Genomic DNA, 230,686 nt, shown 5'->3' on the forward strand with positions numbered 1-230,686 from the left:
TGCCGGCGAACGAGCCGTCGGCATGCGAAAGCCTGCGGCTCAGCGCAATGCTCGGCTCGCCGTTGCGCAGGCGCGAACGATACGGAGTGCTGACGTAAAGCCCGGCATGGGGATTGTCGCGCTGAACCGTGAAGTAGTCGCGGTCCGCGAAGTTCGCGTTCAGCGGCGCGCCGGTGGCCGAATTCATGATCACGTTGCCCGCTTCGTCGAGCACCAGCATCGAGCCCAGATATTCCGCGGTAATGGCGTGGTCGAACAGCAACTGGCTGCGCAGTTGCACGGGCAACGCCATGACGTCGGCGCGGGCGATGCCGTCGACCACGGCTTGCAGCGAAAGCGCGTAAAGCTCGAAGTTGCGCTCGATGTCGCGCTCGGCCACGAGCGCCACGTTGCGCGAGTTTTCCCTCGCGCGCTCCAGGGCGTCGTGGCGGCTTTCGTAAAGCACCGTCGCGCATAGCGAGGCCATGATGAACGCGACCGCGAGGCTGCCGTAAAAAACGGCGCGCGGCCCGGTGAGCCATTTGAGCAGATTAACGCTGTTGAACGCTGGCCGCATGGCTCGCTTCCAGGTAGGACTGCGCGCTCGCGGCGTCCACGGGGCGTGAGAACCAGTAGCCCTGCGCCTCGTTGCAGCCGTTCTCTATCAGGAATTCCAGTTGCCGCAGCGTTTCCACGCCCTCCGCCACCACGCGCATGCCGAGCGTATGGCCCAGCGCGAGCACGGCTTTCACGATGACCTCATCCGCGCGCGAGTGGCCGATGCCCCTCACGAACGACATGTCGAGCTTGAGGCGATCGGGCATGAAGCTGCGAATGTAGCCAAGGCTCGAATAGCCCGAACCGAAATCGTCGATGGCGACCGAAAGGCCCATCTCGCGAAGCGCGCGCAGCGTGGCGAGCGAACGGGGCGCCATGAGCACGCCCTCGGTGATTTCCAGCTCGATATTGCGCGGATTCACGCCCGTGCGCGCGAGCGTCTGCGCCATCATCGCGGGCAAATCCGCGCGCATGAACTGGACCGGCGATACGTTCACCGAAACGACGATGTCGGGATACTGGCGCGCCCATTCGCGGGCCTGGCGGCACGCCTGCTCGAAAACGAACTCGCCGATCTGCACGATCAGGCCGTTTTCCTCGGCGAGCGGAATGAACAGCGCGGGGCTGACGTGGCCGCGCTCCGGGTCGTGCCAGCGAACGAGCGCCTCGAAGCCCCTCGTCTCGCCGGTCGTGGGGTTGACTCTCGCCTGCCACGCCACGGCAAACGCGCGCGACGCCACGGCCAGGCGCAACGCCTGCGCAAGGCTCGCGCGCTCCAGGTTCTGTCTCGCGATGGCCATGTCGAACACCTGCATGCTGCCGGGTCCGAGCGACTTGGCGCGGTACATGGCGGAGTCGGCGTACTTGAGCAGCGAGTCGGGGTCGCCCGAATGATCGGGGAACACCGCGAGTCCCACACAGGCCAGCGGCACGATGACCTTGTTGCCGATCAGCAGGCCATGTGTCAAGGATTCCTGCATTCTTGCCGCGGCGGCGACGAAGTTGCCCACGTCGCCTCGCCCGTACAGCACCGCGACGAATTCGTCGCCCGCATATCGGGAAACGATTTCGCCTTGCGCGATAGTCGCGGAAAGGCGGCGCGCGACTTCGCACAGCACTTCGTCGCCGGCGGTATGGCCGAGCGAGTCGTTGACCTCCTTGAAGTTGTCGAGGTCGATGAACACCAGGGCGAACCTGCACTGTTCTTCGAGCGCCGTGCGCACCAGTTCGCGCAAGCGCGCCTTGAGGCCGAGCCGGTTCGGCAAGTGCGTGAGCGAGTCCTCGTTCGCTTGCAGGCGCAATTGCTCCTGGTAGCGGATGCGCTCGGAAACGTCGTTGAACACGGTCACGCAATGCGTGGGGCAGTTCCGCTCGTCGAGCACGGGCGCGACGTGCAGTTCGATCCAGTAAGGCGCGCCGTCGGGCCGGTAGCACTTGAGCAGGCCCTCGCCCTCGCGCTCGGATTGCATGGCACGCCGAATGAGGTCGGCGTCGGGCGACGGTGCGTCGCAATCGAGCATGCTCCAATGTTCGGCGCCGCCGGCGCTCGCCACCGTTCGCCCCGTAATGCGCTCGAACGCGGCATTGGCGTACGTGATAACGCTCTCGCCGCCGATCTTTTGCGAAATGATCACGGCGTTTCTCGAAGCCTCCAGCGCGCGGCTGCGAATGCGCAGATGCTCTCGCGCCTGTTCGTGCGCCGTAACGTCGTGCGCGGTGATGAAGCACGCGTCGCGGCCCGCGTAGTCCAGCATATGCCATGCGATATCGACATGGATCACCTCGCCGCCAAGGCACACGTGGCGGCGCACGCCGCCCGCGCCGCTTTGGGCGCCGGATTTGACGTAGCCGTGCAGGTCGCGGCGGAACACGGCGGTTTCAGCCGGCGGACAAAGCTGCTCGATCGACATGCCCTTGAGCTGCTGCAGGCTCGCGCCGTATTGACGCTGGGCCGCGGCGTTGGCGGTGAGAATCGTACAGGAATCCACATCGAATATGAGCATCGCGACCGGATGCTGTTCGAAGTACTCGCGAAACCGCCGTTCGGCTTCCAGCGCGACGATCTTCACCGCGCTGCGCGAAAGCGCCGCGCGGTGGCTCGTGAAAAGCGTGAAGAGCAGCAGCAGCGCGCCGGCTGTCGCGGTGCCGATCAGCGAGATTTTTTGCCGCGCAAGTTGCGCCTGCGCGCCGAACTGCACGATCTTGATCTGCTCGCGCTGCCCGGAGCGCAACTCGGTGAGCAGCGACATGATCGAACTGAGCGTTTCGTTCGCGCGCTGCATCAGCGCGGGTTCGAGTTTCGCGCCCGCGTCGGCGAGCGCGATATTGCGCGCGGCGGCGTCGAGTTGCTCCGGCCATATGGCGCTTAACTGCCGCAACTGGCGGATCGCGCGCTCGTTGTGCGGCGCGCCCGCGAAGTCGTGTTCGAGCCGGTCGTAAATGCCGGCGACCGCCGCGGCCCGCTTGATCGGCCACGCGCGCGACGTGTAGCCCGCCGTGCCCACGCCTTTGAGGAAGTCGGTGTTCGCCGCGATATGCAGCGTGAGCAGCGTTTCGAGTTCCGACGTGATGTTCAGTTCATGGCGCAGCCGCGAGTCGGCCGTTCCGCGCGAAAGGTTCGCGCTCAGCATCGCGCCGATGGCCACGCATACGATCAGCGCAACGGCCAGCGCAACGGCGACGCCTTTGCCGGGCGCGCGGGACGGCGGTTGTGGTTGGGATGTTGTTTCAGCTACGTTCATCGCCGCGCAACGCGATTCGACACATCGCCGCTCGCGCCGCGTTGCTCGGCGGGAGTGGGCAGGTTAGGGGTGAAGGCACCGGATTCAGCGCGGGCGGCAGGCAGAGGGGCCATGAAGTTCCATGCATGCGGACAGCGAAGGCACGGGCGAGTCGGGAATCGGACGCTACTGTCTGAATAACGGGCGTTCGGCACGCCGCTTTGATCGGTGTTTTTACCTAGACGCCTGGATCCTGGGATTGTTGCGCGGCGAGCGGCGCGTGAATCCGGACCGCATTCGGCGCCCGTGCTTCAATATGCCGATGGCGTGAAGGGATCGCGCGCGATCCGCTGTTTTTGCCCCAGTACTCTTTCGAGGGAATCACATGAAGAAACTCGTCAACGACCCGTCGTTCGTGGTGCGCGAAATGCTGGAGGGCATCGCGCGCACCGCGCCGCATGTCGCCGTGCTCGGCGACGAAAACGTGCTGGTTCGCAACCCGCTGCCGAACCCGCCCGAGCGCGGCGTCGCCGTGATTTCGGGCGGCGGCAGCGGACACGAGCCCGCGCATGGCGGCTACGTGGGCCACGGCATGCTTAGCGCGGCCGTGTGCGGCGAAGTCTTCACGTCGCCCTCGACCGACGCCGTGCTTGCCGCGATCCGCGCGAGCGCGGGCCCGAACGGCGCGCTGCTCATCGTGAAGAACTACACGGGCGACCGGCTCAACTTCGGTCTGGCGGCCGAACTGGCGCGCGCCGAGGGCATTCCGGTCGAAATCGTCATCGTGGCCGACGACGTGTCGCTGCGCGGCCATACGGAGCGCAACCAGCGGCGCGGCATCGCGGGGACGGTGCTCGTGCACAAGATCGCGGGCGCGGCGGCGGCGCGCGGCGATGCGCTGGGCGTCGTGGCCGCGATTGCTCGCGGCGTGGCCGACAATCTCGGCACGATGGGCGTGGCGCTCGACGGCTGCACGCTGCCCGGCGCGGAAAAAGCCGGCTTTCATCTGGCCGACAACGAGATCGAACTCGGCATGGGCATTCACGGCGAGAAGGGCGTGGAACGCACGGAGCCGATGGCGGCGGCCGAATTGACGGAAACGCTGCTCGCCAACATCGCCGAAGACCTCGCGCTGAAAAGCGACGAGCGCGTGGCGCTGCTCGTGAACGGGCTGGGCGCGACGCCTGAGATGGAACTGGCGATCATCATGCGCGATGCATTCGAGAGCCTGAATCGCCGTCATGTGATGGTGGAACGCGCGTGGACGGGCACGTTTCTCTCCGCGCTGAACATGCCTGGCTGTTCGATCTCCGTGCTGCGGCTCGACGACGCCAGACTCGCGCTGCTCGACGCCGAAACCGAAGCGCGCGCATGGCCCGGCGTCGGCGCGGTGAACCGGCGCATTCGCACCGAGCCAGCGTTTTCCGCAGCGGCCAGGCGCGCTGAGACGAACGCGGCGGCAACGGACGCGGCGAGCGTTGCATGGACGCGGCGTCTGAAGCCCGCGTTCGATGCCGTTGCGCACGCATTGATCGAGAACGAAGCGCTGTTCACCGACCTCGATTCCCGAGCCGGCGACGGCGATCTGGGCGCGAGCATGCATCGCGCGGCGCAGGCCATGCTCGCGGTGCCGCCAGGCGCGCTCGGTTCGCCTGGCAGCGCGCTCGCGGCGCTCGGCACGGCGTTGCGCCGCGCGATAGCGGGCAGTTCCGGGCCGTTCTACGCCACGGCGCTGCTGCGCGCCTCGCGCACGCTGGGCGAAAACGCGCAGCCCGGCGCGACGGAATGGGCGGCCGCCCTGCGCGGCGCAGCCGATGCGATCAGCGAGTTTGGCGGCGCGAAGCCGGGCGACCGAACGATGCTCGATGCGCTCGTCCCCGCTGTCGATGCGCTGGAAAACGCGCTGAAGTCGGCGCTCCCCGTGAGCGAGGCGTGGGCGCAGGCGGTGAGCGCCGCGGAGTCCGGCGCGAAACACACGGCGCAGATGACGCCGCGCGCGGGCCGCGCAAGCTATCTGGGTGCGCGCGCGATCGGCACGCCCGACGGCGGCGCGGCGGTCGTGGCGTGCTGGCTCAAGGCGCTGCAGCCGCATATCGGCGCGGGCTGAGGCGGGCGCGTCAGCGCGCCGCACTTCATCTCGAAATCATTCGATATGGCGCGCGGCGTGGTCTGCCTATCCTGATACCTGTCCTGCAACCCCAGGTGTCCGGAGAACCGTCATGAGCCCGCTTTCCTCGCTGATCGACCATTCGCAACTCATCAACCGCGTTCAAACGCTGTACTCGTTCGCGCCCGCCGAAGAAACGGTCGCAGCCGACGCCCACGTGGCGGCGGACAACGAACGCTCGAAGCAGATGCGCGCGCTCGTCACGGCGGCGCTACTTTTTGTGCCGTTTCTCGCTGGCTATGTTGCTTTGGTCCACACGCATTAACCGGGCCGAAGCTACGAGCAATAACCGGTGCGAAGCGCCGTTTCCCAGTCGGGCCGGCCATTGGCGGCAGCGAGCGCGGCGGCGGCGTGCCAGTCGTACTCCACGGCGCGAAACTCCACCTCCCAGCCGCGCGAGCTTCGCGTGACGCTCGCGTAGCGCGCATGGGGCGTCCCCATTTCCATGCGATGCGCAAAAGGGTGCGTATCCTCGTACGCGGGCAGGCCGACACTGCCCGGGTTCACGATGAAGCGGCCGTCCGCGAGCTGCATCGAACGCGCGAGATGCGTGTGGCCGCACAGTATCAACGTCGCCTCGATCTCGGCGGCGCGGCGTCTGACCTCGCCGTGCGTCGCCGTCCGGCATCCGTCTGCGGTGACGGTTTCGAGGAAATAGGAGAGGTCGTCCTGCGGCGTGCCGTGCACGAGCAGCACGTCGCTGTCGAGCCATAGCGTGGGCGGCAACGCCCTGACCCACGCGAGATGTTCTTCCCTCAGCGCTTCGCGCGCGAAGCGGTCCGACGGCCCCATGCGAGTGCAATCCGCGCCAAGAAGCTGTCTTTCGTGATTGCCGCGTATCGTGGGCAAGCCGAGCTGCATCAAGCGCTCCGCCGTTTGCACCGGATAAAGCGGGCCAGAAAGGATGTCGCCCAGATTGACGATCACATCCGCCCCTTGCCGCTCGATATCGTCGAGCACCGCTTCGAGAGCGGGTAAATTGCCGTGAATGTCGGAAAGCGCCGCGATTTTCATGGTGCGAACGGAGGCTGGCCGCGAAAGTCGTGAATTGGGCGATTCTGGACGAATCGCCGCCCGGTGTCCACGACCGATCGTTCGTGTTTGCGTTTTGGGTCGATTGCCTTGCATTATTGACAGATCAGTCCATAAATCTTATTCTCGCCTCATGGTTAGACCACGAGAATTCGATCGGGACGAGGCACTGGGGCGCGCGCTGCGTGTGTTCTGGGCGAAAGGCTATGCCTCGACGTCCACCGAGGACTTGCTTGCCGCAATGAATATCGGGCGGCAGAGCCTCTATAACGCGTTCGGCGACAAGCGCAAGCTTTACCTCGAAGCGCTGGCGCGCTATCAAACCGAAAGCACGGCGGGGCATATCGAGCGCCTGAATAAGGGCGCCTCGCCGCTGGGCGGTGTCGAGGCGCTGTTGCTGGGCCTCGTGGCCGACGATCAAGACGAACGCGCGCTTGGCTGCATGGGCGTGGGGGCGATGAGCGAATTCGGCGCCGCGGACCCTGAACTCGTCGCGCTGCGCAACAAGGTCGCCCCGCGTCTTTCGAAGCGCCTTATTGAACGTATTCGCGAAGGCCAGGCGTGCGGCGAAATCGACACGAACCTCGACGCGCGCCAGGCCGCCGCGTTCGTGCAGATGACCATGCAGGGCATTCAACTCGCGGCGCGCGCCGGGAGCGATGCGAAGAGCCTGCGCGCACTGGCGCGCTTTGCCATCGACCGCTTCAAGGCGCGCTGATCCGAACCGGTAGCCATCGAACCGCGCAAGCCGTATTCGCGCGGTTTATTTTTCGCTTGGTTATGGACTGATCAATCAAAAAAGGAGAGGCAGATGGAAGCATCGCGCACACTCGAAGGAAAAACAGCGATCGTATTCGGCGGCTCGCGGGGCATTGGCGCGGCGGCGGCACGACGTCTCGCGCAGGAAGGCGCCGACGTCGCGCTGACGTACGTTTCGACGCCGCAGCGCGCGGCAGAAACCGTCGCCGCAATTGAAGCCACGGGCCGCGCGGGCCTCGCCATTCACGCGGACAGCGCCGATCCGGCCGCGATTCGCGCTGCCGTTTCCCAGGCAGTGGAACGATTCGGAAAGCTGAATATTGCCGTGATCAACGCGGGCATTCTCAAGCTCGGCGACATCGCGACGGTGAGCGTCGAAGATCTCGATCGCATGCTCGGCATCAACGTGCGCGGCGTGTTTCTCGCCATTCAGGCCGCCGCCGCGCAAATAGGCGACGGCGGACGCATCGTCACGATCGGCAGCAATACGGCGGTGAGGAGCGGCCATCGCGGTTCGAGCGTGTACTCGATGACGAAGGCCGCCGTGGCGGTCATGGTGAAGGGCGCGGCCCTGGACCTCGCGAGCCGCGGCATTACGGTGAACAACATCCAGCCAGGACCGACGATCACCGACATGACCGCCGGGCACGTCGAGGCGATCAAGCCGCTCATTCCGCTCGGGCGCGCGGCGGACCCGGACGAGATCGCGGGGCTCGTTGCGTGGCTCGCGCGCAGGGAATCGGGTTATATGACGGGGTCAAGCCTCACCATTGACGGAGGCATGGCGCTGTGAGATTCATCTGCGCTGGCGGGCAATGGCCGCCAGCGCCGCTTCGCGATGCGGGTCAGCGATTTACCTGAACTTGCCCGCGCGTTGCGCAGCCTCGGGCAACTGCCGCGTTTCGCGCACCGAGCGCGGGTGCCACAAACGCGCGCCGCCTTCGATGCCGCGATCGTTGGGCACGGTCGCCACGTTCGGCGGCAAATCGAACTTGAGGCGCGCCGCGTTGCCGCCGCCTATCCACAGCTTGTCGTAGTGCACGAGCGATTCGAGTATGCCGATGACCTTCTCGACGCGCGCGTTCCAGCGCTTGTTTCCGCACTTGCTGCGCGCGGCGTCGCCGATGTACTCGTCGTAAGCGTGCTTCTTGCTGACCGGATGATGCGCGAGTTCGAGGTGCGGCATCAGTTCGCCGTCGCGGAACATGGCCGTGCCGACGCCGGTGCCGAGCGTCATCACGAATTCCAGGCCTTGTCCTTCGATGGCGGCGAGGCCCTGCATTTCCGCGTCGTTGATCATGCGTACCGCTGCAATGCCCAGGCGCTCGCCCAGCATCTGCGCGAGCGGCACGTCGTTCCAGCCTTCGGGTCCGATATGCGGCGCCGTGAGCACGCGATTGTTGCGCACGAAACCAGGAAAGCCGATCGAAACGTGCGTTGACGGGTACTGCTTGAGCAGCGGCTCGACGAGCTTTGCGAGCGTATCCACGAGCAGGGCGGGCGGGCACGGATGCGGCGTCGCCACGCGCACGCGCTCCGTGCGCATGGTGCAGTTCGCATCGACGATCGCTGCCTTCAGGCCCGTTCCGCCTATGTCGATGGCGAGGATGTTGTCGATGTCCTGCGAGGCTTGCGTCACGCCTGCCGCGCCCTTTGCTGCGCCTTTTGCTGCGCCTTTTACTGCGCTTTTCACGGCGCTTTTCTTCACCGCTTTTTCGATTCTGGCCATACGTTCTCCTTGGCTTTCGCGTTCACTTCTTGTTCGTTTGCGGCTGGGCGAGGGGGCGCCAGGCGCGGCCGTCGCGCGCGAGCAGGGCGTCGGCCTGGGGCGGGCCTTCGCTGCCCGCGGCGTAGTCGTGCACGGGAAGCGCCGCGTCGCCCTCCGGATGCAGCACGCCATCCACCGCCGACCATGCCGCCTCAATGCCGTCGGCGCGTTGAAAGAGCGTCTGGTCGCCGAGCATGCAGTCGTAGAGCAGCGTTTCGTAGCCCACGTTGGCGTGTTCCGCGAAGAAGTCATCGTAATCGAACGACGAATGCACCGGGCCGATCTGCACGACAGGCCCCGGTGTCTTCACGTTGAAATCGAAGGTCGTGCCATGCGACGGGTCGATACGCAGCGTGAGCACGTTGGGCGTGAGCGTCTCGACCGGCGTGTCGCGAAATAGCAGAAACGGCACGCTCTTCAACTGCACCGAAATCTCCGTGCGCCGCGCCGCGAGCCGCTTGCCGGTACGCAGATAAAACGGCACGCCCGCCCAGCGCCAGTTGTCGATGTGCACGCGCGCGGCCGCGTAGGTTTCGGTGCGGCTGTCTTTCTCCACGTCGGGCTCGTCGCGGTAGCCCACGCCCGCCGGACCTTTTGCGTATTGCCCGAACACCACGTCGTCGGGAGTGAGCGGCTTGAGCGCTTCGAAGATTTCGGCCTTCTTGTTGCGTACCGCTTCGGCGTCGAACGAATTGGGCGGCTCCATGGCGACCATGCCGAGCAATTGAAAGAGGTGGTTGGGCACCATGTCGCGAAACGCGCCCGTCTGCTCGTAGAACTTGCCGCGGCCTTCCACGCCGATGACTTCGGAAGCCGTGATCTGCACGCTGTCGATGTACTCGCGCCGCCAGACAGGTTCGAACATGGCGTTGGCGAAACGCAGCGCGAGAATGCTCTGCACCGTGTCCTTGCCGAGGAAATGGTCGATGCGATAGACCTGCGACTCCTTCGCGAAGCCCAGCACGTGCTGGTTCAGGTCGCGCGCCGAAGCGAGATCGGCGCCGAAGGGCTTTTCGATCACCACGCGGCGGAACGGGCCGTTGCTGTCGCTGCCCTCGTCGAGCAAACCGGCCTTGCCGAGATGCTCGATAATCGGCTTGAAGAAGCGCGCGCCCACGGCGAGATAGAACACGACGTTGCCGCGCGACTGTCCGTTCAGTTGCTGCGCGAGACGCTGGTACGCGCTGTCGTCCTCGAATTCGCCGGCCATGTAGGTGAGTCGCTGCGCGACCCAGTCCCACGCGTGGTCGTCGAGCTTGCCGGCGTGGAAGGTGCTCGCCTTGTCGGCGGCGAATTTTTGCAGCGCGGCGTGCAGATCGTCGGCCCAGGCTTTCGTTTCGCGCTCGCCGTGATTCACGCCGATGATCTTCATGCCGTCGTCGAGCAGACGGTCGACGGCGAGGTTGTAAAGCGCGGGCATCAAAAGGCGCTGGGTCAAGTCGCCGCCCGCGCCGAAAATGACGAGCGTGCAGGGCGGCGCGGGATGCTTGCCCGCGGGCGAGGCGGGGGCGCCGGGCGCGGCCGGCGCGCCTTGCGGATGCGCGGGCACTTTGGCGCTGGCAGGCGCGCGGGAAGCTTCGTTGGCAGAATCGGGCGGGGTCTGGTTTGTCGACATGATTTCGCTTCAGTGGACCGAAATGAGCACAGCAAGCAAATCCGATACCTTGACTGACCCAGTTTGCGCGCATTGAGTTCAATCCGTTATTTGAAGGCGTTTTGTAATAACGCGCGAGCAGTCGAACGTATTCAGCAGTACCCTTGGCGGCAACGGCGATTTCACGAACGCGAACCGAAACGAGGATAGCGGCCATGTCCGAAAAGAATGCCCCGAACGAAAACGATTCCCCCGATGCGCAGGGCATGCGCGGCGGGCTCACGAATTACGGCGACACGGACTTTTCGCTCTTCCTTCGCAAGGCTTTCATCAAGGGCGCCGGCTATACCGACGACGCGCTGCAGCGCCCCGTAATCGGCATCACGAATACGGGCAGCGCGTACAACCCGTGCCACGGCAACGTGCCTCAACTGCTCGAAGCGCTCAAGCGCGGCATTCTGCTGGCGGGCGGGTTGCCGATGGAATTCCCGACCATTTCCATCCACGAAAGCTTTTCGCAGCCGACCAGCATGTTCATGCGAAACCTCATGTCGATGGATACGGAGGAAATGATTCGCGCGCAGCCCATGGACGCGGTCGTGCTGATCGGCGGCTGCGACAAGACGGTGCCCGCGCAGTTGATGGGCGCGGCATCGGCGGGCATTCCCGCCATTCAGCTCATTACGGGGTCGATGGTGACGGGCGCGCATCGCGGCGAGCGCGTCGGCGCGTGTACGGATTGTCGCCGCTATTGGGGCAAATTTCGCGCGGGCGAAGCGACGCTCGAGGAGATCGCCGAGGTGAACGACCGGCTCGTCCCGAGCGTGGGCACCTGTGCCGTCATGGGCACGGCCAGTACGATGGCTTGCGTGGCCGAAGCCATGGGCATGACGATGCCGGGCGGCGCGTCGCCGCCCGCCGTGACCTCGGATCGCATGCGCGTGGCCGAGCAGACAGGCGCGCAGGCCGTGGAGATGGCCGCACGCCGTCTCACCATCGACCGCGTGCTTAGCGCCGAGTCGTTCGAGAACGGCTTGCGCGTGCTGCTCGCCATTGGGGGTTCGACGAACGGCATCGTGCATCTGGCCGCCATTGCGGGGCGCATGGGCTTCGACATCGACCTGGACGCGGTGGACCGCATGGGTCGCGAAACCCCGGTGCTGCTCAACCTGAAGCCCTCCGGCGAGCACTACATGGAGGACTTTCATCGAGCGGGCGGCATGGCCACGCTGCTTCACGAACTGAAGCCCCTGCTTCATCTCGACGCCATGACCGTGACCGGGCGCACGCTGGGCGAGGAAATGGAGCGCGCCGGGCCGCGCTTCGCGCAAGACGTGGTGAAACCGCTCAGCGCGCCCGTTTACCCGCAAGGCGGGCTTGCCGTTCTGCGCGGCAATCTTGCGCCGGGCGGCGCGGTCATCAAACAATCGGCGGCATCCGCGGCGCTGATGGAGCACGAGGGCCGTGCGGTCGTGTTCGAGGACGCCGGCGATATGGCAGAGCGCATCGATTCCGACGACCTCGACGTGAACGCCGACGACGTCATCGTCCTCAAGCGCATCGGGCCGAAAGGCGCGCCGGGCATGCCAGAAGCGGGCTATATCCCGATCCCCAAGAAGCTCGCGCGCGCCGGGGTGAAAGACATGGTGCGGATTTCGGATGGGCGGATGAGCGGCACCGCATTCGGGACAATCGTGCTGCACGTCACGCCGGAAGCCGCCATAGGCGGGCCGCTTGCGCATGTCCGCAACGGCGACCGTGTCCGCCTGAGCGTGGCGAACCGCGAGATCGCCTTGCTCGTGGACGACGAAGAACTGCGGCGCCGGGCGCAGGCGAACCCCGTGACCGAGCCCACGGCAAGCCGCGGCTATCACAAGCTCTTTCTGGACACCGTGACCCAGGCGGACAAGGGCGCCGACTTCGATTTCCTCAGGGCGGCCGAATCGCGCGGCGCGGTGCCGAGGAAGTAGCGCCTTGCCCGACTCCCTTTTTCCGGTATAATGAAATGCCTGTTCGGAATATCGAACAGGCGCAGTAAAGCAAAACCAAGCAAAGCAAAGCAAAACCAAGCAAAGCAAAACCAAGCAAAGCAAAACCAAGCAAAGCAAAACCAAGCAAAGCAAAACCAAGCAAAGCAAAACCAAGCAAAGCAAAACCAAGCATCCAGAGTCGGACTGACCGACGCCAACCTGCCCTCCCGGGCAAGGTGGAAGCCCTTGAGGCGATGCGGCCGATTTACGGCAACGAAACGGGAGCGGCGTAGCTGGCACCGGTTCGATCAACCTTCATCCGGAGCCATCATGCGTCACGATATCCCCGCCTCTCCCTTTTCTTCGTCCTCGGCCTGCGAGGACTTTTCGCACTGTCTTCCCGGCTTCACGCTGACTCATACCGTTCACCTGGTGTCCGGTCTGGATCTCGGCGTGGTTAAGACTGCCGCCGACGTGCTCGACGGCGAACAGGTGATGGTCGACCGATGGGCGGTCACGCGCTGCGGCGACGTGCTCGAGCAAAAAATCGTATTTGGCGAAATGACCGAACGGCGGGCGGTGCGGCTGCGCGAACGGCTAGCGGCTGTGGACGGCGTGTTGCGTGCGAGGATTGAGCATCATTTCGTTCGCGCCCGCTGAAGCCGCAGCGCAGGCTGGCGCGCCAAACTCACGGAGAGAGGAGCGAGGGTGCCAGCAGACTCAGTAGTTTTTGTCGCGGACATCGGCGGCTCGTACGTCAGGCTCGGCGTATCGGCGAGTCCTGGCCAGGTGCGCCTTCTCGAAAGCGTGCCCACCCCGATCGACAGTTGGGAGGCATTTGGCGCGACCCTCCAATCCCTCGCGGATCGTCATATGGGCGCGACCCGCTCGCCGCTCGTGATTTCGATGGCCGGAGCGATCGATCCCGCAACCGGCGTGATCTGCTCGTCGAACGTGCCCTGCGTTTCGGGTCGCGTGCTCGGCGCGGAGTTGAGCGCCCGGCTCGGGCGGCGCGTACGCATTGCAAACGACGCCGACTGCCTCGCATTGGCGGAGGGAGTGCAGGGCGCGGGTGCGGGCCACGACGTGGTGTTTTGCGTGGTGCTCGGCTCCGGCGTGGGCGGCGGACTCGTGGTGGGAGGCCGCGTGGCCGGCGGCGCGAACGGCATCTCGGGCGAGTGGGGCCACGGCCTGCCCGTGAGCACGCACCTCGACTTCGACGGCACCGGCCACGCGCAGCCTTTGCGCGCATTGCGTTGCGGTTGCGGCCGCACGGGCTGCGTCGATACCATCGGCGGCGCGCGCGGTCTCGAACGTCTCAACGCACTCCTGAACGACGAACAGAAAGACAGCCGCTCCATACTCGACGACTGGCAGCGAGGCAGCGTTCGCGCGCAGCGCACCGTTTCGGCGTGGCTCGCGCTCGTATCGGAACCGCTCGCCGCGGTAATCAACATCACCGGCGCATCGGCCGTCCCGGTTTGCGGCGGACTTTCGAACGTGACCGCGCTCATCGATGCGCTCGATGCCGCAGTGCGCCAGCGCACGCTGCGGCAATTTCGCGAACGCATAGTCGTTCCGGGCGCGTTTCGGGGCGACGGCGGACTCGTCGGCGCGGCCATCGTTGCGCGGCAGGACGATTTTCAGGCGCCGTAACGCGCCGTGATCGGGCGCCCAGGAAAAATGGGCTTCCGACGCCTAAACTGGTTAGTGCAGCCAACGGCTATCGATAGTTATCGGTCAGCGTATCGGCGGCGGCTATCAGGGTGAGCATCATGAAATGGCGTGAATTGTGCAGACTTCTGCTCGTCCTCGCGGCGCTATGCGCGAGCGCCGCGGCGAGCGCGGGCAGAGGCGGCGGATGGGTGCACGGCGGCGGCGGTGGCGGATGGGGAGGCGGCGGCTGGGGCGGCGTGAACCACAGCGGCGGCTGGAACGGCGGCTACCACGGCGGTTATTACCATGGCGGCTACTACCACGGTGGCTATTACCACGGCTACGGCTGGTATCGCGGCGGCTACTATCACGGGTGGTATGGCTGCTGCGGCTCGGTGGGTTTCTATTACGGCCCCGGTTTCGTCTACGGCTATCCGTTCTACCCTTACTACTATCCGGCGTACATCGGGAGCGTCTATTACCCCTACGTTTCCGGCGACTTCCCGCAGCCCACGCAATGGATCGAGGAGGGCGACGCCCAGGCCCAGCCGCAATACGGCGGCCAGGGCGGCCCAGGCGGCCAGGACAGCGGGCCCCCCTATGGCGTCTGGTATTACTGCGCGGCGTCGCAGACCTATTACCCGTATGTGCGAACCTGCGCCGGCGGCTGGCAGCAGGTCCCCGCGCGCCCACCTGACAGTTGAATGACGGCGCGTTAGCCCACCGCGTAGCGTTCGGCGTCGGCGTGCCGGAACGCGAGGCCGTGGCCGGGGCGCGAGAGGTCGGGCGCGATATGGCCGGCATGCACACGCGGCGCGCCTTCGAACAGCATTGCCTCGATGCGCGCGTGATCGTGGAACCACTCGATATGCACGAGCCGCCGCGCCGCGCACGCCGGGTGCAGATGCAGCGCGGGCGCGCAATGCGCCGAGAGCGGCGTGTGCCAGGCATCGCATAGCGCGTCGGCCTGGAGAAAACCCGTGATGCCGCAGCAGCGTGTGGCGTCCGCCTGGAGCACGTCCACGGCGTGGGTTTCGAGCAGCGCGCGAAAGTCGTCGGCCGTGAAGGCGTATTCGCCCGCCGCGAGCGCCATGCGCGCGGGCAGGACGGCGCGCAGCGCGGCGAGGCCGCGGCGGTCGTCCGAGGAAACGGGCTCTTCGAACCACTGCACGTCCTCTTGCTCGAAGCATTGCGCGAGCCGCTGCGCCTGCTTGACCTCATACGCGCCATTGGCATCGACGAAGAGACCCGCCATACCGCCGATCGCCTGGCGCGCCGCCGCCACGCGCGCCGGGTCGTCGCCCGGATGCGAGCCGACTTTCATCTTGACCCACGCGCAGCCGTCGTGCTCGACCCAGCCGCGCAACTGCTTCGCGAGCGTCTTGATGTCGTAGCTCGTGAAGCCACCGCTGCCGTACACCGGCACTCGCTCGCGCTGCATGCCGAGCAGCACGCACAGCGGAATGCCGAGCGCCTTCGCCTTGAGGTCCCAGAGCGCGGCGTCGACAGCGGAAATCGCGCAGGCCGCGATTCCCGGCCGCCCGATGTTGCGCACGGCCCGCTGCATTTCCAGATTGATGCGCGCGATATCGAAAATATCGTGCTGGCGCACCGCGTCGCCGAGCACGCTCTCCACGAGCGCCGCCGCGCCCGCATGCGCGTAGGTGTAGCCCACGCCGGTGAAGCCGGGCGTGTCGATCTCGACGAGCACGAGCGTGGTGGAGCGCCAGGCGATCGTGCCGTCCGCTTCGGGGCGGTCGGTGGGGATCGTGTAGGCGCGGGCTTCGAGGCGCGTGACGCGTGGCGTGTTCACAGCAGCTTGTCGAGCGTGATCGGCAGATCGCGAACGCGCTTGCCCGTCGCGTTGTAGATCGCGTTCGCCACGGCGGCGGCCACGCCCACCACGCCGATCTCGCCCACGCCCTTCGCGCCGAGCGGATTCACCACGTCGTCGTGCTCGTCCACGAACAGCACGTCGATCTCGCCGATGTCGCGATTCACCGGCACGTGATATTCCGCGAGGTTGTGATTCATCACGCGCCCGAGCGTATGGTCGAACTGCGCCTCTTCGTGCAGCGCCATGCCGATGCCCCACACCACGCCGCCCGCGATCTGGTTCGCGGCCGTTTTCGGGTTGACGATGCGCCCCGCCGCGACCGCGCTCACCACGCGCGCGACGCGCACGACGCCGAGGGTTTCGTCCACGCGCACTTCGGCGAATACGGCCGAATGCGTCGCCATCGAATACTGCTTCTGGCGATCCTCGGGCTTGAGTGTGACCTGCTCTTCTAGCGTTTTCATGCCCGCGTCGGCGAGCACGTCGGCAATGCGGACGCGCGTATCGGGGCGGCCTGCGCTCTCGTGCAACCTCACTTCGCCGCCCTCTATCGCGAGCGCTTCGTCGAGCATGCCGGGGTCGAGATTGGCGAACGCCACGCCGCCGTGCGCGGGCAACAGTTGCGCGAGGCGCGAGCGCAACCGCGTGCACGCAAGCGATGCGGCGCTGCCCACCGAAGACACCGTCCACGAGCCGCCCTCTATCGGCGCGGGCGGCAGCGACGTGTCGCCGAGCGTGAACTCCACCTCGTCGATAGCCATGTGCAGCGCGTCGGCGGCGATCTGCGAAATGGCCGTATAAGTGCCGGTGCCGATGTCGGCCGTGGCGCTCGCGAGTTCGAGGCGGCCCTGTGCGTTGAGCACGGCGCGCACGGTTGCTTCGTTCTGCAAAGCTTCCCAGATGCCCGTGGCCATGCCGTAGCCGACCAGTTCGTGACCCTCGCGCATGGCGCGCGGCGCGGCAATGCGCGCGCCCCAGCCAAAACGTTCCGCGCCTTGCGCGTAGCAGTCGAGCAGCGCCTTGCTCGAATACGGCAACTGCCTGGTGGCGTCTTCGTCGGCGTAATTGCGGATGCGCAGTTCCAGCGGGTCCATGCCGAGCGCAACGGCCAGTTCGTCCATGCCGCATTCGAGCGCGTAGAGACCTTGCGCGGCGCCCGGCGCGCGCATGTCGAGTGGCGTGTATACGTCGAGCCGCCCGAGCTTGTAGCCAAGCTGCACATTCGGCGCGCGATAAAGCCGCGCCGCCCAGTTGACGACGACATCGGTGAAATCCTCGAACTGCGAGGTTTCGCCCACGGCCTCATGAACGATGGCTTCGAGGCGGCCGTCGCGTTGCGCGCCGAGCGCGACGTGCTGGATCGAGGCGGCCCGGTGCCCGACGGTGAACATCTGCTTGCGCGTTAGCGCCACGCGCACGGGCAGACGCAGCGCGCGCGCCGCCATCATCGCGAGCGGCAGATGATATTGCGGGCGCAGCCCCGCGCCGAATGCGCCGCCCACGAACGGCGAAATCACGCGCACGCGGTCCTGCGGCAGACCAAATACCTTCATTAGGTACTGCTGAGTATTACCGACCCCTTGGGTTTTCTCGTAGACGGTATAGCGCCCGTCGGCGGAAGGCACGACGGTGCAGCCGTGCATTTCCATTGGCTGATGAAATTCCGTGGGCGTGCTGTAAAACGCGTCGGTGCGCGCGTGAGCGTGCGCCAGCGCCCGGTACGCGTGCCCGCGAGGCTTGGGCGGCGGCTCGAAACCGCCTTTTTCCGTCGAGGGAACGACCGCGTCCTTCACGACGCGGGCCAGTTCGGTCTGATGCGCCTCGCTGCGGTAGCGCACGCGCACGAGCGACGCCGCGTAGTGCGCGAGTTCAGGCGTTTGCGCGACCACGAGCGCAATGGGCTGGCCCGCAAACGAAACATGCGCATTGCCGAGCGGACGAAACGGCGTGCCGCCCGGCGCGACCTGGTCTTTCCACGCTGCGTCCTCTTCGGCGAGCGGGGGGCGGTTTTCGTGCGTGAGCACGTGCAGCACGCCAGGCAGCGCGAGCGCAGCGGAAGCATCGATGGCGACGATCTCGCCGCGCGCGATCGCGGCATTGACTACCGCGCCGTGCACGAGCCCGGCGGCCGTGAATTCGGCGGCATAGCGCGCGGCGCCCGTGACCTTGCTGCGGCCGTCGACGCGCGAGAGCGGTGCGCCGATGCGGGCGATATGACCGGCGATCTGTTGCGATTCGTACGTAGTGCTCATGATGGTTCCCCGAAGTCTTCCGCGCCGTCGCCGGTGGCTCGCGACGTGAGCGCCTGTTCGAAAGCGCGCACGATCGCGCGCCGCGCGAGATCGACCTTGAACGCGTTGCCGGGGCGCGGATCGGCGTGCGCGACCACGGCGTCGGCGAAGCGTTCGATGGCGCGTGTGTCGTCGATGGCGTGGCCGATCAGCAGTTTTTCGGCTTCGCGATCGCGCCAGGGCTTGTGCGCCACGCCGCCCAGCGCGCAGCCTAGCGCGCGCATGATGCCGTCTTCCACGCGCATGCCCAGCGCGACCGAAACGAGCGCGAAGGCGTACGACTGGCGATCGCGCAGCTTCAGATACGTGAAGTGCTGCGCATAGCCCTCGTGCGGTAGTTCGAGGGCGGTGATGAGTTCCTCGTTGGCGAGCGTGGTTTCGCGGTGCGGCGTGTGGCCGGGCAGGCGATGCAGGCTGTCGAAGGGCAGCGTGCGTGTACCGTGCCGGCCCGCCACGTGCAGCGTCGCGTCGAGCGCTTCGAGCGCGACGCACATGTCCGAGGGATGCGTGGCGATGCAATGGTCGCTCGCGCCGAAGATCGCGTGCATGCGATTCACGCCCTCCAGCGCGGCGCAGCCCGAGCCCGGCGCACGCTTGTTGCAGCAGGTGGCGGGGTCGTAAAAATAGAGGCAGCGTGTGCGCTGGAGCAGATTGCCGCCTACGGTCGCCGCGTTGCGGATTTGCGCGGACGCGCCGGCGAGCAGCGCCTGCGCGAGCAGTGGATAGCGCTCTGTTACGCGCGCGTCCCAGGCGAGCGCGCTATTGGTGACGAGCGCGCCGATGCGCAGACCGCCGTCTTCCGTCGCTTCGATGTCGCGCAGCGGCAACCGCGTGATGTCGATGATCGCGGCGGGGCGCATGACGTCCTCGCGCATCAGATCGACGAGATTCGTGCCGCCGGCGAGAAATTCGGCGCGAGGCGTCACGTAGTGCAGGCGCACGGCGTCGGCGACGCTTTTCGCGCGGGTGTAGGAGAAGCGGTTCATGGTTCCTCTCCCTCGTGCGGCTGTTCGCTGGCGGCTACATTTTGCGCACGGCGCACGCCATCCACCGCGTTGGCGATGTTGACATAGGCGCCGCATCGACAGAGATTGCCGCTCATCTGCTCGCGCACGTCGTCGCGGCACTGCGCGTGGCCTTCGGCGAGCAGGCCCACGGCCGAGCAGATCTGGCCCGATGTGCAGTAACCGCACTGAAAGGCGTCGTGGTCGATGAAAGCTTGCTGCACGGGGTGGAGCGCGTCGCCTTGTGCGAGTCCTTCGATTGTCGTGATTTCGGCTCCGTCGTGCGACACGGCGAGCGCGAGACACGCGTTGATGCGCGTACCGTTTATGAGTACCGTGCATGCGCCGCACTGGCCGTGATCGCAACCTTTCTTCGTGCCGGTGAGGTGGAGGTGCTCGCGCAGGAGGTCGAGCAGGCTCGTCCAGGGTTCGATGTGCAGGGTGTGGGGCGTGCCGTTGATGGTGAGTTCGAAGGGGATTGTTTCGGGTGGGGTGTGGGGGTGGATGTGGGGGGGCTGTCTGGACTTTTCGGCCTGCCTGGCCTGGCTGGCGGTCGGGCGCGGCGCGCCGGTGCGGGTTACTGTGTGCATTAGGGGCCTCTTTGGAAAGAGCAGTGCGAGGGGGGTGTGCGCAATGCGCTTGCCTGGGGGCGCTTTTTGGTCTTTCGGTTTGGCCTTTCGCTTTGGCCTTTCGCTTTGGCTTTTTCCTGTTTTCGCGGTGGTATGCCAGCGTTGCCCCTGTGCGGGGCGGCACCTACTTTTCTTTGCAGCGGCAAAGAAAAGTAGGCAAAAGAAAGCCGCTCAAACCGCCAGCGCCAGCCACCATTCACCTCGCGCAGTACAGCCAGTGGCTCCGGAGCGTCCGTCACCACTCGCCCACAATCGGAGTGACAAGGCACTCATCCTTCCGGCGGCGCTACGCGCCCCGAAGGGCATAACGAAACCCCGCTGCTCTGGCACAAGACCGGTTTCCCACGCAGACCCGACCGCTGCGAGCGCAGCGAGCAGCGGAAACGAATGAGTGCTTTGTCACTGACGAGAATGGTGCGAGACGCCAGACGCTCCGGAGCCACCGGCTGTACTGTGCGAGGTGAATGGTGACAGGCATTGGCGGTTTGAGCGGCTTTCTTTGCCTACTTTCTTTGCCGCTGCAAAGAAAGTAGGTGCCGCCCCGCACAGGGGCAACGCTTGCATACCGCCGCGAACGAAGCATTCAAAGCAAGCGCGTGGAGTACTAAAACAGCGCACGGAACCACCCCGGGCGCCCCCACCCCAAATCAGAACCCCAAAATCCCGCGCACAGCATCAGCAGAAAGAGTCTCCCGCATACGCTCGCTCAAAATCGCCATCTCGCGCTCGAAGCCGCATGCGAGCACCGCCAGAACACGCCCCGCCCCAACATAAAGAACCCCGAAACGTTCATCTCCGGCCCGCCCGGATATCACCAGATCATCCCACTGCCCGGCATGCCCGAGATACTCCACACGTTTATCGTAATGCTGAGTCCAGAAAAACGGCACGCCTTCATAGCGCACATTCCGGCCCATCATATTGAGCGCAGCGATGCGCCCATGCTGCTGCGCCACGCGCCAATGCTCGATGCGCGTCCGCTGCGCCGACGGCATTGCTCCGCCCAACGGAAATCGCGCGATATCGCCTGCCGCGTAGATCTCGCCGCTCCCCACACGCATCGTGGCGTCCACGTCGAGTCCGCCGTCCTCTCCGATATCGAGTCCGCTCACGAATTCAGTCGCGGGCCGCACGCCAATGCCGACGATCACGGCTTTCGCGGGCAGCGAACTCCCATCGTCGAGTTCGACCGCTTCAACCGCCTGCGCGCCTTTGAAACGCAGCGCCTTCGCGTGCCGGAACACCACGCCGTTCGCTTCGTGCCAGTCGCGGAACATCGCGCCCACGCGCTCCCCAAGCACGCGTTGCAGCGGCGGCCCGCCGGGCGCGACGAGGGTGACTTCGACACCGCGCTTGCGCAATGCCGAGGCCGTTTCGAGGGCGATGAAGCTGTCGCCGAGAATCGCGGCGTGATCGTTCGGTGCGAGCGCGTCGAGAATAGCGCCGGCGTCTTTCAGGTTGCGCAGCGTGTAGATGTTGCCGAGGTCCGCCCCCGGTATGTCGGGCCGCTTCGCGACCGATCCAGTCGCAAGGAGCACGGCGTCGAAGGCGGTCTCGTAACCGTCCGCAAGCGTCACCTTTTTGGTTTGGACATCGAAATGTCTAACTTCGGTGTGGTCGATGCGAAGTCGCGGGTCGTGCATCACCGATTCGGGCAGCACGGGCGGAACTTCGTCGGGCGGCATCTCGCCGGCGGGCACGAATTTGCTGAGGCAGGTCCGGTCGTAGGGCGCTTGCGGTTCAGCGGCGAACAGCGTGACTTCGCAGGCTAGATCGCTTTCGAGCAGAGTGGCCAGCGCTGCCGCGCCCGCCGCGCCACCGCCGATCACCGCGAAGCGGCTCGCGGGGCCCGCGTGCGTGGTCGGTGCGCGGACCGTGCGCTGCGGCTCGAGTTCGACGAAGATGGCGTCCGTATCGACACGCACAGGGTACGACGTCAAGCCTTCCAGCGGGGGCGGTTCGAGCCACGCGCCGCTGTCGATCGAGAATGCGCCCTTGTGCCAGGGGCAAACGATACGGCCCTCGCACAGCGCCCCCTTCTCGAGCGGCGCGCCTGCGTGCGGGCAGTCCGCCCCGAACGCTCGAATGCGGTCGTCACCGGCGTTCACGAGCAGCACGGCCACGCCTTCCAGCTCCACGCGCCGCATGCCCGGCGCGGGCAATTCAGCCACGTCCATTGCCTTGATCCATGCAGCCATCGTCCGCTCCCGTTCGCGCATGCCAGCCTTCTACGGCGGCGCGCAAATGGCGTGCCGAGTCTGACTGCGCACTCGGGCGGGTGGCGGCGGCACATCGCTTGCGCTCACGGTTTCGCTCAGGCTCGCCTCTCGTTGCGGGCGAGCCAGTCGTAACACTCTCTGGATGGAGCCCCCCATGTCACAACGCAATCGCCCCAATGGCAAGCAGCAGGGCAAGCAGCAGGCGGCCGACGCCAAATCGCAGAGCCTCGAATCGTTCCGCGCGCACGCGGACGGCGAGGCGCTTCGCACCAACCAGGGCGTGAAGATCGCCGATAACCAGAACTCCTTGCGCGCGGGCGAGCGTGGCCCTTCGCTGCTCGAAGATTTCATCATGCGCGAGAAGATCACGCACTTCGACCACGAACGCATTCCCGAGCGCATCGTCCACGCGCGCGGCTCCGCGGCGCATGGGGTTTTTCGCGTGTACGAATCGCAGGCGGAACTCACGCGCGCGGGATTCCTGCAGGATCCGGCGAAGGAAACGCCCGTCTATGTGCGGTTTTCCACGGTGCAGGGGCCGCGCGGTTCCTCGGACACCGTGCGTGACGTTCGCGGCTTCGCCACCAAGTTCTACACGGACGAGGGCAATTTCGATCTGGTCGGAAATAACATGCCCGTGTTCTTCATTCAGGACGCGATCAAGTTCCCCGACTTCGTGCACGCCGTGAAGCCCGAAGCTCCCGATGAAATGCCCACGGGCGGCACCGCGCACGACACGTTCTGGGACTTCGTTTCGCTGGTGCCGGAAAGCGCGCACATGGTCATCTGGGCCATGTCGGACCGCGCGATACCGCGCAGCCTGCGCACCATGGAAGGGTTCGGAGTCCATACGTTCCGCCTCGTCAATGCGAAAGGCAAGGCGTGTTTCATCAAGTGGCACTGGCGGCCCGTGCTGGGTTCTTATTCGCTGCTCTGGGACGAAGCGCAGAAAATCGCAGGCAAGGACCCCGATTTTCATCGGCGCGACTTGTGGGAAGCCATCGAGCGCGGCGATTATCCCGAGTTCGAGCTGGGTGTGCAGGTCATCGAGGAGAGCGACGAACACAAGTTCGACTTCGATCTGCTCGATCCGACCAAGCTCGTGCCCGAGGAAGAAGTGCCCGTGAAAATCATCGGCAAGATGACGCTCAACCGCAATCCGGACAACTTCTTCGCGGAGACGGAACAGGTGGCGTTCCATCCGGGACACATCGTGCCGGGTATCGATTTCACGAACGATCCCTTGTTGCAGGGGCGTTTGTTTTCCTATACCGATACCCAGATCAGCCGTCTTGGCGGTCCGAACTTTCACGAGATTCCGATCAACCGGCCGGTTTGCCCGTACCAGAACAACCAGCGCGATGCGATGCACCGGCAGACCATCAATGTTGGCCAGGCTTCGTACGAGCCGAATTCGGTGGGCGGCGGCTGGCCGAAGGAAACGCAGCCGAAGGACGGCGGATTCGAGAGCTACCAGGAACGCGTGGACGGCGTGAAAATCCGCGTGCGCAGCGAATCGTTCGCGGATCATTTCTCGCAGGCCACGATGTTCTACAACAGCATGTCCGAGCCGGAAAAGGAACATATCAAGGCCGCCTATACGTTCGAACTGGGCAAGGTCACGAAGCCGGAAATACGCGAACGCGTGGTCAACGCCATTCTCGCGAACATCGACGCCGATCTCGCCGGCACCGTGGCGCAGGCGCTCGGACTGGCCAAGCCCAAGGCGGGCAGCAAGCCGGGTAAGCCGCGCACGGCGAGTTCGCCCGCGCTCAGCCTGCTCAATCGCGTGCAGCCCGGCATCAAGACGCGCAAGATCGCGTTGCTCACCGCGCCCGGCGCGGACCTCGCGACGCTCAAGCAGTTGCGCGACGCATTCGCGAAGGAGGGCGCGACGGCGCTCGTCATTGCGCCCACGCTCGCGCCCATCGGCGATATCGCGCCCGATGCGACCATTACCGGCATGCCCTCCGTCATGTTCGACGCGGTATTCGTCCCCGGTGGCGAGAAGGCCACGCAGGCGCTCACGCAGTCGGGCGATGCGCGTCACTTCGTGCTCGAAGCGTTCAAGCATCTGAAGGCGATAGGCGCGGTCGATACGGGCCGCCTCGTGCTGTCGGCGGCGCAATTGCCCGACCAGGCGGATGGCGTGACGAGCGGCGACGCAGCCGACCTCAAGCGCGTGCTGAAGGAGTTCATCGAAGCGGCGGGGCAGCATCGCGCGTGGTCGCGCGTGGCGCAGACGCTCTCGGTGCCTGCGTGAGCGCGCCCGAAGGGCAACCGGACGGCGAGGACCCGAGAAGCGGAAACGCACGCGCCGACGCGCAATCGCAGTTCTCACGCTACGCGCAGCCGTTGGTGAGCGAAGCGCTGGCGCGTGTCGCCGCGCTCGACACCGAGCCGGAGACGCTGCACAAGCTGCGCGTAGCGTTGCGGCGGCTGCGCACGCTGTTATGGGCGTGGCGGCCGCTGCTCGGTCGCACGTTCGTCGATCGTCAGCGCGCGTTTCTCAAGCGCGCGGCATCGGCAGCGGGCGAGGCGCGCGATTGGGATATCGCCATTGCGCTGCTGGGCAAGGACAGTGCCGCCGCGCTGGCGGACGAGCGCCTCGCATCGGCACGAGAAGCGGCGCGCGATCATGCTCGGGAAACGCTCTCGGCCACAGACCTTAAGCACGCGCTGCGCGACATGCTTCACGAGATGAACCGCGCGTTGAATACGTCGCCGCGACGCACGCCGCTCAAGCGGCTCGCGCGCGAACGTGTGCGCGTGGCGCGCCGCTCGCTGGGAAAACGCATGCGGCGAGCGCGCCGCGCGAAACGGCGCGATTACGCGGCGTGGCACGAGGTGCGCAAGGGGGCGAAACGTCTGCGTTATCTGCTGGAGTTTTTCGAATCGATATTGCCGCGCCGCGAAACTCGGCATCTGAAGTCGCTCAAGCGGATTCAGAATCGATTCGGAAAACTAAATGATGCGGTGGCGAGCGAGCGACTGATCGCGGATCATCGCGAGATCTTTGCCGATTCATCGAACGCCGATGCCGCGCTCGCGGCGCTCGGCCGCGAGCGCAAAAAGCGCCGGAAAAAAGCGGCGAATCTGCTTGCGAAGCTTGCTTGAGGCGACGGCGAGGAGGCGGGTGATACAACCGGCCCCGCTCCCTCCCATCCGCCGCCCAAGGCTTTATCAAGGTCTATCGCTGGCCGTGCCTCGCATGCAGCGAGGCTTCGGCCGAAGCAATCGTTATGCCCATATAGACTTGGGCCATTGCATGAAAGCCCGTAGTAAAGCCAGCGGCAAGGTCCACGCCAGGTTCGACGTTTGCGCGAATGCCGAAGGCGGCAACTGAATCGGACTACGCGCAAGGAGAACGGACATGGCGACGACTACGGTGAGCGACTTCATCATCGAGCGTTTGCACGAATGGGGCGTGCGGCGCATCTATGGGTATCCCGGCGACGGCATCAACGGCATGTTCGGCGCGCTGCAGCGCGCGCAGGGCAAGATCGAATTCGTGCAGGCGCGCCATGAGGAAATGGCGGCCTTCATGGCGAGCGCGCACGCCAAATTCACGGGCGAACTGGGCGTGTGCATCGCCACGTCGGGGCCTGGCGCGGCGCACCTGCTCACGGGGCTCTACGACGCGCGCCTTGACCACATGCCGGTGCTCGCCATAGCGGGCCAGCAGGCGCGCGCCGCGCTCGGCGCGCATTATCAGCAGGAACTCGACCTCGTCTCCATGTTCAAGGACGTGGCGGGCGCCTACGTGCAGCAGCCCAGCGTGCCCGCGCAGGTGCGCCACGTGGTGGACCGCGCGGTGCGCATCGCGCTCGCGCGGCGCACGGTCACGGCCATGGTGCTGCCCAACGACTTACAGGAACTCGAATACGAGCCGCCCCCGCGCAAGCACGGCACGGCGCATTCCGGCGTGGGCTATTCCGCGCCCGAGGTGGTGCCGCGCGAGGCGGACCTCAAGCGCGCCGCCGAAGTGCTCAATGCGGGCAGCCGCGTGGCGATGCTCGTGGGCGCGGGCGCGTTGCACGCCGGCGACGAGGTGATCGCCGTGGCGGAACGCCTGCATGCGGGCGTCGCCAAAGCGCTCCTCGGCAAGGCCGTGGTGCCCGACGACATTCCGTGGGTGACGGGCAGCATCGGTTTGCTCGGCACGAAGCCGACCGACGAGATGATGTCCTCATGCGACACCTTGCTGATGGTCGGCTCCGGCTTCCCGTATTCGGAATTTCTGCCGAAAGAAGGCGACGCGCGCGCGGTGCAGATCGACCTCGACGCGGGCATGCTCAGCGTACGCTATCCCATGGAGGTGAGCCTCGTGGGGGACAGCGCGGCCACGCTGCGAGCGCTCCTGCCGCTGCTCGAACAGAAGGACGCCACGAGCTGGCGCAACCGCATCGTCCATGCGGGCGAGCGGTGGCAGCGCGTGCTCGAAGAGCGCGCGCAGGCGGCGACGAGCGGCAAGGTGAACCCGCAGCGCGTCGTGACCGAGCTTTCGCCGCGTCTGCCCGATGGCGCGATTGTCACGAGCGATTCGGGCTCGTGCGCGAACTGGTATGCGCGCGATCTCAAGATCCGGCGCGGCATGATGTGCTCGCTTTCGGGCGGTCTGGCTTCCATGGGCGCGGCGGTTCCGTACGCCATCGCGGCGAAGTTCGCGCATCCCGAGCGGCCCGTGATCGCGCTCGTGGGCGACGGCGCCATGCAGATGAACAACATGGCCGAACTCGTGACCGTGGCGAAGTACTGGCGCCAATGGGAAAGCCCGCGCTGGATTTGTTGCGTGTTCAACAACGAGGATTTGAATCAGGTCACGTGGGAGCAGCGCGTGATGCAGGGCGATCCGAAATTCGAGGCATCGCAGGATATTCCGAACGTGCCGTATCACCGTTTCGCGGAGCTGATCGGACTCACGGGCATCTACGTGGACGACGCCGCGCAGTTGGGCGACGCCTGGGAGCAGGCGCTCGCCGCGCCGCGCCCCGTGGTGATCGAAGTGAAGACCGATCCCGACGTGCCGCCGCTGCCGCCGCACGTAACGCTCGAACAGGCGCGCCATTTCGCGCGGGCGCTCATGGAAGGCGACCCGAACGAGGGCGGCATGATTTCCAGCACGGCGCGCCAGGTGATGGCGAGCGTGTTGCCGGGCAAGAAATGAAGCGCATGCAAGGAGCCATTGATGAACGCCGATATTCCCGAGACGATGCTCGCGTGGCGCGTGCCGCGCTTTGGCGGTATTGAATCGCTGCGGCAGGAAAGCGTGCGCGTGCCGGAGCCCGCACCAGGAGAAGTGCTGATCGAAGTGCGGGCCGCGGCGCTCAATCCCGTCGATCTCAAGACACTGCAGGGCCGCTATCCGCTCATTACGCAAGACAATCTGCCTTATACGCTGGGCCGCGACGTGGCCGGCGTCGTGGTGCGCAGGGGCGAAGGCGCGCAGGCCTGGCCGCAGGGCGCGCACGTGTGCGCGTTCGTGGGCCAGGGCGAAGGCGCGCTCGCCGACTATGTCGTGGTTGCCGCAAGCGCGCTGGCGGGCGAGCCCGCTGCGTGCGCCGTGGATGCGGCCGCCGCCATTCCGCTTGCCGCGCTCACGGCATGGCAGGGCTTGTTCGATCACGGCAAGCTGCAAGGCGGCGAGCGCGTGCTGATTCAAGGCGCGAGCGGCGGCGTGGGGCGTTTCGCCGTGCAGTTCGCGCGCCACTGCGGCGCGCGCGTTGTCGCCACGGCGTCCGCGAGCGAACGCGACGCGCTGATGACGCTCGGCGCGAGCGAGGTCATCGACTATCGCGCGCAGCGCTTCGAGGAGCAGGTGGGCGAGGTGGATCTCGTTTTCGATCTCGTGGGCGGCGAAACGCAGGAGCGCTCGTGGCAGGTCGTGAAACACGGCGGGGCGCTCGTCTCGACGTTGGGCGAACCTTCGCAGGAACAGGCCAGCCGTCATGGCGCGCGCGCGATGCGTTATACGGCGCGCCCGGACGGTGCTCAACTCGCGCATATCGTCGATCTCGTGGAGAAAGGCGTGGTGAAGGTGGAAGTGGTCGAGCGTTTCGGTTTCGACGAGACGCCCAAGGCTTTCGAGCGCCTCGCGGGGGCACATCTGCATGGCAAGCTCGTGGTAATGCGCGAGCGGCGCGACGCGCTTTGAGCGTTCGCACCGCCCGGAGTGCACAGCGAGGTGCACGCCGAAGTGCACGCGTTTCAAGCTTTACGCGTAATTGATGCAAGCAGGGCGCGGCCCGCGCGCCCTCCTTGCGCCTCAACCTTTCGGGAATCCGAAGTGCTTGGGCTAGCCTGATTGCGCCCGCCCGGGCACGGATGGGGCCACAGCCCATGACCCGCACACATCTCATCGAAGATTACGCATTGCTTGCCGATGGCCGCAGTGCGGCGTTGCTCGGGCGCGAGGGTTCCATCGACTGGCTGTGCTGGCCGCGTTTCGACAGCGATCCGTGCTTTGCGGCGCTTCTGGGCGGCGATGAGGACGGCCATTGGCGCCTGGCGCCTGCGGATTCTTCGAGCCGCGCGAAACGCAGTTACCAGCGCGATACGCTCGTGGTCGAAACCGGCTGGGAGGCGGCGCACGGCAGCGCGCGCGTAACCGACTTCATGGCGGCCGACGGCAGCGTGCCCTGCATCGTGCGCATCGTCGAGGGCACGCGGGGCAGCGTGGATATGCAGACGGCCATGCAGGCGCGGCGCGGCCATTTCGTTGCATCCGCAGCGGAAAACGAAAGCGGCGCGGCGACGCTGCGCGCGTCAGGCGACCCGATGATCGTGCGCGCGGACGTGCCGTTACGCGTTCGAACGCGCATGCTCGAAGCCGCGTTTACCGTGCGCGCGGGCGAGCGCGTGGTGTTCACGCTCTGCCACGGCGATGGCGCGGAGATGCAGGGCGTGGACACGGCATCCGCGCTGATGGCGCTGCACGATACGCAGCGCCATTGGCGCCACTGGATCGACCACTTCGACAATAGCCGCACGCTCTGGCCGCAAGCGGTGCGGCGCTCGCTGCTCACGCTTTATGCGCTCGTCCACCGGGCTACGGGCGCGATGGTCGCCGCGCCCACCACGTCGTTGCCGGAAGCGCCCGGCGGCGAACTCAACTGGGACTATCGCTACTGCTGGCTGCGCGACGCGAGCTTCGCGCTGGAATCGCTGCTCGAAGCGGGCTTCCACGACGAAGCGCGCGCCTGGCGCGACTGGCTCTTGCGCACGATCGGCGGCGAGCGCGGGCGCATTCACGTCATGTATCGCGTCGACGGCGGCCACGTGCCGCGTGAGCGCGAGGTGGCGAGTCTCGCGGGATGGCAAGGGGCGCGGCCCGTGCGCTTCGGCAATGCGGCGTGCACCCAGTATCAGCCGGATGTGTTCGGCGAAGCGCTCGATTGCCTCTATCTCACGCGGCGCGCGGGCATCGTTGCGGCAGACGAGGAAGCGGCGCTCGAAGCGCGACTCGTTGGCTGGCTGGTCGATCATGGCGACAAGCAGGGATCGGGCATCTGGGAGACGCGCGGCGAGGTGCGTCACTACACGCTCTCGCGCGTGATGGCGTGGGTGGCGCTGGACCGCTTCGTCAAGCATTGGTGCGAAGAGGGGCCGGGCGTGGGCGACCCGCTGGTGCAGCGCGCGGTGCAGATGCGCGAGGCGCTGTACGACGAGGTCTGCGAGCGCGGCTGGAACGCGCGGCGCGGGGCCTTCGTGCGCAATTACGGCGATCCGGAAAGTCCAGACGATGCGGACGATGCGGCGCTCGATGCAAGCGTGCTTCTCCTGCCGCTCGTGGGCTTCATGCGCGCCGACGAGCCGCGCATGTCGGCCACCATCGACGCGATTCGCGCCGAACTGGGCGAAGGCGGCCTGATTCGCCGCTGGCGGCGCGGTGGCGACGAAGCGCCCGACGAAGGCGCTTTCCTCGCGTGCTCGTGCTGGATGGCCGACTGCCTCTACCTGCGCGGCGACGAGGATGCGGCCCGCGAGCAATTCGAGCGCGTGCTCGCCGTGGCCAACGACGTTGGCCTGCTCGCCGAAGAATATGACGTGCGCGCGCAGCGGCTGGCGGGCAATTTTCCGCAGGCGCTGAGCCACCTGGCCGTGGTCAAGACGGCGATGCTGCTGAGCGGATCGGCGAAAGGCCATCGCCGCGCGCAGTGAGCCGGTGCGAGCGCATGACGCGCGCGACTACGCCGAGCGCTCGATCGACCAGGACGCTTCTTCGTGCTGCCGCGCCACGAGCGCGGAAAGCGCGTTCTCGACGGCCTCGTCGGCGGGGGGCGCCTGCCAGCGTACTTCGAACGACGCGTCGAGGCGCTGGTGCGCCGCCGTTTCCGCCGTGTGATGCGTCACGCCCAGCGGCATCACGCGGCAGCGGCAGCCGCGCAGGGCATCGTCGATCAGCTTGCGGGCGTCGACGCCCGCATCGTGCCCGAGCGTGACGTACGCGCGCCTGCCGCGCGGCAGACGGTGCTCGATGTGCTCAAGCGTATGCAGCACGACGAGCCCGAGCACGGTGCCCGCGATGGCGAGCACGTACTGGCCGCCGCCCGCGCAAAGTCCTATCACCGTGACGTACCACATGGTCGCCGCGGTGGTCACGCCCTGCACGAGCCCGTCCTTTCTGAGGATCGACCCCGCGCCGATGAAGCCTACGCCCGAGAGAATGCCGAGCGGCAGCCGCATCAGGTCGAGCATAACGAAGGAATCCTGAGGTTTTCCGTTCAGCACGAGCAGCACGTTCACCTGAAGCATGGCGAGACAGGCGGCGAGGCAGACCAGCAGCGTCGTGCGCAGCCCGGCCGCGTTGCCCGCCTCGCCGCGGTTCAGGCCGATCAGCGCGCCCGCCGCGAGGGCCACGATGAGCCGCGCCACGAAATCGGGCCAGGTGACGACGAGCGGCATCGGGTGCATGAGGGCGGCTGAATTCATTCGCGGGCAAGGGGCCGTAATTTTTGGTGGTGTGACGCGCTCGGCGCGCAAACCGTATGCCGGGGGGTGCGTGGCAAACCCGTGGCAAACCCGTGGCACACACCGTGGCACACCATGTGCGCTACAGAAAGGGCTTGCACACGCGGGAAGTTCAATCACGAACCCCCGCAATTCAATCCACACGATATTGAGGAAAGCCAATCATGAAGCCACGACACTATTTGATTCCAGCACTCGTGAGCGTGACGCTCGCCGCTTCGGGCCTGGCGCTCGCGGAGGGCGCGGGCGGCGGCAGCAGCAACGGCACGGGTCCGGGTGCGCCCACTGGCGGCGCGAGCGGGGCCTATCCGTCGCAGGGCGCGGGGCAGAATTCTTCGGGCACGATGCATTCGACCACGCACAGCAAGAAGCACACGAAGAACATGTCCAAGCCGATGAACGACACCACCAATACGCCGGGCGCTGACGCCAGCAGCGACACCAAGGGGCAATAAGCTTGGCCCCCCCTTCACGGCGCGCGATTGTTCGCAATCGCGCGCCGTTGTTTTTTCCGCAGTTCTGCTTAGCGATGAATCGCATCGCGCAGCCGCGTGACTTCGGCGGGCGCGATGGGCGCGGCGTTGTTGCCCCACGCGCCGCGCACGAAGCTCGCCACCTGGGCGACTTCGCTATCCGTGAACTGGGTGCGGAACGCGGGCATTTTGCGCGGCTCGCCGCCGCCGTCCGTCTGCGGGCTCTCGCTGCCTTCGACGATGAGGCGCAGCACGCTCGTCGGATCGGACGATAGCGCGAGCGAGCTGCCCGCAAGCGGGGGCGCCTTGCCGGGTTTGCCCGCGCCGTCGGCGCCGTGGCATTTTGCGCAGTACGAAAGATAAAGGCCCGCGCCGGGCCGCTCCGGCGTGCCGCCGCGCAGCGCCGTCATGGTCGAGGCGCGGGCGGCGGCGGAGTCGGCATACTGCCCGCCCGGCTCGCGCGCGGGCAGCGACTTCAGATACGCGGCGATGGCGTGCAGGTCGTCGTCGGCCATATATTGCGTGCTCGCGCCCACCACGGGCGCCATCGCGCCGAACGCCCAGGCGCGGTCGTTGTGGCCGTCGCGCAGGAAAGCCACGATGTCGTCGGCGCTCCAGCGGCCAAGGCCGCTGCCCGGGTCGCCGGTGAGATTCGGCGCGTACCAGTGATCGGTCACGCCGCCCGTGAGGTAGAGCGGACTGCTTTGGGTGTAGCCCATTTCGTTGTACGCGGGCCCGCGCGGCGTGTGGCACGCGCCGCAGTGACCGAGGCCCTGCACGAGCCACGCGCCGCGATTCCATTGCGCGGATTGCGCGGGATCCGGCTCGAAGCGGCCATGCTGCGCGAACGCGAGACGCCAGACCATCATCACCCAGCGCTGGTTGAACGGAAACGGCAGATGCGTTTGCGGCGTGATGTTCGGCACCGGCTTCACGCCGTACATGAAGTACTGGTAGAGCGCGTTCACGTCGCTTGCATGGAGCGCCGCAAACGACGGATAAGGCATGGCCGGATACAGCCGTTCGCCGCCTGGCGTCACGCCGCGTTGCAAGGCCGCGGCGAACTGCGTGGGCGTGTAGTTGCCAATGCCGTGAACGGGGTCGGGCGTGATGTTGCTCGCGTAAATGGGACCGAACGGCGAATTCACGGCAAGGCCGCCGGCGAAGGGCTCGCGTTTGGCGGAATCGTGGCACGAGGCGCAATCGCCGGCTTTCGCGAGTTTTTCGCCCAGGGCGATCTGGGCGGCGTCGGGCGGCGGTTTTGCCGTCGCGAATTCGTCGTTGCGGTGGCAGCCGGCGAGCGGCATCAGGGCGGCGAGCAACGTGGCCGCCAGAGCGCGCGCGCTCATCGGAGCGCCCCGCATAGACGCTCCAGCGGCAACGCGAACAGCACCGAGATCGTGAACACGAGCGCAATCGTGAACGCCACGGCCACGGCGGTGCCGCTCCACGCGAGAAAGCGGAAGGTGTCGCGCTGGGGCGTATTGATGGCCGCGCTCTCGCGCCACGTGCGCCGCGCCAGCAGCGCGCCGGTCAGCGCCAGCGCGAACGCGGCGGCGGAAACGAGCGCAAGCGTCCAGTGCACGACCTGCCAGGGCTCGCTATTGCGTTGCGGCACGCCGCCCGCGCAGGTGGTGGCCGCGAGCGTCTGGCAGAACAGGACATGACCCGCCCAGATGGCCGGCACGCCGAAAATGCCGTACCACACGGCCACATGCTGGCGCAGCGTGGGCCTTGCGCGCACGGGAGGCGCCGGAGGGGCCGGGGGTGCGGGAGCGGGCTGCATCATCGTCCTCGCATCCAGTAAGGCGAGAGATAGAGCACGGAGAAAATGAAGAGCCACACCACGTCGACGAAGTGCCAGTACAGGCCGCCGATGGTGAGCGCCGCATCGCGTTTGCCGTCGAAATAGCCGCGCGCGATCCAGAACGAGAGCGCCGCGAGCATCACCAGGCCCGCCATCACGTGCGCCATGTGAAAGCCCGTAATCGTGAAGTAGAGCGAACCATACAGATTCGTCGAAAGACCGTAGGGCCGCTCGCGCCACTCGAAGAACTGGATCGTGACGAACGCCACGCCTAGCGCGATGCCGGCGATCATCGACCAGAACGCGGGCCACGAACGGGCGCGCCGCACGAACGCGCCCGCGAGCCACACGAACACGCTGCTCGTGAGCAGCAGCGCCGTGTTCAGGCCGCTCATGCCGAGCCTGGGCAGGCCGTCGGGCGGCCAGGGCTGCGCGCTCTGCGAGGCGAGGTACAGGTACGAGAAGATCAGATAGCCGAACAACGCGGTTTCCGTCACCACGAGCGTGAGCACGCCCCACCAGCCGCCCGAGTGCTCGCCCGCGCTGCCTACGGGCAGCGCCAGGGTTTCGTCTTCGCTGCGGATTGCAGCCGAAGCGGCTGTGGCTTCGGCGGCTGTTCCAGCGGGCGTAGTGCCTTGCGGCGCAAACGGTTCGCGCTGGCCGAGCGAGCGCCGCGGCCACAGCCACGAGAGCAGCGCGAGTCCGCATGCGGCTGCGGCGATAACCGTGGACGAAGTCGAATGAAACAGCAGGCCCACGAACACGAGCGTCGAGGCCACGCCCAGCACGAAGGGCGCGTAGCTGTCGTCGGGCATCTTGAGGATGACGTCGGGTTCGCCCGTGAGCGGCGTGACGCCCAGCGCCTCGCGCCCGCGATGGAGCAGGTAACCGGGGCGCGGCACGTTCGCGTCGGGCTGCCAGAGCGGGTCGCGCGAGCGCACGCTCGGCAGGATCGCGAAGTTGTACGGCGGCGGCGGCGACGAAGTGGACCATTCGAGGCCCGACGCGTTCCACGGATTCGCGCCCGCGCGTGCGCCGCGCCGCGCGCTTACGAGCGCATTGCCGATGAACATGGCGATGCCGATGGCGAACACGAACGCGCCGATGCTCGTGATCAGGTTGGCCGTGTCCCAGCCCATGCCTTCGGGGTAGGTATAGATGCGGCGCGGCATGCCGAGCAGCCCCGAGATGTGCATCGGGAAGAAGCCCAGATTGAAGCCGATGAACGCGACCCAGAAGGTCCACTTGCCGAAGCGTTCGTTCATGAGCCGCCCGGTGAACTTGGGGAACCAGTACGTGAGCCCGCCCAGCACCGGAAACACGTTGATGCCGAGCAGCACGTAGTGAAGATGGGCCACGACGAAGTAGGTGTCGGTAAGCTGCCAGTCGAGCGGCACGGCGGCGGTCATCACGCCCGAAACGCCGCCCACGGTGAACATCAGCACGAAGCCCGCGAAGTAGTAGAACGGCGTTTTGAACACGGGGCGGCCGGTCCAGATCGTGGCGATCCACGCGAATACGGCAATGGCGCTCGGCACGGAAATCACCATGCTGGCCGCGCCGAAGAAGGCCAGCGCGAGCGGCGGCAGCCCGGTCGCAAACATGTGATGAAGCCACACTTCGAAGCCCACGAGCATGGTCGCGACCGTCGAGAGCGCAACGGCCGCGTAGGCGACGATGGGACGGCGGCAGAACGTGGGCAGCGCGTCGGAAACGATGCCCATGGCGGGCAGCACGACCACGTAGACCCACGGATGCGCGAAGATCCAGAAGAGGTGTTGCCAGAGCAAGGGGCGGCCGTCGGCGCTGGTGTCGAAAAAGTGCGAGCCCGCGTTGCGGTCGAGCCAGAGCATGAAGAACGCGAGGCTCACGGAGGGCACGGCGAGCAGGTTGGCCGCCGAAGCCGTGAGCGTGCCCCACACGAGAATGGGCAGCCGCGCCACCGACATGCCGCTTGCGCGCATGCGCAGGAACGTGATGACGAAGTTGGCCGCGCCCACCGTCGTCGAAATGCCGAGCAGCACCATGCCGAGCGCGTAGACGTCGATGTTGGGGCCGGGGTCGTAGGCGGCCGTGGAAAGCGGCACGTAGTTGAACCAGCCCGCATTCGCGCCTTCGCCCGCGGGAAAGCTCGCGTAAAGCAGAATGCCCGCGCCGAGAAAAACCCAGTACGAGAGCGCGTTCAGGCGCGGGAACGCCATGTCGCGCGAGCCGAGCACGAGCGGCCACAGGTAGTTCGAAAAGCCGCTCAGCACGGGCAGCGCGTAAAGAAAGATCATCGTCACGCCGTGCATCGTGAAGAGCTGGTCGTACTGCTGCGGCGTGAGGAGCGTTTCGTTGGGACGCGCGAGCTGCGCGCGCATGATGAGCGCCTCCACGCCGCCCAGCACGAGAAATACGAACGCCGTGACGAGATAGCGGATGCCGATGGTCTTGTGATCGACGGTGGAGAGCCAGCCGCGCCAGCCGGGGCGCGTCTCCCAGATCTCCTCCAGACGGCGCAGCGTGGCTTCGTCGAGCGGCGCGGTGCCCGTTTCGGGTACGCGCGAGAGGCGGCCCGCGCGCGGGCGTTGCGGCACCATCGCGTGGGTGGGGCGTTCCGGACGATCGGGGGCGGCAGGCGAGGCCGGGATATCGTTCATGTCACTGGAGCGTGTCGAGCCACGCGCCGAGGTCGCTCGCCTCGGCGGGAGTGAGGGCGATGTCGGGCATGAGCGATTCGGGCTTGCGCTGCTGGGCATGTTCGACCCAGTCGAGCCGGTTGACGGGCGTATTGGCGAGCGTGCCCGCCGCGATCAAGCGGCGCGAGACGAGGTGCGTGAGATCGGGCGCCTGCGCGCCGCTCGACGGCGTGCCGCGCACCGCATGACAGCCGCTGCAACGCGCGTCGAATAGCTGCTCGCCGCGCAGCGCGGCGCCGCCTGGCGCGGCGGCTGCGGGCTGCCGCTGCGCGTCGAGCCAGCGCGCGAAGTCGGCGGGCGTTTGCGCGACCACTTCCATCGCCATGTGCGCGTGCTGCGGTCCGCAGAACTGCGTGCATTGCCCGCGCCATATGCCGGGACGGTCCGCTTCGAACCACTGATGGTTGACCTGTCCGGGTATCGCCTGCGTCTTGCCCGCGAGCGCCGGCACCCAGAACGCATGCACGACATCGGCGCTTTGCAGGTCGATGCGCACGGGCTCGCCCGTGGGGATGTGGATTTCGTTGGCGGTATCGAAGCTCGTGCCGGCAGGCGTTCGATAGGTCACTTTCCACCACCAGTCGTAAGCGGTGACAGTCACCGTAAGCGCGGGCTCGCGCGGCGGGTCGGCCACGGCGGCCAGCACGCGCAGCATCGCCACGAGCGCGCCCAGCAGCAGCGCCGAGGAAATCGCCGTGCCCACGGCGACGATGCGGTTCGCGGTGCGCTCGCCCTGTTCGTCGGCGACATTGGCTTGCGCTAATGCTTCGTCGGACGTTGCGCTTTCGCGGCGTTTGCGGCGTAGCGCCATATAAAGCAGCCCGGCGATGACAATGCACACCCCCAGGCATAACGCGGCAAGGCCCCAGTCGAGCGCCAGCACCGGGCCCGATGCGGGGCCTGCGCTGTGCAGGAAGTAGGCGAGTGGGGTCATGGGCGACGCGGCAGCCTGGGGTCCAGAACGCGGTTCAGAATGGTTTCGGGTGCGCACCCCGTATGCCTGTTCGGCGTGTGTTTACCCTGAGGACCCGGAGGCTTGGGCGAGGCCAGCCGAAGTTAGCGAGGATAGCTAACGAACTGAGCGAAACAAGAAACGCGCCGCAAGTGCGGCGCGTCGCCTCATTTTTGGCTCTTCTTCGGAATTTTCGCGCCCGACTTGCGCGCCTGATTGAGCGCAATGGCAACGGCCTGCTTCTGCGACTTGCCTTGCTTCACTTCCGTCTTGACGTTCTTCGAAATGGCTTCGCGTGTTTTTCCCTTGCTGAGCGGCATGGCAGCCTCCTTTTAAAAAGCCCCTGGATTCGCGCATTGTCCGTGCCCGCGTATCGGAATACAAAGCGTCGGAAACCAAAGCGTCGATCAAAGTTCGCCGCGCGCGGCCAGCGCCTGGATGCGCTCGGCGGTGCGTAGCGCAATGGCCTGAATGGTGAGCGACGGATTCACGCCGCCCACGGTCGGAAACACGGAGCCGTCGCAGATCCACAGATTCGGAATGTCCCACGAGCGGCAATCCGCATTCACGACGCTCGTTTGCGCATCGTCGCCCATGCGCGCCGTGCCGTTCAGGTGGCAGGTGTCGTCGTTCTGAGTCCAGATATCGCGCGCGTTCGCCGCCGCGAGCGCGCGGCTCATGAAGTCGAGCGCATGGTTCACGAGCTTGTGGTCGTTCTCGCACATCGACCATGTGACGCGCGCCACGGGCAAGCCGAGCGCGTCCTTTTCCCCGGCGAGCGTCACGCGGTTGCGTTCCTGCGGCAGCGTTTCGCCCACCATCTTCAGCCCTGCCTGATGGTTGTACTTCGTCATCTCGCGCATGAGCGCGTCGCCCCACAGGCCGCGGCTCGTCTGCGTCGCCGCCCAGACGAGCGGCAGCGGCCCCTGACTCATGTAGCAGTAGCCGCCGTGAAAGTCCTTGCCGGTGTCCTGATAGTTCCAGTGCTCGGTGAGCGCGAGCGAGGGCGGCCCCTTGTACCAGCGGATTTCGTCGTCGAATGCGCCCCACGCGGCCTGGTTGGTCTGCACCATGAGGTTCTTGCCGACGAGCCCCGAGCGGTTCGCGAGGCCCTCGGGAAAGCGCCCGTTCGCGGAAAGCAGCAGGAGGCGCGGCGTTTCGATGGCGTAGCCCGCCACGACCACGTTGTGCGCGCGCTGGAAATGCCAGCGCCCCTCGCGATGGAAATGCACGCCGGCGGCGCGCCCCAGCGCGTTGGTTTCGATGCGGCCCACCATGGCGAGATCGCGGATTTCCGCGCCCGCGTGCACGGCGCGCGGAATCCACGTGACGAGCGCGCTCTGCTTTGCGTTGGTTGCGCAGCCGGACACGCAAAAGCCGCGATACACGCACTGATGCGCGTCGCCGCGCGGCGCGGAAAGCGTGGCGAGCGGCGTGGGCGACCACGGAATGCCGAGCGCCTCGCAGCCGCGCGCGAGCACGAGGCCCGCGCCGTTGACCTCGTGCGCGCGATACGGATAGCGCGGCCGCTTCGGTCCCCACGGATAATTCACGGGCCCGGAAATGCCGAGCGCGCGCTCGACCTCGGTGTAGTAGCGCCACATCTCGCGCCAGTCGAGCGGCCAGTCCACGCCATAGCCGAGCTTCGTGCGCGCCTGGAACCATTCGGGCCGAAAGCGCAGCGAAACCATCGCGAAGTGTACGGTGCTGCCGCCCACGGCTTTGCCGCTGTTGTTGCTGCCTAGCTGCAAGGGGTTGTCGCCGTCGCAGATGCGCTCGTCGGTCCAGTAGAGCTTGGCCTGGTGGGTTTCGTCGGAGGCGAATTCTTCCAGTGGCCGCCACCACGCGCCCGCGTCGAACGCGACCACGCGAAAGCCCGCCTCGGCGAGCCGGCACGCGAGCGTCGCGCCGCCCGCGCCCGTGCCGACAATGGCGAAATCCACGGGGTCGTCGAGCGCGTATTCGCGCATGGGCATCCAGCCGCCGCGGCGGAACACGTCGGGCGCGCGGCCGTGCTTGCCGCGCGGCGCTTCGTTCGCCGCGCCCGCTTGCGCGAGGTCAGCGCACACGCTTGTTCTCCGTGCGCGCGGTCTGTTGCGCGGCCTCGCTGTCGTCGCGGGCTTCGACGGCTTCCCACGGATCGCGCCGGTTCGTGTAAAGGCGCACGTAGCCGCGCGGATTCGCGGGGCCGCCAAAGCCCATCGCATTCCAGGCAAGCGGATGCGACCAGTACGCGGCGCTCACGTCGTGCAGCACGCGCTTCGCGAAGAACACGTCGCACGGCATGCCGCGCCACGCCTTGCCGCGCAGTTCGCCGCGCTGCATGCGGGTGACGAGCGCGCGCCGCCGTTCATCGCGCAATTGGGCAAAGTGCTCGCCGTAGGCCTTCACGCTTTCGGCGTCGAGCGCCGCGAGGCCCGTTTCCCATGCGGCGCGCAACGGCGGCAGACGTGCGTCGCGAAAGCCGTCCCGCCGGTCGTCGAGCAGCTTGCCTTCCACCAGTGCCGCGACGGGTACTCGCGAGGAGTCGCCGGCGTGTTCGTCGCGCGTGGGCTGCGGGACGATGGTGTCGCACAATGCGACCAGCGTCTGCCACTGCGACGCGGCGAGATAGCGCGCGCGATCCGGCGTGTTCACGCGCGCCTCGATCACCGCGCGCGTGGGGGCGTCCCATGAGGGCGTCTTGCGTTTGGCGAGCACGTCGTAGCCCGGATACCTGGGCGTGTGCGTCATCGTTCGGTCTCCCGCATGCGCAACGCCGCGAGCCCCGCGAGCGCAAGCGCGCTGAACGAGGGCGGCGCGGGCAGCGGCGGCCCCGCGAACAGGTTCTGCGACCAGTTGCGCCAGCCGCCCTGCGCCCGTGCCACGCCGTTTGCATGAAAGCCGAAACCCGCAAAGCCCAGCGCCGCCGTGAGCCGCAGCCAGAAGCGCGCGAACCCGCTTGCGCGCGCCGCATGCCGGGGCGCGGCGAGCGCCGCATGCGCGAGCAAGGCGCTGCTCACCGGCGCGATGGTCACGGGCGCGTACATCGCGGGATGTTGAAACGCGCCGCGAAAATGCAGCAGCGCCGCTTCGGCGGCCGTGCCGAGCAGCCCCGCGCCGGCCACCAGCGCGAGTGCCTTGCCTGCGGGCATGCCGAACAGATGCGGGTCGTGTTCGGGTTCGTCGCGCAACTGCTCGGCGATCGCGCCAAGCGCGCCGCAGAGCACGAGCGCGAACGGCGCGCCAGCGGGCGCGCCGTAAAAGAAGTTGTGCCAGCTTAAGCCGCCGGGCCGCTTCGTCACGTTGTAAAGATGGAACGCCGTGCCGGCGACGCCCGTGGCCGCGCCGGTTAGCTGGATTGCATGCCGCAGCCGGTGCGAAACCGCGCGCCGGTCGGCGCCGCCGTGCAGCGCCGCGCTGAGCGAGCAGAGCGCCACGGCGGGCGGCAGGTACATCGCCCGGTTCTCGAACGAGCCGCGATAGTGTTCCATCGCGCTGTCGGCGAGGACAGAGAGCGCGAGCAGCGCCGACCCGTGATTGAAGCTGCGCGCCGCGGCGACGTGCTTGCCGGCCGCGCGCGCATGCGCCGACTCGCGCAGGTCGCGCGTGGACCAGAGCGCGAGTGCGGCGCCCGCCGCGACGCTTGCGACGGCCGCAGCCGCGCGCGTGGTTTGTGTCATCGGCTTGACCTCCCGGTTGGGTCTCTCCTTTCTCCACGCGAAAGCAGCAAAGCGGATGCCGCGCCGCATGCGTGACAACCCGGTGGCGACGCCGGCCTCTCCCGCGAAACCGCGTGTGTAGTATTCTTGACCCGCGCAAAGCCATATCCAGCAACTGTCATGTTTTTGTAGGCTTCGAGACGAATTCACGATTTTTCTCCGAGGGCATTCATGAAAACGTTGTTTCTGCAGGCACCTTCTTACGAAGGCTTCGATGGCGGCGCGGGCTCACGTTTTCAAACAAAGCGCGAGATCCGCTCGTTCTGGTATCCAACGTGGCTTGTGCAGCCGGCCGCGCTGGTCGAAGGCAGCCGCGTGGTGGACGCCCCCGCAGACGACCTGACGCTCGAAGCCACGCTCGATATCGCTCAGGAATACGAACTGGTCATCATCCATACGAGTTCGCCCTCGTTTCCGAGCGACATTCAGTTTGCCGAACACCTGAAGCGGCGCAAGAGCACGATCCTCGTCGGCATGATCGGCGCGAAGGTGGCGGTCGATCCTCATGGTTCGCTGAGCGCGAGCGATGCCATCAACTTCGTATGCCGCGAGGAATTCGACTTCACGTGCCGCGAGATTGCTCAGGGTTTGCCGTTCGAGTCGATATTGGGCCTGAGCTATCGGCTGCCCGATGGCGGCATCACGCACAACGAAGCCCGGCCGATTCTCGAGGACATGGACCAGCTTCCCTTCGTCGCGCCGATCTACAAGCGCGACCTCACGCCCGAGCACTATTTCAGCGGCTACCTCAAACATCCGTATCTGTCGCTTTATACGGGGCGCGGCTGCAAATCGCGCTGCACGTTCTGCCTGTGGCCGCACACGGTCGGCGGTCATCGCTATCGCACGCGCTCGGTCGAACACGTGCTGGAAGAGGTGAAATGGATTCGGGACAACATGCCCGAAATCAAGGAGATTATGTTCGACGACGACACGTTCACGGACCTCAGGCCGCGCGCGGAAGAAATTGCGCGCGGGCTCGGCAAGCTGGGCGTGACGTGGTCCTGCAATGCCAAGGCGAACGTGCCGTATTCAACGCTCAAGGTGATGAAGGATAACGGATTACGGCTGCTGCTCGTGGGCTACGAATCCGGCGACGACCAGATTCTCGTGAACGTCAAAAAGGGCGTGCGCACGGACTTCGCGCGCCAGTTCAGCGAGGATTGCCGCAAGCTCGGCATCAAGATTCACGGCACTTTCATCCTCGGTTTGCCGGGCGAAACGCACGAAACGATCCAGAAAACCATTCGGTACGCGAAAGAAATTAATCCTCATACCATACAGGTCTCGCTCGCCGCGCCTTATCCGGGCACGGTGCTGCATAAACAGGCCGTGGAAAATGGCTGGCTGAACGACACCAAGGTCATCACGCTCGTCAATTCGGCGGGCACGCAGGCTTCGACCATTGGCTATCCGCATCTTTCGCGCGAGGAAATTTATCTTGGCGTTGAAGAGTTCTATAAGCGCTTCTATTTCCGGCCAGGGAAAATCTGGGAAATCGTCCGTGAAATGCTGGTGAGTTGGGAAATGATGAAACGGCGCCTTCAGGAAGGCGCGGAATTCTTCAAATATCTCCGGGCGCGCAAGGTCTGACGCGTTCGCTTTCGGTGTGTACGCCCGCCCGGAATTCCGGGCGTTTGTTACCCATCTTTCACGTTGCCTTTCGTTCGCCTCCGGCGTGATACTGTTCCATGCCCACGCGTATTCACTTTTTTGCAGGGGTGCCTGGAATGGCTCTGCCTCATGCGGTACGTCATAACTCATAGCTTCATCGGGCCAACGGAGGAGACCTCAATGGCGCCGAAAAGCAGGTCGCCCGCCATCGCGGACCTCGATGCGCGGCCCTCTCGCGCGCCTGACCACGAGAGCGAGAACCAGGCGCTGCTCGCTCTTGTCACCGCGCAACTGGACTCGCGCGAAGTGTTGCTGCAAAGAATCGCGGACTTTGCCATGCGCCTGTGCGGTGCGCAGTCGGCGGGAATCAGTTTGCTGGAGCGCGAAGGCGAGGAGCGTTATTTTCGCTGGCACAGCGTGGCAGGTAAGTTTGCAAACCTGTGCGGAACCCGCACACACTGGAATGACTGCCCGTGCGCCGTCGTGCTCCAAGCCGGCAAGCCGCTGCTTTTCACGGCGTTAGGCGCCGATTTCCCGGTTCTCGCCCCCGTCTGCGCCGACGTGCAGGAAGCGCTCGTTTTGCCAATCGTCTCCAAAGGGCGCCCGCTGGGCGCCATCTGGGTCGTCTCGCTCGAGGAGCAGTCGCGATTCACTCGCGAAGACCGGCGGGTGCTCAGCGAATTCGCCTCCGTGGCCGGGTCGGCACTCAATCTGGTCGACGCGCGCGATCATAGCCGCATGGAAACGCAGCGCTATTCGGAAGTGATCGCCGTGCTTGCGCATGAGTTTCGCAATCCCCTGGCGCCGCTCGAAAATGCGTTCCAGGCGCTTCAGGTGGTGAGCGAGAATCGCGCACCGCAGCGTGAGTATTTCGCGGTTGCGCAGCGCCAGATCGCGCAACTCAAACGCTTGATGGACGAACTGCAGGACGCGTCGCGCCTGGATCACAACAAGCTGAGCGTCGAGCCCACCGATGCTTCGCTCAACGAAATACTTTCCGATGCGCTCGCTTCCATCCGCGAGCGCGCCGAGGCGCGGCGGCATACGCTGCACGTTCATCCGCTTGCCGGCGACCTGCGGCTGTTCGCGGACCCGGCGCGGCTCACGCAGATAATCGTGAATCTGCTCTCCAACGCCGTGCGCTATACGCCAGACGGTGGCGAAATCGTGCTCACCGTCGAACAAAAAGGCGCTGGCGAAGCGCGCTGCGTCGAGATTTCGATTCGCGACAACGGCATTGGGATCGACCCGGCCGTGCTTTCGCGCATTTTCGAGCCGTTTTCGCAATTTGCCGGGAAGAGCGCGCGGCTGGAAGGCGGACTCGGCATCGGGCTTGCCATCGCGCAGCGGCTCGCGCAATTGCACGGCGGCGAAATTGTCGTGACGAGCGAGGGAGCCGGACGCGGCACGCTCGCGCGCCTTTCGATTCCCGTGCGCACGGGCAGCGCCGACGCCGTCAAACCGGACGGCGCGGCGGTTGCGAGCAACGAACCGGCCCGTGTGCTGATCGTCGACGACAATGCCGACGCGCGTTTCGCGCTCGGTGCGCTGCTCGAACTCGAAGGGCATGAAGTGAGAACGGCGTGCGATGGCGCCAGTGCGCTGGCTTTGCTCAAGCAATGGAAGCCGAATCTCGCGCTCGTCGATATCGGCATGCCCGGCATGAACGGCTACGAACTCGCGGCGCGGATGCTCGCCATGCCGGATCAGGCCGGCATGACGCTGGTCGCGCTGAGCGGCCATGTGTCGGACAGCGACCGCGCAGCGGCGCTCGCGGCCGGGTTTCATGCGCATCTCGCGAAGCCCGCCGACATCGCACGGCTGCGCGCGATGATCGCGACCTGCACCCGAGGCCGTTGACGCGCGACGCGCGGCCGACTAGCTGCGCGACGAGTGGATGCCGTTGTGATGGTGGAGGTCGCGCAACAGGCTGGCGCGTCGCCGTTCGCGGCGGTAATGCGCGATCACGGCCGAGGCCGCGATAACCAGCACCATGACGCCGATGGCGGTTCCCACCTGTAGCGCGTCCATGTCTGCCTCCTTGTCACGTCAGGGCCGCCGCTTCGAGGCGAGCGGGGATCAAGCGTAGTGCGGCTGGCAAGGCGCGTTCCGCGGCAGCGCCGTGGGAACAATGCGACGCACACGAAAGAATGGCGCTGGTCGCGGACGCAAATCAAGAATAGCCGATGCCGACGCGCAATTGAACGCCCTCGATCTGAACGCTCTCGATGTGTGTGTGGATGCCAGGAAGTATCGCGGCCCGCTCGCGAGGCATCTGAAGCAGGCCTAAGTAACTGACGATTCGAATCGAGTGCGATTGCCCTAAGTAACTGACGATTCGAATCGAGTGCGATTGCGCTTACGCTCGCGCCATCACTTTAGATCGCGCGTTTCCAGTTCGAGGGATTGCCCCCCGTTTTTCTCCAGGGCGTGCCGCGCGGCCAGTTCGATGCTCGGGCGGTTCGCCTCGAACGCGCTAAGCAGCGCATGCGCTGACGTTCCGGTATTGCCGAAACGGTCGTTCAGCGCGTCGAGCGAGACGCTGCACCACACCGGGCGGTTGTCCACGTTGGCTTCGAACGCGACGCGCGCGGCAGCGACGGCGTGACGGCGATTCGTGAATTCGATTCTCATTCTGAGTCCTCCGTGAGTTGCATGGTTACAGGGTAGAGCCTGATGCGGCCAAAGTTGAGGCCTTTCTGCGCCTCGGTTTCCTCCTACTTGGCGTGCGCGTCGCTGGCGGGGTCGTTGCGCATCATCTTGTCGCGGGTGGCGGGCCCCTTGGGCTTTTTCACCGGCATGTTATCGGGGTTGGATGCACTGGTCGCGCCCGATGCGGCCGCCGGTGGCATCACCATCGGCGGGGGCGGATGTGCGGGCAATTGCGCTTGCGCCTGGGCGGCTGGCCAGACGGCGGCGAGCGCCATCGCCATATAAGGTAGCGCGCTTCGGACTAACGCGCCTCGAGCGAGAGCGTAAAAGGATTTCATGGCCTTCTCCGTTCGTTTCCGTCGTCGTGGTGCTGCATGGTGTCGCGAATCGCATGCCTGCAACGCCGAGCCGCCCTGCCAGTACACGGAAAGAAACGGAAAGATGGAAAGTTGGCTTCACGCGAAGGCGTTGTCATTTCTGTTTTGCTGGCGGCGTTTTCAGCATCAGGCGTGCCCGCTACGCATTTCATGCGCGGGGGTTAAACCCCGGCAATGCCAGGGTTTTGATAGCGGCTCTAGAATGAGATCGTGATTGCGTCAATGCAAAGGAAGCCGTAATAACGTCATGGATACACAAGCGAAACCATTCGAGGAACTGCTGCGGCGGGAATATCGGCACGGGTTCGTTTCGGACGTGCAGTCGGATACATTGCCGCGCGGTTTGTCCGAGGACGTGATCCGTCTGATTTCGGAGCGCAAGCAGGAGCCTGCCTTCATGCTCGACTGGCGTCTCGCCGCTTACCGGCACTGGCTCACGATGAGCGAGCCGCATTGGTCGAGTATTGAACATCCGCCGATCGACTTCCAGGACATCGCCTATTATTCGGCGCCGCATACGCAAGCGGATCGCACGAAGAACGGCCCGAAGAGCCTGGACGAAGTCGATCCGGAACTCCTTCGCACTTACGAAAAGCTCGGCGTGCCGTTGCAGGAGCGCGAGATTCTTGCGGGCGTGGCCGTGGACGCGGTATTCGACAGCGTTTCGGTCGCCACCACATTCCGGCGGCAACTGGGCGAGCTTGGCATTATCTTCTGTTCGTTTTCGGAAGCGGTGCGCGACCATCCCGACCTCGTGCGCCAGTATCTCGGCTCGGTCGTGCCCTACACCGACAATTTCTTTGCCACGCTCAACTCGGCGGTATTCAGCGACGGTTCGTTTTGCTACATCCCGCCGGGCGTGCGCTGTCCGATGGAGTTGTCCACGTACTTTCGCATCAACGCCCGCAACACGGGCCAGTTCGAGCGCACGCTGATCGTGGCCGACAAGGGCGCTTACGTGAGTTACCTGGAAGGCTGCACGGCGCCGATGCGCGACGAAAACCAGTTGCATGCCGCCGTGGTGGAACTGGTCGCACTGGAAGGCGCGCAAATCCGCTACTCGACGGTGCAGAACTGGTATCCGGGCGACGCGCAGGGGCGCGGCGGCATCTACAACTTCGTGACGAAGCGCGGCGACTGCCGCGAGGCCAACGCCAGGATTTCGTGGACACAAGTCGAAACCGGCTCGGCGATTACGTGGAAATACCCGAGCGTGATCCTGCGCGGCGACAACTCGATTGGCGAGTTTTATTCGGCGGCGCTCACCAATCATTATCAACAGGCCGATACCGGCACGAAGATGGTTCATATCGGCCGCAATACGCGCAGCACGATTCTCTCGAAGGGAATTTCGGCTGGCCGCGGCAAGAACGCATATCGCGGGCTCGTGAAGATGGCGCGCTCGGCCGAGAACGCGCGCAACTACACACAATGCGATTCGCTCCTGCTAGGCGACCGATGCAGCGCCTTCACGTTTCCGTATATCGAGGTGAAGAACCCGAGCGCGAAAGTGGAGCACGAGGCATCGACGTCGCGCATCGGCGAAGACCAGTTGTTCTATTGCCGGCAGCGCGGGCTCACCGAAGAGGATGCGGTTTCGATGATCGTCAACGGCTTTTGCAAGGACGTGCTCAAGGAATTGCCGATGGAATTCGCCGTGGAAGCGCAGAAGCTGCTGGGCGTGAGCCTGGAAGGCAGCGTAGGTTGAGAGGGAGAGCAGGATGCTGGAAATTCGCGATCTGAATGTCGAAGTAGAAAGCAAGCCGATTTTGTGCGGTGTGGATCTGCGCGTGAATGCGGGCGAAGTACACGCGATCATGGGGCCGAACGGCTCGGGAAAAAGCACGCTCGCCCATGTGCTGGCGGGGCGCGAGCAATACGTGGTGACGGGCGGCAGCGTGCAGTACGACGGCAGCGATCTGCTCGCGCTTGCGCCCGACGAACGCGCTCGCCGCGGGCTTTTTCTCGCGTTCCAGTATCCGGTGGAAATACCGGGCGTGAGCAATATCTATCTGCTCAAGGCCGCGCTCAACGCGCAGCGCAAGCATCGCGGCGAGCCGGAACTCGACGCCATGGATTTTCTCGCGCTGGTAAAGGAGAAAATGGCGGCGATGGAGATGAAGGAAGAGCTTCTGTATCGCGGCGTGAACGAAGGATTTTCTGGCGGCGAGAAAAAGCGCAACGAGGTACTGCAGATGACGGTGCTGGAACCGCGTCTCGCCATTCTCGACGAAACCGACTCCGGGCTCGATATCGACGCGCTGCAACTCGTCGCGCGCGGCGTGAACCGGATGCGCGGCGCGGAGCGCGCCATCGTGCTGGTAACGCACTATCAGCGCCTGCTCGACTACATCGTGCCCGACCAGGTGCACGTGCTTTCGCAGGGGCGCATCGTGCGGTCGGGCTCGCATGAGCTTGCGCTCGAACTGGAGCGCAAGGGCTATGGCTGGCTCGGCGAGCAACACGCGGCCTCCGCCGGGGAGCAGCGATGAGCGAATCAACGCGCGAGCATTACCGTGAGGCGTTTCGCACGATGGCGGGAACGCTGGCGGGCGTCGAGTTGCCGTGGTTGCGCAAGGCGAGGCGCCACGCGTTCGAGCGGTTCGAGACGCTGGGCTTTCCCGGCACGCAGCTCGAAGCGTGGAAATACACTAACGTGACGCCCATTGCCAAATCGCATTGGCATTTCATGCCTTCGGACGGCGAGCAAACGGATTATGCCCGTTTGATCGACGATCTCGTACCGGCGGACGCGGGCGGACGCATGGTGTTCGTGAACGGCCGACATGCGCCGAAGCTTTCGTCCTTGCCGCCTTTGCCGGAAGGCGCGTTTGTCGGCACGCTCGCGCAGGCAATGCGCAGGATTCCTGACCGGATCGAATCCATCATGGCGAGGCGCGCGCCCGAAGACGGATTCGCGGCGCTCAACGGCGCATTTCGCAGCGACGGCTATGTGGTCGTGCTGCCGCCGGGCTGCATGCTGGACTGGCCGCTGCACGTGGTGTTCTTCAGCAGCGAGGCCGCGCTTGCCATGCATCCGTTCAACGCCGTGGTGGCGGGGCAGGGCGCGCGCTGTTCGATTGTCGAGCAGTTCGCCGGAATCGCCGACGAAGCCTACTTCGTCAACACCGCCACGGAAATCGTCGTCGACGAAGAGGCCGACGTTCAGCATTGCCGCATTCAACAGGAGGCGCGCAGCGCATTTCATATCGCCCACGTGGGCGTGTCGCAACGGCGCGCCAGCTACTTTACATCGCATTCCTTCGCTTTCGGCGGTGCATTATCGCGTACGCAGATCGACACGCGCCTCGACGCGCAAGACGCTCAAGCCGATCTGAACGGCCTGTATTTCGTGAGCGCGCGCCAGCACGTCGATCACCACACGCGCATCGACCATGAAATGCCGCGCGGCACGAGCCGCGAATACTATCGCGGCGTGCTCGACGGTGCTTCGCATGGCGTGTTCGATGGCCGCGTGATCGTGCATCAGGACGCGCAGCAGACCAATGCGCACCAGGGCAACGATAATCTTCTGCTCTCGCGCAATGCCGGCATCGACACGAAACCGCAACTGGAAATTCACGCCGACGACGTGAAATGCACGCACGGCGCAACCGTCGGCCAACTCGACGAGAGCCCGCTCTTCTACTTGCGCTCGCGCGGCATTGACGAGCGCATGGCGCGCGCGCTTCTGGTTTGGTCGTTCGCGCGCGTGAGCGTGGATCGCGTGGAAAGTGCCGCGCTGCGCAGCCGGCTCACACAACAACTGCTCGCGCGCCTGCCCGGTGGCGAATCCTTGCGAGGACTGTCATGAGTCTGCTCGAACCGGTGAGCATTGCCGGCGCCGAAACGGTAATGGACTGGCGCCGCGACTTTCCGATTCTTCGCGAGAGCGTGCACGACAAGCCGCTCGTGTACCTGGACAATGCCGCGACCACGCAGAAGCCCGCGAGCGTGATTGCCGCCGAACAGGCTTATTACGAACACGACAATGCCAATGTGCATCGCGGCGTGCATTTGCTGTCACAACGCGCGACCGATGCATATGAAGGCGCTCGCGCGCGCATTGCGCGCTTCCTGCATGCGGCGCACGAGAAGGAGATCGTGTACACGCGCGGCACGACCGAGGCCATCAATCTGGTGGCGCAAAGCTGCGCGCGGCCGAGGCTTCAGCCCGGCGACGAAGTGCTTGTCACCGCGATGGAACATCACTCCAACATCGTGCCGTGGCAACTCGTGTGCGCACAGACGGGCGCGGTGCTGAAAGTGGCGCCAATCGACGACGAAGGCACGCTCGACCTGAACGCGTACGAGCGCATGCTAGGCGCGCGCACGCGCATGGTGGCCGTTACGCACGCGTCGAACGCGCTGGGAACCGTGAACCCGGTTGCGCGCATGATCGAGCTAGCCCATGCGCATGGCGCGCCGGTGCTGGTCGATGGAGCGCAGGCCGTTGCGCATCTGCCCGTGGATGTGGCCGCGCTCGATTGCGACTTCTATGCGTTCTCCGGTCACAAGGTCTACGGCCCGACCGGCATCGGCGCGCTCTATGCGAAATCCGCATTGCTGGAGGCCATGCCGCCATGGCAGGGCGGCGGCGACATGATCCGCTCGGTGACGTTCGAAAAGACCGAGTACAACGTCATTCCCTGGCGCTTCGAAGCGGGCACGCCGAACATCGCCGGTGCGATCGGCCTTGCGGCGGCGCTCGACTACGTGAGCGCGATTGGACTGGAAGTGGCGCAGCGGCACGAAGCCGAACTGCTGGCATATGCGGACGCCGCCCTGCGCGCGATGCCTAACGTGAGGATGATTGGAACTGCGAAGGAAAAGCTCGGCATCCTTTCGTTCGTTATGGAAAACGCGCATGCGCACGACGTCGGCACGATACTCGACCGGTACGGCGTGGCGGTGCGAACGGGCCATCACTGCGCGATGCCGGTCATGGATCGCTATGGCGTGCCGGCCACGGTGCGCGCCTCGTTTGCGCTTTACAACACGCGCGCCGATGTCGATGCGCTGCTGGACGGCCTTGCGCGCGTAGCGGAGGTGTTTCCGCTATGAGCGACTTGCGCGACCTCTACCAGGAAACGATCTTCGACCACTACAGGCGGCCGCGAAACTGCCACGCCCTGGCTGGCGCGACGCATAGCGCGGAAGGCTACAACCCGCTGTGCGGCGACCGCGTCACGTTGTATCTGCGTATCGAGGATGGCGTGGTCAAGGATGCCGGCTTCGAGGGCGCCGGGTGCGCCATCGCCACGGCATCGGCTTCGCTGATGACCGAGGCGCTCAAGGGCCGCACGCAGGCGGAAGTCGAGGCGCTATTCGAACGCTTTCACGCCATGGCGACGGCGCCTTCGGATCGCCCGGTTTCCGTCGAAGGGCTCGGCAAGCTCGCGGTGCTCGCAGGCGTGCGCGAATTTCCGGCGCGCATCAAATGCGCGACGCTCGCATGGCATACGCTGCATGCCGCGTTGCGCGACGAGCGCGGCACCGTATCGACGGAATGACGCCGCGCGCGAGGAGGCGAACGACGATGAATGGGGAAACGGTTGGGGGCAACGAATTGCGCGAACGCGTGATCGACGCGTTGCGCTCGGTGTTCGATCCGGAGATACCGGTGAACATCTACGATCTGGGGCTCGTCTATCAACTGGAAGTGGAGGCCGAAACGGGCCGCGTGACGATACACATGACGCTGACCGCGCCCGGTTGTCCCGTGGCGCAGACTTTCCCGGGCACGGTCGAAGAATACGTGAACGACGTGGAAGGCGTGAGCGCGACGCACGTGGAGCTGGTCTGGGACCCGCCGTGGACGCGAGCGCGCATGTCCGAAGCGGCGCTCCTGCAACTGGGAATGCTTTGACATGGCCGATTGGGTGGATGTCGCGCCGTACAACGAATTTCCGCCGGGTTCCGTGCGCAGCGTCGATGTGGACGGCACGCAGGTCGCCGTATTCAATCTCGAGGGCACCTGCTATGCCATCGAAGATACCTGTCCGCACGACGGCGGCCTGCTCACGGGCGGCGACGTGGAGGGCGACGAGGTAATTTGCCCGCGGCACGGCGCGCGTTTTTGCATCAAGACCGGCAAGGTACTCGCGCCGCCCGCCTATGAAGACGTGGCGGTGTTCGCGGTGCGCGTGGAGGCGGGCATGGTACAGGTGCGCGATACGCGCTGGGACGATGGCTTTTCCTGAACGCCGACGTCACGCGCGCGTGCGACGCGCGTTTGTCGGCGGCATAATGGCTCTGCGTTGCAACCAACGGGAGGCGTCCATGAAGGCTCTGTTTCATCTTGCGGCGGCGGCTGCGGCAGGCACGCTCGTCATGTTCTATCTGGACCCGGTTTCCGGCCCGCGTCGCCGCGCGAAGCTGCGCACCGCGCCGTTTTCGCGCCATGGCGGCCACGCGAACGCTTACGGGCATGCGAGTGCGCCTGGTATTGACGGCGAACTGGCGGGGCCTGGCGGCGGCATTGGCACCGCGCCGTGAGCGTGCGCCATGTCCGATCGTCATTCCACTCCTTTAGTCGACCTGAATAATCGCGTTGCGCTCGTAACGGGCGGTTCGCGCGGCATTGGCCGCGCCATTGCGATTGCGCTCGCTTCGGCTGGCGCGGCGGTTGCCGTGAACTACCGGCAGCGCGCGGGCGACGCCCAGCAGGTTGTCGCGCAGATCGAAAGCGCGGGTGGCCGCGCGTTCGCGGTGCGCGCCGATGTGTCCGTGGCAAGCGAAGTTAGCGGCATGATCGAAGAGATCGAGCGCCGACTGGGCGCGGTCGATGTGCTCGTGAACAACGCGGGAACAGGCACGCCAGGCGACATCGAGACGCTTACCGAAGCCGAATTCGATCACACGCTCGCTGTCAATCTCAAGTCGGCGTTTCTTTGTACGCAGGCAGTATTGCCGGGCATGCGCGCGCGGCGCTGGGGGCGCATCGTCAATCTTTCGTCGGTTGCCGCGCGCGGCGCGGGCCTCGTCGGCGTTCACTACAACGCTTCGAAAGCGGGCCTCGAAGGCTTGACGCGTGGTTACGCCTCGCGCGTGGCGCGAGAAGGCGTGACCGTGAACGCGGTGGCGCCAGGGCTCATCGACACGGAAATGGCCGCGCCATTGAAGGCCGCGAACGTCGCCGAGCGGCTGCCCGTTGGCCGGCTTGGCGAAGCGGATGAGGTCGCGCAGGTCGTACTGATGGTGCTCGGCAATGGCTTCGTCACGGGGCAGACGATTGCCGTCAACGGTGGCGTGGGTTTCATCTAGCCCACGCGTTCGGTTCCGGGCTGCCGCTCACACAGGGTGGGAAGCGTGGCCGTGATCGCCAACGCCATGCGCGTCGTCGTATTCGCGTGAAATGTCCTTGTTCGTGTAATCGCCCATGCGCCACGCGGCGAGCAGGCTGATCACCGCGCACACTGCGATATAGATCGCAATCGCGTAACCCGAGCGGTAGTACGCGTAGAGCGCCGTGGCGATCAACGGCGCAGGGCCGCCCGCAATCACGGAAGCCAGTTGATAACCCAGCGACGCGCCGCTGTAACGCAGCCGCCCCGTGAACGATTCGGCGATAAACGCAGCTTGCGGACCATAAAGCATGGCGTGCGGCACGAGCGAAAGCACTACGGCCAGGAAAATCCACACTGGGTTCTTCGTATCCACCATCGCGAAGTAGATAAAGCCGAAAACACCCACGGCCACCGCGCCGATCATATACATGCGCTTGCGTCCGATGAGGTCGGAAAGGTGTCCGAAGAACGGAATGGTCACGAATTCCAGCATGGCGGCGACCAGAACCGCGCTGAGCATGAGGTCACGCGAAACGTGCAGCGTCTTCACGCCGTACGTAAAAACGAATGCCGTGTAAAGGTAAAACGGCGCCTGTTCGGCCATGCGCGCCAAGGCCGAAAGGAGAATGTCCTTGGGCTGTCGGCGAATGACTTCGAGCGCCGGCGCTTTCTCGATCCTGTTTTCGGCGAGGAGCTTTGCGAAGATCGGCGTTTCGAGAATGCTCAGCCGAATATAGAGGCCGATCGCGACGAGCACGATGCTCAGCAGGAACGGCAGCCGCCATCCCCACGTCATGAAACTGTCTCCGGAAAAGCGGCTGACGGCAAGCACCACGAGATTGGCGATAAAAAGTCCTGCCGGCACGCCGAATTGCGGCCAGGACGCGACAAGGCCCCGGTGCGAATTGGTGCGCGCCCACTCCATCGACATAAGGACCGAGCCGCCCCATTCGCCGCCCACGCCCACGCCCTGAATGAAACGCAGCACCGTGAGCAACACGGCGCCCCAGATGCCGATCGACGCATAAGTCGGAACAAAGGCCACGGCGAAAGTCGCGAGACCCATGAGCAGCAACGTGACGATCAGGGTGGCCTTGCGGCCCACGCGATCGCCATAATGCCCGAATATGGCCGCGCCTACTGGCCGGGCGAGGAAGCCCACGGCATAGATGAGAAAGGCCTGCAGGGTGCCAACGAGCGGGTCGGACTCGGGAAAGTACAGCTTCGCGAAGATAAGCCCGGTGACGGTACTGTAGAGAAAGAAGTCGTACCATTCGATCGTCGTGCCGATGGTGCTGGCAATGACGGCGCGGCGTAACTGGCGGTGGGCGTCTTCCTCTGAAAGGAGCGTGGCTCCTGGCTGATCGACATTCATTTCGCACTCCCAAGGCTAGCGCGACAGGGCGCATGCAAAAACGCATGTGCGGGTCTTCCGGGACGCGCGCAAAAAATGTGCCCTGATGGGTAGTGATGCGGCCCTCGCTACTGCTCGAATTTCGCCTCGTTCAGGGTGGCGTGCTGCACGCCGAACTGCAACGCCGCAAGTTGTGCGTAGAGCGGCGAACTCAGCAGCAATTCCGCGTGACGGCCTTGCGCGACGATGCGGCCTTGTTCCATGACGACGATGCGGTCCGCTTGCTGGACGGTAGCCAGACGATGCGCGATCACGAGCGTCGTGCGGTTTTGCGCGGCGTTGTCCAGCGCTGTTTGCACGAGACGCTCGCTTGCGGCGTCGAGCGCGCTCGTGGCTTCGTCGAGTAGCAGAATGGGCGGATTCTTGAGAATCGCCCGCGCGATGGCGATGCGCTGACGCTGACCGCCCGAAAGGCGCACGCCCCGCTCGCCGAGAAAGGTGTCGTAGCCTTGCGGCAATTCCTCGATAAAACCGGCTGCGGCGGCCATGGCGGCGGCGCGGCGGACCTCTTCGAGCGTGGCGTCGGGCGAACCGTAGCGAATGTTGTCGAGCACGCTGCCCGAAAAGATCACCGACTCCTGCAGCACCACGCCGATCGCCTGCCGCAATGCCGCAAGCGTCACCTGTTGCGTGGGCACGCCGTTGATACTGAGGCTGCCCGACTGCGGATCGTAAAAGCGCAGCAGCAATTGAAAGAGCGTGGTTTTACCCGCGCCGGACGGGCCGACGAGCGCGACATGCTCTCCCGGACGCACATCGAGCGAGAAGGCGTCGAGCGCGGCGATGCCGGGGCGCGACGGGTAGGAGAAACAAACGTTCTCGAAGCGGATGCCCGTGCCATACGCCGGCAGCGGCACGGGAGCCGCCGCCTGCGCCACGGGCGAGCGCGCGGCGAGCAACTGCAGCAACCGCTCGGTGGCGCCCGCGGCGCGTTGCAGATCGCCCCACACTTCCGCGACGGCCCCTACGGCGCCCGCCGTGAATACCGCGTAGAGAATGAACTGCGAGAGTTGGCCCGCACTCATCTGCCCGGCCAAAACCGCCTGCGCGCCGAGCCAGAGCACGAACACGATGGCGGCGAACACGAAGACAATCACCACGGCCGTCAATCCGGCGCGCGCCCGAATGCGTTTGAGCGCCGTATCGAAGGCCGTTTCCACGGCGCCGCCAAAGCGCTTCGACTCGAATTGCTCCTGCGTATACGACTGAACGGTAGGCATGGCGTTGAGCACTTCGCCCGCCAACGCGCTTGCATTCGCCACCGTGTCCTGACTCGCGCGCGAAAGCCGGCGCACGCTTCGCCCGAAGACGACGATAGGTGCGACCACAACGATCAGCGTCGCGATGATGTAGCCGGACAGCACGGGACTGGTTGCAACGAGCATCGCCACGCCGCCCACGGTGAGCAGCAAATTGCGCAGACCGAGAGAGAGGCTGGTGCCCACCACGGTCTGGATCAGCGTCGTGTCGGTGGTGAGCCGCGAGAGCACTTCGCCCGATTGCGTGGTTTCGAAGAATTGCGGGCTCATGCGTATCACGTGGTCGTACACGGCGCGGCGCAAGTCGGCCGTCACCCGTTCGCCCAGCCACGAAACCCAGTAGAAGCGTAGCGCCGTGGCGGCGGCGAGGATCAGCGAAACCACGAAGAGCGCGATGAAATAGCGGTCGATATGCGTGCGATCTCCGGTGGCGAAGCCGCGGTCGATCAGGTACTTGAACGCTACCGGAAGCACGAGCGTCGCGCCTGCCGAAGTCAGGAGCGCGAGGAAGGCGAGCGCCCAGCGCCCCGCATAAGGGCGCAGAAAGGGCAAAAGCGCGAAGAGAGGCGCGACACGTGGCGCTCGGGCGGCGGCATCTGGCATGAAATATCCTGGCGGATCGGCGACAGGGTCAATTGTGCCTCAATGCGCTTACCGGTTATTCGAACTCGAAGGCATCGGCGTGAACGTGCAATTGGGATCTTTGTGCGCCGGGTCCTTGCAGCAGGCCAGCAAGGCATTGACCGAAGCTACGTTTGCCTTGTCCCATTGGGTCGCGCTCATGGCGTTGTCGGTCGGCATCCAGTGGTCCAGTGGATAGCGGCTGGCGAGCCGGTCGTTTCCCGGCGCTTTCAGTTTGCCCGTCGAGAGCCCGAGAAACGCGGTGCAGCTCTGTTCGCTGCCGATGCGATGGCAGCCTGTGCAGGTATTGCCCGGTGTGCTCATCGTCATGAGGTGATACGAAGAGAACGCCTGCCCGATGCTCGAATACTTTCCCCATGGGTCGGTGGGCACCTTGTCCCACACCTGCCCGATATACGGGCTGAAGATAAAGGGCCCCGCATCGTGGCATTTGAGGCACGTGGGGTTCTCCGCCGTGCTGGCGGCAATGAAGGCGGGCGTCGCCCAGAATTCGACGGCGGAAGGCTGTCCGGCAGGCGGCCTCTTCTCGTTGGGCGGCGGCACGCGCGTCGCTACGAAGCCGCTGCTCGCGGGCGTGTCGGTTGGCGATTTCGATGACGACTGCAGTGGTTTCGGCTGCGACTTCGATGCAAACCAGCAGGTCTTGCCGTTGCCCGAGTGATGCATCACGACCACCACGAGGTCATAGCGCGGATCCTTGTCCGGACGCAGCACGTTGCGGCGGCAGTACGCGGAAATCTGCGTGTTGCCGCGCGAGAGATTCAGTATTTTCGAAAACGGAATGCATTGACCTGCTGCTTCCGAAAGCGGACTCAGCAGTGAAGGCTTGTCGCATCGCGTGGGCGACTCGTTTGGCCCGGGAGGTTTTCCATCGATCGTGACCGGAATATTCGTTCCGTCATTGCAGTTGAACGGCGGTATTTCGCCAATTTCTTTCGCGCATTGATCGGCGTATTCGAGCAATGTCTGCTCATGGGCCAATGCCGCAAGCTGCACGGCGAAGAGAAAGCACAGAGCCGACAAGCGAATCCGGATAGACATGCTCATCCTCCGCTTTTCATTTGCATCTGCGCGACCTTGCGAATCGCTTCCCGATACTTGACGTAACCCGTGCACCGGCACAGGTTTCCTCCCACCCAGTTGTCGATTTCCACTTCGAGCTGGTCCGCGCTAATGCGGTACGCCTTCACGTGTTCGAGCATTGCGGTCGCCGCCATCAGAAAGCCTGGCGTGCAGTAGCCGCACTGAAACGCGAAAGATTCGAGGAAAGTCTGCTGCAGGGGCGAAAGTTTGTTGCCGTCCGCGAGGCTCTCTACGGTGTAGATGTATTGATTCGCGACCGCGCTCACGGGCGTGACGCACGCGAGGGTCTTTTCCATCAGCGCGTTCTGGCTGCTGCGCATGCCCACGGTGCACGCGCGGCACGCGCCAATGCCGCAGCACACTTTGGTCCCTGTCAGGTCCAGGCGTTCGTGTAGATATTCGGCGAGGCTCATGTCGGCGTCGGCGGCAGCCACCGTAACGGCGTGCCCGTTCACATGCATCCTGACGCTGGATTCGCTCACTTCAGGGCCTCGCGTATCTTGTCGGGGGTGACGGGCGTTTCCCTGAAGCGATGCCCGGTTGCCATGGCCAGTGCGTTCAGCAGCGCGGGCGCAATGGGGCACATCACGGCCTCGCCGATGCCGCGCGCGCTGTGAGGGTCTCCCGCGGGCGGCGGCAGTGCGATCAGTTCCTGCCGCGGGACGTCCGTCATGCGCGTGATGAGGTACTGGTCGAGATTCCACGTGCCGTTGCCGGGGCCGAGATTGCCGAGCGGACACGATTCGCTCAGCACGTTGCTCATCGCCATTGCCACCGCGCCTTGCGACTGGCCTTGCACGATCTCAGGACAGATCAGGCGCCCGGCGCTGAGCGCTGTGACGACATGCTCGACCTTCACGTGTCCGCTCGCGGGACTCACGCACACCGCGACGAGCGCTGCCGAAGGCGCATAGTTCGTGCGACCGAAATTGAACGTATCGCGTGGCGGGAGCAACTTGCCGTGAGGCAAGCTCGTAAGCGTGTGCGTATCGGGGCCAACGGCGATGTAATCGCAGTCCATCTCGACGGCGCCCGACGCGAACGTGTACCGGCTTCTCCAGAAGCCGCCCGCATAGGTGACATGGACGGCGGCCACGGTAGGCAATTGCAGGCGGTTGATTTCGTCGAGCAGCGCGGGCCAACTGACTGGCGAGCGACCAGCCGTGCTCAATTTGCCATTCGTCCACTTGAGGTCTTGTCGCTCGACGCGCGGGTTGCGCCATATTGCGCGCGCGGCGGGCAGCACGCTTTGCAGCATCAAAACCATCGCCGCGCGGTCCACTGCCTGATAGTGATGGAATGCGCCGAGGCATGCGCTCGAAGATCCGAAGGGGCCCGAGATCGCTTTGCTTCGGCTATCGCCCAGGACGCCCAGGCTGCTGTAATCGAAACCGGGTATCTGAAACGCGTCGATTTCGTTCATGGTGATTTCCTGCGCGTTCTGCCCGAGGCAAGCGGCGGGCGCGAGCGCCAACGTGGTCGCCGCGCCATTGCCCATGTCGGTGTAATGCGTGAGCACGTGCAGGCCCGCGTCAGGCTGAATCTGCACCATGGCGAATACGGCGTCTTTCCCCGTGCCGTAGGCCTGATTCGCCATGGCGAGCCCAACGCCATATCGCAATCCGTGCGCATGTCGTTGCGCGCGCATGCTTTCCCTGTTGCGCCATAACTCGTGCGTTTCAAGACGATTCAACAGGTCGGCGAGTTGAAGGTCGAACAGAATGGGCGCGCCGGTGAGCGTTTTTCCGCGGTCTTTTACGAGCAGGTTATTGCGGCGGATTTCGAATGGACTCCTGTGCAATGCCTGGGCGGCTTCGTCCATGAGTGTTTCGATCGCGAGATAAGCTTGTGGCGCGCCGAAGCCGCGCTGCGAGCCGCCGAACAATTCGGGCGTATAACTCACGGCGCTTTGCGCACTGGCGCGCGCAATATCGTAGCAACTCATGGCGCTCATGGCGGCAAGGTCGCCAACGGCGCCGGTGAGATTTTCCTTGCCGCCGCCATTGAGGCTGAATGAACTGTCGAGCGCCTGGAGCTTGCCGTTATTGTCGAGCCAGATGGATTCCGTGAATTCGGTTTCGGAGCGTTTCAAACCGACCTGGAATTGTTCGTAGCGCGATTGCTGCCAACGCAACGCCCCATGCGCGAAAGGCGCGGCGAGGGCGAGATAAACGGGAAAATACGATTTGTCGCGGCCGCCGAATCCGCCGCCCGGATAGCAGCTAATCACGTGCACGTGCTTGATGGCGATCTTGCTGCGGTTAAACACGTCGCCTGCGGCTTTGCTGTCGTCGCGCGGCGATTGCGTGCCGAGAACCAGGTTCAGGCAGCCGGAATCCGCCTGAAACCACGCAAGCCCCGACTCCGGCTCCATGAAGACGGGATCGATTGCGGGCGTTTTAAAAGCGCCGTCGAACCGGTGCCACGTCTTGCTGGCCACCTTTGTGCCGGCGAGATTCAGAATGCCTTCCCGCATGGTGTTGCATGTGTCGTTGAATGCCTGAGTGAAGTGGCCGCTGCTCAGGAGGTTCGAAAACGAGTGGTCGTCGTCGCGCACATAGAGCTTCGACGCGGAATCGTACAAGGTCGTTCTGGTGCTTCTCGATACCGTTGCGCCGTAGCGGATCACCGAATCGTTGAAATCGAGCAGCTTCCTTGCGCGGCGATACGTATCGAAGTTTTCGAAGATCAACAGGGCGACGGGCTGGCCATAGCAATTGGCCGGTTGGCCTTTTTGCGCAAAGAGATAGATGTCTTCGTGATTTAACGGGTCGGCTTCGGAAGCGGGAGAGATGCGATTGTCGATCAGCGTCTGGCTGGATACGACGGCAATCGGGCGAAGATGATGCGGCAATACGTTCAGGTCGAAGTCTTCGAAATTCCTGTCGATGCAATTGCATCGCAGCGCATATAACCAGTTTTCTTCTTTCGGCCAGCCTTCGAAGTCGCGCGCCTTGAAATCGCGTGCATAGATTTTCGCGCCGGTGACCTTGGGCACGCCCTCGATTCGCCAGCGCGCCTTGCCCGGCTCGGGCGCCCAGTCGGGTGCGCCATTTGGGGCGCGCGGCGCGGGTCGAGCGGGCTGGGCGTTCGTGGCGACGTTCGTAGCGGGAGCAATGGCCGCACGCTGCGAAGAACAGGCGGCCGTGAAAGCGGCGATGGGACTCACCGAGATCGTGAACGCGCCGCTCCCCACGGCTTTGAGGAATGTCCGGCGGGTGAACGGAACATCGCAGGCCATGTTGCGCCTCCACGTACGGCGATTAGAACCTTACGCGTGTGCTATTTCATGTCGCGCGCTACGCGAAATCCATTGGCCTCGTAGCGTACGCTGCTGTCGTATTTGAAGCGGGTGGCGGCGAGCATGTAGCCTGCGCCGTCGCGCCACGATCCGCCGCGGATCACGCGCGTCTGGCAGTTGGGTTCGTCCCACGAGTGGCCGTCGTCCGGCGCATTCTTGTACGAGTTGTGCCAGCAGTCGCTGACCCATTCCCAAACGCCTCCGGCCATGTCGTAGAAACCAAACGCATTGGCCGGAAAGGAGCCGACGTCGTCGGGCGCCTCGATGCGCCACGGCGGCCCGCAGTCCTTGCAGTTCGCCGTGCCTTTGCGCATATCGTTGCCCCACCAGTAACGCGTTTCGGTGCCTGCGCGCGCCGCATATTCCCATTCGGCCTCGGTCGGCAGGCGGTAGGGTTTGCCGCTGATCTTCGAAAGCCATTTCACGTATTGCTGCGCGTCGTCCCAGCTCAGGTCGCGCACGGGTGCGTTAGGCGATGCGTTGATCTCGCCCGACAGGCGCGGGCATGCACCGGCGGCGACGCACGTGTGCCACTGCGCCACCGTCACCGCATATTTCGAAAGCGCATAGCTATGGCTGATGGTGACGTGGTGCGTTGGGCGCTCCGACGGGTCGTCGTTGTCGATGCCCATCGTGAAGTTGCCGGGCGTTACCGCGATCAGCACGGGGCAAGATGGGCAGTCCTGAATGTCGTGCGGGCCCGGCTTCGAAATCGCCGGGTTGGCCTTCGCGGCCGCCGCTGCGGCGGTTGCCGTTGCCGCGGCGGGAGGCGTAGACGCAGGCGCCGCTTTAGCCTGTGTGGCCGGCGGGGCGGCGGGTGGCGGCGATTTTGTCTGAGGCGCGGGTGTGGATGCGGCTGTGGGTGTGGGTGCGGCGGGAGCGCTGCCCGCGTGCGTAACGGCGGTAGCGGAGGCCCCCGGCGATTTCGATGCTTCCGCACGCAACCGCGCGAGGCGGGCCTGCGCAAGCGGCGCGAAGCGTCCATTCGGATAGGCCTTCAGATACGCCTCGTAATCGCTCGCGTACTGGCTGTCCTTGATCGAATTCCAGAACGTGATTTCGTATTCCTGGGAGGTGTCTTTCGGCATCAGGCCAACGCGCACGATCGCGACGCCGTCGCTGCGCGGCGCTGAAGCCGCGGCCTGCCCATGGGCAGCGGGCGCGGCCGGGCACACGGTCGAAGTCACGCCTGGCGAGATCAACAGGCACACAGGCAACACGAGCCGCCACATGTTCGTTCTCCCAATCAGGTGCTGCACAAGCATTGCCTGCGCACAACTACAAAATAGCACGCACGCCGGACGATGCAGTAGCGTGTGGCACTCCATGCACCGCGCCGATTTATCTCCATCCGCTTGAATCCGACCTAAGCTGTAGAACACGCACCGAACTCCAAAGCTGTGCGCCGTCCGTCGCGCAGTCCGCCGCGCTGTCTGCGGAACAAGGAGCACGAAGATGCAACGACGAGCAACCCTGCTGGCCCTGACTGCGGCCATTCTGATGCCGCGCCTCGCGTTTGCCGAACGCACTCCTTCGCCGCCCGGCGCCGAGGTCTATATCATCTGGCCGCCCGATGGCGCGACCATTCCCACCGGCAAATTCTGGGTGCGCATGGGCCTGCGCAACATGGGCATCTGCCCGAAGGGGATCAACAAGCCGAACACCGGCCATCATCACCTGCTCATCGACACGGACCTTCCGCCGCTGGATCAGCCGATCCCTTCGGATCGCAATCATCTTCATTTCGGCGCGGGCGAAACGGAAGCCCGGGTCGAGCTTGCGCCGGGCAAGCACACGTTGCAGTTGCTGATGGGCGATTACAATCACGTGCCGCACGATCCGCCGATCTATTCGAAGAAGATCACGGTCACGGTGAAATAGCGAAGGACGTCCGTTTTTAGCCGCAGCGCATAAGATGCGGGAGTGCACGCCATGAACAGGTTCCTCGTATTTGCTGCCGGACTCGTGCTGCTCGCGGGCGGTGCGGCGCATGCAGGCACGACGCCGGCCGACCCGAATGCGCACGTTTATATCGGCTGGCCCAACGACGGCCAGGTCATGCCGGCCGGACGGCCCTTTCGTGTGTGGTTCGGCCTGCGAAACATGGGTGTAGCCCCCGCTGAGGTCGAGTTTCCCAATACGGGCCACCATCATTTGCTAGTCGATACTGACTTGCCGCCGATGGATCAGCCCATTCCATCCGATCGCAACCATCTGCACTTCGGTGCGGGCCAGACCGAAACCATGCTGCAGTTGCCGCCAGGCAAACACACGTTGCAATTGCTGATGGGCGACGCGCACCACGTGCCGCACAACCCGCCTGTGTACTCGAAGAAGATCACCATATACGTTAAGTGATACATACGATTCCGCCGCGTGCTAAGCGCATGCGCGAACGTTTGCGACGCCGGCCTCGTGCTGTTCGTCGCACGCCAACATAAATCACGCGGCGAGTTGGCCCGCATCCATCACCGCCCGCCCGCTGCGAACACCGTTCGCCACGCGTGAGGCGCGGAAATTTTCACAAGCTTCCTTATGCAGCGGGCGATGCGCCGCTGTGCGCTCGCATGGTCACGCGCCTGGCATGCCTCATGCCTAGTTGGACGCGAGCCCGCAACCTTGCAGCTCAAAACCCAACACCATTGCATTCCATTTCGGAGAATTGCCATGAGCAAGCTGACGATTGCAGACCTGAACGTCGCACAGGAACTCGACCGCCGTGAAATGAGCGCCGTGCACGGCGGCAACCTGAGTTTCGGCCCGTTGCCCATCCTCTATCCGGTTGTGCCCAGCGTGAAGGTCAGCACTACCAACTTCACCGCCGAGCAGGTGATCGGCCAGACCAACAGCATCGCGAGCAACACCGGCAACGACGTGGCGTTCGCGACGGGCATCGGCTCGTCGACCAACCCCATGCAAACGGGGCACAACACGATCAACTTCTGATCGCGCTGCGCCGCGTTCTGTGCACGCCGCTTTTCGCCACACGCTTCATCGCGAGTTTCATCGTATTCCGCTTAAGGAGTCGATCGTGAACACACTGCACCTGCCGCGCGCCGCATACGTTCGACGCGGCGCGTCGCGCTGGCTGATCCGCTTCGCGGGAACGGCGGGGTTGTGTGCGGTGGCGCTGTGCGGCTGCACGGATTTGAGTACGCCTGCGTACCGGCGCCCCGACATGCCCGCGAAGGATGCCTGGGCGCATACCAGCCGCACGTTTTCCGCCGCCGATGCAGTCAACCCGCAGTGGTGGAAAGCGTTCGACGATCCTTACCTGAATACACTCATAGAAAAGGCGATTGCAGGCAATGTCGATATCCGGGTGCTGGCGGCGCGCATTGGCGTGGCCGGCGCGCAGATCGGGGAAGTGCAGGCCGGTGCACTTCCCACGGTCGACGCGGGCGCGGGCATCGATTACGAGAAGAGCACGGGGCGAAAGCTCTCGAAGACCTATAACGTCGCCACGCAGGTGAACTGGGACATCGATATCTGGGGCAAAGTCGGGAAAAGCGTGCAGGCCCAAAAGGCCGAGTATCACGCTACCGAAGCGGACTGGCGTGCAGGCTATTTGATGCTCGTTGCGAATGTGGCGAGCACTTATTTCCAGATCTTGCAATTCGACGACCAGATTCGCGACGAGCAGGACACACTAAACAGGAACAAGCAGATTCTCACTATTTACCAGCAGATGTACGCAAACGGTGTTGCGCCGAAAACCGAGGTGCTGCGCCAAAGCGCCGAAGTCAACGGCGTCGCGAACGAACTGCTGGAATTGCACCGCGAACGCGATACCGCCGAAAACGCGCTTTCCACGCTGGTCGGCGTGCCCGCGGGCGAGTTCAGGATGCCGGCGGGCCAGTTGCGCGAGCGCGTGAAGCTGCCGGAGGTGCCCATGGGCCTGCCCGCGCAGTTGCTGGGGCGGCGCCCCGACGTGGTGGCCGCGCAGTACCGCATTCTGGAGTCGTACGACCAGGTGGGTTCCGCGCGGCTCGCGCAATTGCCGACTCTCAGTCTTACGGGACGCGCCGGCACGGCCGCATTCTCGCTCGCCGATCTTCTCAAGGTATTCACACTGAGTTTTATGCCGAGCATCGACTTCCCGATGTTCGATCCCGGCGTACACGCCCACATCAAGACAACGGAAGCCGAAAGCAAGGTCGCCGAGGAGCAGTATCGCCAGGTGGTGTTCACGGCGTTCGAAGAAGTCGAGAACGCGCTGGTCAATCTCGACGCGCATAAAAAGCAACGCATCGAACTGCTGCAACAGAATGAGCGTTTGCGCACCGTTGCGGCGCAGGTCGAAGCGCAGCTAAAAGAAGGGCTCGTGTCGCAGCTAGAAGTATTGGAGTCCGAACGGTCGCTGGCTTCCGCGGAGCAGTCGCTTCTGGCGAACCACGAGCAGATCCTGAGCGACACGGTCACGCTCTACAAGGCGATTGGCGGCGGTTGGCCCGATGCCGATGTGGCCAACGTGGCCTCAAGTGCCGCTGCGCCGGCAGCGCCCGTCAAGTGAGCGCGCTCGGTGCGGCAGGGCACACGGGACATGTCAGTTGTTTGACTCCAGCCAACAGTCGCCTACACTTTTTTAACACCCCGATCGCCATGTGCAAGGCGCGTGGCTTCTCCTCGAGCGTCAGTGCGCACGCGGCGCTTGCGCCAAGCGTGGCGTGGCTGACAACTGCTGATCGCCGGCGAAATCATGGTGCCTGACGCCGCTTCCCTTGCCGAGAGCCGAACGTCGCTCGAGCGGACGTTCGATATCGTGCTGCGGCCGATATCGCATGCGGAATTGGGCGAGATCCGCATCGACAAGGACCTCTTCGCAGTTGGACGTACCCAGCCCCCCTTTACGGCGGCGCAGCCCGAAGTCGTCGTCGATGTTTCGCGACGCCACGCACGCATTTTTCGCGAGGGCGCGTCGGCCTACGTGGCCGATCTGGGTAGCAAGAACGGCACGGCGGTCAATGGTGTCGAAGTCACCCAGAAGCCGCACGTGCTCAACGACGGCGACGAACTGAATTTTGGCGGCGCGCTCGCGTTTCGCGTGAGTTTCGCACCTCGTGCGGCGCGCGCGGCTGTACGGGCAACCGTGGTGACGCTCACGCCGGAGCGCGTCGACCTCGGTTTGCAGCAGATCGTCGTCACGAGTTTTCCGTTTCTCGTTAGCAAAGCTGACGAAACGTTCTCGCAGTATCACGACGCGTATCCGCATCAGGTGAACTATTTGTCGCGACGTCATGCGCATATTTATGCCGAAGACGACGCGATGTATGTCGAAGACCTGGGCAGCACCAACGGGACCTTCCTCGACGGACAACGACTCGACGATCACGCAGTCAAGCTTGAAGACGGCCAGCGCATCGCATTCGGCGGCGAGCACTTCGTGTACCGCGTAGGCCTCGAAAGCACGAATGGAAGCGATGCCACCGTAACGGCAACACGCGAGCGCCGCGCGTTTGTCCTCGCCGAAGACGCCGACCACACGACCTTTATCGGCAGCGCGCATTCGTTTCTCGACATTTTCTGCACGCCACCCGCGCTCGCGCAGGACGACGAGGTCAATCCCGATGCGCCTAAGCGGGCGCCAGAACCGGGCCACGACGCGAGACGCCGGCGCGGCCGGATCGCGGTTTTTCTGGGTGAGTTAAGCGAAGCGCTGGGCGGTAGCGGCACGATCAACATGAGTGCGCTCGCACGTTGGGGCGGCGGCGCAATTGCCGTAATCGTCGCGCTCGTTGCCGTTGTGTATTTCCAGGGCGCACCACAGCGCGACATGCAGGCCCTGCTTGCGAGCGGCCAGTTCGAGCGCGCGGCGCGCATGGCCGATCAATATCTCACGCGCTATCCTAACGACACCGCGTGGCGCGCGATGGGGACGGAAGCGCTCATCAAGGCGGATGTGCCCGACTGGGTTGCCGCAATCAACGCGCGCGCGTTCGACCGCGCGCGCGCGATTGTCGAGGATATGCGCACGCTTGCGCGCCACAATCCGGATGCCGCGCCGCTCGTGGAAAACATCGACTGGATCGGCGCGCTGCAATCGTTCGTGCAGGGGCGGGGCGGTCCGCAGGCGCCCATCCGCCTCTACCGCGACGAAGCGCCTATTCATGGGCTGACGAGCCGCTGGAACGACGACCCCGGCGAGCATCAGCGGGCATTCGATCGAATTTCGGCGTACGTGCCCGCGTTTGCCGCCGTGTATGCCGATTCGCTCAGCCACTTGCGCAAGTTGCAGAGCGACGACTCCGTGTATGTGGCGGCGCTAGATCGCGTGCAGGAGGCTATCGACAGCGCGCTCGCGAACGACCGCTTCGATGCGCTCACCGCGATGCTGAGCGACTATGCGCAGCGCTATCCTCGTCTGGCCGGACTCGACGCTGTGCGCGCGGACATCGACGCGTATCAGCAGATTGACAGCGAGGCGCACGCGGGCCACGTGCAGGCCGTGCGCGAGCGCCTGGCCGCCGTCCACTTCTCCACGCCGCCGTTCGCGGCCCGTGCGGGCGCGCTCGAAAAGCTTGCGCTAGCGGGAGGGCACGGTGAATCCGTCCCGGCTCATTGAGCGTCTGCGCAGGGCATTCGGCCTGCTTCGCGCGCATGCGGCGCCTGAACCGCCCCGGCCGCTTGGCGAAGCGCTGGGCGATCACAGCGAGGAGGGCGTGGCGATCCTCACGGCGCGCCCGTGGCGTCTCATCGAGGCCACGATCATCACGATGACCGCGCTCGTGGTTTGCGCGCTTCTGTGGTCGTTCGTCGGCCGCGCCGACGTGATCGTGAGCGCGCAAGGCGCACTTGCTCCGGAGTCCGAAGTTCGCCGCATCTATGCGCCGGTGGATGGCGAACTGGTGGATATCTACATCGCCGAAGGTCAGCCCGTGGAAAAGGACGACGTGATAGGCCGCATCAATGCGCGCGGGGCGATCGAGGCGGCGACCAACGCACTCGACGCGCGTCTGAAGCTCGAAGACGCCGAGCGCGACTGGAAAGAGTTTCCCGAAAAGAAGGCACTCATGGAGCGCAAGGCCGAGGCACTCAAGGAACAGATGAACGTAGAAGAACATCTGCATGAAACGCGCGTGGCCGAAGGCACGAGCAAGCTTCAGCAGGCGCAGAACGCCCAACTGGACGAAGCGCGCGGCAATATCGACAATGCGCGCCACGTGCGCGACCTCGCGAAGGAAGACGAGGACAAGTACGAGCGTCTGTTCGCGCTGCCGGGCGGCGGCGGCGTGTCGCAAAGCCAGGTCGAGGAAAAGCGCAGCGCGTTCGTGCAGGCCGACAATAACTATCGCATCGCGCAGGCGCGGCTCACCGAATTGCAGGCGCAAACGAGCCACGAGTTCTCGCAGGCGAAGGCGCAACTCGAAGGCAGCGCCGGGCAGCTTACGTCGCTGCGTATCGAATACGACGCGACCGAGCGCGAAATCGCCAATACCGAGGACAAGCTGCGTTTGCAGGTGCAGACCGCGCGCCTGGCCGCCGACGCCGCCGCGCGCATTCGCTTCGAGAACATCGACAAGGACAACTTTCTGCTCGTGCTCGCGCCTGTTTCGGGCGTGATTACCGATGTGACGACGACGCAGCCCGGCGACAAGATTCAGGCGAACACGCCACTGGGTGGTATTGCGCCGGCCAATGCGCGTCCCGTCGTGAAGGTCGCGATTGCGGAACAGGACCGCGCATTCCTGCGCGAGGGCTTGCCCGTCAAGCTGAAATTTAACGCGTTTCCGTATCAGCGCTATGGCGTGGTGGACGGCACGCTCGAATACATTTCGCCGACCACGAAGCCACAGGCGCAGACGAGGGAACCGGTATACGAAGGGCGCGTACGACTCGCGCGCGACAATTTTTCGATTGGAGGCGTGGCTTATCCGCTGCGCTACGGCATGACGGCGACTGCGGAAATCGTGGTGCGCGAGCGACGCCTGATCGACTTCGCGCTGGACCCGTTCCGGCAGATCGCGGGTTGACGACATTAACCAGTTCGGAATTCGGGAATCAGAAATCAGGGGAACGAAATGACGACTATCGTACGGATAGACGATGAAGCGATCGCCACGGAAGATTTTATCCGCGTGCTGAAACTCACGGGGCAATTCGAGAGTCTGGTCGAACAGCAGGTGCGCGACCGGCTCACGGTCATCGCCGCGAAGAAAATGGGCGTGAAAGTGGAGCCCGACGAAATCCAGCAGCGCGCCGACCATTTCCGCCGCGTGCGAGGTTTGCACCGCGCGGCGGACATGAACCGCTATCTCGACGTGTTCGGCATCAGCCTCGACGAATTCGAGCACTTCATTACGGATACGCTGTATCAGGAGAAGACCTTCAACCTGATCTGCGACGAAGCAGCGGTGGAGCGCTATTTCAAGCTTAATTCGCCGAAATTCGACAGCATCGAAGTGAGCCATATTGTGGTGGACTCGGAAGGCAAGGCGCGCGAGATCATGTCGATTCTGGAGGACGAGCCGCAAGCGTTCAGTGAAATGGCGCGCGAGCACTCGATCGCGGACACGAGCGAGCGCGGCGGCGTGGTCGGAAAGGTGCTGCGCGGCTCGTTGAAAACGGATATCGAGGCAAAGGTGTTCAATGCGCAGGTAGGCGATCTGCTCGGACCGTTTCCCGCGCCGGATGGTTCGTTCTTCGAAATTTTCTGCGTGACGGCGAAGCATCCGGCGACGCTCGAAGCGGACGTTTCTTCGGAAGTGCGGCGGCTTCTGCGCGAAGAGTGGCTTGCGGAGCGCGCGCAGGAACATATCATCGACGCGCATTGAGCGCGCAGAGCGACGCAGATGGATACCCAGGCGCCCGCACCCGCTAGCGCTCCGTCGTTGGCGGACTTTCTCGCATCGGTCGAACCGCTTTCGCTTTTCTCGCGCGAAGAACTCGACCGGCTCGCCGCGCATGTCGAAACCCGGAGCTACGTGTTCGGCGAAACGCTTTGCAAGCGAGGCGAGCCCGCGGCCGGACTCTATGTGATCCGCTCGGGCTCCGTGCGGCTGATTGCCGAGGAGCGCGGCAAGGAAACCAGTCTTGGCGTGCGCAAGGAGCGCGAAGTGTTCGGCGAGATCGCCATGCTGCGCGATTACTGGCATGAAGTGTCGGTGCGCGCTTCCGCGAAAACGGAGGTGCTATGCATTCCGCGCGCGGCGCTAGAGCCGCTGCTTGCCGCGAATCCCGCCGCGCAATCGTTCGTTACGAGCTATGTGGCGATCAGTTCCGCGGGCGGCTTCGTCACGCGGCTTTTCGACCTGCGCGGAAAGCTTTCGCGCGCGGAGCTGGAAGAATATGTGTCGAGCGTGGGCGTCAAACGGGTGAGCGCGGGCAAGGAGATCATCCGTCAAGGCGTGACGGGCGATATGCGCCTGTATGTCGTGCGTCAGGGCGAAGTGAGCATCGCGCGCGAGGAAGAGAGCGCCGTCTATCAGATCGCCAGGCTAGGCGCGGGGGAAATTTTTGGCGAGCGCGCGTGCCTGCTTCGCCAGGATCAGCCGGCGAGCGTTACGGCGCTCACCGACGTACGGCTGCTGGTGATTCCCGAGAAAACGGTTCACTTCATGCTGGAGCGCAACCCGAAGTTGCGTGAGGTGCTCGAAGAGCGCATGCGCTTTAACGAGCGCGAATTGCAGCGGCAGAAGACGCTTGCCGAACGCCGCAGCCGGCCAGTTGCCGTGGACAGCGGCGCGGACGCCACATTCAGGGAACGCGTGGTCAAGCGATTCGTGCTCGTCGAGCAGGCGGAGGAGATGGATTGCGGCGCGGCATGCCTCGCGATGATCTGCCGGCATTACGGCATTCCCATGACGCTAGGCAAGCTGCGCGACCTTGCGAACGTGACGACGCAGGGCGCGACGCTGGACAGTCTCGCACGCACCGGCGAGGCGCTCGGCTTCACCACGCGCGGCGTGCAGTGCACTTACGAAGCGCTGCAAGGTTTCGAGCTTCCCTTCATCGCGCACTGGGAGGGCTACCACTATATCGTCGTGTACGGCGTGTCGAAGCAGTGGGTTAGGGTGGCCGACCCGGCACTCGGTTTTCGCAAGCTGAGCGCCGAAGCATTCGAGCGCGGCTGGAATGGCACATGCCTGCTGTTCACCGCGGGCGAGACCGCCGGCGCGCAGGCGGCGGCGCGCTCGCCGTGGGTGCGTTTTATCGGTTATTTGCTGCCTTACCGGAAAATACTCGCGCACCTGTTTCTCGCCACGTTCGTAATCCAGCTATTGGGAGTGGTGCCGCCCCTCATCATCCAGAATATTCTGGATAGCGTAATTGTTCATCAGAACGTGAGCCTGCTTCATCTCCTGATCGTAGGGCTCATAATCTCCCACGTATTCACGCAACTCATGACGACGATACGCGCGCATCTGTCCAATTTCATGGTGCGCAGTCTCGACTTCGCGATGATGTCGCAATTTTTCAAGCACACCATGTCGCTGCCGTTTTCGTTCTTCGCGCGCCGCAAAACGGGGGATATTTTTGCGCGCTTTCAGGAGAACCAGACGATACGGGCATTTCTTACCGAATCGACGGTAACGACGGCGCTCAATCTGCTGATGGTTTTCATCTACTTCACGATCATGTTTCTCTACAACGTGAAGTTGACGCTGCTGCTCATTGCATTCGTGATTCCCATTATGGCGCTGACCGCGATTGCCACGCGGCGCATCAAGCGCTATGCGCGCGAGGCGTTCGCGGCATCTACGGATGCACGCTCCATGCTGATGGAGACGCTGGGCGGCGTTGAAACGGTGAAAGGCATGGGCATAGAAAGAGCGGTGCGTTTGAAGTGGGAGCGCAAGTACGCGAAGTCACTCGAGGTGCAGTATCGTGCGCAGGCGTTCAACATTCTGGTGGGGCTGGGCAGCCAGTTGCTCAACGCCGCGACCACCATCGTCATTCTCTGGGTGGGAGCGACGCTCGTGCTCGATCAGGAATTGAGCATCGGGCAACTCATTGCATTCAACGCATTCATGGGTAGCGTGCTCGCGCCGCTCATGGGGTTGGTCGGACTGTGGAGCCTGATGAACGACGCAGCCGTGGCGATGGAGCGGCTAGGCGACGTGCTCGACATCGAGCCCGAACAGAAGCCCGCCGACCTCGGCTCGCGCGTGCTGCTTCCCGACCTGCAGGGCGATATCGAATTCGACGGCGTGTATTTCCGCTATGGCGGCAACGAAGCCCCTTACGTGCTGGAAAACATCAGCTTCTCGGTGGGACGCGGCCAGATGGTGGCGATAGTGGGGCGCAGCGGCTCGGGCAAGACGACGCTTGCCAAGCTGCTGGTGGGCTTCTACGCGCCGACCGAAGGCAAGATCAACGTGGACGGCTACGACATGAGCGCGATCGACCATGCGTATTTTCGCGCCCAGGTGGGCTATGTGATGCAGACGAACCTCGTGTTTTCCGGCACGATTGCCGAGAACATTGCGTGCGGCGACGCCACGCCTGACTGGCGGCGCATGGAGGAAGTGGCGCGCATGGCCGACGCGCATGCGTTCATCAGCAAGATGCCGCTCGGCTACGAACAGGTGGTGGGCGAGCGCGGCACCGGACTCTCCGGCGGCCAGATACAGCGCCTTTGCATTGCACGCGCGCTGTATCACGACCCGCGCCTGCTCGTGTTCGACGAAGCCACGTCGTCGCTCGACACGCAGTCGGAAAGCAACATCCTCTCGAACATGCATGACATTCTCCACGGCCGCACGGCGCTCATCATCGCGCACCGGCTGAGCACTATCATGCGGGCCGACAAGATTCTCGTGCTTTACGACGGCGCTATCGTGGAGCAGGGACGGCACGAAGAACTCGTCGAACGCAGGGGAATGTATTACCAGCTTGTTCAAAAGCAGCTTGGGGCATCATGAAACTCTTCGACCCGCATGGATTCGGTAGCTCCGTGGTGTCTTATGCGGCGCTGCTCGAAAAGATCGAGATTTTGCGTTCGACGCTGCGCTGGGCGCCGCGCCTCGAACGCGCCGACATCGAAAAGCTTTTAACGCAGTCGAACGCATTGCGCGACGAAGTCATGCAACTCTCGCGCAAGGAGCGCTTCGTGGAAGCGGCGGCGGAGGCGCTCGATGCACTGGCGCGGCCGGACGCGCTCTCGCCCTCCGCGCATCGGCGTCGCGAAGCGCTGATCGAGCGCAGCTTCATATTCGAAGGCATATTCGGCGACAATCCGAAGTTGCTCGCCGCGCTGGAGATTGCAGAAAAGGCGGCGCCCACCGACCTGCCCGTACTGATCGACGGGGAAAGCGGTACGGGCAAGGAACTGATGGCGAAGGTGATTCATGCCAACGGCGCGCGCGCCGATCGCCCGTACATTTCGGTCAACTGCGGTGCGATACCTGAGAACCTGATCGAATCCGAACTGTTCGGCCATCGCAGAGGGGCGTTTACGGGGGCGTCGAACGATCGCAAGGGAAAATTCGAAAGCGCGCATACGGGGACGATCTTTCTGGACGAGATTGGCGAGTTGCCTTTGCAGGGTCAGGTGAAACTGCTGCGCGTGCTCGAATCGCACGAAATCCAGCGAGTGGGTTCCGACGAACCCATTGGCGTTGACACGCGCATTGTTGCTGCGACCAATCGAAACCTGCGCGAACTCGCGGCGCAAGGGTTGTTTCGAGAGGACCTTTTTTATCGGCTGAGCGTGATTCATGTCACGCTGCCTGCACTGCGTGAGCGCAATGACGAAATTCCGCTGCTTATTGCGTATTTTGGCGATGAAGCTGCCGGACAACTTAAGCGGCGGCCTGTGAAACTCACGCCCAAGCTGCGCGATTTTTTGTTGACGTATGCGTATCCTGGGAATATTCGCGAGTTGCGCAATCTTGTGTATCGGTTGTCGTGTCTTGCTGGGGATACGGCGGATGTCGAGCATTTGCCCGATGATATTCGGCCTAAATCGGCGGCTGTGGCGCTAAGGGTGGTGGAGGCCGGCGCGCCTCTTTCGCTTAGCGATGCCAAGCGCGCTGCGAGCGATGAAGCCGAACGGGCGTTTCTGGAGCGCGGGCTGCAGGAAACCGGTGGGACAGTTGCGGAGCTTGCGCGGCGCTGCGATATGAATCGGTCGCATTTGCAGATGCTGCTTAAGAAGCATGGGATTCATTCTAAGGATTTTCGGCATGGGGATAAGGTTGGTCGTTGATCTGTTTTTTTGGCTTTTTCTTGTTTTCGCGGCGGTATGCTGGCGTTGCCCCTGTGCGGGGCGGCACTTACTTTCTTTGCAGCGGCAAAGAAAGTAAGCAAAGAAAGCCGCTCAAACCGCCAGCGCCTGTCACCGTTCACCTCGCGCATTGACAGGTAGTGGCTCCGGAGCGTCTGTCGCCACGCGCCCACAACCGGAGTGACAAAGCACTCATCCTTCCGGCGGCGCTCCGCGCCCCGAAGGGCATAATCGAGAAACATCAGTAGGCCAACGTTTCTGCGAAGATTGCCGCGCCCGCGTGGTTTCCCATGCAGACCCGGCCGCTGCGAGCGCAGCGAGCAGTGGGAGCGGATGAGTGCTTTGTCACTGGCGGGAATGGTGCGAGGTGGCAGATGCTCCGGAGCCGCTGGCTGTAACTGCGCGAGGTGAATGGTGGCGGGCATTGGCGGTTTGAGCGGCTTTCTTTGCCTACTTTCTTTGCCGCCGCAAAGAAAGTAGGTGCCGCCCCGCACAGGGGCAACGCTTGCATACCGACACGAAAACAGGAAAAAAAGCAAAAACCTCAACCCCCAACAACAACAGGATTAACAAGCGTCCGATCCGACGCCCCCGGATCCTCCACCCTAACCACCACAGCAGTAACATTATCGCGCCCACCGGCCTGCAAGGCCAACTCCACCAGCGCATCGGCAGCCTGCCGACAGTCCCCACAATCAAGCGCCTGCCCAATATCATGCGCCTGCACTTCATTACTCAACCCATCGCTACAAAGCAAAAAGCGGTCTCCGTCCCGCACGACGATGCGGCCTTCATCGAGATCCAGCCAGTCCGCCGCACCGACTGCCCGCGTTATCAAATGCTGCGATGGATGATGGCGCGCCGCTTCGGCGCTCAAATGTCCCTGCGCCTGCAACTCCGCCACATAACTATGGTCCGTAGTGAGCGCTTCGAGCCGCGCATCGCGATACAGATAGATGCGGCTGTCGCCCGCCCATAGCCAGCCGAATTCGCGCCCCTTCGCCATCAGCACGGCAACAGTGCTGCCGATCATGCGAACCCCGCGGCGCGCGGCTTCTTCGCGCAACTGATGATTCACCGTATGCAGCGCGCCGCGCGCCGCCACCGGAAAACCGGTGAGCGCGTTGGGCACGGCGAGCGCCTCGAGCGAGCGCACGATCATGCCGCTGGCGAGATCGCCCGCCGTGTGCCCGCCCATGCCGTCGGCCACCGCCCAAAGGCCCTTGCGGGGCAGATCGAGACACGCATCTTCGTTGAGCGCCCGCACACAGCCTACGTCCGTGCGCGATGCCGAACTCCATAACAATCCGCCTGTCACGATCGAGCCTCCATAGGCTACGCGACGAGTCCGTTATTCCTGCCGTTCTGCCCCACGCCTACCGTGACGTTCGAATTGGAAGCCGAATTGGTCACGTCGAGCGTCTGGTACTGGTTGACAACCTGATTCGCGTAGAACGTGTTGTTGGTCTGGTAGAGATTAACGATGGTCCCGAGTTGCGAAGGCTGTGCGGGCTCGTAAGGCTGTATCCAGCCGAATACCCACGGTGCGCCTGCGCCCCGTATGAACGACATGGCCTTGCGGTCGAGATCGCGTTGCAGATGAAGGTCGTTAATGGCGAGCGAGGTCATGACAGGTCTCCGTCAAGATGGGCGCCGCGGGCGCGCGGCATTCCGCTCTTATCTTGCAAGCAGCATGCCATTTTCCGGCGAAACGCAGCGCTCGCGCGTCCCGGCGCGGTGAGGCTTGCGCCATAGCGTGACGCGCGTTCCCCGGTCTGCGTTGCAAGGGTCGCGCGCTTGCCAACATGCAGGTGGCACAAAGTCATGAGGACTCCGACACACGGGCAATTCCACATCATCGATCGATCCGGTGGTATCGCGCCAACATAATCGACACGGCGAAGTTGGCGCACCCCCAACACAGGAACTCGCACAGGATGCACGCTGGCCCGCCGCGCCTTATATAACCGCGGTCCGCCCCCTGGCATGTCTGATGCAGGGTAGTTGGCAACCGGCAAACCGTCGCGCAGCACGGCGAGCCAGCAACGACCCAGACGGACGCGCCATGAATTCCAACCTTCAACTGGCAGTGCACGCAACCGAACCGCCGCTCGGCGCGCATCTCGTATCGCGCCGAGCGGGCTATACCCATCACGGTATCTATGTCGGCGGCGGCCGCGTCGTGCACTACGCGGGGTTGTGCGTGTCGCTGCATCGCGGCCCGATCGAAGAGGTCACGCTCGAACGCTTCGCGGCGGGCTACGAAGTCGACATCGTCGCGCATCGGGGTGCAGCCTTCGCGGGCCGTGAAGCCGTGGCGCGCGCGCGTTCGCGTCTGGGCGAAGACCGCTATCGCCTGCTCAGCAACAACTGCGAACACTTCTGCACCTGGTGTGTAGACGGCAAGGGCCGCAGCGAACAGGTTCGCGCCTGCATTGCTCATCCGCTCGCCGGCTTGCGCGTGATGCGCGCACTGGTTCGCGCGCGCCGCGTGCAGGCCGGGCGAGAAGTGTACGCCGCGCAAACAGCGTAAATGCCATCTCCCGTCGATGCCGTTACGGCACGCTTCGCCATTTGCTTCGGAGACCATCATGAATTCCGCCGACACCTCGCTGCGCACTCTCGTCGACAAGTGGCTCGCACCCAACGCGCGCGTGCCGGCCCACGTGGTGCGTTTTAGCCGCACGCAGCAGCAACGCCTGCGTTATGTCTGCGTAGAAGCGGCACATCCCGCGCGCACGATTGCAATCTTCTTCTTCCGTCACGACGACGGTACGTGGTGCGTATTTCCGCCTGCCAGCACGCGCCTGGCCATGACCTCGCGCGCTGAATGAATTCAGCGCAGCAGCGTGGGGCGGGGCCGCGTTGCGGCGACGCCTGCCTGACCTGACAGCGCGGGCGAGCCGTCAAATTGCGCCCGTACGCCGATAAACGGCCTCGGCACGAGAAGCGTGCGCCGCGCGGCGAAGCGGGCGCCGCCCGTGATCGCGGCCATTGCCTGCCGGTCCAGTTCCACGCTTTCCGGAAGGTCCTTGATGACGATAATGCTCATGGTCTGCTCCACGAGATCGGATTCGGTTTGACGGGTTTCGTTCGAGTATAGGCGGTGGTGCGCCGCACGCGTAAACAGGCAGGCGGCGCCTCGCGGCGCCGTCATTTTCGCTTTGCGGCAGCAGTCAAAACAGCACGCTGGTATTCGCGTATTGCGCGGGATTGACCTTGAGATTCAGCGGTCCGAAACCCGCGCCGATATAGCCGATATTGTTGAGCGCGGCGACATCGACCACCTGAACCTGCGAGATGTTCTGCACGATGTTGGGCGACACGTTGATGTTCGCAATCGCGCCATAGCCGCCGTATGCGCTGTTATTGCCGCCGCGTACCGCCGTCATGGCGCGGCGGTCGAGTTCAGTGCCGGGAGCCAGCTCGCGGATAACGAGGGAAGTCATGATGAGTCTCCAGTTGACTGATGAACGGAGCAAACCGCTCCTGGCGGGGCGCGATACACGAAATAAAAGCAGGGTGCGGTCGCGCCGCTGCCGGGACGATCAGAAGTTGATCGTGTTACGGGCCGTCTGCACCGGGTTGACTGTCGCGTGGATATTCGACGCGAACGCGACGTCGTTGCCCACGTTGTTCGCGATGCTGTTCGTCTGGCCGATAACCTGTTCGGCGGTGAAGTTCGTCGAGTCGTATTTGAAAGTGGGCATCGACGGATAGTAGCCGGGCCAGAGGCTCAGGCCGCCGCCGCGCACGGCACGCATCTCGTTGCGGTCGAGTTCTTGCGCGACGCTCAGGTCGGCGATCATCAGCTTGCTCATGACGGTTCTCCAGAAGGGCAGTGCAGTTGGCGAATGAGCGGCAGTGTGTTGCGGGCTCGCTCTTTTCAATGCACAGGCTGTGCCAGCGGCTTCGCGACGCGCTCACGCGGCATTCGAGGCCTTGTATAGCGGGCTTTTGCGCCTGGGCGTCGTGTTCGCGAAGCGCTGGTTGCGGCGTTCGCGCGCGAAAACGCCGATGGCCCGAGCCCAACAACGCCGGGCGCGGCAGTTGGATTCGGCGCAACACACAGGAACCCGGGGCCTGGTCCAGCCACCGATTGCACTGCGTGCGGCGGCAGACTAATCTTTCATCAGACCTTGTTGTATGGTGGCCAGCGCGCGTCATCCGGCATCACGGTGAGCGAAGCTGAGTGGAAGGCATACGAATGATGAGCCTGGCGCAGCTTATCCAGACATTCCAGAGCGGAGCGCTCTCACGCGAGGCGTTCTTCGCCGAGATCGACCACGTGCTCGCGGTCGACGCGGCCAACTGCGCTCGCCTGCGCGAAGCCGTGGACGCCACGCAAACCGTCCACCCGCTGCCCGACGCCGTGTATGCCGAACTCCTTCGCCGCATCGAACATCGCGAGGACGACACGGGGGCCGTGGACGATTCCACCCGCATCCACGAAGCGCTTGCCGCGGCGCGCTCCGCCACGTCGGCCGACGACGCGGATCACGTGAAGGGCATCGGCGACACGCTCAACGGCCGTTTCGTGCTCGAAGAATGTCTGGGCGTGGGCGGCATGGGCACCGTCTACAAGGCGCTTGATTTGCGCAAGCTGGAAGCTTCGGACCGCAAACCTTATATCGCGATCAAGGTGCTGAACGTGCAGTTTCGCGGGCAGCCGACTTCGCTGATCGCGCTGCAACGCGAGGCCCGTAAGGCGCAAACGCTCGCGCACCGCAATATCGTCACGGTGTACGACTTCGACCGCGACGGGCCGCTCGTCTACCTCACGATGGAATACCTCAGCGGCAAGCCGCTCAGCAAGCTGCTGCGCTCGCCGGGTTTTGCGGGCATGCCATTCGAAAGCGCGCGGCCCGTCATCGCGGGCATGGGGCAGGCGCTGGCGTACGCGCACGAGCGCGGCTTCGTGCACTGCGATTTCAAGCCCGCCAACGTTTTCCTCACCGATGGCGGCGACGTGAAAGTGATCGACTTCGGCATCGCGCGCGTGTTCCAGCGGCCCGAAGAAGACCCGGACGTCACCGTGTTCGATCCCGCGACGCTCGGCGGCATCACGCCCGCCTATGCGAGCCCGGAGATGTTCGAGCATCGCGAGCCGGACCCGCGCGACGATGTGTATGCGCTCGCCTGCGTGACCTACGAACTGATGACGGGAAAACATCCCTTCAATCGCAAATCGGCTACGCAGGCGCGCAGCGAAAAGATGCGCGCGGAGCGGCCGCACGGGCTCGATCGCGGCCAGTGGCGCACCTTGTGCGCGGCGCTTTCGTTCGACCGTGGCTCGCGCACGGCAAGCGTCAACCAGTTTCTCGAGGGCATGCGCGTGCTTATCCAGGCGCCGGCGTTTCCGGGGGCGCGGGCCGCTGCGGTGGGCGTGGGGGCGATCGTCGTCGCGGCTGGGTTGTGGGTAGGGTATCGCGTGCTTTCCGGACACGGGCAAACGGGCGCCAGGCCGTCGCTCGCCGCGATCGCCGGCAGCGCTCCCGCCAGTGCCACGGAAGCGGCGGTAGTGGCCCCCACATCGGGCGCGCCGGTGGCCGATGCCGCGTCGGTCGCTGCGTTGAACGCGACGCTCGCGCGCATTCCGTGTTCGGCGCTTGCGGCGTCGCTTTCCGGGCAGGCAGTCCAGGTGCGCGGCTTTGCGAATGTGGGCGAGAACATGGCGCACGTGCACGACGCGCTCGCCCAAACGCCGGGAGCGCAGGCCGCGAAACTCGATGTGACGGCGGTGGAAAGCCACAACTGCGACGTCGTGAGTGCATTCGCGCCTTACTGGCGCGCCAATCATCTGGCGGGCGGCGGCGCAACGATCCACACCCGGCCACCCGATGCGCAGCTCACACAGGGTATGCCGCTCGTCGTCGATATCACCACGCCGCATTACGATTCGTACGTCAACGTGGATTATTTCGCGCTCGACGGCAGCGTCGTGCATCTGGTGCCGAGCAATGTCGAGCGCGACAATCAGGCACCGGCTGACTTTTCGGCGACGGTCGGCGGTTCTGGATACTGGCTCGTTGACAAGCCATTCGGTACGGAAATGATCGTTCTGCTAATTACCCCCGCGCCGTTGTTCGACAGTTTGCGTCCCGCTTCGGAATCGCGCTCTGCATACCTGGCGGCGGTCGGGCAACAGTTGAAGCAGATGGAAGCGCGCTATGGCGCGGGTCACATCGTCGCCGATTTCGTGCAGATCACAACGCACGCGCGAAGCGATTGATGCACACGGTCATACGAACCTGCCGCTTTACTCGACATTGAAATGAACGCGGATGTCCTGTTCGCTTTCGATTGGGTGTCCTTCTTTTATTGCCGGGGAAAAACGCCAGTTTCGAAGCGCTTCCAGCAGCAACTGGTTCAAACGCGGATTCGGCGTGGATTTGACAAGCACGACGTCGACCGAGCCGTCGGGATGAATGGTGAAGCGGGCAAGCGCGACGGCCCGATACGTGTATTCGCGAAGATCATCGGGAAGTACGGGTAACGGCTGGACGATGGGGCGCGCGGTCGTATCGCCGGATACAGCGGCATGCGGACTCGACGACGCGAGCGCAGCGGGCGGCTCTTCGGCATTGGCGTGAGTCGTTGGCGCGATTGGCGGCGCTGTAGCGGGCGAAGGCAGCGCGGATCCGGTATGTGAGGGCATACGCGCGGGAACTGCTGCCGCAGGACGATTGACAGGTCGAGCCATGCGCGCGGGGCGGGAGGGCGCTGCGATGTTCGGGGCAGGGCGCGCGAGCGCGGCGGGCTTCGAGACCGGCGCAGCAGGAACGATTTCCACGAGGCGAGCGTCGAGCGTCAACGGTCGCATGGGTTCCGCGTGTTCCGAAAGACCCGCGACGAATGCGCTGACGAACGCAAACCACAGCGCGAGCGCCACCACGCATCCGGCGGCGGTTCTTGGACCGCGCGCGTCGAGCTGCCTCACGAAGCGCGCGACGTTACGGCCGGTCACGATCGACGGCAATGAGGAAATGGCCGGCGCCGCCCAAACGAGCCTGAAGCATGGCCTCCACGACCACCCCGTTGGGCGCTCCGGCGTCCGCGGCGACAACCACGTTCGCGTCGGCGGCGAGCAGGCGTTTCACCGTTCCCGCCACTTCATTCAGTTGTACGATCTGTCGATTCACCGCGATCTGGCCGTTGCGGCTCACGCTCAGCGTGACCGGCTGCTGCTGCGCGAGTGGTTGTGCCGCGCCGCGCGGCAGATCGAGTTTGATTGCGTCGAGCCGCTCCATCGTGAGTGAAGCGAGCATGAACGTGGCGAGCAGGAAGAACATCACGTCGATCATCGGAATGATTTCGATGCGGCCGCGTTTCGATGCCCGCGAACGGCGCAATTTCATGATGTCTGCGCCTCGTGTTCCTGCGTCAGTTTCACGTTGCTGAGCCACGTGCTGGCGATCGCTTCGAGTTCGTCCATGAGCCGGTCGACGCGCCGCGAAAAATAATTGAACGCGAACAGCGAGACGAGTGCGATCACAAGGCCGATGGCGGTCGCCACCAGCGCCTGCGCCACGCCGCCGGTCACGCCGCCGGGATTGGCCAGGCCGTTATTCCCGATCAACCGGAACGCATGCATCATGCCGACAATCGTTCCCAGCAGGCCGAGCAGCGGTGCGGCCGTCACGATCGTTTCGAGCACCCACAGCCCTCTCGACATGTCGCGCTGCACGTCGAGCGCGAGTGCGCCCGCTTTCGCTTCGATCCACCACGCGGGTTTCGCTGCATGCGCGATCAACGGTGCGAGCAGTCGGCGCAGTGCGTGCTGCGGCGGCAGTCGTACGAGCGCGGCGGTGAAGTCGGCGTCGCCCGCTGCATCGCCATGTTTCGGCGCAGTGCGGGGAATGGCCGCGAAGCGCCAGAATACCCACGCGCGGTCGAGCGTGATGACGAGCGCGATAATGGCGAGCAGCGTGAGCGGATAAACGACCCATCCGCCAATCCGCGCGACCTGCACGATTCCTGTCCAGTCTTGCATGATGGCGCCTGCTTCCTCGGTTCTGCTAAAAATATTTGGTCAGGCCTGCATAGAATGCGCGATAGGGACCGTACTGAGGCGCGAACACGCCGATACCGGAACCGTCGCGCAGCGCGTAGGTCCTGCCGAATGCGTTGATCACCACGACACGCCCATCCACTTTGCCGACCACCGGCAAGTTGAAATGCTCGATGACGGCCAGATTGATCTGCGCATAGAACGGCATCTTGCCGGTATTGGCGAAGCCGTTGCGCAGGCCGCTGCCTGCCGTGCCATCCATCGTGAAGGTGGTGCGATGCCAGTTGTACGCGCCGCCGAACGAGGCGGTCACGCGCTGGTCGTGATCGAGAAACACCCAGTTATTGCTGATGAAAGCGAGTTCGTCGGCGCCGAAATTGAATTGGGCGGAATTGACGTTCTTGCCCATTGCCCGGCTGTATGCAAGATTCAGATACGCCGAGACGTTTTCATGCTTGTAATTCGCCGTGAATTCGACGCCATAAACGCGCCCGTACTGATAGTTGAACGGCGTGTAAATAAGCGCCGCGCCGAACTGGCCCAGGTCGAGCAGGTTGTGCGCCTTCTTGTAGTACGCATCGAGTCCCAGCGTGAGATCCGAACCGAGTTGCTGCGTGACACCAAGATCGAAGTAATCGGCGCGCTCGGGCTGCACGGGATCGTTCTGCGTGACCTCGCTCTGGTTAGTAGTGCCATTGAATCGGCTGATGGTTGAGCTGGAAACCAGCTCGAAAGAAGGCGGCGTGAAATAACGGGCGTAGCCCGCATGAAAGATGGTGGTGGGCGTCAGTTTGAACACGGCGCCAATGCGCGGGCTCAACTGGTTCGCCTGCACATATTCGTTCATGCCGTCATAGCGCAGACCGTAATTCACGGTAAGCCGGCTGTTGATTTTCCACTCGTCCTGGATGTACGCGCTATACAGGTAACCCGTCTTGCTGCGCGAATCGGACAGCGTAAAGGGGACATCGGAAGTCTGGTTGCCGTCGGCGTCGGCGGGAAAAACGGACACGTTGTCCCAGAAGGTCGCGTGCTCTTGCTGGAAGAGCACGCCGGCGCGTAGCGTGTGGCTGTCGTTGAGCCGGTAGGTGGTATCGGCCTGCAAGCCGTTGGCCGTGTCGCTATGGAAGTCCTGCGAGGCGACGCCATTGAATATCAGGTCGCCCACCGGGTCGGGATTGAACTGCGTGCGCGTATAGCGCGTGAAAAACGCCACCTGATAGTCGAGCGCTCCGCCATTGGTTCCCTGCAGCGCGACGACAGCGAAATTATTCAGTTCCGACTGGTTTTCGTTCAGGTTGGCGGAATCGAACGTCGGCACGCCGGCAAGCGTGAAGTTTGGCGTGAGGCCCGGCGTATTCGGTATCTCGAACTGGTTGGCTGTCGTGCCGAACATCACGCTCACGCGCGTGAGCGGGTTGATGATGTACGACATATACCCAAAGGCATTGCCCTGACGCGTGTGATCGTGGACCGGACTCGGCGAAGCGGTAGGCGCCTCGATGCCCAGATTGTTTTCACCCAGCGAGCCGCTGAAAAAATAGCTGAAATCGCCCTTGCTGCCGTAGATATCGGCGCTCGTCTGAATGGTCTGATGGCTGCCGCCATACACGTCGATCGAACCGCCGTTGCCGAGGTCGCCCGATTTCGTGCGGATATCGACGATGCCCGCAGTGCGGTAGCCGTATTCGGCCGGCAGCGCGCCGGTCAGAAGATTGACCTGATCGATGATGCGCGTATCGAGCGATTGCCCGAAACCGCTGATCGGTTCGGGAATCAGAATGCCGTTGATGCGGTATTGCAGGTCGGCGTGGTCGCCTCGCACATGGAGTTGCCCGTATGAATCGTCGGCCACGCCCGGGGCCTGCAGCAACACCTGGTTCAGCGGCGTGTTTTGCCCTTGCGGCATAGCCTGAATGTCGGCTTGGGTGATGCGGTAGATGCTGCTGCCGGTTTCCGGGAGGAGCCCGTTGCGCGCTTCATCAAGCCGCTTCGCGTTGACCTGTACGTCGAGGGCGGCGGTGTCCGCGGGCTGGCCTGGCGCGTTCTGCGCGGTCCCGTCAAGCGGGGTGTCGGCGGTTGCGGCCCGCGCCTGGCCGGCCGTGATCATGGCGAACGAGACAAGCGCCGCGCGGGCGATGAGTGTGCGGTGGATCATGATGCGGATGGAAAGAGTTATTGTTTTCCGGACGTTCTTACGGGGCTGTCACGTCCGCGGTCCCTGGCTCTCTGGACTTCGATTGCAGTGGAATCGGCAAGTCCCGCAGTGCGGATGCAATGATATAACATTGCATCCGCACTGCGCCATAGCTGTTCGATAAAAAATGAAAGCTTCGATCATGAAATAAATATGAAAGGAGCTTGTTTGGTATTTTTAATGATGATGGGGCGATTCAGATGAAAGAGCGGCAGGCGGCCGCTCTTAGGGCTAGGTCGACCGATCGCGATTGCGTGCGCGCGTGGCGCCCGTAATCACCGCGATACCGAGCAGAATCACCGCCACGATTTCGATGATGTGTACCGCAACGTGCAGCGCCACGAGTGCCCACGCTACGCCGCCAATAAAAATGATCCATCCAACCAGATAGATAAGCAGGGTCATCGCTATTCTCCTTATGATTTTGGTCTGGAGTGCTGGGTGCAGTGACGATGGAGCGATCACCAGCCTACGGCTTAAGCACATTGCGCGCCTGACTTCGGCGCGCGCGGCGATTTCATGGAGAGCGGGCGGTTCGGCGCTATCGCGAGGGAGAGAGGCGCAAGCGTGCGCGCAACACAAGGCACTGCCGACCGACGATGAACGTCAGGCAGCGTTTCGCTCGATCGTTTGCAGACCGAAGCATTGGAAGACGGCCGACGAATACCAAAGGACTCGACGAAGGCGCAGGCGCGCCTCAAAAGCCCGCTGTTTCCAGCGGGCTTCCCTGCGCGCATCTCGACTGCGGACCGTTCGGCGGAACGGCGCGTGAGCTAATTAGTGCCCATGCGCCTCGCGGAATCCGGCATCCTTTCCGAGCCGGCGACCGTGAGTGCCGACATGGAATCCCGCTGAAATCACAAAGAGGACTCCGGCGAAAGGCCAGATATAGATTGCCAGCGAGAAGCAAAGCCAACACGCTTCTTGTGGCGGATACGCCTGGAGCGCCCAGACAAGACAGGCAACTGGCAACAGCATCAGACACAACGCCGACCGGGTGAGAAACGTGGCGGCCCTTGCTTTCTTTAGCGTCTCAGTTTGCATGCCTGGCTCCATAGGGAATGGCATGGGATATAGAGTCGCACGGCGACCATTTGTCGCATACTTGGTAATATCCCTGACAGGTTTTATTTTGCGTCGCGCCATTTTTCAAACGAATTCATGATGCTCCATAGCCCTTCCGAATCGATCGTAGTTCTAATCGACTTGCAAAGCCGACTGATGCCGGCCATTCAGGAAGGTGCATTCGTTACCGCTCAAGCCGTTCGGATCGGGCGCATTGCCGGCGCGCTTGACGTTCCCGTTATCGGGACAGAGCAGAATCCGGCCGCACTGGGAGAGAACGCGAAGGATATAAAAGACCTGTGTTCGCGTACTGTTGCAAAGCATCATTTCGACGCCACCGTCGATGGTCTAATCGACGTGCTGCCTCAAGAACGACCGCGAATTATCGTGGCGGGATGCGAGGCGCATGTGTGCGTGCTGCAAACAGCGGCCGGTTTGCTGCGTCGCGGATTCTCAGTCACGCTTGTAATCGACGCGATGGGCTCGCGCAAAATCGCCGACAAGGAAGTGGCCATTACGCGATTGAACAAAGCGGGCGCCGAAGTGGCGACGGTCGAGATGGTCGCCTTCGAATGGTTGCGTTCGAGCCAGCACCCAAAGTTTCGCGAGGTACTGCAGTTGATTAAGTGAGCGCTCGCAAGTGCTACGCGACATGCATGACGCGCACGGCCAACCTCTCGCTCACGAAGGTTGGCCCGCAATCACGAGGCGATGCGCAGCGCGTTTTCCCGCTGCGCGGCGAAGCGGTTCGCGGGACGCGGCAAGCCGAGATGATCGCGCAACGTGCGCCCCGTATATTCCGTGCGGAAAAGGCCGCGTCGCTGGAGTTCGGGCACCACGTACTGCGCGAATTCATTGAGCCCGCCCGGCAGCCATGGCGACATGATATTGAAACCGTCGGCGCCTTCCTCTTCGTACCATTGCTGAAGCTGGTCGGCAATGCTTTGCGGCGTGCCGATCACCTGTTGATGCCCGCGCGCGCCCGCTATGCGCAGATAAAGATCGCGGATCGTGAGGTTGTCGCGCCGCGCGAGATCGAGCAACAGGCGTTGGCGGCTCTTGCCGCCGTTGGTTTCGGGCAGTTCGGGTACGGGACCATCGACGGGATACTGCGAGAGGTCGAGGCCGCCCGACATGTTCGAGAGCAGTTGCAGGCCCACTTCCGGATGGATCAACGCCTGCAACGCGTCGAACTTCTCCTGCGCTTCTTCCTGCGTGCGCCCGATCACGGGGAAAATTCCCGGCATGATCTTCAGATGCTCGGGGCGGCGGCCATAGCGCGCGAGTCGTCCCTTTACGTCGCGATAGAACTGCTTCGCTTCGTCGAGCGTTTGATGCGCGACGAAAATCACTTCGGCGGTTTGTGCCGCGAGTTCCCTGCCGGCTTCGGAGGCGCCCGCCTGCACTACGACCGGCCAGCCTTGCGGCGAACGCGCGACGTTCAGCGGCCCGCGTACCTTGAAGTGCTTACCCTGATAGTCCAGCGTGTGCAGTTTTTCCGGGTCGAAATAGATGCCGCTCGCCTTGTCGCGGATAAAGGCGTCGTCTTCCCAGCTATCCCACAGACCCGAAACCACGTCGTAAAACTCTTTCGCGCGCTCGTAGCGCACGGCGTGATCGAGATGCTTGTCGAGGCTGAAGTTGTGCGCCTCGGTTTCGGTGCTCGAAGTCACGAGATTCCAGCCCGAGCGGCCACCGCTCAGGTAATCGAGCGATGCGAATTTGCGGGCCACGTTGTAGGGCTCGTTAAACGAGGTCGATACCGTGGCGATCAGCCCGATGCGTTGCGTGACGACCGAAAGCGCGGAGAGCAGCGTGATCGGCTCGAAATGGTCGGCGCGCGCCGTGCGCGAGAGCGAAGGCACATGCGTGTCGCGCACGCTCACACTATCGGCGAAAAAGATGGCGTCGAACCTCGCGCGCTCGGCTGTTTGCGCCAGCTCCGCGTAGTGCGCGAAATCGAGCCCGCCCGCTGCGTGCGCGTCGGGATGGCGCCACGCGGCGATATGGTGGCCCGTCTCCATCAGGAAGGCACCGAGGCTTAATTGGCCCTGGCGTCGCGGTGCTGCGCTCATGTGTGCTCCTCGAATCGTGATCGTGATTGGCGTTCGTTGTCCTGACCAAGGTTTGGCAGGGTCATTCTTGCCGATCGGTTTTCTCGCCACAAACAAGTAATTGAGCTATTCATAGTTGCGCGAGTGCGTTCGAGAATGTCTTTTCGACAACGGGCGCCAATGCGCGGCGCGAAAGCGCCTGCGCACTCGCACGCTACAATCGTTCGACAGATATTCCAGGCGCGACCTTTCAGAACGCATGACCCGTCTTCCAACGCTCAAGGAAACCGTTTCGCGAGGACTGCGCCGGCTGGCCCTTTGGGGCCCGGGGTTGCTCGTGATGCTTGCCGATTGCGACGCCGGAAACGTCGTGACAGCCGCCCAGGCCGGCGCGCAAACGGGGCTCAGGCTGTTGCCCGTGCTGCTCGCGCTCGTTCCGCTGCTCTACATGGTTCAGGAGCTGACCGTACGCCTTGGCATATTCACTGGGCGCGGTTATGGCGAACTGATCCGCTCGCGTTTCGGGCCGGCCTGGGCTGCGCTCGCCGCGGCCGGCCTCGTCGTGGCCGTACTCGGATCGCTGGTGACGGAGTTCACCGGCGTTGCCGGCGTGGGGGAAATGTATGGCGTATCGCGTTCGGTTACGCTGCCGCTAGCGGTCATCCTGTTGACGGGCATCGTGCTCACGGGCTCGCACAAACGCGTGGACCGGATCGCCATTGCCATCGGCGCATTCGATCTGACGTTTTTCGCCGTTGCGTGGAGTGCGCGCCACAAACTCCAGATCATGGTGCCGCAAATGACTCACCTCGCCGGCGGCGGCCGGGAAGCGGGCTATCTGGCCGCGGCGCTCATCGGCGCGACGTTCAATCCGTGGATGGTGTTCTATCAGCAGGCCGCGGTCGCGGACAGCCTCACGGCGAAGGACTTTACCTCGGCGAGGATCGAAACGGCGGTCGGCGCGGTCCTCACGCAATTACTCACGGCAGCGGTGCTCGTCGCCGCGGCGGCGACGTTGTCGGCGCACGGCGAGCCGCGCTCCCTCGACAGCATCGGCGAAATCAGCAATGCACTCGTTGCCGTGACGGGGCCGTTTGCGGGCCGCCTGCTATTCGGCGCGGGCGTGCTCGGCGCGGCGCTGGTGGCCGCCATCGTGAGTTCGCTCGCACTGGCGTGGGGGCTCGGAGATGTATTCGGATACCGGGCGTCGCTGGAGGAACGTCCCGGCCGTGCGCCCTGGTTCTATGGCGCGTATGCGCTCGCCGTTGCGGGCAGTGCCTGGGCTGTCTGGCTCGCGCCCGATCTCGTGTCCCTGAATGTTGCGGCGCAGGTGATCAATACGTTGATGCTGCCGCTCGTGCTGGGTTTGCTCGTCGCCCTCAGCGTGACCGCACTCCCACAACGGTGGCGGCCGCGCGGAGCTTATTTGTGGCTCGTTGTGTTCGTGGGGACGGTCGCGTGCGCAGCGGGCGCCTGGGGCGCTGTGCAGGGTCTGCGCTCTTCACCGGAAATGTCAGGCCTACACGTCCTTCAATAATGTGAAATAGACGGCGGCAAACACGACAACGATGCCGATATTCACGACGAGCCGCAGCCAGAAGAGTTTTTTAAGGAAAACAAAATCCACGCCGACGATAACGGCGAACAGCAGCAAGATGTAAATCGCAACGTACACGTTTCTCATCATCGTTCATCATCCTTCACTGGCTAAAGAGCCCGGCGTGCAATCAGAATACGCGTCTGCGCGCATCGCGGACGTTTCCATTCATTCTCTCCCCTGATGCGGCGCATCAGCTGAAAACGCCCGACGCCGCCGCGCACAGGTTTAAAGGTTCGCGCTGATGTGTTGCTATCTTGCTGAAATCCAGTTTGCAAAAGGCTTTTCTGTCTATAGTTAAAGTGCTTTCTCAAGCCCCTGATGCGACGCGGTAAAAGTTGCGCCATGCACCAAGGGCACTGGAGGACCCGATGAGACGCACCAAGACGCAGTCGCTACGTTACCAGGTCGAAAAGTGGCTCGCGCCCACCACGCCGGTGCATGTCACGGCATTCGGCCATACCCGCTCGGGCAATGCGCGCTACGTGTGCGTGGAGACGCACCAGACAACGGGGTTTCACGCACTGTTCTTTTTCCGGCACGACGGCGGTTACTGGAATGTATTTCCGCCTGCGGGTGAAGAGGCGCTGTGACTTGGGAACGCTGTGACGTGGGAATCTAGTCAGGTATCCCATGTAACTGCCGGAATTTCACTGCACAGCCGCTTCCTCGACACACGCGAGAAAGCGCGCGGCCGCCGTGGTGAGCGGGCGTTCCCGTCTTTGCACGACGTACACGTCCATATCGGGAAACGACTCGTGAATCTTTAGCTCACGAATCCTGCGGCGCTTCATCTCCAGTTCGAAGGTCGGCAGCGTTGCCACGCTAATCACATCGGTCTTCGAGATCAAGGCCACGGAGGGCGCGAGGGCCTGGCAGCGCACGATCCTGCCCGGTGCGGAAAGACCCAGTGAATGGAAGTAAGCGCTAAAGCCCTTGTCGATTTCGTCGCCGGGCTCGCAGGGCACGAGCCATTCGGCGGTGTGCAGCATCGACATCGATCGCGCCTGCGAAAGGGGATGGCCCTGGCGCGCCACGACCAGCAACGGCATCGACATGATTTTGCGCTGCTCGGCGAAGTCGGGCCATTGCGTGTCTGCAACTGCCGTGATGACGGCGAAATCGGTGTCTCCATCGCGCAGCGCATCCAGCGCGGCGGGCAGCGGTAATTCGCGAACGGTCACCGACGTATCGGGATCCTGTGCGCGAAACTGCCCGAACGCCTGGGGCAGCAAGGCACACGCAACAGCCGAGGAAACGGACACGGCGACTTCCGCGCCCGCGCCGTTGAGCATGGCCGACAATTCTTCGTGAATGTGTCTTACGTCGTTTACCAGCATGCGCGCGCGGCGCTGGAACACGACGCCGTATTCGGTGAGCGCGATGCCGGAAACCGAACGCACGACTAGCGGAACGCCCAGCGTCCGCTCCAGTTCGCGGATCGTGACCGTGACGGCAGGCTGCGTCAAACGCAGTGCGCGCGCGGCGCCGTGGAGGCTGCCCTGCTCGGCCACACTCAGGAATACCCGCAATTGACGAAGTTTCATTCTGCTCCATGAGATAAAAAATCGTTATCAAGGCGGTTTTTTTATTGCCTTGTGTACCGCTGCGTTAGTCATGATCATTGTGACCGAACGCACGCCTCGCGTGCATCTCATCGGGGTCACCGCATGGTAATAAAAAAATATTTCTCCGCATCGTATGCGCAGGCACGCGAGCGATTCACGGCGGCCGCGCGCGCCGCCGCGTTCGAACTCGGGCAGGTCGTGCATCCCACGGCCGTGGGCCCCGATGACGAAAACCTCTCGATCGACCTCGCCATTCATGCGCCCGCTGGCGCTCGCGCGCTGCTTATCGTCACTTCGGGCACACATGGCGTCGAGGGTTTCTGCGGATCGGGGTGTCAGGTTGGCTTGCTCGAAGACGCGGGTTTTCTTGCCGAAGCAAAACGGCGCGGCGTCGCGCTGTTGATGATTCACGGCGTAAACCCGTATGGATTCGCGCATCTGCGCCGCGTGAACGAGGACAACGTCGATCTGAATCGCAATAGCGCGGACCATCCGGCGCTCGCCGACTCGAATCCCGGCTACGTTGCACTCGATCCCTTGCTGCTGCCGGACGTATGGCCGCCCAATGCGGCTAATCAGGCCGCGATAGGCGCTTACATGCAGACGCATGGGGAAGAGGCGCTGCGCAATACGGTGTCGAAGGGACAGTACGCAGTGCCGGACGGCATGTTCTACGGCGGTTCGCGAACGAGCTGGAGCACGCAGGCCGTTCAGTCGATATTGCGCGAGCATGCAGGCGGCTATCGCCGCATGGCGTGGATCGACCTGCACACGGGACTGGGTCCGTACGGTCACGGTGAAAAGATTTTCATGAGCGCGGATCGCGCCGAACTGGAAAGAGCGCGCCGTTGGTGGGGCAACGACGTGAAGCCGGTTCATGAGCCGGGCTCCATTTCGGCCGACGTGCAAGGCCCGATCATGACGTTTTCGTACGATGAATTTCCCGGCGTCGAAAAGACGACATTGGGCCTCGAATTCGGCACTTACGACGCCTTGCAGGTATTGCAGGCTTTGCGCGCCGATCACTGGCTCCATCGTCATCCGCAATGCGAGGCCGCCGCCGCCGCGCGGATCCGGCAAGACCTCAAGGAGGCGTTCTACTGCGACAACGACGAATGGAAGGGGCTGATTTTGGGGCAGATGCGGGTTGTCGCGTCGCAAGCCGTTGCCGGTCTTTCGGAAGGGGACCCGGCCGTCTCCGGCTAAGAAAGACGGCACGAGACATCGGATTCCATCGAATCTTGCATGACCATTGATATGGAATCCGAAATAATCGCACCAGAAAAATCATCGGCAACGCAACACATAACTATTTTAAAGACCATATCTAAAGGTAGGAGAGTCATGAAGATGGCGAAGCAACGGAAATGGCCGCTCAAGGCATGTGCGGCCGCCGCGGCGGTTTGTGCGGCGAGCGCGGCGCATGCGGACGGGAGCGTGACGCTGTACGGTATCGCCGACGTCGGCGTGATGTATCTGAGTCATTCGACTCCAGAATTCAATGGCAGCACGGGCACGGGTCATGTGTTCCAGTTGACCAACGCCGGCTATTCGCCTTCGTTGTGGGGCTTGTCCGGAAAAGAGGATCTGGGCGGCGGCGTCAAGGCGGAATTCAAGCTGGAGAGCGGTATCAATCTCGCCAATGGCGGCTTCGATAATCCGGGCGGCAATAACGGGCTATTCAACCGTATTGCCGAGGTGGGCCTGTCGAGCGACTTGGGTACGGTCAAAGCCGGCCTGCAGATTTCGCCGTTCTTCAACATCATTTACGCACTCGATCCGCGCGGCGCCGGCGAATTCGGCAGCATTCTCACGCCCGTCAGCGATAACAGTCTGATCGCCGCTGTGTTCATGCCCAATTCGGTGTCGTATACGTCGCCCGACATTGGCGGGTTCCAGGCGGCGGGCCTGTTCGCCCTCGGCGGCGTCGCCGGTTCCTTCCAGACCGGGCGCGCGTGGTCGGTCAGCGGGCGCTACACCAACGGCACATTCCTCGCCGCGGCGGCGTACATCAGCACTAACAATGCAGCCGACAGCGCGCTCGCGAGCGTGGGTCAACTCTATCCGATCAACGTCCGCGCCTATACCGCGGGTATGAGCTACAAATTCGGCGGACTGACCGCCAAGGCCGCGTTTGCCAATTTCAAGGCGAACAACGTGCCGGTCTCGGCGAATCCGTCGCTCATGTATTCGACCAATACGAGCGTGAATATCTACAGCGGCGGCTTCGATTATTTCCCGCTGCCGTATCTCGATCTCAATGCGGGTATTTACTACCAGCAAGACCGCGTGAATTCCGGCGGCCATTCGGTGATGGGCGCGATTGGCTCGCAGTTCTTCCTCTCGAAGCGCACGGCGCTGTATGCGCAGGTCGGTCTTGTCAACAATACTTGCGCGCGCAACGGTGTGTGCCTGGGTTCGGGGCTGACGGTGGAGAGCGGCGGCAGTGGCGTGGGGGGACTGCAAGGGCTCGGGTTGGCCGCCGAAGGCCTCGGCCTGCCGCCGGGCACGACGGTCGGCGCCAACGTCGGCATTCGCACGACGTTCTGATGCGGGCAACCTCCATCAAACATAACGGAACCACATGACCATGGGTATTCGAAAATTCGCCGCTATTGTCGGCGCTGTCACGGCGTTGGCTGCGTTCAACTCACGCGCACAGACCACCGATTCCCCGGTTCCGGCGGCGGCCGCATCGTCGGCCAGGGCCGTCCGCAAGGCCGACCACGCGCTTGAAAAGGCCGTGCGTAAAGCGCTTGGCAAGGACAAAGCCGTGGACGTGACCAACGTGAACGTGCGAGCGCGCAACGGCGCCGTGACACTGCTCGGCACGGTGCCCGAACAAGGGCAGGTGGACGCTGCCAGGCAGGCCGCGCAAGGGGTGGCCGGTGTTGCGTCGGTCAACAATGCGTTGACGGTGAAGGGCGTCGCGCACTAGGGCAGGGAGGGGCGGACGATCGCCTGCGCTCTATTCTCCAATACATCGAGGCCGCTTCCTCTGCGAAGCAGCCTCGATGCCTGGAATATGAATGCCCCTCAATGCGGCACGTTCACCACGCCGTCGTTCGCGCGAATCGCATTGCTGCCCGGGTTCTCCACGATGGCGGGCAGATTCGCGAGACCCAGCGGCGGCGCGGCGCCCGGACTGCCGCCGCGCGGGATCGTGCGGATGACCTGCGAAGGCGGCAGCGGCGTGCCGTTCTTCAGGTGACTCCACATGAGATTGAGCGCGGCGATGTTGTAGTAATGAACCGGCACGAAGTGCGTGTCGAAGCCCGGCACCGCGAGGAAGGCGTCGAAGTGCTGCCCGTTCATCACTTCATATAGCGACACGTGGCTGCGCGAACCTTCGCGTTCGCTGTTTGCCGCGAGGTACGCGCGCGAAGCATGATTGATCGGCACGAGCGCGTCGCTGCGGCCTTGCACGATGATCGCGGGCTTGCCGTGCAGGTTCGCATTCACGCTGATCGCCTGAACGCTCTGGCGCATGCGCGGATTTCCCCGCGTCCACAACGCGCGTAGACAGGCCGCGCCCGCGAAGCTCGCGTCGGGCGTGGCGAGCCGATGATCGGCGCCGCCCGGCGGCGTGACGTTATAGACGAGACTGATCCCGTTGGTCGGCGGCACACCGTTACCGAGTCCGAAGATAGTCGGCATCGGCGAGACGGCGGGCGCAACGCCCGCCGCGCCCGTCGAGGCGTTCGTCGTGCCGAAGCTGAAGCCGCACAGGTTGTCGAGCACGCTCGCTCTCGTGTAGGCGTCGGCATAAGTCACGGCGACAGCCGGCACCGCCTGTGAATCCCACATCGGCGCGTGCAGCAGATCGGAGTCCGCTTCATAGCCGGCTTCGTGCAGGCGTGCGAGCGCGTCGTTCGCCTGCGCCTGCGTGTCGCCGCCGCGAATGTAGCCTGCCGCCGCGAGCGAGGTGCAGCGCGCCTCGCGGATGGCCGTTGTGGTCGCAACGGGCAGCGCCGTGAGATAGGGCGCGCCGGCGGCGGCGTCCGCGAGCGCGGCGCAGGGTTGCAGCAGGTTCGCGAGCGTCATGTAGTCGGCGAGCGGTTTGCCGGCCGCCGCGATACGTTGGCCGCCTTCCCTGACCTGCGCGTCGCCGGGCATGCGCACGTTGATTTGCGGCTCGCCCACCACGACAGCCGTAATCCACTTGCCCGTATCTTCTTCAGCCGCCGCGAGCGACGCCCCGCCGCCGTTGCTCACCGAAGCCGCGATCGTCGTGATGTCGCCGGGCGCGTAGCGCACGCCGCGATTCGCCGCATCCACGCGCGGCCCGAACTGCTGGTTGAGCACCCAGTAAGCGAACTGGACCGCTTCCAGCGTGTCCTTGCCCCAGTCCGCCTCGGGGTTCAACTGGGAATGCGCGTGCTTGAACGCATAGCGGTTCGGAAACTTCTGGTTGTACGCGGCGAGCGCGCCAGCCGGCACGTTCGCGGTAAAAACGCTCGTGCGTCCTGCCGTTGTGGCGTCGGCGGTGCGGCCGTCGATCAGCGTAACGAGACCGCTCATCAGCTCGTGCGCCCCGTTGCCCGTGCCTTTGTCCGTATAGGCAACGGCGCAGCCGCGCTTGAGTCCCCACTCGCCGGCCGCCGAGATCGCGCCATACACGCCGCGCGAACCGGACGACGTGGCCGTTACGATGCACGGGTTCGCCGGATTGAAACTGGTTGGCACCTGCACGAGCAGGCTGACGTTCTGGCGGCCGCTGCCGTCGTCGCCAAACGCGAGATATTCGGTGCCGGCGATTTTTCCTTCGCCCAGGGTGTCGTTGCCGTAGAGATCGACGTTGGGCCCCCAGAAGCGGCCATAGCCGCCGTTCGCGCTGATGTCCACGAGCGCGCGATAGTTCGACCAGATCGCAAGCCTGCGCAATTCCGCTGCGGTGGGAGCCGCGGGGTTCGCGATCGCGGGTTGCGCCCCCGCGAGCCCCGTTTTGCCGAGACCGGCGGTAAGCAGATCGTCGGTGATGCCGTCGTAGCTCGTGGTTTGCAGGCTGCTCGCCACCACGAATGGCGGCATTCGGTTGAACGCAGCGTGATTGGCGTTGCTTTCGGCGGCATACACGCGTGGCGCGAGCGCCGCGCCTGCCAGGGCGATCGCGGCGCCGAGCCGCGCCCGCTTACGTCGGACTGCGAACGGAGTATCTCTCATGGGTGTTTCCTTATTAAATTCGTTGTTGTCGGATCAGGACGCACGGCATCGGGAAGCCGTTTCGTCGTGCCGGCAGCGCGGCACCCATGGACATTAGGACATCCTGAAAGCGGATACCAGGAGAGATTGCACGCGCGGTTCAGGGTTACTTGCAGAGCAGGAGCAAACGCTCCTGATCGGAACATGGCCGCCCATCGGCTTTTTGCGCGGCTGGGGCGCCTTGTGCGGTGGCCGGACCTCTTGCGGCCTGCACCGCGGCACGATGCGCGAAGCACGCCTTCAACCGTCGCTCGACGGGCTGATAGTATTGCCAGCCCTTGCCGAGGCCGGGCAGATCGGGCTTCACCTGCTTCCACTTCGGATGGCCGTGTTCCTGCAGGTTGTCGAAGTTCTCGCAGAGCGAATCGGCAAAGCGCTTCAGGTTGCCGACCGTATCGCGCAGGTTGTAGTCGTAGGTCACGAGAAAGGCCTTGACCGTCCACGTCGGCACGTCTTCCTTCAGCCAGTTCGGATAGCTCGATACGTGGATCGTCGCGGGATAGTAAGTCTGCTTTGCGCGCGCCGTTTCCGGCGCGTTCGGATCGACGCGCAGGAAGCGGATCTGCTGCAGCAGCTCGGGGTTCATGTCGGTAAAGAGCTTGGCCGGTTGCCCGGCGACGATGATCGCCACGTCGATCTTCTTGACGATGAGCGCCGCGAGCGCGTCCTCGTTGCTCAGGTGCTGCGCGTTCTGCTCGGGAATCGGCTGGCCGAACATGAGGCGGTACAGCGTCGTGGCCGACTGGGCGGTGCCGCTGCCGATCAGGCCCACGCTCATCACCTTGTCCTTGATCTCGTTGATCGTCTTCATCGGCGAGTCGTTACGCACGACGAAGTAAATTTCCTCGTCGTAGAGCGGCATGATGAGCCGAAGCGGCCGGATCAGCGTGCCGGCCTCCTCGTTGCCGGAATTGGCCATGTCGACATAGGCCTGGTAGACGTCGGACTGCACGAGCGCGAGCTTCACGCCGGGCTCGAAGCGCATGCGCTGCACGTTTTCGGCCGAGCCTTTCGACGGAATCACTTCGAGGTCGATGCCCGCCGGCTGCGCCACCCATTTCGCCAGGTCCTGGCCGATCTGTATGTATGTGCCGCGCTCGGGGCCGGTCACGATCTTGTAGTTCGCATCCGCCGCGGCGGCGACGGCGAGCGCCGAGAAAAGCAGGGCGGTCAGCGCCGCCACTCCCGCCAGAGTCGTTTTCAGCATGGTCTCTCTCCCGCCCTGTTTGTGATGCGCGTCTGACTTCGATATGTCGATATGTTATGGAATCCTTCTCAATGCGAAGCGGCCGCTGGCGCGGCGTGCGTCCAGCCGTTTTGCACGATGGCGCGTTGCCGTGCGTCGGTACTGTTGTCGCTGGTGGCGCCCGTCGTTGGGTTTGTTGCAGCGTTGGGAACATTCGACGTATTCGGGACGCCCGGCACATTCGGCAGCGGCGGCGGCGATGCATTCGTGTTCCAGTCCTGCGACGACGGCAGCCGCGCCGTATTCGCCGCGCGCGGCGCGGGTGGCACCGCGGCGTTCCCTTGCTGGGCGCCATTGGGCGGGTTGAGCGGCTTCCACGCAGTCGATACGATGGCGCGCTCCATCAACGATTGCGCGGCCTGGCTGCTCGAATCGATCGCAAGCGCCTCTGAAGCCTGTTGCTGCGCGCACGCCCAGTCTTTCTGCGCGACGCAGCGGTCCGCGCTTTGCAATGCGCTATCGCGCCGTTGTTCGCGCGCCGCGATTTCGCTTTGTATCGCGTGCGCCTCCTCGTTGCCCGCATCGCGCGCGAGCACGGCATCGGCCGCGGCCTTCGCGTCGAACAGGTTATTTTGCGCGAGGCTGGTACGCGCTACGCGCAGGCCATCGGCCACGTCCGTGAATTGCGGCGCGGCGCGCGCAGCCGGTGCAGGCGCCGGCGGTCTCGTACTGGTTTCCGTGCCCGCCGTGGAGGGCGCCTCGCCGACCGGCTGCGTTGATGCATTGGTCGAAACCGAGCCGCCCGACGAATGCAGCGTTTCTTCGCTGGGCGCGCCCTCGCGCTGGCGGTTCGTGCCGAGCAGCAGATAAGTACCGTAGGCGAACGCGAGAACGAATGCGATGACGAACAGGCCTCGCGGGAATATCCATTGCCCCGGCTGGGAAGATCGCAGGTTGCGTGCGAATTCCATGAAGTGCCGGGTGCCATTTTGTGCCGCGTTCTGTGTCGTGCTCTGCGCGGCGGGCGGGTAGTCGGGGTTCAGCGATGGCCCCTCGGTTGCGGGCGCTCCCGCCGGCGCCATCTTCGCGGCCGCCGGTGCGGGGGGCGTCGCCGCTGTGGCGCCGAGAGGTGTGAGCGTGGCTTTGGGAGGCGTGCCAGGCACCACCTTGTCGAGCGGAAATTCGGTGCCGCAGTAAGGGCAGAATTCGAAGTTCTCGTACAGCAGACCGCCGCAACGCTTGCACGCGGAGGGGAAGTTATGGTCGCGACCAATCTGAGCGGACATGATGTCGTCCCACCGTTATGGCGATGCCATTTCGACATGCCCAGAATCGTCGTTGAAGCGAAGCGCGCGGCCTCGCGGAACTCACGATCTGCATGCACAGGAAAAGCGGCGGAGCCGACCGAGCGCAGCCGCGTGAAGAAAATATGGTTGATTTCCCACAGCGCGTCAATCGTCGTTGTTGCCTGGCACCCAACGGCTTGGGGGCTCTATTCTGATGAAGAATGACGTTCTGGAATTTTTTTCGCATCCATGCGATGCGGGCGCGCCGCTGTTTTAATTCGAATTATCCGTTTTTCATAAAACCCGAAAACGGCAATGCCCAGCCGCGCGCGGCAGCGGGGGAGCCAATGGTACGCTTGGGCTTCTCGAGATCACGTGGCCGGAGATTGCCTATCATGAAGCGTTTGTGCTGCGCAGCGTTCCTTGCCTTATTGATAGCCGGTTGTGCATCATCGCCGCCGCCCGCTGCCGACACGAATACTTACATGCTGCACGCGCCCGATGGCCCGTATGCCGGCGCGCCCGCTTCGAAGCCGCCGCGGCTTACCGTGGGCGTTAGCGATCCCGACACGCAACTGATTCTTCCGTGGTTTCTCAACGACATCATCAACTTCGTGAATTACCGCTAGTTTTTCATTCCTTCTTCCAGGCCCCCGGTAAACCCTCCCTTGAACCCTGAAAATCCATTTCCTACTCTATGAAACGTTTCAGTTCGCACCGATAAGACGAATAGCATCGGCGATCCGCCGCGCACGAATAACCTCGAGCGAGCAGACCCGCATGGACGAGCGCAAGAAAAGTGCCAGTACGCTCAAGGACGTTGCGAACGCGGCGGGTGTCTCGCTGGGCACGGCTTCGAAGGTGCTCGCCGGGGCCGCGAACGTAAGTGAAGCGCGGCAGCTAAAGGTCTGGGAAGCGGCCCGCAGACTCGGCTACCGGCGCAACAGTCTGGCCGCGGAATTGCGCAGTTGCCGCTCCACGTCCGTCGGTTTCGTCGTACCCGACCTGACCAATTCATTTTTCATCGAACTCGTTTGCGCGCTCGAAGATCACGCACTCGAATCCGGCTATCGGCTCATTCTCGCGCACGCCCAGGAAGACCCGGAACGCGAAGCGGAGCGCATCCGCTTCGTTCTCTCGCGCCAGGTGGCGGGCATGATCATCATTCCATGCCACGGTTACGAGCACGCTATCAGCGAACTGCGCGAATGCGACGTGCCGCTCGTAATGGCTGACCGCGTGGACAACAGCTTTCCCGCCAACACCGTGACGAGCGACAGTCACCGCGCGGCGATGGATGGCACCGGACATCTCATCGCGCTCGGTCATCGCCGCATTACGTTTATCGTCAATGCGCTCGACCTCGTGAACAGCCGCGAGCGCGCCCAGGGCTATCAGGACGCCATGCAGCGCGCCGGGCTGGCGCAATACGCCAACGTCGTGGTGTGCGGCATGAGCGACACCGAAAGCCACGCGACGACACTAGGTTTGCTCGCCGCACGCGAGCGCCCCACGGCGCTTTTCACGGGCGCGAACGTCGCGACGCTGGGTGCGCTGCGCGCGATACGCGATGCGGGCCTGCATTTGCCCGACGATATCTCGCTGCTTTCGTTCGACGACGCGCCATGGATGTCGGTGCTGCGTCCCGGCATCAGCTCGATTCGTCAGCCGGCCGAAGCGATTGCACGCGGCATCTGGAATCTCCTGCACAAACAGTTGCAGGGCGAGACCTCCGAGATCGTGCATTTGCGCATGCGTGCCGACTTGCGCGTGCGCGAAAGCACGGGCCCGATGCGGCATGACGAACGGGGCGCAGCGGCGAGCGCCGCCGCCGCGCCGCCGCTATAACGTTTTATTTTTTGCAGCGCCCGAGGCTGGCCGCACGCGCCGCCCGGTTCACACAACAAAGGAGACAGGGCAATGGACAGTCAACGACGCATTCTGATTGCAGGTCTGGTCGCCGTGCCGCTCGCCGGCGCAGCGGGTCTTCTCGGATCGCTCAGCACGCCCGCGTTCGGGCAGCAGAAGAAATACCGCTTCGGCTTCTCGCAGGTAACGACGGTCGAACCCTGGCGCGTGCAATTCAACAAGGACATGAAAGCCGAAGCGGCGAAGCATCCCGAGATCGATCTGATCATTGCCGACGCCGGCGACCGGACCGACAAGCAGAATGCCGACATGGAAAATTTCATTGCCCAGAAGATGGATGCGATTTTCATCTCGCCCAAGGAGTCGGCGGGGCTTACCGGCGTGGTGGAAAAAGCCTATAAGGCAGGCATTCCCGTATTCGTGCTCGACCGCGAGGTAAACGGCGAATCTTTTACTCAGTTCATTGGCGGCGACAACGTGCAGATCGGCCGCGAAGCCGGCGCGTTCATCGTCAAGCTGATGGGCGGACCGGGGCACGCGCAGGGTAATCTCGTCGAGGTGTGGGGCGGCTTCGGCGCGCAGCCCGCGCACGACCGCCACGATGGCGCCGCGAGCGTGATCGGCAAGGAATCGGGCATCAAGCTCGTGGGCGAGCGCGTGGATTGCGACTGGAAGCAGGACAAGGCCTACGAGTATATGAAGACCGTGTTGCGCGTGAATCCGAAGATCGACGTTGTCTACGGGCACAACGATCCCATGGCTTACGGCGCGTATCTTGCGGCCAAGGATGCGGGGCGCGACAAGAGCATCAAGTTCGTGGGCATCGACGGCTTGCCGCAGGAGGGCGCGACCTGGGTTGCGCAAGGCCTGCTCGCCGGCACGTTCATGTATCCCACGCCCGGCGCGGAAGGCATACGCCAGGCGCTCAAGCTGCTGCGCGGCGAAAAGATCCCGAAGAAGGTCACGCTGCCGACTCAGGGCATTTTCGCCGACAACGCCAAGGCGTATATTGCTAGCCACTCCTGAATGAATGCCACTGCCACCGCGCCGCTGATCGAGGCCGCAGGCCTGTCGATATCGTTCAACGGCAGCGCCGTGTTGTCGAGCGTCGACTTCGATGTCGCGGCGGGCGAGGTGCATGCGCTCGTCGGCGAGAACGGCGCGGGCAAATCGAGCCTCATGAAGATGCTCGGCGGCCTCTATACGCCGGACAGCGGCACGATACGCGTGCGGGGCGTGGCGACGCGCCTCGCGAGCGTGAACGACGCGATCGACGCCGGGATCGCGGTCATTCATCAGGAACTGAATCTCGTCGATACGCTTTCGGCCGTCGACAATATTTTTCTCGGCAAGGAACCGCGCACGCGCTGGGGTTTTCCGGACCGGCGCGCCATGCGCGCGGCTGCCCGCGACGTACTTGGCCAACTGGGCTTTCGTGCGAGCCCCGACGCGCTCGTCGGCGCGCTGCGGGTGGGCGAAAAGCAACTGGTGGAAATCGCCAAATCGCTCGTGGCCGAGGCGCGCGTGCTCATCATGGACGAACCCACTTCGGCGCTCTCGGACGCCGAGACCCACGCGCTCCTCGCGCTCACCAGACAGTTGCGCGAGCGCGGCATGGGCATCGTGCTGATCAGTCACCGGCTGGGCGAAGTCTTTGCCGTCGCCGACCGCGTGACCGTGCTGCGCGACGGCCGGCGCATTTCGACGCTGCCGGTCGCGCAGGTGGAGTCCTCTACGGCGCTGGTCTCCATGATGATCGGCAAGGACTTCGCGCCGCCCGAACGGGGCGCGGACGAAGCGCCGCGCGCTCGCGGCACGAGTGTCGAGGTGCGCAATCTCTCGCTGTGGGGGCCGGCGCGCGCGATGGTGCGCGACGTGTCGTTCTCCGTGCGCGAGGGCGAAGTGTTCGGCCTCTCGGGGCTGCTCGGCGCGGGCAAGACCGAAGTGCTCGAAGCCATCTACGGAATCTCGGCGTACCGGCAGGACGGCGACATTGCGATCGCGGGACAGCGCCGGTCGTTCAGGTCTGCGAACGAAGCCGCGCAGGCGGGTCTCGCCTTCGTGACCGAAGACCGCAAGAAGGACGGCCTCGTGCTCGACCAGTCGCTGGAAGCGAATATCGTGCTGCCCTCGCTGCCGCGTGTGCCGGGCTTTCCGTTCTACAAGCGGCGCAGGTTGTGCGGCTGGGCCGCCGAACAGGCCCGCGCCTCGCGGGTCAAGCATCGCAGTCTTGCGCAGAGCGCCAATAGCTTGTCGGGCGGCAATCAGCAAAAGCTCATCATCGGCAAATGGCTGATGACGAAGCCGCGCATCCTGTTGCTCGACGAGCCGACGCGCGGCGTGGACGTCGCCGCCAAAGCGGAAATTTACCGGCAGATACTCGACGCGGCGCGCTCGGGCGTGACCGTGCTGATCGCCAGTTCGGAAATCGACGAATTGACCCTGCTGTGCGACCGCATTCTCGTGCTGTGCGAAGGGCGAGCCAAACAGATCGTGCCGCGCAGCGATTTTTCCGGCGACCTGCTGATCGATCTTGCTTCGCCCTGAGTTTTCCCGAATCGCCCTGACTGGAGGCTGACCATGCAGCGTGTGCAGGACCATGTCGCCGAGCCGGATGCGCCCACGCGCAGGCGTCAACTCGGCACGCTCATGACGCATCTGAAGTACTACGTTGGGTTGATATTGCTGCTTGTGGTGGGCGCGTTCACCTCGCCTCACGCAACCGATGGCAGCAACATCTTTCTTTCCAGCGCCAATATTTCCGACGTGTTTCGCGAGGTCGCCAACGTCGGCGTGATGTCGATCGGCATGACGCTCGTGATCATCACCGCGGGTATCGATCTTTCGGTCGGCGCGATCATGGGGCTCGGCAGCGTGCTGACCGCGATGCTGCTCACCACAGAGGGATGGAACCGGGCGACCTATGCGTCGCTCGTGCTCAATGCCGTCGCGGTGTTCTCGATCGTATTCATCGTGCTGGGCGCATGGCGCAGGATGCAACCCATGAGAGGCGTGCGCGGCGGCGTCGCGCTGCTGTGCGCGGCGCTGGCGTGTCTCTACATTGCGTTGCACGCGGCGCACCGCATGCCGCTCGCGGGCGTGCTGTGGATCGTGCCGCTGGCGGGCTTTACGGTGGGCAGCATCAACGGATGGATCATCACGCGCGGGCGCATGCAGCCCTTCATCGTCACGCTCGCGGCAATGGTCGGCGTGCTGGGCGCCGCGCGGCTGATCGCCGGGCAGGATACCGCCGTCTATTCGATATACAGCGGCACGAACGCCACCGCGGATATCGAGAATCTTCGCGCGCTGCTATTCAATGTGATTCCGGTGCCCGCGCTATTCTTTCTCGTAATCGCGCTCGTTTTCAGCTTCGTGATGAACCGCACCGTGTTCGGAAAGTACCTGTACGCGATAGGCGGAAACGAGAAATGCGCCGTGGTTTCGGGACTCGACGTCAAGCGTTACAAAATGATGGCGTATGCCATTTCGGGGCTGCTCTCGGCGCTGGTCGGCGTGCTTTATGCGGCGCAGTACCGCCAGGGAAAGGCCGATGCGGGGACCGGCTGGGAACTCGATGCGATTGCCGCCGTTGTGATTGGCGGGACGAGTCTTGCCGGCGGTATTGGACGCATATCGGGCACGGTGGCGGGCGTGCTGATCTTCGGCTTCCTCGGCAATATTCTGTTGCTCAACGATATCGACAGCAATACGCAGTTAGTCCTTAAAGGACTGATTATCGTGATTGCCGTGTTTTTGCAGCAGACCGATTATGGCCACGGCGGCTGGCTAAAACGGATCAAACGCGCCGTTGCCGCGTTTAGTGCCAAATAACGTACGGCGTGTGGACGATAACGCTTTCGTCCACACGCAACATTTTCACTGTTCAGCGCCCACGCGCCAGCCAGCTATCCACCGATTGCACACCCGGAACGGCAGCCGCCGTGCGTTCGGCCAGCGCGACCTGTTCATGCTCGGGTACGAAACCGAGCAGCCTGACCGTGCCGCCGCGGGCAAATACAAATACATGAGACGTGCTAATACCGTTGCGCGCGAAACTGACCCGCACGTCGTGCGCGAGTTGTGAGTCGCTGGCTCCCGAGTCGGTTTGCGCCTGAACGGCCGGCACGATGGCGCCGGAAATGAGCAATGCGAGGGTGGAAGTGACGATGGCTTTCACGATACCTCCTTGTGTGGCGGAAGCGCCGGTCGAAGTCGAAAGGCAAATCACTCCGCGCGGTGGGCCGGCGAAAGTGACGCTGGTGTGTGCGGGTGCATTGCGTTCGAACGGGACGTCGCGCGCGCGACGTGGCGGGGAACAGCGGGAGTCGAGGCGCAGGGTGTTGCATGCCGCGATCGTGTGACGCCGGAAAGCCCGCGGAATTCATGCCCGGTCCCGCGCTGAAGAGGCTTGCCGGCAAATCTCAACTCGTTGCCCGGCAGGGTATACCTTGATCATAGTCGCTATCGCCCGCGTGTGCTGATGACAGCGCTTTCAAGCGCTTAAAAGAAAGCTGCAGACGCAACGGGCAAGAAATTTCGTGTCGTCGTTGCAACTTCACAACATTGAGGCGCTGCGTTTGAAAGCGCTGTCAAGCGCGCTTTGACCGATGTAATACGGCTGTCAGGAACACTTTCCACGCCGCGCCTATTTCTCTTCACGACCGCAAACGGATTTGCGCGACTCGTGACCACAACCCGATGGTCACGAGGCAGGGGCCTACTCCGGCCAGGGGCGGTGTGCAAGCGTTAGCGGTAACAGCGTTTTCCCTGGACCGCGGGTTCGATACACGGGGCGGGGGCGTCCCTATAATCGCCTCGAAATGTGATTCGGGACATTTCAGTGAGACAGCCTGGTAGGTAACGTGTAGAGCGCACGCGACCTGCGCGGTTTGGAGACGCCAAAATATATATAGGATATCTAATGAAAAAGAAGCTTATTGCTTTGTCGGTGATGGCAGCAGCGACGACCATGGCGCACGCGCAAAGCAGCGTCACACTGTATGGCCGTATCGACAACGGCGTGCAATACGAAACCGGCCTGCCGGGCGGCAACCGGTTCGCGGCGCAAAGTGGCGACTGGGGCTGCTCCTGGTTCGGCCTGCTGGGCGCGGAGGACCTCGGCGGCGGCACGAAGGCGGTATTCCAGCTCGAAGGCCAGCTCAATACGATGACGGGCGCATCGGCGGGCAACCTGTTTGGCCGTCACGCCACGGTGGGCTTCAGCAACGACCGCTTCGGTCTGTTCAAGATGGGTAATCTCGGCGCGGGCGAACTCTCGCAGGACAGTTGGGGCGCCGACCCGCAGTTGATGCAGCGTTACGCCATTTCGACGCTGGTGCGCGGCCGTAACTGGGCGAGCACGAGCAATGGCGCGGAATACGACTCGCCCACGCTGTTCGGCGGTCTCGTGCTCAAGGGCCAGTATTCGCTGACCAACAACACGAGCTGGAACTCGGCGCCCGTGAACGCGCAAGGCGTGCCGACCGGGCAGGGCCGCACGAATGCGGTTGAAGGTATCTACACGTGGGGCAGCGGCGATTTTCGCGTGATCTACGACGAAGTTCGCGGCGCAGACGGCTCGTTCAACAACGTGTATTCGGCTTCGCGCTCGATTCTCGTCGGCGGCACGTATGTGCTCGGCCCGGTGAAGATTTACGCGGGCTACCAGCACTTGAGCGCACCGGACGCCACCAACGCAAGCGTGGGCGTGACCGACGCGTCGCAGCCGGCTGGCGTGAGCGCGCCGACGGCGGTGAACCACGAGTGGATCGGCGCGGGCTGGCAGGTGAACGACGCTTCGGCGATCACGGCCGCGGTGTTCCACGCGAACGCGAACAACGGTAACGGCAACGCCACGCTGTTCACGCTCGGCACCACGTACAACCTCTCGAAGCGCACGTTCCTGTACGCGGAAGCCGGCTACGTGCACAACAGTTCGACGTCGAACATCAACCTCGGAAACGGTCCTTACGGCAACAACAATTTCGACGCAGCGACAGGCACGTCGTCGAACGACAACCCGAACTATGGCCACAGCCAGACGGGCGTGTTCGCGGGCATCATGCACATGTTCTGATTTCAGTTTGACCCGTAGTTGTTGTGATCTCTTTGTGTCAGGTATTGCTTAATTCTCTTTCATAGAGAGGCCGGTGCGATCTCTCCTCCACCCTGGTCGCACCGGCTGCTTTTTCTACGTTTTAACTCCTTCGAATTCATATCCGGAATCGCTTTTTTTCATCGTTTGAAAGCGCTTTCAGGAAACGTTCAGGCGGAACTCATGACCGATGGCACCCCCGAAGCACCCGGCGCGCCCGATGTCTCAAAGGAACCCACTTCGGGTCCCAACGTGACGCTGGAAGAAATTGCGCGCGCAGCCGGTGTGTCTCCGAGCACGGTGTCGCGCATTCTGAACGGCAGTGCGCGCGTGTTGCCCGAAAAGCAGCGCGCGGTGGAAGAAGCGATTGCGCGGTTCAACTATCGGCCAAACGTGCTGGCGCGCAGTCTTGCGAGCGGACGCACCGAAACCATCGGCGTGCTGACGCAGGCCGTGTCGAGTCCGTTTTACGCCGAGTGGCTGCGCGGTATCGAAGAGGCGCTTTCCGAGCCGGGCTTCACGCCGATTTTCGTCAGCAGCCGCTGGAATATCGCCGATGAAAAAGCGCGCCTCGAGGAATTCATTGCGCGCCGCGTGGACGGAATCATTTTGCTGCACGCCCAACTCGACGAGCCAACGCTCGCCGAATACTCGCGTTACGCGCCCATGCTCGTGCTCGGGCGCTCGGTGCAAAACGGCGCGGCGCTGGCAGGCTTGCCGATCGACAACATGCAGGGCGCACGCGATGCGACGCACCATCTGATCGAACAGGGCCACCGCGAGATCGCGTTCATTGCCGGACCGAGCAGTCACGAGGATGCGATCGAGCGTCTCGACGGCTACCGCATCGCACTGGAAGAAGCGGGCATCGGCTTCGACGCCGATCTGGTCGAGCAGGGCGATTACCTCGAAACCGGCGGAGTCGCGGCGATGGAGCGGCTGCTGGTGCGCCGGCCCTCGTTGAGCGCGGTGTTCTGTGCAAACGATCAGACCGCCTACGGTGCGCGGCTTACGATGTTCCGCCGCGGCGTGCGCGTGCCCGACGACGTATCGCTGGTCGGCTTCGACGATCTGCCGACTTCTTCGTATATGACGCCGCCTTTAACGACAGTGAGGCAGCCGACCTATGAAATCGGCCGGCTCGCGGCGCAAGGCATCGTGCAGATGATCCGCAAGCAGCCCGTTGCGTTGAGCCCGATTCCGCTCACGCTGGTGACGCGCGAAACCACGCGTCGAATCGGCCCTTCGTTGGGCAACGCCGAGGAACGGACTTAACGTGCGTTGTGCCGTTTTTTTAGTTTTGCGATGAAAGCGCTTTCAAATAGCCGCGCGCAGAAAAAAAATCGATAAGTATTGCGAATCAATGGAACAGGGGAAGCAGTTCGTAGCAGCAGGGGAGCATTTGAGCGTCACTCACAAACGTTTCACCAGGAGACAAGTCATGAAAACCCGCTTTACCGGCGTTGCCGCCGCAGTTTTGCTCAGCGTGGCCACTGTGGCCGCGCATGCCAATACCACGCTGACGGTCGCGGTGTTTCCGAAGCTGGACCAGGAAATCAAGGACGCGCTTCCCGCGTGGAAGAAGCTGCATCCCGACGTCGACATCAAGGTATCGTCGCTTGCGATCGCCGATCACCACAACGCCATGACCACCGCGCTAGCCACCAGCTCGGACCTGCCGGACGTGATGGCCGTCGAAGTGGGCTTCATCGGCCGGTTCGCCGCGGGCGGCGGTCTCGAAAACCTCGCGAAGCCGCCTTATAACGCGGGTCAGTACAAGAACCAGTTCATCAATTACACGTTTGCGCAGGCCACCACGCAGGACGGTCAGATCGTCGGCATGCCGGGCGATATCGGCCCGGGCACGCTGTTCTACCGCAAGGACATTCTCGACAAGGCGGGCGTGACCGAAGCCGACTTGACCCGGTCGTGGGACTCGTATCTCGCGGCCGGCCAGAAGATCAAGAAGGCGACGGGCGCGTACCTGATGGCGTCGTCGCGCGATATCGAAGACATCTATATTCGCGCCGACCTCAAGGAAGGCGACGGCGTGTACTTCGACAAGGCCGGCAATCCGGTCGTGACCTCGCCGCGTTTCGTGAAGGCGTTCGAGCTGGCGAAGAAGGCGCGCGATCTCGGCCTCGACGCGAAGATCACGCCGTGGTCGAACGAATGGGCCGAAAGCTTCAAGCGCGGCACGGTCGCCACGCAAATGATGGGCGCCTGGCTCGGCGGCCATCTCTCCTCGTGGATCGCGCCGGACACGAAGGGCCTGTGGCGCGCGACCAATCTGCCTGACGGCGCATATGCATCGTTCGGCGGCACGTTCTGGGCAATTCCGGCGAAGGCCACGCAAAAGCAGTTGTCGTGGGAATTCATCAAGTTCCTCACGACGCGCCCCGACGAGCAACTCGCTTCGTTCCGCTCGATCGACGCTTTTCCCGCGCTGCTTTCCGCGCAGCACGACGACTTTTTCGCGCAGCCGGTGGCGTTCCTCGGCAACGAAAAGGCGCGCTTGATCTGGCGCGATGCGGCTTCGCATATTCCGGCGATCCAGCGCAGCAAGTATGACCAGGTCGCCGAAGAGGCAGTTCACTCGGCACTCGACAAGGTGGTCGACAGCAACGAAGACATCCACCAGGCGTTGCAGGAAGCGCAGGCGGAGATCACGCATCGCGTCCGCCGTTAAGCGGTTTTGATGAAACGGCGCGGCATGCTCCGCCGCGCTTTAAAGCCCGCTGCAATTGCGTGGCCGGTCGCCGAGGCCGGCCACGCCCGAATGGACGGAACCATTGATGAACTCTCCACTGCCCATCACTGAACAGGTCGCCCGGGACGGGCTGGTCCGCGATACGCTCGCGCCGTTCGCCCACGCTCGCGGAAAACCGCGCATCAATCCGGTGAAGATCGCGCCGTACCTGTTTCTCGCGCCGTTTTTTGTGTTGTTCGCCGTGTTCCTCGCATTTCCGCTGCTGTTTTCGCTGTATCTCTCGTTCCAGAGCTGGGACGCGACAGCGGGATTGGCGAGCATGAAATGGGTGGGCCTGTCGAACTACACGTTCACGTTGACGGACCCGTGGTACTGGAAATCGCTCTATAACACCGCGTCGATGGCGGTCATGTCCGGCGTGCCGCAGCATCTCATTGCGCTGCCGCTCGCCTTCTTTCTGCAAACCGCATTTCGCCGCTGGCGCAATCTGGTGGTCGGACTGTATTTTCTGCCCTTCATTACTTCGAGCGTGGCGATTGCGCTGATTTTCTCCTCGCTGTATTCGACCGATTTCGGCATGATCAATCTCGCCATTACGGAAATCGGCAAGATTCCGGGCTTGCACTGGATCGTGCCTTCGAAGCCCATCGAGTGGCTGTACAACCCGGCCAATGTGAAGCCGGCGGTCTCCGTGGTCGTTTTCTGGCGCTACGTGGGCTGGAATACGGTGCTTTATCTGTCTGCACTGCAGACCATTCCGAAGGACATTTACGAAGCGGCGCGTATCGACGGCGCGAATGGCTGGCAACAGTTCACGCATATCACGATTCCGCTTCTCAAGCCGATGATCTTTTTTGCGGTCACGCTTTCGATCATCGGCGGGCTGCAACTGTTCGAAGAGCCTTTCATCCTGCTGCCGAACGAAGGCATGGGAACGAGCCAGTCGGGCTTGACCACGGCCGTGTACATGTATCGCACAGCATTCCACGACGGCGACTTCGGCACGGCCAGCTCGATTGCGTGGCTGCTCTTCATCACGATTTCCGCGCTGATGTGGCTCAACACGCGCATTTTCCACCGCAGCGGCATGAAAGAGGAGGCGCAGCAATGAAGCTGGCAAAAAACAAGGCGCGTTATACGGGTTATGCCGTCGTGCTGGCGGGCGCGCTGCTGATGTTCTCGCCGTTCTGGTTCATGTTCGTCTTCGCCACGCACACGAGTTCCGAGATTTTCTCGATGCCGCCGCCGCTCTGGTTCGGCAATGCGTTTCTCGACAACATGGCCTCGCTCATGCGTCATATTCCGTTCTGGCGCAATCTGGGCTGGAGCTTCTACACGGCAACCATTCAGACGGTGCTGACGCTGCTGGTCACCTCGATGGCCGGTTACGCGTTCGCGATGTACGAGTTCCGCTTCAAGAAAACGCTCTTTGCCGTTGCGCTTACGGCCATGCTGGTGCCGCCGTTCCTCAGCATGATTCCGACCTTCATGACGATGAACCTGCTCGGCTGGATCGATCAACCGCGCGCGCTGTATGTGCCGGGCGCGGCGGCCGCGCTCGGCGTGTTCCTCATGCGCCAGTACATTTCGTCGGCCATTCCGTCCGACCTGATCGAGGCGGCGCGCATCGACGGCTGCGGCGAGTTTCGCATTTACTGGAGCATCGTGCTGCCGCTGCTCGGGCCCGCGCTGGGCACCCTCGGGCTCATCAGCTTCATCCAGGCATGGAATAACTTCCTCTCGGCGCTCGTCGTGCTGCGTTCGCCTTCGATGTACACGCTGCCCCTCGCGCTGCGCATCCTGCAAAGCCCGACCAATTCGGACTGGGGCGCGGTGATGGCGGGATCGGCGGTCGCCGTGGTGCCGTTGCTGGTGCTGTTCGCTTTCACCTCGCGGCGTTTGATCGACGGTTTGACGACCGGCGCCGTCAAGGCCTGAGTTTCTGTTCATTCATCTCAAGACCGTTCGCGAAAGCGCGGACACCACTAATCAGGATACCTATCGTTATGTCGACGTTTCGATTCAAGGATGACTTCGTCTGGGGCGTGGCCACCAGTTCGTATCAGATCGAAGGCGCAGCACGTGAAGACGGCCGGGGCGAGTCGATCTGGGACACGTTCTGCCGCGTGCCCGGCAAGGTTGTGAATGGCGAGAGCGGCGACGTGGCTTGCGATCACTACCATCGCCTCGAAGAAGACCTCGACCTGATGGCGCAAATGGGCGTGAACGCCTACCGCTTTTCGATTGCGTGGCCCCGTGTGCAGCCGGACGGTCGCGGCGCGTACAACGAAAAGGGCCTCGCGTTCTACGAGCGTCTGGTCGATGGTTTGCTCAAGCGCGGCATTCAGCCGTTCGCGACGCTGTATCACTGGGACTTGCCGCAAGCGTTGCAGACGGCGCAAAACGGCTGGGAAAGCCGCGACACCGCTTATCGTTTTGCCGACTACGCACGCAAGATAGGCAGTGTGCTGGGCGACCGCGTGGCAACGATTGCCACACACAATGAGCCTTGGTGCACCGCGTGGCTCGGCAATGCCACAGGCTATTTCGCACCGGGCAACGCCGACCTGAAGAAGGCGGCCCACGTAGCGCATCATCTGCTGCTTTCGCATGGCCTCGCTGTTCAGGCATTGCGCGCCGATGGCGTGAAGGCGCCGCTTGGCATCGTGCTCAACCAGTCGCCCGCACACGGCGCGACCGATGCGCCCGAAGACATCGCCGCGGCGTCGCTCGAATACGCGAAGTTCGTTCGCTGGTACATGGACCCGATCTTCAAGGGCGAATATCCGGCCGAAGCGCTGCAATGGTATGGCGCGAACGGCCCGCAGGAAGTGATTCGCGAAGGCGACTTCGACATCATCGGCACGCCACTCGATTTCCTCGGCGTCAACTACTACACGCGCATTTTCGCCAGCGCTTCCGGGGACAAGCGGCCGCCCGGCGCACAGGGTTTCACGGATATGGACTGGGAGGTCTATCCGGAAGGGCTTGCCGAACTGCTCACGAAACTCAATGCGGAATACAGGTTGCCGCCGATTTTCATCACCGAAAACGGCTGCGCGTCCAAAGACGTGCTCGAAAATGGCCGCGTGCAGGACACCGACCGCATCCGCTTCCTCGATTTGCACCTGGCCGCATTGGAGGAAGCCGCGCGACAAGGTGTGGACGTGGCGGGCTATTTCGCGTGGAGCATGCTGGACAACTTCGAATGGGCGTCCGGCTACGACAAGCGCTTCGGCATGGTGTACGTCGATTACGAGACCCAGAAGCGCACGCTGAAAGACAGCGCGCACTGGTACAGCGAGGTGATCGCGGAGCACGCCGCCGCCGAGGCGACGCGCTAACGCGGGCACTTGAAAAGCACCGTAATCCGCGCGAGTCGGGCATCGAGGCATACCTCGCGCGGGACGACCAGAAAGAGCACTAAGGAGGACGTAACAATGGGCGAACTCGTATTGCGCAACGTCGCGAAGACGTATGGCGAAGGTCCGCAGATCATTCAGGGCATCGATCTTCACATTCCGGACGGTCAATTCACGGTATTCGTCGGGCCTTCGGGCTGCGGGAAGTCGACCATGCTGCGCATGATCGCCGGGCTGGAGGAGGCGAGCGGCGGCGACATTCTGATCGACGGCGTACGGGTGAACGATCTTCAACCGGTGGATCGCGGCGTTTCGATGGTGTTCCAGAGCTATGCGCTCTATCCGCATATGACGGTCGCGCAGAACATGGGCTTTTCGCTCAGGCTTTCGGGCAAGTCGAAGCGCGAAGTGCGCGAGGTAGTGGGGCGCGCCGCCGAAATCCTGCAGATCACGCATCTGCTCGATCGCAAGCCCAAGGCGCTCTCGGGCGGCCAGCGCCAGCGCGTCGCGATTGGCCGCGCGATCGTGCGCAAGCCGCGCGTGTTTCTATTCGACGAGCCGCTGTCGAATCTCGATGCCGCCTTGCGCGTGCAAATGCGCATCGAACTGGCGAAGCTGCACCGCGAACTCGGCACGACGATGATTTACGTGACGCACGATCAGGTCGAGGCGATGACGCTCGGCGAGCAGATCGTGGTGTTCAACAAGGGCAACATCGAACAGACGGGCGCGCCGCTCGATCTGTACGACCGGCCCGCGAACCGCTTTGTCGGCGGCTTTATCGGCTCGCCGCAAATGAACATGCTGAGCGCCACGGTCGTGTCGCAAAACGGCGTGCAAACTGTTCTCGCGCTCGCCGGAGGAAGCCACCGCATCGCTTTGTCGGGTTGTCCCGATCGTGCGCTCGCTGGCGAATTGACCCTGGGCGTGCGCGCCGAACACCTGAGCCTCGGCCTGGCCGACGAAGGCATCGCCGCTCGCGTGGAGCTGGTCGAACACCTGGGCGACGTGTCGATACTGCACGCGCGTCTGGATGGCATGGCGCATGCCATTGCGCTCAAGCTCGACAAGAGGGACGCGCAATATGAGCCGGGCGCCCGCGTGGGCGTCATGGTCGCGTCGTCGGCTGTCACGCTGTTCGATGCGAAGGGCGCGGCGGTGGCATTCGAGCGCCCGGAAGTGGGAGCGGACGTTCAGGCCGTCGTTTGACGTGGCGGTTTGCCAATGGGAGAGCACGATGGCGAACAAAGGGTCGACGGGCGATTTCGAGCGTGCGGCGGAGATACCGTTAGGGCGCACCGCGACGTCCGCTGAGCCTGCCGGCATAACGGACGGGAAAAGCGGCGCGCCGCCGGGCGGGGCGCAGAAACGTCGCGAACCGCTGCATGCATTCATCGTCCATTTCGACGCGGAGCCTTCGTCGAAGCCGCGATGATTATGAGTGTCGCGAATTGGCGTTATGACTTTTCTTGCCGCCCATTTAACGTTAGCCGCACCGGTACTTTTTTGCAGTACCCTGTGGCGAGTTCGCCGAACGCGCTTTCCTTGCGGAGCCTTGTTCTGGCGGCGTTTACACGGAAATGGCGGCATGGCTTCGAGCCCAGGTAAACCACGCATGGCAACGTCCAAACGGTGCATTTAACATCGATTAACGTTAAGGGTAACGTTATTATGTTTGCGCTTAATCGACGGTGCGGGGGCACCTGGCCGCGAGAGCGTGTTTCACGCAGCAAACCGTTGTGCAACGCCGATAAAGAGCCATTGGACCGCGAAGCGCGGGCGTTCGATTGCGCGCGCAACGACCCGATGCAATAAGAATCCGTTTGAAATTTGAAGGGTGGAGTGCGTCATGGAAAAGCGAGTATCCAAAGCCATTTTCAAGTCCCGGGCCTGCGAACTGTTCCGCCAGGTCGAAACGCTGGGCGAGACCGTCATCGTGACAGACCGGGGACAGCCCACCATTGAAATCCGGCCGTATCGCAGCAAAACGGAAAATCCGCTCGAACTGCTGCGCGCTTCGATCACGCATTTCAATCTCAAGCACGCGCTTGCGCCGGTCGGTGCCGGCCAGGAAGAGTAATGATCACGCTCGACACGCTTGCGCTCGTGTGCTGGCTATGCAGGCAGAAAGCATTGAGCCAGGCCGCGCACGATGCCATCGACCGTGAACTCGATGGCGGCGAGATTCTGATCTCGGCAATCAGCGCGCTCGAAATTGGTGAGTTCGTGAAGGCCGGCAGCCTCGGGTTGTCCATGGACGCGCGTAGCTGGCTTTCCACTTTTCTGAAGCTGGACGGCGTGCGCCTGATTCCGGTCGACGCCGAAATTGCGTTTCGCGCGGCAACGCTGCCGCCCGCGCTCACCTCGCATCAGCGATTGATCGTCGCGACCGCGCGCACGCATGGCGGCGCGCTCGTGACCTCCGATGCGAAGGTGCGCGCTTCGACTTACGTCGAAACGATCTGGTGACGCGAGCGGCGGTGCCGCGTTTTGGCCGGCCCGGTCGAGTCGCGCACCACCAGTTCCGCGGGCAGCGTGATGCGCTGCGACGCGGCGTCGATTCCGGCGATTTGCGCGAGCAGCGTGTTGACCGCCGAACGCGCCATCTGCTGGAAAGGCTGGCGAATCGTGGTGAGTGCGGGATGAAACTGCTCGGACATGGGAATGTCGTCGAAACCGATCACCGAAATGTCGTCGGGCACGCGCAGGCCCGCTTCCCTCACCGCGGCGATCACGCCGAACGCGCTCTGGTCGTTGGCGGTGAAGATCGCGGTGGGCGGATCGGCGAGATTGAGCAGGTCGAAGGTGACGTCGAAGGCCATCATTTGCGAGAGATCGCCCGCTGCCACCAGCGCGTCGTCGCGCGGCAGACCGAGCTTCGCGAGCGTGTCGCGATAGCCGCGTTGGCGGTCGCGTACGCCCTCGATCCTTTCGTCGCCGGCGAGGAATGCAATGCGCTTGTGGCCGAGTTCCGCGAGGTGCTCGACCGCGAGGCAGGCGCCGCCGTAATTGTCGACGGATACCGAAGGAAAGCCCGTGAGCGTGCCGCGCTGATCGACCACCACCACCGGCACTTGCGCGGTGGCGAGGGCTTCGAGGCAGAGCGATTCGCGCGGCAGGATGGCGAGAATGCCGTCCGAAAACTGTTGAATCAACCCGAGCAGGTCGTGATGCGTATGACGGTCTTCGTCGAACACGGTGTACACGAGCATTTCCATACCCGCGCCGCGGGCCGCGCGCCCCGCGCCGAGCACCAGTTCGCTGGAGAATTGCGTGTCGAGCGTGGGCGTGATGATGCCGATAATGCCGTTGCGGCCGCCCGAGAGTTTCTGTGCGGTACGGTTCACGACATAGCCGATATCGGAAGCGATTCTCAGCACTTCGTCGCGCGTTTCGCGCGACACGCCCGGGCGGGCGTTGAGCGCGCGCGACGCGGTCATCTGCGACACCCCGGCCAGCTTGGCGACGTGCTCAAGCGTGGGAGTTTGCCTTGCCATGCGTGGTGTGGGCTTACGAGAGGTCATGTCTGCGAAGACTCGCCAGGTACGTTAGCGATACCGTTTATGTGCTGGCTATTCTATCAGATGCGCAATCGTTCAACCTCTCCCGAGGGAGCCAACGTTGCGCGCGGCGCAAGCTACGACGGGGGCGCACCAGGAAAATCCCGCATAGCCGGAGTTCAGGTCCCGGCTTAACATCCACTAACGTTAAGGCTAACGTTAATCCCGCAGATAACTCAGTAGCTTTTCAAAATTCCATAAGAGGGGACACAAACATGGCGTACCCAGGTTTCTCCAGGGCGCGGGCGGCAGCCAGCGCCACGGCACTGCTGTTTTCATTGTCTGCTGTCGTGTCGGGCGCCGTTGCGGCGGAATCGAAAACGATCACGGAGTGGGATCAGCAAACCAATGCGTCGTCGAGCAAGATCATCCGCGACGCTTCGGAACGCTTCGAAAAGGCAGACCCGGGCTACACGGTCGAGAATTCGCACGTTTTGAACGAGGCTTACAAAACGAAGCTCAAGGTTGCGTTTGGTGCGAACCAGCCGCCGTGCGTGTTCGAGAACTGGGGCGGCGGCGGCCTGCACGAGTATGTGAAATCCGGGCAGATCGTGGACCTCACGCCGTACCTGAACAAGGATCCGGCGTATCGCAACCGCTTCATGCAGTCGTCGTGGAATGTCACGACGTTCGACGGCAAGACCTACGGTGTAGCCGCCGAAAACGCGGCGGCCGCCGTGATCTTCTACAACAAGGAAGTGTTCCGGAAGTACGGCATCACTCCGCCGAAGACGTGGGATGAACTGATGCACGTGGTCGACGTGCTGAAGCAGCACAACGTGGCCGCATTCTCGCTCGCGAACAAGAACAAGTGGACGGGCTCGATGTACTACATGTACCTCGTCGACCGTATCGGCGGTCCGCAGGTCGTGAGCGACGCGATCGCGGGCAAGGGCAAGGGCTTCGAAGATCCGGCGTTCATCGAAGCGGGCAAGCGCATTCAGGAACTCGTGAAGGCGGGCGCGTTCGCGCCTGGCATCAACGGTCTCGACTATGACTCGGGTGCTTCGCGCCGCCTGCTTTATTCGGGCAAGGCCGCGATGGAACTGATGGGCGCCTGGGAAGCATCGACCATCGCGAACGAAAATCCAACGTTCTCTAAGGATCTCGACTTCTTCCCGTTCCCGAGCGTGCCGGGCGGCAAGGGCGACCCGCGCGACCTGATCGGCACGGTGGGCGATGGCTTCCTGAGCATCTCGACGGAGTGCAAGACGCCGGACGCCGCATTCAAGCTGATCCAGGCGCTGACCGACGACCAGGCGATGCAGGCGCGTGCGTCGGACGACCACAAGCTTCCGCCGGTCAATCACGTCAAGATCGACGATCCGTTCACGCAGCGTCTGCAGCAACTGCTTGCGGCGGCGCCGAGCGTGCAGCTCTGGTACGACCAGGCGCTGCCGCCCGCACTCGGCGAGTTGCACAAGGACACGACGCAGGCGCTGTTCGGTCTGTCGGTCACGCCCGAGGCCGCCGCGCAGCAAATGGAAGCCGCTTCGAAGAAGGGCGGTTGATCTCCCGCACTCAGGAAAAGTCCGGCTGGCGTCGCGAGGCGCCGGCCGGCAGACAAGCTCGTGAATATCGCACTTTCCGCTATACCCGAACGCCGGCTGAAGTTTTCCTCGCAAACGCTCGTGACGGTCGTGTTTCTTGCGCCGTCGCTGCTTCTGCTCGCCGTGTTCCTGCTTTATCCGCTCGTTTCCAGCCTGCGGCTGTCGCTGCTCGACTGGAACGGACTCGGCAATACCGCCCGCTATATCGGGCTAGCGAACTGGGCGCGGCTCGCCCATGACACGGTGTTCTGGCAGTCGCTCAAGAACAATGTGATTCTCGCGGTCGCCTCGATCGTTATCCAGCTTCCTGTTGCGCTCGCGCTGGCTGTGCTGCTGGAGAAGGCCGGACGCGGCTCGCGCGTGCTCAAGGTCCTCTATTTTCTGCCGCTGCTCATGTCGAGCGTGGCAATCGGCGTGCTGTTCAAGCAGATCTACGATCCGAATTTCGGACCCCTGAACGTTGCGTTGCAGGCGTTCGGGCTCGACGGACTTGCGAAGGACTGGCTCGGCGATCCGCATTTCTCGCTGGGCGCGACCATCGCCGTGATCATCTGGCAGAACGCGCCGTTCTACATGATTCTGTTTCTCGCCGGGCTTTCTTCGATGCCGGCCGAAGTCAACGAAGCGGCGCTGCTCGACGGCGCGTCCGAGTGGACCATCTTCTGGCGTATCAAGCTGCCGCATCTGCAAGGCACGGTGCGCACGGCGGTCCTTCTTTCCGTGCTCGGCTCGCTGCGTTACTTCGATCTCGTCTTCGTGATGACGGGCGGCGGCCCCGAAGGCTCGTCCGAGGTGATGGCCACCTACATGTATCGCACGGTGTTCAGTTCGTTCCAGCTTGGCTATGGCAGCACCATCGGCTCGGCGATGTTCCTGATCGTCATTGCGGTGGCGGCGGTCTCGATGTATTTCACCCGCCGTTATGCAACCGAGGTCTGAATCATGACGAAGAAATTCCGCTTTCCGCGCGTGGGGATTCCGCTCCTCGCGCTGATCTGGCTGGCTGTCACGACGATCCCGTTCATCTTCATGGTCGTTTCGAGTTTCAAGAGCCAGGAAGAGACTTTTTCGACGAACGTGTGGGCGCCCCCGAGCCACCTGTATCTGGGCAATTACGCGGCGGTGCTGCAGGGCCCGTTCTTCACGTATTTGCGCAACAGCGTATTTACGGTGGGCGTTTCGGTGGCGCTCATCGTCGTCATCAGCGCGATGGCCGCCTATGTGTTCGCGCGCATGCGCTTCACGCTGAACAAGATGCTCTTCGGTCTCGTGGTCGCGGGCATGATCGTGCCGCTGCACGCCACGCTGGTGCCGATCTATCTGCTCACGCGCAACCTCGGTCTTTACGACACGCCGTTTGCGCTGCTCGGCCCCTATGTGGCGCTGAGTCTGCCGGTGTCGATCTTCATTCTGACCGAGTTCATGCGCCAGATTCCGCGCGAACTCGAAGAAGCCGCGCAGCTAGACGGCTGCAGTCCGTTCCGCATTTTCTGGCGCATTTTCTTTCCGCTTTCGGGACCGGGGCTCGCCACCGTGGCGATCTTCAACGGCATCGGGCTCTGGAACGAATTCATTTTCGCGTACATGCTCACGTCGACAGCCGAACATCGCACGCTGCCGCTCGCGATCTGGGATTTCATGGGGCAGTACGCGTCGAACATCCCCTCGATGCTCTCGGTTCTCGTGCTCACGTCGCTGCCGCTGATCGTTGCCTACGCCTTCGGTCAGGAGCGCGTGATCAAGGGAATGATGGCCGGCTCGCTCAAGGGCTGATCCGGGTTTTGATCTGATTCGCACACCGAACTTCGCATAACACGATATGGCAAGCATTTCCCTCAATAACGTCCAGAAGGCCTACGCGAGCGGCAACGCGGTTATCCGCGACGCCAACCTCGAAGTGGGCAAGAACGAATTCTGTGTGTTCCTCGGGCCGTCGGGCTGCGGCAAGTCCACGCTGCTGCGCATGATCGCCGGTCTCGAATCGATTACCGACGGCGAACTGCGCATCGACGGTCTGCGGATGAACGAGGTCGAGCCCGCGAAGCGCAAGGTCGCGATGGTGTTCCAGAACTACGCGCTCTATCCGCATATGAGCGTGTACGAGAACATGGCGTTCGGTCTGCGTCAGGCGAAAGTCGACAAGGCGGTGATCGACAAGAAAGTGCGTAGCGCCGCCGCCGCGCTGCAACTGGATAGCTACCTCGAACGCCGCCCCGCGGCGCTTTCGGGCGGCCAGCGCCAGCGCGTGGCGATCGGGCGCGCGATCGTGCGCGAGCCGGGCGTGTTCCTGTTCGACGAGCCGCTGTCGAATCTCGACGCCGCGCTGCGCGTGCAGACGCGCACCGAAATCGCGCGTCTGCATCGCGAGTTCAGCGAGGCGAGCGCCGTGTATGTGACGCACGATCAGGTCGAGGCAATGGCGCTCGCCGATCGCATCGTGCTCATGCAGGCGGGCGCGCATATGGAGCGCCACGGCAGCGTCGCGCAGGTGGGTGCGCCGCTCGATTTGTATCACCATCCGAAGAGCCGCTTTGTGGCGGGCTTTATCGGCTCGCCGAAGATGAATTTTTTCGCTGGCACGCTGGTGGGCGGCGACGACGGCGGCGTGATCATCGACCTCAAAAGCGGCGAGCGCGTGCGTGCGCGCGTGGACGGCGCGCGCGCGCGCGCCGGCATGAAGGTGACGCTTGGCGTGCGCCCGGAGCATCTGCGCGTGGCTGTCGATGCACGCAATGAACAGACGCTGGCGAGCCGCGTGAAGCTCGTCGAGCATATGGGCGAGCACAGCTATATCCACGCCACGCAAACGGGCCCGAACGCGGCGAGCCTGATCGCCAAGGTGCCCGGCGACAGTGCGTTGACGCACGACGAAGCGGTCAACCTCGCGCTGCCGCCCGAAGCGTGCCACGTTTTCGACGATCACGACATGGCGCTGCGACGCCTCATCTAAGGCCGGGGCGCGGCTGTTGCCGCGCGTCCGCGCAACGCCAGTTTCCAAAGCACAACTAAGCAGACGGCGAGGATAAATGCCGTCTCGCGCAATACCAGGGAGTGAATCGATGTCGCTTGAACATACCAGTGAGGTTCCCGTTTATCGACGCGCCGAGGCGCCGGTCGAGCAACGCGTGGCCGACCTGCTCGCGCGCATGACGCTCGACGAAAAGATTGCCCAGCTTCACGCCGCGTGGCTGAAGCTCTCGGCCGACGGCGAGCACAAGGCGCGGTCCATCGATTTCGCGCAAAGCGCCAACAGCCTCACGGTGGACCAGATTCTGCAGCACGGTCTCGGGCAGATCACGCGTCCGCTCGGCACGCATACAGTCGATCCGAAGGAGGGCGTGCGCGCGCTCAACGAATTGCAGCGCAAGATGGTCGAAGACACGCGCCTGGGTATTCCCGTGATGTCGCACGAGGAATGCCTCGTGGGCCTGATGATCAAGGACGCCACGCTGTTTCCCTCGCCGCTGAACTACGCGGCGACGTGGAACCCGGGCCTCGTGGGGGAGGTTGGGCGCATCATCGGCGAGCAGGCGCGCTCGATCGGCTGCCACCAGGGCCTGGCGCCCGTGCTCGACGTTTCGCGCGATCCGCGCTGGGGCCGCACCGAGGAAACGCTCGGAGAAGACCCGTATCTGGTTGGCGTGCTCGCGTGCCACTACGTGAACGGTCTGCAAGGCGAGCGCCGCGACGTGCTTGCCACGCTCAAGCACTTCGTGGGCCACTCGGCGAGCGAAGGCGCGCGCAATCACGCGCCCGTGCACGTCGGTCCGCGCGAACTGAACGACGTGTTTCTGCTGCCGTTCGAAATGGCCGTCAAGCTCGCGCACGCGGGTTCGATCATGCCGGCGTACCACGATATCGACGGCGTGCCGTGCCACGGCGACCGCGCGCTGCTGCACGATACGCTGCGCGAGAAGTGGGGCTTCGAAGGCCTCGTCGTCGCGGATTATGCGGCCGTGGATCTGCTATACAGCCATCATGCGGTCGCGCACGATAGCGCATCGGCAGCGGCGCTCGCGTTCAATTCGGGACTCGACGTCGAACTGCCGGGGCACGAGTGCGCGGTGCATCTGAAGGAAGCGCTCGATCGCGGCGAGATCACCGAGGCGACGATCGACACTGCGGTTTCGCGCGTGTTGCGCACGAAATTCCGCCTCGGGCTGTTCGAAAATCCGTATGCGGACCCGGAACGCGTGGACGTAAAAGGCACCGCGGCGGCCGATACGGCGTATCAGGTTGCGCTCGAATCGGCGGTCCTCTTGCGCAACGAGGGCGGCGTGCTGCCTTTGAATGCCAACGGCGCGGAGAAAGTCGCGGTGATCGGTCCGACCGCCGACGACCCGCTCGCGCTGCTCGCCGGCTATAGTTTCCCGGTTCACCTCATCAATTCGGGCGAGCAGTCGGTTGCATCGATCGCCACGCCGCTGGGCGCACTGCGCGCGCTGCTCGGCGAGGAGCGCGTGCTCCATGCCAGGGGCTGCGACATCATCAAGGAACGCCGCGCGGGCGCGCCGGTTTTTCCGGGCGACGTGTCGCTCGACCTGAGCGCCAGCGCCACCCGCGACGAATTGATCAGTAAGGATACCAAATCGATTGCGGATGCAGTCGATGCCGCGCGCAATGCGGGCGTGGCGGTCGTGTTCGTCGGCGATCTTGCGGGGCTGTTCCAGTCCGGCACGGTGGGCGAAGGGTCGGACACGGACAGCCTCGAACTTCCGGGCGTGCAACTGCAATTGTTGACGGCCGTGGTCGAGAGCGGCACGCCAACCGTTGTCGTGATGACGGGCGGCCGTCCGTACAACCTGGGCGGCCTCGAAGATCGCGTTGCCGCGCAGATCATGGCGTTCGCGCCGGGCGAGCGCGGCGCCGAGGCACTCGCCGATCTGCTGGTGGGCCGCGCCAATTTCAGCGGACGCATGCCGCTTTCGGTGCCGAAGAGCGCAGGGGCCGTGCCCTACGTGTACAACCATCGTCTGAAGAGCGCGGGCACGCCGATCGCCTATCACTTCGGCAGCCGCTATCCGTTCGGATTCGGGCTTGGCTATACGCAGTTCCGCTATGGCGATCTCGCGGTGGCGCAACGCGAAGTCCCGCTCGAAGACGGCACGGTCGAGTTGAGTTTCACGGTCGAAAACATTGGCGAGTGCGAGGGCACGGAGGTCGTGCAGATTTACGTACGCGACAAGCACGCCTCGGCGGCCCGGCCAGTGCGAGAGCTGAAGGCGTTTGCGCGGGTGCCGCTCGCGGCGGGCGCGGCGGCGCGCCTGCGCGTGACGCTGCCCGTCGACATGCTCAATTTCACCGATGCACGCGGCGAGCGCATTGTCGAGCCGGGCGACTTCGATCTGATGATCGGCAGTTCGAGCCGCGATATTCATCTGCGCGGCGCGGTCACGGTTGCTGGCCGCGCGGTGCGCACGCTCCCGCGCGACTGGCGCATGCTGAGCGCGGTCGAAGTCGTATCGTAAGAGGAAGCCTGGGGCGGCGAGGCATGCACGTTTCGCCGCCCCGTTTGGGTCTGACAAGTCAACACTGGAATATCTGATGTCGTACGCAATCTATCCGAGCCTTGCGGACAAAACCGTCGTGATCACCGGGGGCGGCAGTGGTATTGGCGCTGCGCTGGTCGAGGCGTTCGCGCAGCAAGGCGCGCGCGTGTTTTTCCTCGACGTGGCCGAACACGATTCGCTTGCGCTGCAAGAAACGCTTCGTCATGCGAATCATCCGCCGCTGTTCAGATTCTGCGACCTGTGCAATGTCGAGGCGATCGAAAGCGTGTTTGCTTCCATCGTCGAGGTCGCGGGCCCGATCGACGTGCTCGTGAACAACGCGGGCAACGACGACCGCCACGATATCGGCGAGTTGACCGCGAACTACTGGGACCAGCGTATCGCCGTGAACCTGCGCCACCAGTTCTTCTGCGCGCAGGCCGCCGCGAGGGGTATGCGACAGGCGGGGCGCGGCGTGGTCCTGAACGTTGGCTCGGTGTCGTGGCATGTCGCGCTGCCGAACCTGCCGATTTACCTCACTGCGAAGGCCGGCATCGAGGGCCTCACGCGGGGCCTCGCGCGCGATCTGGGCGGCGCGGGCATTCGCGTGAACTGTATTATTCCCGGCGCCGTGAAAACGCCGCGCCAGATGAACCTGTGGCAAACGCCGGAGAGCGAGGCGAAGGTCGTGGCGGGGCAGTGCCTGCCGCTGCGCATCGAGCCGGAGCACGTGGCTCGCATGGCCTTGTTTCTCGCTTCCGACGATGCCTCCCGCTGCTCCGGGCGCGACTACTTCGTCGACGCGGGGTGGTACGGAGAATGACGATGCCGGTTCCTGTGTGCGTATGGCCGATTGGCGCGGAGCTTGGCGAAGGACCGCTGTGGCAGGCCGCCGAAAACGCGCTCTATTTCGTCGATATCAAGGGGCGCCGGATTCATCGGTTCGAGGCTACGACCGGCGAGCGCACGACGTGGTACGCGCCCGACCAGGTCGGCTTTATCGCGCCGCTCGGAGACCGGGTTTTCGTGTGCGGCATGCCCGACGGGCTGTATCGCTTCGACGCGCTGAGCGGTGAATTCGACAAGCGGGTCGATGTCGAACCGCATTTGCCGGGCAACCGGCTCAACGACGGTTTCGCCGACGCGCGTGGACGCCTGTGGTTCGGCTCGATGGACGACGCCGAGCAAGCGCCGAGCGGCACACTGTATCGCGTGGACGAAGGCGGCCAGTTGAGCGCGCAGGACAGCGACTACGTGATCACCAACGGGCCGGCCATGAGCCCGGATGGCCGCACGCTCTATCACAACGACACGATGCGCCGCGTCGTCCATGCATTCGACGTCGCCGTTGACGGCACGCTGTCGCGCAAGCGCATCTTCACCGCGATTTCCGGCGACGGTTACCCGGATGGCCTGGCGGTAGACGCCGAGGGTTACGTATGGGTCGCGCTATTCGGCGGCTGGCGGATAGACCGCTATTCTCCCGGGGGCGAGCGGGTTGGGCAGATTGCGTTTCCGTGCGCGAACGTGACGAAGCTCGCCTTTGGCGGGGACGATTTGCGCACCGTTTACGTCACGACCGCGTGGAAGGGGCTCACGGCCGTCGAGCGCGCAAAGCAACCGCAAGCGGGTGGTTTGTTTTCGTTTCGCTCGCCGGTGCCGGGGCAGGCTCAAGCGCGGTGCGCACGACTTGGCTTCTGAGTTCGCCTGGTTGCCGGCGCAACCAATGACTTCCCACCCGCCGCACTCCTAAAGTTTTCCCCGCAGCCTGCCGTTATCGCAGTTGGGCGGCGGCGCCCGTTGCTTTCGCACGGCCGTACGACCAGGACTTTCCAACGCGCGAGAGGCGGACCCGTCTGGCGCGCGGTACGACCGACGGTGACGCATGTGAGCTCCCGCAACGAAATCTACTCTTTGCCGCGCGGCAAGCTGGCCCGTTGGTTGACCGAACCGGGACAGGACACGCCGCACGAAATACGCGTCGCGCTGGTCGGCACGTTGTTCGGAACCCTGCCGATCTTTTTCGGCGGCGTATCCAATACCGTGGCCGTTGCGTGGGTTCTCGCGCGCCGCCACGGAACGCTGCCGTTCAAGTTCTGGCTCGCCGCGGAAATCGTCGTTTGCGCGGTGCGGCTCGCCACGCTCACCCTTTCGCGCCGCCGCGCAAGAGACGGCAAGAGCACGCCCACCGACTTTTATATTCTCCTCGCGCCGTTGTGGGGCGCGACGGTGGGCTACGGCGCGCTGGTGAGCGCCATGAGCCGGGACTGGGTATCCGCCACGCTCGCGTTTCTTTCCGCCGCCGCCATGGTGGGCGGGATCTGTTTCCGCAATTTCGCGGCGCCGCGGCTGGTGGCGGTGATGATCTGCCTGTCGCTCGGCCCGTGCTGCATCGGCGCGCTGCTGGGCGGCGAGCCGGTTCTTCTGCTCTCGCTCCTGCAAATTCCCTTTTATCTGTTCGCCATGAGCGCCGCCGCGCGTCACCTGAACGCCATGCTCATCTCGACGATGAAGGCCGAACGGGAAAACAGCCATCGTGCGCGCCACGACGCCCTCACGGGGCTGCTGAACCGCGATGGCCTGTTCAGTGCGGCGGGGCCCGCGAGCGCCACGCCGATCAAGGCTGGCATGACGGTGATCTTCGTCGATCTCGACGGCTTCAAGCTTGTCAACGACGCGCACGGTCACAAGGCCGGCGACATGCTGCTCGTGCAGGTTGCGAGCCGTCTGCGCATGCTGGCGAGCGCGGGCGCGTGGGTGGCGCGAATCGGCGGCGACGAATTCGTGATCGTCGATCCTCAGGTGGACCGGGCGGCGCGCGATTGGGCCGGTCTCGTGACCGAAGCGATCGAGCGGCCATTCGAACTGGCGCCCGGACTGCTGGTGAGCGTGGGGGCGAGCGTCGGCTTCACGACTGTCGCGGCGGACGACCGCGACGTCGATCTGGTCCTGCGCCGCGCCGATCTTGCGATGTACGCCGTCAAACGCGAAAAGGCGCCGGGCGAACACGCCGGCACGGCGGCCGAACGGCTCGCGTGACCATGGCCGGGCGCGCGCCCGCATCGCGTCAGCACATCAAAGGTCGAGCACGAGCATAGGCGTTCGCGAGCGCGAGCGGCACGGTAGCAGTTGGTCGTTGGCGGCGCGCTCTTCATCGGTGAGGTAAAGATCGCGATGATCGGGTTCGCCGGACAGCACGCGCGTGAGGCAGGTGCCGCATACGCCTTGCTCGCATGATACCGGCACCTCGACGCCGCCCGCGCGCAGCGCTTCGACGATCGTCGTGCCCGCCGGAACGTCGATCACGCGCTGGCAGCTTGCGAGCGTGACCTGGAAGGCGCCGTTGGCGTCGGCGTTCGCGCTTGCCGGTTGCAGGGCCGCGCCGAAGTACTCGCGGTGCACGGTGTGCGCGGGCCACCCCGCGCTGGCCGCCGCGCCGAGCACGGCGTCGATGAAGCCCGCGGGGCCGCATACATAGGCGTGCTTACCGTCTTGCGGAGCGCCGAGCACGTGCGCGAGGTCGATGCGGGCATCGCTTCCTTCGCTGTCGAAATAGAAGCGCGTGTGCTGCGCGAAGCCCGCTTCGGCGAGACGCTCGCGAAAAGCGGCGCGCTGCGGATCGCGGGTGCAGTAATGCAGCTCGAACGAGCGGCCTTCTTCGCTCAACTGCTCGGCCATGGCCATGAGCGGCGTAATGCCGATGCCGCCCGCGATCAGGATGGTATGCGCGGCCTGTTCGTCGAGCGGGAAATGATTCTTCGGACTGCTGATTTCAAGGCTCGCGCCCGTATCGAGCGCATGCATGGCAACGGAGCCGCCACGCGAAGCCGCATCGCGCAACACGCCGATGCGGTACGTTCCCGCATCGGAGGGGCGGTTGCAAAGCGAATACTGGCGCACGAGTCCATCGACATGCACGTCGATATGCGCGCCTGCCGCGAACGCGGGGAGCGGCGCGCCATCAGCGCTCGCCAGTTCGAAAACGCAGATGTCGGTGGCGACGGGAATCTTGCGCAGAAGGGTGACTTTCATGATGCGTTCATGCTGCGTTAAGGCAATGGAAGGAGAGCGGCCGCGCGTGCGCGCGCGACCGTGGCTTCAAATCGATCAGGCGGGCGTGGCCGTTGCGCTGCGCTCGGCGGCGATCAGCCGGTCGAGCACGCGGCGCGATTGCACGCCGCCCGCGTCGATGTTGAGGCTCAGAATGCGGCGGCTGGGCCACGTGAGCAGATTGCGCTGCTGCGATTCGAGCATGTCGAGATCCTCGGAGAAAATCTTGCCCTGGCCCGCGCGGATCGTTTCCGTGAGCGCCTGATCGTGCACGGCGAAGCTGCGCGCCATGCCCCAGAAGTACCAGATCGACGTTTCGGTTTCCGGCGTAATGAAGTCGACGACGATGCTCGACGCCTTGTCGCGCGCGTCGGCGTCGTATCCGCCTTTGCCCGCGTGCGCGACGCCCACTTCGATCATCACGTGGCTCGGCGGCGAGAAGTGGCAGATTTGCCAGCGGTCGCAGGGCACGTTGTCGGCGAGGCCGTTGCCGCGCAGCGCCGCGGCCCAGAACGGCGGCGGCATGATGTTGTGCATGAAGCGGCTGGTCGTCACCACGTCGCCGTTGACCGTGGTCTTGGGCGGCGCTTCCTCGATCTCGGGCTGGCCGATGCTCGATGCGTGCACGTAGGTCTCGTGCGTGAGGTCCATGAGGTTGTCGACCATGAGACGGTAATCGCACTGAATGTGGTACAAGCCGCCGCCATAGGCCCACGCGGGATTGTCGGCCCATTCGAGGTGATGGATCTTCGCCGCGTCGGCCTGCTCCGCATCGCCGGGCCAAACCCAGATAAAGCCGTAACGCTCGACCGCGGGATAGCTGCGCGCGGACGGAATGCCGCCCACGCGCTGACACGGCATGCTCACGCATTTTCCGCTCGCGTCCACGGTGAGGCCGTGATAGCCGCACACGAGATGCCCTTCGCGCACGCTGCCGAGCGAGAGCGGCGCGCCGCGATGCGGGCAGAAGTCTTCGAGCGCGGCGACGCCGCCTTCGGCCGTGCGCCAGAACACCATGCGCTCGCCGCAAATTTGCCGGCCGAGCGGTTTGCCGTCGATTTCATCGGGGGTGCACGCCACATACCATGCGTTTTTCAGGAACATATGTCTCCTCCAGGGCGCCTCGTTGCGCCTTCGTTCAAGGGGGGCGGCACGCGTGCCGCCGTTTGTATCAAGCCGGCGTGCGCCGCGCCGTCAGCGCGGGTTGCGGCGAATGAGGTTGCCGCCAATCAGCTTCGTCATGGCGCGCTGGTTGTCGAGCACGCGCTTGAGGTTTTGATGGGCGATGTGCGAGTGCTCGCGCATCAGCGCCTCCGCGCGTGCGCCTTCGCGGCTTTCGATCGCTTCGAGCACCGCGCGATGCTGGGCCTGCGCGACGATCAGCGTTTCGCGCGCGCGCGGATCGAGCGACTGCACGACCACGAATGCGCTGGCAGAGGCGAACGGCAACGTGGCGACCTTTTCGATCTGCCGCGCAACCACTTCGCTGTCCGAAGCAATGGCCAGCAGGCGGTGGAAGCGGCCATTCGCTTCCACATAACGGGAGAAGGTCTCCTCGCTCAATTCGCCCACGAGCAATTCGTCGATCTCGTCGATGCAGTCGTGCAGATCGCGAAACATCGAGTGAGTGATGCCGCGCTCGGCCGCAAGGCGTGCGGCCAGCCCTTCGAGCGTGCCGCGCAATTCGATCGAGTCGCGTATTTCGTTTTCCGAAAACGAGCGCACGGCGTAGCCACCGCTCGGAATCGGTTCGAGCAGCCCTTCCTCCAGCAGGCGCATGAGCGCCGCGCGCACCGGCGTGCGCGACACGCCAAGGCGCTCGACCACCCCCAGTTCGGAAATGCGCTCGCCGGGCGCGAGTTCGCCGCCGAGGATCAGTTCCCGCAGCCCGAGTTGGGCCTTGACGGTTTGCGAAGCGGCGGAGCCGGCGCGCGTGCTGGCGGGGGTGTCGTCGATGCCGTTCATACGTATCGGTTTGGTGAGAAGTGGGCGACGGGAGCAATTCACTGGCTGGGCCGCGATGTGTACAAATTGTATACAGCAATTGGCCAGTCGAAACCGAAGTGACGGCAAATTCAGGGTAAACGTGGAAAAGTAAGCCGAAAGTAAAGCGAAATTGTGTACAACGAGGGTCTTTTTTGATTGACATCAACGGGTGAGGTTTCCTACGATCTGCCTCGAAGTTCGATAAACGAAGCGACGTTCGTAATACGAACGTCGCAAAACAATCAAGGAGACAAACGTGACGAGGCCTGCCCAATCACACAATCCGCATGATCCACACGATCTGAAAAACGAGCGCAGGACGCTGATCCTGCTCGCCATCGGTTTCGGTCTGGTCGGGCTCGACCGCTGGATGATCGCGCCGCTTTTTCCGCACATGATGAAAGACCTCAACCTGAGCTACCAGCAGCTCGGACAGTTGATCGGCATTCTCAGCATTGCGTGGGGTGTGTTTTCGATTCTCATGGGGCGTCTGTCCGACCGCATCGGCCGGCGCAAGATCATGATCGCGGCCATGGTGATGTTCTCGCTGCTTTCGAGCTTTTCAGGCTTCGCTACGGGCTTCGCGAGTCTTTTGCTGATTCGCGCGCTCATGGGTGTCGCGGAGGGCGCATTCACGCCCACGAGCGTCGCTTCGGTGGGCGAGGCCTCGCATCCGTCGCGTCGCGGGCGCAACCAGGGACTGCAGCTCAGCATGTTCGCGCTGATGGGCCTCGGACTCGCGCCGATCATCGCGACGCAGTTGCTGCGCGTCGTCCCTTCGTGGCACTGGGTGTTCGCGGTTTCCGCCGTGCCGGGCCTCGTCGTGGCGGTGCTGATCGCGACGATGTTGCGCGACGCCCCGCAAATCAGGCCGGTTCACGCAACGGTTGCGCGCGCAACGGGCGCCCCGCGCTGGAGCGCGCTTTTCGGCAGCCGCAACGTCGTGCTCGCCATGCTGGCGACGCTGTGCGCGATGGCCGGCATTTTCGTGATCGGCGCGATGGTGCCCAACTATCTCGTGGATTACCTGCACCTCGACACCTCGCAGATGGGCTTTGTCGTGTCGGCGATCGGCTTCGGCGGCTTTCTAGGCGAGTTCGGCCTCGCCAGTCTTTCCGACTTCGCGGGACGCCGGCTGACGTCGGTCGTCTCCTTCGCAGGCGCGGCGATTTCGCTGTATGTGTTCGCCCGCGTCGGCGCGAATCCGTGGATGCTCTTTGCCGTGCTGTTCGTCGTGTCGTTTTTCGCGCTCGGCATGCTGGGCGTTCTCACTGGGCCGATTGCGACCGAGGCGGCGCCCGCGGGTCTCGTCGCCTCGGCTATTGGCATTACGTCGGGTGCCGGCGAGATTTTTGGCGGCGGCATTGCGCCGGCCATCGCCGGTTATATCGCGCAGCACAATGGCATTCAGTTCACGCTGCAGTTCGCGCTTGGCGGCCTCGTTTGCGGCATCTTCGTTTCGATGCTCCTGATCGAAACCGCTCCGCGCGCGCTGGCGCGTCGCTCGGCTGCCGTCGCATTGCAATCGGACTGACGTTGCGGTAACGGCGCCTTGGGCGCCGTGGTTGTTGTTCCTGACATTCAGGCGTTTATTCTAATTAATAAGGCATCCGTAATAAATGGATGCGGGCAAAGAGATCAAAAGAAAGGAGGAGTCAACATGAGAAACCTCGCGCTGTGTTGTACGGCGGTTTCGGCGATGGTTTGCGCCCAGGCGCATGCGGAAGGCGGACCTGCGGGTGACAGCGTGACGCTGTACGGCATGATGGACGCGGGCGTGTCGTGGGTCAGCAACCAGAGCGGCCACTCCGTTCTGAAGTTCTACGACGGCATTTTCACGCCGAACCTGCTCGGTATTCGCGGCCGCGAAGATCTGGGCGGCGGCTTGCACGCGGTGTTCGATCTCGTCAATCAATTCTCGGTGGGCACCGGCGCGATCGTTTCCGGGCAAGGGATCTTCGGACGCAACGCGTACGTTGGCCTCGACAGCGACCAGTACGGCCGGCTGACGATGGGCAACCAGTACGATTTCATGACCGATTCGCTGTTTTTCGGCCATGACGACGCAGCGATGGAAGTGGGCGGCCTCTACAACTTCCGCGCGGGTCCGTTCGCGAAGATCGCGATTCCGGGCAATCCGCCCTTCGCGCCGCAATTCGACTGGGACCGCATGGCGGGCGCGACGGTCGAGAACTCAGTCAAATATCAGTCGCCGAGGTTCGGCGGATTCAGCTTCGGCGGCTTGTACGGCTTTGGCGGCATTCCGGGCGCATTCGGACGCGGCAACACGGTCAGCGCCGGCGCGAATTACACCAACGGCGCATTCGGCATGGGGGCGGCCTATACGGAAGCCAAATATGTCGAGGACGGCGAGCCCGATGTCGGCATTCGCAACTGGGGCGTGGGCGCGCACTACGACTTCGGCAAGGTCGCGGCGACGCTGCTGCTGACGACCGTGCGCAACACCTACAACGGCGGCGCGATTGCCCAGGCCGAGGCCGGCGCGAACTGGCTGCTCGCGCCGGACTGGTCGATTGGCGCCGACTACATGTATATGAAGGGCAATCCGTATCTCGACAACAATCACGCGCATCAGATCACGGCCACCGTCGATCACTTCCTTTCCAAGCGGACCGTCGTGTATGCGGAGACCGTGTATCAGCGCACCAACGCGGGAGCGCAGGCGCTGATCAGCGGCGTGCTCGACCCCGACGGCACGTCGAGCGGTCCCAACCAGTTCATTGCGCGCGTGGGCGTGCAGACGCGCTTCTGAACGCGGGCGCGCGATAATTCCTCGCAGGGCGCCTTTCCGGCGCCCTCAATCCGCTATCTCGCGACAGGCCCAAGCTTCGAATCGAAGCTTATTTTTCTGGCGCTGAAATGCCATAATCTCAGCCCCGCTGACCGGCGTTCCGCAGCGGACGGCTGGCCGCGTCTCAATCCGTTCATCACCCCGTTCATAACCCTTTTGCCGACCCCGCTAATCGCAGGGCCGCACGCGTTTCTTTTTTTGATGTTAGTTTAAACGCCATTCCCGATTGACCATTTAAACGGTGATTTTCCTCATTTTTTAGGGCGAAATTACCAAACAATGGCTTTTATTATTTGCCCCACACCAAACAGTCCTCGAAACATGAACGACCGTTCTCCCCATTTCGCGCCGCCCGCGCTCGAAGAGACGACACTGCGCCAGTGGCTCTCCGTCTTTGCCGTGGCGATCAGCGCATTCGCGTTCGTGACGTCCGAGTTTTTGCCGGTCGGTCTGCTCACCGAGATCGCAAACGACCTCGGCGTGACGCCCGGCACCGCGGGCCTCATGGTGACCACGCCCGGCGTCATGGCCGCGATCTTCGCGCCGGGCCTGATGATGTTTGCCGGACGCATGGACCGGCGGCAGGTATTTCTGTTGCTCACGGCCATGCTGCTCGCGTCGAATATCGTATCCGCGCTGTCGACGAATTTCGCGCTCATGCTGGTGGGCCGCGCAATGCTCGGCGCGGCGCTCGGCGGCTTCTGGACGCTCGCGACCGCGGCGGCAGGGCGCCTCGTTCACACGAGCGACGCCCCGCGCGCGACGGCCATCATCCTGACCGGCGTGACCTGCGCGACGGTGATCGGCGTGCCGCTCGGCACCTTTATCGCCGGGTTGGCGTCGTGGCGCATGTCGTTTTTCGTGACGGGCGGCCTCGTCGCGCTCGCGCTCGTTGCGCAGGCGTTGCTGGTGCCTTCGCTGCCTTCCGCCGCCGCGTTGCGTCTCGCCGATTTCGCCGTGCTGCTGCGCCGCCCGTATGTGCGCCTGAGCATGCTCATGGTCGCGCTCGTGTTCGGCGCGCATTTCTCGACGTACACGTTCATTGCGCCGCTGCTTCAGCAGGACTTCTCGATGAATGCGATCACGCTCTTGCTGCTCGCATTCGGCGTGATCGGCTTTTTCTCGAACGCGTTGACTTCGGCTTTCGTGGACACGCGTCTGAAGTCTGCGGTCGCGACGATGACGGCGCTGCTGTTGTGCGCGCTCTCGGCGATGATTCTGCTCGATCACGCGCGCATTGGCGAAATCGCGGCGATGCTGATGTGGGGCGTTGCGTTCGGTGCGATTCCGCTGTGCTTTTCCGTGTGGATTCAGCGCGGCACCCCCGATCAGGCCGAAGCGGGCTCGGCGATGTTCGTGAGCGTGATCCAGGTGGCGATCGCGCTGGGCTCGTCGGTGGGCGGCGCGATCGTGGACCGCGCGGGCATCCGCGCCGATCTGGTGCTTGGCTGCGTGCTCGCCGTGTTCGGCCTCGTGACGTTGCAGCGCCTGGCAGCCATGGAACGGCCGGCGCGGGTCGCGTCGCTCGACTGCGAGTGCAGCCCGTCGCTCGATTGAAGCGCCGGCGACACAAGGCACCTCGCCAATGCGCGCAGCGCACTGCGCCAACGTTTGCGAACGCGCATGAAGTTCGTTCGCAAAAACTCGCCGGTTTGCTCATGGCAGGCGCGAGTGCGGAACCTCTCAAGTGACGCCCGGTTTCGGCCGATATGCAATCTGGCACCCCTGCGTGGTGCCAGGTCCGCTACTCCCGAACTGAAAGCGAGCGTTACGTGCACGGAATCAAGTTTGCCTGGCTGCTATCCGGTCTGATCGGCGTGCTGTTGCTCGTGAGTTGCGAGCAGCGGAACAACGCCGGGACGAGCCAGGCCGCGCCGGCGCAAACGACGATCACCGCACTGATCTGGGCGCCCGACTGGCCCGAGGAGATGCTCCAGATCGCCGCCGAGTTCGACAAACTCAATCCCGACGTGCACGTGAACGTGCAGTTCATGGTCGGCAATTCGATCGAAGAAAACGTCAAGCCGCGCGTGGCGGCCGGCACGCTGCCGGACATCGTCAGCATCAATCCGAATGCCTATGGCGCGGCGCTGGCCGATCAGGGCGTACTCGCGGACGTTCGCCGGAGCGCCGCATGGAAACATATGCTGGACCCGCTCAAGCCCGACTGGACCAGTCGCACCGGCAAGGGGTTCGGTATTTCGGGCGGCGTGGCGACGACGATGATCTATTACAACCGGGCCATGTTCGCACAGGCCGGCATCGATACGCTGCCGACGAATTTCGATGAATTCCTTGCGGTATGCGCGAAGCTCAAGCAGGCGGGCATGACGCCGGTGATGTGGAGCGGCGGCTTTCCGAACATGCTCGGCAACGGGCCTTTCGCATCCGGTTTTGCCGACAATGTGGTCGCGCACGAGCCGCACTGGAAAGAAAAAATGGCGGACGGTACGCTGAATCTGAATACGCCGGAAGTGGCCCGCATCTTCGCCAGAATCGCATTGATACCGGAGCGCGGTTACGCCCAGCCATCGTTCATGACGACGGGGTACGACGAAGGCATTCGCCTTTTCCAGGAGGGCAAGGTGGCGATGGCGTTTCAGGGCAGTTGGGCCGCCGGCCTGATGCTGCATGGAAACGATTTCTCGGTGGGCGTGTTCGTGCCGCCATGGAACGCGCGCGGTGAACGCGCCGTGCCGGTGTTCGGCAGCGAAACGGGCTTCGCTGTTTGCGAAACACCCAACAAGGCCGCGGCCATGCGTTTTCTGGAATTCATCGCCGGCAAGGGATTTCCGATTCTTCAGAGGAAACGCCACAACGTTTCGCCGTTCCAGCAGGGCATGGGCACGGTGGTGAGCGACGTGGAGATCGTCGACTACACGAATGCGGTCAGCCGCTATCCGGTCACGGCGAGCCCGTATTATTCGTCGCTTCCTTCCAACACGATTGAGCTGCTGCATAAATTGATGCAGGATGTGCTGCTCAAGAAAATCACGCCCGGGCAAGCCGCGCAGCGCCTGGACATCTCGGTCAAGACTGAAGCGAAGATGCATTACAAATGAATTCGATCTCCGCGTCGCTGCGCCGCGCTTTCGACTACCTCTGCCAGGATTTGCTTCGCCGCGTCGAGATTCGCTATCGACTGATTGCCGCTTTCATTCTGCTGGCGCTGTTGCCCATCATTATTTCGGGCTGCATTTCCTATGTGAAGTCGGTCGCGGCGATCAAGGAAAACGCGGAGATATTCTCGAAAGAGGTGGTGCGGCAGGTTTCGAGAAACGTCGAGCTGCGCATGCAGCAGATCGAAACGGAAAGCAATCTTCTCGTCCTTTCGGATCGGGTCCAGGGGGCTTTGGCGAGAGCGGCGAGCGGCGGCGCCAGAGAGCAGAGCGAGGCGCGCGAGGACATGACGCGTTTGCTCCTGGAGCACTACGGGTCGGTCGATTTCATCAACCAGAAATATTTGCTCGACCAGAAAGACCGGATTCTGGACACGCAGGCATTCGCGCAGTTGACTACGGGTGTGACGGCGCTCGTCGGCCTTTCGCAGGAGTCGCAGGAACGCACGTACTGGGGCAGCTACGACGATGGCGTCGGGCAGCAGAACCTCGGTATGGTGCGCGCCATTTACAACAAGAGCGACAACGCGAAGATCGGCAGTCTGGTTCTGGTCGTTCGCCCCGAATACTTCTCGACGATTTTCAACGACGTGGCCTCCGGCAGCGGAACCGAGATTTACGTATTCGACGCGAGCGACAACAAAATCATCGTAGTCCCGAACAATGCTGCGTCGCCCAACGCGGGCGCGACGCCCGAGCCCGGCCTGATCGCGGATATCGCCCGTCACCGCATATCGGGAGAGTCGAGCCGGTTCGTGAATTTCGCATCGAATCGCGGCGGCCGCTATCTTGCCGCCTATGCGCGAATTCCCGGCACGAGCTGGTTCGTGGTCAGCATGATCGCGGAACAGCGTCTCACAGCACAGGCTCTGGCCGTACGCAACCAGATCGTGGTGGTCGGCATTTCCGGGTTTCTGCTTTCCATTTTTCTTGCCTGGTTTATTTCGAACAGCATTTCGGCGCCGCTGCGGGACCTCGTTCGTCAGATGCACGACACGGGCGAGGATGCCGGCGCCGTCGATGACGAAGGCGCCGAAGGTTCGGGACCGGTCGGCGGCCCGGACGAACTGGCGCGGCTGGCGCACCGCTTCGAGCGCATGCGCGCGGCGATCAGGCAGAAGATTCAGAAGATCAACGAAATCAATGCGACGCTCGAGCAGACTGTCGTCGACCGGACGGCGGAACTCGTCGCCCGCGAGCGGGAGTCGCGCACGCTGATCGAAAATTCGCCCGATACCATCACGCGATACGACCGCGAGCTTCGCCGCACATTCGCGAATCCCGCCTTTTGCAGGTCGGCGGGATGCGATCTCGCCACCGTCCTCGGCAAGCGGCCTTCGGAGCTGCCTGGCGGCGCGAATGCGCTGGTCTACGAACGGAAGATTGGCGAAGTGCTCGCCACGGGAAAAAGCGCGCAGTTCGAATTGCGCTGGGCGGGAAAGGACGGACTGGAGCAATGTACGCACATTCGCATCACGCCCGAAATCGACCGTTCCGGTTATGTGAGTTCCGTGCTCGCCGTGGGGCGCGACCTCTCCGACCGCATGGCGTTCGAGGCCACTATCTGGAAACAGGCCAATTTCGACGCACTGACGGGGCTGCCGAACCGGCAGCTATTTCACGATCGTCTCATCGAAGAGGCCGCGCTTGCGAGCCGCTCGGAAAAGCGCGTGGCGCTGATGCTGATCGACCTCGATCGCTTCAAGGAAGTGAACGACTCGCTGGGGCACGACCGCGGCGACGTGCTGCTGATCGAAGCCGGGCGCCGCATTAGCGCGTGCGTGCGCAATCTGGACACCGTCGCGCGGCTTGGGGGCGACGAATTCACCGTGATCCTGCCCGATCTCGACGACATGGAAGCGGTCGAGCACACCGTGCGTAATATCAATCGCAAACTGACTGAGCCATTCAAACTCGGTGCCGATGAAGTTTATATTTCGGCGAGTATCGGTGTCACCGTTTTCCCCGACGACACCGTTGAACTCGATGCGCTGTTCAAGAACGCCGACCAGGCAATGTATGCGGCGAAGAACGCGGGACGCAATCGCTTTAGTTATTTCACGCCCGACATGCAACTGGAAGCGCAAACGCGCTTGCGCCTCACCAGCGACCTGCGCGCGGCGCTGCCGCGCAATCAGCTTCGGCTGGTTTATCAACCGGTTGTCGACCTCGCGACGGGCGAGGTCCGTAAAGCGGAGGCGCTGATACGCTGGATGCATCCCGAACGCGGCATGATCAACCCGCTGGAATTCATTCCGCTCGCCGAAGACACCGGCTTGATCATTCCGATTGGCGATTGGGTGTTCATGCAAGCCGTGCAACAGGCGCGGATATGGCGCGAGCAATATGACCCGTCGTTCCAGATCAGCGTCAACATGTCTCCGGTGCAGGTCCGCCAGGACAGCGCAGTGGGCGTGCGATGGCATGACTACCTCAATCGCGAGGGCATGCCGGGGCAAAGCGTGGTGGTGGAAATTACCGAGGGGCTGCTGCTCCAGGCGGAATCGAATATCGACGAGCGGCTGCTGGATTTCCGTCTTGCCGGCATTGGCATTTCGATCGACGACTTCGGCACCGGTTATTCGTCGCTTGCCTATCTCAAGCGCTTCGACATCGATTACCTGAAAATCGACCGTTCGTTTGTCCAGAACCTGAGCGTGGACGAAAACAATCAGGTGCTATGCGAGGCGATGGTGGTGCTCGCGCACAAGCTGGGCATTCAGGTTATCGCCGAGGGCGTGGAAACGGTCGGGCAACGCGATTTCCTCAAGACGATGGGCTGCGATTTCGCGCAGGGCTATCTGTATTCCGCGCCTGTCGCGCCGGAACAGTTCGAGCATCTGGTCTGGCCGCGGGTTGCAGCAGACACGGCTGGCGAGCCGGAGCGAAACGATAGCTAACAAATGGATGCGCACGCCTCATATCGGCGCGTTAAGGCCTTTTGTACGAAGACGTACGGAACGTGAAAGCTTTTTCCTCCAGTCTACGGTCTGCACTGTGCCTGTATTGGCCAACCTGACCGCGCGAGGGAACCGCGATGAACGCGCTGAACGATGATCTGCCGCTCGAAGAGTTCGCGCGGATAGGGGGCGAGAGTGCGCCGGCGCTCGCGAAGTCGATGGACGAAGACGGCGTGGGCGTTCTTTACGACATCGTGCCGCCCGCGATTCTCGCCAGGCTTCGCAGCGGCGTAGCCGAGCTGATCGAACAGCATGGCAATCGCTATTTCGGCTTTAGCGGCCCGCAATGGATAAACAGCACCTGTCTTGCTCCGCTTTTTGAAGACGCGGGGCTGCAAGCGTTATTGCGCCAGTTGTATGTGCGCAAAATGCGCAAGCCTCCGCCCAGTGGCCGAATTCTGCCGGTTATGCGGGTGCTTTCGGGAGAACAGGGCATCCGTCATTCGAACATTTACCACTACGATTCGTACGCCATATCGATATTGCTGCCGGTTCTGATACCCGACGACAAGGACGAACGCGCCGGCCAGCTCATGATGTTCCCGAATCTACGCAATGCTCGGCGCTTCGCGATCGTCAATATCATCGAGAAGGCGATAGTGGAAAAGATGCTCGGAAGGATCTGGCGCTCGCCGCGTGTTCAGCAGCGGCTTCGCGCACAGGTCGTGACATTGAAGCCCGGAAATCTGTACTTCATGTGGGGCTTGCGTTCGTTGCATGCGAATCTGGCTTGTGCGCCTTCCAGCGTTCGCTGTACGGTGTTGCTGCACTTCGGCGACCCGCACGAAGGCAGCGTATTCAAAGGACTGAGCCAGCGTTTGCACGCCATGAAACTGCGGCGCATGGCGCGCGATTGACGCGTTTATTGCGCGAGCCAGCCCCCGTCCACTTTCAACTCCGCGCCGCGCATCTCGCTCGCCGCCTCCGAGCACAGAAACGCGGCGATGCCGCCAATTTGCTCGACCGTCGCGAAGTGCGCCGACGGTTGCTTTTCGCCGAGCAGTTTCAGCGTGGCGTCCTCGATGGAAAGGGCCTCGCGATGAGCCAGATCGTCGATCTGCTTCTGCACGAGCGGCGTGTGCACCCAGCCCGGGCAGATCGCATTGACGGTGACGCCGCTGCGCGCCGTTTCCAGTGCGGCGACCTTGGTGAGCCCGATCACGCCGTGCTTGGCCGCGACATAGGCCGACTTGCCGACCGAACCCACCAGCCCGTGTACCGAGGCGATATTGATCACGCGCCCCCAACCCGCCGCGCGCATGATGGGAAGCGCCGCGCGCGTCGCGTGAAACGTCGCGCTCAGGTTGATCGCGATGATCTGGTCCCAGCGCTCGACCGGGAAATTCTCGATCGTTTCGACGTACTGAATACCGGCGTTGTTGACGAGAATATCAAGCCCGCCGAACGTGCTTGCCGCGAAAGCCACGAGGGCTTCGATCTCGGCAGGACGGCTCATGTCCGCGTTGTGATGGGCGGCGCGCGCGCCCGTCGCTTCGATCTGCGCGATTGCGGGCGCCGGATCGCCGAAACCGTTCAGCACGATATTGGCGCCCGCGCGGGCCAGCGCCGTCGCAATGCCAAGACCGATGCCGCTGGTCGAGCCCGTAACGACGGCGGTTTTTCCGGCGAGAGAAAGCGTGTTGGGGAGTTGCATGAGTGAGCCTGGAATGAGTGCCGGTTAGACGATACCGGTCAGATAGAACACGGCGATAACGAAGAACACCGCGAGCGTCTTGATGATGGTCACCGCGAAAATGTCGCGATACGACTCGCGGTGCGTGAGACCCGTGACCGCGAGCAGCGTGATGACCGCGCCGTTGTGCGGCAGCGTGTCCATGCCGCCGCTTGCCATGGCCACCACGCGGTGGAGCACTTCCATCGGAATGTGCGCGGCCTGCGCGGTCTTGATGAAGGTGTCCGACATGGCGGCGAGCGCAATGCTCATGCCGCCCGAAGCGGAGCCCGTGATACCGGCGAGCGCCGAAACCGACACGGCCGCATTCACCAGCGGATTCGGAATGGCCTTGAGTGCATTGCCGATCACGAGAAAGCCGGGTAGCGCCGAAATCACGCCGCCGAAGCCATATTCGGACGCCGTGTTGAGCGTGGCGAGCAGCGCGCCGCCCACGGCGGTTTTCGTGCCGGTCGCGAAGCGTTCCTTCACGCGGTTAAACGCGGTGACGACGACGAGCAGAATGCCGAGCAGCAGTGCGCCCTGAACGGCCCAGATGGCGACGACGCTTTTAACGGGCACCGTGAGGGGCGCGTGAATGCCAGGCAGCACGTCGGGCGCGACGGTGAAGCTCTCGCCGTACCACTGCGGAATCCACTTCGTCAGCAGGAAGTTGGCCACGCCAACGAGCACGAGCGGCGCAATGGCCAGCGCCGGATGGGGCAAGTTACCCGTCTCGACGCGTTCCGGTTCGTTCACGAGTGAAGTGCCGTAGCCTTCGCCCTTCGCCATGGCGCTGCGGCGGCGCCATTCGAGGTAGGTGAGACCGACCACGATGATGAAGATCGAACCGATCACGCCGAGCCACGGCGCGGCCCACGCAGTGGTCTTGAAGAACGTGGTGGGAATGATGTTCTGGATTTGCGGCGTGCCGGGCAGCGAATCCATCGTGAACGTGAACGCGCCGAGCGCGATGGCGCCGGGCATGAGGCGCTTGGGAATATTGCTCTGGCGATAGAGTTCGGCGGCGAACGGATACACCGCGAACACCACGACGAAGAGCGATACGCCGCCATAGGTGAGCAGCGCGCACACCGCGACGATCACGGCATTGGCGCGCGAACGGCCAATGTAGCGGATGGCGGCGGCCACGATCGCTTCGGAGAAACCCGATAGTTCGATCACCTTACCAAACACCGCGCCGAGCAGGAACACGGGGAAGTAGAGCTTGACGAAGCCAACCATCTTTTCCATGAAGATGCCGGAAAACACGGGCGCGACGGCGGCGGGATCGATCAGGAGCACGGCGCCTAGTGCGGCGATAGGCGCAAAGAGAATGACGCTGTAGCCGCGGTAGGCCACAAACATCAGGAACGCCAAAGCGGCGATCACAATCACAAAGGACATCTTGTCTCCAGTGGGTTTATTCGTGCAGGTCTGTTTGTTGTTCGCACGCCGAGGCCGGCGCGACCGCGCATTAGAGCACGATATGTGCCAGCGGGCGCGAAGCCTTGCGCGAAGCGGGACGACATAGGGCAAAGCGCGCGCAGGTTGTGCGGGAAGAAGGTTGCGGAGGCAACGCGTCCCGGAACTGGGACGACTTCGGCGACAAAACTGTCCGCGGACCGCGAATTCCAGCGCACAGCCCCGATATGGCCGAGCGCGCCGGCAAATCTCAATTCTGGGATAATGCGTCCCGAAAACGGGAATTCACGCGCCATATCCGGCCACGACCGAAGAAAAGAACCGAATGGAAATCGAAACGACAGCGCTGCTGGCCGACTACGACCATGTGCGCAAACTGGCGATGCAATCGCTCTTTCAATCGCTCGACAAGTTCAGCGAAGGCACCGTGATCGTCGACCGCAATGCGCGCGTGGTATGGATCAACCGGCACTATGCGGCACGCTTCGGTTTCGACGATCCCGCTGCGGTGATCGGACTCGATTGCGAAAGCGTCATTCCGAACAGCATGATGCGCGACGTCGTGAAGGGCGGCGAGCCCATCCTGCTCGACATTCTCGAAACCGATCGCGATCCCATTGTCGTGACGCGTTTGCCGATCAAGGACGATAACGGCGAAACAATCGGCGCAGTCGGCTTCGTGCTGTTCAACGAACTCAAGGGACTGTCGCCGCTTTTTAGCCAGTACGCGCGGCTGCGCGCCGAACTGATCAGCACGCGCCAGTCGCTCGCGCAGGTGCGTCGCGCGAAGTACAGCTTTTCAAGCCTCATCGGCACGAGCGCAGCCAGCCTCGAAGTGAAGCGCCAGGCGCGCCGCGCCGCGCGTCTTGCCTCGCCGGTGCTCCTGCTCGGCGAAACGGGCACGGGCAAGGAACTGCTCGCGCACGCCATACACGGCGCGTCGGGACGCGCGGACGGCCCGCTCGTGACGGTGAACGTCGCGGCGATTCCCGACACGCTACTGGAGCTTGAATTCTTCGGTGCGGAAGCGGGCGCGTACACGGGTGCGGAGCGCAAGGGGCGCATCGGCAAATTCGAATTGGCCCAGGGCGGCACGCTCTTTCTCGACGAGATCGGCGACATGCCGCTCGCGCTGCAGGGCAAATTGCTGCGGGTTTTGCAGGAGCAGGAGTTCGAACCGCTCGGGTCGAATCGCATCGTGCGCACCGATGTGCGCATCGTGGCGGCGACGTCGGCGGATCTGCCCGCGCTCGTGGCGCAGGGCCGGTTTCGCGCGGACCTTTATTACCGGCTTAACGTGCTGATGATTCGCGTGCCGCCGCTGCGCGAGCGCCTTGCGGACATCGAAGCATTGGCGTATTCGATTCTCGACAAGCTGGCGGTGGAAAGCGGCGCGGGGCATCTCGAACTCGACAAGAATGCGCTTACGGTGCTGTGTGCGTATGACTGGCCGGGCAACGTGCGTGAGTTGCGCAATACGCTCGAACGCGCGGTGTTGCTATCGGACAGCGAGCGCATCGACGCGCGCGCGCTCGCGCGCTTCATCGGTGACGGGCGCGGGCAGGGCGTGGAAAGCGAGGAGGTGGCCGATATGCCCGGTACGTCCGACCACGGCAGCGCGCCGCCGCATCAACAGTACGACGAAGCAATGCGCGATTTCGAACGCCGCTTTCTGACCGACGCATTGCGCGCGGCAGGCGGGCAGGTGACGAAAGCCGCCGCGCGGATCGGCATGGCGCGCGCGACGTTGTACCGGAGGATCGTTGCGCTCGGTATAGAGATTTAGTGCCGTCCGCTGCGCGCCTGCGTTGCCTGTGTTGCGGGCATTCGACTGCGCTTACTCTCGCCTCATCTGAAAGGATGTATCCGTCGTATCGACTAGCCGAAACCCCAGGCGTTGATAGAGATTGATCGCCTGGTTTCCTTTTAGAACACTTAGCTTGACGGGCACACCCGCGTCGTCTGCCTGCTTCAACAATTCACCGATCAGACGGGCTGCGATGCCTCGACCCTGATGGGTCGGCAAGATCTGAATTTGCACGATAGTCCATTCGTGCGCCTCCCGGAAGAATTTGAAAAGGCCGAGTTTTTCGGACCCGCAGCAGACGATGTGGGCGTCGTCGTAGCGGTAACGTAGACGTTCCCAATGGGTATGCTCGTCGGTCGGCTCGCCAGCACGTTTGAGGTGGTCGTCCATCGTCGCTCTGCGCAGATCGAACAGAAATGGCTCGTCGGCAGGCGTCGCCGCGCGCAGCGTAATTTCACTATCGTTCATTCGTCCCGTCCGCTCGTGACGTGAATATTCGCGCCCATTGTCTACTTACCCGAACCGATGCGGGCATAACAAGGGTTTATCCCGATCAAAATATGCAAAGCGCAAGCCGTAATAACTAACTCTAATATCTAGGCTGACCCGTTGGAGATGAAAACGCTAACGTTTGCGCAAAGACTACGGGCCCACGAACATGCTCTCAGGCGCGATTGCATGCGTATCGCGCTCGCGGCGGTTTTTGCCGGCACGCTCGCGGGATGCGGAGACGCCGTTTCAGATTCGGACACCCAGTTCGTCACGGCTGCAATGCCTGCGCAGTTCGAGGCGTTGCGCATGTACGGCGCGGTCCCCGTTCGCGACGGCTCGATCGGTTTGTCCGCTCATAGTCCCGCGCGGCTTCAGCAGGGCTGCGAAGCGGTCGTTCGTTCGGTAAAAGGCGACTTTCGCGAGTCGGTGGTTTTGGATAGCGAGTCGGCCGAATACTTCGAACTCGACGTTTCCCGCACGCCCGACGGGTGGTCTGTGACATCCGACGGCCTGGCCGCGCCGAGCGACAACTCAGTCGGGCTTCGCACCCAGTTCATGAATTGCGTTGCCGCGATAAAGGACAAGCTTCGCGCACAGCCCGAAACTGTACAGTGAGCCGCGACATCGTCGAGGTTTCGCGCCGCATTGCACAACGCTGCTGCGCGATACACTAACTGGCCGGGCTGCGCCAGGCGACGCCGCGCCTCAGTCGACGGGAGATCGCAATGAAAGGCTTCGAGAACTACACGTGGTTCAACGCGCCGGCTTCTTCGGAGATCAGATCGGGCGATCTCTGGGTCAAGACCGGCAACCGGACCGATTTCTGGCGGGGCACCTTCTACGACTTCTGGCGCGATTCGGGACACTTCGCTTTTGTCGCCGTTGAAGGGGATTTTTCCGTCGAAGTGACCGTGGACGGGCGCTACGAGACCTTGTACGACCAGGCGGGACTGATGATCCGGCTGAGCGAGTCGCACTGGATCAAGGCCGGCACGGAATTCACGGACGGCGCAGTTTGTGTGTCGGTGGTCGTGACCAACGATCATTCTGACTGGTCCATACAGCGCGTGGCATTGCCACCGGATGGCGTGAGATTGCGGCTCACGAGGCACGCGGAGGCGATCAGGGTGCAGTACCTGCGCGAGGCGGACCAGAAGTGGCAACTGATCCGGCTCGCGTATCTCCCGCCGACCAGCAAGGCGCAGGTCGGTGATGTGCTGCTCGCCCGAGCGCGAGGGTTTCGAGGTGCTGTTCCGCGATTTTCGGATCGGTCCCGCGATAGACCGGCGTCTTCACGATTGACGATTGACGACGACCGCTAGGGGCCTTCACGCGTGCTCGTCGCTACGCGAATTCCCGCTCATCCGCCTGAAATCAGCTTTTTGCGCGCCGCCTTCACGCGCGCCAGATGCGCCTCGTCCCAGTCATAAAAGCCCGCGCCGCTGCGTACGCCCACGCGGCCCGCTTTTACTTGCGCGCGCAACAAGTCGATCACATCTTCGTCTTTTGCAAGTTCCGGCATGAGATGCGAGGCGATGTCGACGAAGGTGTCGAGGCCGCCCATATCCGCGCTCTCGAACGGGCCGACAATGCCCCACCGCCGGCCAAGCGACGCCTTCATCACGCGGTCCACCACCTCGGGGCTCGCCGCGCCCGAACGCACGATATTGAGCGCTTCGCGCAGCACCGCGAATTGCAGGCGGTTGCCGACGAAGCCGGGAATCGACCTGGCGAGCACCACGGGCTCCATGCCGATCGCGTGCATGAGCGTCGCGGCTCGCGCGGTGACCTCGGGCGCGGTGGCGCTTCCCGGTACGACCTCGACTAGCGGAATCATGTGCGGCGGATTCCAGAAATGCGCGATCACGAAGCGCTCCGGCGCGGCGAGCGGCTGCGCTAGCAGATCGGGTTCGAAGCCGCTCGTATTGCTCGCGAGAATCGCGTCGGGGGCCAGCACCGCGTCGAGTTGCGCGTAGAGCCTGTGCTTGAGATCGAGCACTTCGGGCACGGCCTCGAAAACGAACTGCGCGTCGGGCATGGCTTCGAGCGTCGCGCTCGTTTCGATACGCGCGAGCGCGGCCGCGCCTGTCGCCGCATCGATACGGCCCGCGTCGATCAGTTCGTCGAGCACGGTCCGGGCTATCGCGGACACATTCGCGAGCCGCGCGGGATCGACATCGTGCACGATCGTGCGCAGGCCGTGCAGCGCACATTGCGTCGCGATGCCAACGCCCATCAACCCCGTGCCGATCACGCCCGCCACCGTCACCGTTCTGTCCATGCTTCGTCATCTCCTTGCTGTTGCCGTTTCGGGCTCGACAGCATAGCGCGGTTGGGCATCGATAATCGGGGACATATTGTTGCATTCATCCGGTTATACCCTGGGGCTATTTCGCCCGCGTAAGGACTCTGGTATAACTGCGCTCCCAAGCTGATTACGTTTTAGCACGGCGAAAACCGCAGATGCGGAGGGCCGAGGAAAGGAAATGCAATGGCGCGCGTAGTGGTGGTGGGCAGCATCAACATGGACATGGTCGTCGCGACCGCGACGTTTCCGCGGCTCGGCGAAACGTTGTTCGGCTCGCATTTTTCGACGCATCCGGGCGGCAAGGGCGCGAACCAGGCGGTCGCGGCGGCGCGTCTGGGCGCCGAGGTGACGATGATCGGCTGCGTCGGCGCGGATGCCTTCGGCGGCGAAATGAAGGCCACGCTCGCGCGCGAAGGCGTCGATATCGCCCACGTGAACACGGGCCGCGAAGCAACCGGCATCGCTTCGATCACGCTCTCGGGCGGCGACAACGCGATCATCGTCGTGCCCGGCGCGAACCACGAGCTTTCGCCCGACGACATCGACCGCGCAAGCGCCGCGATCGCGCAGGCCGACGTCGTGCTCGCGCAACTCGAAGTGCCTTACGCAACGGTGTTGCATGCCGCGCGGCGCGCCCGCGAACACGGCAAGCCATTCTTTCTCAATCCCGCACCCGCCGTCGAACTGAGCGGCGAACTGCTCGAACTGACCACGCTGCTGACGCCAAACGAGCATGAACTCGCGACCGCGCTGCAAACGCCGGAAGGTGCGTGGGCCGAGGTCATCGCGCGCTCGCCCATCCGCATCGCCATGACGCACGGTAAAGATGGCGCGTATTACGCCGATGCCGATGGCGCACTCGTGCATCAGCCGGGTTTTGTCGTCGCGGCCGTCGATACGACCGGCGCCGGCGACACCTTCAACGGCGCGCTCGCGGCGTTCTGGCATCTCGGCATCGGCGAGGCCGTGCGGCGCGCGAACGCGGCGGGCGCGCTTTCGGTCACGCGCGCCGGCGCGCAGGGCGGCATGCCCACGCTCGCCGAACTCGAAGCCTTCCTGAATACGCAAGCCTGAGAAACGCAGTGAAAAAACACGGACATCTGAATCGCGACATCGCACGGGTGCTCGCCCGCATGGGCCACACGGACAGCCTCGTGATCGCCGATTGCGGTCTGCCGGTTCCCGACGGCGTGGAGTGCATCGACGTTTCGCTCGCGGTGGGCGTACCGGACTTCTTCGCCGTGCTCGACAGCGTGCTCGCGGACTTCAAGGCCGAGCGCGCGGTGTTCGCGAGCGAGGCGCAGACGCACAACGCGGCCGTGGTCGCGCGCAGCCGCGACATGGCCGCCGCGCGCATCGACGTGGAAAACGTGCCGCACGAGGAATTCAAGCGCCGCTGCCGCGAGGCGAAAGCGGTGATCCGCACCGGCGAATGCAGCCCTTACGCAAACGTGATTTTGCATGCGGGCGTGATTTTCTGAGAGGTCCAGGATGCAAGTGATGATGCAGGGGATCGGCAAGGCGTTCGGTCCGGTTCGCGTGCTCGAAGGCGTCGATTTCCGCATCGAGGCCGGCGAGATCCACGCGCTGATGGGCGAGAACGGCGCAGGCAAATCGACGCTCATGAAGATCCTGAGCGGCGTGTATCAAGCCGATGCGGGCGAGATTCTCGTCGATGGCCGCGCGGTGCAGATTCGCAGCACCGTCGAGGCCGAACGCGCCGGCATCGGCATCATTCACCAGGAGTTGAATCTCATCCCGCAGCTCACGGTGATGGAGAATCTTTTCCTTGGCCGCGAGCCGAGCCGCTTCGGCATGGTCGATACCGCGACGATGCGCAAAGAGGCGCGCAAGTGGCTCGACAAGGTCGGCGCGCAGCGTATCGATCCGCAGACCGAGGCGGGGCTGCTCTCCATCGGTCAGCAGCAGCTCGTGGAAATCGCCAAGGCGCTGTCGCTGAACGCGCAGGTTCTCGTGATGGACGAACCGACCGCCGCGCTCACGAACCGCGAGATCGAAACGCTCTTCGAGATCATGCAGTCGCTCAAGGCGAGCGGTGTGGCGATCGTCTACGTTTCGCACCGCATGGAAGAGATTTTCCGCGTATGCGACAAGATCAGCGTGCTGCGCGACGGTCATTTCGTCGGCGAGCGTGCGATTCGCGAGACGGGTTTCGACGAGATCGTGCGGCTGATGGTGGGCCGCGAGATTGGCGAGCGTTTTCCGAAGCGCCGGCACACGCCGGGCGCGGTGCGCATGAGCGTGGCCAATCTTGCCGACGAAGGCCATATCGAAGGCATTACGTTCGACGTGCGCGCGGGCGAAGTGCTCGGCATTGCGGGACTCATGGGCGCGGGCCGCAGCGAGATTCTGCGCACGCTGTTCGGCGCAAAGCGCAAGACCGCGGGCACGGTGACGCTGGACGGCCAGGCGCTCGACCTGCGCGACGCGTCCAGCGCGATTGCGGCGGGCATCGGCTTCGTCACGGAAGACCGCAAGCGTCAGGGGCTCGTGCTCGGCATGTCGGTGCGTGAAAACGCGACGCTCGTGCATCTGGACCAGTACGCCACGCTCGGCTTCGTGAACGAGCGCGCGGAGCGCAGCGCCGTGGACGGCCTCATCAAGCAGTTGCGCGTACGCACGCGCGACGCGGAGCTGGACGTCAAGGCGCTTTCGGGCGGCAATCAGCAAAAGGTCGTGTTCGCGAAGTGGCTCGCGCATCCGCCGAAAGTGCTGCTGCTCGACGAGCCCACGCGCGGCGTGGACGTGGGCGGCAAAGCCGAAATCTATACGATCGTCAATCAGCTCGCGGAGCAGGGCGTGGCCATTGTGATGGTGTCGTCCGAGTTGCCCGAAGTGCTGGCCATGAGCGACCGCATTCTCGTCATGCATCAGGGGCGCCAGAACGGCATCTTCGAAGCGGCCACCGCGACGCAGGAACTGATCATGACGGCTGCTGCTGGCGGCCAGGCTGCCGCTGCGCCGCAAGCCGTCGCTGCCTGAGCCAAACGAAGGCGAACCAAGCGAACCAAGCGAACCAAGCGAACCAAGCGAACCAAGCGAACCAAGGCGAAGGCGCATTCCAATTCACTGCAAACTCAAGCCAAACTCAAGAGACATGACATGTCGCAAGTGACTCTCACCCCCGGCAACCGGGCGACGCTGCAAAAGCTCGGTCCCTTCGTAGCACTACTGATCATTGCGGTGGCGCTCTCGATCGTGAGCCGCGATTTCCTCACGGTCGACAATCTGCTCAACGTCATGCGGCAGGCGTCCATCAACGCGCTGATCGCATTCGGCATGACGCTCGTGATTCTGCTTGGCGGCATCGATCTTTCGGCGGGCTCCGTGCTCGCGCTTTCCTCCGTGATCATCGCGACGCTGCTGAGCGCCGGCACGCCCGCCTTCGTCGCGACGCTCGCCGGTCTCGCGGCCGGCGGCGCGATGGGCTTCGCCAACGGACTCGTCATCAGCAAGGGCAAGGTCGCGCCGTTCATCGCCACGCTCGGTTCGATGACGGTGCTGCGCGGCCTCGCGCTCGTCGTGTCGAACGGCAGCCCCATCAGCAGCTTCAACAGCGACTTCTTCTCGTTGCTGGGCGGCGGCTACGTCGCGCGCCTCGTGCCGATTCCCGTCGTGCTCATGCTCGTGATGTTCGGCGTGTTCTGGGTGCTGCTGCGCAAGACCGTGTTCGGCCGCCATATCTACGCAACGGGCGGCAATGCCGAATCGGCGAAGCTTTCCGGCGTGAAGGTCGATCGCATCCAGTTGTGGGTTTATACGATTGCGGGCGTGATGTCGGCGCTCGCGGGCGTGGTGCTGACCTCGCGCCTGAATTCCGCGCAGCCGACCGCGGGCACGGGCTACGAACTGGACGCCATCGCCGCCGTGGTGCTGGGCGGCACGAGCCTGACGGGCGGCCGCGGCTGGATCTTCGGCACGCTCGTGGGCGCGCTGCTGATCGGCGTGCTCAACAACGGCCTGAATCTGCTCGACGTGTCGTCGTTCTATCAGCAGGTCATCAAGGGCATCGTGATCCTGCTTGCCGTGCTGATCGATCGCGGCAACAAGAAGTCGTCGTAACTGCAAGGCCGCACCGCGCTCGACTGGCGCGGCGCGGCAGTTTTACATCGATAGTTATCCTGAGTTTTTATTTTCCCCACATTCCACATATAACGATGAGGAAGACTATGCATAAGCACCATTCGCCGTCGGTCTCGAAGCTCTTGATGGCGCTCGCCGCCGGTTCGCTCGCGCTGGGCCTCGCGGCCTGCTCGAAGGAAGGTCCGGGCAGCAGCGCCGATGCGGGCGCGAGCGGCGCATCGGCGGCGGCGCCTGCTTCGGGCGGCGCGGTCACGGTCGGCCTGTCGATCTCGACGCTCAACAATCCGTTCTTCGTCTCGCTCAAGAAGGGCGCCGAAGACGAAGCGAAGAAGGACGGCGTGACGCTCATCACCGTCGATGCGCAGAACGATCCCGCCAAACAGCAGGCGAGCGTGGAAGACCTGATCGAAAAAAAGGTCAACGTCATCCTCATCAACCCCACCGATTCTTCGGCGGTGGCCAATGTGGTGAAGGAAGCCACGAGCAAGGGCATCAAGGTGATCTCGCTCGACCGCAGCGTGAACGGCGCCGAAGTCAGCTCGCATATCGCTTCGGATAACAAGGCAGGCGGCAAGATGGCTGCCGGTTTCCTCGCCGACAAGCTGGGCGGCAAGGGCAACATCGTCGAGCTGCAAGGCATTCCGGGTTCGTCGGCGGCCAACGAGCGCGGCGCCGGTTTCGACGATGAAATCGCGGCAAGGGGCGGCGTGAAGATCGTCACGAAGCAGCCCGCCGACTTCGATCGCGCCAAGGGCCTTTCGGTGATGGAAAACATCATCCAGAGCAACAAGGATATCCAGGGCGTGTTCGCGCAGAACGACGAAATGGCGCTGGGCGCGGTGAAGGCGCTGCAGGCGGCTGGCTTGAAGAACGTGGCCGTGGTCGGCTTCGACGCCACCGACGACGCGATCGCCGCAGTCAAGGCGGGTCAGATGGCCGCGACCGTGCAGCAGCAGCCGGAACTGATCGGCCAGTACGGCGTGCAGGCCGCGAAGAAGGTGGTCGATGGTCAGCCGGTCGAAAAGTTCATCCCCGTTCCGCTGAACCTGTACAAGCAGTAAGCACGTTTTCAGGCGCGCGCGAGCGTAGTACCATCTGACGCGAAGTCTTCGCGTTTGCGCGCCTGGGAAGCATGGAGCGCCCCGTGCCACACGGGGCGTTTCGTTTGGAGTTCGTCGTCCCCCAGGCCGCGTCGCCGGCGCTTCGCTCCCGCTTTCATCCGATTCCCAAAACCACAGTCCAGCAGGAACGCCGCGTGTCCCAGTTCGAGCGTCTGACTATCGACGACATTGCCCGTCTCGCGGAGGTTTCGCGCACCACGGCCAGCATGGTGCTCAATGGCAATGCCGAGCGCTACCGCATTTCGGCGGCGACGGTCGAGCGCGTCTTGCAGGTGGCGAGAGACCATCATTTCACGCCGTCGCAATCGGCGCGCGCGCTGCGCTCGCGGCGCAGCAATACGATCGGCCTCGTGATTCCCGATCTGACCAACTCGGCGCACGCCGCGCTCGCCCAGGCCATGGAGTTGCAATGCCGCGAGCGCTACCGGTATCAGCTCGTGATCGTGACGAGCGACGAAGATCCGGTGCGCGAGACCGAGGGTATTGCGCATCTGGTCGCGCAGCAGGTGGACGGCCTGGTGGTCGTGCCGTGCACCGCCGACGCCCCGCGCTACGACAAGTGGGTCAAGCGTTTGCCGATCGTGTTCGCCGATCGCCGCGTGGCGACGAGCGCCATCCCGTACGTGATCACAGACGCCGCCGAAACCGTGGCCGCACTGGTGGGCGAGACGATCGGGCAGGGCGCGCGTGAAGTGGTGTTTTTCGGCGGCCAGCCGGAGCTTTCGCCGAGCCGCGACCGCCTTGCGGGTTATCGGCTCGCGCTGGATCGGCATGGCATGACCGAGCAGGCGGACTGGGTGTTTCAGCGCGACTACCAGCGCGAGTCGGGCTATGCGCTGATGAAGAACTGGTTCGCGGCGCACGGGCGCTATCCCGAGGCGCTTTTCGCGGGTTCCATTACGTTGCTCGAAGGCCTGCTGGAGTTCGTGAACGAAGCGCACCAGCTCGCGCAGGCGCCGGGCCGCGTGATGACCTTCGACGATCATCAACTGCTCGACTGCCTGCCGCTGCGCATCGACGCGATCGTGCAGGACAGCGGCCAACTCGCGGAACATAGCCTGCGTTGCGTATTTTCGCTGCTCGAAGGCGTCGACGCGCCCGAATCCATTCAGGTGCCCGCGCAGATCCATTACCGGCGCCGGCGCGGGCAGTCCGATGCGCGCTAACCCTGCACGCACGTAAACGACGCCGCACTGTTCACGTCGCCCGCGCCGTTATAGCTGGGCCATGCCGGATACTGGCACAGCGGCCGCGTGCGCCCGGGCACACCCGCGGTATCGGTGTCCACCTGGTGCACAGGCGGCGTTCCATGCTCGACCCAGTTTTCCAGCGCCGTGAGCGAATCCCAGGACGCGTTGAACTCGGTGCCGACCGCGTGCTGCAGCCCGGGAATTTCATAGAAGCGCGCGAACGACGCCACTGCGCCAAAGCCCATCGTCACCTGCATGCGCTCGAAGTAGATCTCGGTTGCCCGCGTGCTGACGGTCTGGTCCACCGTGCCGTGCGCCATCAGCAGCTTGCCGCCGCGCCGCATGAAGCGCGTGAGGTTCGCGTCGGTCGCGTCGAGTCCCGAGAGCATGCTGATGCGTCCGGACCATCGGCCGGCGAGCGCGGGATTGAATGTCAGCGAGTCGAAATTCGGGTTGTCCATGACCGTGTAGCGGACGAATTCGTCGGCGATCTGTCCATCGAACATCGCGGTGCTTTGCAGCGGAAACGAGGGCTGCGTCGTGCCGAGCGCGAGCGTCGTGACGGTCGGCTCGAGCGGCGAACTGCTGCCGACGCCGAGATCGGCGCCATACACGTTATAGCCCGGATACTGCGTTTCGCCGCTTTCGAGCGGGTACGCGAACGCGAGCGGCGTGTTCATGGTGTTGAGCGCCGCGATCTGCGCGTCTGAGAGGCACGTGTCGCCGCGCGCGACGCCGCCCGCGCAGCGCAGGGGCGCCCCATCGACAGTGGCCGTTGCCGGGTTGAACGTCGCGTTGCACGCGTGCACATTGCTGATCAAGCCGTCGACGGCTCCGTCCAGTCCGTCGCAGGCCTGCATCACCGCCTTGAGCAGCAGCGCGCGCTGCGCGGTGTCGGGATACGCGCCCGGCGCAGCGAACCCTTCGGTCACGCGCAACTGTTGCAGGCTCAGCGTCGTGAAGTCGTACGCGGGATAGAAAGCGATCACGCCGTCCCAGTCCTGCGGCCAACGTTGCGCGACGGTCAGCGCCTCGCGCCCGCCGGTCGAGCCGCCCGCGAAATACGCCTTGTACGGATGCGCACCGTAATGAGCCTTGATGACCACGAGCGCGGCGTCGTGCGTTTTCTTCAGCGCCTCGCCCATGAAGTTGTCGTAGGCCTCGGCGTTGACGGAGAACGCGCCATTGACCGCGCCGTTGGCCGCCTCGTGCCCGGAGTCGCTCGCGAACACCACGTAACCGCGCGACAGCGGCCCTGGCAGATTGGCCGGCGCGCTTGGCACGTTGCCGGTTACGGCGGGAATCGAGCCATCGAAACCGCCGCCGCCGAGCATCAGGATCTTGCCGTTCCACTGGTCCGGCAATGCGAGGTTGAACAGGATGTCCGGCGCGGACGGATCGACCGGATGGATCGCGCCCGCGACGAGACAGTACGGACCGGTCGCTGTCGCGCCGCTGCCGCTCGCCGCGACCTGCGTCGTGGACGTGACGACGGCGCCCGTTGTCGGCAGGTCGATCTTGCGGGCCGCAATGGTCAGCCCGATCAGTTTCGGACAACTCGTTTTCGACGGCGGCGGTGTGCCGTGCGGTCCGCATGCCGCGTCGCGACACGAGTCCGCCGCCGGCTGCGCATACGCGCCGCCGCTTCCTATGGCGCACAGCATCACCACACTGAGCGCCCCCGCCTGCGAAAACACACGCCTGTACGCGCGTCCCAGTCCGCTATTCGGGTTCATTGCGTTGTCTCCTTCCACTTTCAGTCAGGCCTCGATACGGCGCCGCGCACTCATGTCCCTTATTCCATCAGGCAACGGCGCGGCGGTGCTTGATCGGTGAATTCATCATAGTCGCTGGTGGGCGCGGCACCCGCCAACTTGCGCGCGGCGGCCCGTGCTTTCGATTCGCTTTCCGGCTACCTCAGGCCAACGGTAGTATCTTTGCGCAGGTGATCCACAAGGCGAGGGCAGGACAACCGATGACGCGTCTTGACAGCCCCATCGATGCGGACCGCTTCGACGACGAATGGCTCGAAGCGGACGGCGCGGGCGGATTTGCGTGCGGCACGGTCGGCACCGCGCGAACGCGCCGCTACCACGCGCTCCTGCTCACGGCGACGCAACCGCCCACGAACCGCGTGGTGCTCGTGAACGGCGTCGAAGCCTGGATCGAGAACGGGGAACGCAAGACAGCGCTGACCATGCAGCGCTACGCGCCCGATCTGCTGTATCCCGATACCTCGGCGCGCATGGCGAGCTTCGACACGTCGCCGTGGCCCACGTGGCGCTACCGGCTGGACGGCGGCGGCGTGCTCGCAGCCGAGGTGTTCGTCGCGAAGGCGAGCGGCGAGACCGTGCTGCGCTGGCGGCTCGAAGCGCCCGCTCAAGCCGACGGCGCCGTGCTCAAAGTGCGTCCGCTGATTTCGGGCCGCGACTATCACGCGCTGCATCGCGAGAATCCCGCGTTCGACTTCGATGCACAAATCGACGGCGAGCGCGTGCGCTGGCAACCGTACGGCGATCTGCCCGCCATCGTCGCGCGCTCGAACGGCCGCTACGCGCACGCGCCGGACTGGTATCGCAACTTCTGTTACACGCGTGAACGCGAGCGCGGTCTCGACTGCATCGAAGATCTCGCGACGCCTGGCGTGTTCAGCTTCGATCTCGCCATGGGCGATGCCGTGCTGACGTTGCGCGCGCAACCATTGGCCGGTGCGAGCGAATCCCCGCAAGAAAGCGCGGCGAGCCACGCGCAACGGCTGGCGGGTTGCGAGGAAGTGCGCAGGGCCTCGTTCGGTTCGCGTCTGCAACGCTCGGCCAGCGCCTATGTCGTCGCGCGCGGCGAGGGCCGCACGATCGTCGCGGGCTATCCGTGGTTCACCGACTGGGGCCGCGACACGTTCATCGCCATGCGCGGGCTGTTGCTCGCGAACGAGCGCTTTGAGGAGGCTGGCGCGATCCTGCTCGAATGGGCCGCGACGGTTTCCGAAGGCATGTTGCCGAACCGCTTTGCCGATGCGGGCGGTGCGCCCGAATACAACTCGGTCGATGCGTCGCTGTGGTTCGTTGTCGCGGTGCACGATTATTTCGCCGCGGCAAACGTGCCGCCCGAAGCGCGGCACAGGTTGCAAGGCGCGGTGGACGCGATCGTCGAAGGCTATGCGCGCGGCACGCGCTACCAGATCGCAGCCGACCCGCGCGACGGCCTGCTGCGAGCGGGCGTGTCCGGCGTACAGCTCACGTGGATGGATGCGAAGGCCGGCGACTGGGTGGTGACGCCGCGCATCGGCAAGCCCGTTGAAGTTCAGGCGCTGTGGATCAATGCGCTGCGCATCGTCTCGGGCTGGGATGCGCGCTGGCGCGATCTGGAAGCGCGCGCCAGCGCCGCGTTTGCCGCGCGCTTCGTCGATCCGTCCACGGGCGCGCTGTTCGACGTAGTCGACGTCGATCACGTGGAGGGCACGGCAGACGCCTCGAACCGGCCGAACCAGATTTTCGCGGCAGGCGGTCTGCCGTTCGCGCTGCTGGAAGGCGATGCGGCGCGCGCGGTCGTCGCGCAGGTTCAGGCGCATCTGCTCACGCCCATGGGGCTGCGTACGCTCGCGCCTTCGGACCGCGCGTACCGCGGGCAATACCGCGGCGGCGTGCTGGAGCGGGACGGCGCCTATCATCAGGGCACCGTCTGGCCCTGGCTGCTCGGCCCCTTCGTGGACGCCTGGCTGCGCGTGAACGGCGATGCTGCCGCGCAACGCGCGTTCGCCCGCGAGCGGTTCGTCGCGCCGCTCATCGCGCATCTCGACCGCGCAGGGCTTGACCATATTTCCGAGGTCGCCGACGGCGATGCGCCGCACCGGCCCGGCGGCGCGCCGTTCCAGGCGTGGTCGCTCGGCGAATTGCTGCGCGTCCTGAAGCGGCTCGGTGACGCGGGCTAGCCCGCGCCTGTTGCGCGATCCGCGCGCGCGGCGGGGAAACCGCGCTAGCATGTGAAGCCAGGCCGCACCCCGGCGGCCCCACGTCAAGGAGATGCTCATGCTGCAGCGCGCCGCCGGCCTCATCCATACGGTCGAAGGCCAACGCCTGTATTCCGGCGATTACGCCCGCTGGCAGCGCTGGGGACCGTACCTCAGCGAGCGTCAATGGGGCACGGTGCGCGAGGACTATAGCGAGCACGGCACCGCGTGGGACTACTTCCCGCACGACCACGCGCGCATGCGCGCGTATCGCTGGGGCGAGGACGGCATGGCCGGGTTCGCCGACGAGCGCTTGACCTGGTGCTGCTCGCTCGCGTTGTGGAACGGCCACGATCCGATTTTGAAGGAGCGCCTGTTCGGCCTCACGAATGAAGAAGGCAATCACGGCGAGGACGTGAAAGAGTTGTACTTCTACCTCGACAGCACGCCGACGCATTCGTATATGCGCATGCTCTACAAGTATCCGCAGGCGGCGTTTCCCTACCAGGACCTGATCGACGAAAACGCGCGGCGCGGCGCCGGTTTGCCCGAATATGAAATCCTCGATACCGGCGCATTCGACGACGGACGTTATTTCGATGTGCAAATCGAATACGCGAAGCACACGCCGGAAGACATCGTCATGCGCGTGAGCGTCGAGAACCGCGCGGGGCAACATGCCTCGATCGACGTGCTGCCGCAGATCTGGGCGCGCAACACGTGGTCGTGGAAGGACGCGGGAAGCAAGCCGTCGCTCACGCTTGTCTCGTCGCCGGACGGCGAGCATGTCGTCGCGCACAGCGGCACGCACGAGCCGCTCGTCGTGACGGCTGCGGCAAAGGAGGGCGCGCGCGTCGAGTGGCTGTTTTGCGAAAACGACACCAACGTCAAGCGTCTTTTCGGCATGGATGGCGCCGGTCCGTTCAAGGACGGCTTCGACGACTATATCGTGCACGGCAACAACGACGCGATCCGGCGCGACGCCGGCACGAAAGCGGCCGCGCGCGTGCATCTGGAGATCGCGGCGCACGGCCGCGCGGTCGTCACGTTCCGCTGGCGCCCGGTGTCCGAGGCGAAAGACGAGGTGACGCTCGACATCGACAGCCTCTTCGCGCAACGCATCGCGGAAGCGGACGCGTTCTACGATGCGCTTCAGCGCGACATCGAGAGCGCGGACGCGAGGCTCGTGCAGCGCCAGGCGCTGGCGGGCATGCTGTGGTCGAAGCAGTACTACCAGTACGACGTGAACCGCTGGCTGGAGGGCGACCCGCTGCAACCGCCGCCGCCCGCGAGCCGCCTGCGCGGTCGCAACGCGGACTGGCGGCATCTGTGCAACGCGGACATTCTCTCGATGCCGGACAAGTGGGAATACCCGTGGTATGCGTCGTGGGATCTCGCGTTTCAGTCGGTTGCGTTCGCGTTGGTCGATCCGATGTTCGCAAAGAAGCAGATGCTGCTGCTCGTGAAGGACCGCTATCAGCATCCGAACGGACAATTACCCGCCTACGAATGGGCGTTCGGCGACGCCAATCCACCCGTGCATGCGTGGGCGGCCTGGCGTGTGTATGAGATCGACCGGTCGATCACCGGAAAGGCAGACCGCGAATTTCTCGAACTCATTTTCCATAAGCTGCTCCTGAATTTTTCGTGGTGGGTGAACCGCAAGGACGCGGACGGCCACAACATCTTCCAGGGCGGCTTCCTCGGGCTCGACAACGTCGGCATCTTCGACCGCTCGTCGCCGCTGCCGACGGGCGGCCACCTCGACCAGGCGGACGGCACGGCGTGGATGGCCGCTTATGCGCTCGACCTGATGCGCATCGCGCTCGAACTCGCGTTTGCGAACCATGTGTTCGTCGATATCGGCGTGAAATTCTTCGAGCACTTTTTGTATATCGCGGGCGCGGTGAGTTGCGATGACGGCTGCGAGACGGGCCTGTGGGACAGCGTCGACGAATTCTTCTACGACAAGCTGAGGCTGCCGGACGGCACCAGCGTGCCGCTGCGCATGCGCTCGATCGTCGGGCTGATTCCGTTCTTCGCCGTGCGCGTGCTGGAGGAGCGCGTGCATGGCGGCCTGCCGGGATTGCGCGACCGGCTGATCTTTTTCCTGCAGCACCGGCCCGACCTGGCCGCCCTCGTGTCGCGCTGGAACGAACCCGGCAAGGGCAATTCGCTGCTGCTCTCGCTGTTGCGCGGGCACCGGATGAAGGCGCTGTTGCGACGCATGCTCGACGAAGCCGAATTTCTCTCGGACCACGGCGTGCGTGCGCTTTCTCGCACCCATCTGGACGAGCCTTTCGTTTACCGCCATAACGGCTGCGACTTCAGCGTGAAATACCTGCCGGCCGAATCGGATTCGCGCGTGTTCGGCGGCAATTCGAACTGGCGCGGCCCGGTCTGGATGCCGGTCAACTATCTGCTGATCGAGTCGCTGTATGAATTCCATCGATATTATGGCGACGATTTTCGCGTCGAGTATCCGACCGGCTCGGGCAAGAAACTGTCGCTCGCGCAGATCGCCGACGAGCTTGCGCGCCGCGTGACGACGCTCTTTCTGCTCGACCGCAACAACGAGCGGCCCGTGATGGGCGCATATCCGCTGTTGCAGGCCGATCCACGCAGCCGCGATCTCGTGCTGTTTCACGAATATTTTCATGGCGACAACGGACGCGGCGTCGGCGCGTCGCATCAGACGGGCTGGACCGGGCTCGTCGCGCTGATGCTGCAGCCGCGCATGATGAGTCCTTCGGGCAACGTGCCGGTCGCGGGCGAGGTCGAGGACATGGAGACGGTGAAGTGAGCGGGTGTCGGCTTCGACCCGCCAGTTGCCTTGACCGGAAGTTGCCCGGAAGCTGACACCTGGCATACCGGACATTCGCACATATTGCGGAAACGCCCTCTGGGGAAGGGGTAACGTACATTGGCACAGCCGATGCATGCACGTCGAGCGGCAGTTGGTCCGAGTCGAGGTGCATCATGTCGAGCGTTTCGCATCGCAGGCCAGGTGGCGGTCTCCCGCACGTATGGCTTCTGGTCGGATTTATTGGCCGTCTGCCGGGAACGGCGTGGCCTTTTGTGCTTCCCTGGGTGATCCTGGTTCTGGCCAGTCCGTTTTGCGTGCTCGTCATTTCCGGCGCGCTCACGCAACACGTGCTGGTGCCGCCCGTGGAGGCGCCGAAAGCGTTTGTCGAAACCGGCTACACACCGGAATTCCTGGCAGAACGAATTCTTGCCGCGATGCGCGGAATCAGCAGCGACAGCGACGCGGTCCCGCACGACGCCTCGCTGGCCGACAGCGACAACCCGGATATCAAGCTTCCGGGCGAGGACATGTCCTATGCCTCGATTGTCGGCTTCCTTAAATCGACGTTTTTCAGGAACACGCCGGACGTGATCGTGCATATCGGCATCACGCGTGGGAGCGACAGTGCGGACTCCTATGTTGCGCATATCCAGATCGAAAACGGCCCGTTCAACGCGATGCACGACGACGTGCCGTTCAGCGGCAATGACTTCAACCGCTCGGTGCAGGACATTGCGGCGAAAGTCATGCGGCTCGTCGAACCGAATACGCTCGCGAGCCATCTCTTCACAAAGGTGCAAAAGACGCGATGTTCGCTGGACCAATGCGACTACAGCGAGATCGAAGCTATCTACGACGATGTGCTGGGGCGGCCGGGCTCAGTGGAACGCCTGTGGGCGCTCGCGGGTAAAGGGTGGCTGCTGCTTAGACAAAACCGCTCCGAGGAGGCGGAACAGCAGTCGCGCGACGCGCTCCTGCTGTATCCGCACTCGGGCGTCCTGCGGGCCAACCTCGGCATTGCGCTCGAACAGGAGCACAAAATCGACGCTGCGATCAAGGAGCTTCGGGCCGCGGTTCGCGAGAAGTTCAGTACTGCGGAGAATCAGCGTTTGCTCGGCGACGTGTTGTTGCACGCGCACCGGTATCCCGAAGCCCTTGGCGCGTTCCGTCGCGCGAACGCAATGCGCAGCGACGATGTGAACATCCTGCACGACTGGGGAGAGGCGCTCGTCGCCAATGGGCAGTACGAGGCGGCGATTGCCAGATTGTCCCGCGCGGTCGAACTGCGTCCCGATCTCGCGCCCGCGTACGAACTGTGGGGAAAGGCGCTGGAAAGCGAAGGCGATCTCTCCCACGCGGCGCAAAAATATGCCGAGGCGGACAAGCGCGACAGCGACGCGCTCACGCAGCATGAAAAGCAACTGGCTCTGCTTCGCGCGCCGCGCAAGTCGCAGCCGGTGTCGGCGAGTCTCAATGACCCGGTAGCGCTCAGCGCCCGTGCGCCGACTCGATGCCGAGCAGGATGAGATCGATTCCAGCGAGAAAATCGGCGCGGTCATCGTGATCGCGCAACTGTTTCGCGACGCTGCGCGTGAACGGATAGTCCTCGGGATCGAGCTGCGACCACATTGAGGCAACCTCGTCCAGAAAGTGGGTGCGATCGGGGTTCTGCTCGCGGGCGATTTGCGCATTCGCGGCGTTCTGGCCGCTTACGCCGAGGATGTAACTCAGCAACGCTGACGCCGTTGTCCACTGCGCGTCGTCGGGCACCTCAAGCGCGCGAATCTGCTGTCCGATACGTTCAAGAATCCTGACCATCGCCAGTTGCGCCGGGTCGCGCGCTAGCACCGAGCCCACCCACGGATGATCGTCGATCGCGTCGAACATACCCAGCGCGAGCGCGCGAATCGCTTCGCGTGGCGTCGCGCGGGGCAACGGCGCGTCCATGGTGCGGGCAACGATGGCGTCGCAGGCGGCGTTCAGCAGATCGCCCTTGTTTTCGACATGCCAGTAAATCGCGCCGGGACCCGTGGCGAGTTGCTCGGCCAATGCGCGAAATGTCAGGCCGCTTTCGCCGCTGCTGTCCAGCAGTTCGATCGACGCTTCGATGATCCGCTCGCGCGAGAGCGAGTCTTCGCGCCGCTGCACGGCCCGCGTTTTCTTGATCATGCTTTCTCTTGACGGCGTTGGAACAATGTTCCATATTACTATGGAACGGCGTTCCATAGAGTGCTGTCACACATAAACGACCACGCCCGATGGGCAAGGAGCAGGATGAGTACATCGATTGTAATCATCGGCGCGGGACTCAGCGGACTCATGCTCGCGCGCGTGCTACACGTTCATGGCATTCGTTCGACGATCTACGAGGCGGAACCCTCGGCGAATGCCCGGGCACAGGGCGGCATGCTCGACATTCACGAGAACAACGGGCAACTCGCCCTGAAGGCGGCGGGGCTTTTCGACCCGTTCCGCGACATCATTCATCCCGGCGGCCAGGCGACGCGGATTCTCGACACGCAGGGTCGCGTTCTCTACGAGCAACCGGATGAGGGAACCAGCGGACGGCCCGAAGTCCCGCGTGGAGCGTTGCGCCGTATTCTGCTCGAATCCCTTCCCGCCGGGACGGTGAGGTGGGGCCATAAAGTCATTGCGGCATCGCCGTTGGGCGGCGGCCGGCACGTTGTGACCTTTGCCGACGGCGCCACGGTGACGACCGATCTTCTGGTTGGGGCCGACGGCGCCTGGTCGAAAGTGCGACCGCTGCTTTCGGACGCGAAACCGGCCTATGTCGGCACTTCATTCGTCGAGACGTATCTGTTCGACTGCGACGCGCGTCACAAGGCGAGCGCGCAAGCAGTTGGCGAAGGCGCGATGTTTGCACTCGCGCCGGGAAAAGGCCTTGTCGCGCATCGCGAGCCGGGAGGCGTGCTGCACACGTACGCGCAACTGAATCAGCCACGAGACTGGATCGACAGCATCGACCCGTGCGATCCGGCGGCCTTTATTGCCACGGTTGCGAAAGCGTTCGAGGGCTGGGCGCCCGAGTTGACCGCGCTCATTACCGATGGCGAAACGCCCCCGGTGTTGCGCCCGATTCATGCGCTCCCTGACGAGCACACATGGCCGCACACGCCTGGCGTAACGTTGCTTGGCGATGCCGCGCATTTGATGATTCCGTCCGGCGAAGGGGCCAACCTCGCCATGTTCGACGGTGCCGAACTCGCGAGGGCCATTGCCGCCGATCCCGGCGACATCGAAGCCGCGCTCCTTGCGTACGAAACCCAACTGTTCCCTCGCAGCGCGAGCGAGGCGACGGCGGCAAAAACGCTGCTCGATGTTTGCCTCGGCGACGATTCGCCGCGCAGTCTGGTCGAGTTCTTCGCGTCCGGCCAACCCTAGCCGCAAGCCACTTTCGCGGCTTCGTTGCCTGATTTGTCAACGGTGTATTCCAAAAGAAGGCTTGCGTCTTTAAACTCCGACTCATAGAATCCGAGTTATGCGTTGCGCGGGTGTGGCACGAGCCGCACGAAGCGAGCGCTCCGCCGATTTCACGCATCCTGGATTGGAGAATCAAAAGATGTCGAAGCGTATTCTTGTTATTGGGGCCGGTTTTGCCGGCATGTGGAGCGCGCTGAGCGCGGCGCGGCTGCTCGACGAGCAGGGGCGCACGGACGTCGAGATCACGCTGGTCGCCCCGGACCCGCATCTGCATGTCCGTCCGCGTCTGTACGAAGAGGGTCCCGCGAACTTCCGCGCGCCGCTCACGGAGATTTTCGAGGCAACCGGCGTCAAGTTCATTCAGGGCACGGTCGAGCGCGTTCACGTGGATCGCCGCACGGTGGTCCTGATCGGCGTGGACGGGCAGACCGCCACGCTCGGCTACGACCGCCTCGTGCTGGCGACGGGCAGCCGGTTGTTCCGCCCGTCGATTCCGGGCCTCGCCGAACACACCTTCAGCGTGGACCAGACCGATGAAGCGGTCGAACTGGAAGAACACGTCCGCAGCCTGGCCGGCCAGCCAGAATCGCCCGCGCGCAATACCGTGGTGGTGGCGGGCGGCGGGTTCACCGGCATCGAGACCGCCGCGGAAATGCCGGCGCGCCTGCGCGCGGCGCTCGGCGAGCACGCGAACGTGAAGGTGATCATTGTCGAGCGCAACGAAGAGATCGGTCCGGATCTGGGCGCGGGCCCGCGTCCCGTTATCGAAGAAGCACTGGGCGCGCTCGGCGTGACCTGGAAGCTTGGCGCGGGTGTCGCTTCAGTGGATGCCGGCGGCGTCACGACCACGGACGGCGAGCGTATCGAATCGAGCACGGTGATCTGGACGGCCGGCCTGCGCGCGAGCGCGCTGACCGCGCAGATTCCGGGCCGGCTCGACGCCACAGGACGTCTTCACGTCGATCGCAATCTCGCGGTGGAGGGAGTGCCCGGCGTCTATGCGACGGGCGACGTCGCCCGCGCGGCCACCGACGACGAAGGCAATCACACCCTGATGTCGTGTCAGCACGCGATGAATCTGGGGCGCTCGGCAGGCCATAACGCCGCCGCCGATCTGCTTGGCCTCGATCAGATTCCGTATAGCCAGCCGAAGTACGTGACGTGTCTCGATCTGGGTCCGTGGGGCGCGGTGTATACGGAAGGATGGGAGCGCGAAGTGAAAATGCAGGGCGCCGAGGCGAAGAAGCTCAAGCACCAGATCAACTCCGAATGGATCTATCCGCCTCGTGCGGACCGTGCGCAAGCGCTCGCCGCCGCCGATCCGCTTCGCATCGTGGTCGCCTGATCCTCAGGACGACGACGGATATGATTGAACGCGGAAGCCTCGCTTGAGGCTCCGCGTTTTTTTTCTGTGCGCCAGAAGGGCTCACAGGCGGCGCGTGTTATCCGCGACGACTGGCGGCGCGCTCGGTGAACCAGTCCACCACGTGATGGTGATAGCTGGCAGGCGCCTTCGAATACGCGCGAGTGGCGAGATCGGCAAGCGAATGTTGCCTGAGTTCCGCACGCATGGCGCGCTCGGCGCCTTGCATCACGGCATGAATCGAGCAGGTGCCGCGTGTGGCCCACGTGGGCGGCTCGTCGTTGAAAACCGCGCATTGCCCGCGCACTTCACGACAGTCGAAGAGCGCCTTTTCGCCGTCGATGGCGTCGACAACGTCCAGCACCGAAATATTGCGCGCGGGTTTCGCGAGCCTGAAACCGCCGCGTATGCCTTCGGTCGACTCGACGATGCCGGCCTTGGCGAGGCGCGTGAAGAGCTTGGCGGCGTAATCGACGGGCACGCCCTGCATTTGCGCGAGGTCGCGCACGCTCGCCTCGCGCACGCCGGCAGGCGTCCCGGCAAGATAAAGCAGGCAATGCAGCCCGTATTCGACGCCCGTGCTGATGTGTGACATGGTTATACGACGACTGTGTGTATCGGAGTTGTTAGGGTAACGCAGTGCGGCGCCGAAGTCACCCGCTACGTCGTCCTTTGCGTCGTGCGCGGCGGACATCGTGGACGCGACGCGCGAATTCCTGTGCGAACATACGCGTGCAGATGGCGCTTTTCCTCGGTAGACCCGACTCGAAGGGGGCAGCATGAACAAAAACGGTGCGAACGGCACGATCGGCGCGATGGTTGTTGTTGCTATGGCGTGCTGCGCTGCCGGTGCGAACAATGCGAGCGCGCAAACCGCCGCGAACGGGGCGGCTGGTGTGTCCGTGCTAAGCGTATCGGCATCGACACCCGGAACCCGGCCGGATACCTCGGTGGTCCGTGACGTGCGCCGTGCCCTTCGGCGCGTGCCGGATCTCGACGATTCGGACATTCACATTCGGGTTAGCCACGGCGTCGTCACGCTCACGGGCTCCGTGCCCGAGACGTGGCAGATTTCGCGCTCCGCCAACGCGGCAAGATCGGTGCTGGGCGTGAGAACCGTTAGAAACCGCCTGAAGGCTCAGAAGGGGGATGAGGCGGCCAGCGAGTAGCGTCCTGGCTATACGGCTAACTCCTTGCACTGGCGCAAAATACTGTATAAATTAACAGTATGTGTTTACGTCCAGTGGGAGCGCCGCATGGAATCGCTAATTCGCATTGTGAATGACGAGGATCGTCAGGCATTTGAATGGCTGCTGGCAAATGTAGGTGCGGATCGCGTGGGAGCCGCGGCCCAGCGGCTGGCGAGCGGTGGGAAACGCCCGTTCGTTTCCGCGTTGTGCAGATATCTCGGCGCATGGCCGCCTGCGGCGCGTCGCGCCCGCAAGAGCGCGCCCATTCAGACTGCCGTCGGCGATCTCTATCTGGCGCGCATCCGTGAACTCTTGGCGCAACGCCCTACGATCAAGGTTGGCGCGCATTGATTAAGGCCTGGCTCCAGCGCTGCCTTGTATGACGTCTTGCGTCAGCGGGCAGCGCTCAACCCCGCAACAGGTCTCTTCTTGTCTGACTGGTGTAAATCCAATCTGACAAATCAAACTCCGCATCCGCTTTTCGCAACGCGCCGCCGTCATACCTCGGGGGGCAACTAACTCCCGCAATGAATTGGGGAAACTCCTGACTCATCCTGATTCATGAGGCGGATTTAACAAAGTTAGAATCAAGGCTCTAGATCGACGCCATTCGTTTTTGAACGGCCAGCGCCACTCGCGGGGAAAAGTCATACATCAACCGCGGTCGATACAGACATCACGATAGACGAAATGCACGGGGAGTAAATTAGTATGTCTAATCAAAAATTCTCGGTGGCGCAAAGCGCATCGTGGGCCGTCAATCTCACGAGGTTGAGCGGTCATCTGTTCGATGGGTTTTGCGAAATTGCGCGCCTCAACCTCGTGACTTGCCGGGCGGTATTCGCCGGGTCGCAACAGCACTTCGAACACATAGCGTCCGCGCAGACGCCGGAGCAATTCGTCCGCAACCAGGTCGAGATGTTGCCGTGGGTCGCTTCGCAGGCGGCAGGGTACACGCGCGCGTACATGGAAATCGCATCTGAAACTGCGGCGAAGATGAGGTAGCGCGCATCGCCTTCACGCGGCGAATGCGTTAATAAGCGCGGCCAATTTGAAAGGCGCAAAGAAGCGGGATCATGCGGGAGGGAAATATATATGCTGAGCCCCCACGAGCTTGCCACGTTAATGCTGATAAAGAATGCGCCAGGGCGGATCGAATCGGACCGGGAGGAACTCGGTGCGCTTCGCGATCTTCATCTGGTTGTGGTCGATATGCACGAATCCGGTTTCCCAACTCCCCGAGTGACGGCTCAAGGCGACGCACTCCTGAGAGCGGTTGCCCGCGTGCGCTGATTTGCGGTCCGCAGGGTGCAGGGGGCTAATTTGCGCGCTAGTCGATGCGATTTGATTAGGACAATTGATCGATTGCCGGCTGATGCTGATCCGCGTCGCAACATGCGCGTCGCGTGAACCGTTTCAGTGCGATCTGGCACGGTATGTTCGGGTGCATCCCCCATGCGCTGTCCGATGCCAAAATATGCCGCGCGGTCGGGAGCAGGGGTACGATAGCGACAGAAACACTACTCAGCGTGGCTCCCTATGACTGCAAACTCACATGCCGCACGCGATGTCGATACAGAGGCCCTGGCTACCCTCTCAGAGTATCTGGAGCTTGCGCTCGACAAGGGGGGAAGCCTGATTCTCGTTCGAACGCCTGGCGGGAAAAGCGAGGTTTATCTGGGCGACCCCGCGTTGTTGCAGGAAGACTGGACGCCCCTTGGCGCCATTCCCGAGCCGGTGGCGCGGGCCATACTGGAGGGGACGCGCTCAGGCCTCAACGAGCTGACCATTCAGTCGCAAAGCTATCGTTTTGTACGGTTGTTCGCTCAGGTTGCTGATGTCGGGGCAGTCGTCTTCGTCGCGGCCTGAACGATTCTGCCGCATCCGCCTCTTTTCTCTGCGGCAAAAGGTCATGCGATCACGTTGAGAAGGGGCTTGCGCGAAAGCCATTATCATTAGCGAATGGTGTCCACGCGCAGGAGACGATTCGTGGCAACGTACAAGGAACTCAAAGCGCAACTCGCTGAACTCGAGAGTCTGGCGGCCGTCGCCCGTCAGCAAGAGTTCGAGACGGTTCTCGCCGATATCCGCACGAAGGTGGCCGAATTCGGGTACACGCAACAGGATATTTTCGGCAGTCGCCGTGGCAGACCGGGGGTTGCGCCGGGCGCCGCGCCCCCGAAATATCGCGATCCCGTGAGCGGCGCGACGTGGTCCGGCAAAGGGCGCGCACCGAACTGGATCAAGGACGCGAAGAATCGCGACCGGTTTCTGATACGCGAATAAATCGGGTGATGCGAGCGCAAAGGGGACCGCCATGGTCCTCAAAACAGGTCGCGTAGCGGCAGGCGGCGCAAATCGTCTGTGACGGGCACGCTCGCGAGGATCACCAGCAGCATCGACAGAGGAACGCCCGCGGCAAATCCAAAATGCCGGAAAGCCAACGCACCCAGCGTTCCGCCAAGCAAAAACATGCCGAGCAGGGAACCGAGTACGCGTACGCGCTGCATATCGGCGGCCACGTGCTGCGATGGTGAAGCCGGTACGCCCCAATTCCAGTAGAGCGCCTTTCCCAACTCAATGCCCAGATCGGTCACGATGCCGGTCACATGCGTCGTGCGGATTTCAGCGTGCGAGATTTTCGTGATCATGGCGTTCTGCATGCCCATGACGTAACAAAGCACGGCAACAGTCAGCGGTACGAAGAGAACGCGGTGAATCTCCAGATTCGCGCCGAGCGCGGCGAAGCAAAGGAGCAGGGCGGCTTCGAGCAGGAGCGGCAGGGCGTAGACGCTACGCGCGCAACGGCGGCGTCCCCAGTTGATCAGAATGGCGGATGTCGCGGCGCCGCTCACAAAGGCGACGACGGAACTGATGGCGGACAGCGCGATGGCGCTGTCGCCGAGCGCGGCGCTGTCGGCGAGAGACGAGACGATGCCCGACATATGCGACGTGTATTGCCCAACGGCGAGGAACCCGCCGGCATTGATCGCGCCGGCGACCCAGGCGAGGACGCGGCCGAGCCGCAGATTGGCCCGCTCGGTGCGTTCGACGGAGGTGAAGCTGCGGAGATAGTGAATGGGCACGACGGCTTTCCGGGCTGCGGACGTCGAAACGCACAGTCTACGACGCGGACTTACTGCGCAGCCAAACGCCATGCGGCGTGGGGATGCGGTAGTTTGCCGCATGGCGCGCCGTATTGTCGTGGATTGCTGTAGTTCGATTGCTACCGGCGTTTTGCGCGCGGATGGCGGCCACAGCGATGCGTGTGGGTGTGAGGGCGTTCAGGTTTGCGCGTTGGGTGTCGGCCGGACGCTTAATCGGTGAGGATCGTTGAGATTGTTGTCGGGCTCCGATATCGGCAGGCAATTCGTGATCGTGCCGATACCGAAGCCGTCTGTTATGCGCGACGGCGATTCGCTCACGGCGAGCGGTTGGCCGAGGGCGCGACCTCGCGCTGAACTCCTGGGTTATGCGTCATTGTGTGCCGCTGCTCGTTGGGGTGAGGATCGGGGGCTCAAGGCCGCCTGTATCCACCGCAAAGCCCGCTTTGGTCGTGCCCGTCACGCCGCCTCGCGGCCCGTCATTGCTCACGGCCCGCGTGGGGCCCGCGCCGCTGCCCGTGCCGCTCACGGGTGGTGGACCGTAGTCGTTCGCAACGGGAGCTGCACTGGGTTTTGCGACTGCGATGGGCGCGGGGTTCGTCGCGGCCGGCGGCGTGTAGCTGTTCGCAACCGGTGCAATGGGCGCCCCTACGGTCGTGCTGCGGACTGAAGTGGTCATGCTCGTTGGCCCAGCGTGGTCGGGTGTGGCCGATGCCGCGGCCGCGCTCGCACGGTGGTCGGCATCGGGAGCGAGCGGCGGCCCGTATGCGTTGACTACGGGAGCGGGCGGCGGAGGCGGCGCTATTTCGACCATGGCGGATGGTGAACTCATCTCCCCCGAGCCGTGACCCAACGGTCCACCAGGTCCGCCCGTGCTCGCGCCGCCCACGGAACCCCCGGCGCTCGAGCCCGCGCTTGCGCCAGCACTGCTTCCACCAGTGCTGCCTGCGCCGGAGCTGCTGCCGCCACTGGAACTGCCTGCGCCCGAGCTACCCGCGCCGGAGCTTCCTGCGCCCGAACTGCCTGCACCCGAGCTACCCGTGCCGGAGCTTCCTGCGCTGGAGCTTCCTGCGCCCGAGCTACTCGCGCCGGAACTACCTGCGCCCGAACTGCCTGCGCCGGAACTTCCTGCGCCCGAACTGCCTGCGCCGGAACTTCCTGCGCCCGAACTGCCTGCGCCGGAACTTCCTGCACCCGAACTGCCTGCGCCCGAACTGCCTGCGCCGGAACTTCCTGCACCCGAACTTCCTGCACCCGAACTTCCTGCACCCGAACTGCCTGCGCCCGAACTGCCTGCGCCCGAACTGCCCGCGCCGGAACTACCCGCGCCGGAACTACCCGCACCAGAACTACCCGCGCCGGAACTCCCTGCACCAGAGCTTCCTGCGCCTGACCCGGAACTCGAACCTGCGCCTGCTCCCGCGCCAGAGCTTGAGCCTGATCCAGAGCCGGAACTCGATCCATGCCCACCGCTCGAACCCGCCCCCGAACTACCCGCCCCCGAACTACCCGAGCCCGAACCGGAGCCCGAACCGGAGCCCGAACCGGAGCCCGAACCGGAGCCCGAACTGCCCGAGCCCGAACTGCCCGAGCTTGAACCTGAGCCCGCGCCAGCACCTGAACTCGAACCGGAGCCAGAGCCAGAGCCAGAGCCCGCGCCTGAACTAGAACCCGAACCAGCAGAACCCGAACCAGCGCCAGAGCTTGAACCGGAGCCAGAGCTTCCGGATCCGGAGCCTGAACCGGAACTCGACCCGTGACCACCACTCGAACCGCCGGAACCGGCCCCGGAACCACCCGAACCTGCACCTGAACTGCCGGCGCCTGACCCGGCACCCGAACTGCCGGCGCCTGACCCGGCGCCCGAACTACCTGCACCTGATCCGGCGCCCGCGCCCGACCCCGCCCCGGAACTAGAGCCCGACCCGGAACCCGAGCCCGACCCAGAACCCGAGCCCGAGCCCGACCCAGAACCATGGCCGCCGCCTGCACCGGCACCGCCGCCTGCGCCATTCCCTCCACCGCTGCCACCGCCATTTCCTCCGGCAGCACCATATGCCGCGCCCGACAGGGCCAAGGCGAGCACCCACACCACGGTTTGCTTCGTTGATCTGTTCATCGTCCCCCCATTTCGCATAAGCCGCTTCAAAGCCGCGTCTTGTGCGCGCAACTCCGCCAGGCGCAAGGGCTAGCCGGCGCGCAAGCGATGTACCTCGAAACTCCCCCGAGACGCGTCGTGGCCGTTGTTCAGAAGGCAAGTGACCGCAATTTGATTCGCATTGCGAAGCACTGCATTTCGTATGATTACGTCCAAAGCCGACAAAGCCACTTTATGCGGATTGTCGCGGCTAGTCGTCGCGATGGCAGGCGTTGGCGAAGAAATGCTAGCGAATGGCGGTGGCCTGAGACGCCGGTAGCGTTGACCCCTTTCAGGGGGCAAACTTGTTTGACAGCATCATGCACACCTTGACTCGTCCGCCCGCGTATGGCCGGAGCCCTGCGATCCAGTGATTCCACCACGTGCCCGAAGCCTACCGCGCAGATGCGAACCATCCCTCGGCGTCGGAGAAGCACCGTCTACCCAATTGCACCGTTTGTTCTTCGTCGCTCAATTAACGGCATGGTTGTCGCCTTGACGAAGTTCGCACTCGTTCCCCGGCGTGAGACTTCGAAGTCGTGTCCTGCAATTTAATTCATTGGTTATCCTAAGGAAATGGCGAATTCAGGATAGGGCGACACGGTTTTACTATTTAGTACCATCGCCGGCTTGCGCGTTTGCTGCTGAATCGTCTGCCAAAAAAGACACAAGCGGCGCGCGCCATGTCTGCGCGAGCAGGACGCCCGCAAGCGCCACGGCACCGCCCACGAAATGATGCGCAAACAGCCGTTCGCCAAATACGCCCACGGCAAGCGCCGCCGTCAACACGGGCAGCAAATTCATGTACATGCTGCAGCGATTCGGGCCGAGGTGCTTCACGCCTTGCATCCAGAAGAACGGAAGCACGACCGACGCAAGCGAGCCCGCGTAGGCAATGAGCGGTAAAGCGGCGCGAGTGGGCAATCCTTGCGCGAGCGGAAGGCGCAGCATCGGCACAAGCATGAAGAGCAACGCCGCGATCGCCTGGAAATAAGTCGATTGCCACGACGGCAGGCCAACGTGCCAGCGCCGCAGCAACACGCCATAAAGGGCGTAAGCGGCGCTTGCGCAAAGCATCAGCAGATCTCCCGCATGCACGCCGCCCGCGAACAGCGCTCCAGGATGGCCGGCCGTGATCAGCCAGACGAGTCCCGCGAATGACAGCATGCCCCCACTCACCATTCCGGCCGTGGGCGTTTCGCCGAGCAGCGCCACCGAGAGCAACATGGTAAGCAGCGGCACGAGCGCGGTCATGATCGCCATGTTGGTGGCCGTTGTCGTCCTCGCGGCTTCGTACGACAGGCACTGGAACAGCGCCATTGCCAGGAGGCCCAGGAATGCGAGCCTAGGCAGTTGCGGAATGATCGCCGCGCGGTTGCGCCATGCACCCGCGGGCACGAAGAGGCTCATCAGCGCGACGGCGAGCAGCAGGCGCCAGAAGGTGATGGCATACGGGTCGATGGTGTGCGCGGACAGGCGCGACACCATGACGTTGCCGGACCACAGCGTAATCGCCGCGACAGGAAAGAGCGAATAGAGCGCGGAGCGCGAGGAAGAAGCGGGCATTGCAGTCCCCTGAACAGAGTCGCGTGTGTGGGAAGAACCAGGAGATTGCACGCTGCGGCTGGGGACTGTCTCACGCTAGAATGGCGAATCCGGTCTCAAAACTGCCATCCCCAAACCTCCTTCCACTTCCACGCCGATGACCGCTCTCCCGCCACCGGACGTGCACGTTCCCTTTGAAGACACCCCAATGCCGGTCGCGGCGCTCGCTGCCGACTATCCGCACGGCGCGTTCGTCGCCACGCACCGCCACAGGCGTGCGCAACTGCTCTATGCGGTTGAGGGTGTCATGCTGATCGAAGCGCAGGCGGGCCGCTGGGTCGTGCCGCCAACGCGCGCGGTATGGCTCGATGCCGGGCTGGAGCACACGGTACGCATGAGTGGCCGCGTGCGCATGCGCACCGTGTTCGTGGAACCCGGCGCCGCAAAGGATTTGCCGCGAGGCAGTTGCGTGGTCGAGGTGCCGCCGTTGCTGCGCGAATTGATTCTCGGCGCGGTGGAAGTGCCGCTCGACTACGCGCCGGGCGGCCGTCACGATCTGCTCATGCGTCTGTTGCTTGCCGAAATCGCGGTGATACCGCGCCTGCCGCTGTATCTGCCGTGGCCCGCCGAACCGCGATTGCGCAAGCTTTGCGACGCGATCATCGACACGCCGGATGCGCCGCACGAAATCGCGCATTGGGCGCACCGGCTGGGCATGGCGGAGCGCACGCTGCACCGCGCGTTCCAGCGCGAGACCGGCATGACGCTCGGGCGCTGGCGTCGGCATGCGCGGCTCTTCCTGGCACTCGAGCGCCTCGCGCGCGGCGAGAAGATCGTGGCCGTCGCACTCGACCACGGCTATACGAGCCAGAGTGCGTTTGCTGCGATGTTCAAGCGGCATTTCGGTATTGCGCCTTCCGGGTTTTATCGCTGAGGAGCGCTTCACAAGCTCGACGATCGCATTGATTTGACGCCGCCGTCACCGTACCGCATAGTGCGATAGTCACGACTCTCTACGCGCTGGTCATGCTAACGGTCCATCATTTGAACAACTCGCGCTCGCAGCGCGTGCTGTGGCTCCTCGAAGAACTAGCCGTTCCCTACGAAATCAAGCGTTACGAACGCAATCCGGAAACGATGCTCGCGCCGCCTGAATTACGCGCTATCCATCCGCTCGGCAAATCGCCGGTCATTGTCGATGACGGGCAGACAGTGGCGGAGTCGGGCGCCATCATCGAATATCTGCTGCAAAAGTACGGCGCGGGCCGGCTGGCGCCTGCACCCGGTTCACAGGAGTGGCTGAGCTTTCGGTACTGGATGCATTATGCGGAAGGTTCGGCAATGCCGCCGCTATTGCTCAATCTCGTCGCGTTGCGTATTGCGAGCGCGCCTGTACCGTTCTTTGTCAAACCGGTTACGCGCAAGATTTCCCAGACCTTGCAAACGAGTTTCATCGATCCGCAGCTCAAGACTCATTTTGATTTTATCAATAATGAGTTGAGCAAAACCGGCTGGTTTGTCGGCAATGCGTTCAGTGCAGCCGATATTCAGATGAGCTTTCCGCTTGAGGCGGCCAACTCGCGCAGCGCCGATCCCGCGCATACGGCCATTCGCGATTTTCTCGAGCGGATTCATGCGCGACCCGCGTATCGGCGCGCGCTCGAACGCGGCGGCGAATATATCTATGCCTGACCGGATAACGGACGGATAGAGATGCTTCGGGCGAAGCGAGCGGCACACCGTTGCCGCTTCGCTCATTACCCGGGAGAGCGCGCGCCGCTCGCGCGCAAAATCAATCGCACGACTTCCTCGGTGCTCGCCTCGAATCCCGCATTGGATAGCGCGCGCTTGCCCGAAAGCGCACGAATTTGCGCCTCGAAGTCGGCATAGTGCTGCGTGGTCGCCCAGATCATGAAAAGCAGCGTTTTCGGATCGACGGGCGCGAGCAGACCTTCGGCAATCCAGCGGTCGATCAGCGTTACGCGCGTTTCCATCCACGGCTTCACGCGCTTGAGCAGAATGTCCTGCATATGTGTCGCACCACTAATGATCTCGTTCGCCCACACTTTTGAGCCAAGCGGCCTGCGCCGCGAGAGTTCCATCTTCGCGCGCACATAACCGCCAATGGCTTGCACGGGATCGTCGCTCGCGTCGAAGGTGTCGGCGGCCGCGTTCCATTCTTCGAACAGATCGTCGAGCACACGCCAGTAGAGCGCGAGCTTGGTCGGAAAGTAGTAATGGAGGTTGGCTTTCGGCAAACCCGCGCGCTCGGCGATGAGCGCCGTGCTCGCGCCTTCGAAGCCGCGTTCGGCAAACACGGCCTCCGCGCAGGCGAGCAGATGCGTTTCGTTCGACTCGCGTATGGCGGCTTTGCGCCGCCGCGGCTTGTGCGCTGCGTCAGCGGCTTCCCGTTCGTGCGTCGTGCCTCGCATCGCGTGGGCCGCGGCTCGCGTGGTGGGTTCGTCGTCGCGCATGATGATCGGTCCGTTCGGAAGGGAGGAGGCGGCGCACGGCCGCGCCCCTGTCGGCTTCATTGTAGTCACGATGTAAGCGCCTCGTGCATTCGCTGCCGTTGGGGAAAACGCGCGGGCAGTCGGCCGCGTTTTCGCGCACTGCAGCATGGATGGCACGCTTCTCGCTGGTAACACCGCATTGAATTCGCGAAGTTTATCGCCTACAACCTGTCCAATCGGACAGGATTCGCGCAGCGCGGTTTCGGGAGCCGCGAGAAACCTGAACGCATGCACCGACATGGCTCTTCCCGCCCCACAAGGCGGCACGAATGCACGTTTGACGAACACGGACAGGAGAACACGCATGAACGCAGTTAGCGAAGCCGCGCTGACGACCGCGATCCACGTGAATGGCCAGCGGTTGTGGGACAGCCTGATGGAGATGGCGAAAATCGGCGCCACGCCCAAAGGCGGCGTGTGCCGTCTCGCGCTCACCGACCTCGACAAGCAGGGACGCGATCTCATCGTGCAATGGGCAAAGGAAGCCGGCTGCACGGTGAGCGTCGACCAGATGGGCAACGTGTTCATGCGGCGCGCGGGGCGCAACAACGACTTGCCGCCCGTGATGACGGGCTCGCACGCCGATTCGCAGCCCACGGGCGGCCGCTTCGACGGCATCTATGGCGTGCTGGGCGGCCTCGAAGTGATCCGTTCGCTCAACGACCACGGCATTCAAACCGAGCGCCCCGTTGAAACCGTTATCTGGACCAACGAGGAAGGCTCGCGCTTCGCGCCCGCGATGGTTGCGTCCGGCGTGTTCGCGGGCGTTTTCACGCTCGATTACGGGCTTTCGCGCAAGGATGTCGATGGCAAGACGATCGGCGAGGAATTGAAGCGCATTGGCTATGCAGGTGAATTGCCGTGCGGCGGCCGCAAGATTCACGCGGCGTTCGAACTGCATATCGAACAGGGGCCGATACTCGAAGCCGAGAACAAAACCATTGGCGTCGTGACGGACGCGCAAGGGCAGCGCTGGTACGAAGTCGTGCTCACGGGCCAGGAAGCGCATGCGGGCCCCACGCCCATGCCGCGCCGCCGCGACGCGCTGCTGGGCGCCTCGCGCGTGGTGCAGCTCGTGAACGAAATTGGCCTGCGCCACGCGCCGCTGGCCTGCGCGACGGTCGGCATGATGCAGGTGCATCCGAATTCGCGCAATGTGATTCCGGGCCGGGTGTTTTTCACCATCGACTTCCGGCATCCGCAGGACGACGTCCTCGCGCAGATGGACGCCGAACTTCGGGAAGGCATTGTGAGGATTGCAGAGCAAGGCAAGCTGGAAACGCAGGTCGAACAGATTTTCTATTACGCGCCGGTGCCGTTCGACAAGGCCTGCGTGAATTCCGTGCGCGCGGCGGCCGGGCGCTTCGGCTATTCGAACCGCGAGATCGTTTCGGGCGCGGGCCACGACGCATGCTATCTCGCGACGGTTGCGCCGACTTCGATGGTGTTCGTGCCGTGCATCGACGGCATCAGTCACAACGAGGTCGAGGACGCCACGATTGAATGGATCGAGGCAGGCGCGAATGTATTGCTGCATGCCATGCTCGAACGCGCGAGCGAACCCGCGAGCTAGTGGTAACGCCTTGACCCCAACGCAAGCGGCCTGAGAGCCGCGCTGTCTTTCACGTTTTCCCCACGTACCGGCTGCTCGCGTCACGCACAGCCGGCGGACCCGTGTTTTGCCTCGCAAGGAGCATCCGGATGTCCCAGCCCAACTCGAATGCCGCCGACGGCATGGCGCCTGGCCGCCTCACCGCCGAGCAGCTAGACTGCAATTTCGCCGACGTCACGCCGCCGCTTTCGCCCAACGCAGCCGTCATTGCCGCCGACCGCTGCCACTATTGCTACGACGCGCCATGCGTGGCGGCCTGCCCGACCGGCATCGACATTCCGGGCTTTATCCGCAAGATCGGCAACGGCAACCTCAAGGGCGCGGCGCGCGATATCCTGAGCGCCAATCCGTTAGGCGGCGCATGTGCGCGCGTGTGCCCAACCGAAATTCTCTGCGAAGGCGCATGCGTCCGGAATCATCAGGATGGCGAACCAGTTCGGATCGGCGCGCTGCAGCGCCATGCAACCGACTTCCAGACGGCGCGCGAGGCCGCGGGTGCGCCGGCGCTCTTCAAGCGCGCAAGCGATACGGGACGCCGCGTTGCCGTGGTCGGCGCCGGACCGGCGGGGCTCGCATGCGCGCATACGCTTGCGCTTGCCGGGCATCGCGTGAGTGTGTTCGACGCGCGCGCCAAGCCGGGCGGCCTCAACGAATACGGCATTGCGGCGTACAAGGTAGTGGACGACTTCGCGCAACGCGAGGTCCAATGGCTGCTTTCCATCGGCGGAATCGAAATGCGGCATGGCCAGCGCGTGGGCCGCGACGTCACGCTCGCCGAATTGCGAGCCGCGTATGACGCCGTATTCATCGGCGCGGGGCTCGGCGGCACGCACGCGCTTTCCATCGAAGGCGAAACGCTCGACGGCGTGCTCGACGCCGTGGAATTCATTTCACGTTTGCGCGAGGCCGACGATCTTTCTACGTTGGCCGTGGGCCGCAAGGTGGTGGTGATCGGCGGCGGCAATACCGCCATCGACGCCGCCGTGCAAAGCCGCAAGCTGGGCGCGCAGCAGGTGATGCTCGCGTACCGGCGCGGCGCGACGCAGATGAGCGCCACGTGGGCCGAACAGGAATTCGCGCGCGTGCAGGGCGTGGCGCTGGTCGAATGGATGAAGCCCCTGCGCATTACCGGCGACACCCGCGTGGAGGCCGTGGAGTTCGAGCGCACCGCGCTCGATGCCGGCGGCGCATTGCGCGGCACCGGCGAAATCGTGCGGGTGGAAGCCGACATGGTGCTGAAAGCCATTGGCCAAAAGCTCGTGCCTGAAGGCCTGGTTGGGCCGGCGGGCCACGATGCACTGCAACTGACTTCGGGCGGCGCGCGCATTGCCGTGGATGCGGACGGCGCGACATCCATCGAAGGCGTATTCGCCGGCGGGGACTGCGCGGGCCACGGCGCAACTGACCTCACCGTGCAGGCCGTGCAGGACGGCAAGCTCGCCGCGCGCGCGATCGATCGCTATCTTGCGAGGCAGTCCGCTCAAGCGGCTTGAACTGCGCGGCTTGAACTGCGCCGCTTGCGCCGCGCAAACACATCGAATCCCGACAATACCAAGGAGTCGCACCATGGCCGACCTGCGCTGCACGATTGCCGGCATTGAATCGCCCAACCCGTTCTGGCTCGCCTCCGCGCCGCCCACCGACAAGGCCTATAACGTCAACCGCGCCTTCGAGGCGGGCTGGGGCGGCGTGGTCTGGAAAACGCTCGGGCTCGACCCGCACGTGGTGAACGTGAGTTCGCGCTATGGCGCGACCACCTGGCGCGGCCAGCGCATGGCGGGGCTGAACAACATCGAGCTTATTACCGACCGGCCGCTCGAAGTGAACCTCAAGGAAATCGCTCAGGTGAAGCGCGACTGGCCCGACCGCGCGCTCATCGTCTCGCTGATGGTGCCGTGCACCGAGCAAGACTGGAAGTGGATACTGCCGCAGGTGGAAGACACGGGCGCCGACGCAGTGGAGTTGAACTTCGGCTGCCCGCACGGCATGAGCGAGCGCGGCATGGGTGCGGCCGTGGGACAGGTGCCCGAATACATCGAAATGGTCACGCGGTGGGTGAAGGAGGGCACGCGCCTGCCTTGCCTCGTGAAACTCACGCCCAACGTCACCGACATACGCCATGGCGCGCGCGCGGCGATGAAAGGCGGTGCGGACGGCGTCTCGCTCATCAATACCATCAACTCGATCGTGGGCGTCGATCTCGACGCGATGGCGCCGCTGCCCACCGTCGATGGCAAAGGTACGCACGGCGGCTACTGCGGTCCCGCCGCGAAGCCGATTGCGCTGCACATGGTCGCGGAAATCGCGCGCGACCCGCAAACGCACGGCTTGCCGATCTCCGGCATCGGCGGTGTTTCCGACTGGCGCGACGCCGCCGAATTCATCGTACTAGGCGCGGGAAGCGTGCAGGTTTGCACCGCCGCGATGCATTACGGATTCCGAATCGTCAGCGACATGATCGACGGCCTATCGAACTGGATGGACGACAAGGGCTATGCGAATCTCGACGCCGTTCGCGGGCGCGCCGTGCCCAACGTCACGGACTGGCAGTACCTGAACCTCAACTACGACATCAAGGCGCGCATCGATCAGGACCGCTGCATCCAATGCGGTCTCTGCCACATTGCGTGCGAGGACACTTCGCATCAGGCCATTACGGCCACGCGCGACGGCAAGCGCCACTTCGAAGTGGTCGACGCGAACTGCGTCGGGTGCAATTTATGCATGCATGTGTGCCCGGTCGACCAATGCATCACGATGGAGCGCGTCGACTCGGCCCGCTACGCGAACTGGACTACCCATCCGAACAACCCCGCCCGCGTGGCCGATCCGAAAGCCGCCTGACGCGCAAACCGCGCCGAGCCAAACCAAACCAGACCAAACCAACGACAAGCCACGGAGAATCGCAACCATGAGTCAGCCATTGACAGGCGACGCCGCCGCGCGCCGCGCCGAAAGCGAGCTATACAACGACGATCTCGCGCCGACCGGCGCCGCGCAGCGCACCTGGCACTGGTATCACTTCGCGGCGTTGTGGGTGGGCATGGTGATGAACATCGCCTCGTATATGCTCGCAGCCGGCCTCACCGAGCAGGGCATGTCGCCGTGGCAGTCGGTGCTCACGGTTCTGCTCGGCAATCTCATCGTGCTCGTGCCGATGCTGCTGATCGGACACGCGGGCACGAAATACGGCATTCCCTATGCGGTGCTCGTGCGTTCCTCGTTCGGCACCCAGGGCGCGAAGCTGCCCGCCATGTTGCGCGCCATCGTGGCGTGCGGCTGGTACGGTATCCAGTCGTGGCTTGGCGGCAGCGCCATTTATACGCTCGCCAATATCCTCACGCACAACGCGCTGGTGGGCGATGCGTTGCCGTTTCTCGGCATCTCCATCGGTCAGGGCGCGTGCTTCCTCGTGTTCTGGGTGCTGCAACTCTATTTCATCCTGCACGGCACCGATTCGATCCGCTGGCTCGAAAGCTGGTCCGCGCCCATCAAGGTCGTAATGTGCGTGGTGCTCGTGTGGTGGGCCTGTTCGAAGGCAGGCGGCGTAGGTTCGATGCTCTCGCAACCTTCGCAGTTCGCGGCGGGCGGCAAGAAAGCAGGCCTTTTCTGGGCGACGTTCTGGCCCAGCCTCACGGCCATGGTGGGCTTCTGGGCCACGCTCGCGCTCAACATTCCCGATTTCACGCGCTTCGCGAAAACGCAAAAGGACCAGTTCGTGGGGCAGGCGATCGGTCTGCCAATTCCGATGGCGCTGCTTTCGGTGGTTTCCGTGGTCGTGACATCCGCCACGGTGGTGATCTACGGCAAGGCGATTTGGGATCCTATCGATCTCACGAGCCGCATGGAAGGCGTGGGCGTCGGCATTGCGCTCATCATTCTCACGCTCGACACGATGTGCTGCAATCTCGCGGCGAATCTCGTCGGCCCCGCCTACGATTTTTCGAGCCTTTGGCCCAAGGCTATCTCGTACAAGGCGGGTGGGCTCATTACCGCGGGCATTGCCATCGTGATGATGCCGTGGAAAATTCTCGCCACCACGCAGGGCTATATCTTCACCTGGCTGGTCGGCTATTCGGCGCTGCTCGGGCCCGTGGCGGGCATTCTCATCGTCGATTACTTCCTCGTTCGCGGCACACGCCTGAATACTGCCGAGCTATTCGAGGAGAACGGCGAATACGCTTACTCGAACGGCTGGAACCCGGCCGCCGTCATTGCGCTGGTTTTAGGCGTGTTGCCCAATCTGCCTGGCTTCCTCAACACCGCATTCCCGAACGTGTTTGGCTCCGTGCCCGATGCGTTCAAAAGCATTTACACCTATGCGTGGTTCGTGGGGCTCGCCATTGCGGCGCTCGTCTACGGCGTGATGATGAAGCTTGGCAAAAGCCGGCGCCCGAGCGTTGCGAGCGCGTGAAGCGTTACGGCGTGAAATCGTTCAACTGAAGGAGACTTGGCATCATGGCGATCCTGATTCGAGGCGGCACCATCGTCAACGCGGATAAGAGCTGGCGCGCAGACGTGCTCTGCGAAAACGGCGTGATCCAGGCCGTGGGCGAAAACCTTGAGGCGCCGGCCGGCGCGACCGTGGTCGATGCGGGCGGCCAGTACGTGATGCCGGGCGGCATCGACCCGCACACGCACATGGAACTGCCGTTCATGGGCACGACGGCGAGCGACGACTTCTATACGGGCACGGCGGCGGGACTCGCGGGCGGCACGACATCGATCATCGACTTCGTGATTCCGAACCCGAAGCAGCCGCTCATGGACGCCTTTCGCGAGTGGCGCGGCTGGGCCGAAAAAGCCGCCGCCGATTATGGCTTTCACGTAGCGGTCACGTGGTGGGACGAGAGCGTGCATCGCGACATGGGGCTGCTCGTCAACGAACATGGCGTGTCGAGCTTCAAGCACTTCATGGCGTACAAGAACGCCATCATGGCCGACGACGAAATTCTCGTGAACAGTTTTGCGCGCTCGCTCGAACTGGGCGCGCTGCCTACCGTGCATGCCGAAAACGGCGAACTTGTCTTCCAGTTGCAACGGCAGTTGCTGGCGCGCGGATTCACGGGGCCGGAGGCGCATCCGCTTTCAAGGCCGCCCGAGGTCGAAGGCGAGGCGGCGAACCGCGCCATTCGCATTGCGCAGGTGCTGGGCGTGCCGGTGTACATCGTCCACGTTTCGGCGAAGGACGCGCTGGAAGCCATCGCCCGCGCGCGCGGCGAAGGGCAGCGCGTGTTCGGCGAAGTGCTCGCGGGGCATCTGGTGATCGACGAGGCCGTCTATCGCGACCCGGACTGGACACGCGCCGCCGCCCACGTAATGAGCCCGCCGTTCCGTACGAAAGAGCATCGCGACGCGCTCTGGCGCGGCCTGCAAGGCGGACTGCTGCACACCACGGCAACCGATCACTGTGTGTTCTGCGCTTCGCAAAAGGCAATGGGCCGCAACGATTTCACAAGGATTCCGAACGGATGCGGCGGCGTGGAAGATCGCATGGCGGTGCTGTGGGACCAGGGCGTAAACACGGGCCGGCTTACGCCGAACGAGTTCGTGCGCGTGACCTCCACGAACGCCGCGCAGATTTTCAACCTGTATCCGCGCAAGGGCGCCGTGGCGATCGGCGCCGACGCCGATCTCGTCGTGTGGGACCCGCAGGCCACGCGCACGATTTCGGTGAAAACGCATCATCAAAATGTCGACTTCAACGTCTTCGAAGGCATGACCGTGCGCGGCGTGCCCACGCACACGGTCGCGCAAGGTGAGCTGGTATGGGCCGACGGCGACCTGCGCGCGCGGCGCGGCGCCGGGCGTTACCTGAAGCGGCCCGCGAATCCCGGCTATTTGCAGGCGTCGCGGCTGGCGAAGAGCCTGAAGGAGACGCAACCGGTGCACCGCGAGGGCGACGCACCCGGCTAGCGATATCACTGGCTGATGTCCAGCCACACGCGCTTTGCGGCTTCGAACGTATCCTGGCCAATCAGTGTCTCGAACAGTTCGTTCGTCCGCACTGCCTGGTTGGGCACCGGCCCTTGAATCCAGAGGTCGCAGAACTTCGCGATCAGATCGACGTCTGATTGCTCAGTCGCATCCATGTCCAGCCTGACGAGCGCCGCGAAGTCGGCTGAATTCAGGCCGCACGGCAGCGTCCAGTTGCCGTCCGTGCAGCAAGGCCGAATCATGGGATTCATGCGCACGAGCGGGCCGCCGATCGACGGCGTGCAAGGATTGCAGCAGCCCGCGCCGCCCAGCGTCAGATACGCGGCGAAGGTGGCGGCGTCGGGCGGATCGGAGACGATGCTCCTCGCCATCGTACCGATATCGGTTGCGAGGCCGAAGGACTGTTGATGGAGAACCAGTTCGACGTCCTTCGTATCGGGCAAGCCGGGCTCGACCAGCGGCAGGCTGGTATTGCCGGTACCGATGCTCAGGGCAACGATGGGCGTGTCCGCGATTTCATAGCGTTGGCAGTTGGCTTTCGTCTCCAGTACCGCCGCCTGCACAGGGTTGTTGTAGCCCGCTACGGCGCCGTCCCAAAAGCGATGGGGCGCGTAATTCGCGTTGACCGGGAAAATGGCGGGTTGGTCGAAGTAATCGATGGGCGCATTGGTGGAGGCGTGGATTGCCTCGGCCACTGTGGGCGCCTGGGGCCGGATAGTGTTGTTGGCGAGACTCGCCGTGTCGGAGCGAAAAAACATGCAGTGCCGCAGGTCGTAGTCGAACGCGGGAATGACGATCCGGGGCCACTGCCCGGCGCCGCCGTCCAACTCCTTCGGCAACTCGTCAAGCCGCGTGCCGCCGAATCTCGGCAACGCCGCCTGAATGCCCAGGAATTTACGCGAGGCCGAATACTTCGGCCCAAGCCCCAGCGCGTCTTCGAGCAACTTGCTGCCGAAGCCGGCAATGCCGCCGAGCGGCGCGAAGATACTGGCCCGGCTCGCGGCGTCCTGAAACAGATTCAGGATTCTGGATAACGGGTAGTTTTCAATCAAGCCGCCCAGCACGAGCGACCCGCCCGAATTGGCGGCGACCATATCGAAATTGCGGAGGATTTCGTGCCCGGTTTTATCGGAACCGTAGATCTCCTGCAACGCGCGGACCTGGATCAATGCCCAGGTGCCGCCGCCATCCAGGGAAAGGATTCGAAAGCGCGGCATATGACCTCCGGTCGAACAAAATAAAGGCTAGCGCCGACGCCGCGCCGCTTTATGTTCGATAGATCACACTGTACGCGCCTTCAGCGTTTGCACCGGGACAGGAAGATCGCAATCGTTTCGTCCGTGCTGGAAGGCTTTCTCGACGGCTGGCGCCGGGCCGGTCATGAATCGAAAGCGCTGAGTCTGTAGTGTACAAAGTCGACGGACAAGCCCAACATCTGCGAAAGCATCAGGGCGGGGATGGCGCCGCCGCGCAGGATTCCGAGTATCAAACCTACGTTCTCTTGAACCAGTTGCTCTCTTTTTGACAGGCAAAACGTTTCGATCTCGTCGTAGCCGTAGAAGTAGACGGGCAGTCTGGAAAACTCGGTGTCCATCTGGGCTCACTTCGTCTACAGCGAAAGCGGCAACGCAAGATGCCGCGCGTACATCAGATCGCGGTGTGCGAGCAAAATGGGATCGAGTGCCGCGTCGGTCTCCGGATCACGCGTTTCGAAAGCCGTCCTCACGCCCGCGTCCATCGGACACGCTTCGTGCGGTAACGGTCGAAGCAGCCCCAGAACGGCGGCGCTGTACACATCGACCGCAGTCACCGAATCGCCGATGTAATACGGCGAGCCGGCCTCGCGCTGCGCCTTCAAACGCGCGGCGAACATTCCTAGCAGCGTCTTCACGCGACCGGCCGCGGCCTCACCGGCCTCGGGGCTGTACCCATACTTCTTGCCCAGATATTTCGCGACCCGATCGGGAAAGCCGCCTTCACTCCGTAAGCCCGCATGAATCAGTTGCAAACGGCGGGACCACCCGAGGCCGCATTCACCGCATAGTTCATGCGCCAGCCCGAAAGCCAGCGCACGCGCGGCGGGGTCCTCCGGCAGCAACGAAGGGGTAGGGACCAATCGCTGCGCGAGCAGCAGGATCTCCGCCCAACCGCGGCGCGGCCGCTCCTGCCCGTACATGAGCACGGGCGCGCTCAGTTCCCCCGCCCATTGCTTCAGCGTCTCGCTGTCGTAGGCCAGTCGCACCGCGGACCACTCGATGCCCTTGATATGCAGGATGCCCTTGGCCGCTTCGCTCCACGGGCTCGGAACGCCACCGACCACGACCATACGCAAACCGTCGCGCTGAACTGCTGTTTCGACATCGATATATTCGAACGGCATTGAATTGTCTCCTCAAGACTCCGTGTGACCGCCTTTGCATTGCTTGAGCGTCGGATCGAGCAACGCAGTCCTGATGTCAAGCGAAGACGCTTCACCGAGTTTCGCATAGTCGTTTTTGAGCCATATGTCCGCCACCTCGCGCCCACGATCGAATAGCGTTTCGAGCAGCGCCCAGGACGTGCTGGTCTTGGATACGAGACCGAACTTCGCGAGAAAGTCGTCGTCGCGAATCAGGTGAAAACGGACGGTCTTGAAGCGGCTTTTGCGCGCCGCTTCTTCGCCAACCGAATCTAGCACGCGGTTGACCGCCTCGATCGCGTTGATTTCCAGCACGACCGAAGCGTTGAAACCGATTTCGTTGAGCCGGTCCAAAATGCCGCGCGCATTTTTTGGCGGCATGTCGCGGCGCACGAACGGATTTACGAGGATCAGGATCAGGTCCTGAGCGTGCGCGATCAACGGCGCCAAGGGCGGATTGCCCAGATAGCCGCCATCCCAGTACGGCACGCCGTTGACGTCCACGGTGCGGAATTCGTTCGGCAGGCACGCGGACGCGCGCAGCACCTCGACGGATATTTCGGGCTGCGTAAAGATGGCGCGCTCGTTGGTTCGTACGTTGGTCGCGCAAATGAAAAGCTGCGGTGCTCCGCTCTTTGTATTGAGCGTGGCGAGATCGGTTTGCGAAAGTATGGAGCGGATCAGCGGTCCAAGCGGATCGCGATAAAACGGATTGTCGTAAGGCGAAGCGACGAGCCCCACGACCTCAGCCAGAATGGCGCCGGGGCTCCAGTCGATATTCCAGCCGCCGAACGGTCCGGGCTCGGAAAAGCCGAAAAGCGCATTGCCGGCCAGCGTTCCCGCGCGCGAGACCGCCTCCCAGAACGCGCGCAGCATCTCGCGCGCTTTCGTGGCGCCGCCGCTCGCGAGACCTGCCGCGCAGAGCGCCGCATTGATTCCACCCGCGCTCGCGCCGCTGATGGCCGCGACATTGAACGGCGTTCCCTGCGACGTGGATTCGAGCAATCGATCGAGTACGCCCCACGTGAAGGCGCCGTGCGAACCGCCCCCTTGCAAGGCAAATGCAACGTTGGGGAGGGACTGCTGCACGCCGCTCGGGGTCATGGCTCTCTCTCGTCATCGCGTTGCTCGCAATCGTACGCGCGAGAGGGAATGCGTGTGCTGTGAATGCCGCGTCAGGAAGCGGTGAGGGCGGGCGGCGCGACCTCCAGCATGGCAAAGCCCTCGGGGGCTATGCTTACAGCGTAAACAGCCGGGAGTCGCCATGCAAGCCTCCGTTACACGCAGGTCCGTCGATCTCAGCGCTTATCCGGATCTGGTAGTCGTCATCCTGGGTTTTCGCGTGCGCCGGTTGCGGGGAATCGCTACCTTGTTCGGCATCGGCAAAGGCTTGCGGCAAATCGGGTTGAATCCGCCTGCTGGCTTGCTTTCGAGCGAGCAGTTCCTTTTCGGCCTCAATCACGTGGGTATCCGCCAGTATTGGCGCGACCTCGAAAGCCTCGAGGCTTTTACGCGCAGCGCGCCGCATTCGCAGTGGTGGGGCGAGTTTCTGCGTGACAGCGGCGGCGCGGGTTTCTGGCACGAAAGCTATGGCCGGCATGGAATGGAGGCGGTGTATGTCGACATGCCAGGACCCGTGGGCTTCGACCGCTTCGCACCGGCGCACCAGCCCACCGGACCTTTCATGACCGCGCGAAAACGAATGGCGGCGGACCAAACCTCTGGCGGTTCAACGGGCGTGTAGAGGCGCGCACGCGCCGTGGTTATCAAACACCTCGATATCTTCGTGCAGAATGCGGCGGATTTCGAAAATCGCCTCCGGTGTTTCCTGAACGCTATGCCCCGATACGATCACCTTTTCGGAGAGCGCGCCGTCGAGATGCGCACTGCGATAGGGGACGACTCCATCGTCGGAATCCTCTAGCGGGCCCGTCTCGCGGCGCCGCGCAATAATCGAGTGAAAGCACACATCTGGGCTGATCGGCAATTGCGAAAGCGCCTGGATGATGGGATCGGTTTCGCGCAACTGCTCGATGCTGTTGGGAACCGGAATGGTTATCCCTGCTCGTTGGGTGCTATCCGCATTGGTCGTGGTCTGCAGCATCTCGTCCATCTCTTTCAACAACGCAAGCGGCAAGCGCACCAGGTTCGCGACCCAACGCGAAAGGCGATTGCTCGCGAACGGCGTGCCGCGATGTGGCGCGGCGATGAAAATCGCGCGCTCGACCTGCGGCATCGGCGTAAAGCGCAGTAGACGATTGAGCCGCTCGTCTTCGCGAACGATGTCGATTCCTTCGGGCAAGTACTTGTTCTGGACGGTTACCCATAGCGTGTCGTCCGACGAGGAGACGAGCAGCCGCGCGAGCACGCCGCCCATGCTATGGCCGATCAGCACCATCCCGTTCGAAGCGGGCAGCGCGCCTGATGGGTCGAAATGCGCAAGGGTCAGTTGCACCGCCTGCCGTATTCGCGCGAGGTTCACGAGTATGGGCACGTTGGTCGGGTAATAGACCTGCCACACCTGGAAATGCGCGCGAAGCATTTCGTCACCCTGAATATCGTTGGCGACGTTGACCCACGCTTCCGGGCTGCTGGCCAGGCCGTGCAGCATCAGAACGATGCGCCGGTCCGGATCGAACGGCTGCATCATGTAAACGCGCGGGCGATCGATGCCTCTCGTGCGGCCGAACAGCGAACGCAAGGACTGCCTGGCAAAGCCGGAGCGCGCGAGCCAGATGCCGTAGCCCGCGCTGAAGTTCGCCGCGAGCGGCACCGTCTGTCCATTCAGATCTACGCTCTCTACGCGATACGGATCGTAGACCGAAAAGACCACGTCCTGCGAATCGAGCACCTGTTCGAGCGTGCCTTTGCCAAACGACAAAAGCGCGGTCACGTTGGGGGAAGGCATTTCCTCGAACGGACGCGAGCGCGGCGCGGACCACCTGGTGGCGCTGGCGCTCGCGTTCGTATTGCCTTCGACAGCGGGCGTGCTGCTCGTCGCGCTGCCTGGCGTATCGCTCGCCGGTCCGGGCGCAGCGGCAGCCTGCGTGACCGCAACGAGTTCCGCACCCAGGCCGTCGCGCCGGTAGGTGTTGCGCAACCCCGCGAACGACAGGCCCGCAGCCGGAATGACTTCGCTGAGTTCGCGCACGCCTTCGGGCAGTCGCACGGCTTGCAGGTCGATATGAATGGTCCAGCCCGCTATGAACTGCTTGCCGGAATCGCGATTGCCGCTGGCGATCCCGGATGTGCCGCGCAGAAACAACGCGACCGCAAGTTCCTGAACCGCGTAATTGTAGTAGTCGCGAACCTGCGTCTGGCGGTCCTCGAATGCCCGTTCGCCAGCCGTGCGATGACCGAGGAACAGGAACGCGTACGCGTAACGCGCGGTCTTGAGCCACGAGGTGAATTGAGCGTCGGTCCAGGGAGTGCCAGCCGCGGGCGTTTGCGCGAGCGCCATCTGAAGCGATAGCTCGGCGAGGCTGGCGAGTCGCTGATCGGTGTTGAGTCCGCCGACGGTCGCGATCGTGTCGATACACGCTTGCGGCGCGCTTTGGCACGAACTTTCGTCCAGGGCGGCGACCCGCAGCGTGGCCTGCGTCGCCGTGCTCAACTGGCCAGTCGAGAGGATGTCTCCCCGCCGCATGGCAAAGTACTGCTGCGGGCCGAGCGAGTTCACGCGCACCATCGCGCAGCCGGAAAGCAGCGCGACAACGAGAAGGGGTAGCGCCGGAGCCAATATATGGGCCAACCCATGGGCCAACCCATGGGCCAACCGGGGGCAACGCGGCATGCGTGATGAGTCAGGACGCGTCATGAAGGATCGAGGCCGTTCGCATAGGCCAAAAGCGCGTGGCGAATTGGGGGACGGCGCAGCGCTGCTGCCGGCAGACCGATATATACCAGCCTGATCTGAATTGCGTACGCAGGGTGATCGGTCGCGCGAACGCTCAGCAAACGTTTGCATCGGATCGATCTCGCGCGAATGCCCCTTCTGCGCGAACACTTCGCGAATCCACGCGTGCACATACACGCCCGAAAACCATGTAAAGCACGGCACCGGATGGTGCTATTCTCTCGCCGCGATTCACATTCAATCAGCCACGCGCCAGCGCGCCGGCGAGACACAATAAAAAATGAAAACGACCGAATTCATGTTTCGTAGTCGGGGAAACCAGAACGAACAACTGCGCTACAGCATTATTGTCGTGCACGGTATCAGCGTTGGATTTATTCGAATCGGTTCCGCGCAGAAGCCATTTTCGCTGGTGGTGCCACGCGTGCACGACGAAACGTTTGCGCATGCGTGCGCGGAAGATCTCGCACGGCTGGCTATTGCGCAGGCATTCCGAGCGGAACTGTTCGACTCGCACCCAGAAAGTGCAATCGACCTCGAAATTCATGGCCCACGCTGGGAAGGCGATCTGGACGGCGGTCAAAAATAACGGCCGCAGCGCACGAATTCAAAAAGGCCTGCGTCACCCGAAACATCGTAAGACTTGCGGGCCCTTTTTACGCGCAAACGTTTTCGTATTTGATTTGTCGCGCAGGCGTGACAAATTGAGCGATGCAGTCAAATTAAAAAATAAACACGGCGAAAATAATACGTATAATCCGCCGCGCGCATGCCGGTCGCCGCTCGCATAGCGACACGGCTGCTTCTGCAAATTCTGTTGACCCTGTGCGTCTTCGTTCCGGGCGCATGACCAGATGATGAATTCCATGCCAGCACCGCAATGGCGTCCGTTCGTGTCGTTCCTCACGCAGGAGTTGACGCAGAACCTCACGCCCAGGCTTCTAACCCAGTTCATGCGTGGCGCGGGTGGGCAATTCGCGCGGCAATACACGCTGGCCGATGCGGCCACCGTCGCCGCGATGCGGGATGCCATGAACCTGGTTTGGGGCGAGCTGGACTGGGGCCAGGTCGAGATACGCGAGGCTCAAGACTGGCTCGTGCTCACGCATTACCACGCGCCGCTCAAGGCGGTATTCGGCGCGGAGAACGTGGCCTGGGCCGGCGCCTTCCTGGAAGGGGCCTATGAAGCATGGATGCACCAACTGGGCGCCGATTCGCAGTTGCGAATGACCACGGCAGGTCCTGCGGATGCGTCGGGAACGATGGTTTTCCTGTTCGGCAAGTAAAAGCAGGCAGCAGTCGGCCGGGCAGTAGAAAAGCACAAAAGGTGCGCCACGCGAGACGCGGGTTGGTGGACAGCACAACGAAAACAACGGGGTCGGGGCATGAGCAGTGCATCGGACATTGCGAATCTTTTCGAAGTAGCGGACGCAAGCCCTTCGCAGTACCAGGAAGTGGAAAGGGCGGAGCAGATGCAAGGCCTGCGTGGACGTTGGTCCGCGCTGAACGCGGCGGAGCCGGACCCCGTCGCGCCGGCGGCGTTGGCGCAAATCGACGCGGCCGATTCGACCGATGTTCCCAATACAGCCGATACATTGCCCGAGGCGCCCGAGCCCCAGCCGCAAGCCGAATTGCAGCCCGAATTGCAACCGATCGCGTGCTCCGTTCCCGCCGCTGCTCCAGAACCCGCGCCCATTGAGCAACCTGCGCCCGAGCCCGTGGCCGTACAGCAGCCTGCCGCGCTGAGCAGCGTGTTTGCGCGCCTGATGGAACGCAACGAGCCTCGCGGCGACGACTCGCAACGCGGGGCGCCATGAACGTCAAACAGAAATCGATGCGGCCGCAACGACAATCCGCCGGCGCGGGACAAAGCGACGATGCGGGTGACTGGGACGACAAGCTGCTTGAAGCAGGCGCGTCGCTTCTCGCTTCGCGTTGGTCGCGCGTGCTCGTGACGCTGACGGCCGTGCTGCTGTTCACTTCCGCCATGACGGTCCATCTGGCTTTATCGAAACAGTGGGTGTTCGCCATCCTGTGCATGGGCGTCGCGCTCGTGCTGAGCCGCATTCGCGGCCGTGTGCTGACGGTGTCGCTGGTGGCGTTGTCGGTGTTCATGTCGTTGCGCTACCTCTACTGGCGCGTGACGCAGACGCTGTCGTTCACCAACTCTCTCGACAGAACCTTCGGCTATTTGCTGCTGCTCGCTGAAGGCTACGCGGTGCTCATGCTGCTGTGCAGCTACTTCCAGACGCTGTGGCCGCTGCATCGCCGGCCTGCGCGGCTGCCGGCCGATACGTCGGCGTGGCCCACGGTGGACGTGTACATCCCCACCTACAACGAACCGCTCGAAGTGGTGCGTCAATCGGTGCTGGCCGCGACGCTGCTCGACTGGCCCGCCGACAAGCTGCGCGTATATCTGCTCGACGACGGCCGCCGCGAAGCGTTTCGCGCATTCTGCGAGCAGGCCGGCGTGGATTATCTGACGCGCCCCGACAACACGCACGCCAAAGCGGGCAATCTCAATGCGGCACTCGCGAGAACGAGCGGCGAGTACATCGCCGTGTTCGACTGCGATCACGTCACCACACGCTCGTTTCTGCAGATCTGCATGGGCTGGTTCCTGAAAGATCCGAAGATGGCGATGGTGCAGACGCCGCACGTGTTCTATTCGCCCGATCCGTTCGAACGCAACCTCGAAACGTACAGAAAGGTGCCCAACGAGGGCGACCTGTTCTATGGGGTGCTGCAAAACGGCAACGATCTCTGGAATGCCGCGTTTTTCTGCGGTTCCTGCGCCGTGCTGCGGCGTTCCGCGCTCGACGCGGTGGGCGGCGTGGCGACCGAAAGCGTCACGGAAGACGCGCTGACCGCGCTCAAGATGAGCATGAAGGGCTACAACACGGGCTATCTCGCCATTCCGCAGGCGGCGGGGCTCGCCACCGAAAGCCTGGGGCGGCACATCGGCCAGCGGATTCGCTGGGCGCGCGGCATGGCGGAAATCTTCCGCCAGTTCAACCCGCTGTTGATCTCCGGGCTGACGATTCCGCAGCGCCTGTGCTACCTCAGCGCGATGATGCATTTTTTCTTCGGACTGCCACGCATTGTCTTCCTGATTACGCCGATGGCGTATCTGTTCTTCGGCGCGCACGTCTTTCATGCGTCCGCGCTGATGGTGCTGGCCTATGCCGTCCCGCATCTCGTGATTTCCAGCATCGGCGCTTCGCGCATTCAAGGGCGCTTTCGCCATTCGTTCTGGAGCGAGGTCTACGAAACGGTGCTGGCGTGGTACGTGATTCTGCCCGCGATCCAGGCCGTGCTGTTTCCCGGACGCAAGGGCTTCAACGTGACGTCCAAGGGCGGGGTGATCCGGCAGTCCTTCCTCGACTGGGCGATGGCGCGGCCCTATATCGGGCTGCTGCTCATCAACCTGGCCGGGTTCGCCGTGGGTGTGGCCGGACTGATCCGCAGCCCAGGCTGGCCCGAGGCAATGAGCATTCTGTTCAACCTGGTCTGGGTGATCTACAACGTCATGAATCTGAGCGCGGCGGCGGGCGTGGCCGCCGAATCGAGGCAGCTACGCCTTATGCCGCGCGTGCAGATCGAGTTGCCGGCCGCCATCCGTCTCGCGGATGGGCGTCGCGTGGCGTGCCGGACAAGCGACTATTCGCACGGGGGCCTCGGGCTCGTGCTGCCCGAGGACGCACCGCTGCCGCAGCGCGGCGAGCGAGTCGTGGTCTCGGTGTTCCGCGACGATTACGAGGGCAAGTTTCCCGCCGAGGTGCAGGTGTGCCGCGGCCGCACCGTGGGCGTGAGTTTCCCGGCGCTGACGATCGATCAGGAACGCGACCTGATGCGTGTGACGTTCTCGCGCGCCGATAGCTGGATCGCCTCCTGGGGCCGCTATCGTCCCGACCGGCCGTTGCGTAGCCTGTTCGAGGTGCTCGGTGTCGGCATGCGCGGGCTGAAGGAGTTGTTCCGCCATCTCTTGCTGGGCTCACGCGAGCGCATCGCGCGTTCGGGCGACGCACAGGCGAGCGGGTTGGGATCGAAGCAATCGTGACTTACGCCAATGTGTCGCCTTGGCGCGCCCTGGCGCGCACACGCCGGTGGGCGCCCCTGTGGGGTTGCGTGCTCGCCGCGCTCGCGCTCGCCGCTTCGGCGCCTTCGTTGGCGTCGCAAACCGTGACGGCTGAAGCGCCCGCATCATCGGCGCCGCAGCCGCAAGCCGCCCCCGAGTCCGGCGATACGCCTACGTATACCTATCGCCTCCCGCTATTGCGGCAAAACGCGGCGCAGGGCCTGACCTTGCTCGGCGAGGACGCCTATGGCGGCATCGACTTCGGCTTGCGCCGCGACGAGCGCGTGGTCAGCGCGCGACTCGTGCTCGACTACCGCTATTCGCCCACGCTGCTTCCCGCGCTCTCGCACCTCAACGTGCTGCTCAACAGCGTGGTGGGGGCGACGATTGCATTGCCGGAACCCGCGCCGCGCACGTCGACGCAGGTTACGGTCGATCTGCCGGTATCGCTGCTTGCGGAGTTCAATCACCTCAACCTCGAATTGATTGCCCACAGCAAGGCCAGCGACCAGGGCAACGATCCGCTGAGTCCCGACCTGTGGCTAAAGGCCGGTCCGCAGAGCGCGCTTGAACTGACCGTGGCGCCCGTGGCGCTCTCCAGCGACCTGTCGCAACTGCCCGCGCCGTTCTTCGACGCGCGCGACGTGCGCCGGTTGAACCTTCCCGTCGTGCTGCCTCGCGTGCCGGGCGCGCCGCGCCTCGAAGCTGCGGGCATCGTGACCTCGTGGCTGGGCGCGCAGGCGGGCTATCGCGGCTCGCACTTTTCCGCGAGCCTCGGCGCGTTGCCCGCGCATGGCCATGCGGTCGTGCTGGCCTTGCGTGACGAGTTGCCGGGTCTCGGCCTGGCCCCGCTCGCCGCGGACGGTCCCACGCTTGCGATCGTGCCCAATCCCGGCGACCCCAACGGCAAGCTGCTCCTGGTCACGGGCCGCGACGAGGCGCAGGTGCGCACGGCGGCGACGGCGCTGGTGCTCGGCGCGAAGACGCTTGCCGGCCCGCAGGTCCGCATCGACGGCCCGGTTTCCGCGCCGCCGCGCAAGCCTTTCGACGCACCGAACTGGCTGCCGGGCGACCGGCCGGTGGCGCTGGGCGAACTGCTGCCGGCGAACCGGTTCACGATTCAGGGTTTCCGCCCCGGCGCAATCGACGTGGACCTGCGCCTGCCGCCAGGCTTGTTCGGCTTCAACAACGGCGGCGCGGTGCTGAACCTGCATTATCGCTATACGGCGCGCCCGGAGTCCACGCGCTCGGCGCTGCACGTGCTGGCGGGCAACACACCGATAGCGGCGTTGCCGCTGCCAGGCGACGCATCGGACGGCCGCACCATCATTCGCATTCCTACCTATCTGCTGCCGCCGTTGACGACGCTGCAATTCGACTATCGATACGAGGCCGTCAAAACGAAGGACCACTGGCAGGACGTGCCCGGCGGCGCGCTGCTGAGCGCCATCGACCCGGCGTCGACAATCGACATCTCGCAGTTGCCGCGTTACACCGCCATGCCGGATCTCGGCGCTTTCGCCAACGCGGGCTTTCCGTTCACGCGCCTCGCCGATCTATCCGAAACCGCCGTGATCCTGCCCACGCAACCGGTCGCGGACGACTACTCCGCGTATCTGACGCTGATGGGCAGCATGGGGCAGGCCACCGGCTATCCGGTGCTGGGTGTGACGGTGGGCACGCCGGCGGAAGTCGAAACGCTGCGCCGCAAGGACCTCCTCGTGCTCGCGTCGGGCGACAACCAGCCTTTGCTCAAGACATGGCGCGCCGATCTGCCGCGCGGGTTTTTCTCTCCGGACATGACGTCGGGTAACTGGCTCGCCACGTGGTGGGACAAGCTGGCTGGCGCCCAGACGCAAGCCAGGCGCGAAGCCGACATCGCCGCACTTTATCGCAGCGACGACCACGACGGCATGGTGGCCGGTTTCGAGTCGCCGTTGGCGCGCGGCCGCAGCGTGGTGCTCGTATCGGGCAATACGCCGGGAGGCCTGAGCGCGGTCGCAGACGCGCTGCAGGCGCGCCATTACCGCGTGGACGACGCCATCGGCGGCAGTCTCGTGATCGTGAACGACGGCTTCCTCACTACGCTGAACAAGGACCAGAACTATTTCGTCGGCTCCTTGCCGCTTCGGCTCGCTATCGAGTGGTTCTTCGCGAGCCACATCGTGCTGCTGCTCGCGGCGACGCTCGTGAGCGTGGTGCTCGTCGGTTTGCTCGGCGGCGTATTGCTGCATCGGCGTGCCCTGAGCCGTCTGAGCCTGGACATTCCCCAGACATCGCAACGTGAAGAAGGACGACGAGGTTCTCATGTTTAAAAGACGGCCTGCTATTTCCCGGGCACGCCTCGCGCGTCGCATGACCGTACGGCCGGTATCGCTGGCGTGGCCTGCATTGCTGCTCGGCTGCACGTTCGCCTCGGCGGCGCACGCTCAGGCCGCGGCGAGCGGCGACGCCGCGAACCTCGCGCAGGCGCAGCCCGCCGCGGCGGCTTCGTCGTCGACCGTGACGTGGTCGTTGCGGCAACTGGGTGCGCAATACGCGCTCAACCTGCGCGGTGTAGACGGCAGCAATACGTTGCCAGTCGGCGTGCGCGACGATCAGGTCGTGAGCGGTGCGCGCCTGAATCTGCGTTATGCGTATTCGCCCGCGCTGCTGCCCGATCTTTCGCACATCAACGTGCTGGTCAACGACCAGGTCGCGGCCTCGATCGCCGTGCCGAGGGACACGGCCGGCGCGAGCCTGCAACGCACGATCGCGCTGCCCGCGTATCTGTTCACCTCGAACAGCAAGTTGCGTCTGCAACTGATCGGCCACTACACCACGCAGTGCGAAGACCCACTGCATTCGAGCCTGTGGGCCAACATCAGCAACGAAAGCACGCTGAGCATCGACACGCAGCCGCTGGCGCAGGCCAACGATCTCGCGCGCTTGCCGAAGCCCTTCTTCGACGCTCAGGACATCCGGCGGCTGAACCTGCCCGTCGTGTTCGCGGGCAATCCCGATGCAGCCGCGCTGGAAGCCGCGGGCGCCGTGTCGTCGTGGTTCGGCGCATTGGCGAGCTATCGCGGCGCGGACTTCCCGGTATTGCCCGGAACCGCGCCCGCGCAGGGCAATGCGGTCGTCATCGTCGAAGGCGCGCAGCAGGCGGCGCTTGCCGGCGCGCCGCTGCAAGGCCCGACGCTCGCCATCGTCATCAACCCGAACGATCCGACCGGCAAGCTGCTGCTCGTCATGGGCCGCGACGGCAAGGAACTCAAGCAGGCCGCCGATGCGCTGGTCACGGGCAGTCAAACGCTGTCGGGCCCGAGCGCGCTCATCACGCATTTCGCCGACCTCGCGCCGCGCAAGCCTTACGACGCCCCGCGCTGGCTGCGCACCGACCGGCCCGTGTCGTTCGGAGAACTGATCGACGCCAAACAGTTGAGCGTCTCGGGCTACAGCCCCGACCTCATCCGCATCAATACGCGCGTGCCGCCCGACCTGTTCGGCTGGCACGCGCCCAACGTGCCGATCGACCTGCATTACCGCTATACGCCGCAGCCTTATATGGTCAACTCGTCGCTGCTGTTCAGCGTGAGCGACCAGTTCATGAAGTCGATTCCGCTGCTGCCGCTCGAGCGCCTCGAAGGCGGCGACAAGTTGCGCGCCGAAGTGCTGCCCGACAGCAGCCTGCCGCGCCAGGCGAAACTGGAAGTGCCGCTCGAAACGCTCCTGCAGCCGAACACGCAGCTACAGTTCCGCTACATGTACGACTACATCAAGCAGGGCGAGTGCCGCGACATCATCATCGACAACGTGCGCGGCGCGATAGGTCCCGAATCGACGCTCGATTTGTCGGCGTATCCGCACTACATCGCCATGCCGGACCTGGCCGCGTTCGCCCAGGCGGGCTTTCCGTTCACGCGCATGGCCGACCTCTCCGACACAGACGTCGTGCTCGGCGCCAACGCGGGTCCTCAGGAGTACAGCGCATACCTCGCCGTGATGGGCCGCATGGGCGACTCGACCGGCTATCCGGCGCGCGGCGTCACCGTGTTGCGCGGCCAGCGTATCGACGCCATGCCGGCGACGAAGGACCTGCTCGTGATCGCGACGGGCGCGGATCAAGCGTGGCTCAAAGACTGGGCGCCTTACATGCCCGCAGCGTACGACCACGGCGCGCGGTTCTCGCTCTCCGATCTGCCGGGCCGCGTGCGCGGGTGGTTCCACTCGAATCCGCGTCTGGACACCGCGCCCGGACGTCTCTCGCTCGCGTGGACGGGGCCGGGCGTGAGCGCCGTGCTCGCGGGTTTCGAGTCGCCGATGGAAAAGGGCCGCAGCGTGGTCATGCTGGTCAGCAACCAGCCCGACGGCCTGAAGGACGCGGTTTCCGCGCTGCTGGGCGTGCCGAACTACGACAAGCAGCCAATCCAGGGCAGCTTGGTCTCGATCCGCGGTAACGAAGTCGATGCGCTCGTGAGCGAACACACCTATTACGTGGGGCATCTCGGGCTTTGGCGCGGCCTCGACTGGTGGCTGGCTTCGTTCGGCGTGTCGCTCGCGTCGCTGCTCAAGGCGCTGGGCGTTGTCGCGCTCGCGCTGCTGGCAGCCGGCGGGTTCGTAGCCTTGCGGCGCCGTCAGGCACGGCGCGAGGCAGCCGCTGAGGCACGGCTGCGCGCAACGCAGCAAGCGCAACAATAATCAGGAAACCTTCATGTTAGTCAGCCGCAGCCAGGCCTGCGTTCTGGGCTTGTTGCTCACCTCGGTCAGCCACCCCGCGTGGGCGCAGGACGCCAGTTCCAGAATGCTGCTGGAACAGGGCCGCTATTGGCAGACGCATGACAAGCCCGATCTGGCCGCGCAGTCCTGGTCGAAACTACTGCTGACCGATCCTAAGCAGCCCGAAGGGCTTTATGGCATGGGGTCCATCGCGGTCGGCAAGAAACAGTTTTCGGTCGCCCGCGACTATCTGACGAGACTGCGCGCCGCGGCGCCCGACAGTCGGTTCGTGCCGCTGCTCGAACAGGACTTGCGTCTCGCCACGGAGCCCGGCAAGTCCACGATCGCCCGGGCACGCCAGATGGCGCAGGACGCCGTCAACCAGAACGATCCGAAAGCGCTGGCCGCCGCGATGGCGCAATACGACAAGGCACTGGGCGGCAAGGCGCCCCAAGGCAGCGTGGCGCGCGAATACTACACTTTCCTCGGCTATACGGAAGGCGGCGTGGACCCCGCGATTCAGGGCCTGACGCGCCTGAATGCAGAAACGCCCAATGATCCGTATACCTTATTGTCGCTGGCCCAGCATCAGGTGCGCGACGAACGCAGTCGCGCGCAGGGCGTCGCTTTACTGGAAAAGCTGGCCGCGCGCCCGGACATCGGCGGCGCGGCCACGGAAACCTGGCGCTCGGTGCTGACGTGGGTCACGCCCACGCCGAAGAACAAGGCGTGGTTCGAAGACTATCTGAAGCTGCATCCCGATGACGACGACATTCGCCGTCAGATGCTGTCACCGCGCGCGAATGGGGCCCCCCCCGCGGCGCCTGTCATGGACCCGCGCCTGACGCGCGGCTTCGCGGCGTTCAAGGCGGGCGACGTCACCACGGCCGAACAGTCCTTCACCGACGTGCTGCGCGACAAACCCAACGACACCGATGCGCTCGGCGGCCTGGGCCTCGTGCGCATGCAGCAAGGCGATCTCGCGCAGGCGCAGACGCTGCTCGCGCGCGCCGTCGCGCGTCCGGGCGCGGGCGCCAACTGGAACAAGGCGCTCGCTTCGGCACGTTACTGGCTGCTGGTGAATCAGGCCGAAGGCGCGCAAAGCGTGGGCGACTACGCGGGCGCGCGCAGCAAGCTCGACGAGGCGCTGCGGATGGACCCCGCCGAGCCGGGCGGGCGCAACGCTTCGGCGCGCCTGTATGCGGCACAGGGCGATTTGATCCGCGCCGAAAAGGTCTATCGCGAGGTGCTGGCGGCCCATCCGGACAACCGCGAGGCGGTGAGCGGACTCGTCGACATCCTCGCCGCAACGGGGCGCGCAGACGAGGCCCAGCGGTGGGTCGACGGCATGTCGCCCGAGCAGCAAGCCGGCATCGGCGGGCTCGATCGTCTGCGCGCGGCCGTCGCTTCGGCGCGCGCTGACGCCGCCGAACAGCGCGGCGATCTGGACGCCGCGCGCCGCATCCTCAACGATGCGCAGCGCGCCGACCCCGACAATCCGTGGTTGCGTCTGGAACTGGCGCGCTACGAGGTGCGGCAGGGCCACGCCGACGAGGCGCGCGAACTCGTCGATGGCCTGCTCGCCTCGAACCCCGACAATCCCGACGCCCTTTACGCAAGCGCGCTGCTTGCGATGCAGATGGGCGACTGGACGCGCGCGCAGGACACGATGGCGCGCATCCCCGCGGCAGCGCGCACGCCGAACATGGTCGCGACTGCGCAGCAGATCGATTTCCAGGCCGTGGCGGCGCAGGCCTCGCAACTCGCACGCGACGGCAATCTGGACGACGCGCGCACGATGCTGGCGCGGCTCGAAGCGTCGGCGGGCAAGGACCCGGCGCGGGTGAGCGCGCTCGCCCAGGCGTATGTCGATGCGGGGAATCTGCCGCGCGCCATGGCGTTGATGCACGCACTGATGCAAAACGGCCCGAAGGGCAGCGGTCCCGACGTGCAGCTCGCCTATGCGGGCCTGCTGCTCAAGACCGGCCAGAACGTTCAGGCCCAGGACGTGATCCGCGGGTTGCAGGCCGGGACGCTGACTGCGGATCAGCGCCGGCAACTGGACGATCTGAGCTACCTCTACGCCGTGCGGCTGGCCGAACAGCAGCGTCAGCAAGGCGATCTTGCGCAGGCCTACGACACGCTCGCGCCCATTCTCGCGAAGCGGCCCAACGACAGCCTGGCCAACGCCGCGCTCGCGCGCATGTATGCCGCCGACAGTCAGTACGGCAAAGCGCTGGCGCTTTATCAGAAGGCGCTCGCGAACGATCCGGACAACCCCGGTCTGCAACTGGGCGTGGCGATGGCGGCGGTCCAGGCCGGCAACGCAAACGTGGCGGACGCCGCCTTGAAGCAGGCCGTGGCGAAGGCGCCGAACGATCCCGATGTGCTGGCGGGCGCTGCGCGCATCTACGTCATGCAGGGCAAGACGCGCGAGGCGCAGGCGCTGCTGGTGAAGGCCATCGCCGCCAAGGAAAAGCGGCTCGGCGTGCAGGCGCAAGGTGTGCATGTGGCGGGCAATCCCTTTGTGCACGACAACGACGATCGCCGCCGCCGTGCGCCTCGCGACAGCCGCCAGGCCGCCGCCGATGCGGTTGCCGCGCAGGGCACGGCGGGCGCCGCGTTGGCTGGCGCGCCCGCGATGTCCTCGGCGGCTTCCCATGCGGCACGTGCTTCCGCGCTGCCTTCCGTCGCCGGCACGCCCATTGGCGAGCAGCCGTCGCAGGACGCAGTCGCCGCCAACGCGCCTCAGGAGGGCGCCGTCTCGCTCGACGACATGCGCAACGAACTCGACGATATCCGCTCGGAACGTTCGCCGGAAATCCGTGGCGGCCTGTTCGTCACGTCGAACAACAGCGCCGGGGGGACGTCGCAATTGACGAACGTGCAGCAGCCGCTCGAAGCGTTGATGCCGGTGGGCAACGGCAAGCTGTCGTTGCGCGTCACGCCCGTGGAACTCGATGGCGGCACGCTCGGCACCGATGTCTACAGCAGCAGCCAGTTCGGCGGCGGCCCGGTTGCGGCGCAGGCGCAGAAAAACGGTACGGTCGCCGCGCCCGGCGCGCAGAGCGCCCATGGCGTCGGTCTGGGCTTGGGCTACGAGACGCGCAGGTGGGCGTTCGACATCGGCACGACGCCGCTGGGCTTCCAGTACACCGATGTGGTCGGCGGCGTCTCGTTCAGGAGCGCCATCGATGCGAAAGCAGGTAGCTGGTTCAACGCGGGCGCTTCGCGCCGTGCCGTGACCGACAGCATCACGTCGTTCGCCGGTTCCAGCGACGCGCGCTCGGGCCTGCGCTGGGGCGGCGTGACTGCCACGGGGCTGCACGGCGCGATTGGCCTCGACAATCAGGACTACGGCTTCTACGGCTACGGCGCCGTGAAATACTTGGATGGTCGCAACGTCCAGTCCAACGAGGGCGCCGAGGTCGGCGCGGGAACCTACTGGTACTTGCTTCGCAGTGCAAACAACATGCTGACCGTCGGCATGAATCTGGGCGGCGAGTTCTACCGCCACGACCAGAATAGTTTCACCTACGGCAACGGCGGCTATTTCAGTCCGCAGCGCTTCTACGCGTTCACCGTGCCGCTCACGTGGGCGCAGCGTTCGGATCGCTGGACCTACAAGCTGCAGGGGTCCGCGGGTTTGCAGTACTACCACGAGGCCGGCGCGCCGTATTTCCCGACCGACGGCACGATGCAGGCGGCGGCGGTCACGGCGGCATCGACGCTTGGTTTGAGCGACGGCGCGGTCCATCCCGCGCAGTCGAAGACCGGCATCGGCTACAACCTGCTGGCCGCGGCCGAATACCGCTTCAGCAACCACCTCACGGGAGGCGCATCCGTGGGCGCCAACAATTCGTCCAGCTACCGCCAGTGGGTAGCGGGGCTATATCTGCGCTTTAGCTTCGCACCGCAGACGAAGTCGCTGGACATGCCGGTCATGCCTTACCAGTCGCATTACAACGATCAGTAATCCGATCGACGGAATGTCGGTCGTTTATCAGGAGTCTTAAGTTCATGCTTGCTTCCGTACTTGCGGGTCTCAGCATTCTCATGATCGGCGATAGCCATCTGAGCGAGCCGGGTTATCTCATCGACACGTTGCAGGACCAGTTGATCGCCGCCGGCGCGCAGGTGCACACCTACGGCGTGTGCGGCAGCGCGCCGGGCGACTGGGTAAAGTCGGTGCCGGGCACCTGCGGCGGCGCCTCGCGCAACGGAAAATCGCCGCTCGTCGTCGATCACAACGCGAAGACGCAGCCCATCGATCAGTTGATCGCCGCGAACAAGGCCAATCTCGTCATCATCGTCGAAGGCGACACCATCGGCGGATACGGCAAGGACGACTTCCCCAAGAGCTGGGTATGGCAGCAGGTCACGGCGCTCACGCAGGACCTGGCGGCTAACAGGACGGCGTGCGTATGGGTCGGACCGGCGTGGGGCTCGGAAGGCGGCAAGTACCAGAAGACCTTTGCGCGCGTGAAGCAGCTTTCGTCGTTCCTCGCCACCAATGTCGCGCCGTGCCAGTACATCGATTCGCTCGCGTTTTCGAAGCCGGGCCAGTGGGCGACGGTCGACGGTCAGCATTTGACGACGACGGGCTACAAGTACTGGGGCGCGGACATCATGAAAGCGCTGGTCGCGCTGCCGGTCGTGCAACAGCGCAAGTAAGGCGCGAACGCCTCGTCACATCGAAAGTCTGGAAGAACAATGAAAAACGTCCCTTTCCCGCCGTTGCGCTTCGTTCTTCGCGCCCTTGCGCTGGTTGCGCCGGTTGTCACGCCTTTTGTCACGCCGTTTGTCATGCAACCGGCCATGGCCGCTGATATCCCGCTCTACCCGAGCGGGCCCGCCGAGGATTCGTCGTTCGTGCGTTTCGTCGATGGCGGGTCGCATCCGCTCGACGTGACCTCGGCAGGTTCGAAAGCGCGCCTGACGCTCGACGCCGCGAATCCGGCCAGCCACTTCTTTCCGGTCGCCGCGCGCAAGCCGGTGGCCGGCACGCTGACGGCCGGCGGCGCGCATCAGGACGTGAGCGCGACCGTGCAGCCCGGCGAGTTCGTGAGCATCGTGTCGCTGGACGGTGCGGAGAAAGGCGCTCGCGCGCAGGTCGTGACGGTGCGCGAAAAACCGGACGATTTCAACGCGCTCAAGGCTTCGGTGGGCTTCTACAATCTCGACGCGCGGTGCACCGCGCCCACGCTGAACGTACCGGGCCACGGCGTCGTGCTGCTCGACGGCGTGGCAGCGGGGCAGGGCAAGCGCCGCCAGGTCAACCCCGTGGCGCTTTCGGTGCAACTGGCGTGCGGCGGTCAGCCCGTGGGGCAGCCGCTGAGTCTCGGCACGCTCGTCGCGGGGCAGCGCTATACGGTGTTCCTCGTGCCGGCCGGTGCGCAGTCGCGCATCTTCTTCGCGAACGACGCGGTGAGCCGCTAAAACGCATGGTTTTCGCGTCCCTCGAATTCCTCACGCTATTTCTGCCGGCCTTCCTCGCGATCTACGTCATGTCGCCGGCACGCTGGCGCAACGGCGTATTACTCTTTTGCAGCTGGTTTTTCTACGCCTGGTGGAGCCCCCTGTTTCTGCTGCTGTTCATTGCGCTGACGTTCTGCGGGTGGCTTGGCGGTGTGGTGATCGACAGGGCGCCGAGCCAGCGGGCGCGCGGTGGATGGCTCGCGGTCTTCATCGTCGTGAACGTCGCGATCCTGTGCTGGTACAAATACGCCAATATCCTGGTGGACAGCCTCGACAGTGTGCTCGCCGTGGGCCACGCGGGGCCAATTCCCTGGCAACACGTCGTATTGCCCATCGGGCTGTCCTTCATCGTGCTGCAATCTGTCTCGTACCTGATCGACGTGCAACGCGGCACCGTGGCCGCCGATCGCAGCATGATCCGCTACGGGGCGTATCAAGGAATGTTCGTACACCTGATCGCCGGGCCGATCATTCGTTATGCGTGGGTCAAGCGCGAACTGGTGTCGCGCACGGTCGACTGGGACGCGTTCGTGGCGGGCGCGCGGCGGCTCATGGTGGGCATGTGCATGAAGGTGCTCATAGCGGACACGCTTTCGCCCGTCGTCGACGCGGTATTCGCCATGCCCGCGCCCACGCTGGCGGACGCGTGGCTCGGCTGCGGCTTCTACACGCTGCAACTGTTCTTCGATTTCGCGGGCTATAGCGCCATGGCCATCGGGTTGGGGCAGATGCTGGGCTTTCGCTTTCCCGAGAATTTCAACCATCCGTATCTCGCCAGCAGCATTCAGGACTTCTGGCGCCGCTGGCACCTGTCGCTTTCTAGCTGGATTCGCGACTACCTCTACATTCCGCTCGGCGGCAACCGCCAGGGCGAGTGGGAAACCTGCCGCAACCTGTTGCTCACCATGGCGCTCGCCGGTCTGTGGCACGGCGGCGATAGCTGGAACTTCCTGCTGTGGGGCGTCGCTCACGGTGTGGCGCTGACGGCGGCGCGCCTGTGGCGCCGCGCGGGCATGCCCGCCGTGCCGCTCGTGTTGTCCCATGGGCTCACGCTCGTCTTCGTCATGCTTGCCTGGACGCTGTTCCGCGCGGTGGGCTTTCATGCGGCGCTCGCGATGTATCGTGGCCAGTTCGGCTTGAACGGAACCGGCTTGAGCGACGCGACGATCGTGTCGCTGCGTCCCGTGCATGCGCTTGCCGCCGCGCTCGGCATTGTCTGCGTACTGCTGCCGCTGTGGCAAGCGCATTGGACCCGTCTTGCCGGCACGGCGCCGGGCCGGTTGTGGCAAGCGTCGTGGCCGCTCGCGGGCTTTCTGCTGTCGTTCGGCTTGATCGTCGCGCGCGGCGCGGTGCCGTTCCTTTACTTCCAGTTCTGACGCCATGGAAGATCCCAAGCCGCTACCGCAATTACCCGCCACGCGCGCCGGCAAGATCGTCGCTGTCATCCTGATGGGCTTTCTGTTCGCGGGCCTATTTTTCAATCTTCGCTTCGCGTCGACGACGGAAACGTTGTTGCCCCACGCCGTGACGCCCGCAAGCGTGCTGGACGGCGCGGTATCGAAAGAACTCGCGAGCCGCATGGCCGATACGCCGATCGCGGCCGACGCCGCCCGCATGCAGCGCGCGCTGGGCTGGCTCACGCTGGGCGACCTGGGGCCGCGCGTGCGGCAGGGCTGCCCCGGCTGGCTGTTCCTGCGCGACGAACTGAACGTCTATGCCGACGGCGAGCGCCATCTCGCGGCGCGCGCGGCCACGGTGGCCGCCGTGCAACGCGAACTGGCGCGTCACGGCATTGCGTTGCTCGTTGCCGTGGTGCCCGACAAATCGCGCATCGAAACGCAGCATCTGTGCGGCCTGTATCGGCCTGCCTCGCTGCGCGCGCGCATGAGCGACTGGACCTCACGCCTCGCAGCCGCTGGCGTGCCGGTGGTGGACGTGGGCCCGGCGCTGCGCGGCGTGCCAGGCGACGCGTTCTTCCGGACCGACACGCACTGGACCCAGGACGGCGCGGGCGCCGCGGCGAGAGCGGTCGCGCAGCGCATCCGGGCAATGGACGAACCGCCGGATTCAAGCACTTCGAGCCAGCCCGGCTACCGTGTGGCAGGAAAGCCCGCGGCGCGCCGGCCCGGCGATCTCGTGCGACTGGCCGGCCTCGATGCATTGCCGGTGTCGTGGCAACCGCGAGCGGAGATCGTCACTGGCCGGACCTATCTTCACGTGAGCGCGGCGGCTTCATCGGCCGACGATCTGTTCGGCGACGCCGATCTGCCGAATATCGCCGTGATCGGCACATCGTATTCGACGACGTCCGATTTCGTGCCTCAACTGGCGTTGGCGTTAGGGAAGGGTGTGGGGAATTTCGCGCGCGAGGGCGGCAAGTTCGGCGGCTCGGCGCGGGCGTATTTCGCCAGCGCGGCGTATGCGCAGACGCCGCCCAAACTGGTTGTCTGGGAACTGGACGAGCGCGACTTGCAGGCGCCGCTCGAAGCGGACGACGACGTTGCGGTGCCGAAAGCCGGTGCGGTTGGTACGGTGGCTTCGCGTTGAACCGGTTTGTTAAGGATAGCTTTATAGCGCGCGAACGAAGCTGACCTCTGCGCCGAACGGCAGCGCGCAGTCCTGCGTGTAGAAAAAGAACCACGCTCCGTCGCAGTCGAAATACGCCCGAAAACACGGTAAATCGTCGCGCACGCCCGGCGCGTCGGAACATCGGAACCAGTAGGTGACGCCGTTGAGCACGCCGTGGGCAACGCGGTGCGAAGGCACTTCATCGCGGGCCGAAGATTCGAAAGCAACGGCGCGACTCACCCTTCCACCAGGCAGAAGAACCGTTACCTCGCCGGCGATGCGAGCTTGCATCGCGAGATTCGTGTTATTCGGAGCCGGATCGATTGCATCGCCACCCGTGGCAGGACACCTAATCAGGGAGCGAACGTGGGCGAGGTGGAACGATGGCATTGCCTTCGATCCTTGGCGAAAGGGCTGAATGTTGTCCACGCTGCGACTCCTGTGCAATTCATTTCTCGGGTAACTGCAAGGATAGGATTTCATCGGCTGCAAGCCTGCGACGTGGCAGCGCATATCGAGGCTCCACTCTAGCTTCGCGGCGCGAAAGGCACGTGACACTTTACGGGTGAGCGGGATAGCGACCGACTAGAATGTGTTGGCACGCCTAAGCACAGCGTGCTTTCTGCTTCGCGCAGCCAGCGAGCATAACCGCGAGATGCGATGAGCATATTCAGGTTTCACTCGGCCACGGAATCGGCATTCCTCAAACGATCGGCTGCGCCTGGCGCGATTCGCGCGTGGCTGATCGACATGCTTTGCTGGCCCGCGCGATTCGCGGACCCGCAGGTCGAACGCGAATTCACCGAAGACTATGGCCGGCGTTTCGCCGACTTCCGCCGCGCCGCACTGGTGCTCGGGACCCTGATCTGGGTGTGTTTCGGCTTTTGGGAAATCAGCCTTGCGCAAACGAGCGCGGTATTCCGGCCGTACTTTCCCGAGGTATTCGCTTTTCGTTGCGCCGGTGCGCTAGGCGCGACCGTGGGCATCGTACTGGCTTTCAAGCTCGAATTCCATCGGGACAAGGTTGCGCACTGGATCCTGCTTTCCGGGCTCGCGTTCATGTGCTTCTGTTTGCTGATGCAAACGATTCTTGCGCCACGCCCATTCAATTTCACCCATTTTTTCGTGGGCTTTTATCTGATTCTTTTTTATCTGTTCGGGTTTCTTCGCTTGCGGGCCAAGGCGACGCTGATGCTCACCGTCTGCGTGATCGCTGTAATCGTGATGGCGCAATTGATCACGCAGGCCGTCGAGCCCGACAACTTCGCGGCGGGAATGTTCTATCTCCTGAACGTCGCCGTTCTCGGTCATAGCGTCAACGTGAATGCGGAGCGGCATGTGCGCGACCGGTATGTCGCCGTCCAGGCGCTTGCCCATAGCAACGATGCGCTGCAAAGCGCCAACGCGGAACTCGCGCAAAAACACCATGATCTCGAGCGCGCGCGGCGCGATCAGCAGACCAAGTCGGAAGCGCTGATCGCCTTGCGCGAGCAGCAGCGCGAAGCCGCCGAGCAGGCGAGCCGCGCTAAATCGCGCTTTCTGGCGGCGGCCGCGCACGACCTGCGCCAGCCCATGCACGCGCTGAACCTATTTCTCGGCGCAGCCGACGAAGCGCTCGAAGCGGGCGACATCGAGGCGTCGAGCAAGCTCATAGGCGAGGCATGCAAGGCGTCCGTATTGACGGCGCGGCTCTTCAACGCGGTGCTCGACTTGTCGAAGCTCGAATCGGGGCACGTCAATCCAGTTTATACGAGCGTCGATCTGAGCCGCGTGACTGAGGAGGCGGTCGAGCAGCTCGCGTCGTTCGCGGCGAGCCGAGGCGTTGTGCTGCGCTACGCGAAGGCGCTGCAAAAGCCCGCGTGGGTGCGCACCGACGCCGACTGGATTCCGCGCGTGCTGAGCAACCTCATCGCCAACGGAATCAAATATTCGGACCCGGCGAAAGCGGGGCGTTCCACCGTGCTCGTGGGGTTGGTACGCATGCCTAACTATGTGAGGCTCGATGTGCTCGACAACGGCATCGGTATCGCGCCGGAGCATTGGGACGCGATCTTCCAGCCGTTCGTGCAGCTCGGAAACCCGGAGCGCGACCGCGAAAAAGGGCTTGGCCTGGGTTTGTCGATCGTGAACGCGGTGGTGTCCCTGCTCGAAGGACACCGGCTCGAACTGAAGTCCATCGAAGGGCACGGCTCGCGCTTCTCGGTGCGCTTGCCGGTGGCGGACCAACATGCGCTTCACGATGCCACGATACCGCCCGCTGATGCGGCGGTTTCGCCGTCGCCGTCGTTGCTGCGCGGCCTCTATGTGTTGCTGGTGGAAGACGACAGTCTGGTACGCGCGTCGATGGAAGCGCTCTTCGCGCGATGGGGCGTGTTGTCCGACTCGGTTCGCTCCGCAGCGGAACTCGACGATCTGCTGCAGTCGATCGAGCGCGTGCCGGACCTCGTGATAACCGACTATCGACTGCCGCAGATGTCGACGGCGCACGACGTGATCCGGCTTTTGGGCCAGCACTTTGTGCGGCCCGTGCCGTGCCTCGTCGTAACAGGGGAAGCCGTGGCAAGCACGCAAGGTGTGTTGCCGGAGCGCTGCGTGCTCAGCAAGCCGTTATCTACGGACTTGCTGATCGCACGCATGCTCGAATTGACGGAAGCCTCCACGCGGGCGGCTTAGGCCCGGTCAGGCGCGACCGGGTCAGGCCGCCGGGGCGTGCGCGACGGTAGGAATCTCGATGCCGCGGCGCGCCATTTCGACGATCAGGAACGTGCGCCGCGATACGTTGAAGCGGCTCAGCAAATCGCTGATGTATTCCTTCGCGGTGTTCTCGGAGATATTCATCTTTCGGGCAATGGCCTTGTTCGACATGCCCTGCAAAAGAAAACCCAGGGTTTGCGCGAGGCGCGGCGGCAAGTTAAGCGAGTCGATCGGAATGCCCTTGCTCGGGGCCGGCGACTGCGGAGTATGGCCGCCTTTGCCTAGCACGCTATTGGGCAGATAAACGCGTCCATTCAGGATGGTCTGCAAGGCTTCCCTGAACACCACGCCGCCTTCCTCGCTGGCCTTCGAGATGAAGCCGCCGGCACCATGCTTGATGCAGTCCAGCACCGTTTCGCGGTCGTCCTGCGCGGACAGCATCACCACGTGCGCAGCCCGCTCGTTTTCCTGAAGCCAGCGCAGCAGGTCGAGGCCGGTGTGATTGTTGCCGATCTGGTAGTCGAGAAAAACCAGATCGTAAGCCTTGTTCTGCAACCGCTCGACAGCGGCGTCGTACGAGCCCGCTTCGTCGATATCGAGCGTCGGTTCCGAGGTCAGAATCAGGCTCTTCATCGCGATGCGCGTCAAGCCCTCGTCCTCGACGAGCAGTACGTGGCGGAAATACAGGTTGTCCATCGGGCGCCTCTCCAGTCGAGACCATCCTACCCGCAATCCTTCAGGCTGCGATCCCCCCATAGCGGGGGACGCTTCCGGGGCCACCTTCCGGAGGCGTTTTTCCCCCGGCAAGGCCGGTTTTTTCAAAAGCCCGGCACGCGCACGATGGAGTCACTGCAGTTCGGACGTGCAGTCAGGACGATGAGGGACACCACCATGCATACGCCGCATCCCGACTTCAAAAGCATGCTGAATATTTTCCGCTTCGCGTCGGACGACGAAACCCGCGCGCGCCCGCGCAAGCCGGAACCGGAACCCGCTACGCAGCCGGATGCAACCATTCTGGAAGAGCTTCTGCGGGCGCGGGCGCTGATGGTGCGCATCGAGTCGAGCGGCGTGAAATTCCCGGACCAGATTTACGACGTCCTCGTTCAGGCGTTGAGCGCCTACGACCAGAAGCGCTGGACTGAGCAGGTCGACCGCAGTTTCTGCATCACGTTAAGCCTGCTGGAGTCTATCGCGCGACACCGCCACGGCACGGCAAAGGGGCGCGCCGCGTGCGCGGATGCGACCCTTGTTAATCACGATCATCCTGGGCGGACCGTCATCATCAGCGAGCGCCGCAACGTACTTGATGGAAATTGGTGAACGATCGACACATGAGCCGATTGAAAAGGACAAGGAGATCGTGCGATGCAAAACCATTCCATCGAGTACGACGCACTTGACGAACAGCGCCTGCAATCCCTGCTGTCGCGGGAACAAAAAAGCCAGTTGGGAGACCGGCGGGCAGGGCGCGAGAAAACGATTCAAATAAACACAGAGACAGAACGGCGGCCCCTCAGTCCCTACACTGTCCACACTCTCGACACCGCCATTGCGCACCTAGAAAGCGCTATTGGGGCAGATAAGGCGATGGAGATTTTCGGGGCGACGTATTGGCATGCTCGCGTGCTCGAACTCCGGTCCACACCGGGCATTCTGCACGTTCAGGAGCGTCGGCTGCAGTGTTTGCTGGACCGGTTTGCGGCCAGATGCGGGGGGCGGGAAATAGATTGAAGCATGCCTGAAGCGGGGAGCGGGAGATATCGAACAACTACGGAAAGCGTGAGAGACCACCAGAGACCAGGAATAAAAGCAGGGCATTGGCGTTTGCCGTGCGGCACGCGTAGCGCGCCGCACGGCTTTTTATTGTTTCGGGCGAAGCGGCTCGTCCTGTGCTTCGGATGCGGTGGTCATCGCCAGGTCCTCTCATTCCACGGGAATCGGGTTATCGACGACGAACTGGTTGAACTGCTCGACAAAAGCGTGCTCGTTGGGGCCTGCGTTGTCGCGCATCGGCTTCGCCGCATCGACCACGACTTCGGCTGTCGCGGTTTCGAGCAGCTTCAGCGTTTCGGCGACGAAGGCGTCGAGCGGCATGGCGCGCGGGTCGCCGCTCTTGTGAACGAGGTCCGTGTCCACCCAGGGCGGCGCGATTTCGATCACCTTCACGCTCGTATTACGCAGTACGAATCGTTGGGAAAGAGTGTACGAGTGAATGGCGGCCTTGGTCGCGGAGTACAGCGCCGTATCCGCGAGCGGCACGTAGGCGAGCACGGAACTGTTGTTGATGATGTACGAATCCGGCTGTTGCTTCAGATGCTCGACAAAAGCCGCGCTGACACGGACGGGCCCGAGCAGGTTGGTGTCGACGAGGCGCACGGCCTGTTCGTCGTCGAGCGCACCGCCCGCATCGTCGAAAGGCATGATGCCCGCGTTGTTGATCACGACATTCAATGACGGATATCGCGCGACCAGATGCGCGGCGACCTCGCGAATCTGCGCGGCGTCGCCGATATCGAGTTCGACGGTATCGATGCCGGGATTGGCTCGCGCAATCTCCTCAAGCAGCGACTTGCGCCGTCCCGCCACGATAACCTTGTTGCCGCGACGATGGAATGATTCCGCCAGCGCGCGGCCGATGCCCGAAGTGCCGCCGGTGATGAATACGGTATTTCCGCTGAGTTTCATGACTGTGCTCCTGACCGGTTTGATCCGAAAAATTTAGGATGTCGAAACGAATTGCCGCGAGCGGCGTGGGCGTGTTTGCCGCTATGTGCCACCGATGCGGTGGTCATCCGCTCACTGGGCAATGGCTCAATTGTGGTGGCTAACGCCCGGTCGATAAATCTGGCGTTCGACTCAACAGTGTTATCGAAAAGGAGAACAATGCGCGGATAAACGGCGGAAATGGGCAGCGAGAGAGGTTTACAGGGCGAAAGAATCTCGACCAGCGTGAAGTCTAAACAGCCGCCGCGGGCGGCGGCGCCGGCGCGAACTGCGGCGCATATTCGACCGCCGACCAGCGCAGCGGCAACGCGCCTCGCGCGCGGCGCACCTCGTGCAGATGAAACCGCACCAGCCGCTGCGCCAGCGGAAATTGCGCGATCTCCGGGCCGTCCCAGATCACCTCGGCGCGCACGGCCAGATACAGCAGATCGCCGCGCGCAAAGTCCACGAACAGCAGCCCCGCGCGCGGTTCGCTCAGCAGGTTGCCGATCGTGTTGAAAAAATTGTTGCCGGTGAAGTCGGGCGCGGTGAGCGTGCGCGCATTGTCGATCCGCACGAAGCCGGGCATGCCGCCGCGATGCGAGACATCCACCCCGCGCGCCGCTTGGGCCGCAGCGGCGAGATTGGCGCTTGCGATAAAAAATACGTCGGCCCGCGCAATCAACGCACGGTCTTCCTGCGACAGCGACCCGGCGCGTTCGACCGCGGCGTTCGCCGGCACGTTGCCGACGAGCGCCGGCTCGCGTCCGTTGATGTACTTCGGGCAATTGCCGAAGCTCTGCTCGACCGCGAGCGTGACCACATCGCCCTCGAGGGCTTCGATCACGCCGTTCACGCGATTGCGCCGCCGCGTGTGCGGCTGGATGCCGAGGCCGCCAATACGCGCGCCCGGCACCCAGCTTCCTTCGAGCGGATCGCCCGGCAACGCGCCGCCGTCGATGCGCAGCGTGCGGCTGTCCGGCGTCGAGACGAAGCCGGCCGTTTTCGCCCGCAGCGTCGCCCATGGCTGACCGCCCGCATCGACGCCGCCGAACACCATGAACGGCAGCATGGCGAAGAATGCGCGATGCTGGTCCGGCATGGCGTCGCGAATACCGCGCGAGCCGTGCGCGAGCGCGATGTCGGCCACGCCCGCACGCACCTGGGCTTCCCGTTCGCCCTCGTGAAACGGGCCGGTCGCGTGATACGGGTTGGGTTCGGGCAGCGCGTTCATGACGGTCTCCGGTGGGTGGCGCACACGCGCCGGTCAGGCGGCGAGCAGGCCCGCTTTCGTGGACGGCATCGGCACGAAGCCCGGCAACGCGGCGACGCGCCCAAGCCATGCGCGCAGATGCGGATACGGCTCCAGCGACACGCCGCCCTCCGGCGCATGCGCGATGTAGGTATGCGCGGCGATATCGGCGATCGTCACGTGGTTGCCGGCGGCGAATGGTTTGTGCGCGAGTTCGGCGTCGAGCAGCGGCAGCAGCGTTCGCGCAATCTCCTGCGCGCGCGGCAGATCCAGTTCGCGCTTGAATACATGCACGAGGCGCGCGGCGCACGGACCGTAAGCGATCGGCCCGGCGGCGAGCGAAAGCCAGCGTTGCACGGTTGCGGCGCCGAGGGGATCGTCCGGCAACCACGATGCATCGCCGTAACGCTTCGCCAGATAGACGAGAATCGCGTTCGAATCGAACAGCACCGTCTCGCCGTCGACGATGGTCGGCACCTGGCCGAACGGATTGAGCTTCAGATACGCGCTCTGGCGGTGTTCGCCGGCGGCAAGGTCCATCGGCACGATCTCGAACGGCAGTTCCAGCATCGACAGGAACAGCCGTACGCGGTGCCCGTGACCGGAAAGCGGCGTGGTGTACAGGCGAATCGGCGTGGCGGGACGGGGGGCGGGCATCGACATTCTCCATAACGAACGGCCGCGAAGGAAGCGGCTGGGAGCGTTCAGATTAGGCAACGACGACGCGCGCGGGAAGACTGCTAAGCTTGCAATCATTTTCTATCGAAAATGGACAATCGCCGATGACCGACGTACGCGACGTGAATCTGAACCGGCTGGCGGTGTTCGTCGCCGTGGTCGAGGCGGGGTCGCTGACGGCGGCGGCCGAGCGGCTCGGCATCGCCAAGACCATGGTCAGCGCGCACATGCAGCGGCTCGAACGCGAGATCGGCGCGAGCCTGATCGCGCGCACCACGCGGCGTTTGTCCGTTACCGACGCGGGCCGCGCGTTTTACGACGCCAGTTGCCGCATTCTGCAGATGACGGAAGAAGCGCTTTCAGCCGCGTCGGGCGAGGCTTCGCCGGCACGCGGCACGCTGAGGGTGAGCGCGCCTGTCGATTACGGCGCGCAGATCGTCGCGCCCGCACTCGTCGATCTGCGCGGCGCGTATCCGGAACTCGATATCGAACTGATCTGCGCCGATCACTACGTCGATTTGATCGGCGAGGGCATCGATCTGGCCGTGCGGCTGGGCAATTTGCCGGACTCGAACTATCGCACGGTGAAGCTCGGCAGCTACGTGCGATGGCTCGTTGCAAGCCCCGCGTTCGTCGCGCGGCACGGCATGCCGGGGTCGCTGAAGGCACTGGCGTCCTTGCCGCATATCGCGATGACGGTGTTGCGCCATCCTTCGACGCTCGAACTGACGCGCGACGCCGGGCGGCTCGCCGCGGGCCGGGCGTCCCGCGACACAACCGTGCGCCGCGTGCGTTGCGTGAACGCATTGAGCGTGAACACGGCGACGTCCGCGCGCGCGGCGGTGCTCGCGGGCGGCGGCTTTGCGGCGCTGACCGACTTTTCGACGCGGGCGGACGTCGCCGCCGGCGACCTCATCCGCTTGCTGCCCGAATGGTCGGGCGTGCCTTCGAACGTGCAGGCCGTGTTTGCGCCGACCAGCTTTCCTTCGGGCAAGGTGCGCGCCGTCATCGAGGCGCTGAAGGCGAGGATCGCGAAAAGCGCCGCGTAAGCCCGCGTTTTCCTCGCCGCGATGGCCGCCGCTGCCTCAATTCACGCCGGTAGCATAGCGGCGGCAATGCTCGAGATAGCCGGCTTCGTGGCTGCTCGCCAGTTGCACGATACTGGTCCAGAGCCACAGCGGCGCATCGATCGTTTTCGAGCGGCCGCGCCGCAGTTCGGCGAGCCAGCTACGCCGTGCGGGCGGGTCCATCTGGCGCGCGTGCGCGTTGCCTACCACGGCCGCGAGATAAAACGCGACCTTTCGGGCCTCGCCTTCGTCGAGTTCGTCGATTTCGAGCTTGAGATCCTGCGGCAGCAATTCGCGAATCACCACGGCGCGATCGAGCAGGCGGGACGCCCGCATGCGCTCGCCGAGAAAGGGCGAGAGATGCCGCGCGCCTTCCACCACGCGCTCGGCGTTGTCGCGCGGCATCGATGCGTCTTCGTAGCGCGGCGCGGCGGCTTTCACGCCTTCCTTGATGTCCATGAGACACAGGTCGTCGCCCTCGATCACGCCGCCGTCGACATCGAGTAGTACTGCGTAACGTAGCCTGCCGAGCGAACTGCAGCCCTTGACCCAATACGCGGCGTCGAGCACCTCCACCTTGCCGCCCTCGTTGCGGCCGCGCAGGCCCGTGGGCAGGTTCGCGATGGCGTCGTCGCGGAAGAGCGTGTCGATGGCCTTGCGCTCGGCGCGCGTGAGCGGCCAGAAACGCTTGCCAAGCGGAATCGTCGGTTCGAGATCCTCGATGCGTTCCTCGGCGAGGTGCTGCCACGAGCGGCGCACGGCCGTCTTCATCGCCAGATGCACGGGCTCGGGGCGCGAGGACAACTGTGCCTTCTCGTGCTTCGCGCCGAACGCCGATTCGTAACCCGCTGCGAGCGCCTCCATCATGTGCACGATGGTAAGACCGGAAAGCGAAGAACCTCGCGCGGCCGTCGCAAGCGATAGACCCAGGCGGATGAGGTCGTGCACGGGGTTGCCGATCACGGTCTGATCGAGATCGCGGATATGGACTTCGACCTTGCCCTCCTGGTTCGCGACGGGGCCGAGATTGCCCGTATGGCAATCGCCGCAAATCCAGATGGCCGGGCCGCGCGGCAGCGAGTCGCCGTTTGTCTCGACAATCCATTCGTAGAAGCGGGTGGTGTTGCCGCGCACGTAGGCGTGGGCGAGCGCGCCATTTTCAGGCGGCGCTGCTCGGTCAATATGGCCGCGCGCTCGCCCGGCTTGGGCAACGCCTTCGACGACCCCGCGCCTTTCGAAACTTTCGGTTTTGTCTCTTTTGCCTCTTTAGCCTCTTTAAGCGGTTTGCCGCGTTTCTTTTCGCTGGGCATATTCGTTCTTCCTTTTCTAGGTTCGCGTGGCGAAAGCAAGCGCTGTGCCGCAAGCCGGGAATTCGGCGTCTAGCCAAACGGCCTGAGTTGCGACTCCGGAACATCGATTCGAAGGTTCTCCATCAGCACCGTTTCGATCGGCTCGCGCGATTCGCCTTCGCTCACGACCTTGACGGGCAGCCCGTGGCTCGAATCGAACCACAACTCATAGCGGGACACGCCCGACGCCGCGTGCCCAGGCCGGCCCGTCACGATCACATGCGCCGCCGTGCACGAGCCGAGCGTCCCGGTGCCCACCACCTGGGTGTCGCCATGCTGCCGAAGCTCATGAACCTTCGCGAGCAGCGCGCCAATATCGGACTCGTCGACGCGATGGCCTTGCGGGCTCTGGATCATGGGATTGTCGGGGCTCAGCGTGAGCCTCGGAAACGTGCCAATACCGAACGGCCAAAGCGCGACTTTTCCCGATTCCGGGTTGAAGACGAGCGTCGCGCCGGCATGCGGGCGCACGAAGTCCATGCGCACGAAACCCGGCTTGCGGTAGCCATAAAATACCTCGACCGGTTCCGCGCCCGCGCCGGCCGAAGTCGATCTCAGCGTGACCTGATAGTTTGCGAGCGCATCGAAGCGCGCCTGCGCGACGGCCACGAAATCGCAGTCCGGCAGCGTCATCGCCGCCTCCTATACTCGAACGTGGATGATGATTCATTCTGGAGCACCGCTTCGCACCGTGCAATGCACACGTAACGTACCGCAAACCAGGAGGAAGCGAACGATGGCGGAATTCCGTCTGACCACGTTGTGGTGCATCGAGGCGCCGCTGCAACCGGTATGGGACGCGATCCACGATTCGGTGAACTGGCCGAGGTGGTGGAAGAACGTCGAAGCGGTGCGCGAGTTGCAGGCGGGCGAAACAGACGGTCTGGGCGCCGTGCATCGCTACACGTGGAAGGGCGTGCTGCCATACCGCGTGATCATCGACGTGCGCGTGACGCGCGTCACGCCACTCGTTGCGCTGGAAGGCGAAGCCAGCGGCGCGCTCGAAGGCGTGGGGCGCTGGCATTTCGCAGCCGACGGCAGCCGCACCGTGGTGCGCTACGACTGGCACGTGAGAACCGCCAGCGCGTGGATGAACGCGCTCGCGCACGCGCCGCTCGTGCGGTTCGTATTCCGCTGGAATCACGATTCGATCATGCGCGAAGGCGGTCAGGCGCTCGCGCGTCTGCTGGAGGCACGGCTTGTCGATTGCAGCGCCGATCCGCGATAAGTGCAACAATCCGTCTAACCGGTCAACGCCCCCTATGCTGACGCTCGCCAACGTATCGAAACACTACGCGAAGCACGACGAAAAAGGCGCCGCGCCGCGCAACGTGCTGCGCGGCGTGAATCTCGAAGTGGGCGCGGGCGAATGCGTCGCGATCATGGGCGAATCGGGCGCGGGCAAATCCACGCTGCTCAATCTCGCGGCCGGACTGGACCGCCCGGATGCGGGACAGATCGTGTTCGACGGACACGATCTCAACACGCTCGACGACGACGCGGCCACGCTGCAGCGCCGCGAAAAAATGGGTTTCGTGTTCCAGGCGTTCCACGTGCTGCCGAATCTCTCGGCGGCGCAAAACGTGGCGCTGCCGCTGCTGCTGAACGGCATGCGCGCGAAAGACGTGCCGCCGCGCGTTTCGGTCGTGTTGCATGCGGTCGGTCTCGGCGGGCGCGAGCACGCGCTGCCGCGCGAATTGTCGGGCGGCGAACTGCAGCGCGTGGCGATTGCGCGTGCGCTCGTGCATCGGCCGCGTCTCGTGCTCGCTGACGAGCCCACCGGCAATCTCGATCACGACACGGCGATGCGCGTCCTCGCGCTGCTGCGCGAACTGGCGCAACAGAACGGCGCCGGCGTGCTGCTCGCGACGCACTCGGCGGCCGTGGCGGCGGGCGCCGACCGCGTGCTGCGGCTCACGCCAGAAGGGCTCGAATCGTACGCGCCCGGCGCGGGCGGAGCGTAGATGCGCTGGCCCGGCGCTGTGCGTCCATCGAGCGCCTCGCGCGCATTGCGTTGCCCGGGCAATCGCATGGCCGGCGGCGGCGTGGGGGCGGCGCTCATCGGCGGCGAAATGCGCGCGCATCCGCTGCGCACGCTGATCGGCATTCTCGCGATCGCCGCGGGTGTCGCGATGGGCTACGCCGTGCAGTTGATCAACCGCGCGGCGCTGGACGAGTTGTCGGCCACGGTCAATTCGCTGATGGGCAACGCCGATATCGAACTGCGCGGCCCGCGCGCAGGCTTCGACGAGACGCTGTATCCGCGTATCGCGCGCTTGCCCGAGGTCGCTGCGGCGAGCCCGGTGGTGGAAGTCGATGCGCGCGTCGCGGGACGCGAGGAGCCGTTGAAGCTGCTCGGCGTCGATGTGTTTCGCGCCGGTTACGTCACGCCGAACCTTGTCGGACGTTTGGCGCAAACGGATCGCGCCGGCCACGCCAACGGCGCGAAGCGGGACACCCTCGATCTGCTCGACCCCGACACCGTCTTTCTCTCGCCCGCCGCGCTGAGCTGGCTCGCGCTCCAGCCCGGCGACACGCTCACGGTGCAAGTCGGGCTCGCCTCGGTCGCGCTGCGCGTGGCGAGCGTGTTGCCCGCATCGGGCGATGCGGTGCGCGTGGGCGTGATGGATATCGGCGCCGCGCAATGGCGCTTGCAACGGCTCGGCACGCTTGAGCGCATCGACATCAAGCTCAAGCCTGGCGTCGACGCCGAAGTGTTCGCGCATTCCATCGCGCCGCTGTTGCCCGCGGGTGTCGCCGCCGTCACGCCGGGCGACAACGCGCATCGCACCTCGATGCTCTCGCGTGCGTATCGCGCGAATCTCAACGTGCTCGCGCTCGTCGCGCTGTTCACCGGCGCGTTTCTCGTCTTCACGATGCAGGCCCTCGCCGTGCTGCGACGCCGCGCGCAGTTTGCGCTGCTGCGCGCGATCGGCGTGACGCGGCGGGGCGTGCTGTGGCTCGTCGTCTCGGAGGGCGCCATTCTCGGCGTGCTCGGCGCCGCCGCGGGCCTCGCCACCGGTTTCGCGCTCGCGGCCGCCGTGCTCCGTTATGCGGGCGGCGATCTGGGCGGCGGCTATTTCGAAGGGGTCCAGCCGCGCGTGCATTTCGACGCGCTGCGCGCCGCGATATTTTTCTCGCTGGGAGTGGCCGCGTCGGTGCTCGGCAGTCTCGCGCCGGCGCTCGAAGCGGCGAAGGCACGGCCCGCGCGGGCGCTGAAGGCGGGCGACGAGGAAGCGCCCGCCGCCGGGCTGCGTACGAAAAGCACCGTCACGGCGGCGCTCTGCGCCATCGCCGCCGGGGTCGCAGCGGCGCTGTTGCCGCCCGTGGCCGGCTTGCCGGTGTTCGGCTATCTCGCCATCGCGCTGTTGCTGCTGGGCGGCGTGCTCGCCATGCCGGCCGTCGCGCGCGCCGTGTTCGCCACGCTGCCGCGCTCGAACGGCGCCGTGCCGCAACTCGTGCTGGCGCAACTCGCCAATGCGCCCGGCCGCGCGACGATCGGCCTCGCGGGCATCGTCACGAGCTTCAGCCTGATGACGGCGATGGCGATCATGGTGTCGAGCTTTCGCGTGGCGGTCGACGACTGGCTGCAACTGCTGCTGCCCGCGCCGCTGTATCTGCGCGCTTCGACCGGCGGCGACAGTGCATTCCTCTCGCCCGCCGATCAGGCCGTCATCGCGGCCACGCCCGGCGTGGCGCGCGCCGAATTTCTTCGCGCGACGCAGATTTCGCTCGACGCCCGTCTGCCGCCGGTTAGCCTGCTCGCGCGGCCCATCGATCCGCGCAATCCCGCCGCGCGCCTGCCGCTGACGACCGCGCCTTTCGTGCCGCGCGCCGGCGAACCGCCGCCCGTGTGGATCAGCGAGGCGGCCGCCGATCTCTACGGGATGCATCCGGGCCAGCGTATCGCGCTGCCGCTGGCGGGCCGGCGCCTGACGTTCACGGTGGCGGGCGTCTGGCGCGACTATGCGCGCCAGTTCGGCGCCATCGTGATCGACGAGAACGATTACCGGCGGCTCACCGGCGACACACGCGTAAGCGACGCCGCCTTGTGGCTGGCCCCGGGCGTGACGCCGGAGCAGGCGATCGCGCGCTTGCGCGCGGGCGTGCGCGGCGGGGAACGTCTCGCGTTCGCGCAGCCTGGCGAGATTCGCGCGGCGAGCCTGCGGATCTTCGATCGCAGCTTCGCCGTGACGTATCTGCTGGAAGCGGTGGCGGTGATCATCGGTCTGTTCGGCGTGGGCGCGAGTTTCGGCTCGCAGGCGCTCGCCCGCACGCGCGAGTTCGGCATGCTGCGGCACATCGGCGTGACGCGTCGCCAGATCGCCGTCATGCTTGCGATGGAAGGCGCGCTCGTGGCGCTGCTCGGCGTGCTCGCCGGCCTCTCCCTGGGCCTGAGTCTCGCCATGGTGCTCGTGCATGTCGTCAACCCGCAGTCGTTTCACTGGACGATGAGCGTGCACATGCCGTGGGGGTTGCTGGCCGCGCTTGCTTCGGCGGTTGTCGCGGCCGCTGCGCTCACGGCGCTGCTTAGTTCGCGCGCGGCGATGTCGGTGGACGCGGTGCGCGCAGTACGCGACGACTGGTGACGCGATGAAACGGCGCACGTTCCTCGTATGGCCGCTAGCCGCGCTGACGCAGAACGCCGCGTGGGCGGCGCTGCCCGACTATCCGGCGGTCACGAGCGGCAGGCCGCTTGTGTTTCCGCGCGACTACGGCGCGCATTCGCGCTATCGCACCGAATGGTGGTACGTGACCGGCTGGCTGCAAACGGATAGCGCTTCCTCGCTGGGCTTCGAAGCGACGTTCTTCCGCTCGCGCCCCGCGCTCGACGATGCGAACCCGAGCCGTTTCGCGCCGAATCAACTGCTGTTCGCCAACGTGGCGCTGAGCGATCCGCACGCTGGCGGCTTGCAGCACGACCAGCGCGTCGCGCGCCGCGGCTTTGGCCTCGCCGAAGCGAGCGAGACGGACACGGCTGTCCATCTCGACGACTGGTCGCTCGCGCGCGACGCCAACGGCCGCTACCGCCTGAACGTCGCCACGCCCGGCTTCGCGTTCGCCTTCACCTTGACGCCGACGCAGCCGGTGCTCGTGAACGGCGCGCACGGGTATAGCCGCAAGGGTCCGCTTCCCGACGAGGCCAGCTATTACTACAGCCAGCCGTGGCTGCAAGTCGACGGCGTGCTCAAGCGCAACGGTCATTCGCGCGGCGATGGCGAGCCCGTGCGCGGGCGGGCGTGGCTCGATCACGAATGGTCGTCCGCGCCGCTTGCGGACGATGCCGTGGGCTGGGACTGGATCGGCATCAATTTCGACGACGGCGGCGCGCTGATGGCCTTGCAGATCCGCGGCAAGGCGGGCAGCAAGTTCTGGGCAGGGGGCACGCTGCGCGCGGCCGACGGCAGCACACGTACGCTATCGGCCGACAGCATCGGGTTCACGCCGCTGCGCCGATGGCGTTCGCCGCATACCGGCGCGGAGTATCCGGTGGCGATGCGCGTCGATGCGCAGGACCTGCACGTGACGCTCGTGCCGCTGATGGACGATCAGGAATTCGACAGCCGCGCGACCACCGGCGCGGTGTACTGGGAGGGCGCGGTGACGGCGTTCGACGCGCCCACAGGCACCGCAGGGCCCTCGAAAAAGCCGATCGGGCGCGGGTATCTCGAACTCACGGGATATGTTGAGCGGCTCAAGCTCTAGCAACAGCCGCCCGATATCAAACGTTACGTTTCGCGCCGTAAGGCCTCGACGATTCCCGCTGCCGCCCGCGCCGCAACCTCGCACCCGAGAACGATGTGCGCTTCTTCGGTGTCCTCCACGAAATCGTGACTCACGCCGCCGATGCTCGGCACGAACAGCATGCAGGCGGGAATGTGCTGCGCGATGACCTGCGCATCGTGTGACGCGCCGCTCGGCATGCGCGTCCACTGTCCGGGCGCGATCGCTTCAGCCGCTTGCGCGAGTTGTTCCTGCAAGGGCGCATCCATCGCAACCGGTTCTTCCGCGCCCTCGCATGCGACGAGCGCCGCGTGCACGGCGTGTTGCGCGTTCCATGCATCGAGTAAATCAATCAGCGCGCGTTCCATTGCATGGAGCCGCTCGGGGTTCGCGTCGCGGAACTGCAGGTGCATAAGCGCCTTGCCGGGCACGACGCTGAACGAACCCGGATCGAGTTCGATGCGCCCGACCGTCCACACCGTATCCGCGTGCGCCAGGCGGCCAAACGTCTCGTCGATACGCGCGATGAATGCGACCAGCGCCGCGCCCGCATCGCGCCGGATGGACATCGGCGTGGTGCCCGCGTGATTGCGCTGGCCGGTGAAACACAACTGATACTCGCGAATGCCGACGATCGTCGTCACGATGCCAATGGATTTCCCCGATGCTTCGAGCCGGCCGCCCTGTTCGATATGCGGTTCGAGATACGCGCGTTGCCGCGTGCGATCGAGCGTGACCCGCGGACGATTCGCGAGGGCCGCCTGAGCGAGTGCGTCGCCGAGCAACAGGCCTTCCTGATTGCGCGCGCTGCGCAACGAGGCATCGATCGCTTCGCCAACGAAGCTTCGGCTCCCGAGGAAGCCCGAAAACGTGCCTTCTTCGTCAATCCATGACGCGACGTCCACCGCGAAGTCGCGAGTCGCCTCGCATTCGTCGAGGGCGCGGGCGATCTCCAGACCGTAGATCACGCCGAGCGCACCGTCTAGCCAGCCGCCGGTCGGCTGCGTGTCGGTGTGCGAGCCGATCACGAGCGCGGGGCCGTGTTTGCGCGAGCGTCCGAATACGGTGCCCACGCCGTCGATGGCGGCGTCGAGCCCGGCGTCGGCCATGCGCGCGGCGAGCCAGCGACGCGCCTCCATATCGATCGGCGAAAGCGACAGGCGGACCACGCCGGGACCGGTCGCGCCGAAACCGCGCAACGTCTTGAGGTCGTCGAGCAGGCGGGCAGGGTGAATGCGGGGGAAGTCTGCGTGCACGGTCGTCCTCCGGGACATGAGTCGCTGAGGAGCCGAGCATACAGCAGGAGAACTATCTTTCGCTCGTCATGAATGGTTGCTCATTTCGAGGCGCATAAAAAAACGCCAACCGGGAGTGGTTGGCGTTTTGCCCGGCGCGGTGCCGAATCAGAACTGATTCATCGTGTTGTCTTTACCGGCCGCTTTCAGCGCGGCTTCGCCGCTGAAGTATTCCTTGTGGTCGTCGCCGATGTCCGAGCCGGACATGTTCTGGTGCTTCACGCAGGCGATGCCCTGGCGAATTTCCTTACGCTGCACGCCAGCCACATAACCCAGCATGCCCTGGTCGCCGAAGTATTCCTTCGCCAGATTGTCGGTCGACAGTGCGGCGGTGTGGTACGTCGGCAGCGTGATCAGGTGGTGGAAGATGCCGGCTTCGCGCGACGAGTCGGCCTGGAAGGTGCGGATCTTTTCGTCAGCGCGCTGCGCCAGTTCGGTCTGGTCGTATTCCACGCTCATCAACTGGGCGCGGTCGTACGACGAGACGTCCTTGCCCTCGGCCTTCATCGCGTCATACGCCTGCTGGCGGAAATTCAGCGTCCAGTTGAACGACGGGCTGTTGTTGTACACGAGCTTGGCGTTCGGGATGACCTTGCGAATCTCGCTGACCATGCCGGCGATCTGCGCGATATGCGGCTTTTCGGTTTCGATCCACAGCAGGTCGGCGCCGTTTTGCAGGGCGGTGACGCAATCGAGAACGCAGCGCGCTTCGCCCGTGCCGGCGCGGAACTGGAACAGGTTGCTCGGCAGGCGCTTGGGACGCAGCAGCTTGCCGTCGCGCTTGATGACGACGTCGCCATTGCCCAGTGCATCGGCCGGCAGTTCCTCGCAATCGAGGAACGAATTGTATTGGTCGCCCAGGTCGCCCGGCGTGTGGGTCACGGCGATCTGCTTGGTGAGGCCTGCGCCGAGCGAGTCGGTACGGCACACGATGATGCCGTCGTCCACGCCCAGTTCCAGGAAGGCGTAGCGGATGGCGCGCACCTTGGCGAGGAAGTCCTCGTGCGGCACGGTGACCTTGCCGTCCTGGTGGCCGCACTGCTTCTCGTCGGACACCTGATTTTCGATCTGGATGCAGCAGGCGCCCGCTTCGATGAACTGCTTGGCCAGCAGATAGGTGGCTTCCGCGTTGCCGAAACCGGCGTCGATGTCCGCGATGATGGGCACGACGTGCGTGACGTGGTTATCGATTTTTTCCTGAATGGCGGCCTTGGCCGGGCCTTGCGCCGCATCCAGTTGGCGGAACAGGCCGCCCAGTTCACGGGCGTCGGCCTGACGCAGGAAGGTGTACAGCTCGCGGATCAGCGCGCTGACCGAGGTTTTTTCGTGCATCGACTGGTCCGGCAGCGGGCCGAACTCGGAGCGCAACGCGGCCACCATCCAGCCGGAGAGGTACAGGTAACGGCGCTCGGTGCTGTTGAAGTGCTTCTTGATGGAGATCATCTTCTGCTGGCCGATGAAGCCGTGCCAGCAGCCCAGCGACTGCGTGTACTTTGCGGGATCGGCGTCGTAGGCGGCCATGTCGGCGCGCATGATCTTCGCGGTGTACTTCGCGATATCGAGGCCCGTCCTGAACTTGTTCTGGGCACGCATGCGTGCGGCGGATTCGGGGTTGATGGCATTCCAGGCGCTGCCTTGCTGCTCCTTCAAACCAGCAATTGCCTTGATGTCGTCTTGATATTGAGCCATGTGTATCTCCTGAGTCCTGGAAGAGCGAAGCGCGTTTTGGGTAGAGGGTTCAGCGTGCCGCTGCGTAAGTCGAAGCGAACTGCATGACTCAATTGTAGGGTCTCGCTGATGCGCAGACGCAATGTCTTATATAAGACATATGACTATTTTGTTCTTTATTTATCAATGAGATAGGTAATGATTTTTGCGCTGTAGAACATGTTTTCATAACGTGGGAAGGCACGTGCTTCGGGAAACCTGGCTGCATTTCACAATGTGAAGCGCGCTTTCGGGCTGCAAGAGGCCGCGTCGCTAAGGGAAGAGGCGAAGAGGGATGCGGTGTGCGCGCATCGCATGCCGTAGCACGCTCGCGAGTGGCGTAGTGGAAAGCCAGCCTGGAGGGGGCTTGGCGGGGGTTTCGGTAGGGAGATGCGGAAAAAAGCCTTCGCCGCGGGTGCCGGTATTACGTGGCCCCAGCGGCGAACGCCGCGTCAGTGGCTGGTCACGCTGACGGCCACGATTTCGTAGCCGGGATCGGCGTGCTCGTTCGCCGCCTTTTCGGCTTCCTCATGCGAGGGAAAAGACTTGGCCCCTTCAATCTCAGGCGCCATGCCGATGTCACCGTCCTCCGCGCAACAGAGGTACTGCTCACCGGTCTTCACCACATAGACGGTCGTCATGTCTCCCTCCAGCGGTTTTTCGGGGGAATTTATAGTCTAGCAGGCGCGGGGGGTGTGGGTTGGGCGGTTTTTCCTGCGGCTTGGTTTTGTGTAGAAATACGTGTGTTGTGATAAGAATACTTATCTTTATAGCAATGTCCTGTTCGGTTCCCGAAAAAACTTGGGTGGGGGCCCGTCGAGATTGAAAAGGGCTGCTCTCACGGAAGGGGAAGCGATTACGGCGATTGCGGGCCGCGGGCCACGAGGCGAATGGCGCCGGGCCGGTCTTCTTCGACAGCATGAGCCCGGCCGCTATCTGGATGAAAAACAATCCGGCGATTGCCGACACGTCCTGCGCCGTCCACGTTTTTTCAAGGCTCGATGGCGTGGAAGTCCACCTCACCGGTTACACCAGGCTTCTTTGGCGCGCCGAGCGGTATGAGAGCGCGTTGAGCGTTCAACAGCAGAGGTCAATGCAGCGGAGGAAACGGAAGATGGAAATCAGAATGACGGATGCCGAAGTACTCGATCGTATTCGGCCAGAAGACGTGATGCTGCGTGAGCGCGCAGCCCGCGACGGCGGCCGCTGGAACGAAATGGCAGCTTGCTACCATCCTGAATCGATGGTCGAGGTGTCGTGGTACAGAGGCTCGGGCGCAGGCTTCGTCGAGAAGACAGAGGCGATGGCGCGCGGTCCGGTGAAGACCTTCCACGTCATGGGTCAGTCCGTCGTCACGATACGCGGGGACCGCGCCCTGATGCTGCGTGTTGTCGATCCGTTCCACGACGCTTTTATTGAGTGGATGGCGGCAGCGGGCCAGGATCCCGTGCCACGGCAGCCTTGCACGCGCCTGGTGAACACATTCAGGGGCAGCGTTTCCGCTTTTGCATTGCCGGCGCAAACCACTGTTCCAGCCCTTTTGCGCATACAGGCTTGCTGTAGAACCCGAGCCGCTTTACTTCGTCCCTGAGCGAGTAGATGCGTAATAGCGCGCGTAACAGCGGCTCATTGCCGGCCAGCAGTTCCGTCAGATGCACCGGCTGCCCGATTTTGATTACGCTAGATCGAATCGATGGCGAGAAGCGCTGCGTCACGCTGGACGTCCCCGCCGTTCCCCCTGAATTGTGCGGCCGGGCTGTCTATACTCGATCGAGTGGTTTTATCCACCGGCATCCCTCCCGGATATCGCCGAGCGTTTTACGCGGTGGCTCTCCTATCTGTCGTCACGCCGCGCATGCCGCTTGCTACGCCTGAATTGGCGATATGTCTCAACAGACCTTTCAGGAGCCGTACATGCAACTTGGAATGATTGGATTGGGAAGGATGGGTGCCGACATGGTGCGGCGGCTAACGCAGGGCGGTCAGCAATGCATCGTATTCGACGTACAGCCGGCAGCAGTGCAGCGCCTCGAACAGGAGGGCGTTGCAGGTACGTCGTCGCTCGAAGAATTCGTAGCCAGGCTGGAGAAGCCGCGCGCCGTGTGGTTGATGGTGCCGGCTGCAGTGGTCGATTCAACGCTCGAAAAACTCGTACCGCTGCTGGAGCCGGGCGACATCGTGATCGACGGCGGCAACTCGCACTTTCACGACGACATCCGCCGCGGTAACGAACTCGGTGCGAAGAAACTGCACTACGTTGACGTCGGCACGAGCGGTGGCGTCGCCGGTCGGGAGCGCGGTTATTGCCTGATGATAGGCGGCGAGCAGGATATCGTGAAGCATCTCGAACCAGTGTTCGCAGCACTCGCGCCAGGCGCCGCCGCCGCGCCGCGGACAGCCGAGCGTCAGCTAGACGGCAGCACGGCTGAAGAGGGCTTTTTGCATTGCGGCCCGCAGGGCGCGGGCCATTTCGTGAAAATGGTTCACAATGGTATTGAATACGGGATCATGGCCGCTTATGCGGAGGGCCTAAACATCCTGCGTCACGCGAACGCGGGGCGGCAGTCGCGCGAAAGCGATGCAGAAACCTCGCCGCTGCGCGATCCGCAGTTTTATCAATACGACTTGAATCTCGGGGATATCGCCGAAGTGTGGCGGCGCGGCAGCGTGATCAGTTCGTGGCTACTCGACCTGATTGCGGGCACGCTGTCGAACGACGGAGATCTGAAGAACTACGCGGGACGTGTTTCGGATTCGGGCGAAGGTCGCTGGACGATCGATGCCGCGATCGACGAAGGGGTCCCGGTACCGGTGTTAAGCGCAGCGCTCTTCGCACGCTTCACGTCGAGAGGCGAATCCGACTTTGCGAATCGCGTGCTGTCGGCGATGCGCAAGGATTTCGGCGGCCACGCGGAAAAACCCGCCGCTCCGATCGACTGAGCTGAGACTGCCGGAGCACAAACGGATCACGTCGCAAGATGCCGCCAACACAAGATGGCTGCCGCTTCTAATCGACGACGAATGTCGGTTGTGTCGGGGGCTAATCGAATCGCCACCGATCAGTTAACGGTAGCGCCTCGCGCGCGTGGCGTAGGCGGCATATTCATGGCCGTAGTGCTGCGTGAGGAGGCGCTCCTTTCGCAGGATCTGGCGGTGAAAGAGGCCGATGGCGACAATCAGATGAACCGCGAAAAGCCAGAGTTGGGCAGGATTAAAAACTGACCCAATGTGGCACTTGCCATGGCGCCTCAAAACTGGTGATGCGTCGGGTTGTGCGACGCTTGCTTTTTCTTCTCGTCGCTGCTCGACGTGACGATGACCCTCGCCCCGCTCGCGCGCGCGAATTGCGGCGCGAAAAGCGATACACCGCCGGTGCCCTGAACGAGCACGGTTTCGCCTGCCTTTAGCGTTCCTTCGGCGACGAGGGCGTGCCAGGCGGTCATGGCGGCGCACGGCAACGTGGCGGCTTCGAGGTCGCTCAGGCTGCTGGGTGCCAGGACACCTGCCTGTTCATCGAAAGCACGTACTCGGCGAGCATGCCATCGAGCGGGCCTCCCCGCTGGTAACCCGTTTCGGCCATCCAGAAACCACCGCCTACCCGGCGCTGCCAGAATGTGCTGCAGAGGCGATCGCCTCGCCTGAAGCGCGTGACATCCTCGCCCGTCGCGGATCAGCTCGAATCGGCCTTCCCTGGCTCGCGGGACCGTGATGCCCCAATGCCAGCCTCCAGCCTGCTCAAACAGATGCAGTTCAGAGGTTCTGGGGCGTGGGGAAGGCCGGACAATCGACAGCGCGTATCGAGCTGTACTCGACGTGACGCAGCGGAGAGTCTCCTATACTCCATCACGACGTCCCGACAGAAGGACGGGCGCTCATGGCGCTGGTTTCGCCTGTCTCGCAAGGCGAGGGATTGCTTTTCCAGGTCGCAGAGGCGCAGTCTTCGAGACTTCAGCCTTAACCCGAGTCCGACTCGAAAGGAGCAAGCATGCATTTCGTTATCAATGGCAACGAGATCGAGCTGGAGTTTGATCCAAGGACATCGCTACTCGACCTGCTTCGTGAGCGGTTACATCTATTCGGTGCAAAAAAGGGCTGCAATCAGGGTGCATGCGGCGCCTGCACCGTCCTCGTCGACGGAACGCGCATCAACAGTTGCCTCGCGCTCGCGGTCCAATATCAGGATCGGGGAATCACCACGATCGAAGGATTGGGCACGCCGGCTGCGCTTCATCCGCTGCAAGCGGCCTTCGTCGAACACGACGGCTTTCAGTGCGGCTACTGTACGCCAGGTCAGATCTGTTCTGCCGTCGGCATGTTCCAGGAATTGAAGTGCGGCGTGCCGAGCTATGTCAGCGAGGACGTGGCCGCCGAAGGATTTGCGCTGTCCGATATGGAGCTGCGCGAGCGCATGAGCGGCAATCTCTGCCGCTGCGGCGCCTACAACGGCATCGTCGACGCGATCCAGGAAACGTTCGGTGCGCTCGAAAGCGAGCCCCTCAAGCGCGAGGTGGCCTGATGAATCCCTTCACCTACGAACGCGCTGCCGACGCGAAAGCCGCACTGACACTCGGCGCCCGTGCAGGCGCCAAATATCTCGGCGGCGGCACCAACCTCGTCGATCTGATGCGCGAGAGCATCGAGCATCCGGTCGTGCTCGTGGATGTCACGAATCTTTCGTGCGCGATAGAAGATACCGGCGACGGCGGCCTACGGATCGGCGCAGGCGTGAAAAACACCACCGTCGCGGCCGACCCGCGCATGCGGGCACGCTACCCGATGTTGTCCGAGGCCGTTCTTGCCGGCGCATCGGCCCAGATCCGCAACATGGCGACAGTGGGCGGCAACCTGCTGCAACGTACCCGCTGCGGCTACTTTTACGACGACGCAGCGCGCTGCAACAAGCGCTCGCCCGGAGCGGGCTGCGACGCGATCGGCGGCTTCAACCGCATGCACGCGATCCTGGGCGCGTCCGATGCCTGCGTCGCCACGCATCCGTCAGACATGGCCGTCGCGTTAGCCGCTCTCGATGCAATGGTGTCGATGGAGGGCCGCAACGGCGCACGCGAAATTCCGCTCGTCGATTTCCACGTCCTGCCCGGCGACACGCCGCAAACCGAAACGGTCCTGGAAGCGGGCGAATTGATCACCGCCGTGACGCTGCCGCCCTCGATTGCGGGCCGTTCGTGCTATCGAAAGGTGCGGGACCGTGCGTCCTATGCATTCGCGCTAATCGCCGCGGCGGTGATCCTGGAAGTGCAGGATGGCGTCGTGAAGGACGTGCGACTCGCGCTGGGCGGCGTCGCTCACAAGCCGTGGCGCGCCAGGACCGCCGAAGCGGCGCTGAAGGGCGCTCCGGCGACCGAGGCGGCGTTTCTCGCTGCCGCGCAGGCGGAATTCGCTTGCGCCCGCGGATTACGCGACAACGCGTTCAAGATCGAACTGGCTCAGCGCGTCATCGCCGACACGCTGGTGAAGCTAACCGCACTGCAGGAGGTCCGCTGATGTCCATCATCAAGGACACGATCCAGGCCGTCGTGAAAAAGGCCATTGCGCTCGCGCCTGACAGTTTCGTCCCCGGCGGCAAGCCGGATCCGCTGATTCACCACAAGCATGGACTGATCGGTGCGCCGGTGAGCCGCATCGACGGGCCGTTGAAAGTTTCCGGGCAGGCGACCTTTGCCGCGGAGTTCCCGTTCGAGGGGATGTCCTACGCCGCGCTCAAGTATTCGTCAATCGCGCGCGGACGCATCGTCGAAATCGATGTCTCCGCCGCTGAGGCCGCGGCTGGCGTCGCACTGGTGATGACATACAGGAACGCGCCTCGCCTCAAGCCTCTGCCCGCGTTCATGACGCAGCCGAAAGCAGTGGGCGGCGATGACATACCCATCATGCAGGACGATCAGATTCACTGGAATGGCCAACCGGTTGCGCTGGTGCTGGCCGACACGCAGGAGCAGGCGGACTACGCGCTGAGCTTGATCGAGGTGAACTACGAAGCCGGAGCCGACGGAATAACGTCATTGGACGCTGCGAAGGCCAAAGGCTCGGAGCCCGGTGTATTCATGGGCGAGCCCCTGAAGCTGGAGATCGGCGATGCCGAGGCCACGCTGGCCGCGGCGCCCTACAAGATCGACGTGCGTTATACGACTCCTCGCCAGAACCATAATCCGATCGAACTGCATGCAGTGACCCTCGCGTGGAAGGGCAAGACGCTGCGCATGCACGACAGCGTGCAGGCCGTAGCTCACGAAGCGTGGTCGATCGCGCAGGTATTCGGCATCGACGAGAAGGATGTGCATGTCACGTCGCCTTATGTCGGCGGCGGCTTCGGATCGAAGACGGTCTGGCAGCATCAGGTGCTTGCTGCGGCCGCGGCGAAGCTCGCGCAGCGCCCGGTGCGTATGACGTTGTCGCGGGAAGGTGTGTTTCGCGTCGTTGGTGGCCGTACGCTCACTGAACAGCGCGTGGCGCTGGGCGCACAGGCCGATGGAACGCTGGACGCGCTCATCCATACCGGCACGGTCGCCATGACGCCGCACAACAACATGCCCGAGCCCTTCATCCTGCCCGCGAAGAGTTCTTATGCGTCGCGCAGCTTTCTGCTCGATGTCGAGACCGTCAAGCTGAACATGACCGCCAACACGTTCATGCGCGCGCCCGGTGAGGCGGTCGGCACGTTCGGGCTGGAATCGGCCATCGATGAGCTAGCGCACGTAATGGGCATGGATCCCATCGAATTGCGAATCAGGAATGAGCCGCAAAAGGATCCGACGACGGGGCTGCCGTTCTCGCAGCGCGGCATCGTCGATGCGTGGAGGGCAGGCCGCGAGCGCTTCGGCTGGGCCGCGCGCGGCGAGCCGGGCATGCGGCGCGATGGCGATTGGCTCGTCGGCATTGGCTGCGCGAAGGGCACTTATCCATACTATCGGATGCCGGGCGGCGCGGCGCGCATCGTCCTGACCGACAAGGGGCGCGCGACGATCAGCATCGCCGCGCACGAAATGGGCATGGGCACCTCGACCGCGCAGACGCAGATCGCCGCCGAGCGGCTAGGGCTGTCAATGGACGACGTTGACTTCAAGTATGCGGACTCCACGTTGCCGGGCGAAGTGCTGGCGGGCGGTTCGCAGCAAACCGCTGCGATCGGCGCGGCGGTCAGCGCGGCCCATCACAAGCTCGTCAAGGAACTGCTCGGCCTCGCCGGCAACCGCTCGCCGCTTTCCGGCCTGCTGCCAGACGATGTAGGTGGACGCGACGGCGGCCTCTGCGCGCTGGACGATGAAAGCCGCTTCGAGAGCTACGCCGCGATACTCACCCGCGCGCGGCGTGAGGAACTGTCGGTCGAGGCGCAGGCACCGATGCCCTTCGAGCTGCAACACTGGTCCATGCACAGCCACAGCGCGCTGTTCTGCGAAGTGCGCGTGAACGTCATCACAGGGGAGGTCCGCGTGAGCCGATTCCTCGGCTCGTTCGACTGCGGCCGGATCATCAACGCCAAGATGGCGGCCAGTCAGTTCCGTGGCGGCATCATCATGGGGCTCGGGCTCGCGCTGATGGAGGAAACCCAGTTCGACGAACGAAGCGGGCGTGTCATGAATCCGTCGCTTGCCGACTATCACGTGCCAGTTCACCTCGACGTTCCGAAGATCGACATTATCTGGAACGACGAGGCCGATCCTCACACGCCGATGGGCGCGCGCGGCGTCGGTGAAATCGGCATCACCGGCGTGGGCGCGGCAGTAGCGAACGCGGTTTTCAATGCCACTGGCAAACGCATTTATGACCTTCCCATCACGTTGGAGAAGATCATCGAGTCTGCTTGACGCTGCGCATCCCTCGAATCGCCTGAGCAACTCTGCCGACACGACATCCGTGTCCTGGTCCGACTTGCCCTGCGCTCGTGCTTGCGTCGCGCCTCTGATGTATCTCCAGGTTCTGCGGAATTTTGGCCGTGCCACGGGCACTCGCGCAATAAATCCCGTCGTGTACTGACCCCGGTCGCCACGGTGCGCGAGCACGCCATAGCTTGATTGCATATATCCCTGCGCCAATTGGGAAATCTCGCATAAATCTGACCGCAAATAACAGCGCTGACCTTCGCCCAGGGAAAACGCTAGCCGCGCTGGTCATTT

General features: G+C 64.0%; 200 protein-coding genes, 4 pseudogenes and 1 riboswitch (1 of these 205 cut by a window edge). Of the genes and pseudogenes, 124 read left to right on the forward strand and 80 right to left on the reverse strand.

Annotated elements, in window-relative coordinates:
• Positions 1–556 carry the 5' end (the start) of a diguanylate cyclase gene (locus U5768_RS01830; protein WP_322028671.1) on the reverse strand. It extends 944 nt beyond the left edge of the window, so 556 of the gene's 1,500 nt are visible here — the first part of the coding sequence; it begins with the start codon at positions 554–556; the stop codon falls past the left edge of the window.
• Positions 531–3,278 (reverse strand): putative bifunctional diguanylate cyclase/phosphodiesterase, encoded by a 2,748-nt coding sequence (locus tag U5768_RS01835; RefSeq protein WP_322028672.1) that lies wholly within the window; start codon positions 3,276–3,278, stop codon positions 531–533. The genes U5768_RS01830 and U5768_RS01835 overlap by 26 nt, the downstream gene beginning before the upstream one ends.
• Positions 3,279–3,642: 364 nt before the next feature.
• Here U5768_RS01835 and U5768_RS01840 point away from each other — a divergent pair, with 364 nt between their 5' ends.
• Positions 3,643–5,364 carry a dihydroxyacetone kinase family protein gene (locus U5768_RS01840; protein WP_322028673.1) on the forward strand — a complete coding sequence of 574 codons (1,722 nt, stop codon included), beginning with the start codon at positions 3,643–3,645 and terminating at the stop codon, positions 5,362–5,364.
• Positions 5,365–5,476: 112 nt separating this feature from the next.
• Positions 5,477–5,689 (forward strand): hypothetical protein, encoded by a 213-nt coding sequence (locus U5768_RS01845; RefSeq protein ID WP_322028674.1) that lies wholly within the window; start codon positions 5,477–5,479, stop codon positions 5,687–5,689.
• A gap of 11 nt (positions 5,690–5,700) precedes the next feature.
• Here U5768_RS01845 and U5768_RS01850 read toward each other — a convergent pair whose 3' ends face one another.
• Complete coding sequence (locus U5768_RS01850; RefSeq protein ID WP_322028675.1) at positions 5,701–6,438, reverse strand: metallophosphoesterase family protein; 738 nt, start codon at positions 6,436–6,438, stop codon at positions 5,701–5,703.
• Positions 6,439–6,589: 151 nt separating this feature from the next.
• Between U5768_RS01850 and U5768_RS01855 the strand changes: the two genes are divergently transcribed.
• Entirely contained in the window at positions 6,590–7,174 is a 585-nt protein-coding gene (locus tag U5768_RS01855) for a TetR/AcrR family transcriptional regulator (protein ID WP_322028676.1), read from the forward strand.
• A gap of 93 nt (positions 7,175–7,267) precedes the next feature.
• Positions 7,268–8,008, forward strand: coding sequence for an SDR family NAD(P)-dependent oxidoreductase (locus U5768_RS01860; protein WP_322028677.1), 741 nt, complete (start codon positions 7,268–7,270; stop codon positions 8,006–8,008).
• Positions 8,009–8,068: 60 nt separating this feature from the next.
• Here U5768_RS01860 and U5768_RS01865 read toward each other — a convergent pair whose 3' ends face one another.
• Together U5768_RS01865 and zwf are read right to left on the reverse strand one after the other, a co-directional pair.
• Positions 8,069–8,944: an ROK family protein gene (locus U5768_RS01865; RefSeq protein WP_322028678.1), complete on the reverse strand. Its 876-nt coding sequence runs from the start codon at positions 8,942–8,944 to the stop codon at positions 8,069–8,071.
• 22 nt (positions 8,945–8,966) lie between these two features.
• Positions 8,967–10,598, reverse strand: a complete 1,632-nt coding sequence (zwf, locus tag U5768_RS01870) for a glucose-6-phosphate dehydrogenase (RefSeq protein WP_322028679.1) — start codon at positions 10,596–10,598, stop codon at positions 8,967–8,969.
• Positions 10,599–10,792: 194 nt separating this feature from the next.
• Here zwf and U5768_RS01875 point away from each other — a divergent pair, with 194 nt between their 5' ends.
• Positions 10,793–12,547 carry an IlvD/Edd family dehydratase gene (locus U5768_RS01875; RefSeq protein WP_322028680.1) on the forward strand — a complete coding sequence of 585 codons (1,755 nt, stop codon included), beginning with the start codon at positions 10,793–10,795 and terminating at the stop codon, positions 12,545–12,547.
• Here U5768_RS01875 and U5768_RS01880 read toward each other — a convergent pair.
• Positions 12,507–12,740 (reverse strand): hypothetical protein, encoded by a 234-nt coding sequence (locus U5768_RS01880; RefSeq protein ID WP_322028681.1) that lies wholly within the window; start codon positions 12,738–12,740, stop codon positions 12,507–12,509. The two genes, U5768_RS01875 and U5768_RS01880, sit on opposite strands and share 41 nt — an antisense overlap.
• A riboswitch (SAM-I-IV-variant riboswitch) is annotated at positions 12,732–12,835 on the forward strand. It overlaps the preceding gene by 9 nt.
• 42 nt (positions 12,836–12,877) lie before the next feature.
• On the opposite strand from U5768_RS01880, the gene U5768_RS01885 reads away from it, so the two are divergent.
• The 3 genes from U5768_RS01885 to U5768_RS01895 all read left to right on the forward strand — a co-directional run bounded on the left by U5768_RS01885 (position 12,878) and on the right by U5768_RS01895 (position 14,907).
• On the forward strand, positions 12,878–13,207 hold the full coding sequence (locus tag U5768_RS01885; RefSeq protein WP_322028682.1) for a hypothetical protein: 330 nt from the start codon (positions 12,878–12,880) through the stop codon (positions 13,205–13,207).
• Positions 13,208–13,255: 48 nt separating this feature from the next.
• Positions 13,256–14,203: an ROK family protein gene (locus U5768_RS01890; RefSeq protein WP_322028683.1), complete on the forward strand. Its 948-nt coding sequence runs from the start codon at positions 13,256–13,258 to the stop codon at positions 14,201–14,203.
• A gap of 119 nt (positions 14,204–14,322) precedes the next feature.
• The gene (locus tag U5768_RS01895; RefSeq protein WP_322028684.1) at positions 14,323–14,907 is read left to right on the forward strand and encodes a hypothetical protein; all 585 of its coding nucleotides are present in this window, start codon (positions 14,323–14,325) and stop codon (positions 14,905–14,907) included.
• Between the two features lie 11 nt (positions 14,908–14,918).
• Here U5768_RS01895 and U5768_RS01900 read toward each other — a convergent pair whose 3' ends face one another.
• From U5768_RS01900 to U5768_RS01920, 5 genes are all read right to left on the reverse strand, one after another.
• The gene (locus U5768_RS01900; RefSeq protein ID WP_322028685.1) at positions 14,919–16,016 is read right to left on the reverse strand and encodes an enolase C-terminal domain-like protein; all 1,098 of its coding nucleotides are present in this window, start codon (positions 16,014–16,016) and stop codon (positions 14,919–14,921) included.
• Positions 16,013–18,292: a xanthine dehydrogenase family protein molybdopterin-binding subunit gene (locus tag U5768_RS01905; RefSeq protein WP_322028686.1), complete on the reverse strand. Its 2,280-nt coding sequence runs from the start codon at positions 18,290–18,292 to the stop codon at positions 16,013–16,015. Before U5768_RS01905 ends, U5768_RS01900 begins: the two co-directional genes overlap by 4 nt.
• The gene (locus tag U5768_RS01910; protein ID WP_322028687.1) at positions 18,289–19,317 is read right to left on the reverse strand and encodes a xanthine dehydrogenase family protein subunit M; all 1,029 of its coding nucleotides are present in this window, start codon (positions 19,315–19,317) and stop codon (positions 18,289–18,291) included. Before U5768_RS01910 ends, U5768_RS01905 begins: the two co-directional genes overlap by 4 nt.
• Positions 19,314–19,925, reverse strand: a complete 612-nt coding sequence (locus tag U5768_RS01915; RefSeq protein ID WP_322028688.1) for a (2Fe-2S)-binding protein — start codon at positions 19,923–19,925, stop codon at positions 19,314–19,316. The genes U5768_RS01910 and U5768_RS01915 overlap by 4 nt, the downstream gene beginning before the upstream one ends.
• 686 nt (positions 19,926–20,611) lie before the next feature.
• A complete protein-coding gene (locus U5768_RS01920) occupies positions 20,612–22,162 on the reverse strand; it encodes an FAD-dependent oxidoreductase (RefSeq protein ID WP_322028689.1) in 1,551 nt (516 codons plus the stop codon).
• Between the two features lie 175 nt (positions 22,163–22,337).
• On the opposite strand from U5768_RS01920, the gene katE reads away from it, so the two are divergent.
• The 5 genes from katE (at position 22,338) to U5768_RS01945 (ending at position 30,343) form a co-directional block, all read left to right on the forward strand.
• Positions 22,338–24,446 carry a catalase HPII gene (gene katE, locus U5768_RS01925; RefSeq protein WP_322028690.1) on the forward strand — a complete coding sequence of 703 codons (2,109 nt, stop codon included), beginning with the start codon at positions 22,338–22,340 and terminating at the stop codon, positions 24,444–24,446.
• Positions 24,443–25,300, forward strand: a complete 858-nt coding sequence (locus U5768_RS01930) for a CHAD domain-containing protein (protein ID WP_322028691.1) — start codon at positions 24,443–24,445, stop codon at positions 25,298–25,300. Before katE ends, U5768_RS01930 begins: the two co-directional genes overlap by 4 nt.
• 256 nt (positions 25,301–25,556) lie before the next feature.
• On the forward strand, positions 25,557–27,350 hold the full coding sequence (locus U5768_RS01935; RefSeq protein WP_322028692.1) for a thiamine pyrophosphate-requiring protein: 1,794 nt from the start codon (positions 25,557–25,559) through the stop codon (positions 27,348–27,350).
• Between the two features lie 21 nt (positions 27,351–27,371).
• Positions 27,372–28,337: an NADP-dependent oxidoreductase gene (locus U5768_RS01940; protein ID WP_322028693.1), complete on the forward strand. Its 966-nt coding sequence runs from the start codon at positions 27,372–27,374 to the stop codon at positions 28,335–28,337.
• 185 nt (positions 28,338–28,522) lie between these two features.
• On the forward strand, positions 28,523–30,343 hold the full coding sequence (locus tag U5768_RS01945) for a glycoside hydrolase family 15 protein (protein ID WP_322028694.1): 1,821 nt from the start codon (positions 28,523–28,525) through the stop codon (positions 30,341–30,343).
• Between the two features lie 27 nt (positions 30,344–30,370).
• Here the strand turns inward: U5768_RS01945 and U5768_RS01950 are convergent, their stop codons facing one another.
• Positions 30,371–31,114, reverse strand: a complete 744-nt coding sequence (locus U5768_RS01950) for an MgtC/SapB family protein (RefSeq protein WP_322028695.1) — start codon at positions 31,112–31,114, stop codon at positions 30,371–30,373.
• Positions 31,115–31,317: 203 nt separating this feature from the next.
• On the opposite strand from U5768_RS01950, the gene U5768_RS01955 reads away from it, so the two are divergent.
• On the forward strand, positions 31,318–31,608 hold the full coding sequence (locus tag U5768_RS01955; RefSeq protein WP_322028696.1) for a hypothetical protein: 291 nt from the start codon (positions 31,318–31,320) through the stop codon (positions 31,606–31,608).
• A gap of 68 nt (positions 31,609–31,676) precedes the next feature.
• Here U5768_RS01955 and U5768_RS01960 read toward each other — a convergent pair whose 3' ends face one another.
• The 8 genes from U5768_RS01960 to U5768_RS01995 form a co-directional block, all read right to left on the reverse strand.
• Positions 31,677–32,975, reverse strand: a complete 1,299-nt coding sequence (locus tag U5768_RS01960; protein WP_415913827.1) for a c-type cytochrome — start codon at positions 32,973–32,975, stop codon at positions 31,677–31,679.
• Positions 32,972–33,370 (reverse strand): hypothetical protein, encoded by a 399-nt coding sequence (locus U5768_RS01965; RefSeq protein WP_322028697.1) that lies wholly within the window; start codon positions 33,368–33,370, stop codon positions 32,972–32,974. Before U5768_RS01965 ends, U5768_RS01960 begins: the two co-directional genes overlap by 4 nt.
• Before the next feature lie 41 nt (positions 33,371–33,411).
• A complete protein-coding gene (gene ctaD / locus U5768_RS01970; RefSeq protein ID WP_322028992.1) occupies positions 33,412–36,015 on the reverse strand; it encodes a cytochrome c oxidase subunit I in 2,604 nt (867 codons plus the stop codon).
• 61 nt (positions 36,016–36,076) lie between these two features.
• Positions 36,077–37,048, reverse strand: a complete 972-nt coding sequence (gene coxB, locus U5768_RS01975) for a cytochrome c oxidase subunit II (protein ID WP_415913828.1) — start codon at positions 37,046–37,048, stop codon at positions 36,077–36,079.
• A gap of 185 nt (positions 37,049–37,233) precedes the next feature.
• Positions 37,234–37,386, reverse strand: coding sequence for a DUF6496 domain-containing protein (locus U5768_RS01980; RefSeq protein WP_322028698.1), 153 nt, complete (start codon positions 37,384–37,386; stop codon positions 37,234–37,236).
• An 87-nt stretch (positions 37,387–37,473) separates the two neighbouring features.
• Positions 37,474–39,135 carry a GMC family oxidoreductase gene (locus tag U5768_RS01985; RefSeq protein WP_322028699.1) on the reverse strand — a complete coding sequence of 554 codons (1,662 nt, stop codon included), beginning with the start codon at positions 39,133–39,135 and terminating at the stop codon, positions 37,474–37,476.
• The gene (locus U5768_RS01990) at positions 39,125–39,799 is read right to left on the reverse strand and encodes a gluconate 2-dehydrogenase subunit 3 family protein (protein WP_322028700.1); all 675 of its coding nucleotides are present in this window, start codon (positions 39,797–39,799) and stop codon (positions 39,125–39,127) included. The genes U5768_RS01985 and U5768_RS01990 overlap by 11 nt, the downstream gene beginning before the upstream one ends.
• Positions 39,796–40,728: a hypothetical protein gene (locus U5768_RS01995; RefSeq protein WP_322028701.1), complete on the reverse strand. Its 933-nt coding sequence runs from the start codon at positions 40,726–40,728 to the stop codon at positions 39,796–39,798. Before U5768_RS01995 ends, U5768_RS01990 begins: the two co-directional genes overlap by 4 nt.
• Positions 40,729–40,938: 210 nt before the next feature.
• On the opposite strand from U5768_RS01995, the gene hpnJ reads away from it, so the two are divergent.
• Positions 40,939–42,360, forward strand: a complete 1,422-nt coding sequence (gene hpnJ, locus U5768_RS02000; protein WP_322028702.1) for a hopanoid biosynthesis associated radical SAM protein HpnJ — start codon at positions 40,939–40,941, stop codon at positions 42,358–42,360.
• Positions 42,361–42,561: 201 nt separating this feature from the next.
• Positions 42,562–44,241, forward strand: coding sequence for an ATP-binding protein (locus U5768_RS02005; protein WP_322028703.1), 1,680 nt, complete (start codon positions 42,562–42,564; stop codon positions 44,239–44,241).
• An 18-nt stretch (positions 44,242–44,259) separates the two neighbouring features.
• Here U5768_RS02005 and U5768_RS02010 read toward each other — a convergent pair whose 3' ends face one another.
• The 3 genes from U5768_RS02010 to U5768_RS02020 all read right to left on the reverse strand — a co-directional run bounded on the left by U5768_RS02010 (position 44,260) and on the right by U5768_RS02020 (position 45,371).
• The gene (locus U5768_RS02010) at positions 44,260–44,412 is read right to left on the reverse strand and encodes a hypothetical protein (RefSeq protein WP_322028704.1); all 153 of its coding nucleotides are present in this window, start codon (positions 44,410–44,412) and stop codon (positions 44,260–44,262) included.
• Between the two features lie 342 nt (positions 44,413–44,754).
• Positions 44,755–45,015 (reverse strand): DUF1488 domain-containing protein, encoded by a 261-nt coding sequence (locus tag U5768_RS02015; RefSeq protein WP_322028705.1) that lies wholly within the window; start codon positions 45,013–45,015, stop codon positions 44,755–44,757.
• Positions 45,016–45,098: 83 nt separating this feature from the next.
• The gene (locus U5768_RS02020) at positions 45,099–45,371 is read right to left on the reverse strand and encodes a hypothetical protein (protein WP_322028706.1); all 273 of its coding nucleotides are present in this window, start codon (positions 45,369–45,371) and stop codon (positions 45,099–45,101) included.
• Between the two features lie 286 nt (positions 45,372–45,657).
• Between U5768_RS02020 and sufB the strand changes: the two genes are divergently transcribed.
• The 9 genes from sufB (at position 45,658) to U5768_RS02065 (ending at position 52,676) form a co-directional block, all read left to right on the forward strand.
• Positions 45,658–47,118, forward strand: a complete 1,461-nt coding sequence (gene sufB, locus U5768_RS02025) for a Fe-S cluster assembly protein SufB (RefSeq protein ID WP_322028707.1) — start codon at positions 45,658–45,660, stop codon at positions 47,116–47,118.
• 13 nt (positions 47,119–47,131) lie between these two features.
• Positions 47,132–47,902 carry a Fe-S cluster assembly ATPase SufC gene (sufC, locus tag U5768_RS02030; protein ID WP_322028708.1) on the forward strand — a complete coding sequence of 257 codons (771 nt, stop codon included), beginning with the start codon at positions 47,132–47,134 and terminating at the stop codon, positions 47,900–47,902.
• Complete coding sequence (sufD, locus tag U5768_RS02035; RefSeq protein WP_322028709.1) at positions 47,899–49,224, forward strand: Fe-S cluster assembly protein SufD; 1,326 nt, start codon at positions 47,899–47,901, stop codon at positions 49,222–49,224. Before sufC ends, sufD begins: the two co-directional genes overlap by 4 nt.
• Positions 49,221–50,474, forward strand: coding sequence for a cysteine desulfurase (locus U5768_RS02040; protein ID WP_322028710.1), 1,254 nt, complete (start codon positions 49,221–49,223; stop codon positions 50,472–50,474). Before sufD ends, U5768_RS02040 begins: the two co-directional genes overlap by 4 nt.
• Positions 50,471–50,923: a Fe-S cluster assembly sulfur transfer protein SufU gene (gene sufU, locus U5768_RS02045; protein WP_322028711.1), complete on the forward strand. Its 453-nt coding sequence runs from the start codon at positions 50,471–50,473 to the stop codon at positions 50,921–50,923. Before U5768_RS02040 ends, sufU begins: the two co-directional genes overlap by 4 nt.
• Positions 50,924–50,949: 26 nt before the next feature.
• On the forward strand, positions 50,950–51,279 hold the full coding sequence (locus U5768_RS02050) for an SUF system Fe-S cluster assembly protein (RefSeq protein WP_322028712.1): 330 nt from the start codon (positions 50,950–50,952) through the stop codon (positions 51,277–51,279).
• 1 nt (position 51,280) lies between these two features.
• A complete protein-coding gene (locus U5768_RS02055; protein ID WP_322028713.1) occupies positions 51,281–51,613 on the forward strand; it encodes a non-heme iron oxygenase ferredoxin subunit in 333 nt (110 codons plus the stop codon).
• A gap of 79 nt (positions 51,614–51,692) precedes the next feature.
• Positions 51,693–51,908 (forward strand): hypothetical protein, encoded by a 216-nt coding sequence (locus U5768_RS02060; protein ID WP_322028714.1) that lies wholly within the window; start codon positions 51,693–51,695, stop codon positions 51,906–51,908.
• A 9-nt stretch (positions 51,909–51,917) separates the two neighbouring features.
• A complete protein-coding gene (locus tag U5768_RS02065) occupies positions 51,918–52,676 on the forward strand; it encodes an SDR family NAD(P)-dependent oxidoreductase (RefSeq protein ID WP_322028715.1) in 759 nt (252 codons plus the stop codon).
• A gap of 27 nt (positions 52,677–52,703) precedes the next feature.
• On the opposite strand, the gene U5768_RS02070 is transcribed toward U5768_RS02065, so the two are convergent.
• The 6 genes from U5768_RS02070 to U5768_RS02095 all read right to left on the reverse strand — a co-directional run bounded on the left by U5768_RS02070 (position 52,704) and on the right by U5768_RS02095 (position 61,630).
• Entirely contained in the window at positions 52,704–54,074 is a 1,371-nt protein-coding gene (locus tag U5768_RS02070) for an MFS transporter (RefSeq protein WP_322028716.1), read from the reverse strand.
• A gap of 107 nt (positions 54,075–54,181) precedes the next feature.
• Positions 54,182–55,975, reverse strand: a complete 1,794-nt coding sequence (locus U5768_RS02075) for an ABC transporter transmembrane domain-containing protein (RefSeq protein ID WP_322028717.1) — start codon at positions 55,973–55,975, stop codon at positions 54,182–54,184.
• A gap of 48 nt (positions 55,976–56,023) precedes the next feature.
• Entirely contained in the window at positions 56,024–57,055 is a 1,032-nt protein-coding gene (locus tag U5768_RS02080; RefSeq protein WP_322028718.1) for a hypothetical protein, read from the reverse strand.
• 2 nt (positions 57,056–57,057) lie between these two features.
• Positions 57,058–57,579: a (2Fe-2S)-binding protein gene (locus tag U5768_RS02085; protein ID WP_322028719.1), complete on the reverse strand. Its 522-nt coding sequence runs from the start codon at positions 57,577–57,579 to the stop codon at positions 57,058–57,060.
• A complete protein-coding gene (locus U5768_RS02090) occupies positions 57,576–60,338 on the reverse strand; it encodes a xanthine dehydrogenase family protein molybdopterin-binding subunit (RefSeq protein WP_322028720.1) in 2,763 nt (920 codons plus the stop codon). Before U5768_RS02090 ends, U5768_RS02085 begins: the two co-directional genes overlap by 4 nt.
• A gap of 41 nt (positions 60,339–60,379) precedes the next feature.
• Entirely contained in the window at positions 60,380–61,630 is a 1,251-nt protein-coding gene (locus tag U5768_RS02095) for a formylglycine-generating enzyme family protein (protein WP_322028721.1), read from the reverse strand.
• Between the two features lie 223 nt (positions 61,631–61,853).
• On the opposite strand from U5768_RS02095, the gene U5768_RS02100 reads away from it, so the two are divergent.
• From U5768_RS02100 to U5768_RS02140, 9 genes are all read left to right on the forward strand, one after another.
• On the forward strand, positions 61,854–62,279 hold the full coding sequence (locus U5768_RS02100) for a DUF4399 domain-containing protein (RefSeq protein ID WP_322028722.1): 426 nt from the start codon (positions 61,854–61,856) through the stop codon (positions 62,277–62,279).
• Between the two features lie 51 nt (positions 62,280–62,330).
• Positions 62,331–62,756, forward strand: a complete 426-nt coding sequence (locus U5768_RS02105; RefSeq protein WP_322028723.1) for a DUF4399 domain-containing protein — start codon at positions 62,331–62,333, stop codon at positions 62,754–62,756.
• A gap of 309 nt (positions 62,757–63,065) precedes the next feature.
• On the forward strand, positions 63,066–63,344 hold the full coding sequence (locus U5768_RS02110; RefSeq protein ID WP_322028724.1) for a hypothetical protein: 279 nt from the start codon (positions 63,066–63,068) through the stop codon (positions 63,342–63,344).
• Positions 63,345–63,486: 142 nt separating this feature from the next.
• Positions 63,487–64,911: an efflux transporter outer membrane subunit gene (locus tag U5768_RS02115; RefSeq protein WP_415913840.1), complete on the forward strand. Its 1,425-nt coding sequence runs from the start codon at positions 63,487–63,489 to the stop codon at positions 64,909–64,911.
• Between the two features lie 186 nt (positions 64,912–65,097).
• Entirely contained in the window at positions 65,098–66,960 is a 1,863-nt protein-coding gene (locus U5768_RS02120; protein ID WP_322028725.1) for an FHA domain-containing protein, read from the forward strand.
• Between the two features lie 22 nt (positions 66,961–66,982).
• Positions 66,983–68,368, forward strand: coding sequence for an HlyD family efflux transporter periplasmic adaptor subunit (locus tag U5768_RS02125; protein WP_322028994.1), 1,386 nt, complete (start codon positions 66,983–66,985; stop codon positions 68,366–68,368).
• Between the two features lie 48 nt (positions 68,369–68,416).
• Complete coding sequence (locus U5768_RS02130; protein ID WP_322028726.1) at positions 68,417–69,169, forward strand: peptidylprolyl isomerase; 753 nt, start codon at positions 68,417–68,419, stop codon at positions 69,167–69,169.
• A gap of 18 nt (positions 69,170–69,187) precedes the next feature.
• Complete coding sequence (locus tag U5768_RS02135; RefSeq protein ID WP_322028727.1) at positions 69,188–72,259, forward strand: peptidase domain-containing ABC transporter; 3,072 nt, start codon at positions 69,188–69,190, stop codon at positions 72,257–72,259.
• Positions 72,256–73,545 carry a sigma-54 interaction domain-containing protein gene (locus U5768_RS02140; RefSeq protein ID WP_322028728.1) on the forward strand — a complete coding sequence of 430 codons (1,290 nt, stop codon included), beginning with the start codon at positions 72,256–72,258 and terminating at the stop codon, positions 73,543–73,545. Before U5768_RS02135 ends, U5768_RS02140 begins: the two co-directional genes overlap by 4 nt.
• A 562-nt stretch (positions 73,546–74,107) precedes the next feature.
• On the opposite strand, the gene U5768_RS02145 is transcribed toward U5768_RS02140, so the two are convergent.
• Both U5768_RS02145 and U5768_RS02150 read right to left on the reverse strand, forming a co-directional pair.
• The gene (locus U5768_RS02145) at positions 74,108–74,830 is read right to left on the reverse strand and encodes a PP2C family protein-serine/threonine phosphatase (protein WP_322028729.1); all 723 of its coding nucleotides are present in this window, start codon (positions 74,828–74,830) and stop codon (positions 74,108–74,110) included.
• Between the two features lie 68 nt (positions 74,831–74,898).
• Positions 74,899–75,192 (reverse strand): hypothetical protein, encoded by a 294-nt coding sequence (locus U5768_RS02150; RefSeq protein ID WP_322028730.1) that lies wholly within the window; start codon positions 75,190–75,192, stop codon positions 74,899–74,901.
• A gap of 436 nt (positions 75,193–75,628) precedes the next feature.
• Between U5768_RS02150 and U5768_RS02155 the strand changes: the two genes are divergently transcribed.
• The gene (locus tag U5768_RS02155; RefSeq protein ID WP_322028731.1) at positions 75,629–76,096 is read left to right on the forward strand and encodes a lecithin retinol acyltransferase family protein; all 468 of its coding nucleotides are present in this window, start codon (positions 75,629–75,631) and stop codon (positions 76,094–76,096) included.
• 58 nt (positions 76,097–76,154) lie between these two features.
• On the forward strand, positions 76,155–76,397 hold the full coding sequence (locus U5768_RS02160; RefSeq protein ID WP_322028732.1) for a hypothetical protein: 243 nt from the start codon (positions 76,155–76,157) through the stop codon (positions 76,395–76,397).
• 2 nt (positions 76,398–76,399) lie between these two features.
• Here the strand turns inward: U5768_RS02160 and U5768_RS02165 are convergent, their stop codons facing one another.
• The 3 genes from U5768_RS02165 to U5768_RS02175 form a co-directional block, all read right to left on the reverse strand.
• A complete protein-coding gene (locus U5768_RS02165; protein ID WP_415913829.1) occupies positions 76,400–76,627 on the reverse strand; it encodes a hypothetical protein in 228 nt (75 codons plus the stop codon).
• A 112-nt stretch (positions 76,628–76,739) separates the two neighbouring features.
• Positions 76,740–77,012 carry a hypothetical protein gene (locus U5768_RS02170; RefSeq protein WP_322028733.1) on the reverse strand — a complete coding sequence of 91 codons (273 nt, stop codon included), beginning with the start codon at positions 77,010–77,012 and terminating at the stop codon, positions 76,740–76,742.
• Between the two features lie 99 nt (positions 77,013–77,111).
• Positions 77,112–77,384 (reverse strand): hypothetical protein, encoded by a 273-nt coding sequence (locus U5768_RS02175; RefSeq protein ID WP_322028734.1) that lies wholly within the window; start codon positions 77,382–77,384, stop codon positions 77,112–77,114.
• 386 nt (positions 77,385–77,770) lie between these two features.
• Here U5768_RS02175 and U5768_RS02180 point away from each other — a divergent pair, with 386 nt between their 5' ends.
• Positions 77,771–79,795 (forward strand): serine/threonine protein kinase, encoded by a 2,025-nt coding sequence (locus U5768_RS02180; protein ID WP_322028735.1) that lies wholly within the window; start codon positions 77,771–77,773, stop codon positions 79,793–79,795.
• Positions 79,796–79,822: 27 nt separating this feature from the next.
• Here the strand turns inward: U5768_RS02180 and U5768_RS02185 are convergent, their stop codons facing one another.
• The 6 genes from U5768_RS02185 to U5768_RS02210 form a co-directional block, all read right to left on the reverse strand.
• On the reverse strand, positions 79,823–80,530 hold the full coding sequence (locus U5768_RS02185) for a TonB family protein (protein WP_322028736.1): 708 nt from the start codon (positions 80,528–80,530) through the stop codon (positions 79,823–79,825).
• Positions 80,517–80,921 carry a biopolymer transporter ExbD gene (locus U5768_RS02190; protein ID WP_322028737.1) on the reverse strand — a complete coding sequence of 135 codons (405 nt, stop codon included), beginning with the start codon at positions 80,919–80,921 and terminating at the stop codon, positions 80,517–80,519. Before U5768_RS02190 ends, U5768_RS02185 begins: the two co-directional genes overlap by 14 nt.
• Positions 80,918–81,556 (reverse strand): MotA/TolQ/ExbB proton channel family protein, encoded by a 639-nt coding sequence (locus tag U5768_RS02195; protein WP_322028738.1) that lies wholly within the window; start codon positions 81,554–81,556, stop codon positions 80,918–80,920. The genes U5768_RS02190 and U5768_RS02195 overlap by 4 nt, the downstream gene beginning before the upstream one ends.
• Positions 81,557–81,581: 25 nt before the next feature.
• Positions 81,582–83,732 carry a TonB-dependent receptor gene (locus tag U5768_RS02200; RefSeq protein ID WP_322028739.1) on the reverse strand — a complete coding sequence of 717 codons (2,151 nt, stop codon included), beginning with the start codon at positions 83,730–83,732 and terminating at the stop codon, positions 81,582–81,584.
• A 270-nt stretch (positions 83,733–84,002) separates the two neighbouring features.
• Positions 84,003–84,176 (reverse strand): hypothetical protein, encoded by a 174-nt coding sequence (locus U5768_RS02205; protein ID WP_322028740.1) that lies wholly within the window; start codon positions 84,174–84,176, stop codon positions 84,003–84,005.
• A 372-nt stretch (positions 84,177–84,548) separates the two neighbouring features.
• Positions 84,549–84,815 carry a hypothetical protein gene (locus U5768_RS02210; protein ID WP_322028741.1) on the reverse strand — a complete coding sequence of 89 codons (267 nt, stop codon included), beginning with the start codon at positions 84,813–84,815 and terminating at the stop codon, positions 84,549–84,551.
• A 120-nt stretch (positions 84,816–84,935) separates the two neighbouring features.
• Here U5768_RS02210 and U5768_RS02215 point away from each other — a divergent pair, with 120 nt between their 5' ends.
• Positions 84,936–85,466 carry an isochorismatase family protein gene (locus U5768_RS02215; RefSeq protein ID WP_322028996.1) on the forward strand — a complete coding sequence of 177 codons (531 nt, stop codon included), beginning with the start codon at positions 84,936–84,938 and terminating at the stop codon, positions 85,464–85,466.
• Positions 85,467–85,537: 71 nt separating this feature from the next.
• Here U5768_RS02215 and U5768_RS02220 read toward each other — a convergent pair whose 3' ends face one another.
• Positions 85,538–86,911, reverse strand: a complete 1,374-nt coding sequence (locus U5768_RS02220; protein WP_322028742.1) for an LLM class flavin-dependent oxidoreductase — start codon at positions 86,909–86,911, stop codon at positions 85,538–85,540.
• A gap of 238 nt (positions 86,912–87,149) precedes the next feature.
• On the opposite strand from U5768_RS02220, the gene U5768_RS02225 reads away from it, so the two are divergent.
• On the forward strand, positions 87,150–88,427 hold the full coding sequence (locus U5768_RS02225) for an NRAMP family divalent metal transporter (RefSeq protein WP_322028743.1): 1,278 nt from the start codon (positions 87,150–87,152) through the stop codon (positions 88,425–88,427).
• Here U5768_RS02225 and U5768_RS02230 read toward each other — a convergent pair.
• Positions 88,410–88,577, reverse strand: a complete 168-nt coding sequence (locus U5768_RS02230; RefSeq protein WP_322028744.1) for a hypothetical protein — start codon at positions 88,575–88,577, stop codon at positions 88,410–88,412. The genes U5768_RS02225 and U5768_RS02230 overlap by 18 nt on opposite strands.
• Before the next feature lie 281 nt (positions 88,578–88,858).
• On the opposite strand from U5768_RS02230, the gene U5768_RS02235 reads away from it, so the two are divergent.
• Positions 88,859–89,080, forward strand: a complete 222-nt coding sequence (locus tag U5768_RS02235) for a hypothetical protein (RefSeq protein ID WP_322028745.1) — start codon at positions 88,859–88,861, stop codon at positions 89,078–89,080.
• A 57-nt stretch (positions 89,081–89,137) separates the two neighbouring features.
• Here the strand turns inward: U5768_RS02235 and U5768_RS02240 are convergent, their stop codons facing one another.
• Positions 89,138–90,034 carry a LysR substrate-binding domain-containing protein gene (locus U5768_RS02240; protein WP_322028746.1) on the reverse strand — a complete coding sequence of 299 codons (897 nt, stop codon included), beginning with the start codon at positions 90,032–90,034 and terminating at the stop codon, positions 89,138–89,140.
• A 123-nt stretch (positions 90,035–90,157) separates the two neighbouring features.
• Here U5768_RS02240 and U5768_RS02245 point away from each other — a divergent pair, with 123 nt between their 5' ends.
• The 3 genes from U5768_RS02245 (at position 90,158) to U5768_RS02255 (ending at position 92,993) form a co-directional block, all read left to right on the forward strand.
• A complete protein-coding gene (locus U5768_RS02245; RefSeq protein WP_322028747.1) occupies positions 90,158–91,261 on the forward strand; it encodes a M14 family metallopeptidase in 1,104 nt (367 codons plus the stop codon).
• A gap of 138 nt (positions 91,262–91,399) precedes the next feature.
• Positions 91,400–92,605, forward strand: a complete 1,206-nt coding sequence (locus U5768_RS02250; RefSeq protein ID WP_322028748.1) for a porin — start codon at positions 91,400–91,402, stop codon at positions 92,603–92,605.
• Positions 92,606–92,639: 34 nt separating this feature from the next.
• A complete protein-coding gene (locus U5768_RS02255; RefSeq protein WP_415913830.1) occupies positions 92,640–92,993 on the forward strand; it encodes a BON domain-containing protein in 354 nt (117 codons plus the stop codon).
• 98 nt (positions 92,994–93,091) lie between these two features.
• Here U5768_RS02255 and U5768_RS02260 read toward each other — a convergent pair whose 3' ends face one another.
• The 3 genes from U5768_RS02260 to U5768_RS02270 form a co-directional block, all read right to left on the reverse strand.
• Positions 93,092–95,218: a D-(-)-3-hydroxybutyrate oligomer hydrolase gene (locus U5768_RS02260; RefSeq protein WP_322028749.1), complete on the reverse strand. Its 2,127-nt coding sequence runs from the start codon at positions 95,216–95,218 to the stop codon at positions 93,092–93,094.
• Between the two features lie 145 nt (positions 95,219–95,363).
• The gene (locus U5768_RS02265; RefSeq protein WP_322028750.1) at positions 95,364–96,464 is read right to left on the reverse strand and encodes a TAXI family TRAP transporter solute-binding subunit; all 1,101 of its coding nucleotides are present in this window, start codon (positions 96,462–96,464) and stop codon (positions 95,364–95,366) included.
• Between the two features lie 68 nt (positions 96,465–96,532).
• Positions 96,533–97,729 carry a hypothetical protein gene (locus U5768_RS02270; RefSeq protein ID WP_322028751.1) on the reverse strand — a complete coding sequence of 399 codons (1,197 nt, stop codon included), beginning with the start codon at positions 97,727–97,729 and terminating at the stop codon, positions 96,533–96,535.
• A 485-nt stretch (positions 97,730–98,214) separates the two neighbouring features.
• Between U5768_RS02270 and U5768_RS02275 the strand changes: the two genes are divergently transcribed.
• From U5768_RS02275 to U5768_RS02295, 5 genes are all read left to right on the forward strand, one after another.
• Positions 98,215–98,358: a hypothetical protein gene (locus U5768_RS02275; RefSeq protein ID WP_322028752.1), complete on the forward strand. Its 144-nt coding sequence runs from the start codon at positions 98,215–98,217 to the stop codon at positions 98,356–98,358.
• Between the two features lie 151 nt (positions 98,359–98,509).
• The gene (locus U5768_RS02280) at positions 98,510–99,577 is read left to right on the forward strand and encodes a LacI family DNA-binding transcriptional regulator (protein ID WP_322028753.1); all 1,068 of its coding nucleotides are present in this window, start codon (positions 98,510–98,512) and stop codon (positions 99,575–99,577) included.
• Positions 99,578–99,649: 72 nt separating this feature from the next.
• The gene (locus U5768_RS02285; protein WP_322028754.1) at positions 99,650–100,624 is read left to right on the forward strand and encodes a substrate-binding domain-containing protein; all 975 of its coding nucleotides are present in this window, start codon (positions 99,650–99,652) and stop codon (positions 100,622–100,624) included.
• The gene (locus U5768_RS02290; protein WP_322028755.1) at positions 100,625–102,145 is read left to right on the forward strand and encodes a sugar ABC transporter ATP-binding protein; all 1,521 of its coding nucleotides are present in this window, start codon (positions 100,625–100,627) and stop codon (positions 102,143–102,145) included.
• 33 nt (positions 102,146–102,178) lie between these two features.
• Positions 102,179–103,432 (forward strand): ABC transporter permease, encoded by a 1,254-nt coding sequence (locus U5768_RS02295; RefSeq protein ID WP_322028756.1) that lies wholly within the window; start codon positions 102,179–102,181, stop codon positions 103,430–103,432.
• A 52-nt stretch (positions 103,433–103,484) separates the two neighbouring features.
• On the opposite strand, the gene U5768_RS02300 is transcribed toward U5768_RS02295, so the two are convergent.
• On the reverse strand, positions 103,485–103,778 hold the full coding sequence (locus U5768_RS02300; protein WP_322028757.1) for a BON domain-containing protein: 294 nt from the start codon (positions 103,776–103,778) through the stop codon (positions 103,485–103,487).
• A 744-nt stretch (positions 103,779–104,522) separates the two neighbouring features.
• On the opposite strand from U5768_RS02300, the gene U5768_RS02305 reads away from it, so the two are divergent.
• The 9 genes from U5768_RS02305 (at position 104,523) to U5768_RS02345 (ending at position 114,236) form a co-directional block, all read left to right on the forward strand.
• Complete coding sequence (locus U5768_RS02305) at positions 104,523–105,677, forward strand: porin (RefSeq protein WP_322028758.1); 1,155 nt, start codon at positions 104,523–104,525, stop codon at positions 105,675–105,677.
• A gap of 201 nt (positions 105,678–105,878) precedes the next feature.
• Entirely contained in the window at positions 105,879–106,970 is a 1,092-nt protein-coding gene (locus tag U5768_RS02310) for a LacI family DNA-binding transcriptional regulator (protein ID WP_322028759.1), read from the forward strand.
• Positions 106,971–107,136: 166 nt separating this feature from the next.
• The gene (locus U5768_RS02315; protein WP_322028760.1) at positions 107,137–108,384 is read left to right on the forward strand and encodes an ABC transporter substrate-binding protein; all 1,248 of its coding nucleotides are present in this window, start codon (positions 107,137–107,139) and stop codon (positions 108,382–108,384) included.
• A gap of 106 nt (positions 108,385–108,490) precedes the next feature.
• On the forward strand, positions 108,491–109,516 hold the full coding sequence (locus U5768_RS02320; RefSeq protein ID WP_322028761.1) for a sugar ABC transporter permease: 1,026 nt from the start codon (positions 108,491–108,493) through the stop codon (positions 109,514–109,516).
• Positions 109,513–110,343 carry a carbohydrate ABC transporter permease gene (locus U5768_RS02325; protein WP_322028762.1) on the forward strand — a complete coding sequence of 277 codons (831 nt, stop codon included), beginning with the start codon at positions 109,513–109,515 and terminating at the stop codon, positions 110,341–110,343. The genes U5768_RS02320 and U5768_RS02325 overlap by 4 nt, the downstream gene beginning before the upstream one ends.
• A 68-nt stretch (positions 110,344–110,411) precedes the next feature.
• Entirely contained in the window at positions 110,412–111,749 is a 1,338-nt protein-coding gene (locus tag U5768_RS02330) for a GH1 family beta-glucosidase (protein ID WP_322028763.1), read from the forward strand.
• A 96-nt stretch (positions 111,750–111,845) separates the two neighbouring features.
• Positions 111,846–112,976 (forward strand): sn-glycerol-3-phosphate ABC transporter ATP-binding protein UgpC, encoded by a 1,131-nt coding sequence (locus U5768_RS02335; RefSeq protein WP_322028764.1) that lies wholly within the window; start codon positions 111,846–111,848, stop codon positions 112,974–112,976.
• A 640-nt stretch (positions 112,977–113,616) separates the two neighbouring features.
• Positions 113,617–113,847, forward strand: coding sequence for a type II toxin-antitoxin system Phd/YefM family antitoxin (locus U5768_RS02340; RefSeq protein WP_322028765.1), 231 nt, complete (start codon positions 113,617–113,619; stop codon positions 113,845–113,847).
• Complete coding sequence (locus U5768_RS02345) at positions 113,847–114,236, forward strand: type II toxin-antitoxin system VapC family toxin (protein ID WP_322028766.1); 390 nt, start codon at positions 113,847–113,849, stop codon at positions 114,234–114,236. Before U5768_RS02340 ends, U5768_RS02345 begins: the two co-directional genes overlap by 1 nt.
• Here the strand turns inward: U5768_RS02345 and U5768_RS02350 are convergent.
• Positions 114,215–115,264 carry a LacI family DNA-binding transcriptional regulator gene (locus U5768_RS02350; protein ID WP_322028767.1) on the reverse strand — a complete coding sequence of 350 codons (1,050 nt, stop codon included), beginning with the start codon at positions 115,262–115,264 and terminating at the stop codon, positions 114,215–114,217. The two genes, U5768_RS02345 and U5768_RS02350, sit on opposite strands and share 22 nt — an antisense overlap.
• Positions 115,265–115,542: 278 nt before the next feature.
• Between U5768_RS02350 and U5768_RS02355 the strand changes: the two genes are divergently transcribed.
• The 8 genes from U5768_RS02355 to U5768_RS02390 all read left to right on the forward strand — a co-directional run bounded on the left by U5768_RS02355 (position 115,543) and on the right by U5768_RS02390 (position 125,405).
• Positions 115,543–116,838, forward strand: a complete 1,296-nt coding sequence (locus U5768_RS02355) for an extracellular solute-binding protein (RefSeq protein ID WP_322028768.1) — start codon at positions 115,543–115,545, stop codon at positions 116,836–116,838.
• Positions 116,839–116,898: 60 nt separating this feature from the next.
• Positions 116,899–117,816: a sugar ABC transporter permease gene (locus U5768_RS02360; protein WP_322028769.1), complete on the forward strand. Its 918-nt coding sequence runs from the start codon at positions 116,899–116,901 to the stop codon at positions 117,814–117,816.
• A 3-nt stretch (positions 117,817–117,819) separates the two neighbouring features.
• Positions 117,820–118,650 carry a carbohydrate ABC transporter permease gene (locus U5768_RS02365; protein WP_322028770.1) on the forward strand — a complete coding sequence of 277 codons (831 nt, stop codon included), beginning with the start codon at positions 117,820–117,822 and terminating at the stop codon, positions 118,648–118,650.
• 46 nt (positions 118,651–118,696) lie between these two features.
• Positions 118,697–119,827 (forward strand): sn-glycerol-3-phosphate ABC transporter ATP-binding protein UgpC, encoded by a 1,131-nt coding sequence (locus tag U5768_RS02370; protein WP_322028771.1) that lies wholly within the window; start codon positions 118,697–118,699, stop codon positions 119,825–119,827.
• A 109-nt stretch (positions 119,828–119,936) separates the two neighbouring features.
• The gene (locus U5768_RS02375) at positions 119,937–122,345 is read left to right on the forward strand and encodes a glycoside hydrolase family 3 N-terminal domain-containing protein (RefSeq protein ID WP_322028772.1); all 2,409 of its coding nucleotides are present in this window, start codon (positions 119,937–119,939) and stop codon (positions 122,343–122,345) included.
• 76 nt (positions 122,346–122,421) lie between these two features.
• Positions 122,422–123,189: an SDR family oxidoreductase gene (locus tag U5768_RS02380; protein ID WP_322028773.1), complete on the forward strand. Its 768-nt coding sequence runs from the start codon at positions 122,422–122,424 to the stop codon at positions 123,187–123,189.
• The gene (locus U5768_RS02385; protein WP_322028774.1) at positions 123,186–124,067 is read left to right on the forward strand and encodes an SMP-30/gluconolactonase/LRE family protein; all 882 of its coding nucleotides are present in this window, start codon (positions 123,186–123,188) and stop codon (positions 124,065–124,067) included. The genes U5768_RS02380 and U5768_RS02385 overlap by 4 nt, the downstream gene beginning before the upstream one ends.
• Before the next feature lie 186 nt (positions 124,068–124,253).
• Positions 124,254–125,405 carry a diguanylate cyclase domain-containing protein gene (locus U5768_RS02390; RefSeq protein ID WP_322028775.1) on the forward strand — a complete coding sequence of 384 codons (1,152 nt, stop codon included), beginning with the start codon at positions 124,254–124,256 and terminating at the stop codon, positions 125,403–125,405.
• Between the two features lie 36 nt (positions 125,406–125,441).
• Here the strand turns inward: U5768_RS02390 and U5768_RS02395 are convergent, their stop codons facing one another.
• From U5768_RS02395 to U5768_RS02405, 3 genes are all read right to left on the reverse strand, one after another.
• Positions 125,442–126,398, reverse strand: a complete 957-nt coding sequence (locus tag U5768_RS02395; protein WP_322028776.1) for a PDR/VanB family oxidoreductase — start codon at positions 126,396–126,398, stop codon at positions 125,442–125,444.
• 75 nt (positions 126,399–126,473) lie between these two features.
• Positions 126,474–127,520, reverse strand: a complete 1,047-nt coding sequence (locus U5768_RS02400) for an aromatic ring-hydroxylating dioxygenase subunit alpha (protein ID WP_322028777.1) — start codon at positions 127,518–127,520, stop codon at positions 126,474–126,476.
• Positions 127,521–127,610: 90 nt separating this feature from the next.
• Positions 127,611–128,381 (reverse strand): GntR family transcriptional regulator, encoded by a 771-nt coding sequence (locus U5768_RS02405; RefSeq protein ID WP_322028778.1) that lies wholly within the window; start codon positions 128,379–128,381, stop codon positions 127,611–127,613.
• Positions 128,382–128,658: 277 nt separating this feature from the next.
• Here U5768_RS02405 and U5768_RS02410 point away from each other — a divergent pair, with 277 nt between their 5' ends.
• The 6 genes from U5768_RS02410 to U5768_RS02435 all read left to right on the forward strand — a co-directional run bounded on the left by U5768_RS02410 (position 128,659) and on the right by U5768_RS02435 (position 138,150).
• On the forward strand, positions 128,659–129,936 hold the full coding sequence (locus tag U5768_RS02410) for an MFS transporter (RefSeq protein ID WP_322028779.1): 1,278 nt from the start codon (positions 128,659–128,661) through the stop codon (positions 129,934–129,936).
• Positions 129,937–130,062: 126 nt separating this feature from the next.
• Positions 130,063–131,175 (forward strand): porin, encoded by a 1,113-nt coding sequence (locus U5768_RS02415; protein WP_322028780.1) that lies wholly within the window; start codon positions 130,063–130,065, stop codon positions 131,173–131,175.
• Positions 131,176–131,535: 360 nt separating this feature from the next.
• Positions 131,536–132,771, forward strand: coding sequence for an MFS transporter (locus tag U5768_RS02420; RefSeq protein WP_322028781.1), 1,236 nt, complete (start codon positions 131,536–131,538; stop codon positions 132,769–132,771).
• A gap of 371 nt (positions 132,772–133,142) precedes the next feature.
• On the forward strand, positions 133,143–134,276 hold the full coding sequence (locus U5768_RS02425; protein ID WP_415913841.1) for an ABC transporter substrate-binding protein: 1,134 nt from the start codon (positions 133,143–133,145) through the stop codon (positions 134,274–134,276).
• Positions 134,273–137,233 carry an EAL domain-containing protein gene (locus tag U5768_RS02430; protein ID WP_322028782.1) on the forward strand — a complete coding sequence of 987 codons (2,961 nt, stop codon included), beginning with the start codon at positions 134,273–134,275 and terminating at the stop codon, positions 137,231–137,233. The genes U5768_RS02425 and U5768_RS02430 overlap by 4 nt, the downstream gene beginning before the upstream one ends.
• A gap of 137 nt (positions 137,234–137,370) precedes the next feature.
• Positions 137,371–138,150, forward strand: coding sequence for a hypothetical protein (locus tag U5768_RS02435; protein WP_322028783.1), 780 nt, complete (start codon positions 137,371–137,373; stop codon positions 138,148–138,150).
• Positions 138,151–138,155: 5 nt separating this feature from the next.
• Here the strand turns inward: U5768_RS02435 and U5768_RS02440 are convergent, their stop codons facing one another.
• Together U5768_RS02440 and U5768_RS02445 are read right to left on the reverse strand one after the other, a co-directional pair.
• Positions 138,156–138,947, reverse strand: coding sequence for a 3-hydroxybutyrate dehydrogenase (locus U5768_RS02440; RefSeq protein WP_322028784.1), 792 nt, complete (start codon positions 138,945–138,947; stop codon positions 138,156–138,158).
• 24 nt (positions 138,948–138,971) lie between these two features.
• Positions 138,972–140,372, reverse strand: a complete 1,401-nt coding sequence (locus tag U5768_RS02445; RefSeq protein ID WP_322028785.1) for a GntP family permease — start codon at positions 140,370–140,372, stop codon at positions 138,972–138,974.
• Positions 140,373–140,715: 343 nt separating this feature from the next.
• Here U5768_RS02445 and U5768_RS02450 point away from each other — a divergent pair, with 343 nt between their 5' ends.
• The gene (locus tag U5768_RS02450; protein WP_322028786.1) at positions 140,716–142,176 is read left to right on the forward strand and encodes a sigma-54 interaction domain-containing protein; all 1,461 of its coding nucleotides are present in this window, start codon (positions 140,716–140,718) and stop codon (positions 142,174–142,176) included.
• A gap of 51 nt (positions 142,177–142,227) precedes the next feature.
• Here the strand turns inward: U5768_RS02450 and U5768_RS02455 are convergent, their stop codons facing one another.
• Positions 142,228–142,665, reverse strand: coding sequence for a GNAT family N-acetyltransferase (locus U5768_RS02455; RefSeq protein WP_322028787.1), 438 nt, complete (start codon positions 142,663–142,665; stop codon positions 142,228–142,230).
• A gap of 210 nt (positions 142,666–142,875) precedes the next feature.
• Between U5768_RS02455 and U5768_RS02460 the strand changes: the two genes are divergently transcribed.
• On the forward strand, positions 142,876–143,304 hold the full coding sequence (locus tag U5768_RS02460; protein ID WP_322028788.1) for a hypothetical protein: 429 nt from the start codon (positions 142,876–142,878) through the stop codon (positions 143,302–143,304).
• A 110-nt stretch (positions 143,305–143,414) separates the two neighbouring features.
• Positions 143,415–144,011 carry a DUF1349 domain-containing protein gene (locus U5768_RS02465; RefSeq protein WP_322028789.1) on the forward strand — a complete coding sequence of 199 codons (597 nt, stop codon included), beginning with the start codon at positions 143,415–143,417 and terminating at the stop codon, positions 144,009–144,011.
• Between the two features lie 38 nt (positions 144,012–144,049).
• On the opposite strand, the gene U5768_RS02470 is transcribed toward U5768_RS02465, so the two are convergent.
• Positions 144,050–144,970, reverse strand: coding sequence for a 3-hydroxyacyl-CoA dehydrogenase family protein (locus U5768_RS02470; protein WP_322028790.1), 921 nt, complete (start codon positions 144,968–144,970; stop codon positions 144,050–144,052).
• 210 nt (positions 144,971–145,180) lie between these two features.
• Here U5768_RS02470 and rbsK point away from each other — a divergent pair, with 210 nt between their 5' ends.
• From rbsK to U5768_RS02500, 6 genes are all read left to right on the forward strand, one after another.
• Positions 145,181–146,071 carry a ribokinase gene (gene rbsK / locus U5768_RS02475; protein ID WP_322028791.1) on the forward strand — a complete coding sequence of 297 codons (891 nt, stop codon included), beginning with the start codon at positions 145,181–145,183 and terminating at the stop codon, positions 146,069–146,071.
• A gap of 8 nt (positions 146,072–146,079) precedes the next feature.
• On the forward strand, positions 146,080–146,478 hold the full coding sequence (rbsD, locus tag U5768_RS02480; protein ID WP_322028792.1) for a D-ribose pyranase: 399 nt from the start codon (positions 146,080–146,082) through the stop codon (positions 146,476–146,478).
• Between the two features lie 19 nt (positions 146,479–146,497).
• Positions 146,498–148,000: a sugar ABC transporter ATP-binding protein gene (locus tag U5768_RS02485; protein ID WP_322028793.1), complete on the forward strand. Its 1,503-nt coding sequence runs from the start codon at positions 146,498–146,500 to the stop codon at positions 147,998–148,000.
• 120 nt (positions 148,001–148,120) lie between these two features.
• The gene (locus U5768_RS02490; protein WP_322028794.1) at positions 148,121–149,080 is read left to right on the forward strand and encodes an ABC transporter permease subunit; all 960 of its coding nucleotides are present in this window, start codon (positions 148,121–148,123) and stop codon (positions 149,078–149,080) included.
• 107 nt (positions 149,081–149,187) lie between these two features.
• A complete protein-coding gene (gene rbsB / locus U5768_RS02495; protein ID WP_322028795.1) occupies positions 149,188–150,162 on the forward strand; it encodes a ribose ABC transporter substrate-binding protein RbsB in 975 nt (324 codons plus the stop codon).
• Between the two features lie 194 nt (positions 150,163–150,356).
• Positions 150,357–151,388: a LacI family DNA-binding transcriptional regulator gene (locus tag U5768_RS02500; protein ID WP_322028796.1), complete on the forward strand. Its 1,032-nt coding sequence runs from the start codon at positions 150,357–150,359 to the stop codon at positions 151,386–151,388.
• On the opposite strand, the gene U5768_RS02505 is transcribed toward U5768_RS02500, so the two are convergent.
• Positions 151,385–153,148 (reverse strand): tannase/feruloyl esterase family alpha/beta hydrolase, encoded by a 1,764-nt coding sequence (locus tag U5768_RS02505; protein ID WP_322028797.1) that lies wholly within the window; start codon positions 153,146–153,148, stop codon positions 151,385–151,387. The genes U5768_RS02500 and U5768_RS02505 overlap by 4 nt on opposite strands.
• A 239-nt stretch (positions 153,149–153,387) precedes the next feature.
• Between U5768_RS02505 and U5768_RS02510 the strand changes: the two genes are divergently transcribed.
• The 3 genes from U5768_RS02510 (at position 153,388) to U5768_RS02520 (ending at position 159,690) form a co-directional block, all read left to right on the forward strand.
• On the forward strand, positions 153,388–155,340 hold the full coding sequence (locus U5768_RS02510) for an amylo-alpha-1,6-glucosidase (RefSeq protein ID WP_322028798.1): 1,953 nt from the start codon (positions 153,388–153,390) through the stop codon (positions 155,338–155,340).
• Positions 155,341–155,437: 97 nt separating this feature from the next.
• Entirely contained in the window at positions 155,438–158,161 is a 2,724-nt protein-coding gene (locus U5768_RS02515) for an MGH1-like glycoside hydrolase domain-containing protein (RefSeq protein ID WP_415913831.1), read from the forward strand.
• A gap of 176 nt (positions 158,162–158,337) precedes the next feature.
• On the forward strand, positions 158,338–159,690 hold the full coding sequence (locus tag U5768_RS02520) for a tetratricopeptide repeat protein (RefSeq protein WP_322028800.1): 1,353 nt from the start codon (positions 158,338–158,340) through the stop codon (positions 159,688–159,690).
• Here the strand turns inward: U5768_RS02520 and U5768_RS02525 are convergent.
• Complete coding sequence (locus U5768_RS02525) at positions 159,653–160,333, reverse strand: TetR/AcrR family transcriptional regulator (RefSeq protein ID WP_322028801.1); 681 nt, start codon at positions 160,331–160,333, stop codon at positions 159,653–159,655. The genes U5768_RS02520 and U5768_RS02525 overlap by 38 nt on opposite strands.
• 105 nt (positions 160,334–160,438) lie before the next feature.
• On the opposite strand from U5768_RS02525, the gene U5768_RS02530 reads away from it, so the two are divergent.
• Positions 160,439–161,566, forward strand: coding sequence for an NAD(P)/FAD-dependent oxidoreductase (locus U5768_RS02530; protein ID WP_322028802.1), 1,128 nt, complete (start codon positions 160,439–160,441; stop codon positions 161,564–161,566).
• A gap of 178 nt (positions 161,567–161,744) precedes the next feature.
• Positions 161,745–162,950 carry an NAD(P)/FAD-dependent oxidoreductase gene (locus tag U5768_RS02535; RefSeq protein ID WP_322028803.1) on the forward strand — a complete coding sequence of 402 codons (1,206 nt, stop codon included), beginning with the start codon at positions 161,745–161,747 and terminating at the stop codon, positions 162,948–162,950.
• 97 nt (positions 162,951–163,047) lie between these two features.
• On the opposite strand, the gene U5768_RS02540 is transcribed toward U5768_RS02535, so the two are convergent.
• The gene (locus U5768_RS02540) at positions 163,048–163,563 is read right to left on the reverse strand and encodes an Rrf2 family transcriptional regulator (RefSeq protein ID WP_322028804.1); all 516 of its coding nucleotides are present in this window, start codon (positions 163,561–163,563) and stop codon (positions 163,048–163,050) included.
• 184 nt (positions 163,564–163,747) lie between these two features.
• Between U5768_RS02540 and U5768_RS02545 the strand changes: the two genes are divergently transcribed.
• The 3 genes from U5768_RS02545 (at position 163,748) to phaP (ending at position 165,163) form a co-directional block, all read left to right on the forward strand.
• Positions 163,748–164,137 carry a BON domain-containing protein gene (locus U5768_RS02545; RefSeq protein ID WP_322028805.1) on the forward strand — a complete coding sequence of 130 codons (390 nt, stop codon included), beginning with the start codon at positions 163,748–163,750 and terminating at the stop codon, positions 164,135–164,137.
• 87 nt (positions 164,138–164,224) lie between these two features.
• Positions 164,225–164,509, forward strand: a complete 285-nt coding sequence (locus U5768_RS02550; protein WP_322028806.1) for a hypothetical protein — start codon at positions 164,225–164,227, stop codon at positions 164,507–164,509.
• 360 nt (positions 164,510–164,869) lie between these two features.
• Positions 164,870–165,163, forward strand: a complete 294-nt coding sequence (phaP, locus tag U5768_RS02555; protein ID WP_322028807.1) for a TIGR01841 family phasin — start codon at positions 164,870–164,872, stop codon at positions 165,161–165,163.
• A gap of 117 nt (positions 165,164–165,280) precedes the next feature.
• Here phaP and U5768_RS02560 read toward each other — a convergent pair whose 3' ends face one another.
• Positions 165,281–165,412, reverse strand: a complete 132-nt coding sequence (locus U5768_RS02560; protein ID WP_322028808.1) for a hypothetical protein — start codon at positions 165,410–165,412, stop codon at positions 165,281–165,283.
• Positions 165,413–165,697: 285 nt separating this feature from the next.
• Between U5768_RS02560 and U5768_RS02565 the strand changes: the two genes are divergently transcribed.
• Both U5768_RS02565 and U5768_RS02570 read left to right on the forward strand, forming a co-directional pair.
• Positions 165,698–166,027 (forward strand): hypothetical protein, encoded by a 330-nt coding sequence (locus U5768_RS02565; RefSeq protein ID WP_322028809.1) that lies wholly within the window; start codon positions 165,698–165,700, stop codon positions 166,025–166,027.
• 120 nt (positions 166,028–166,147) lie between these two features.
• A complete protein-coding gene (locus U5768_RS02570) occupies positions 166,148–166,444 on the forward strand; it encodes an H-NS histone family protein (RefSeq protein ID WP_322028810.1) in 297 nt (98 codons plus the stop codon).
• Between the two features lie 38 nt (positions 166,445–166,482).
• On the opposite strand, the gene U5768_RS02575 is transcribed toward U5768_RS02570, so the two are convergent.
• Together U5768_RS02575 and U5768_RS02580 are read right to left on the reverse strand one after the other, a co-directional pair.
• The gene (locus U5768_RS02575) at positions 166,483–167,244 is read right to left on the reverse strand and encodes a YoaK family protein (RefSeq protein ID WP_322028999.1); all 762 of its coding nucleotides are present in this window, start codon (positions 167,242–167,244) and stop codon (positions 166,483–166,485) included.
• 391 nt (positions 167,245–167,635) lie between these two features.
• The gene (locus tag U5768_RS02580; RefSeq protein ID WP_322028811.1) at positions 167,636–167,941 is read right to left on the reverse strand and encodes a hypothetical protein; all 306 of its coding nucleotides are present in this window, start codon (positions 167,939–167,941) and stop codon (positions 167,636–167,638) included.
• On the opposite strand from U5768_RS02580, the gene U5768_RS02585 reads away from it, so the two are divergent.
• On the forward strand, positions 167,940–168,110 hold the full coding sequence (locus tag U5768_RS02585) for a hypothetical protein (RefSeq protein ID WP_322028812.1): 171 nt from the start codon (positions 167,940–167,942) through the stop codon (positions 168,108–168,110). The genes U5768_RS02580 and U5768_RS02585 overlap by 2 nt on opposite strands.
• A gap of 67 nt (positions 168,111–168,177) precedes the next feature.
• Positions 168,178–168,930 (forward strand): hypothetical protein, encoded by a 753-nt coding sequence (locus tag U5768_RS02590; protein WP_322028813.1) that lies wholly within the window; start codon positions 168,178–168,180, stop codon positions 168,928–168,930.
• Positions 168,931–170,008: 1,078 nt separating this feature from the next.
• On the opposite strand, the gene U5768_RS02595 is transcribed toward U5768_RS02590, so the two are convergent.
• A complete protein-coding gene (locus tag U5768_RS02595; RefSeq protein ID WP_322028814.1) occupies positions 170,009–170,965 on the reverse strand; it encodes a DMT family transporter in 957 nt (318 codons plus the stop codon).
• A 187-nt stretch (positions 170,966–171,152) separates the two neighbouring features.
• Here U5768_RS02595 and U5768_RS02600 point away from each other — a divergent pair, with 187 nt between their 5' ends.
• Positions 171,153–171,878: a helix-turn-helix transcriptional regulator gene (locus U5768_RS02600; RefSeq protein WP_322028815.1), complete on the forward strand. Its 726-nt coding sequence runs from the start codon at positions 171,153–171,155 to the stop codon at positions 171,876–171,878.
• Between the two features lie 92 nt (positions 171,879–171,970).
• The gene (locus U5768_RS02605) at positions 171,971–172,636 is read left to right on the forward strand and encodes a glutathione S-transferase (protein ID WP_322028816.1); all 666 of its coding nucleotides are present in this window, start codon (positions 171,971–171,973) and stop codon (positions 172,634–172,636) included.
• Between the two features lie 65 nt (positions 172,637–172,701).
• Here the strand turns inward: U5768_RS02605 and U5768_RS02610 are convergent, their stop codons facing one another.
• Positions 172,702–173,421, reverse strand: coding sequence for a TetR/AcrR family transcriptional regulator (locus U5768_RS02610; RefSeq protein ID WP_415913842.1), 720 nt, complete (start codon positions 173,419–173,421; stop codon positions 172,702–172,704).
• A 340-nt stretch (positions 173,422–173,761) separates the two neighbouring features.
• Here U5768_RS02610 and U5768_RS02615 point away from each other — a divergent pair, with 340 nt between their 5' ends.
• The 5 genes from U5768_RS02615 to hydA all read left to right on the forward strand — a co-directional run bounded on the left by U5768_RS02615 (position 173,762) and on the right by hydA (position 180,985).
• Positions 173,762–175,030: a Zn-dependent hydrolase gene (locus U5768_RS02615; protein ID WP_322028817.1), complete on the forward strand. Its 1,269-nt coding sequence runs from the start codon at positions 173,762–173,764 to the stop codon at positions 175,028–175,030.
• A 128-nt stretch (positions 175,031–175,158) separates the two neighbouring features.
• Complete coding sequence (locus U5768_RS02620) at positions 175,159–176,562, forward strand: NAD(P)-dependent oxidoreductase (protein ID WP_322028818.1); 1,404 nt, start codon at positions 175,159–175,161, stop codon at positions 176,560–176,562.
• Between the two features lie 73 nt (positions 176,563–176,635).
• A complete protein-coding gene (gene preA, locus U5768_RS02625; protein ID WP_322028819.1) occupies positions 176,636–177,913 on the forward strand; it encodes an NAD-dependent dihydropyrimidine dehydrogenase subunit PreA in 1,278 nt (425 codons plus the stop codon).
• Positions 177,914–177,980: 67 nt separating this feature from the next.
• The gene (locus U5768_RS02630; RefSeq protein WP_322028820.1) at positions 177,981–179,483 is read left to right on the forward strand and encodes an NCS1 family nucleobase:cation symporter-1; all 1,503 of its coding nucleotides are present in this window, start codon (positions 177,981–177,983) and stop codon (positions 179,481–179,483) included.
• Positions 179,484–179,527: 44 nt separating this feature from the next.
• A complete protein-coding gene (gene hydA, locus U5768_RS02635) occupies positions 179,528–180,985 on the forward strand; it encodes a dihydropyrimidinase (RefSeq protein ID WP_322028821.1) in 1,458 nt (485 codons plus the stop codon).
• Positions 180,986–180,990: 5 nt separating this feature from the next.
• Here hydA and U5768_RS02640 read toward each other — a convergent pair whose 3' ends face one another.
• From U5768_RS02640 to U5768_RS02655, 4 genes are all read right to left on the reverse strand, one after another.
• Complete coding sequence (locus U5768_RS02640; RefSeq protein WP_322028822.1) at positions 180,991–182,223, reverse strand: patatin-like phospholipase family protein; 1,233 nt, start codon at positions 182,221–182,223, stop codon at positions 180,991–180,993.
• A gap of 161 nt (positions 182,224–182,384) precedes the next feature.
• The gene (locus U5768_RS02645; RefSeq protein ID WP_322028823.1) at positions 182,385–182,600 is read right to left on the reverse strand and encodes a hypothetical protein; all 216 of its coding nucleotides are present in this window, start codon (positions 182,598–182,600) and stop codon (positions 182,385–182,387) included.
• 15 nt (positions 182,601–182,615) lie between these two features.
• Positions 182,616–183,386 (reverse strand): hypothetical protein, encoded by a 771-nt coding sequence (locus tag U5768_RS02650; protein WP_322028824.1) that lies wholly within the window; start codon positions 183,384–183,386, stop codon positions 182,616–182,618.
• A gap of 12 nt (positions 183,387–183,398) precedes the next feature.
• Positions 183,399–184,508 (reverse strand): patatin-like phospholipase family protein, encoded by a 1,110-nt coding sequence (locus U5768_RS02655; RefSeq protein WP_322028825.1) that lies wholly within the window; start codon positions 184,506–184,508, stop codon positions 183,399–183,401.
• A gap of 160 nt (positions 184,509–184,668) precedes the next feature.
• Between U5768_RS02655 and U5768_RS02660 the strand changes: the two genes are divergently transcribed.
• Complete coding sequence (locus U5768_RS02660) at positions 184,669–185,148, forward strand: monooxygenase family protein (protein ID WP_322028826.1); 480 nt, start codon at positions 184,669–184,671, stop codon at positions 185,146–185,148.
• Here the strand turns inward: U5768_RS02660 and U5768_RS02665 are convergent.
• Positions 185,134–187,155: an alpha/beta fold hydrolase gene (locus tag U5768_RS02665; protein WP_322028827.1), complete on the reverse strand. Its 2,022-nt coding sequence runs from the start codon at positions 187,153–187,155 to the stop codon at positions 185,134–185,136. The two genes, U5768_RS02660 and U5768_RS02665, sit on opposite strands and share 15 nt — an antisense overlap.
• 385 nt (positions 187,156–187,540) lie before the next feature.
• Here U5768_RS02665 and U5768_RS02670 point away from each other — a divergent pair, with 385 nt between their 5' ends.
• The 11 genes from U5768_RS02670 (at position 187,541) to U5768_RS02720 (ending at position 204,061) form a co-directional block, all read left to right on the forward strand.
• Positions 187,541–187,849, forward strand: coding sequence for a hypothetical protein (locus U5768_RS02670; RefSeq protein ID WP_322028828.1), 309 nt, complete (start codon positions 187,541–187,543; stop codon positions 187,847–187,849).
• Between the two features lie 277 nt (positions 187,850–188,126).
• Complete coding sequence (gene bcsD, locus U5768_RS02675; protein WP_322028829.1) at positions 188,127–188,546, forward strand: cellulose biosynthesis protein BcsD; 420 nt, start codon at positions 188,127–188,129, stop codon at positions 188,544–188,546.
• 99 nt (positions 188,547–188,645) lie between these two features.
• A complete protein-coding gene (gene bcsR, locus U5768_RS02680; protein WP_322028830.1) occupies positions 188,646–189,077 on the forward strand; it encodes a BcsR/BcsP family cellulose biosynthesis protein in 432 nt (143 codons plus the stop codon).
• Positions 189,074–191,320 carry a UDP-forming cellulose synthase catalytic subunit gene (gene bcsA / locus U5768_RS02685; RefSeq protein WP_322028831.1) on the forward strand — a complete coding sequence of 749 codons (2,247 nt, stop codon included), beginning with the start codon at positions 189,074–189,076 and terminating at the stop codon, positions 191,318–191,320. Before bcsR ends, bcsA begins: the two co-directional genes overlap by 4 nt.
• Positions 191,317–193,653 (forward strand): cellulose biosynthesis cyclic di-GMP-binding regulatory protein BcsB, encoded by a 2,337-nt coding sequence (bcsB, locus tag U5768_RS02690; RefSeq protein ID WP_322028832.1) that lies wholly within the window; start codon positions 191,317–191,319, stop codon positions 193,651–193,653. Before bcsA ends, bcsB (U5768_RS02690) begins: the two co-directional genes overlap by 4 nt.
• 40 nt (positions 193,654–193,693) lie before the next feature.
• Complete coding sequence (bcsB, locus tag U5768_RS02695) at positions 193,694–196,018, forward strand: cellulose biosynthesis cyclic di-GMP-binding regulatory protein BcsB (RefSeq protein ID WP_322028833.1); 2,325 nt, start codon at positions 193,694–193,696, stop codon at positions 196,016–196,018.
• A 13-nt stretch (positions 196,019–196,031) separates the two neighbouring features.
• Positions 196,032–200,012 (forward strand): cellulose biosynthesis protein BcsC, encoded by a 3,981-nt coding sequence (locus tag U5768_RS02700; RefSeq protein ID WP_322028834.1) that lies wholly within the window; start codon positions 196,032–196,034, stop codon positions 200,010–200,012.
• Positions 200,013–200,056: 44 nt separating this feature from the next.
• The gene (locus U5768_RS02705; protein ID WP_322028835.1) at positions 200,057–200,710 is read left to right on the forward strand and encodes an SGNH/GDSL hydrolase family protein; all 654 of its coding nucleotides are present in this window, start codon (positions 200,057–200,059) and stop codon (positions 200,708–200,710) included.
• Between the two features lie 39 nt (positions 200,711–200,749).
• Positions 200,750–201,475: a cell division protein FtsQ gene (locus tag U5768_RS02710; RefSeq protein ID WP_322028836.1), complete on the forward strand. Its 726-nt coding sequence runs from the start codon at positions 200,750–200,752 to the stop codon at positions 201,473–201,475.
• A gap of 5 nt (positions 201,476–201,480) precedes the next feature.
• Positions 201,481–202,890 carry an MBOAT family protein gene (locus tag U5768_RS02715; protein WP_322028837.1) on the forward strand — a complete coding sequence of 470 codons (1,410 nt, stop codon included), beginning with the start codon at positions 201,481–201,483 and terminating at the stop codon, positions 202,888–202,890.
• A 4-nt stretch (positions 202,891–202,894) separates the two neighbouring features.
• Entirely contained in the window at positions 202,895–204,061 is a 1,167-nt protein-coding gene (locus U5768_RS02720) for an alginate O-acetyltransferase AlgX-related protein (RefSeq protein WP_322028838.1), read from the forward strand.
• Positions 204,062–204,082: 21 nt separating this feature from the next.
• Here the strand turns inward: U5768_RS02720 and U5768_RS02725 are convergent, their stop codons facing one another.
• Complete coding sequence (locus tag U5768_RS02725) at positions 204,083–204,511, reverse strand: hypothetical protein (protein WP_322028839.1); 429 nt, start codon at positions 204,509–204,511, stop codon at positions 204,083–204,085.
• Between the two features lie 231 nt (positions 204,512–204,742).
• On the opposite strand from U5768_RS02725, the gene U5768_RS02730 reads away from it, so the two are divergent.
• The gene (locus U5768_RS02730) at positions 204,743–206,755 is read left to right on the forward strand and encodes a hybrid sensor histidine kinase/response regulator (RefSeq protein WP_322028840.1); all 2,013 of its coding nucleotides are present in this window, start codon (positions 204,743–204,745) and stop codon (positions 206,753–206,755) included.
• 21 nt (positions 206,756–206,776) lie between these two features.
• Here the strand turns inward: U5768_RS02730 and U5768_RS02735 are convergent, their stop codons facing one another.
• Complete coding sequence (locus tag U5768_RS02735; RefSeq protein WP_322028841.1) at positions 206,777–207,472, reverse strand: response regulator transcription factor; 696 nt, start codon at positions 207,470–207,472, stop codon at positions 206,777–206,779.
• A 180-nt stretch (positions 207,473–207,652) separates the two neighbouring features.
• On the opposite strand from U5768_RS02735, the gene U5768_RS02740 reads away from it, so the two are divergent.
• Positions 207,653–208,099 carry a hypothetical protein gene (locus U5768_RS02740; protein ID WP_322028842.1) on the forward strand — a complete coding sequence of 149 codons (447 nt, stop codon included), beginning with the start codon at positions 207,653–207,655 and terminating at the stop codon, positions 208,097–208,099.
• 45 nt (positions 208,100–208,144) lie between these two features.
• Complete coding sequence (locus U5768_RS02745; RefSeq protein ID WP_322028843.1) at positions 208,145–208,510, forward strand: hypothetical protein; 366 nt, start codon at positions 208,145–208,147, stop codon at positions 208,508–208,510.
• A gap of 192 nt (positions 208,511–208,702) precedes the next feature.
• Here the strand turns inward: U5768_RS02745 and U5768_RS02750 are convergent, their stop codons facing one another.
• The 3 genes and pseudogenes from U5768_RS02750 to U5768_RS02760 form a co-directional block, all read right to left on the reverse strand.
• Positions 208,703–209,464, reverse strand: coding sequence for an SDR family oxidoreductase (locus U5768_RS02750; protein WP_322028844.1), 762 nt, complete (start codon positions 209,462–209,464; stop codon positions 208,703–208,705).
• 301 nt (positions 209,465–209,765) lie between these two features.
• Positions 209,766–210,716 (reverse strand): annotated as a pseudogene (locus U5768_RS02755) (pyridoxamine 5'-phosphate oxidase family protein); the annotation flags it as partial.
• Between the two features lie 33 nt (positions 210,717–210,749).
• Positions 210,750–211,391 carry a glutathione S-transferase gene (locus U5768_RS02760; RefSeq protein ID WP_322028845.1) on the reverse strand — a complete coding sequence of 214 codons (642 nt, stop codon included), beginning with the start codon at positions 211,389–211,391 and terminating at the stop codon, positions 210,750–210,752.
• A gap of 125 nt (positions 211,392–211,516) precedes the next feature.
• On the opposite strand from U5768_RS02760, the gene U5768_RS02765 reads away from it, so the two are divergent.
• Entirely contained in the window at positions 211,517–212,461 is a 945-nt protein-coding gene (locus U5768_RS02765) for a LysR family transcriptional regulator (RefSeq protein WP_322028846.1), read from the forward strand.
• A gap of 36 nt (positions 212,462–212,497) precedes the next feature.
• On the opposite strand, the pseudogene U5768_RS02770 reads toward U5768_RS02765, so the two are convergent.
• Positions 212,498–213,636: pseudogene (locus U5768_RS02770) on the reverse strand (DUF2252 family protein).
• Between the two features lie 222 nt (positions 213,637–213,858).
• Positions 213,859–214,461: a DUF1571 domain-containing protein gene (locus U5768_RS02775; protein ID WP_322028847.1), complete on the reverse strand. Its 603-nt coding sequence runs from the start codon at positions 214,459–214,461 to the stop codon at positions 213,859–213,861.
• Positions 214,462–214,564: 103 nt separating this feature from the next.
• Here U5768_RS02775 and U5768_RS02780 point away from each other — a divergent pair, with 103 nt between their 5' ends.
• From U5768_RS02780 to U5768_RS02795, 4 genes are read left to right on the forward strand one after another with little or no spacing between them, the layout of a single operon-like run.
• Positions 214,565–215,056: an SRPBCC family protein gene (locus tag U5768_RS02780; RefSeq protein WP_322028848.1), complete on the forward strand. Its 492-nt coding sequence runs from the start codon at positions 214,565–214,567 to the stop codon at positions 215,054–215,056.
• A 34-nt stretch (positions 215,057–215,090) separates the two neighbouring features.
• Entirely contained in the window at positions 215,091–215,792 is a 702-nt protein-coding gene (locus U5768_RS02785; RefSeq protein WP_322028849.1) for an ABC transporter ATP-binding protein, read from the forward strand.
• A complete protein-coding gene (locus U5768_RS02790; protein WP_322028850.1) occupies positions 215,793–218,417 on the forward strand; it encodes an FtsX-like permease family protein in 2,625 nt (874 codons plus the stop codon).
• A gap of 4 nt (positions 218,418–218,421) precedes the next feature.
• A complete protein-coding gene (locus tag U5768_RS02795) occupies positions 218,422–219,534 on the forward strand; it encodes a carotenoid 1,2-hydratase (protein WP_322028851.1) in 1,113 nt (370 codons plus the stop codon).
• Positions 219,535–219,557: 23 nt separating this feature from the next.
• On the opposite strand, the gene U5768_RS02800 is transcribed toward U5768_RS02795, so the two are convergent.
• The 3 genes from U5768_RS02800 to U5768_RS02810 form a co-directional block, all read right to left on the reverse strand.
• On the reverse strand, positions 219,558–220,808 hold the full coding sequence (locus U5768_RS02800; RefSeq protein ID WP_322028852.1) for a Zn-dependent hydrolase: 1,251 nt from the start codon (positions 220,806–220,808) through the stop codon (positions 219,558–219,560).
• Positions 220,809–220,955: 147 nt separating this feature from the next.
• A complete protein-coding gene (locus tag U5768_RS02805) occupies positions 220,956–222,536 on the reverse strand; it encodes an isocitrate lyase (RefSeq protein WP_322028853.1) in 1,581 nt (526 codons plus the stop codon).
• 470 nt (positions 222,537–223,006) lie between these two features.
• Positions 223,007–223,195: a hypothetical protein gene (locus U5768_RS02810; protein ID WP_322028854.1), complete on the reverse strand. Its 189-nt coding sequence runs from the start codon at positions 223,193–223,195 to the stop codon at positions 223,007–223,009.
• Positions 223,196–223,725: 530 nt separating this feature from the next.
• Here U5768_RS02810 and U5768_RS02815 point away from each other — a divergent pair.
• Positions 223,726–223,920, forward strand: a pseudogene (locus tag U5768_RS02815) (nuclear transport factor 2 family protein); the annotation flags it as partial.
• A gap of 18 nt (positions 223,921–223,938) precedes the next feature.
• Here the strand turns inward: U5768_RS02815 and U5768_RS02820 are convergent.
• Positions 223,939–224,230 (reverse strand): annotated as a pseudogene (locus U5768_RS02820) (ISL3 family transposase); the annotation flags it as partial.
• A 238-nt stretch (positions 224,231–224,468) separates the two neighbouring features.
• On the opposite strand from U5768_RS02820, the gene gnd reads away from it, so the two are divergent.
• Positions 224,469–225,494, forward strand: coding sequence for a phosphogluconate dehydrogenase (NAD(+)-dependent, decarboxylating) (gene gnd / locus U5768_RS02825; RefSeq protein WP_322028855.1), 1,026 nt, complete (start codon positions 224,469–224,471; stop codon positions 225,492–225,494).
• A gap of 308 nt (positions 225,495–225,802) precedes the next feature.
• On the opposite strand, the gene U5768_RS02830 is transcribed toward gnd, so the two are convergent.
• A complete protein-coding gene (locus U5768_RS02830; protein ID WP_322028856.1) occupies positions 225,803–225,997 on the reverse strand; it encodes a hypothetical protein in 195 nt (64 codons plus the stop codon).
• A 542-nt stretch (positions 225,998–226,539) separates the two neighbouring features.
• On the opposite strand from U5768_RS02830, the gene U5768_RS02835 reads away from it, so the two are divergent.
• The 3 genes from U5768_RS02835 to U5768_RS02845 are packed head-to-tail and all read left to right on the forward strand — an operon-like array spanning position 226,540 to position 230,377.
• The gene (locus tag U5768_RS02835; RefSeq protein WP_322028857.1) at positions 226,540–227,070 is read left to right on the forward strand and encodes a 2Fe-2S iron-sulfur cluster-binding protein; all 531 of its coding nucleotides are present in this window, start codon (positions 226,540–226,542) and stop codon (positions 227,068–227,070) included.
• Positions 227,070–228,056, forward strand: a complete 987-nt coding sequence (locus tag U5768_RS02840) for a xanthine dehydrogenase family protein subunit M (protein WP_322028858.1) — start codon at positions 227,070–227,072, stop codon at positions 228,054–228,056. Before U5768_RS02835 ends, U5768_RS02840 begins: the two co-directional genes overlap by 1 nt.
• Positions 227,954–230,377, forward strand: a complete 2,424-nt coding sequence (locus U5768_RS02845) for a xanthine dehydrogenase family protein molybdopterin-binding subunit (protein ID WP_322028859.1) — start codon at positions 227,954–227,956, stop codon at positions 230,375–230,377. Before U5768_RS02840 ends, U5768_RS02845 begins: the two co-directional genes overlap by 103 nt.
• Positions 230,378–230,686 lie beyond the last annotated feature (309 nt).

This window comes from Paraburkholderia sp. J76, from assembly GCF_905220295.1.
Taxonomy (GTDB): domain Bacteria; phylum Pseudomonadota; class Gammaproteobacteria; order Burkholderiales; family Burkholderiaceae; genus Paraburkholderia.

Excerpts from the sequence above, each read along its gene's own strand:
- U5768_RS01835 (WP_322028672.1), bottom strand. The coding sequence starts at position 3,278 with ATGAACGTAGCTGAAACAACATCCCAACCACAACCGCCGTCCCGCGCG.
- U5768_RS01840 (WP_322028673.1), top strand. The coding sequence starts at position 3,643 with ATGAAGAAACTCGTCAACGACCCGTCGTTCGTGGTGCGCGAAATGCTG.
- U5768_RS01845 (WP_322028674.1), top strand. The coding sequence starts at position 5,477 with ATGAGCCCGCTTTCCTCGCTGATCGACCATTCGCAACTCATCAACCGC.
- U5768_RS01850 (WP_322028675.1), bottom strand. The coding sequence starts at position 6,438 with ATGAAAATCGCGGCGCTTTCCGACATTCACGGCAATTTACCCGCTCTC.
- U5768_RS01855 (WP_322028676.1), top strand. The coding sequence starts at position 6,590 with ATGGTTAGACCACGAGAATTCGATCGGGACGAGGCACTGGGGCGCGCG.
- U5768_RS01860 (WP_322028677.1), top strand. The coding sequence starts at position 7,268 with ATGGAAGCATCGCGCACACTCGAAGGAAAAACAGCGATCGTATTCGGC.
- U5768_RS01865 (WP_322028678.1), bottom strand. The coding sequence starts at position 8,944 with ATGGCCAGAATCGAAAAAGCGGTGAAGAAAAGCGCCGTGAAAAGCGCA.
- zwf (WP_322028679.1), bottom strand. The coding sequence starts at position 10,598 with ATGTCGACAAACCAGACCCCGCCCGATTCTGCCAACGAAGCTTCCCGC.
- U5768_RS01875 (WP_322028680.1), top strand. The coding sequence starts at position 10,793 with ATGTCCGAAAAGAATGCCCCGAACGAAAACGATTCCCCCGATGCGCAG.
- U5768_RS01880 (WP_322028681.1), bottom strand. The coding sequence starts at position 12,740 with ATGCTTGGTTTTGCTTTGCTTGGTTTTGCTTTGCTTGGTTTTGCTTTG.
- U5768_RS01885 (WP_322028682.1), top strand. The coding sequence starts at position 12,878 with ATGCGTCACGATATCCCCGCCTCTCCCTTTTCTTCGTCCTCGGCCTGC.
- U5768_RS01895 (WP_322028684.1), top strand. The coding sequence starts at position 14,323 with ATGAAATGGCGTGAATTGTGCAGACTTCTGCTCGTCCTCGCGGCGCTA.
- U5768_RS01905 (WP_322028686.1), bottom strand. The coding sequence starts at position 18,292 with ATGAGCACTACGTACGAATCGCAACAGATCGCCGGTCATATCGCCCGC.
- U5768_RS01910 (WP_322028687.1), bottom strand. The coding sequence starts at position 19,317 with ATGAACCGCTTCTCCTACACCCGCGCGAAAAGCGTCGCCGACGCCGTG.
- U5768_RS01915 (WP_322028688.1), bottom strand. The coding sequence starts at position 19,925 with ATGCACACAGTAACCCGCACCGGCGCGCCGCGCCCGACCGCCAGCCAG.
- U5768_RS01920 (WP_322028689.1), bottom strand. The coding sequence starts at position 22,162 with ATGGCTGCATGGATCAAGGCAATGGACGTGGCTGAATTGCCCGCGCCG.
- katE (WP_322028690.1), top strand. The coding sequence starts at position 22,338 with ATGTCACAACGCAATCGCCCCAATGGCAAGCAGCAGGGCAAGCAGCAG.
- U5768_RS01935 (WP_322028692.1), top strand. The coding sequence starts at position 25,557 with ATGGCGACGACTACGGTGAGCGACTTCATCATCGAGCGTTTGCACGAA.
- U5768_RS01940 (WP_322028693.1), top strand. The coding sequence starts at position 27,372 with ATGAACGCCGATATTCCCGAGACGATGCTCGCGTGGCGCGTGCCGCGC.
- U5768_RS01945 (WP_322028694.1), top strand. The coding sequence starts at position 28,523 with ATGACCCGCACACATCTCATCGAAGATTACGCATTGCTTGCCGATGGC.
- U5768_RS01950 (WP_322028695.1), bottom strand. The coding sequence starts at position 31,114 with ATGAATTCAGCCGCCCTCATGCACCCGATGCCGCTCGTCGTCACCTGG.
- U5768_RS01955 (WP_322028696.1), top strand. The coding sequence starts at position 31,318 with ATGAAGCCACGACACTATTTGATTCCAGCACTCGTGAGCGTGACGCTC.
- U5768_RS01960 (WP_415913827.1), bottom strand. The coding sequence starts at position 32,975 with ATGAGCGCGCGCGCTCTGGCGGCCACGTTGCTCGCCGCCCTGATGCCG.
- ctaD (WP_322028992.1), bottom strand. The coding sequence starts at position 36,015 with ATGGTGCCGCAACGCCCGCGCGCGGGCCGCCTCTCGCGCGTACCCGAA.
- coxB (WP_415913828.1), bottom strand. The coding sequence starts at position 37,048 with ATGACCCCACTCGCCTACTTCCTGCACAGCGCAGGCCCCGCATCGGGC.
- U5768_RS01980 (WP_322028698.1), bottom strand. The coding sequence starts at position 37,386 with ATGCCGCTCAGCAAGGGAAAAACACGCGAAGCCATTTCGAAGAACGTC.
- U5768_RS01990 (WP_322028700.1), bottom strand. The coding sequence starts at position 39,799 with ATGACGCACACGCCCAGGTATCCGGGCTACGACGTGCTCGCCAAACGC.
- U5768_RS01995 (WP_322028701.1), bottom strand. The coding sequence starts at position 40,728 with ATGACACAAACCACGCGCGCGGCTGCGGCCGTCGCAAGCGTCGCGGCG.
- hpnJ (WP_322028702.1), top strand. The coding sequence starts at position 40,939 with ATGAAAACGTTGTTTCTGCAGGCACCTTCTTACGAAGGCTTCGATGGC.
- U5768_RS02005 (WP_322028703.1), top strand. The coding sequence starts at position 42,562 with ATGGCGCCGAAAAGCAGGTCGCCCGCCATCGCGGACCTCGATGCGCGG.
- U5768_RS02010 (WP_322028704.1), bottom strand. The coding sequence starts at position 44,412 with ATGGACGCGCTACAGGTGGGAACCGCCATCGGCGTCATGGTGCTGGTT.
- U5768_RS02015 (WP_322028705.1), bottom strand. The coding sequence starts at position 45,015 with ATGAGAATCGAATTCACGAATCGCCGTCACGCCGTCGCTGCCGCGCGC.
- U5768_RS02020 (WP_322028706.1), bottom strand. The coding sequence starts at position 45,371 with ATGAAATCCTTTTACGCTCTCGCTCGAGGCGCGTTAGTCCGAAGCGCG.
- sufB (WP_322028707.1), top strand. The coding sequence starts at position 45,658 with ATGGATACACAAGCGAAACCATTCGAGGAACTGCTGCGGCGGGAATAT.
- sufC (WP_322028708.1), top strand. The coding sequence starts at position 47,132 with ATGCTGGAAATTCGCGATCTGAATGTCGAAGTAGAAAGCAAGCCGATT.
- sufD (WP_322028709.1), top strand. The coding sequence starts at position 47,899 with ATGAGCGAATCAACGCGCGAGCATTACCGTGAGGCGTTTCGCACGATG.
- U5768_RS02040 (WP_322028710.1), top strand. The coding sequence starts at position 49,221 with ATGAGTCTGCTCGAACCGGTGAGCATTGCCGGCGCCGAAACGGTAATG.
- sufU (WP_322028711.1), top strand. The coding sequence starts at position 50,471 with ATGAGCGACTTGCGCGACCTCTACCAGGAAACGATCTTCGACCACTAC.
- U5768_RS02050 (WP_322028712.1), top strand. The coding sequence starts at position 50,950 with ATGAATGGGGAAACGGTTGGGGGCAACGAATTGCGCGAACGCGTGATC.
- U5768_RS02055 (WP_322028713.1), top strand. The coding sequence starts at position 51,281 with ATGGCCGATTGGGTGGATGTCGCGCCGTACAACGAATTTCCGCCGGGT.
- U5768_RS02060 (WP_322028714.1), top strand. The coding sequence starts at position 51,693 with ATGAAGGCTCTGTTTCATCTTGCGGCGGCGGCTGCGGCAGGCACGCTC.
- U5768_RS02065 (WP_322028715.1), top strand. The coding sequence starts at position 51,918 with ATGTCCGATCGTCATTCCACTCCTTTAGTCGACCTGAATAATCGCGTT.
- U5768_RS02070 (WP_322028716.1), bottom strand. The coding sequence starts at position 54,074 with ATGAATGTCGATCAGCCAGGAGCCACGCTCCTTTCAGAGGAAGACGCC.
- U5768_RS02075 (WP_322028717.1), bottom strand. The coding sequence starts at position 55,975 with ATGCCAGATGCCGCCGCCCGAGCGCCACGTGTCGCGCCTCTCTTCGCG.
- U5768_RS02080 (WP_322028718.1), bottom strand. The coding sequence starts at position 57,055 with ATGTCTATCCGGATTCGCTTGTCGGCTCTGTGCTTTCTCTTCGCCGTG.
- U5768_RS02090 (WP_322028720.1), bottom strand. The coding sequence starts at position 60,338 with ATGGCCTGCGATGTTCCGTTCACCCGCCGGACATTCCTCAAAGCCGTG.
- U5768_RS02095 (WP_322028721.1), bottom strand. The coding sequence starts at position 61,630 with ATGTGGCGGCTCGTGTTGCCTGTGTGCCTGTTGATCTCGCCAGGCGTG.
- U5768_RS02100 (WP_322028722.1), top strand. The coding sequence starts at position 61,854 with ATGCAACGACGAGCAACCCTGCTGGCCCTGACTGCGGCCATTCTGATG.
- U5768_RS02105 (WP_322028723.1), top strand. The coding sequence starts at position 62,331 with ATGAACAGGTTCCTCGTATTTGCTGCCGGACTCGTGCTGCTCGCGGGC.
- U5768_RS02110 (WP_322028724.1), top strand. The coding sequence starts at position 63,066 with ATGAGCAAGCTGACGATTGCAGACCTGAACGTCGCACAGGAACTCGAC.
- U5768_RS02120 (WP_322028725.1), top strand. The coding sequence starts at position 65,098 with ATGGTGCCTGACGCCGCTTCCCTTGCCGAGAGCCGAACGTCGCTCGAG.
- U5768_RS02130 (WP_322028726.1), top strand. The coding sequence starts at position 68,417 with ATGACGACTATCGTACGGATAGACGATGAAGCGATCGCCACGGAAGAT.
- U5768_RS02135 (WP_322028727.1), top strand. The coding sequence starts at position 69,188 with ATGGATACCCAGGCGCCCGCACCCGCTAGCGCTCCGTCGTTGGCGGAC.
- U5768_RS02140 (WP_322028728.1), top strand. The coding sequence starts at position 72,256 with ATGAAACTCTTCGACCCGCATGGATTCGGTAGCTCCGTGGTGTCTTAT.
- U5768_RS02150 (WP_322028730.1), bottom strand. The coding sequence starts at position 75,192 with ATGACCTCGCTCGCCATTAACGACCTTCATCTGCAACGCGATCTCGAC.
- U5768_RS02155 (WP_322028731.1), top strand. The coding sequence starts at position 75,629 with ATGAATTCCAACCTTCAACTGGCAGTGCACGCAACCGAACCGCCGCTC.
- U5768_RS02160 (WP_322028732.1), top strand. The coding sequence starts at position 76,155 with ATGAATTCCGCCGACACCTCGCTGCGCACTCTCGTCGACAAGTGGCTC.
- U5768_RS02170 (WP_322028733.1), bottom strand. The coding sequence starts at position 77,012 with ATGACTTCCCTCGTTATCCGCGAGCTGGCTCCCGGCACTGAACTCGAC.
- U5768_RS02175 (WP_322028734.1), bottom strand. The coding sequence starts at position 77,384 with ATGAGCAAGCTGATGATCGCCGACCTGAGCGTCGCGCAAGAACTCGAC.
- U5768_RS02180 (WP_322028735.1), top strand. The coding sequence starts at position 77,771 with ATGATGAGCCTGGCGCAGCTTATCCAGACATTCCAGAGCGGAGCGCTC.
- U5768_RS02190 (WP_322028737.1), bottom strand. The coding sequence starts at position 80,921 with ATGAAATTGCGCCGTTCGCGGGCATCGAAACGCGGCCGCATCGAAATC.
- U5768_RS02195 (WP_322028738.1), bottom strand. The coding sequence starts at position 81,556 with ATGCAAGACTGGACAGGAATCGTGCAGGTCGCGCGGATTGGCGGATGG.
- U5768_RS02200 (WP_322028739.1), bottom strand. The coding sequence starts at position 83,732 with ATGATCCACCGCACACTCATCGCCCGCGCGGCGCTTGTCTCGTTCGCC.
- U5768_RS02205 (WP_322028740.1), bottom strand. The coding sequence starts at position 84,176 with ATGACCCTGCTTATCTATCTGGTTGGATGGATCATTTTTATTGGCGGC.
- U5768_RS02210 (WP_322028741.1), bottom strand. The coding sequence starts at position 84,815 with ATGCAAACTGAGACGCTAAAGAAAGCAAGGGCCGCCACGTTTCTCACC.
- U5768_RS02215 (WP_322028996.1), top strand. The coding sequence starts at position 84,936 with ATGCTCCATAGCCCTTCCGAATCGATCGTAGTTCTAATCGACTTGCAA.
- U5768_RS02220 (WP_322028742.1), bottom strand. The coding sequence starts at position 86,911 with ATGAGCGCAGCACCGCGACGCCAGGGCCAATTAAGCCTCGGTGCCTTC.
- U5768_RS02225 (WP_322028743.1), top strand. The coding sequence starts at position 87,150 with ATGACCCGTCTTCCAACGCTCAAGGAAACCGTTTCGCGAGGACTGCGC.
- U5768_RS02230 (WP_322028744.1), bottom strand. The coding sequence starts at position 88,577 with ATGATGAGAAACGTGTACGTTGCGATTTACATCTTGCTGCTGTTCGCC.
- U5768_RS02235 (WP_322028745.1), top strand. The coding sequence starts at position 88,859 with ATGAGACGCACCAAGACGCAGTCGCTACGTTACCAGGTCGAAAAGTGG.
- U5768_RS02240 (WP_322028746.1), bottom strand. The coding sequence starts at position 90,034 with ATGAAACTTCGTCAATTGCGGGTATTCCTGAGTGTGGCCGAGCAGGGC.
- U5768_RS02245 (WP_322028747.1), top strand. The coding sequence starts at position 90,158 with ATGGTAATAAAAAAATATTTCTCCGCATCGTATGCGCAGGCACGCGAG.
- U5768_RS02250 (WP_322028748.1), top strand. The coding sequence starts at position 91,400 with ATGAAGATGGCGAAGCAACGGAAATGGCCGCTCAAGGCATGTGCGGCC.
- U5768_RS02255 (WP_415913830.1), top strand. The coding sequence starts at position 92,640 with ATGACCATGGGTATTCGAAAATTCGCCGCTATTGTCGGCGCTGTCACG.
- U5768_RS02260 (WP_322028749.1), bottom strand. The coding sequence starts at position 95,218 with ATGAGAGATACTCCGTTCGCAGTCCGACGTAAGCGGGCGCGGCTCGGC.
- U5768_RS02265 (WP_322028750.1), bottom strand. The coding sequence starts at position 96,464 with ATGCTGAAAACGACTCTGGCGGGAGTGGCGGCGCTGACCGCCCTGCTT.
- U5768_RS02270 (WP_322028751.1), bottom strand. The coding sequence starts at position 97,729 with ATGTCCGCTCAGATTGGTCGCGACCATAACTTCCCCTCCGCGTGCAAG.
- U5768_RS02275 (WP_322028752.1), top strand. The coding sequence starts at position 98,215 with ATGCTGCACGCGCCCGATGGCCCGTATGCCGGCGCGCCCGCTTCGAAG.
- U5768_RS02280 (WP_322028753.1), top strand. The coding sequence starts at position 98,510 with ATGGACGAGCGCAAGAAAAGTGCCAGTACGCTCAAGGACGTTGCGAAC.
- U5768_RS02285 (WP_322028754.1), top strand. The coding sequence starts at position 99,650 with ATGGACAGTCAACGACGCATTCTGATTGCAGGTCTGGTCGCCGTGCCG.
- U5768_RS02290 (WP_322028755.1), top strand. The coding sequence starts at position 100,625 with ATGAATGCCACTGCCACCGCGCCGCTGATCGAGGCCGCAGGCCTGTCG.
- U5768_RS02295 (WP_322028756.1), top strand. The coding sequence starts at position 102,179 with ATGCAGCGTGTGCAGGACCATGTCGCCGAGCCGGATGCGCCCACGCGC.
- U5768_RS02305 (WP_322028758.1), top strand. The coding sequence starts at position 104,523 with ATGAAAAAGAAGCTTATTGCTTTGTCGGTGATGGCAGCAGCGACGACC.
- U5768_RS02310 (WP_322028759.1), top strand. The coding sequence starts at position 105,879 with ATGACCGATGGCACCCCCGAAGCACCCGGCGCGCCCGATGTCTCAAAG.
- U5768_RS02315 (WP_322028760.1), top strand. The coding sequence starts at position 107,137 with ATGAAAACCCGCTTTACCGGCGTTGCCGCCGCAGTTTTGCTCAGCGTG.
- U5768_RS02320 (WP_322028761.1), top strand. The coding sequence starts at position 108,491 with ATGAACTCTCCACTGCCCATCACTGAACAGGTCGCCCGGGACGGGCTG.
- U5768_RS02325 (WP_322028762.1), top strand. The coding sequence starts at position 109,513 with ATGAAGCTGGCAAAAAACAAGGCGCGTTATACGGGTTATGCCGTCGTG.
- U5768_RS02330 (WP_322028763.1), top strand. The coding sequence starts at position 110,412 with ATGTCGACGTTTCGATTCAAGGATGACTTCGTCTGGGGCGTGGCCACC.
- U5768_RS02335 (WP_322028764.1), top strand. The coding sequence starts at position 111,846 with ATGGGCGAACTCGTATTGCGCAACGTCGCGAAGACGTATGGCGAAGGT.
- U5768_RS02340 (WP_322028765.1), top strand. The coding sequence starts at position 113,617 with ATGGAAAAGCGAGTATCCAAAGCCATTTTCAAGTCCCGGGCCTGCGAA.
- U5768_RS02345 (WP_322028766.1), top strand. The coding sequence starts at position 113,847 with ATGATCACGCTCGACACGCTTGCGCTCGTGTGCTGGCTATGCAGGCAG.
- U5768_RS02350 (WP_322028767.1), bottom strand. The coding sequence starts at position 115,264 with ATGGCAAGGCAAACTCCCACGCTTGAGCACGTCGCCAAGCTGGCCGGG.
- U5768_RS02355 (WP_322028768.1), top strand. The coding sequence starts at position 115,543 with ATGGCGTACCCAGGTTTCTCCAGGGCGCGGGCGGCAGCCAGCGCCACG.
- U5768_RS02365 (WP_322028770.1), top strand. The coding sequence starts at position 117,820 with ATGACGAAGAAATTCCGCTTTCCGCGCGTGGGGATTCCGCTCCTCGCG.
- U5768_RS02370 (WP_322028771.1), top strand. The coding sequence starts at position 118,697 with ATGGCAAGCATTTCCCTCAATAACGTCCAGAAGGCCTACGCGAGCGGC.
- U5768_RS02375 (WP_322028772.1), top strand. The coding sequence starts at position 119,937 with ATGTCGCTTGAACATACCAGTGAGGTTCCCGTTTATCGACGCGCCGAG.
- U5768_RS02380 (WP_322028773.1), top strand. The coding sequence starts at position 122,422 with ATGTCGTACGCAATCTATCCGAGCCTTGCGGACAAAACCGTCGTGATC.
- U5768_RS02385 (WP_322028774.1), top strand. The coding sequence starts at position 123,186 with ATGACGATGCCGGTTCCTGTGTGCGTATGGCCGATTGGCGCGGAGCTT.
- U5768_RS02395 (WP_322028776.1), bottom strand. The coding sequence starts at position 126,398 with ATGAAAGTCACCCTTCTGCGCAAGATTCCCGTCGCCACCGACATCTGC.
- U5768_RS02400 (WP_322028777.1), bottom strand. The coding sequence starts at position 127,520 with ATGTTCCTGAAAAACGCATGGTATGTGGCGTGCACCCCCGATGAAATC.
- U5768_RS02405 (WP_322028778.1), bottom strand. The coding sequence starts at position 128,381 with ATGAACGGCATCGACGACACCCCCGCCAGCACGCGCGCCGGCTCCGCC.
- U5768_RS02415 (WP_322028780.1), top strand. The coding sequence starts at position 130,063 with ATGAGAAACCTCGCGCTGTGTTGTACGGCGGTTTCGGCGATGGTTTGC.
- U5768_RS02420 (WP_322028781.1), top strand. The coding sequence starts at position 131,536 with ATGAACGACCGTTCTCCCCATTTCGCGCCGCCCGCGCTCGAAGAGACG.
- U5768_RS02425 (WP_415913841.1), top strand. The coding sequence starts at position 133,143 with ATGCTCCAGATCGCCGCCGAGTTCGACAAACTCAATCCCGACGTGCAC.
- U5768_RS02430 (WP_322028782.1), top strand. The coding sequence starts at position 134,273 with ATGAATTCGATCTCCGCGTCGCTGCGCCGCGCTTTCGACTACCTCTGC.
- U5768_RS02435 (WP_322028783.1), top strand. The coding sequence starts at position 137,371 with ATGAACGCGCTGAACGATGATCTGCCGCTCGAAGAGTTCGCGCGGATA.
- U5768_RS02440 (WP_322028784.1), bottom strand. The coding sequence starts at position 138,947 with ATGCAACTCCCCAACACGCTTTCTCTCGCCGGAAAAACCGCCGTCGTT.
- U5768_RS02445 (WP_322028785.1), bottom strand. The coding sequence starts at position 140,372 with ATGTCCTTTGTGATTGTGATCGCCGCTTTGGCGTTCCTGATGTTTGTG.
- U5768_RS02450 (WP_322028786.1), top strand. The coding sequence starts at position 140,716 with ATGGAAATCGAAACGACAGCGCTGCTGGCCGACTACGACCATGTGCGC.
- U5768_RS02455 (WP_322028787.1), bottom strand. The coding sequence starts at position 142,665 with ATGAACGATAGTGAAATTACGCTGCGCGCGGCGACGCCTGCCGACGAG.
- U5768_RS02460 (WP_322028788.1), top strand. The coding sequence starts at position 142,876 with ATGCGTATCGCGCTCGCGGCGGTTTTTGCCGGCACGCTCGCGGGATGC.
- U5768_RS02465 (WP_322028789.1), top strand. The coding sequence starts at position 143,415 with ATGAAAGGCTTCGAGAACTACACGTGGTTCAACGCGCCGGCTTCTTCG.
- U5768_RS02470 (WP_322028790.1), bottom strand. The coding sequence starts at position 144,970 with ATGGACAGAACGGTGACGGTGGCGGGCGTGATCGGCACGGGGTTGATG.
- rbsK (WP_322028791.1), top strand. The coding sequence starts at position 145,181 with ATGGCGCGCGTAGTGGTGGTGGGCAGCATCAACATGGACATGGTCGTC.
- U5768_RS02485 (WP_322028793.1), top strand. The coding sequence starts at position 146,498 with ATGATGCAGGGGATCGGCAAGGCGTTCGGTCCGGTTCGCGTGCTCGAA.
- U5768_RS02490 (WP_322028794.1), top strand. The coding sequence starts at position 148,121 with ATGTCGCAAGTGACTCTCACCCCCGGCAACCGGGCGACGCTGCAAAAG.
- rbsB (WP_322028795.1), top strand. The coding sequence starts at position 149,188 with ATGCATAAGCACCATTCGCCGTCGGTCTCGAAGCTCTTGATGGCGCTC.
- U5768_RS02505 (WP_322028797.1), bottom strand. The coding sequence starts at position 153,148 with ATGAACCCGAATAGCGGACTGGGACGCGCGTACAGGCGTGTGTTTTCG.
- U5768_RS02510 (WP_322028798.1), top strand. The coding sequence starts at position 153,388 with ATGACGCGTCTTGACAGCCCCATCGATGCGGACCGCTTCGACGACGAA.
- U5768_RS02515 (WP_415913831.1), top strand. The coding sequence starts at position 155,438 with ATGCTGCAGCGCGCCGCCGGCCTCATCCATACGGTCGAAGGCCAACGC.
- U5768_RS02520 (WP_322028800.1), top strand. The coding sequence starts at position 158,338 with ATGTCGAGCGTTTCGCATCGCAGGCCAGGTGGCGGTCTCCCGCACGTA.
- U5768_RS02525 (WP_322028801.1), bottom strand. The coding sequence starts at position 160,333 with ATGATCAAGAAAACGCGGGCCGTGCAGCGGCGCGAAGACTCGCTCTCG.
- U5768_RS02530 (WP_322028802.1), top strand. The coding sequence starts at position 160,439 with ATGAGTACATCGATTGTAATCATCGGCGCGGGACTCAGCGGACTCATG.
- U5768_RS02535 (WP_322028803.1), top strand. The coding sequence starts at position 161,745 with ATGTCGAAGCGTATTCTTGTTATTGGGGCCGGTTTTGCCGGCATGTGG.
- U5768_RS02540 (WP_322028804.1), bottom strand. The coding sequence starts at position 163,563 with ATGTCACACATCAGCACGGGCGTCGAATACGGGCTGCATTGCCTGCTT.
- U5768_RS02545 (WP_322028805.1), top strand. The coding sequence starts at position 163,748 with ATGAACAAAAACGGTGCGAACGGCACGATCGGCGCGATGGTTGTTGTT.
- U5768_RS02550 (WP_322028806.1), top strand. The coding sequence starts at position 164,225 with ATGGAATCGCTAATTCGCATTGTGAATGACGAGGATCGTCAGGCATTT.
- phaP (WP_322028807.1), top strand. The coding sequence starts at position 164,870 with ATGTCTAATCAAAAATTCTCGGTGGCGCAAAGCGCATCGTGGGCCGTC.
- U5768_RS02565 (WP_322028809.1), top strand. The coding sequence starts at position 165,698 with ATGACTGCAAACTCACATGCCGCACGCGATGTCGATACAGAGGCCCTG.
- U5768_RS02585 (WP_322028812.1), top strand. The coding sequence starts at position 167,940 with ATGCTCGTTGGCCCAGCGTGGTCGGGTGTGGCCGATGCCGCGGCCGCG.
- U5768_RS02580 (WP_322028811.1), bottom strand. The coding sequence starts at position 167,941 with ATGACCACTTCAGTCCGCAGCACGACCGTAGGGGCGCCCATTGCACCG.
- U5768_RS02595 (WP_322028814.1), bottom strand. The coding sequence starts at position 170,965 with ATGCCCGCTTCTTCCTCGCGCTCCGCGCTCTATTCGCTCTTTCCTGTC.
- U5768_RS02600 (WP_322028815.1), top strand. The coding sequence starts at position 171,153 with ATGCCGGTCGCGGCGCTCGCTGCCGACTATCCGCACGGCGCGTTCGTC.
- U5768_RS02605 (WP_322028816.1), top strand. The coding sequence starts at position 171,971 with ATGCTAACGGTCCATCATTTGAACAACTCGCGCTCGCAGCGCGTGCTG.
- U5768_RS02615 (WP_322028817.1), top strand. The coding sequence starts at position 173,762 with ATGAACGCAGTTAGCGAAGCCGCGCTGACGACCGCGATCCACGTGAAT.
- U5768_RS02620 (WP_322028818.1), top strand. The coding sequence starts at position 175,159 with ATGTCCCAGCCCAACTCGAATGCCGCCGACGGCATGGCGCCTGGCCGC.
- preA (WP_322028819.1), top strand. The coding sequence starts at position 176,636 with ATGGCCGACCTGCGCTGCACGATTGCCGGCATTGAATCGCCCAACCCG.
- U5768_RS02630 (WP_322028820.1), top strand. The coding sequence starts at position 177,981 with ATGAGTCAGCCATTGACAGGCGACGCCGCCGCGCGCCGCGCCGAAAGC.
- hydA (WP_322028821.1), top strand. The coding sequence starts at position 179,528 with ATGGCGATCCTGATTCGAGGCGGCACCATCGTCAACGCGGATAAGAGC.
- U5768_RS02640 (WP_322028822.1), bottom strand. The coding sequence starts at position 182,223 with ATGCCGCGCTTTCGAATCCTTTCCCTGGATGGCGGCGGCACCTGGGCA.
- U5768_RS02645 (WP_322028823.1), bottom strand. The coding sequence starts at position 182,600 with ATGGACACCGAGTTTTCCAGACTGCCCGTCTACTTCTACGGCTACGAC.
- U5768_RS02650 (WP_322028824.1), bottom strand. The coding sequence starts at position 183,386 with ATGCCGTTCGAATATATCGATGTCGAAACAGCAGTTCAGCGCGACGGT.
- U5768_RS02655 (WP_322028825.1), bottom strand. The coding sequence starts at position 184,508 with ATGACCCCGAGCGGCGTGCAGCAGTCCCTCCCCAACGTTGCATTTGCC.
- U5768_RS02660 (WP_322028826.1), top strand. The coding sequence starts at position 184,669 with ATGCAAGCCTCCGTTACACGCAGGTCCGTCGATCTCAGCGCTTATCCG.
- U5768_RS02670 (WP_322028828.1), top strand. The coding sequence starts at position 187,541 with ATGAAAACGACCGAATTCATGTTTCGTAGTCGGGGAAACCAGAACGAA.
- bcsD (WP_322028829.1), top strand. The coding sequence starts at position 188,127 with ATGCCAGCACCGCAATGGCGTCCGTTCGTGTCGTTCCTCACGCAGGAG.
- bcsR (WP_322028830.1), top strand. The coding sequence starts at position 188,646 with ATGAGCAGTGCATCGGACATTGCGAATCTTTTCGAAGTAGCGGACGCA.
- bcsA (WP_322028831.1), top strand. The coding sequence starts at position 189,074 with ATGAACGTCAAACAGAAATCGATGCGGCCGCAACGACAATCCGCCGGC.
- bcsB (WP_322028833.1), top strand. The coding sequence starts at position 193,694 with ATGACCGTACGGCCGGTATCGCTGGCGTGGCCTGCATTGCTGCTCGGC.
- U5768_RS02700 (WP_322028834.1), top strand. The coding sequence starts at position 196,032 with ATGTTAGTCAGCCGCAGCCAGGCCTGCGTTCTGGGCTTGTTGCTCACC.
- U5768_RS02705 (WP_322028835.1), top strand. The coding sequence starts at position 200,057 with ATGCTTGCTTCCGTACTTGCGGGTCTCAGCATTCTCATGATCGGCGAT.
- U5768_RS02710 (WP_322028836.1), top strand. The coding sequence starts at position 200,750 with ATGAAAAACGTCCCTTTCCCGCCGTTGCGCTTCGTTCTTCGCGCCCTT.
- U5768_RS02715 (WP_322028837.1), top strand. The coding sequence starts at position 201,481 with ATGGTTTTCGCGTCCCTCGAATTCCTCACGCTATTTCTGCCGGCCTTC.
- U5768_RS02720 (WP_322028838.1), top strand. The coding sequence starts at position 202,895 with ATGGAAGATCCCAAGCCGCTACCGCAATTACCCGCCACGCGCGCCGGC.
- U5768_RS02730 (WP_322028840.1), top strand. The coding sequence starts at position 204,743 with ATGAGCATATTCAGGTTTCACTCGGCCACGGAATCGGCATTCCTCAAA.
- U5768_RS02735 (WP_322028841.1), bottom strand. The coding sequence starts at position 207,472 with ATGGACAACCTGTATTTCCGCCACGTACTGCTCGTCGAGGACGAGGGC.
- U5768_RS02740 (WP_322028842.1), top strand. The coding sequence starts at position 207,653 with ATGAGGGACACCACCATGCATACGCCGCATCCCGACTTCAAAAGCATG.
- U5768_RS02745 (WP_322028843.1), top strand. The coding sequence starts at position 208,145 with ATGCAAAACCATTCCATCGAGTACGACGCACTTGACGAACAGCGCCTG.
- U5768_RS02750 (WP_322028844.1), bottom strand. The coding sequence starts at position 209,464 with ATGAAACTCAGCGGAAATACCGTATTCATCACCGGCGGCACTTCGGGC.
- U5768_RS02760 (WP_322028845.1), bottom strand. The coding sequence starts at position 211,391 with ATGCCCGCCCCCCGTCCCGCCACGCCGATTCGCCTGTACACCACGCCG.
- U5768_RS02765 (WP_322028846.1), top strand. The coding sequence starts at position 211,517 with ATGACCGACGTACGCGACGTGAATCTGAACCGGCTGGCGGTGTTCGTC.
- U5768_RS02775 (WP_322028847.1), bottom strand. The coding sequence starts at position 214,461 with ATGACGCTGCCGGACTGCGATTTCGTGGCCGTCGCGCAGGCGCGCTTC.
- U5768_RS02780 (WP_322028848.1), top strand. The coding sequence starts at position 214,565 with ATGGCGGAATTCCGTCTGACCACGTTGTGGTGCATCGAGGCGCCGCTG.
- U5768_RS02785 (WP_322028849.1), top strand. The coding sequence starts at position 215,091 with ATGCTGACGCTCGCCAACGTATCGAAACACTACGCGAAGCACGACGAA.
- U5768_RS02790 (WP_322028850.1), top strand. The coding sequence starts at position 215,793 with ATGCGCTGGCCCGGCGCTGTGCGTCCATCGAGCGCCTCGCGCGCATTG.
- U5768_RS02795 (WP_322028851.1), top strand. The coding sequence starts at position 218,422 with ATGAAACGGCGCACGTTCCTCGTATGGCCGCTAGCCGCGCTGACGCAG.
- U5768_RS02805 (WP_322028853.1), bottom strand. The coding sequence starts at position 222,536 with ATGGCTCAATATCAAGACGACATCAAGGCAATTGCTGGTTTGAAGGAG.
- U5768_RS02810 (WP_322028854.1), bottom strand. The coding sequence starts at position 223,195 with ATGACGACCGTCTATGTGGTGAAGACCGGTGAGCAGTACCTCTGTTGC.
- gnd (WP_322028855.1), top strand. The coding sequence starts at position 224,469 with ATGCAACTTGGAATGATTGGATTGGGAAGGATGGGTGCCGACATGGTG.
- U5768_RS02830 (WP_322028856.1), bottom strand. The coding sequence starts at position 225,997 with ATGACCGCCTGGCACGCCCTCGTCGCCGAAGGAACGCTAAAGGCAGGC.
- U5768_RS02835 (WP_322028857.1), top strand. The coding sequence starts at position 226,540 with ATGCATTTCGTTATCAATGGCAACGAGATCGAGCTGGAGTTTGATCCA.
- U5768_RS02840 (WP_322028858.1), top strand. The coding sequence starts at position 227,070 with ATGAATCCCTTCACCTACGAACGCGCTGCCGACGCGAAAGCCGCACTG.